Raw genomic sequence first — 224626 nt, 5'->3', positions numbered from 1 at the left:
GAAAGAACTGCGCGACATCGCGCTGCCGCTGCTCGACGCGCTGGCCTACGCCCACCGTCGCGGCGTGCTGCACGGTGACATGAAACCGAGCAACGTCATGCTCTGCGAAGACGGCGTGCGCCTGTTCGACTTCGGTCTCGGGCAAGCCGAGGAGGGCATCCTGCCCGGCCTGCCGCACCTGAGCCGCGAGCGCTTCAACGCCTGGACCCCGGGTTACGCCGCCCCCGAACTGCTTGAGGGCCAACCGTTGTCTGCCAGCGCGGACGTGTACGGCGTGGCCTGCGTGATCTATGAACTCGCGGGCGGCAAACACCCGTTCCGCCGCTTGCCCTCGACCCAGGCCCGTGACGAACACCTGGATCGTGAACTGCAAGCCCCGGCACATCTGCCGACACACTGCTGGCCCGCGCTGCGCACCGCGCTGGCCTTTGACGCGGCAGAGCGCAACATTTCTGCCGACCAATTGCGTGACGCCTTGGGCGCCACTTCGTCCTGGCTGCAGCGTTTGCGACTGCGGGCGTAACGGATGACATTCGAACAGGGAGCACACTATGTTCAACCCAGCTAACGAAACGCACTTCAGCCTTACCGTTGAAGACTACGTGGGCGACCTGCAAGTCCTGTCGTTCACCGGCACCGAAGGCATCAGCCAGCCGTTCCGTTTCGACCTGGAACTGGTCAGCGAAAACCCGGATCTGGACCTGGAAAAGCTCCTGCACAAACAGGCGTTCCTGGCACTCGATCCACAGGGCTCCGGCATCCATGGCCAGATCTACCGCGTCGCCCAGGGCGATGCCGGCAAGCGCCTGACCCGCTACAAGGTCTCGCTGGTGCCGCAGCTGCAATACCTGCATCACCGCACCAACCAGCGCATTTACCAGCAGATGTCGGCGCCGAAAATCATCGCGCTGATCCTCGACGAGCACGGCATCAAGGGCAACGCCTACAGTTTCCAGCTGAGCCAGCCATGCCCGGATCGCGACTACTGCGTGCAGTACGACGAAACCGATCTGCACTTCGTCCAGCGCCTGTGCGAAGAAGAAGGCATTCACTACCACTTCCAGCACAACCCGAAAGGTCACCTGCTGGTGTTTGGCGATGACCAGACCGTGTTCCCGAATCTCGGCCAGCCCACTGCGTACGTACAGGGCAGCGGCATGGTCGCCGAAGAGCCGGTGATCAAAGGCTTCCGGCTGCGCCTGGAAACCCGCACCAGCCGCACCACCCGCCGCGACTACGATTTCGAAAAACCGCGCCTGCAAATGGAAGCTGCCTACAAACCTGATGGCGAGAGCACCGAACCGGATCTGGAAGACTACGACTACCCCGGCCGCTTCATCGACCGCGCGCGCGGCAAGTTCCTCAGCCAGCGCGCCCTCGAACGCCACCGCGCCGACTATCGTCAGGCCGAAGGTCGCGGCGATCAGACCAGACTCGTCAGCGGCCACTTCATGGAAATGTCCGACCACCCGCGCAGCGAGTGGAACGACCTGTGGCTGCTCACCGAAATCTTCCACGAAGGCAAACAGCCGCAAGTCCTCGAAGAGTCGGTCACCAGCGACACCACCGACAACAAGGACGACTTCCACCAGGGCTACCGCAACACCTTCCTCGCCACTCCATGGGACGTGTTCTACCGCCCGGCCCTCGAACACCCGAAACCCCGCGTGCTCGGCAGCCAGACCGCCATGGTCACCGGCCCCAAAGGCGAAGAAATCCACTGCGACCAATACGGCCGCATCAAAGTGCAATTCCACTGGGACCGCGAAGGCCTGGCCGACGACAAAACCAGCTGCTGGCTGCGCGTTTCCAGCTCCTGGGCCGGCGACCGCTACGGCGCCATCTCCATCCCGCGCATCGGCATGGAAGTCCTCGTCACCTTCCTCGAAGGCGACCCCGACCAGCCCCTCGTCACCGGTTGCCTGTACCACAAGGAAAACCCGGTGCCCTACGCCCTCCCGGCGAACAAAACCCGCAGCGTCTTCAAAACCCTCAGCTCCCCGGGCGGCGGTGGCTACAACGAACTGCGCATCGAAGACAAAAAAGGCGCCGAACAAATCTTCATCCACGCCCAGCGCGACTGGGATGAAAACGTCGAACACGACCAAAAGATTCGCGTCGGCAATGAACGCCACGACACCGTGGTGAAGAACACCTACACCGAACTCAAGGCCGAAGAACACCGCACCACCATCAGCGACCGCAAGATCGAAGCGCGGATGGACGACCACCTGACTATTGGCGAGAGCCAGCATGTGAAGCTCGGGACTGCGCAACTGACCAGTGCAGGGAAAGAGATTCACATCAAGGCTGGGGACAAGATTGTCATTGAGGCGGGGACTGAGCTGACGATTCTCGGCGGCGGCAGTTTCATCAAGCTCGATGGCGGTGGTGTGACCGTGGTTGGGCCGGTGGTGAAGATTAATGCTGGCGGTTCGGCTGGCTCGGGGACCGGGATCGGGATTAAACCGCCGGTGCTGCCGGGGGCGGCGGATAAGGATAAGGCGGGGAGTTTGATGGATCAGGCGTTGTTGAATGCGCCGCCTGAGAAGGTTAAGCCGAAGGCTTTTTTTGTGTTTTCTGAGTGATCGACATGAATGGTTTTTTGAAGAAGAGGAATGGCTTCGCGGTAGCTGCTTTCACCGCCTCGCTGCTGAGCCTGTTTCATGGCAGCGCTTACGCGGACGAGTGTCCGTCTGAGGACTTTTCCCAGTTCCTGCCGGCGTACTCTGCGAATGCTGAAACTCAGCAACGGTTGACTGCGATGACGGTGAAGTCGCTGGTATTGAAACCGGTTGGTGAGCACGGGGTTTTTGAACCGCAAACGACGGGAGTCAACAGCTCGACATTGGCCTTTCCACTGATGGCACCCGTAGCCACAGGCAAGACAGAAGGTGTCGAAGTCGAAGCGGTTGACGACAGTCATTTCAACGTTGTTGATAAGCGTGCAGGTAACAGCAACATCAAGATCTTTAACTTTTCTCGCCAGGCGTGCTGGGTTCTGGAGGGCGTTGAGGATTGGTCGATTAGCGAGAAAGACCTTGTTATATCGGGTTCTCCGACCATGAGTACGGCAGAGAGCATCTGCTATCAACGCGCGCGGAATTTCGAGGGTCTAGGTGGACTGGAAAAGTATTATCTGACAGGAGAGTTTTTCGAGGCAGCGTTGGAAAACTATGTTTGCGCCGCTGCTTCGGGGGATCCTCAGGCGAGTTTGGATGCTGCGAGTTTGAGTCTCTCTGGCATGGCACCGCAGTTGGAAACAGGCAAGGTTGAGTCGCTTTTCAAGGCTGCGGCAACAACCCTGGCGGATGGCGCCGCTTCTCTATCGACATTTTATTGTTACGGAAACAACCCATCTGCTGAAGGTGCGTGCCAACACCCCGATGAGGCCGAAAAAGAACTTATTCGTTCTGCCTCAATGGGATCGAGGGATGCAATGAACTATTTAGGTTACTCCTTCGAAACGGGAGGGCTAGTAACTCGGGATTTATCAAGAGCACTAGCGTGCTATCGCTTGGCAGCGGATAAAGGTAATGAAACTGCCCTGAAAAATTTTAATCGATTGAAAGCGCAATCAGCTGAAGCCAGCAGCTATTGCTACTAATTTGCAGGAAGCAGAAATGACTGAACCACTTGATTTAAAAAGTAACTACACCGGTGGCGACTACGTTTACAAAATGGGCGGTGATGGTTTTCAAACGAACGCCGCCGGTAAGAAAAAAATTGACTGTTCTCATATGGTAAATCTGCTGCTGACAGGCGCTGGATATAATATTCCATATGAAGACACCCGTAACATGGATACCTCCAGTTACTACACAATGATTGAGCCACAGAACGTAAAGCGAGGTGATATCGCCTTATGGATCAATGCCACTCCTAACAAACCAGGTGATCCGATTTTTCATACAGGGATTATAGAGGACTACAACCCTGCTACAGAAGTTGGGCATATATTCGGTGCTCAAAATAGTACAGGGCCAGCGATAACAATATTTGGCCCCAAACCACCCAGCCACTATTGGCCGAAAGCTACAAAATTCTTAAGAGCAAAGGAAAGTTTTCGAACAGGTACAAACCCTGCACCTGCACCTGCACCTGCTCCATCTACAACAGTGCCGCTAATAAACTTTCAATATCCATTTCGAAAAGCAGACGGTAAACAGTTTTCTGATGCGGAAGAAGTATACAAGTTGCTTGAGAATGAAACATCCGGGCATTATTTGTTGGGAAGTAACAAGTTCTGGCACGGTGGAATTCACATCAGCGATGCGGGCGCACCCCAATGTATTTTGAACGAACCGATTCGTTGTATGGCTGATGGTGAAGTCGTGGCCTATCGCCTTAACGAGGACTATCAAAAATCGACATTCGGCACAGGAGAAACGGCTAAAAAACTGGATTATTCCAGCTCCTTCTGTCTCGTGCGACATGAATACAAATCTGCGCCAAATCCTGAAGATGGGCCAAACAAAGGAAAGCAAAACGAGCTGGTTTTCTATAGCTTATATATGCATCTTTTGCCTTATAAGCACTATCCTCTAGCGGACAATGAAAAGCCAAATCCGATAGTGACGATGACTGTAAATGATTTTAAGGCGTATGATGACTTTCCCGATACGAATAATTTTCCATATCCAGGAAAGTTAGCGAAGCACACAAAGCTTGAGGTTTTGGAAAAGCGCTCAGTTGAAAATATTACCTACGCTAAGGGGAAAATACTCTCCGGTAGTGTAAAGCATGGATCAACAAAAGTTCGCGAAGCAGGGCAAGAGGTATGGTTTGCGTACTTAAAAAATAATGAACCATATCAAAACTCTAGTCACAATGCTATTTGGGTAGCAGATGTGCTACCCGAGCGCGCCAAACCGAAATATTGGCAAGGCAAGGTAAAAGCTAAAACCACTCAGCGTTTAGCTATGTTCGATGCGCCGACGAACCCTGCGAACGGGCAACCTGCAGGTGCACGCATTGCAAGCAATCGAGAAATCACAGTAGGCAGTATCATTGAGTTCGATAGCAAAGATGTAGTGAATTTAGTGGTCGGAAATAAACTAAGGCGTATGGCGCCCTGCACCCCAGTGGATGCCAGTATTTGGAATGATAATGGGGCTGTACCAAGTAATTTTTGGGCGATTATCGAAAGCGAGAAGGATAGTCAGTACACGCAATGGGAGTCGCTCACTCCTACAAATTTTGAAGTTGTCACGACTAGTATCGGCATCAAGGCCGGTGATCCGATTGGTTATTTAGGTAAGGCTGAAAATTTATTAAATGAAAGTGGTCTTACGGATAGTAAATTTCAAGTTCATGTTGAACTGTTTACAGCTCAGGCTGAAATAAAAGACTTTCTAGATAATATCGCTGCATTAAAAGTCGGTCGTCAGTATTTACATTTGCCGAAAGGTGCACGGCTTAAGAAAAAATCTCCTGCTACTGGAACGAGTGATCCTTTAAAAGAAGAGCACGCTATTGATCTAGGCAAGGTGCCGGTTATAAAGGAAGGCAATGAGGATTGGTATGAGATTTCCGTGAGTGATGAAGATCAACCGATTTCTGGGTTGGTGAAAAAATCTGACGCAAAATTTATCACTCCACACGATTGGACTAAAATGGGGTTTCAGCTGGTTGAGGAGAGCAATTCCGCTGCTGACGGCTTTCTTGATCCCAATGATATGCCTGACTTTTTTAAAAATCTTTTGAAAAAAATAGACAAAAACCACGACGGAGAGGTAGATCCATCTGAGCTTGCTGAAGCATTGAAAAGTACGGAGACACGGCAGCATTGGACAAAGTTAGTAGCACACCATCCTACGGAGTGGAAGGATGATACAAAATCAGAGAAGTGGAAGAGATTGGACACTCTCCTAGAAGATTCTGAAAAGTTACTGAAGCATGAAAAGGAAAGAATAGATTCATTCATCTTCTGGGATAAGTTGGCTGATAAAACCCCAGCGGGTACGGGATTGATTTACCATTTCCACCCTATAGGTTTCGTTTCAAATTTTCTCGCGATGGAGGATGATAATGATCTGAAGTGGCTAAAAGTTGAGAGGGGACAACTGACTTTTGATGTGGAAGGTAATGATATAGAGGATTCGTCGAATTCTTTGCATATGTATTTCAGTCGAAAAGCACATTGGCCTGGCGGAGCATCCGGTATTACGATCGGAAGAGGATATGATCTTGGTAAAAAATCAGATCCAATGAGTGATCTAACTGCAGTAGGTATCCCAGAGCCATTGTTGAGTTGGTTGGTTGGAGCAAAAGGTCTAAGCGGTACTGCTGCACGGGAATATCTTAATAACGCCAGTCCTGAAATTCGGAAGACATTCATCACGCGTAAACAGCAATATAAATTGTTTGTTTCTGTATATGAAATCATGAAAAATTATGTCATAACGATTTCTGAGCAGTCTTTCAACGTCGGTCACTATGGTCCGCTGAACTGGGATGCTGTTGATACAAAGATCCAAGATATGATCGTGGACTTGACTTATCGTGGCGATTATAAGCCTTCATCAAGGATAATTGTTCAGCGACCGTTTGTTGAAAATAATAAAGCTGAGTTGAAGACGGTTATGTCCCTTGAAAATAATTGGCCTGGTGTTCCTGCTGCCAGATTCTCTGCACGAAAAAACTATCTATGAGGTTGAAATTGAAAAATATTGCGCTATTGATTGGCTTAGCTTTCTCCTGTTGTGTATTTGCTACAGAGGAAAAAAAGGTCACAACGGACGTATATAAAGCGGATACGGCCATGGTCGCTGGTAAGTTGGTACGCTATTATCAGACTTTTGCTAGCCCCTGCATTATGGTTCAGATTTTGATACCTGGTGGAGGGGGGGGAGCCAGTAATTCAAAAAAATTCTGCAGTATCTCAGGGAAAAGTTTTAATGATGACTTTTCTGAAGTTATTTTGGAGCGTGGGGAGTTTTCAAAGGAAGGTCTTTCGCTCATCATGAAACTTATGCCTCTGACTGAAGGTGCAGATGTTGTTGAAGTATGCAGTTTTAAAGTTGAAGGTGAGGTGCTTAGTGAGGCGGAATGTAATGTTAAATAGCAAATAATCAAAGAAGGCAAATTTATCTGTTGTATTAATGGGAAGATTTGTTTTTTTACTCGGCGGTCTTGGACTTGGCTTGGGGGGGAATAAATCTGTCCCGATCGTTGCTATAGCTTCGTCCCATTTTTGTTCAGCTTTACTAGGTCGAATGATTTGGTTCGGTTTATTGCTCTGTCCTTATTTATGTATTGCGGTATGGTTTAGTGAGAAAAGGTGACAGATTTATTTGTGGTGTTGCGCTCAGTGGCTTTGACTTAGGTACGGCGTTTAAATAGATTTGTTCAATGTATTTAGATTCAAGCAAGTTCTAGTTTTCTGTTGTGTTTTTTTCGGATATCAAAGGATTATGAATTTTAGATTTATTCTTGTTGTGGCTTTTTCTTTGCTGTCTTCGGTTGTGAAAGCAGAAGGAACTATGATTGCGACCGTGCTTCAGGCGGATTTTTCCAAAGATCCAGAAATACGACTGCTCGTCAGGGTTCTCGACGTAGGAGGGGGGCCGGGTGATACCTCGATGGCCCTTCGTAAAGAGTGTCTGGAGAGGGTTAAGTCAGCCGATCGCCCCGGCCCGGACCCATGCTTTTCGATTGAAATCACCGAGAGCAAAAAACAACGGGCCATCGTTCGCCAAACGCTGCTGAATGATCCTCAGCGCTCAACCGACCCGATCTATCTGGAGATTGTTTACCAGTCTGAAGTCAGTGCGACCGATCCGACCAATCATCATAGGCGCTCTGCCTGGCTGAAGATTGAAGAGAACGGTTTCTACAATTGGAACAACGAAACCAAGCAGGCGTTGGCGGACGTTGTGTGGCCAACTGCGTCGAGTGGAGCGCTTGATCTGGTTGTGACGGATACGGATGCACTGCTCAACCTCGTTTACCGGGAGCGCATGGAACGGTTGGACGAAAATGCACAGAAAGGTCTGAGAGAAACCCAAAGGGCCTGGATGAAATTTCGCGATGCGGAGTGTCTGCCTGAGCCGAAATCGTCTAAATCGGTTTTCGGGGAGTGGTCGAACTCCTGCTTGATTCGCGCGACGATAGAGCGAGCCCGTCAATTGGCTATGGCTCCGGACAAGAGCAAACAGTGAACTAAAGCATTTGATCAACAGGTTTATGGAGTGGGTGAGTCTTGAAAGGATTGTCGCTGTTTTCAGTTTTGTGTTTTTCATGTTGTGCATTTGCAGGCAACGCACGAGGGCCGGTCGTCGATATATACAAAGCCGATGTCGCTTACGTTTCCGGAAAACTGGTCCGTTATTACCAAACGTTCGATAGCCCCTGCGTCAATATTCAGATTCTCAAGCCTGGGGGACAAGGAGCAGCGAGCGACTCGATGGAGTTCTGCGACATTGAAGGGAAGAACTTTAACAACGGCTTCACCGACGTCTCATTGGATAAGGCCACGTTTTCCGACACCGAATTGCAGTTGACCTTCAAGCTGATGTCGCTGGTTGGAGTGAATGAAACTACCGAATTATGCAGATTCCGCGTTGATGGTGAACATCTCGCAGAACCTGAATGTACGGCGCAGTAAGGGTCGTGCATTGCATATCGGTCAGCCATGCCATCGGAGATTCAGAGTGAAAGTCGTTCCCCTGTTGTTCCTGGCGTTGACGTGGGCGTTGTCCGCAAACGCAGCGCCAGCCGGTGTCAGTACAAGCCATACAATGCCCACCGCGATGGTCGCTGCACTCACAAAGGAAGACCAAATGCCTGCCGAGAGTTTTCGCGCCATTGCAGATGGCGTGGTGAACTGGAGCGGTGGAACGATAGCTGCCGTGGTGATTGAAGATCCGAATGGTATTTGCGCGATTTACAGGTATCAAGACGGCCGGTTGGATCTGCCTTTTGACGGCGTGCCTTGTAAGTTTCTGGGGCCACCCACGCTGATGTCGGACAGAAAAACTGCTTTACCCGATGTCGTGTTCGCCGTCGAGTTGTTTGTCCCCAACCTGGGTGCGATGGTCAACCACAAGGTCGCGTTTTACTACGATGCCGAAAAAAACGCTTATTGCGAAAGTCAGTCGCTTGCGCGTTGGTACCAGTTTGGAAATCGTGCACTGGCTCCTAATCTTCGGGACGGTCAGTGTGTAGCGGGATCGGAATAGGCCCGTGCCCCCGATCTCTCATAAGGAAATGAACGTGAAAAAAGTACTTTTTCTTCTATCCAGCCTCTTCCCGCTGGTAGCCCACAGCGCAGTCACCAGCGAATCCTTTTGCTTCGAACTCTCTGAATCCAGCCCGGTAAAGTTTGAGTTCCGTACCTTTTACGATGCCTCCAGCAAATGGTCTGGCGGCTTCGTCAAGTACGCCAAGTCCAGCGAGCCAATTTCCATTGTGTTGACGGACACCCAGAACGAAATGCTCGGCGCCGACGCCCCTTGGCAGAGCGCCACAACGTGGTCTGAAGTCATCAACGGCAAGGTCGCGGGAACCTACGAGTTCGTGACTCAAGGGACACAGATCGTCTCGATGACGTACACGAAGAAGTCCAACGGCAAGGTTTACTATTTCGGAAATAACACTAGCGTCGACTCCTCTTTGGAGTCCGGATGCAAGTGGGAGTAGGGCGAACACATGAGATCAAAAACTCTAGCAGTATCACTGCTCGGCCTGCTGTGGGCGATGCCGGTGTTAGCCGAAACCACTACGTTCAGCCCAACCAAAGGCGTCGAAGCAACACTGGTTCTCGAAGGCTCCACGCTGAACGTCGCGGTTAAAGGCGAAACGAATAACGAGTCGCGGACAATCGATTTTCAAGCTGAAAACGAACTCCATGTGCAGGTCGATGATTTCAATTTTGACGGAGTAAAGGATTTCGCGATCTGGCAGCTTGATGACGGAATGGGCACTTACGACTACTACCGGGTGTTCATTTACCAAGCCAAAACCGGCACGTTCGAAGAATTGCAGCCGGACTGTGGCGATGGTTTCGTTAATTTGCGCGTCGACAAAAAGCGTAAAGCGTTGCTCAGCACCTATTGGGAAATGAACATAGCCAAGCAATGCGTCACCCGGTTCGCCAAACGCAAAGCCTGAATGACTCAAGGAAGAACACAGTGAAACGTTTTGTTTTTACCCTGCTGGCCCTGTTGCTGCCTGTTTCAGCGGTGTACGCGCAGGATGACTGCAGCCAAGTCACCTCAAGCCTGGAAATGGTGCCCTGCTCGGAGGCAGCGAAGAAGGCTGCCGATACGCAGTTGAACGTCAGCTACAAGCAATTGATGGCGCGGCTTGAGTCTGACTATCGAGCAGATCCGGCATTGGGCGCGGATTACGCGGCGAAGGTTAAAGAGTCGCAACGTGCGTGGTTGAAATTGCGCGATGCGAACTGCCCTTTGGAGGCATTCGAGATCGAGACGGGGATGCCGGCGCATGTGTTCGCGGTCAACTCATGCATCGCCAGAATGAGCCGCGAGCGCTCGGCGTATCTGGACGAGATCGCGCCTGGACAACCTGAGCAGTCATCCAATAAAAGCGTTGCGTGCCCATCTGACGACTTCATGCCGTTCCTTGCAGCATTTTCTGCCGATAGCCAATCACAACGCAGGTTTACGGCGATGACGGTCAAATCGCTCGCGTTGAAACCGACAGCCGAAGCCGGTCATTTCGAACCGATCGTTACGGGTGTGAAAGGTGCCGAGTTGGGCTATCCGTTAATGGCACCCATCCCCTCCCGCAAGATTCTGGGAGTCAAGATACAAGAGCTCGACGATAGCCATTCCATCGTTGTGGATAAGCGCGCAGGTTGGAGCCACGTCAAAGTATTCAACTTTTCGCGGCAGGCCTGTTGGGTGCTTGAAGGCGTTGAAGACTGGTCGATCAGTGATAAAGATCTGGTCGTTGCGAGCAAGCCCAAGCTGAGCAAGGAAGAGAATTTCTGTTACCAACGTGCCGAGGCGTTCGAAGCATTGGGGGCTCCGGAAGATCAACCGCTCACGGTCGAGTTGTTTGAAGCCACGTTGGAAAACCTGTTGTGCGCAGCACGCTCTGGAGACCCACTCGCCAGTTACAAAGCTGCCATTCTGAGTCTCTCGGGTATGGCGCCGCAGGTGCCGACGGACACGCTGGAGTCGTTATTCAAAGCAGCAGCCACTACGTTGCCCAACGGTGCGATGGGGCTTTCCGAGTTTTACTGTGACGGCAACGAGCTTACCTTCGACGGGCCCTGCAAAAATCCCGCGCTCGCAGAGCAAGCGCTGATCGGCGCTGTGAAAATGGGTAATGCCGTCGCGATCAGCAAGTTGGGATCGACCTTTGCGAGCGGCGAGTGGGGTACCAAAGACCCCTCCCGAGCCATGGCCTGCTTTCAATTGGCTCTCGCCCAGGGTTACGAAGGGGCGAACTTCGGTCTGGAACATCTGAAGAAAAATTCCACCACTGAAATCAAACCCAGTTATTGCCTCTGACTGCCCCCGAAGCCGGACGGTTTTCCTTTAAACTCCCCGCCCTCAAGGAATACGCTCAGGACACGGAATGCCAGCCCCCTCTTTCTCTCTTCGCTCCGCGATGGTGCTTTGGCTGTATGCCGCGGCAATCGTACATGTGCTAGCCGGTCTCACGCTGACCTGGGCCGGTCATTCCGGATTACTCGACGGCTATTTGCACACCCTCGAACTCGCCTTCTGGGGCGCCGATGCGGTTCCCGCCGCCGGCCACGAGCAGCAGGTGTGGTGGCTCGCACTGTTCGGCGCGACGCTGCAAAGTTATTCGTTGTACATGCTCGCGTTGGTGCATCTCGGCAACCGTCTTAGAGCTCCCGCAATTTGGGGATGGTTGATGGCGGGCGTGCTGTTATGGGCGCCGCAGGACATGTGGCTTTCGGCGCAACAGCAAGTCTGGTCGCATCTGTGGCTCGACGGTTTTGCGCTGCTGGTGCTGTTGCCGCCGCTGATCTGGTTGTTGCGTCATGATCGTCGGAAGTCTCCGCCAGAAAGGGCCGTGAGCAAATCCAACCCGTTTGCCGGCGGCGCCTACAAGCGGGTACTGATCACCGGTGGCACCGGGTTTATCGGTGAAGCCGTGGTCAATCAGTTACTCGACGCCGGCCACACGGTCAGCGTGTTGGCTCGGGATCCGTTGAAAGCGGCGACCCTGTTCGATGGTCGCGTTCGCTGTGTGCGGTCGTTGAGCGAACTCGGCTGCGACGAACCCTTCGACGTGGTGATCAACCTCGCCGGCGCACCGGTCGCGGGACCGCGCTGGAGTCCCGAGCGCCAGGCGCAACTGATCGCCAGTCGGGTCAACACCACTGAAGCGTTGATGACCTGGCTGAAAAACGCCAGGCACAAACCGGCGCTGTGGATTCAGGCCTCGGCCATCGGTTTCTACGGCGTGCGTGATGCCAGTGAAAGCCTCGATGAACAGGCCAGTAGGGGCGACGGTTTCATGGCCGAGCTCTGTGCGCGTTGGGAAGCCTCGGCGCAACCCGCCACGCAGTTTGGCGTGCGTCAGGTCGTGTTGCGCCTCGGCGTGGTGTTTGGTCCGGGCGGTGCGCTGCTGCCATTGCTGATTCCGTTTCGCCTGGGTTTCGGCGGGCGCATGGGCGATGGTCAGCAGATCATGAGTTGGGTGCACCGCGACGATGTGATTCAGGTAATCGCTCGATCCTTCCACGATGAAAATTTGCGCGGCACCTACAACATGGTCGCGCCTGAAACGGTCAGTCAGGCAGCGTTCGCCGAGAACGTTGGCAAGGTCCTCAAGCGCCCGGTGTGGTTCCACATTCCAGCAGCGCCAGTGCGTGCGTTGGCCGGGGAAATGGCTCAGCTGTTCTTCGACGGTCAGCGTGTGGTGCCGCAGCGTTTGAGCGAGGCGGGCTACACGTTCCGCTATCCGACCCTCGACGCCGCGCTGCGCGATCTGGCCTGAGGATCGCCCATGAGCAAGCCTCTGATGTACCTGCTGGCCGGCAACGGCAGCGCCGCCGATTGGTGGGATGACGCGCTGCCGCATTTTCAGCGTTACGACGTGGTGCCGCTGGAGCTGCCGGGCTTCGGCGCCAACCCGCAGCCGCCCTGCGAGGATCTGGCGGCTTACGCCCAGACCTTGCTGACGATGACGCAAAAGGGCAGCGCGATCATGGCCGTCGGGGTCAACGCGTTGCTGGTGCTGCATGCACTGCAACGTCGGCCCGGGCACTTTTCTCGCAGTGTGTTGCTGGCGCCGGTGGGCGCCTTTTTGTGGCAGCGTCGATTGCCGGCGCTGATGTCACCGCTGCCGATCCGCAAGTCCATTCACTGGCTGCTGTCGAACAAACCCACGCTGTTCGCCCGCAAGTTTTCCAACCAGACCTGGACGCCCGCGCAGTACCAGCGCATGGGCGCCGGTTATGCGCGCTGCCGTGCGTTTGTGCCGCACTGGGATCTGATCCGTGCCGCCACCGCGCTGCCCTTGCTGGAGTGGATCACCGACCCGGTCGAACTGGTCTGGGGCGATCAGGACAAGGTGCTTGGCATCGAACAAGCGGCGGCATGGTCGGCGATTCTTGCGCGCGCGGATCTGACCATCAGCCTGAAACCCGGTTGGGGTCATTACCCGTGGATCGACGCGCCCGCGCAGTTTGCGCAGTGGCTGGAGTCGGGCGAGCGCGGCTTCGTCGCGCACACCAAGGGCGGGCGTTTGCGTCTGGCGGAACTGGCCCGGCAACCGGTGCCGACGGCGCTGACTCTCAACGATTGCAACGATCCGCGACTACCGACCTTCCTCGCCAGCCAACCACAGGCGACCTGGGCGGTGCGTTCCTCCAGTTACGGCGAAGATCAGGCCGACTCGGCGAATGCGGGTTTGAGCACGACCTATCTGCGCGAGCCGGCCGCCAACGTGCCAGCGCGCATCGCCAAGCTGACTGTCGAAGGTGTCGAGGAAGTGGTGGTGCAGCGCTTCATCACGCCGCAGGTGTCGGGCATCGCGTTTGTGCGTCATCTGTCGGTGGAACTCGAATGGGTTGAAGGTCATCTTGAGTCCCTTGCCGACGGCCAGATCAGCCCGGAACGAGCGACGCTTTCGCGGCTCGGCGATGCCTGGCGCAGCGGCACGTTCACGGCCACCCATGGGTTGGCCGAAGACGTGCTGTGGCGCTTTCTCCAGGATGTCTTGCGGGTGTTTCACTATGTGCCGGGCGATGTCGAATGGGCCTGGGACGGTACGCAACTGTGGCTGCTGCAATACCGGCCGATCAGCGACTACGGCTGGCGCCGGCACCTGACTGCCGCCAACATCGCCGAGATCCTGCCGCCGCAACCCAGCGTGCTGGTGGAGTACGCCCAGCGCCGGGCCGCCGCGAGCATTCCGGCGATCATGGCCCGTTGGGATGCGCGGGTGTTGCAGGACAACGAACCGTTCACGGCGGTATTTGGCGGCGCGTCCTACATCAACAACGACCTGTTTCTCGCACGATTGGCCGACTGGGGCATCAGCGCCAGCAACTATGCCGGTGAAGTCGGCGGCGCGACTCCACATCTGCCGTGGCGACCGCTGCGGATGATGCGTTCGCTGCCGTTGTTTTTGCGCATGCAGCGTATCGCTCGCGGGCATTTGCTGAGCCTTGAACACGGCTTGCAGCGCTTCGACAAAGAGCTGACCGACCTCGTCGCCCAGGGTGCTGACGGTCAGCAACTGGCCGACTGGTTCACCCGGTTTTATGTGTTCGTGGTACAGGGCAATCTGTGCATCGCCACGGCGCTGGCCAGCAGCGGCGGGGACTGGCTGGGCCGACCACCCACCGCTTACGACAACCTGGAAAACAGCCCCCATCGACTGCCATGGGAGACCGATCCCGCCACACCTCGACCCGCGTCGAACGCGCTGCCCTTACAGGCCTTCCCGCAATGGTCAGGGCTGATTCACCTCGCTCACTCGACCGGCCTGCCGGGCCTGCGTGGTTACTACCTGCAAGTGCGCGAGTGGTATCGCGACAACCTGATGCGCATCTTCTTCCGCCTGCATCACGCCATGCCGCTGGCGGATCGCGATCACTGGTTTGCGCCGCACCCGGACATCCGCACGCGCGACGGCAGCTTCTGGCAGGACGGCCGCGAAGGTGCCGAACAGGCCACCGGGTTCATGATTTACCCGGGGCAGGTGAGGGGCATTCTTGGCGCCGACATCTTGCTGGAAGACACCCTCGATCCGGGGCGTCATGCGCACTATCAGGCCGCGCGGGCGGTGATTGCGCGAATGGGCGGGCGGTTGTCGCATGGTTCGACGTTGTTGCGGGAACTGCGCAAGCCTTCGGCGGTGATGCCGCAGGTGGATCTGGCGTGGATCGGGTGCGAAGTGTTGTATCGGGATGGTGAGCTGGAATTGATGAATTCGAAGGATGTGAAGTGAAGCGACTGTCGTTGATGTGTATGGCCTGGTTGCCGATGGCGAGCATGGCGATGGATGTGTGCAATTCCGAGTCTGATACCAAGCACTTTCTCTCTCAGTGGTCAGAGAGTCGAGATAACAAGCCTGACGACATACTTTCCGGCCTCCACAAGGACCAATTTTCTGTGGAGTACGGCAAGGTTGTGTACCGCGGTGATCTCAATGACGACGGTCAGGAAGACTTCATTTTCACCTCCTACTCAAGTCGCGGATCAGCGGGTGACTCAACCTTCGCCTTCCTGATCCAGTGCCATGGTTACTTGAAGCATGTCGGTGGAGATTATTTCGCCAGAGTGAAGGTCTTGGATGGTCCGCCCAAGAACGGCGGAGACTTCAAAGACATCGCAATCTATTCCTACGTCAGGGATAAGCGCGACCAGATCAGTTACATGGGAAAAGACGCGTTAACTCGGCGTCATCTATGGCAATTCAACCCGCAGACACAGCGTTATGAAGGTCAGTCCGAGTAAGCCAACGGTTTCCCACTGCAGTTATGGAGTTAGTACTTGAAAGGATTTTCGATTGTTCTCGGCAGCTTGCTATCAGCTGCCTCTTCCATGGCATTCGCCGCCGATCCCGACTTCAAGGATTACGCCGTCACCCCCGTTTTCAGCGGCCCCAACCATGAACCGGTGCAGCAGGAACAAAGCAACCCGGTCATGGACGGCACCCGGGCGAAGGCCCTGCAAGGCAAGGTCAACTTCGCCGGCCATTACATCCTGTACAGGTTCGGCTGTGGCGGCGGCGCCATTTGTGGCGAAGTGCTGGACGCCCAGACCGGTGATGTCGTTGGCGGTCTTCCGAATGCCTATGACGGCAGCACTTTCGACACGACGTATTTGCCCGATAGTCGCTTGATCATCATTTCCGGCGTCACGCTCGATGGTGAAGAAGACACCCAGGGAAAACGCCTGGAAAACCGTAACCGGGATCGGTACTACGAATTCGTAAACAATGAGTTCCGGCTGCTTGGCATGACCAACGTGGAATCGCCGTCAATTGATGAGGAATGAGTGGATGAACCGACTACTCGCGGGCAGCCTTTCGCTGTTGCTCTCGTTTCCAGCTTTCGCTGCTCCCAAGGACGCCTACACCCAGCGCGATGTCATGCAATGTGGCGGCGTTGAAGTGGTGATGGTGTCGTCCTGCCGATCCGTGACGGTGGATGACGCGGAAACCCACCTCATCCCGGTTTGCTCCGACCAGACGATCAACATCGGCGGCAAAGTCTTGCACCGCAACATCGACAAGGTTTCACAGCTCACGTCTGACGGTAAGAAAGCGAAGATGCTGAGTAACGTTGTCGTGGCGATGGATTGTGTGAAAGGAACCAAGGGCAGTCTTGTTTCGATAGGTGGCTACGGCGGTTGCGGTGCCTGTCCTGAATGGCACGGGTATTACTCGACAGTGGGGCGATTGGAGCAATACAGCTTCGATAATAATCAGCGCTCATTTGGTTCGAAGGGGTCCTGGGAAGAACTGATCAAGGCTTATGGCGTGACCAAGAGGCAGCTGCAGTCGGAAAGTCCCTCGGTTAAAAGGATCGACTATGGGCAGCCTTAAGCGGGTATTGATGATCGGCAGTCTGTGCAGCGCTATGAGCGCCTTTGCCGAGGACCCGCCGATAGTCGGTGTCGACGGGCACACGGTGTCGTTTCGGGCTACAGAATGGACGATGCCCGGTGTGGATTCGGCGACCGCATGGTTCACCGCCAATGGCAAAACCTTCCCGCTCTTTGGCGCCGATATTGGCGCCGATGGGCACTCCAATATGCTCAGTCCTGACAAGAAAACCTTGCTGCTCGACCCAGTGATATTCGGCATGTTGTCGGACGAAAATGGTGAAGAAAAGTTGGTGTCGCAACAGCATTGCACGGTTATCTCAATGGAGACTGGTTGCGTGTTGGCTGATCGTTCGGCCACTTTTTGTGTCGGGCAGTGGAAGGGCAATCAATGGGTTACCGAAGACGGCGATGTGCTCACTCCCGCCCTGGAGACGAGGTCTCCAAAGGACTTGCTGAAACATGTCACAAGTAACGAACTGGCGCAGTCTCGCGCAGAGTCCATCGAATGGGGCCTGGTCTATTTAAGTCCGGAGTCCTACATGGCGTGTCATGCCCCGGCGCAAAATGTTCAGGCCTATAACGACTTGGGCTTTTACCTGGCCGAGGGCGGTAACGATGAGCTTGCACTGAAGTTTTATCGCGGCGTTGAGGCCGTCGGTAAACGCACAGTGCTGATGTTGAACATCGCCGACTCACTCTGGCGCCTTGATCGCAAAGACGAAGCGCAGCGCTATTACAGCCAGTACCGCGACGCGATGAGCGCCGACGGCAAGGCGCAGAAAATACCTCAACGCGCAGTTGAGCGAGCCGTCATTCAGGGAACGAAACATTGAACATGTTTGTGCGCTTTATCGCGTTGTCCTTAGGCCTGCTGTCCGCTTCAATCGCGCTCGCTGAGGACAACTGCAAAGTCATTACGGTGAGCTGGCAATACGACCAATGCGTGGAAGCCGACCGCAAGAGCGCCGATGCAAAACTCAATGCCAGCTACAAACTATTGATGACTCGATTTGAGTCTCAATGGAAGCGTGAGCCTGAACAAGCGAAGGCATACATGGCCATGGCCAGAGACTCGCAACGCGCGTGGATCAAGTTGCGCGACACCACATGCCCTCTCGAAGCCATAGAGACTGAAACCGGATCCAAGGCATATACCACGCTGACCAATAACTGCATCGCCAGAATGAGTCTGGAGCGAGCCGCTTATCTGGACGCTGTCGCGCCGGATGATCCGAGTGAAGTGGTCGATATCGCCAAGGTTTCCAACTCTGCCTCTCAACGCTTTGGTGATGTCGTTGCTCGTTATGTCACCGCGTTTGGTAGTCCGTGCCTCGATGTGCAAATTCTTGCGCCGGACGGCAATTGGAGGGTGTTGTCGTCCAGGCGCTTTTGCAGTTTTGACGGCAAGTCGTTCAGGTCGGGTTATAGCTATGCCGGGTTTGAGGATCACGTCTTTGCGGACGACGGTTTGCACGTGACGCTTAGCCTGACAGAGCTTCGTCCTACCGGCGAAAAACGCCTCGCCTGTGTAATTCCGATTCAGAACGAGCAAATCAAAGAGCTGAAATGCGGCGCACCTAAGTCCGGTTCCTAGTCGGCCAGGTTCTCCCGCGGCGTATCTGGACATCATCTGAATGAATCAAGGATCGAAGAAAGTGAAACGCGTTTTGCAGAGTGTTCTCTGCGTACTTACTTGTTATGTCATCGTCCCGGGTTCTCCCGCACTCGCTGCGCCCCAAGTCCTCAAGGAAAGCCCGGCGAGCCTGCTGGGTGATGGGACACGGCAAAATGTGTTCATTCTGGCGGGAGATGCGGACGAGGCGTCCAACCGGTTATTGATTGCGCCGGTGCAAGCACGTAATGAGGACATATTGCTCGATACGTCCAAGGCGTTGCCTCTGACGAAGAGTCAGTACTCGTCTGTTCTTCTGGATAGTTTCAGCGTTCGGGTTTTCAAAGGTCGGCCCGGTGCCATGACGGTTGTGAGTCCACTAGAGGAAGAGGCTCTGGTCAAGCAGCGGTTCGTAGACGCGGGGGACTACATTGCGCTGGTAACCAACGAAGAAGACAATCCGGTTTATAACTTCAATCTTTTGTTCACCTTCAATAACGGCTCAAAGCAGTTTGAGCTGAAAAAAGTGCTGCAAGTGGCCAATAACGACTCCTGCGATCGCTCGGTTGTGAGCGTAGCGGAGTTTCCGATTGAGACGCTGGGCCCAACCACTCTGGCTTCGTTCAACGGCCTCGAAGCACTTAAAAAGTTGCGGGCTGCATACACTGGCGGCTCTCAGGGCGGTTATAAAAAACTGATGACGGTCGATTCTGCTGATCTGTTGGATATGGCGCTGGCAGCCTACCGAAAGGGTGATGACTTTTCCTTCAAGGATACGATGAGTTACGCGTTGATGGACGGTGGCTCGCATGACACGTGCCCGCCCGACAGCTACATCGTCGAAAAGTACTACTATCCGCAGCGTCCCGGTTGGTCCAACGACTTCGGTTTTCTACTCGGCGAAGCGGGGTATTACGCCGAGTCGATTAAGTTGCTGAATGCAGTGATTGCCAACAACCCGGGCCGGACAGTTGCCTATCTGAATCTCGCTGATAGCTATTGGGGTGCGAACGATAAAGAGCGGGCATCGGCGGCGTACAAGCAATACGCGTCGCGTATGTCGGACGCGGGAAAGGCTTCGAAAATTCCTGCTCGGGTAGCTGAGCGCAGCGCCGGAGTGTCCGGATCATGATCAAACTCAAGGCGTTCTTTGGGCTGGTTGCGAGTGCTTCTTTGGCTGCTTTGCTGGTTCCTGCGCATGCTCAGGAAGCCTGCAATCCCGACAGCTTTTCCAATCCCGATATGATTATTTGCGGTCAGCAGACTTTCGAAAAAGTCGATGCAGTGCTGAATGAGCAATACAAGAAAGCGCTGGTCAGTTTGGCGCCCACCGACAAGAAGCAACTGACCGATGTGCAAAAAAAGTGGGTGCGCTTCAAAGAGGCCTATTGCGAGGATATCTATCAGTCGGCCTTGCCCGGTGCAGAGGCGCCCATCGAAAAGCTTGGGTGCCTTGTGCAAACGACCAATGCCCGGTTGGGGGAATTGGTTGCTCTACAGACTGGCATGATGATTGATGGCTTCTACAAAGCGGCATCCGCAATGGCCGGGGCCGGTGAGAACCGGGAGAAGGAAATGGTGGCCTCAATGGAGCGATTGGGAGGGGCTGAGCTCGATGATCCGCTATTTAAGCAATACGCTAGTGGGCACTGCGAAATGAGCGAACGTGTGCTCCGGGAAGATTTGGTCTATTGCACGGCGCGAATGCGCTTTCAGTTACCTCTGAACCGTTAAGGATTGATCGGTTTGAAATCATTGTCTGTGTTTCTTCCTGCGTTTTTACTTCTCTGTCCACTGATGGCCCACAGTGAGATCAAAGCGGAGGTTTATTGCTTTCGCTCGAAAGAGGGCAAAAGCATCAATTTCGAATTCAGAACCTACTACGACTCCGTTTTGAAATGGAGCGGAGCGGGGGTCAGGTACAGCACCTCGAAGAAAGCTATTGATCTGGTTCACCGCAGTACTGAACAAGAAGAGTTGTTGTATGGGCGTCCGTATCAGTACACGACGACTTGGGTTGAAGTGGCTGACGGTGCGCTGACAGGTGAGTATCAAATGGTCACTCAGGGCGGCCGGGTGGATGGGATGACTTACACAAACTACAAATCTGGAAAAAAGTATTCGTTTGACCACGCTTTCAACATGGAGCCGTCACCAACAGCGGGCTGTCAGTGGTGAGTCGTAATCACTGAAGAAGGGGACTCAACGCCCCCTTTTTTCCGCCCGTCATTCAGCTACGGCTTTGCTTGGTAATCTCGAAACTCAATGTGATCGAGCGTGCCTTCCACCATCAAGCGCACGCCGTCCGCCATTCTGCTCAGGCCCAGTGCCATCGAGCGGCGGGGGCCGTCGAGGTCGTCGGCCAGGTTGGCGGCGAAGGCGCTGATGGACAGGAGGTCTTCGGAGGCGTTGGCCATGAGGGCTTCGGCGTCAGCGTTGGGGCAGAGGGCGAACAGGCCGCCGAGGCGTTTGGGGCGTGGGGTGGTGGGTTTGAAATGGTGGTCGAGGGCGCGTTCGGCGGCTTCGTGGAGTTTCTTTGAATCGGGGGATTCGTAGGGGGAGGTTTCCGGGTTTTCTGGAATTTCGGGGGGATTCGGTGTTGGTTTGATCATTAGGTCTTGCTCCATGTTTTAGGAGCCGACACCGTTTTCGCTCGCACTTCGAAAGTGGTGGCAGCTGTGCATAGGTGTGCAAGACCGGTGGAGCTATCCGGCAGGCTTGGAAGCCTCCCACACACAGCCGCCATAACGATCCGCGAGCATAGGAAAATGCCTGATGAATTGCCATAAGCGATTGTGTGCCCCATCGGACTTGCACGTCCGAGTCACCGATTTTGCGGTGACACACAGAGGCTATCGATGATGCTCAAGTTCGCCTAGTTCATGGACAGCACCGCAGTTTGAAGGACATTTCCCAAGGATTTGCGGGGTAGAGGAACAAGAAACCATTGCTATCGGCAGCTCCTACAGGAATGTGTTTCTTCAGGTGTAGGACGGGGGATGGTGTGACGCGGAGCGTCACGGGATGCATTCCCACGCAGAGCGTGGGAACGATCAGGCTCAAGGCGTGACTTGGCAGTCATCATGCGAGAAAAGACCTGCATCGTCTTCTATCAGTCTTGGATAGTGGCGAATCCGTCCGAATCCCTTACACTTCCCCAGCCGTTCATTTTCCTTTTGAGGCTGTGCGCATGAAATTTCGTTTTCTTCTGTGGATGCTGGGTCTGTTGATGGGTAAGGCCAGTCGGACAAATCCTGCGTTCCAGCAGCAGTTGGGTGACAAGGATCTGGTGTTTCAGCTACAGACTCTGGACGGGAAAGTGGCGCGGTATTTCGTGGTGAAGGATCAGCGCATTACCAGCAAGTCCGGGGTGGTGACGGAGCCGGCGTTTGCGATTGCGTTCAAGGATGCGGCGTTCGGGTTTGCCACGATGCAGGCAAAGAACAAGCAGCTGGCGTTCATGCAGGGGATTCAGGACAAGTCGATCCAGCTCAAGGGCAACCCGGCACTGGTGATGTGGTTTCAGGGGTTGATGAAGTATTTGAAGCCGCGGAAGGCCAAGCCGAAGGCTGCTTGAGTCTGAGGTGAGGCGGTGACGCGGAGCGTCACGGGCTGCATTCCCACGCAGACGGTTCGACGCCTCGACGTGGGAACGATCAAGGCAATAAAAAAAGGCCCCACACTCGTTTGAGTGTGGGGCCTTTCTTATGGGCGCAAATCAGGCCTGGCTGAACTGCGAAGCCAGTTCACGCAACAACACTTCAGCCTCAAGCACTTTGCTGACGACGTCATTGGCCTTGTCGCGAGTCAAACCAACACGCTCCAGCAGCGCATCCGGAATGTCTTCATCCGGCCCGGAGCCGATCCCGCGACCGCGCAGCAGGCGCACGGCCAAGCAGACGAGGTTCGGGTATTCGGCGTAGGCGCCGTCGTAGTTCGGGTCGTGCTGGAAGCGCAGGGCGGTGGCCAGTTCGTCCGGCATGTCCCAGTAGCGCATCAGCCAGGAGCCGATCTGTTCGCGGCTGATGCCCAGCAGGTGTTGCTCGACATAGCTGTGGCACAGGTGCGGGTTGACCTCCAGGTGGCGGCAGATCAGCGAGAAGTGCGGCGGGAACACGTGGGCCAGCAGCAGGTAGCCGAAGTTGTGCAGCAGGCCGGCGAGGTAGGTCAGGCCGGCTTCCGGGCGCTGGGCGCGCGGCATGGCGCGGGTCAGGCCTTCGATGACGGCGGCGGTGTAGATCGACTGCTGCCAGTACGGCGTGGTGTGTTGCGGGTGATCCTTGGGCAGGCTCAGGGTCTTGCCGAGGGCCAGGCCCAGCGCCAGGTTGATCACCAGATCGAAGCCCAGCACGCGGACGATCGCGTCTTCCACCGAACGGATCTTGCCCGGCGAAGCGTAGTACGGCGACGCCGCCCAGCTCACCACTTGCGCCGCCAGCGCCGGGTCGGTTTCGACCACGCCGGTGATGTCGTCGATGGTGGCGTTCGGGTCGACGCGCAGCTTGATGATTTTTTGTGCGGTTTCGGCCAGCGGCGGAATCTCGATGGTCGCTTCCAGACGCTGCTGGATGCGCCGCGCGGTGAACGCCTGCACGGCCTGGGTGATTTCCTCGCGGTCATCGTCCGGGCGGTCGAGGTTCGGGCGGATGCTGCTCAGGGCTTCGCCGAAGTTGGCGGCGCTGGCCTTGGTCAGCATGGTCTTGAAGTCTTCGCTGGCGATTTCCAGCAGCAGGCCCGGCTCGCCGGAGTTGATCAGCAACTTCGGCTCGCGCAGCAGGCTTTCTTCGTAGAGGCACGGCGAGCTGGTCAGCGCCGGCAGGCCCGGCAGCAGGCTCAGGCTGTGTTTGCCGAGCATCTTTTCCAGGCGCTCGGTGGACACGGCGGTCAGGCGACGGCCCGTCAGCTCGGCGAGGCGGTTGAGATCCAGCAACTGGCTCTGTGGAAACAGCACCATCAGCGCACCGACTGCGTCGTCCAGCAACACGGCCTGCACTTTGCGCGAGGCGTTGAGGCCGTGGTGGTCGAGCACTTCTTCGTAGGCGACGCCCAGCTTGTTGAGCAGCAGCCGAATAACAGACGGAGCGTGCGGGGATTCGGGGGCGAGAGCAGCTTCGGTCATGGTCTGTATCCGTTTTTGAAACAATTGCTGGAGTATAACCAGCTTGGTTGGAACGAGCTTTGAGAAACTGCGACGGTGCTCACACTTGGCCGTATTGCTGCCCGTGTCGCAGCCATCGGTCGAGCAGCGGGCTGACGTGGGTGGGCCAGCGTTCGAGCAATGCCTGGGCGGCATCGCGCACGGCGGGCAGCAGATCGGCGTCGCGCATCAGGTCGGCGACCTTGAATTGCAGCAGACCGGTCTGGCGGGTGCCGAGCATTTCGCCGGGGCCGCGCAGTTCGAGGTCTTTTTCGGCGATGACGAAACCGTCGTTGGTCTCGCGCATGATGCCCAGGCGCTGGCGGCCGATCTGTGACAGCGGCGGATGGTAGAGCAGCACGCAATGGCTGACTGCGCTGCCCCGGCCGACGCGGCCGCGCAACTGGTGCAGTTGCGCGAGGCCCAGACGCTCGGGGTTTTCGATGATCATCAGGCTGGCGTTGGGTACGTCGACGCCGACTTCGATCACGGTGGTGGCGACCAGCAGTTGCAGGTTGCCGGCCTTGAATTCGGCCATGACGGCGGCTTTCTCGGCGGGTTTCATGCGGCCGTGGATCAGCCCGACCTTCAGCTCGCCAAGGGCGGCGGTGAGGTCTTCGAAGGTGGTTTCGGCGGCCTGGCAGGTCAGCTCTTCGGACTCTTCGATCAGCGTGCACACCCAATAGGCCTGACGGCCCTCGGCGCAGGCGCTGCGCACCCGTTCGATGACTTCGACGCGGCGGGTATCGGTGACCAGCACGGTGTTGACCGGGGTTCGGCCGGGCGGCAGTTCGTCGAGGATCGAGGTGTCGAGGTCGGCGTAGGCGCTCATCGCCAGCGTCCGGGGAATCGGCGTGGCGGTCATGATCAATTGATGCGGGCACATGCGCCCGCCGACGCCTTTCTGCCGCAGCGCCAGACGTTGTTGCACGCCGAAGCGGTGTTGTTCGTCGATGATCACCAGCGCGAGGTTCTTGAACTGCACTTCGTCCTGAAACAGCGCGTGAGTGCCGACCACCATCGGTGTGCCACTGGCGATCTGCTCCAGCGCGGCGACGCGGTTCTTGCCCTTGAGCTTGCCGGCCAGCCACGCCACGTCGATGCCCAGCGGTTCGAGCCAGCGCTTGAAGGTGATGAAGTGCTGCTCGGCGAGAATCTCGGTCGGCGCCATCAGTGCGACCTGATAACCCGCCTCCAGTGCTTGCAGCGCGGCGAGGGCGGCGACCACGGTTTTACCCGCGCCAACGTCGCCCTGAATCAGCCGCAGCATCGGTTCGTGCTGGCTGAGGTCGTAGGCGATTTCGTTGCCGACCCGCTGCTGAGCGCCGGTCGGGTTGAAGCCGAGGTTGGCCAGGTATTTCGCCGGCAGCTTCGTGGCTTTCGGCATCGCCGGTGCGCGCAGGGAGCGCATGCTTTCGCGCAGGCGCTGCTGTGACAGTTGATGGGTCAGCAGTTCTTCGAAGGCCAGGCGATGCTGGGCCCAGTGATGGCCGAGGGCGAGTTCATCGACGTCGGCATCGGCGGGCGGGTTGTGCAGGTAGCGGATCGCGTCGGCCAGTGGCGCAAGTTGATAGTCGCGGGCCAGTTCGGTCGGCAGCCAGTCGGGCAGGGTGGCCGGCTTGAGCAGGGTCAGCGTCTGCATGCACAACTGGCGCAGACGGGCCTGGGTCAGGCCTTCGGTCAGCGGGTAGACCGGGGTCAGGGTTTCATCCACCGGCGGCGGTTCTTCGCCGTTGATGGCGCGGTATTCCGGGTGGTAGATCTCCAGCCCCGAGGCGCCGGGCCGGGCTTCGCCGTAGCAGCGAATCCGCGTGCCGCGCTTGAGGCCTTCTTTCTGCGCGTTGCTGAAGTGGTAGAAGCGCAGGCTCAAGCCGCCGGTGCCGTCCTGCAAGCGCACGACGAGGCTGCGGCGCCGGCCCATGACCACGTCGGCGCCGCTGACGGTACCTTCGACCACGGCGTCCTGCCCCGGCCGCAATGCGCCGATCGGTACCACGCGGGTGCGATCCTGATAACGCAGCGGCAGGTGGAACAGTACGTCCTGAAGGTTTTCCAGGCCGACCTTGGCCAGTTTCTCGGCCATGGCCTCACCGACACCCTTGAGTGCGGTGACCGACACCTGCGACAGCTCAGACATGACGCTGGCTTAACCGGCCGTGACCGGCGCGGCGGGTTTGGCGACCGAGCACAGGCGAATGGAGTCGGCGAGGATCTCGATGGCTTTCGGCCTTGGGAAGCTTGCGCGCCAGGCGATGGCCACGGTGCGGAACGGCACTGGTGCCGACAGTGGACGCACTTCGATCACGCCCGGGGCGTAGTGATGGCTGTCCACCGCCGACAGCGGCAGGATCGAGATGCCCAGGCCGGACGCGACCATATGGCGAATGGTTTCCAGCGAGCTGGATTCGACCGTGGTGTGCTTGGCGCCGTCGTTGCCCTTGGTCAGGGTCGGGCAGGCTTCCAGAACCTGATCGCGGAAGCAGTGGCCTTCACCGAGCAGCAGCAGGCTCTTGTCGTTGAGCAGGGCGGCGTCGATGGATTCTTTCTGGGTCCACGGGTGCTGGGCCGGCATCAGGACGTAGAACGGCTCGTCGTAGAGTTGCAGGGTCAGCACGTCGGCTTCGTTGAACGGCAGGGCGATGATGATCGCGTCCAGTTCGCCGTTGCGCAGTTTGTCGCGCAGCACGTGGGTGAAGTTTTCTTCGATGTACAACGGCATCTGCGGGGCGACCCGGTGCAGTTGTGGAATCAGATGCGGGAACAGGTACGGGCCGACGGTGTAGATCGCGCCGACTTTCAGCGGGGCGGTCAGCTGGTTCTTGCCGGCCTGGGCCAGTTCGCGGATGCCTTGGGCCTGCTCCAGCACTTTTTGCGCCTGGGCGACGATGCCTTCGCCGACCGGGGTCAGGCGCACGGCGCTTTTGCTGCGCTCGAAAATCAGCACACCGAGTTCGTCTTCAAGCTTTTTCACGCCCACCGACAGGGTCGGCTGGCTGACGTGGCAACGCTCGGCCGCGTGGCCGAAATGCTGCTCTTGGGCGAGGGTAACGATGTAGCGTAATTCTGTGAGGGTCATAGCAAGCGTCCATGAAGATGCGGGCCAAGCATACCGGCTGCAATCGATAGACGCACGTTATCAGACTGAGTGATGAATGCGACACCGGGCAATGTCGGTTTGCCGTTTGCAGATATGAGAAAGGCACCTTTCGGTGCCTTTCTGGCGGGATCGAGCCGTGTTCTGCCAGTGCAGATCAGCGGCGGCGTTCCAGCGAGTAAACAAACGGCGCAACAATTTCGATCGAGCCATTGGTCAACATGTCGGCCGGTGGCTTGGGCAGCGGTTGGGCGCGGCGGATCATGTCCAGGGTGGCCCGGTCCAGATCGGCGTTGCCGGAGCGGCCCACCAGTTCGAACGACAGCACGTTGCCTTCGGCATCGACCACGAAACGCAGCCGGTTCAAGCCTTCCTTGCCCCGCGCTTGTGCGCTTTGCGGGTACTTCTTGTACTTCTGCAAATGCGCGAGCAGGGTGCCCTGCCAACTGGCCTTGGCCGCCAGTTGTGCTGGCGACGGGCCCGGTGCCGGCTGGGCGGATTTCTCCGTCGGCGCCTGGGTCTGCTGAGTTTCTGCCGGTTTTTCCTCGGAAGGTTTTTCCTTCACAGGCTCCGGTTTCTTCTCAACCGGTTTTGGCGGTTGCGGTTTCGGCTTGGGCTTCACCGGCTTGGGCACAGCAATTTCTGCCTTGGGGGCTTCGGCCAGCTTGGGGATCGGCAGTTCTTCGACCGGAGCCGGTGGCTGCGGTGGCGTGACGACTTTCGGCGGTGCAGGCGGTGGCGGGGCCGGAACCGGTGCCAGCTCGACCATCATTGCCTGGGGCGGCAATTCGATGGGCGGGCGGGCGGTCCAGTTCAGCGCCAGCGCGATGGCCAGCGCATGAACGCCCAGCACCACGGCCAGGCTACCGCTGTAACGCGTCAGCTTATGGCGCGTCGTGATCATTTCTTGACTGCGCTCTCGAGTCCGACCAGACCGACCTTCAGGTAACCGGCGGCGCGCAGGTTGTCCATCACGCTCATCAGGTCGCCGTAGTCCACGCCTTTGTCGGCCTGGAAGAAGATCGTCGTGTCTTTCTTGCCTTTGGTCCGGGCGTCGAGGGTGGCGCCAAGCGCTTCGGCTTTCACCTCGTCTTCGCCGAGGAACAGGCGCTGGTCAGCTTTCACGCTGAGGAACACCGGTTTCTCCGGCCGCGGCGCCGGTTTGGCGGTCGAGGCAGGCAGGTCGACCTTGATGTCCACGGTGGCCAACGGAGCGGCCACCATGAAGATGATCAACAGCACCAGCATCACGTCGATGAACGGCGTGACGTTGATTTCGTGGTTCTCGGCCAGATCGTCGTCTGCGCCTTCTTTCAAATGCAGGCCCATGGCCGATTACCCCACTTTCACCATGTGCGGTTGCGAGCTGCTGCGCTCAGGCTGGTGGTCGAGGTCGCGGCTGACCAGCAGCAGGACTTCTGCCGACGCATCGGACACCTGAGCCTTGTAACCGGCGATGGAGCGGGCGAACACGTTGTAGATCACAACCGCCGGAATTGCAGCGACCAGACCCAGTGCGGTGGCCAGCAGCGCTTCAGCGATGCCCGGGGCCACGACGGCGAGGTTGGTGGTCTGGGTTTTGGCGATGCCGATGAAGCTGTTCATGATGCCCCACACGGTGCCGAACAGACCGACGAACGGTGCGGTGGAGCCGATGGTGGCGAGTACGCCGGTGCCGCTGCTCATGTTGCGGCCACAGGCAGCCACCAGACGCTCGAGGCGGAAGCTGACGCGTTCCTTGATGCCTTCTTTCTCGCGTGCGTTGGTCGACAGGCGCATCTCTTCAAGGGCGTCGTGAACCAGCAGGTTGGCGAGGGTGCCTTCCTTCGCCGCAGTGGCGCTGGCTTCTTTAAGGGTGGTGGCTTTTTTCAGGGCGGCGATTTCGCCACGCAGGCGACGCTTGGCGCCCATCAGCTCAAGGCCCTTGGCGATCCAGATGGTCCAGGTGATGATCGAAGCGATGGCCAGGCCGATCATCACGATTTTCACGATGATATCGGCGTTCTGGTACATGCCCCAAGGCGACAGGTCGTGGGCCATGCCCAGGGTGTTGTCGGCTTCGAGGACTTCAGGTGCGTCTTCGGCGCTGGCGTCCACGGCCTGAACCGGGTCGGTCGCGGCCGGCGCTGCGGCAGGGGCGGCCGGTGCAGTCTGCTCGTGAGCGGCTGGAGTGGCCGGCGTCTGGGCGTCAGCGAAAGCGGCGGTTGGCGCCAGCATCAGGCTGAGGAGCAGGGCAGCCACCGCGCTCCAGGCGCGAGGTCGTTTGGTTGGCGAAGCGGGGATTTGATTGCGTGTCATGCTGGCCGGACCTGAGATAGAAAAACGGTGATGCTCTTCCAGGCCTCGTGAGGCCGAGAACAAAAGTGGCGTGCATTATTGCAAGTAATTCTTGTTAACAAAAGTAATAGAGTTGCTTTTTTTCCTTCATTGCTAGCCGCTCGTCCCCTGCCAAGGCTAGTCTGTCGCTTTCCGATGGGAGATTTTTGATGTCCGCGCCCTCTGTTTTGATTGCCGGTTGCGGTGATGTCGGCAGCCGTCTGGCAAAGCAATTACTGGCTGCCGGTTTTCAGGTGTATGGCCTGCGCCGGGATGTTTCACGTTTGCCGGAAGGCGTTATCGGTGTGGCCGGTGACTTGTTCAATGAAGATTGCCCCGAGACCTGGCCGGTCGGCGCCGTGGATTACCTGGTGTATTGCGCGGCTGCGACCGAGCACGATGAAGCCGGTTATCGCGCGGCTTATGTGCAGGGTTTGCAGCATGTGCTGGAGTGGTTGAACGACTACGGCCAGGTGCCAGACCGGCTGCTGTTTGTCTCCAGCAGCAGTGTTTATGGACAGCAGGACGGTGAGTGGGTCGATGAAAAATCCGAAACCATTGCCGCTGGCTACTCCGGTCGGTTGATGCTGGAAGCCGAGCAGGTTGCGCTCAGCAGCGGCATTCCGGCGAGTATCGTGCGTCTGACCGGCATTTACGGCCCGGGCCGTGAATGGCTGCTGACCCAGGTGCGTCGTGGCTATCGCGTGGCGGTCGATCCGCCACTGTATGGCAATCGCATTCATGCCGATGACGCGGCGGGGTTGCTGGCGTTTCTGCTGGAGGCGGATCGCAAGGGTGTGGCGCTGGATGACATCTACATCGGCGTGGACGATACGCCGGCACCGCTGGCCGAGGTAGTGGCGTGGCTGCGCGAGTATCTGGGTGTCACCGAATGGTCGGAAGACGAGAGCGTGCGTCGAACCGGCAGCAAGCGTTGCAGCAATGCCCGGGCGAAGGCGTTGGGCTGGGTGCCGGCGTATCCAAGTTATCGCGAGGGGTATGCCGCGATTCTTGAAGGTCGCTGCTGACTTCCTTCCGGACGTAAAAAGGCGGGAGCAATGGCTTGCTTCCGCCTTTTTTGTTTCAAGCGCAGATCACTGCTTTTCGAGCAACCACTTGCGTTCGCCGGGGCTGAACTGCGGTTGTTCGTCCGCCAGTGCCGTGTTCACGGCCTGCAGGATTTCCAGTTCCTTGCCCTTGCGCACAAAGATCCAGTTATTGCCCTGACCGTTCTGCTGCAGCCACATGCTGTCGTTGCCGCTGCTCATCGATGCGCAGTCGCCCGCCAGACACAAGGCATAACGGTCGGCACCGGGCAGGCCGGAGACTTGTCCGTCGGCCTGGAATTGCACGGTGGCGCCTTCGCCCTGGCCGCTGGCGATCTTCCAGTTGCCACCCAGATAAGCTGCGTAGAGTGCGCGCTCGAAGCTGGCACCGATCGGTGCGCCTTCCGGCACGGGGATCTGGGCACGGTCGAAGAGCTGCTGTGGTTCGTTTTCGCTGGCGGCCTGGTGCAACTGGCCACCGTCGCGCTTCAGCTCGCTGCCGGAGCTGCCGTAGAAATCGACTTTCCAGGCGCCGGACTGTTCGCCCAGCAGCCGTCCTTCGACGTTCTCAAAACCGTTGGTGAAGCGGGCCTGACTGGCCTTGGTGTTGATGTCCCATTCCAGGTTCGGGCCGTAGGCCTGAAGCGCTTCGCGCAGGGGGCCGCCCTTGGCGGCGGCATCGATGGCGACCTGGTTGATCCAGGTGCCGCTGATGTCACGGTCGGCAGGGTTGCTGGCGCAACCGCCGAGGAAAATGGCGAGCAGCGAGAGAGCAAGCGCTTTGCGCATGGTGGAATCCTTTCAAAACCTTTTCTTTACCGCAGAGCAGTCGGCGCGACCTTGAAGGGCCGCGCCGTGCGCATTACTCGATGACCAGAATGGCATCCATTTCAACCTGCGAACCCTTTGGCAGGGCAGCAACGCCGATGGCGGCGCGCGCTGGGTACGGCTGGTCGAAGTACTTGCCCATGATCTCGTTGACCTTGGCGAAGTGGCTCAGGTCGGTGAGGAAGATGTTCAGCTTGACGATGTCCTTGAACGAACCGCCGGCAGCTTCGGCCACGGCTTTCAGGTTCTCGAAGACCTGGACGGTCTGGGCTTCGAAGCCTTCGACCAGTTCCATGGTTTTCGGGTCCAGCGGGATCTGGCCCGACATGTAGACAGTGTTGCCAGCCTTGATCGCCTGGGAGTAAGTGCCGATGGCGGCCGGGGCCTTGTCGCTGGTGATAACGGTCTTGGTCATGTATGACTCCTTGTAATGTTTGAGTTATGCACGCATGCGGGTGATGCGGATCACCCCGGTCAGGGCGCGCAGTTTCTTGATCACGCGGGCCAGGTGCACACGGTCGTGGACGCTGACCACCAGTTGGACGACGCTGATGCGGCCATCGCGTTCGTCCATGCTGATTTTCTCGATATTGCCGTCGGCCGCGTTGACGCTGCTGGCCAGCAGGGCGATCAGGCCGCGCTGGTGCTCCAGCTCGACGCGCAGTTCGACGTTGAATTCGCCGGTGACATCCTTGGCCCACGAGAGCTGGATGCATTTTTCCGGGTTGTGGCGGATCTCGCTGATGTTGCGGCAGTTGTCCAGGTGCACGACCATGCCTTTGCCCGCCGACAGGTGACCGACAATCGGGTCGCCCGGGATCGGCGTGCAGCATTTGGCGTAACTGAGCACCAAGCCTTCGGTGCCGCGAATCGCCAGCGGACCTTCCGGGCTTGGCAATTGTTCGCCTTCGCCGAGCAGGCGGCGCGCCACGACGTAGGCCATGCGGTTGCCCAGGCCGATGTCTTCGAGCAAATCTTCGATCAGTTCGAGGCGGTACTCGGTGAGCATCGCCTTCACACGTTCGGCCGGAATCTGTTCCAGCGCGCTGTCGAAGCCGTTGAGCACCTTGTTCAGCAGGCGTTCGCCGAGGCTGATGGATTCGGAGCGGCGTTGCAGTTTCAGCGCATGGCGAATGTGGGTCCGCGCCTTGCCGGTGACCACGAAATTGAGCCACGCCGGGTTCGGCCGCGCGCCAGGGGCGCTGACGATCTCGACCGTGGAGCCGCTTTGCAGCGGTTCGGACAGCGGTGCGAGACGACGGTTGATCCGGCAGGCGATGCAGCTGTTGCCGACGTCGGTGTGCACCGCATAGGCAAAGTCGACCGCCGTGGAGCCTTTGGGCAGCTCCATGATCCGGCCTTTGGGCGTGAACACGTAGACCTCGTCCGGGAACAGGTCGATCTTCACGCTCTCGATGAATTCCAGCGAGTTGCCAGCACGTTGCTGCATTTCCAGCACGCCCTTGACCCACTGACGGGCGCGGGCATGAGTGCCTTTCGGCTGTTCGTCGCCGCTGGATTTGTACAGCCAATGGGCGGCGATGCCGTTGTTGGCCATCTCTTCCATTTCGCGGGTGCGGATCTGGATCTCGATCGGCACACCGTGCATGCCGAACAGCGTGGTGTGCAGCGACTGATAGCCGTTGGCCTTGGGGATCGCGATGTAATCCTTGAAGCGCCCCGGCAACGGTTTGTACAAATTATGTACAGCGCCCAGCACGCGGTAGCAGGTATCGACCTTGTCGACGATGATCCGGAACGCGTAGACGTCCATGATTTCGTTGAAGGCCCGACGCTTGCCGCGCATTTTCTTGTAGATGCCGTAGAGGTGTTTCTGGCGACCGCTGACTTCACCCTGGATGCCGTCGATGGCGAGGCAGTGGCCAAGGGACTCTTCGATCTTGTTGACGATTTCCTTGCGGTTGCCCCGGGCGCGTTTGACCGCCTGGTAGATCCGCGCGGAACGCATCGGGTGCATGGCCTTGAAGCCGAGGTCTTCGAACTCGATGCGGATCGCGTGCATGCCCAATCGGTTGGCGATGGGTGCGTAGATCTCGAGGGTTTCCTTGGCGATGCGCCGGCGTTTTTCGCCGGACAGCACTTCCAGCGTGCGCATGTTGTGCAGGCGGTCGGCGAGCTTGACCAGGATCACGCGAATGTCGCGGGCCATGGCCATGGCCATTTTCTGGAAGTTTTCAGCCTGGGCTTCGGCCTTGGTCTCGAAGTTCATCTGGGTCAGTTTGCTGACCCCGTCGACCAGTTCGGCCACGGTTTCACCGAATTGCGCTTGCAGCGCTTCTTTGGCGATACCGGTGTCTTCGATCACGTCATGCAGCATCGCGGCCATCAGGCTCTGATGGTCCATGTGCATGTCGGCAAGAATATTGGCCACGGCAAGAGGATGCGTGACGTACGCCTCGCCACTGCGGCGGCGTTGGCCGTCGTGGGCTTGTTCGGCGTAGAAATACGCTCGGCGGACCAGGTTGACCTGGTCGTTGCCGAGGTAGGTCGATAAGCGATCGGCGAGGGCGTCTATGCTCGGCATGATAACTCCTGCCGTAGGCTGTGATCCCGCGCCGTGCTACGTCGACCAGGCATAGGCTTAGACGGCCTCGTTGGACTCGTCCTCGAACGCAGCGAAGACCGGGTCTTCGTGGACGATTTCCTGCTCGGCGATGAACTCGTAGCTCATCAGGCCTTCAGCGATTTCACGCAGCGCAACTACGGTCGGTTTGTCGTTTTCCCACTGTACCAGGGGCTCTTTGCCGCCGGTGGCCAGTTGACGGGCACGCTTGGTAGAGAGCATGACCAGCTCAAAGCGGTTTTCCACGTGTTCTAGGCAGTCTTCAACGGTTACGCGGGCCATGGTATTCCTCGGAGCGAATGCAATATGCGCGCTGCCCGGTTGGGCGAGCGGACTCAACAGTTTAAAAAATCACCAGCGATTAGGGAAGCGCTGATTTTTTGACCAGACTCTTCAACGCGCTGCAAGCACCAATGTAAAGCCCTTGCAGCGGTTTTGGGAAGTGCTGTTTCAGCCCAGCAATTCAGCCAGCAATTTGCCGAAACGCACTTGTTGGCGTTTCTGTTGCAGCTGATTGGCGCGGAAAATCGCTTTCAGATCGTCCAGCGCGTGGGCGAAATCGTCGTTGATGATCAAGTAGTCGTACTCGACGTAGTGGCTCATCTCGCTGACCGCTTCACGCATCCGGCCGTCGATGATCTCGTCGCTGTCCTGGCCGCGGTTGGTCAGGCGCTGGTGCAGGGCCTGCAGCGATGGCGGCAGGATGAAGATCGAACGGGCCTGCGGCATCAGCTTGCGCACTTGCTCGGCGCCTTGCCAGTCGATTTCCAGAATCAGGTCGTGGCCTTCGTCCAGGGTCTGCTGCAGTCGGCTTTGCGAGGTGCCGTAGAAGTTGCCGAAGACTTCGGCGCGTTCCAGGAAATCGCCGTGCTCGCCCATCTTCACGAACTCTTCGCGGGTTACGAAGTGATAGTTCACGCCGTCCACTTCGCCCGGGCGCATGGCGCGGGTGGTGTGGGAAATCGAGACGCGGATTTCCGGGTTGGCGTCGGTCAGGGCCTTGACCAGACTGCTCTTGCCCGCGCCCGAAGGGGCGGAAATGATGTACAGGGTGCCGGTGCTGTGGGTCATGTCGGGGTAGCCTTACTCAATATTCTGCACTTGTTCGCGCATCTGCTCGATCAACACCTTGAGGTTGACCGCCGCCTGGGTGCTGCGCGGGTCGAAGGCCTTGGAGCCCAGTGTGTTGGCTTCGCGGTTGAGTTCCTGCATCAGGAAGTCCAGGCGCCGACCGGCGGCACCGCCGGATTTCAGCACCCGGCGAACTTCGATGATGTGGGTGCTCAGGCGATCCAGTTCTTCAGCCACGTCGCTCTTTTGCGCGAGCATGACCATTTCCTGTTCCAGGCGCTGCGGGTCCATCTCGGCCTTCATGTCGGCGAAGCGGTCGAGGATTTTCTGGCGCTGGGTGGCGAGCATCTGCGGAACCAGTTCGCGCAGGGTCACCACATCTTCCTCGATGGAAGTCAGGCGATCGTTGATCAGGCGTGCCAGCTCCCCGCCTTCGCGCTCGCGCCCGGCCTTGAGATCTTTCAGGCCTTGATTGAACAGGGCCAGCGCCTCGGCGTTCAACGCCTGCGGGTCGGTGGCGTCGGCGACCAGTACGCCGGGCCAGGCCAGCACTTCCAGCGGGTTCAGCGCGGCCGGGTTCTTGATCAGGCCGGCGACGGTTTCAGCGGCAGCGACCAGTTGCGCAGCGCGCTCGCGGTCCACTTGCAGCGGCTTGCCGGTGCTTTCTTCGGTAAAACGCAGGGTGCATTCCAGTTTGCCGCGCGACAGGCCCTGGCGCAGGGCTTCGCGGACGGCGCCTTCGAGGTCGCGGAACGACTCCGGCAGGCGCAGATGGGGTTCCAGGTAGCGGCTGTTGACCGAGCGCAGTTCCCAGCTCAGGGTGCCCTGAACGCCGGCTTTCTCGACGCGGGCGAAGGCGGTCATGCTGTGCACCATGGCGGTGACCTCGCGATACAGATCGGCGCGGATTGAAGCTCCGCAGCTCGATATCAATGAATTTAAGCCGACTGGCAGCAAAGGCGCAGGATTGTAGCGCAGTGCGGCAGATGCGCCCAAACACACGGTGTGACAAAGGGCTGCAGGCCGTCGGCGAAGTGCGTTTCAGGGCCCTTGATCGACGGCCGGAATTTTTAAGCAGTGCCCAGGCGCGGTGCGCAGCTCTATAATGCTCCGCAGTTTTCCGTCCCCAGTACAGGTATCTCCTATGAAACGTCCAAGTGGTCGCGCTGCCGATCAGCTCCGCTCGATCCGCATTACCCGCAACTACACCAAGCACGCCGAAGGATCGGTACTGGTCGAATTCGGTGATACCAAAGTCATCTGCACCGTCAGCGTCGAAAACGGCGTACCGCGTTTCCTGAAAGGCCAGGGCCAGGGCTGGCTGACCGCCGAGTACGGCATGCTGCCGCGCGCCACCGGCGAGCGTAACCAGCGTGAAGCGAGCCGTGGCAAGCAGGGCGGCCGCACCCTGGAAATCCAGCGTCTGATCGGCCGTTCCCTGCGCGCCGCGCTGGACATGTCCAAGCTGGGCGACGTCACCCTGTACGTCGATTGCGACGTGATCCAGGCTGACGGCGGCACCCGTACCGCGTCGATCACCGGCGCGATGGTTGCACTGGTCGATGCCTTGAAAGTGATCAAGAAGCGCGGCGGCCTGAAGGGCGGCGACCCGCTCAAGCAAATGATCGGCGCTGTCTCCGTGGGCATGTACCAGGGCGAGCCGGTACTGGACCTGGACTATCTTGAAGATTCCGCCGCCGAGACCGACCTCAACGTGGTCATGACCAGCACCGGTGGTTTCATCGAAGTGCAGGGCACCGCCGAAGGCGCGCCGTTCCAGCCTGAAGAGCTGAACGCGATGCTGGAGCTGGCCAAGAAAGGCATGAACGAGATCTTCGAACTGCAAACGGCCGCACTGGCCGACTGAGACGGTTCGTACCCACAAGGAAGACGCGATGAGTGATGAGCAAGAGTTACTGCCCAAGCCGAGCCAGGAGGTTCGCCAATGGGCGATGTTCTGTCACTTGTCCGGCTTGCTGGGGATCTGGTTTCCATTTGGCAGTTTGATCGGGCCGCTGATCCTCTGGCAGATGAAGCGTGAGAAGGACTCGTTTATTGATGCGCAGGGTAAGGAAGCGCTGAATTTTCAGATCACGATGACCATTGCTACGCTCATTGGCGTGGGGCTGACGGTAGTGCTTATTGGGTATCTGCTGATTATCCCGGTGGTCATTTGCTCGTTTGTGCTGCCGATTATTGCTGGGGTGAAGGCTAACAACGGATTCCCTTACCGCTATCCGTTCACCTGGCGATTGCTCAAATAACGATCAACTCGAGTCTCCTGCATAAAAGCAAAAATCAGCGCCCACAAAAAAGCCGACAGCGATGTCGGCTTTTTTGCATCCACGAATCGACGCTTAGATGGTCAGCGTCCAGTCGTAGTCGACGATCAGCGGCGCGTGCTGCGAGAACCGTGGCTGACGCGGAAGGCGTGCACTGCGCACGAAGCGCCGCAGGCCCGGAGTCAGGATCTGGTAGTCGAAGCGCCAGCCCAGATTCAGCATCTCGGCCTGTTCGTTGTCCGGCCACCAGCTGTACTGGTCGCCTTCGCGGCTGACTTCGCGCAGGGCATCTACGTAGCCCATGTTGCCGACAATCTCGTCCATCCAGGCGCGTTCTGGCGCCAGGAAGCCCGGGGATTGCTGGCTGTCGCGCCAGTTCTTGATGTCGAGCTTCTGCTGCGCGACGTACAGCGAGCCACAATAAATGTACTCGCGACGTTTGCGCCGCTGTTTGTCCAGGTACTTGCCGAAGTCGTCCATGAGCTTGAACTTCTGGTTCAAGTCCTCATCGCCGTTCATCCCCGAAGGAAGCAGCAAGGTGGCAATACTGACTTTGTCGAAATCTGCTTGCAGGTAGCGCCCGTAGCGGTCGGCCGTCTCGAAACCGAGACCGCTGATGACAGCCTTCGGTTGCAACCGCGAGTACAAAGCCACGCCACCTTGGGCGGGAACTTCTGCGTCGCAGGCATAAAGGAAGTAGCCATCCAGTTGGAAGGCTGGGTCGTCCAGTTCAAAGGCGGAGGCACGGGTGTCCTGCAGGCAGATGACGTCGGCATTCTGTGCCTGCAGCCAACTGAGCAAACCTCGCTCGACTGCAGCCTGAATACCATTGACGTTCACACTGATGATCCGCATAAATGGCCCCAAAAATCGCGTGCGTGTATGATACACGGCGTCAAGCTAATTAGCTAAATCCGTGGTATTTGGGGTTTTTTTCATGCAAGCGTATCAGCGCGATTTCATTCGTTTTGCCATCGATCGCGGCGTTTTGCGCTTCGGTGAGTTCACCCTGAAGTCCGGGCGCACCAGTCCTTACTTCTTCAATGCCGGCCTGTTCAACTCGGGCTCCGCGCTGGCGCAGCTGGGTCGTTTCTACGCCGCAGCCATCGCCGAGAGCGGAATTCCGTTCGACGTGCTGTTTGGCCCGGCCTACAAAGGCATCCCGCTGGCGGCAACCACTGCCGTGGCGCTGGCCGAGCACCATAACCGCGATTTGCCATGGTGCTTCAACCGCAAGGAAGCCAAGGCCCACGGCGAAGGCGGCAGCCTGGTCGGCGCACCGCTGACCGGTGAAGTGCTGATCATCGACGACGTGATCACCGCCGGCACCGCGATCCGTGAAGTGATGCAGATCATCGCTTCCCAGGACGGCGCCAAGGCTGCCGGCGTGCTGATCGCCCTGAACCGTCAGGAGCGCGGCAACGGTGAGCTGTCGGCCATTCAGGAAGTCGAACGTGATTTCGGCATCCCGGTCATCAGCATCGTGTCGCTGAACCAGGTGCTGGAATTCCTGGCTGACGACCCGCAGCTCAAGCAACACCTGCCAGCCGTTGAAGCCTATCGCGCCCAGTTCGGCGTCTGATCGCTTCTTCCGGGCAAAAAAAGACCCCGCTCAGCCTGGCTGAGCGGGGTCTTTTTGTTTGCGCTACCGCTTACGGACGCTTGCGATTGCTGATCAGCGTGCCCACACCGGTGTCGGTGAAGATTTCCAGCAGGATCGCGTTCGGCACGCGGCCGTCGATGATCAGCGAGCTGCCCACGCCGCCCTGAACCGCTTCCAGTGCACAGCGGATCTTCGGCAGCATACCGCCGTAGATGGTGCCGTCGGCGATCAGGTCGTCGACCTGTTGGGTGCTCAGGCCGGTCAGCACGGTGCCCGACTTGTCCATCAGGCCGGCGATGTTGGTCAGCAGCATCAGCTTCTCGGCTTTCAGCGCTTCGGCGACTTTACCGGCCACCAGGTCAGCGTTGATGTTGTACGACTCGCCGTTCTCACCCACGCCGATCGGCGCGATCACCGGGATGAAGTTGCCTTTGACCAGCAGGTTCAGCAGTTCGGTGTTGATCCCGACGACTTCGCCCACCTGGCCGATGTCGATGATTTCCGGCTGAGTCATCTCCGGGGTCTGGCGGGTGACGGTGAGCTTTTTCGCACGAATCAGCCCCGCATCTTTACCGGTCAGGCCGATGGCGCTGCCGCCGTGACGGTTGATCAGGTTGACGATGCTTTTGTTGACCTGCCCCCCGAGGACCATTTCCACCACGTCCATGGTCGCCGCGTCGGTCACGCGCATGCCGTCGACAAAGTGGCTTTCGATCGACAGGCGCTTGAGCAGATCACCGATCTGCGGGCCGCCGCCGTGAACCACGACCGGGTTGATCCCCACGGCTTTCATCAAGACGATGTCGCGGGCGAAGCCGGTTTTCAGCTCCTCGCTTTCCATCGCGTTGCCGCCGTATTTGATCACCAGGGTCTTGCCGACATAACGTCGGATGTAAGGCAGCGCTTCGGACAGGACCTGGGCGGTGTGGGCGGCGGCTTCGCGTTCGAGGGTCATTCAGGGCTCCGGGTGAATCAGAAATCAGAACGGTAGTTGGAGATCAGGTGCAACGCGTTTCAGTTGGGCATGGAACACAGCCTGGATGCGCTGCAATTCAGCCTCGTCATCGGCCTCGAAGCGCAGCACCAGCACCGGTGTGGTGTTGGAGGCGCGCACCAGGCCCCAGCCTTTGGCGTAATCGACCCGCACGCCGTCAATGGTGGTCAGGTCGGCGCCTGGACCCCACTGCGCATCGTGCAGTGCATCAATGATGCTGAATTTGCTCTCTTCGGTCACATGGATATTGATTTCCGGCGTGGAAATATCGTTCGGGAAGGTCGCGAACAGCGTTTCCGCGTCGGATTTTTCCTTGCTGAGGATTTCCAGCAGCCGTGCGGCGCTGTAAATGCCGTCGTCGAAACCGAACCAGCGTTCCTTGAAGAAGATGTGCCCGCTCATTTCACCGGCCAACAACGCGCCGGACTGTTTCATTTTCTTTTTGATCAACGAGTGACCGGTCTTCCACATTAGCGACTGGCCGCCATATTCCTTGATCAGCGGGATCAGGCGACGGGTGCATTTGACGTCGAAGATGATTTCCGCGCCCGGGTTGCGGGCCAGCACGTCGCGGGCAAACAGCATCAGCAGACGGTCCGGGAAGACGATGGTGCCGGTGTTGGTCACCACGCCGACGCGGTCGCCGTCACCGTCGAAGGCCAGGCCGATGTCAGCCTTGGTTTCCTTGACCTTGGCGATCAGGTCGACAAGGTTTTCAGGCTTGCCCGGGTCCGGGTGGTGGTTCGGGAAGTTGCCGTCGACTTCGCAGAACAGCGGGATGACTTCGCAGTTCAGCGCTTCGATCAGTTGCGGGGCGATCACGCCGGCCGCGCCGTTGCCGCAGTCGACCACGACTTTCAGGCGCCGGGCCAGTTTGATGTCCTGGACGATTTCGGTGGTGTAGCGGTCGAGGATCTCGACCTGGGTCACGCTGCCCTGGCCGCTGCTCAGGTTGCCGGTCTTGATACGCTCGTGCAGAACCTGGATCTGTTCGTTGGCGAGGGTGTCGCCGGCGATCACGATCTTGAAGCCGTTGTAGTTCGACGGATTGTGGCTGCCGGTAAGCATCACGCCGGATTTGCCGGCCAGCACGTTGGCGGCGTAATACAGCGCCGGGGTCGGCACCAGGCCGACGTCGCTGACGTGACAGCCGCTTTCGGCGATGCCGCGAATCAGCGCGGCAACCAGTTCGGGACCGGACAGGCGGCCGTCACGGCCAACGGACACGTTGGGTTCACCCTGGGCCAGGCTCTGGGAGCCAATGGCGCGGCCGATCCAGTAGGCGGTTTCGGCATTGAGGAATTCCGGCACGGTGCCGCGAATGTCATAGGCGCGGAAGATGCTGTCGGGAAGCTTCGGGGCGACTTGGGCGGGGGTGCTCATCTGCGGAAATGCTCCATCTCGAAAGTGGCGGGACACGCCGACGAATCATCTCGGCGGCTGGCTCAAACTGAAGGGTATGACGGCGGTTTTCACAGAGAGTTCGTGGTGTGAAAGGGCCATGACGCCTTGTCCGGCGTGGCTTTGGCCTGCCAATGCCTTGATTTTCGGTGCTAAACCTTGCAGATGACATTTTGAAATTCGTGGCGAAAAACACGCCCTCGCCACGACAGATTTCTAGCCGATCACTTGGTGCCGGAGTGGCCGAAACCGCCAGCGCCGCGCTCGGTTTCGACGAACTCTTCAACCATTTCGAAGTGCGCCTGCACCACCGGCACCAACACCAGTTGCGCCAGACGCTCGCCGACCGGCATGGTGAATTCGGTCTGGCCACGGTTCCAGCAGGAGACCATCAGCGGGCCCTGGTAATCGGAGTCGATCAGACCGACCAGATTGCCCAGCACGATGCCGTGCTTATGGCCCATGCCCGAGCGCGGCAGGATCAGCGCGGCAAGGTTCGGGTCGCCGATGTACACCGACAGACCGGTAGGGATCAGCACGGTTTCACCCGGCTTGATCACGATTTCCTCTTGCAGCATGGCGCGCAGGTCGAGGCCGGCGGAGCCTGGTGTGGCGTATTGCGGCAGCGGGAATTCGGTACCGATGCGTGGGTCGAGGATCTTGGCTTGCAAAGCGTGCATGTAAATTAAACCTGGTTCAGACGTTCGGCGATAAAAGTGACCAGTTGGCGAGCGATCTTGCTCTTGCTGGTCTGGGCGAAAACCGTGGCGTGCAGCGCACGGTCGATGACGCTGCAGGCGTTTTCTTCGCTGTTGAAGCCGATACTCGGGTTGGCGACGTCGTTGGCGACGATCAGATCGAGATTCTTGTCCTTCAGCTTGCGTGCAGCGTAGTCGAGCAGGTGTTCGGTCTCGGCGGCGAAGCCGACACTGAACGGACGGTCGGGACGGGTCGCGATGGTGGCCAGGATGTCCGGGTTGCGCACCATTTGCAGGACGAAGCCGTCACCGCTCGTAGGATCTTTCTTTAATTTTTGCGGGGCGACGACTTCCGGACGGTAGTCCGCGACCGCCGCCGAGGCGATGAAGATGTCACAAGGGATCGCGGCTTCACACGCGGCGAGCATGTCGCGGGCGCTGACCACGTCGATCCGGGTGACACGATCCGGCGTCGGCAAATGCACCGGGCCGCTGATCAGGGTCACACGGGCGCCGGCTTCCACCGCCGCTTCCGCCAGGGCGAAGCCCATTTTGCCGGAGCTGTGGTTGGTGATGTAGCGCACCGGGTCGATGTTTTCCTGGGTCGGGCCGGCGGTGATCACCACGTGTTTGCCGGTCAGTGCCTGACGCTGGAAGCAGTCTGCCGCGAGCTGGGCCAGGTCGGTGGCTTCCATCATGCGGCCCATGCCGACGTCGCCGCAGGCCTGGCTACCGGAGGCCGGGCCGAAGGTCTTCAGGCCACGGCTTTCAAGGAGTTGCAGGTTGGCCTGGGTCGCCGGATCGCGCCACATGGCCTGGTTCATGGCCGGAGCGACAGCGACGATGGCGTCGGTGGCCAGCACCAGCGTGGTCAGCAGATCGTTGGCAATGCCTTGGGCCAGACGGGCCAGCAGGTCGGCGGTGGCCGGGGCGATCAGCACCATATCGGCCCATTTGGCCAGTTCGATGTGGCCCATCGCCGCTTCGGCGGCCGGGTCGAGCAAATCCAGGTGAACCGGGTGGCCGGACAGCGCCTGCATGGTCAGCGGGGTGATGAATTCGCTGCCGCCACGGGTCATGACCACGCGCACTTCGGCGCCCTGATCGATCAGGCGGCGAACTAGGTCAGCGCTCTTGTAGGCAGCGATACCGCCGCCGACGCCCAGAACGATGCGTTTCCGATACAGCCGCTGCATAGGTCTGCCTTTCATTTCGTTGGTGACATACGTGGCGAAACCCCCTCCCCAGGGTGAATTCGCCCGCAAAAAAGATGGGCTACGATATCACAGCGACCGCTACGGAACAGCGGCGCCCACAGACAAGGAATGTGTATGAGTATTCGCGATTGGCCGGCGGCGGAAAGGCCGCGGGAGAAGCTGCTTGAACAGGGTTCGGGAAGTCTTTCCGATGCCGAATTGCTGGCGATTTTTTTACGCACCGGCGTATCCGGGAAAAGCGCGGTGGATCTGGCGCGACACTTGTTGAATCAGTTCGGCAGCCTTCGTGCGTTGCTGGAGGCAGATCTCGGGGCGTTCAGCGAGCAATTGGGGCTGGGGCCGGCGAAATTTGCTCAATTGCAGGCGGTGCTGGAGATGGCCCGGCGGCATCTGGCCGAGCGCATGCGCCAGAAACCGACGCTGGAAAATCCACAGGTCGTACGCGACTACCTCAAAGCCATGCTGCGCCACGAGCCACACGAGGTGTTCGGTTGCCTGTTTCTGGACTCAAAACACCAAGTGCTGACCTTCGAACCGCTGTTTCGGGGCTCCATCGACAACACCGCCGTACATCCCAGGGAAGTGGTGAAGCGTGCGCTGGCGAACAATGCGGCAGCCGTGATCCTGTGCCACAACCACCCGTCGGGAAACACGGATCCCAGTCAGGCTGATCGATTATTGACCAAGCGATTGCAGAAAGCGCTTGAGCTGATTGATGTGCGAGTGCTCGATCACTTCATCGTCGGAGATGGAGAGCCGTTGTCGATGGCGGAGTGTGGCTGGATGTAGCTCGCAGCGACTGCAGTCGCTGCAAGCCGGGGCGGATTACTTGAGGGTGACCTTGGAGTAATCCTGCCGCCCGAACGGGCTCACCGAGTAACCCTGCACGTCTTTACGCGTCAGCGCATAGGCCGTCGGATGTGCCAGCGGCAGCCACAATGCCTGCTGCTGAATCTGCGCCTGCGCCTGTTCGTAGAGCTTGGTGCGAACACCTTGTTCGCTGGTGGTCTTGCCGGCGCTGATCAGCTTGTCCAGATCGGCGTTGCAGTAGCGGGCGAAGTTGGTGCCGGACTTCACTGCCGCGCAGGAAAACTGCGGCGTGAGGAAGTTGTCCGGGTCGCCGTTGTCGCCGGCCCAGCCCATGAACAGCAGGTCATGTTCGCCAGCCTTGGCGCGACGGATCAGCTCACCCCATTCGATCACGCGGATTTCCGCCTGAATGCCGATTTCCGCCAGGTCCGATTGCAGCAGTTGTGCACCCAGGCTCGGGTTCGGGTTGAGCAGGCTGCCGGAGGGGCGCGTCCAGATGGTGGTCTGGAAGCCTTCCTTCAATCCGGCCTTGGCCAGCAACGCCTTGGCCTTTTCCACGTCGTGCGGGTAGCCCGGCAGGTTCTTGGCGTAGCTCCAAGTGTTTGGCGGGTACGGGCCGTTGGCGGCTTCGGCGGTGTCTTCGAACACAGCCTTGAGGTAGTTGGCCTTGTCGAAGGCGAGGTTGATCGCCTGACGCACTTCCGGCTTGTCCAGTGGCGGATGCTGGCTGTTGATGCCGACGAATGCGGTCATGAACGCGTCAGTCTTTTCGACTTTCAGCGTCGGTTCTTCCTTCGCGGCCTGTACGTCCAGAGGCTTTGGCGACAGGGCAATCTGGCACTCGTTACGCCGCAGCTTTTGCAGGCGCACGTTGGCGTCCGGGGTAATGGCGAAGATCAACGGATCCACCGCAGGCTTGCCGCCGAAGTAGTCCGGGTTGGCCTTGTAGCGGATCGACGCGTCTTTCTGGAATCGGGTAAAGACGAACGGGCCGGTGCCGACCGGTTGGCTGTTGAGCTTGTCGGTCGCGCCGGCCTTCAGCAGTTTGTCGGCGTATTCGGCGGAATAGATCGAGGCGAAACCCATGCTCAGGGTCGCGAGGAATGTCGAGTCCGGGTGGTCGAGGGTGAAGCGCACGGTCAGCGGATCCAGTGCGTCGATCTTCTTGATCAGGCTCGGCAACTGCATCGACTGGGCGTGCGGGAAGCCGCTCTGGGCGACCTTGTGCCACGGGTTGGCCGGGTCGAGCATGCGGTCGAAGCTGAATTTGACGTCTTCGGCAGTCAGCTCGCGGGTCGGCTTGAAGTAGTCGGTGGTGTGAAACTTCACCTGCGGGTGCAGTTTGAACACATAGCTCAGGCCATCGGTGCTGACTTCCCAGCTATCGGCCAGGCTCGGGACCACCTTGCCGCTGGCGGTATCGAAGTCCACCAGGCGATTCATCAGCACGTCGGCCGAAGCGTTGGTGGTGGTCAGCGAGTTGTATTGCACCACGTCGAACCCTTCGGGGCTGGCCTCGGTGCACACGCTCAGGGCGGCGGCATGGGCCAGGGGGCTCAGCAATAGCGGGGCGAGCAGCAGGGGGAGGGCAGCGAGGCGCATGGTCGGCTTCCTTTACAGATCGAAGGCCCATCTGCAAGTGCAGTCTGGAAAAGGCCTACCCTAGTGGTCGCGATTGCAAATGACTATCCCCTTTTTGCATTTTCGGGGCTGTGCGGCTGAGGATTTATCGGAAGTGGCGGCAGGAAAAGTCTCGATTGCGGGTATGATCGGTTTTCTTCGACGAATGGTAAAAATTGCCGCCAGCCTTTGCCCAAGCCGCTTGCGGGCGGAAAAAGCGGCTTTTTAGCCATTCTTTGCACACGGAAAGTTGTTGCTCCGTGGTCTTTCTGGTATAAAGCAGCGCTCTTTTCTAGGGGCCCGGTTCCTTCGCTTGTAGGTGTAGCCGGTAAGACCTCTAAAGAATCGCGGCGCCTGGCGCCACAATGACTAGAGATTAAGCGGCCAACCCATGCCGGGTTGGGCATGTGGTTTTAGAGGGCTGAGGCATGTCTAGAGTATGTCAAGTTACCGGTAAGGGTCCGGTGACTGGGAACAACATTTCCCACGCAAACAACAAAACCCGTCGTCGTTTCCTGCCGAACCTGCAGCATCACCGCTTCTGGGTTGAAGAAGAGAAACGTTTCGTACGCCTGCGCGTTTCCGCCAAAGGCATGCGTATCATCGACAAGCGTGGCATCAGCGTTGTGCTGGCCGAGCTGCGTCGCGACGGCAAGGTTTAAGGGAGCTAATCATGCGTGAATTGATTCGTTTGATCTCGAGCGCCGGTACTGGTCACTTCTACACTACCGACAAGAACAAGCGTACTACCCCGGACAAAATCGAGATCAAGAAATATGATCCGGTTGTTCGCAAGCACGTGATCTACAAGGAAGGCAAAATCAAGTAATTGATTTTTCCCGACTTACGAAAAAGGCCCGTATCTCACGATACGGGCCTTTTTTGTTGCCTGATGAAAGGCCTCAGGCCTTCTGTTCGAAGATCACATAGACCTTGCGGCACGCCTCCAGCACTTCCCAGGTGCCACGGAAGCCGGCCGGAATCACGAAGCGGTCACCGACACGCAGGGTTTTGGCATTGCCTTCGCCGTCACGTAGCACCGAAACGCCTTGCAGGATTTCGCAGTATTCATGCTCGGTGTAATTCACTGTCCATTGCCCGACTGCACCTTCCCACACGCCGACGCCCATTTGCCCGCAAGGGCTGTCGTATTGATTGAACACCGCTTGTTCGGGATCGCCCTTGAGGACTTTTGCCGGGTCCGGGCGGTAGCGTTCGGCCTGGTCCATGGTCAGGCTGATGTCGACGACGTTCTGGATGTTCATTGTTGTTTTCTCCCGTGATGACGGCGCGGTGGCTTGAAGGGGCCAAAGTCTATGTTGATTAAATTGAACGCCGCAAGGCTGTATAACCGCCTTATGTCAAATATATTGAAACAACCCCGGCCGCTGGTTTAGGGTGGCGGGTGCCTTGGGCCGAAAACAGGCTGGCCGGGCAGAATTCCTGAGGACGTCGGCGAAGATCGCGCGGCGCTCGTATTCAACAAGAGGAGGACACTCGAATGACCACCCTGACTCGTGCCGACTGGGAACAACGCGCCCGCGACCTGAAGATCGAAGGCCGCGCCTACCTTAATGGCGAGTACACCGATGCCGTCTCCGGCGAGACCTTCGAGTGCATCAGCCCGGTCGATGGCCGTCTGCTGGGCAAGATTGCCAGCTGTGACGCCGCCGATGCCCAGCGCGCCGTGGAAAACGCTCGCGCCACCTTCAATTCCGGCGTCTGGTCGCGCCTGGCACCGACCAAACGCAAAGCCACCATGATCCGTTTCGCCGGCCTGCTGAAACAGCACGCCGAAGAGCTGGCCCTGCTCGAAACCCTCGACATGGGCAAGCCGATCAGCGATTCGCTGTACATCGACGTTCCGGGCGCGGCGCAAGCGCTGAGCTGGAGCGGTGAAGCGATCGACAAGATCTACGACGAAGTCGCCGCGACTCCGCACGACCAACTGGGTCTGGTAACCCGCGAGCCAGTGGGCGTGGTTGGCGCCATCGTGCCGTGGAACTTCCCGCTGATGATGGCCTGCTGGAAACTCGGCCCGGCGCTGTCGACCGGTAACTCGGTGATCCTCAAACCGTCGGAAAAATCCCCGCTGACCGCCATCCGCATCGCCGAACTGGCGGTCGAGGCCGGCATTCCGAAAGGCGTGCTGAACGTGCTGCCAGGCTACGGCCACACCGTCGGCAAAGCCTTGGCGCTGCACAATGACGTCGACACGCTGGTGTTCACCGGTTCGACCAAGATCGCCAAGCAACTGATGATCTATTCCGGCGAATCGAACATGAAACGCGTCTGGCTGGAAGCTGGCGGCAAGAGCCCGAACATCGTGTTTGCCGATGCGCCGGACCTGCAGGCTGCGGCCGAGTCCGCTGCCAGCGCCATCGCCTTCAACCAGGGCGAAGTCTGCACCGCCGGTTCGCGTCTGCTGGTCGAGCGTTCGATCAAGGACAAATTCCTGCCGATGGTGATCGAGGCGCTGAAAGCCTGGAAGCCAGGTAACCCGCTGGATCCGGCCACCAACGTCGGTGCGCTGGTCGACACCCAGCAGATGAACACCGTGCTGTCCTACATCGAGTCGGGCCACACCGACGGCGCCAAACTGGTGGCCGGCGGCAAGCGCATCCTTCAGGAAACCGGTGGCACTTACGTCGAGCCAACGATTTTCGACGGCGTGAGCAACGCGATGAAGATCGCTCAGGAAGAGATCTTCGGCCCGGTGCTGTCGGTCATCGCCTTCGACACGGCCGAGGAAGCGATCAACATCGCCAACGACACGCCTTACGGCCTGGCGGCAGCGGTGTGGACTCAGGACATCTCCAAGGCTCACCTGACCGCCAAGGCACTGCGTGCCGGCAGCGTGTGGGTCAATCAGTACGATGGCGGCGACATGACCGCACCGTTTGGCGGCTTCAAGCAGTCGGGCAACGGCCGTGACAAGTCGCTGCACGCGTTCGACAAATACACCGAGCTGAAGGCGACCTGGATCAAGCTGTAAACCGTTGAGGGAGTCTGCTCCGGCAGGCTCCCGAACGATACAAAGATCCCTGTGGGAGCGAGCTTGCTCGCGAAAGCGGTGTATCAGTCAGCACATCTGCTGAATGTGAAACCGTTATCGCGAGCGAGCTCGCTCCCACAGTGTTTTGTGGTGCACATAAAAATTATCCACAGGAGCGTGGACCATGCGTTGGGCGACGTATTTCGCCGTGTTGGCGTCTGTCTTGAGTGTTGGCCTGGCCTTGGGTGTCAGCATGCCGCTGGTGTCGTTGCGTCTGGAGGGCTGGGGTTATGGTTCGTTCGCCATCGGCGTGATGGCGGCGATGCCGGCCATCGGTGTGTTGCTGGGGGCTAAGGTTTCAAGTCATCTGGCGGCGCGCTTCGGTACGGCGAACCTGATGCGCCTGTGCCTGTGGGGCGGGGCATTGTCCATCGGCCTGCTGGCATTGTTGCCGAGTTATCCGATCTGGCTGGTACTGCGGCTGATGATCGGGGTAATCCTGACGATCGTGTTCATCCTCGGCGAGAGCTGGATCAATCAACTGGTGGTCGAGCAGTGGCGCGGGCGATTGGTGGCGCTGTATGGCAGCAGTTATGCATTGAGCCAACTGTCTGGCCCGTTACTGCTGGGTGCGCTCGGCACCGAGCATGATTACGGCTTCTGGGCGGGTGTCGGCCTTTTGATCGCTGCGCCGCTTCTGCTGCTGGGGCGCAGCGGTGCACCGAGCAGCGAGGCCAGCAGCGTGACCTTCGGCGATCTGTGGGGCTTCAGTCGTGAGCTGCCGGCGATTGCCTGGGCGGTGTCGCTGTTCGCCGCATTCGAGGCGATGATTCTGACCCTGTTGCCGGTGTACTGCCTACAACAGGGCTTCACGGCGGAAATCGCGCTGGCGATGGTCAGCACCGTGGTGGTCGGCGATGCGCTGCTGCAATTGCCGATCGGTGCGCTGGCCGACTATCTGTCGCGGCGGACCTTGTTCACCGGTTGCGCCGTGGTGCTGATGCTGTCGAGTCTGGCGATCCCGATGCTGATCGACACCTTGCTGATCTGGCCGCTGTGGGTGCTGTTCGGCGCCAGTGCCGGTGGCTTGTTCACCCTGTCGCTGATCCTGATCGGCGAGCGCTACCGCGACGACGCGCTGGTGCGGGCCAATGCGCATGTCGCGCAACTGTGGGGTGTCGGTTGCCTGATCGGGCCGTTGGCGGCGGGGGCGGGCAGTCAATGGATCAGCGGGCACGCGTTGCCGTGGTTCATGGCGGCCGGGGCGTTCGGTCTGGTGATTCTGCTGTCGCGGCAAGGGGCGTTCGGCAAGGTGCCGGAGCCGGCCTGATGATCCGGCTGGAGCGGGCTACTACAGCATCCGCTCCAGCCCCACCGTGGTGCTGAACCACGCATTGAACCGCCGCCACCAGCTGCCGGGTTCCTTGGTCAACGTGTGCATCTGGCCGTTGTCCTCGGTGACCCAGACGACTTTCCCGTCCTGAAGTTTTGCCTCGTAACTCAGCGCCGGCGCCATGCCCTGCAAGGCCAGTTCCCGAACGCGGGCAGCCAGTTCGGGACTGTCCACCAGTACCCCGACTTCGGTGTTCCACAGTACCGAGCGCGGGTCGAAATTGAACGAGCCGATGAACGCTTTTTTCCCGTCGAAGATCATCGCCTTGCTGTGCAGGCTGGAATCCGAGCCGCGAAACGACTTGCTGTAAAACAGGTGCGGGCCGCTGCCGAACTTATCCCCAGGCTGGCGCCGCAGCTCGTACAGCTTCACGCCATGTTCCAGCAACGCTTTGCGATAGGGTGCGTAACCGCCGTGCACCGCCGGCACGTCGGTGGCTTCCAGCGAGTTGGTCAGCAGGCTCACCGCCACCCCCGCATCGGCGCGGCCGGTCAGGTAAACCAGCCCCGGCTGTCCCGGTACGAAGTAGGCGGAAATCATCATCAGTTCTTTGCTGACGCCCCGCAGTTCCGGTGCCAGTTGCGTGGTCAGCAGCAGTTGTGGATCAGGCTTGCCGTCCGCCAGCACCTTGCTCGGTGCATCCCACAACGCCTGGTTCCAGGCCCAGATCAGTTCCCGGCGCCAGATGTCCATGCGCGGGTGGGTGGTGAAGGTCATCAACTGTTGGTACAGCGCGTGGTTCTGCTTGCGGGTTTCCTCGAGGGATTCTTCCAGGCGCGTGCGGGTGTTCTGCAGGTCTTTGGCCGAGGGTTTGCTGGAGAGGAACTCGTCGATCGGTTTGCTCAGGGCGCTGTTCCAGTACTGGTCGAAACTGTGCCCGAGCTGCTCGGCGACCGGCCCGACGCTGAGCATATCGATGTCGGTGAAGTTTAGGTTCGGCTCGGCATCGAAGTACTCGTCACCCAGATTGCGGCCGCCGACGATGGCGGCGCTGTTGTCCGCCAGCCACAGCTTGTTGTGCATCCGCCGATGTTGCAGTGACAAGTTGAACAGCCGCCCGGCCGCACGGGTCACGCCGGTGCTGCGCCCCAGGTTCAGGGGGTTGAACAGACGGATCTGGATGTTCGGATGCGCCGCCAGCGTGGCGATGATCAGGTCGAGGCCGTCGCTGGTGGTGTCGTCCAGCAGAATGCGCACCCGCACACCACGGTCGGCAGCCTTGAGCACTTCTTCCACCAGCATTCGCGTACTGATGCCGTCGTGGACGATGTAGTACTGCAGGTCGAGGCTGCTCTGGGCGTTGCGGATCAACTCGGCGCGAGCGGTGAAGGCTTCGGTGCTGTTGGACAGCAGGCGGAATCCGGACTGGCCTTTGTACGGCGCCGCCTGGGCCTGGATCGAGCGGCCGAAACTCGATGCCGAGGCCGGCAATGCCTGACTCGGCTCGCGCGGTACGTCGAGGGTCGCGCAACCGCCAAGGAACGAGGCGAGTAACAGCAGAGCGAGTAGGGGCTGTCTGAAGCTCACGTAGGATCGTTCCGATTGGCGGCTAGGGTCGGCATATGGACGCGGGTCTCTCGAAAAAGGTCAGTCGGCTTCAGCCAGTAGTTTGATCGCCGCCGCACCCACCTTGCGCACTGCTTCCTCGACCAGCGCGGTCGGTTTGGCAGCGTAGTTCATGCGCAGGCAATTGCGGTACTTGCCCGAGGCAGAAAAGATGCTGCCGACGGCAATCTGTACGCCCTGATCGTGCAGCGCACGATTCAGTTTCAAGGTATCGAAACCTTCCGGCAGTTCCACCCAGAGCATGAAGCTGCCTTGCGGGCGGCTGGCGCGGGTGCCGGCCGGGAAATAACGGGTCACCCAATCGATCATCACGTCGCGATTGCGCTGGTATTGCGTGCGCATCCGCCGCAAATGCGGTTCGAAGTGCCCGGCCTTGATAAATTCGGCGATGGCGATCTGCGGTTGTGTCGCGGTGGAGCCGGTGCTGATGTATTTCATGTGCAGTACGCGTTCGAGATAGCGACCGGGCGCGACCCAGCCGATACGCAGCCCCGGCGCGAGGGTCTTGGAAAACGAACTGCACAGCAATACGCGACCGTCTTCGTCGAAGGATTTGATCGTGCGCGGGCGCGGGTAGGTGTAGGCCAGTTCGCCATACACATCGTCCTCGATAATCGCCACGTCGAAGCGCTGGGCCAGGTTGAGCAGGGCACGTTTGCGCGACTCCGGCATGATGTAGCCGAGCGGGTTGTTGCAGTTGGGGGTGAGCTGGATGACCTTGATCGGCCATTGTTCCAGCGCCAGTTCCAGGGCTTCGAGGCTGATGCCGGTGAGCGGGTCGGTGGGGATTTCCAGGGCTTTCATGCCCAGCCCCTTGAGGGTCTGCATGGCGCCGTGAAAACTCGGCGAATCCACGGCGACGATGTCGCCGGGCTCGCAGATCGCGTGGATGCTGGTGGACAGTGCTTCGTGGCAACCGGTGGTGATCACCAGGTCACTGGCGCTCAACTGGCAGCCGGAATCGAGCATCAGCCGGGCGATCTGTTCGCGCAGTTCGAGGGTGCCGTGGATGTTGTCGTAATACAGACCCGGCATGTCCTGGCGGCGACTGATGCGTGCCAGTCCGCGCAGCAGCGGTTTCATCGTCGGTGACGAGATGTCCGGCATGCCGCGACCGAGTTGCACCACGTCCTTGCGCGGCACGGCGCGAATCAGCTCAAGCACCTGATCCCACTGGGAAATCTCTACCGGCCGTTGGGCCGGGCGCCCGACCGCCGGCAATTCCGGCAGCTCCCTCCCAGCGGGCACAAAGTACCCGGACTTGGGCTTTGGCGTGGCCAGGCCGCTGTCTTCCAGCATCCGATAGGCCTGCTGCACCGTGCTCAGGCTGACCCCATGTTCTACGCTCAAGGCGCGCACCGACGGCAGGCGATCACCAGGACGGTAGAAGCCTTGTTCGATGCGGGTGCCGAGCAACTCGGCAAGGTTCACATACAGGGTCATGGCACTGCCTCGATGCAGGTGATTCGAAAAACCAGTACAGATGCGGCGTAAATCGACAATTCAGTCTCGGGAACAGCAAATCTGTATGGAGTTAATACAGATGTGTTGAATCTGTAATGCTTTTGTCGACCCGCGCATCATGGAATCTCTGGCTACCCAAGTAAACAGGAGCAATGAAAATGAACGGTTTGAGCGATGTGCGGCTGACGTTACACAGTCAGGAACTGGAGGCAGGGCAACAGGACAACGCGCGCGACGAGATCATGCGCAACGCACCGTCCGGGCTGAGTCGCTGGGGTCTGTTCTGGCATCGTCTGCACACGCGCAAGGCGTTGCTGGGCCTGACGCCGGAGCAGCTCAAGGATGTCGGGCTGACACGGGAACAGGCGCTGGAGGAGGGGTTGAAGCCGTTCTGGCGGATCTAGAGGGATCGTTCCCACGCAGAGCGTGGGAACGAGCTCAGACCAGCTCTTTGAGTCGATGCCACAACATCCCCAATGCCAGCAACGGCGAACGCAGATGCTTGCCGCCGGGGAAGGTGATATGTGGCACTTTGGCGAACAGGTCGAAGCCACCGCTGTGCTGGCCGCTGATGGCCTCGGCCAGCAACTTGCCCGCCAGGTGCGTGGCGTTCACACCATGGCCGGAATAGGCCTGGGCGAAATACACGTTCGGCTGGTCGGCGAGCCGGCCAATCTGCGGCAGACGGTTGGCACCGATGCCGATCATCCCGCCCCACTGATAATCGATCTTCACTGATGCGAGCTGCGGGAACACTTCCAGCATCTTCGGCTGCATATACGCGGCGATGTCCTTCGGATCACGCCCCGAGTAATGGCAAGCGCCGCCGAACAACAGGCGGCGGTCCGCCGAGAGCCGGTAGTAATCCAGTGCCACGCGCTGGTCGCAGACCGCCATGTTCTGCGGCAGCAGGGCGTGGGCCTGTTCTTCGCTCAGCGGTTCGGTGGCGATGATATAGCTGCCGGCGGGAAGCACCTTGCCGCTGAGTTGCGGATTCAGATTGTTGAGATAGGCGTTGCAGCCGAGCACCAGCGTCTTCGCCCGCACCGAGCCTTGCGCCGTGTGCACCCGGACTTCGGGGCCGTAATCAATGTGGGTGACCGCCGATTGTTCGAACAGTTTGACGCCCAGTTGCTGCGCCGCCGCGGCTTCGCCCAATGCCAGGTTCAGCGGGTGCAGGTGACCGGAACCCATGTCGATCAAGCCGCCGACATAGCGCTTGGAACCGACCACGGTGTGCATTTCATTCGCTTGCAGCAGGCGGGTTTCGTAGCGGTAACCAAGGCCTCGCAGTTCTTCGGCGTCTTCGGCAAAGCCTTCCAGGTCGGAAGGTTTGTTGGCGAGGTCGCAATAACCCCAGGTCAGGTCGCAGGGGATCTGAAATTTTTCGACGCGCTGTCGGACGATTTCCACCGCTTCCAGGCCCATGAGCTTCATCTGACGCACGCCGTCGGTGCCGATCACGTTGGCGAACTGGTCGAGCCCGTGGCCTACCCCGCGAATCAGTTGCCCGCCGTTGCGCCCGCTGGCGCCCCAGCCGATCCGGTGCGCTTCCAGCAGCACCACGCTCAATCCCCGTTCAGCCAGTTCCAGCGCGGTGTTCAGCCCGGAGAAACCGCCACCGACCACGCACACGTCGGCAATCAGTTCGCCTTGCAGTACCGGATGGTCGGGCTGCGGCAGGCTGCTGGCGGCGTAATAAGAGGCAACGTGGGGTTGGCTCGCGGAGGCGTGGGCGCGGGCATTCATGGGCGTCATCCTGAGCGGGTGTCGAGAAAATTTGACGGAGCATAAGCCGCAGGCCCGAGGCCGGGCAACATTGGTCGGCTTATGGTGTCTGGATCACGGCTTTTGCGGCACAATTGCCGCCTATTTCGCTCCGGTTACCGCTGCAATGAGCTGCAACAGTCAGAAAGTCCGCACCCTGCGTCAGCAGATTCCCACGTTCGAGTGCGTGCCAGGCTGTCATGACTGCTGTGGGCCGGTGACCACCTCGCCCGAGGAAATGTCCCGCTTGCCGCGCAAGACGCGCGCCGAGCAGGACGCGGCCATGGAAGAACTCAACTGTGTGCACCTGGGGCCGAACGGCTGCACGGTGTATGACGAGCGGCCACTGATATGCCGGTTGTTCGGCACCACCCAGACCCTGCCGTGCCCCAACGGCAGGCGGCCGGTGGAGCTGATTCACCCACGGGTCGAGAAGCAGGTGTTCGAGTACATGGCCGAAAACCGGCAGGTGTTGGTCTGAGCGATCAGTCCGGAATCGGCAGGCTCAGGCTCTCTTTCACTTCTTCCATCACGATGTAGCTCTTGGATTCACGCACGTGCGGCAGCTTGAGCAGGATGTCGCCCAGCAGCTTGCGGTACGAGGCCATCTCGGAAATCCGCGCCTTCACCAGATAGTCGAAATCCCCTGACACCAGGTGGCATTCGAGCACGTGAGGCAATTTCAGCACCGCGCGTCGGAACTCTTCGAAAGTATCGCCGGATTTGTAGTCGAGGCTGATCTCGACGAACACCAAGAGACTACCCTTCAAGTGCTGCGGATTCAGGCGGGCGTTGTAGCCCATGATGATCCCCTCGCGCTCAAGGCGCCGCACCCGCTCCGTGCAAGGCGTGGTGGAGAGCCCGACCTTCTCGCCCAGTTCGGTGAATGAAATCCGCCCGTCCGCCTGCAGGATCCGCAAGATGTTGCGGTCGATCTTGTCCAGCTCACGTTTGGTCTGAGTGTTGGTACGCATAGGGGATGCGCCTCCGTGAAAAGGGTTTTTGCCGAGAATTGTCGCCAAATATAGGCGCTTATACAGTGAAAAGCACTGGCGAATCTTTTTTACACTGCGCGCATCATTGCTCTAACAACAGACGTACGCGGCACGCCGCGATGAGGGATACAAAAATGCGCGTTATGGTCTTGGGTAGCGGCGTCATCGGTACCGCCAGTGCTTACTATCTGGCCCGTGCCGGGTTTGAAGTGGTGGTGGTCGACCGGCAGCCAGCCGCGGCCATGGAGACCAGTTTCGCCAACGCAGGCCAGGTCTCGCCGGGCTATGCCTCGCCGTGGGCCGCGCCGGGCGTGCCGCTCAAGGCCATCAAGTGGCTGCTGCAACGCCACGCGCCTTTGGCGATCAAGGCCACCGCCGACATCGACCAATACCTGTGGATGGCGCAGATGCTGCGTAACTGCACCGCCAACCGTTACGCGGTGAACAAGGAACGCATGGTGCGTCTGTCCGAGTACAGCCGCGACTGCCTCGACGAATTGCGCGCCGAAACCGGCATTGCCTACGAAGGCCGCAGCCTGGGCACCACCCAGCTGTTTCGCACTCAGGCGCAGCTTGATGGCGCCGCCAAGGACATCGCCGTTCTGAAAGAGTCCGGCGTACCGTTCGAAGTCCTCGACCGCGCCGGCATTGCCCGCGTCGAGCCGGCCCTGGCCAGCGTCACCGACATCCTCGCCGGTGCCCTGCGCCTGCCGAACGACCAGACCGGCGACTGCCAGATCTTCACCACCCGCCTTGCCGAAATGGCGGTGAACCTGGGTGTGGAATTCCGCTTCGGCCAGGACATCCAGCGCCTCGACTTCGCTGGTGACCGCATCAACGGCGTGTGGATCGACGGCAAGCTGGAAACCGCCGACCGTTACGTGCTGGCTCTCGGCAGCTACTCGCCGCAACTGCTCAAGCCGCTGGGCATCAAGGCCCCGGTCTATCCGTTGAAGGGCTACTCGCTGACCGTGCCGATCACCAACCCGGCGATGGCCCCGACCTCAACCATTCTCGACGAGACCTACAAGGTTGCGATTACCCGTTTCGACAACCGCATCCGCGTCGGCGGCATGGCGGAGATCGCCGGTTTTGACCTGTCGCTGAACCCGCGTCGGCGTGAAACCCTGGAGATGATCGTCAACGACCTTTATCCTCAGGGCGGCAATCTGGCCGAAGCGAGTTTCTGGACCGGCCTGCGTCCAACCACGCCGGATGGCACCCCGATCGTCGGCGCCACCCCGTTCAAGAATCTGTTCCTGAACACCGGTCACGGCACCCTCGGCTGGACCATGGCGTGCGGTTCCGGTCGCTTGCTGGCTGACCTGATGGCGAAGAAAAAGCCGCAGATCAGTGCCGAAGGCCTCGATATTTCCCGTTATGGCAACAAGACCCAGGAGTCCGCAAAGCATGGCAATCCAGCGCCAGCTCACCAATGAGCGCATGAGTCAGATCGTCAGCCACAACGGTACGGTGTATCTGTCCGGGCAGGTCGGCGATGACTTCAACGCCGGGGTGGAACAGCAGACCCGCGACGTGCTCGCCAACATCGAGCGTTTGCTGGATCTGGCCGGGACTGACAAGCAGCATCTGCTGTCGGCGACGATCTACCTGAACGACATCGAGGCGCACTTCGCCGGGATGAATTCGGTGTGGGACCAGTGGCTGCCCAAAGGCGCCGCGCCAGCCCGTGCCACCGTCGAAGCGAAGATGGCCAAGCCGAGCATCCTGGTCGAGATCTCCATCGTCGCCGTGTTGCCGTAACCTGTTTTAAAGATACCTCTCCCGGTGCTGTTGGCGGTTCACGCCGTCAGCCAGCGCCGGTTTTTATTCCCATGACCGCCAAGAAGTCTGCTGCCATGCGTCCTGCCCGTGCCCTGATCGACCTTCAAGCCCTGCGTCACAACTACCGTATCGCCCGTGAAGTCACCGGTGCCAAGGCACTGGCGGTGATCAAGGCTGATGCCTACGGCCATGGCGCAGTGCGTTGCGCCCAGGCGCTGGAGGCTGAAGCGGACGGCTTCGCGGTGGCGTGTATCGAAGAAGCCCTGGAGCTGCGTGCCGCGGGCATTCGTGCGCCGGTGCTGTTGCTTGAAGGCTTTTTCGAGGCCGATGAGTTGGCGCTGATCGTCGAGCACGACTTCTGGTGCGTGGTGCATTCGCTGTGGCAGCTCGAAGCCATCGAGCAGGCAGCGTTGAGCAAGCCGATCACCGTGTGGCTGAAGCTCGATTCGGGCATGCACCGCGTTGGCTTGCATCCGAAGGATTACCCGGCGGCTTACCAGCGCCTGCTGGCCAGCGGCAAAGTGTCGAAGGTCGTGCTGATGAGCCACTTCGCCCGTGCCGATGAATTGCATGAGCAGAGCAGCGCCGATCAGGTTGCGGTATTTGAAGCTGCGCGTCAGGGGCTGGCAGCCGAAGTCAGCCTGCGCAACTCGCCGGCGGTGCTGGGCTGGCCACAGATTCACAGCGACTGGGTGCGCCCGGGCATCATGCTCTACGGCGCCACCCCGTTTGAAGAAGCCAACGCCGTGGCCGATCGCCTGCAACCGGTGATGACACTTGAATCAAAAGTCATCAACGTACGCGAGCTACCGGCCGGCGAACCGGTGGGCTATGGCGCGAAATTCGTCACCGACAAACCGATGCGCATCGGTGTGGTTGCCATGGGTTACGCCGACGGTTATCCGCGTCAGGCGCCGACCGGCACACCGGTACTGGTGGCCGGCCAACGCAGCCGCATTCTTGGCCGGGTGTCGATGGACATGCTCTGCATCGACCTGACCGACGTGCCGCAAGCCGGTCTCGGTTCGACCGTCGAGCTGTGGGGCAAGAACATCCTCGCCAGCGACGTCGCGAAGTGGGCGGACACCATTCCGTACCAGATCTTCTGCAACCTGCGTCGGGTGCCAAGGCTCTATTCCGAGGGTTGAAGCCCAGGCTGGGCCCAAGTGTTGTAAATACTGAACGCTGTCGCCATGATAACGCTCAATATTTCTACAACACTCAGGAGGCCCAAGCCTTGGACGTCGGTGAACGACTGCAATCGATCCGCAAGCTCAAAGGGCTTTCCCAGCGTGAACTCGCCAAGCGCGCGGGCGTCACCAACAGCACCATTTCGATGATCGAAAAGAACAGCGTCAGCCCTTCGATCAGTTCGCTGAGGAAGGTGCTGGGCGGGATTCCCATGTCCATGGTCGAGTTCTTTTCCGAAGAAATCCTCCAGGAAAAACCGACCCAGATCGTCTACAAGGCCAACGAGCTGATCGACATTTCCGACGGCGCCGTGACCATGAAACTGGTCGGCCGCGCACACCCGAGCCGGGCCATCGCGTTCCTCAATGAAATCTACCCGCCGGGCGCCGACACCGGCGAAGAAATGCTCACCCACGAAGGCGAGGAAACCGGGATTCTGGTGGAAGGGCGTCTGGAACTGGTGGTGGGACTTGAAACTTTTATCCTCGAAGCCGGCGACAGCTACTACTTTGAAAGTACCAAGCCGCATCGTTTCCGTAATCCGTTCGACTCGCCTGCGCGACTAATCAGCGCAGCCACGCCGGCGAATTTTTAAACCGAGAGACGCCAGGCCAGTGCGGCAAAGGTGTCCGGACTGTTTGACCGATGCGCAACAAGACCCCTTTAACTTTGGGGTTGTTTCAGTGTGGCGGGCTAACCGCTATACTTGCGCCCGCCTGCGAACCGTGGCCGCAGGCGTGAATAGCCACCATTGAGGGTGAACGCGTGAATCTAATTATGAAAATGCTGGCTGCACCAGCAACCGTACTGGCCCTCTGGGCTGTCAGCGCTCAAGCTGCGACGAATGACGACATTGCCAAACGCCTCGAGCCCGTCGGCCAGGTCTGTGTTCAAGGGCAAGAGTGCAAGGGGATGGAAGTCGCTGCTTCGGCAGGCGGCGGTGGCGGCGCCAAGACGCCGGACGAAGTGATTGCCAAACATTGCAACGCTTGCCACGGCACCGGCCTGCTGGGCGCACCAAAAATCGGTGACGCAGCAGCCTGGAAAGACCGTGCCGATCACCAAGGCGGCCTCGACGGCCTGCTGGCCAAAGCCATCACCGGCCTGAACTCGATGCCTCCGAAAGGCACCTGCGCCGATTGCTCGGATGACGAGCTGAAGGGCGCCATCCAGAAGATGTCCGGCCTGAAATAAGCCGCGCTTCTGACGAAAAAAACCGTCTTCGGACGGTTTTTTTGTGCCTGCGATTCAGGCCTGAGGCTGTTCATTGCAGCAAACAACCGGCAATCTCGGTCGTACCTCTATTCACGGAACGGGCGGGAGGCTTCAGATGGTGCAGTTGTGTTCGATCGAACAGGCAGTGGACGACGTACTGGCACGGTTGCCGGCGCACATCCACATGGGCCTGCCGCTGGGGCTGGGCAAACCCAATCTCTTCGTCAACGCGCTGTACCGGCGCATCGCCGGTTTGCCGGAGCGGCAACTGACGATCTACACCGCGCTGTGCCTCGGCCGACCTTCGTTAGGCGACGGTTTGCAGAAGCGCTTCATCGAACCCTTCGTCGAGCGGGTGTTCGGTGATTACCCGGAGCTGGATTTCCTCGCCGACCTGCACCGCGACAGCCTGCCGGCCAACATCCGCATCGAGCAATTTTTCATGCAGCCCGGCAGCCTGCTCAACAGCGCGCCGGCCCAGCAGGACTACGTCAGCAGCAACTACAGCCATGCAGCCCGCGACATCTACGCCGCCGGGCTGAACCTGGTGGCGCAGTTGCTCGCCAGCAGCAGCGAACATCCTGATCGCTTGAGCCTGAGCTGCAATCCGGACATCACCCTCGACCTGTTCCCGATGATCGCCAAACGCCGGGCGGCGGGGGAGACCGTTCTGCTGGTCGGCCAGGTGCACACCGAGTTGCCGTACATGCCGGGCGACGCCGAAGTCGATATCGACACCTTCGACCTGCTGATCGACGAGAAGGACAACAGCACGCTGTTTTCCACGCCGAACATGCCCGTCGGGTTTCAGGACCACTTCATCGGCCTGCACGCCAGTACGTTGGTGCGCGATGGCGGCACCTTGCAGATCGGCATTGGCTCGATGGGTGACGCGCTGACCGCTGCGTTGCTGGCGCGTCAGGCCGACAATGTCGGCTACCGGGAGTTGCTGGCCGATGTGAATCTCAGCCAGTGGGCGCAATTGATCGAGCGCGAGGGCGGCATCGAACCGTTCGCCAAGGGTCTTTACGGTTGCAGCGAAATGTTCGTCAACGGCCTGCTGGTACTGGCGGACGCCGGGATCATCCGGCGCAAGGTCTACCCGGACGTGCAGACCCAGCAACAGGCCAACGCCGGCAACCTCGACGAGGCGGCGCAAACCGACGGCATTTCAGTGCACGGCGGTTTCTTCCTCGGGCCGCGCAGTTTCTATGAGCGCTTGCGTGAGCTGCCCCACAGCAAACGCCTCGAATTCAACATGACCCGCATCAGCTACATCAACGAGCTGTACGGTCAGGAAGAACTCAAACGCCTGCAGCGCCTTGATGCACGATTCATCAACACCGCATTCACCATGACCCTGCTCGGAGCCGGGGTGTCCGATCAGCTACAGGATGGCCGGGTGCTCAGCGGCGTCGGCGGGCAGTACAACTTCGTTGCCCAGGGCCATGCGCTGCACGATGCGCGTTCGATACTGCTGCTGCGCAGCTGGCGCGAGTCCGGCGGTGACGTCAGTTCGAACATTGTCTGGGAATATGGCCACTGCACGATTCCACGGCACCTGCGGGATATCGTGGTCACCGAGTACGGCATCGCCGATCTGCGTGGTAAGTCCGATGCGGTGGTGATTGAAGCGCTGCTCAATATCAGTGACTCGCGCTTTCAGCAGGGTCTGATCGAGCAGGCACAGAAGGTCGGCAAACTGCCGAAGGATTTCCGCCTCGATCCACGCTTTACCGACAACACCCCGCAACGCTTGCAGGCGATTGCCGCACGGCATCCGAATCTGTTTCCGGAATATCCGCTGGGCTGCGATTTCAATGAGGTCGAGAAGGATTTGCTGCGGGCGCTGAACTGGCTGAAGAGCAAATTCAAGCTGACCGAGATTCTGGAGCTGGGCAAGGCAGCGCTGGACGCGCCGGAGGCTTCGCTGTACCCGGAGCACTTGGCGCGCATGCAGCTCACCCACCCGGAAGGTCTGAAAGAAGACCTGTTTCAGCGGTTGTTGCTCACTGGCCTGAAGGCCACCGCGCAATAACTGTCCACCCCCAAAACAACGGTGGGAGCCAGCAAACTGGCTCCCACAGAAGTCCTGCGGTGTTGCGGGTTACTCGATGAAAGTAACCACGCCATCTTTCAGCGATTTCACGCGAGCCAGCGACTCGACGCGGTAACCCTGCGAATCCAGCTCCGCACGGCCGCCCTGGAACGACTTCTCGATCACGATGCCCAGGCCCGCGACGGTGGCGCCGGCTTGCTTGATGATCGAGATCAGCGCCTGGGACGCCTTACCGTTGGCCAGGAAGTCGTCGATGATCAGCACGCGGTCGCTGCTGGTCAGGTGACGCGGGGAGATGGCCACGGTGCTTTCGGTTTTCTTGGTGAACGAGTAAACGGTCGCCGACAGCAGGTTTTCAGTCAGGGTCAGGGACTGTTGCTTGCGGGCGAAGATCACCGGCACGCCGAGGTTCAGACCGGTCATGATCGCCGGGGCGATGCCCGAGGCTTCGATGGTGACGATCTTGGTGATGCCGGAATCCTTGAACAGCGAGGCGAATTCGTCGCCGATCAGCTTCATCAGGGCCGGGTCGATCTGGTGGTTCAGGAAGGCGTCGACCTTCAGGACCTGGTCGGAAAGCACGATGCCTTGTTCGCGGATTTTCTGGTGCAATGCTTCCATGAAGCTGTCCTCATTTGGCGCTTTGTGCGCCGAAGGTCTAGTAAAAAGTGGTCAATTCTAGCGCTTTAACATCGCGCGTATATCAGCCAATGCGCTATTGCCCCGCACGGCTTTGACTTCGGTCGGTGTGTCGTCGTTGCCTTCCCAGGCCAGGTCGTCCGGCGGCAGCTCATCGAGGAAGCGGCTTGGCGCGCAGTCGATGATCTCGCCGTACTGTTTACGCTTGGCGGCGAAGGTGAACGCGAGGGTCTGGCGCGCGCGGGTGATGCCCACGTAGGCCAGGCGGCGTTCTTCTTCGATGGTGTCGGCTTCGATGCTGGAGCGGTGCGGGAGGATTTCCTCTTCCATGCCCATGATGAACACGTAAGGGAATTCCAGGCCCTTGGACGCATGCAGGGTCATCATCTGCACGCCTTCGGCGCCGTCTTCCTCTTCCTGCTGACGTTCCAGCATGTCACGCAGGACGAGTTTGCCGATGGCGTCCTCGACGGTCATTTCGCCGTCTTCGTCTTTTTCCAGGGTGTTCTTCAAGGCTTCGATCAGGAACCAGACGTTGCTCATCCGGTAGTCGGCAGCCTTGTCGCTGGAGCTGTTGGTGCGCAGCCAGTTCTCGTAGTCGATGTCCATGACCATGCTGCGCAGGGCGGAGATCGGGTCTTCGCCGGCGCACTGCTCGCGCACCTTGTCCATGAAGCGCTTGAAGCGCGACAGGCGATCGGTGAAGCGGCTGTCCAGATGCTCGCCGAGGCCGAGTTCGTCGGTGGCGGCGTACATCGAGATCTTGCGTTCGGTGGCGTAGTTGCCAAGTTTTTCCAGGGTCGTCGAGCCGATTTCCCGGCGCGGTACGTTGATCACGCGCAGGAAGGCGTTGTCGTCGTCCGGGTTCACGATCAGGCGGAAGTAGGCCATCAGGTCTTTCACTTCCTGGCGGCCGAAGAAGCTGTTGCCGCCGCTCAAGCGGTACGGCACCTGATGGTGCTGCAGTTTCAGTTCGATCAGCTTGGCCTGGTAGTTACCGCGATAGAGGATCGCGAAATCACTGTACGGGCGATCGGTGCGCAAGTGCAGGCTGAGGATCTCCATCGCCACGCGCTCGGCCTCGGCGTCCTCGTTGCGGCAGCGGATCACGCGGATCTCGTCGCCGTGGCCCATCTCACTCCACAGCTGCTTTTCGAATTCGTGCGGGTTGTTCGAGATCAGTACGTTGGCGCAGCGCAGGATGCGGCTGGTGGAGCGATAGTTCTGCTCCAGCATCACCACTTTCAGGGACGGATAGTCGTCCTTGAGCAGCATCAGGTTTTCCGGCCGCGCGCCGCGCCAGGCGTAGATCGACTGGTCGTCGTCGCCTACCACGGTGAACTGGTTGCGCTTGCCGATGAGCATTTTCACCAGCAGGTACTGGCTGGCGTTGGTGTCCTGGTATTCGTCGACCAGCAGGTAACGCACCTTGTTCTGCCACTTTTCGAGGATGTCGGCGTGCTCTTCGAAGAGCTTCACCGGCAGCAGGATCAGGTCGTCGAAGTCCACCGCGTTGAACGCCTTGAGCGTGCGCTGGTAGTGGGTGTAGACGATGGCGGCGGTCTGTTCCTTGGGATTGCGGGCGTTTTCCAGGGCTTCGGCCGGCAGGATCAGGTCGTTTTTCCAGGCGCCGATTATGTTCTTGATCTCGTCGACGCCGTCGTCGCCCGCGTATTCCTTCTGCATGATGTCGGTCATCAGCGACTTGACGTCGGTTTCGTCGAAGATCGAGAAACCGGGTTTGTAGCCCAGCCGTTCATGTTCCTTGCGGATGATGTTCAGGCCCAGGTTGTGGAAGGTGCAGACCGTCAGGCCACGACCTTCGCCGGCACGCAGCAGGGTGCCGACCCGTTCCTTCATCTCGCGCGCGGCCTTGTTGGTGAAGGTCATGGCGACGATGTACTGGGCACGGATGCCGCAGTTCTGGATCAGGTGCGCAATCTTGCGCGTGATCACGCTGGTCTTGCCGGAGCCAGCACCGGCGAGCACCAATAGAGGGCCGCCGACGTAGTTCACGGCTTCTTGCTGCCGGGGATTGAGTCGGGACATACGAAAATTCGGGAGTCGTTGACGAAATGGGCCGGCATTTTAACAGGCTCAGCGATTTGTGCTGCTCTCTCCGACTTGTGACGCAGCACGCGATTCAAATTTGCCGGTTTTGTTACTTTCACGCAGGATGCGCGGTGATTTTGCGGCTAATGTTCTCATTCGTGACACAAAATAACGTTTTGATAACCGTTGTCATTTGGTCATTGGTTGGCAGAACGGCATAATGCCCGCCGCCCACATCATTGCAGAGTCTAGGGAGTCAGCTTGACTACGCCTGTCGAACCCTTGCGTTTGCTGCTACTGGCCGAAGAGCCAGCGTGGACAGCGTTATTGCGCGAGTGTCTGGCTCCGTTGGGGAGTGCGGCGGTGCTGATCAGCGCGCCGAACTGGGAGTCGGTCAGCAGTCTGTTCGAAGACAACCGCCATGCGGTGTTGTTGACCGTTCCTGCTTTGCAGCCGGCGCCCGGCCGGTGCAACCTGCCGACGGTGTTGCTGCTGGAGCACGAGCCGGCGACCGCACCCGACGGCGTCAGTGACTGGCTGGTGTTCGATGCCCTCGATGCCGGCATGCTTCGCCGTTGCCTGCGCCATGTGCGCGAACGCGGCGTGCTGGAAAACACCCTGCAACGCCTGGCCGAACAGGATCCCTTGACCGGCATCGCCAACCGTCAGGGTTTCCAGACCCTGCTCACGGCTCGGCTGGCCGAAAACGACGGTCGAGGCCTGGCCCTCGGGCACCTCGATCTCGACAACTTTCGTCACGCCAACGACGCCCTCGGCCATCAGGCCGGCGACCGCCTGATCCTGCAAGTCGTCGCACGGCTGAAAAGCCAGCTGGAGGCCGGCGATCAACTGGCGCGCCTGGGCAGCGACGAATTCGCCTTGCTGATCGACACCCGCCGCGCCCCGCAACGGGCTGAATGGATGGCCGAACGCATCACCGAAGCCTTGGCCGAACCTTACTGGGTCGATGGCGAAAGCCTGCTGATCGGTTCCAGCCTCGGTATCGCCCATGCCCGCGCCCAGGGCGGCGCCGATCCGTTGATGTGGCACGCACACATCGCCATGCAACAGGCCAAGAGCACGCAAGGCTGCACTTTTCACATCTTCAACGAGCGGATCAACCGCAATGCGCGAAGCATGGCCGACCTCGAAAGCGAGCTGCGCCGGGCCTTGCGTCGCGATGAGCTGGAGCTGCATTACCAGCCGCGTCTGAACATGCAGGACGGCCAGATTGTCGGCCTCGAAGCGCTGGTGCGCTGGCGTCACAGTGAGCGCGGCTTGCTGCCACCGAGCGAATTCGTGCCGCTGGCCGAGCAGAGCGGTCTGATCGTACCGCTGGGTTACTGGGTGATTTCCCGGGCCCTGCGTGACATGCAGGCCTTGCGCGAACGCGGATTACCGGCGCTGCACATGGCGATCAACCTGTCGTTCCGCCAGTTCCAGGACAGCCAGTTGCTGCCGACGCTCAGTCGTCTGATCGCCGAGCGCGGTGTCGAGGCGCAGTGGCTGGAATTCGAACTCACCGAAACCGCCGTGATGCGCCGCAGCGACTTGGTCAAACAGACCATGGACGCCCTTGGCCGCCTTGGCGTGCGCTTCTCGCTGGATGACTTTGGCACCGGATTCTCGTCGTTCGTGCACCTCAACAGCCTGCCGATCACCTTGCTGAAGATCGACAAGAGCTTCGTCGGCGGCATGGAGCAGCGCGAAGAGAACCGCAAACTGGTGCACGCGATGATCAACCTCGCGCACAACCTGCACCTGGAAGTGGTGGCCGAAGGGGTGGAAACCCCGGAGCAGATGGAATTGCTGCGCGGGTTCGGCTGCGATCAGGTGCAGGGGTATCTGATCAGCAAGCCGTTGCCGCTGGCGGAGCTGGTTGAATACCTGACCTTCGATGCGAGTCAGCAGCCACCGCTGGAAATCGTGGTTTAACCACAGAACCCTGTGGGAGCAAGCCTGCCCCCACAGGGAAACACCTATTCAGGCTGGGCGACGGCGAACGGCTTCGAGGGTGCAGGCTCCAGGCGAATCATCCGCTTCATTTTCCATTCGAACGCCAGCGTCAGGCTGATCGCCGCGCAGGCCAGCCCCAGCGCCAGTCCCCACCAGACGCCAGTTGGCCCCCAATGCAGATGGAACGCCATCAGCCACGCCGCCGGCGCGCCGATCAGCCAGTAGCAACCGAGTCCGACCAGAAACGTGGTTTTGGCATCCTTCAGCCCACGAATACAGCCCATGGCAATGGTCTGCGTGCCGTCGAACAGCTCGAACCACGCCGCCACGGCGAGCAGGCTCACGGCCAGACGAATCACTTCGGCAAACGCCGGGTCGTTATGGTCGAGGAACAAACCGACCAGCTGATTCGGCAGCAACCAGAACACCATCGCAAACCCCAGCATCACCACTGCACCGAAGACGATGCCGACCCGCCCGGACATCCGCGCATCGTTCAATTGCCCGGCGCCGTAATGCTGGCCGACGCGCATGGTGATCGCATACGACATCCCCGCTGGCACCATGAACGCCACCGAGACGATTTGCAGGGCAATCTGGTGCGCCGCCAGTTGGGTACTGCCCATGGTGCCCATGCACAGCGCCGCGAAAGCGAACAACCCGACTTCCACCGCGTAGGTGCCGCCAATCGGCAGACCCAGGCGCCAGAGTTCTTTCAGGTACTGCCGGTTTGGCCGCGACAGGCCCTCGCGCAGCGGGTAAGCGTCATAGGCCGGATGCCGACGGATATGCCACGCCAGCGCCAGTGCCATGCAGTTGGCGACAATCGCCGTGACCAGTCCGATACCGGTCAGCCCCAGTTTCGGCAGGCCGAACATGCCGGTGATCAGCGCGTAATTGAGCAGGAAGTTGGCCACGGTGCCGGCGAGGCTGATGACCATCACCGGTGTCGCCCGGCCGATGGCGCTGGTGAAGCCGCGCAGGGCCATGAAGCTCAGGTAGCCGGGCAGGGCAAACGGCAGCGCGATCAGAAACTGCCCGGCCGCGTTGACGTTGGTCTCGGTCTGGCCGAACAGCAACAGCACCGGTTTCAGATTCCACAGCAGCAGCCCGGCACCGAGCGCCATCAGCCACGCCAGCCACAACCCGGCCTGGGTCAGTTTGGCGGCGCCGATAATATCGCCGGCGCCCTGACGGATTGCCACCAGGGTGCCGACCGCCGCGATCACGCCGATGCAGAAGATCGACACGAACGAATAGCTCGCGGCGCCCAGACCGCCACCGGCCAGCGCTTCGGGGCTGAGGCGGGCCATCATCAGGGTGTCGGTCAGCACCATCAGCATGTGTGCCAACTGCGAGGCAATCAACGGCCCCGCCAGCCGCAGGATGGCCCAGAGTTCGGTACGCACAGGACGCTGCATGGTGTTCACATCCGTATAGAGAGGGAGCAAGAGACCGTCGATTCTCAGGGTTTGGCGCGGCTTGCACAAAGGGATAAAAAGGATGGGTGGCATGATTAAAACTCATCCAGGAGCAATTCTGCTAAGTTGGCGCAATCCCGCCATTGGAGCGCTGTACATGTCCCGTCGCCTTCCACCCTTGTATGCCCTGCGCGCATTCGAAGCGGCGGCACGCCACAGTTCGTTCACCCGGGCAGCCGAGGAGTTGTCGATCACTCAGAGTGCGGTGAGCCGGCACATCCGCACACTCGAAGAGCACTTCGCCTGCCGCCTGTTCCATCGCAGCGGACGCAATTTGCAACTGACGGAATCGGCGCGCCTGCTGCTGCCGGGCATCCGCGAGGGGTTCGCCGCGCTGGAGCGAGCCTGCAATACCTTGCGCGCCGAAGATGACATCCTGCGCATGAAGGCCCCGTCGACCCTGACCATGCGCTGGTTGCTGGCGCGGCTCAGTCGCTTTCGCCATTTGCAGCCGGGCAATGAAGTGCAACTGACCAGTGCCTGGATGGACGTGGATTCGGTGGACTTCAACAACGAACCTTTCGATTGCGCGGTGCTGCTGAGCGACGGGCATTTTCCGCCGGACTGGGAGGCCAGCCTGCTGTTTCCGGAAGAGCTGATTCCGGTGGGCGCCCCGAGTCTTTTGCACGACCAGCCCTGGGATGTGGCGCGACTGGCCAGCGCCGAATTGCTGCACCCGACGCCGGATCGCCGCGACTGGCGCAGTTGGCTGGAGCACATGGGACTGTCGGATCAGGTATCGCTCAAGGGCGGGCAGGTGTTCGATACCCTGGAACTGGGGATGATCGCGGCGGCCCGGGGTTATGGCGTGTCGATGGGTGATTTGCTGATGGTGGCCGAGGATGTCGCGCAAGGGCGTTTGAGTCTGCCGTGGCCGACGGCAGTTGCCAGTGGCCTGAATTATTACCTGGTGTGGCCAAAGACCCGTCCGGGAGGTGAACGTTTGCGCCGGCTCAGCGACTTCCTGCAAGGCGAAGTCCACGCCATGGTGTTGCCGCCGGTCACGCGCTTGAGCTGAAACGTTCGAGCCGCCACAATGCCGGCCTTCGGCCATAACCCCGCTGTGCACTCAAGTATTCGGCTTTACCGCCGAATACGTGCAAGTGGGACCGTCGTGCCGGTTCCAGGCTTCACCCCCATTATTAGAATTTTCCGAGCCGCGATCAGGGAGGATCCGCAGACTCGGCCAGGAGCTGTCCATGTCTCAACCTCGCGCCCGGATCGCCTCGCAGCTGGGCCTCGCGCTCGCCGTGATACTGGCGGTTGTCATCAGTGGCAGTACGGTGTTCGCCCTGCGTTCGCTGGACACCGCCAACCTCGCCACCCGTGAAGAACACCTGGCCAGCGAGGCACGTCTGCTCGCCGACCAGTTGAGCACCTTCCACGGCACGCTGCGTGAAAGCACCCAGCGCCTGAGCGGGTTGTTCGAGAAGCGCTTCAGCGCGGGCCTGAGCATTCACCCGAGCGAGCCGGTCAGTGTGGCGGGCACCCAGACCCCGGGCCTGCACCTGGGCAGCGAAGTGTTGAACAACAACTTCAAGGAAGTCGACGAGTTCAAGCAGATGACAGCGGGCGTTGCCACGCTGTTCGTGCGCAGCGGCGAAGACTTCGTGCGGGTCAGCACCTCGCTGACCAAACAGGATGGCACCCGCGCCATCGGCACCTTGCTCGATCACGCTCACCCGGCTTATGCGAAGTTGATGGCGGGGCAGGGCTACGTCGGCCGTGCGCTGCTGTTTGATCGCTCCTACATGACTCAGTACACCCCGGTGCGTGACAGCAGCGGCAAGGTGATCGCGGTGTTGTTCGTCGGCTTCGATTACACCGACGCGCAAAACGCCCAGTTCGATAACCTCAAGCGTTTCCGCATCGGCCAGAGCGGCTCCCTGGCGCTGCTGGACGAACAAAACAAGTGGCTGGTTGCGCCAGCGGGCGTGCAGGCGCCGGATCAAGCGGTCCCGGTGGTCAACGGTCTGGCGAAGACGCCGGGCAAGGGCCGGTTCTGGAGCGACAAGTCCGAAGACTTCTACAGCATCGCCGTACCGTTCGAGGGTGGACCGTGGTCGGTGGTGGCGAGCATGCCGAAATCCGAGATCCGCGAAGTGACCTGGAGCGTTGGCATCCAGTTGGCCATCGGCAGCCTGCTGGCGATGCTGATTGCGGTCGGTTCGGCGGTGTGGCTGCTGCGCAGCAAACTGCAACCACTGGGTGATCTGGTGCGTCAGGCGGAAGCCCTGGGTGCCGGCGATCTGAGCGTGCGGCTGAACGTGTCGAGCAACGATGAAATCGGTCAGTTGGCCCGTGCCTTCAACCAGATGAGCCAGGCGCTGTCGACGATGGTCGAGCACATCCGCCGCGCTTCGGAAGAGGTCAACAGCCGTGCGCAGGCGCTGTCCGGTCTGTCCGGCGGCGCGTATGAAGGCATGGAGCAGCAGTCCGGCGAGATCACCAGCATGGCGGGTGCGGTTGAAGAGTTCTCCGCCACCTCGCTGAACATTGCCGACAACATGGGCAACACTCAGCGTCTGGCCCAGGAAAATGCCCAGCAAACCCAGATCGGTCGCAGCTCGATGGAAGAAGCGTCGTCCTCGCTGGAACAGATTGCCGGCGCGCTGAACACCACGGCGACTGTAATCAACACGCTCGGTCAGCGCTCCCAGGAAATCGGCGGCATCGTCAGCGTGATCACCTCGATTGCCGAACAGACCAACCTGCTGGCACTCAACGCTGCGATTGAAGCGGCCCGTGCCGGTGAACAGGGTCGCGGCTTTGCTGTGGTGGCTGACGAAGTGCGCAATCTGGCGTCGCGCACGCGTCAGGCGACTGACGAAATCTCCGGGATGATCCACAGCATCCAGCAGGAAACCGGCAACGCCATCAGCACCATGGAGCAGGGCAACGTGCTGATGCAGGAGGGCCTGTCGCGTAATGCCAACGTCGCGTCGGCGCTGGCGCGGATCGATGAGCAGAGTCGTTCGGCGGGTCAGCAGTTCGCGGCGATCACCACCGCGACTCAGGAGCAGAGCAGCACCGCGACGTTGTTGAGCAGCAATCTGCAGAGCATCGCGATGGCCAACAGCGAGCAGCGCGAGGTGGTGTCGAACCTGGCCATTACGGCGAAGGAGCTGGAAAGCCTGGCGGCCGACCTGCGCCAAGAGGTCGACCGCTTCCGCTGAAATGGCGTATCCGCTTATTGGTACGCGCAGAGGTCTTCGCTGGAGTCGACCTCTCCCCATTCTCCTGTGTAGGCAACGGCTTCGACGGGAACCTGGCCAGCATCGATGACGCGTTGCAGGGTGTTGGTCATGTGCATCTTGTCGCGTTGTTCCGGGGTCAGTTCGGCTCGTAGCCGAACGACCTCTGCCCAGCCCTCGGGGGTGAAGCGCAGCAGTCCCATGTATTGGCCCTGAACTTCGTCCACCGATTGCGGCTTGTTGCCGATTTCCGCCAGCGTGCCGGCGTCGGTCAGGCGGAACGTTTCGGCATCCAGTAACGGGTCGCCGAAACGTTGCGTCCACAGTTCCAGCCAGTTGGGGTCATAGGTCACCGCCAGTGATGCCGTGTTGGCCATCAACGACTGAACGGCCGCCGGGCTGTAGAAAATATCGGAATAACTCACGAGGCACGGCTGCCCCTGCAGCCACGATTCGGCGCAGGCCAGTGACGACACCATGTTGGTGTCCGCCCAGCGCGGGTTGTGAAACTCGATCAGGCCACGGTTGGCCAGCAACTCACGCTTATAGCCGGTGACCACGGCGATTTCACTGATACCGGCCGCGCGCAGGGACTCCAACTGCCATTCGAGCAGGGGTTTGCCCCGCAACTCGACCAGGCACTTGGGCCGCTCATCCGTGAGGCTTTTCATGCGACTGCCACGTCCGGCAGCCAGAATAATGGCTTTCACAACACGTCTATCCCGTGGGTTATTGAGAGGAGTGGGGTTCGCCGAACAACTGCCGGATTCGCTGAAGATCGTGGAAGGCAAAATCCGCTTCACGTTCCGGGTGCCACATCCAGCCTTCCCACGGCAGCTGGAGGTGGCGGATGGCTTCGATTTCCCCGTCTTCGCTGCGCGCCATGACTTCAAACCCCTGCGGGCAACTGGCAAGAGCGAGGCCGTGATAGCTGTTCACTTCGGCGACGATCCGGCCGGACAACTGATGCCGGGTTCGCACATGACCGGTGACCGGTTTCAGCTCGCCGCCGGACCAGTGCGCCAGCATCTGCATGCCGCGACAAATGCCCAGCACTGGCAACTGACGCACGCGCGCGTGATCCAGCAGCTCGCTTTCGGTACGGTCGCGGGCCGGGCACTGACCGATGTCATTGCCCCCCGACAGCACAATGGCGTGTGGCGCGACAGCCGCCAGCCAGTGATCGAGCGGCAAACCGTTGGGCACCGGCACCGGGACAAAACCGGCTGCCAGAAGGAAACCGATCAGTCGCTGATCCAGCGCATCACGGGTTTCTCCGCGTTCCGGATGACTGTCCACTCGCTGACTGACGGCGACAACCTTCATGTCATCATCTCCACCCGGCGGCCCGGGCAATCCAGGTGCAGGAAATCTGCGGTCGACCAGCGCCGGTAAAGCACTTCCCCCGCACCAATGACGGCCGGCAAGCCCAGTTCGCCGGCACGGATCGCCATGTGCGAATTGGCACCGCCCCACGCTGTGATCAATCCGGCAATCGGGTAGGCGAACAGCCAGTCGAACCCCGGATCCGCGTTGGGAATGCAGACGATCGCCCCGGCGAGTTTGTCCCGGTCGTCGCACAGCACCACCGGCGCGGTCACGCGTTTCTGGGTGATGAAATTGGGCGCCGTTTCCGGCCACTCGAAACTCCAGACATCTTCCGGTCGGGTGATCACCGGCGGCAGGGAGACCTTGAGCGTCTCGGCATAGCGCGCCTTGCCCTGTTCGATGCTGCGCAGCAGCACCTCTTTCGGATCCGCTGCCGCCACGTGCAGTTCGGTGAAGGCGCGGATATCGCAATAGGCCAGGTCTTCGCGACCGATGCCGTGCTCGGCACCGACTTGCGCAATCAACGCCAGCGCGTCGGAGAGATTGCGGGTGAAGTGAAACTTGGCCAGTTCCCGCAGTTCGATACCGTTCTGCAGGAAGTCCAGCAAACCGACCGGATCAGGCTGCAAACCATGGGCTTCGAGCAGTTTCACGATCTCGCGCATCTGTGGCAGCGTCAGCGAAAACGGTTGAAGCGGTTCCGGAGCGGCCGGACGTTGAGTCCAGTCGAAATAGAGCTCCGGCGCTTCATCGTAGCGGGGTGAAAGGATGTCGTAGGTGCCCGGTCGCAGATGCCCGTAACGCGCCAGGAAAGTCGTCTTGTCGAGCGTCGCCCGGTCGCGTGCCAATTGCCCGCTGACGGTGGAAACACCGGCCATGAACGCATCGTAGTCTGCCTGCGAAAACACGCCCACGGACACCAGCGACCTGAGCATCTGCACGGCGACGAAGCCGGCGCGCGCCAGACCGGCGAAGGGCAGGGTGCCGTAGCGTTTCGCATCTTCCAGCAGCCAGTAAATGCGCTCCAGCGGATCGGCATCGGAAGCCAGCAACTCATCGCGGCGGGCATTGAGCACATCGAGTTTGTTGGCATCGCTGCGCCACAGACCGTCCTTGGGGTGGACGATACGGTTGGTCAGCTTGCGCAGGCTGGTGCTGATCGCGTCCAGCTCGTGGGGCTGGAAGCCTGCATCGGCGAGGCGCTCCAGTTGTTGCGACAGATCCAGGGTGTAGCACGAGAACACGATCTCGAACTCGACCTTGTCGTGGAGTGTCGGTTCAGCCAGCAACCGATCGATGTAGTAGTCGACCAGCCGCCCGGCCAGATCTTCATCAAGGTCTGCCGGAATGAAGGAGTTGAACGACAAGCGCACATCGATATAGGGCAGGCCGAAAAAATGCGGCATCAGCGGAAAGCTGCGCAAGTTGCGGTAGCCGTAGTTGTGACGCTGGTAGGCCCAGATGGAGTCGGTCACCAGGTCCCGGTACAGCGAGAGTGCCAACGGCTTGGGCCGGATACCGATGATCTCGGCCGGGTTCCAGTCAGGCATCACGCCATAGACCGTGCGCTGGCCGATCAGGAATGGATGTGGACGCATGCCGCGCGCCACTTTGCGCTGAATGCTTTCCAGACGGGCCGACTGCTCTGCATCGGATTCCGGACGGGAAGGCAGAATCAGCGGCCGGGCCTGTAACAGCCAGAGCACTTCGCCTTCGGTTTCACGGGTGACTGCAAACTCGCAGTCGACAGGCCCGCCACCGAACAGTTCCAGCAACTCTTCGAGCAAGCCGACCACAGGCGCGAGCGCCGCTGGCGCTGAAACCTTGCTGTGGGCCGCCTGCTGCCAGAGCCGACCGCCCATGCCACCGGTCACCGAGGCCGTGTCGCTGCCTTCCGACCAGTTCACCACCCGATATGGCGCGCAGGTGTTGGGGTCGTGGGAAAACGCCACGCCGGAGCGCAGCACATTTCCCAGCATGGGCTGGACCAGTATCTCGTCCGACGGATACACCTCGCCATAACTGGCGATGACCTGTTCAACCGCCGAGGCCAGCCCTGTGTCATCGACATCCGGGATCGACAGGAAGGCGCCCGCGAAGGACGCCTGGGCGCTGTCCTCGCGTCCGCAACTGGAACGCACGATCCAGGGAGCGGCAGGCAGCCGCCCCCGGATAGCCTGGACACAGGCTTGCCGATCCCGTTGCCAGTCCGCCACGGTGAATGCCAGCAGCGGCGCAATGCGGGCCGACGCGAGTCGTCCTTGCAGGCTGGACAGCGTGCCGGCCTTGGTAGAGAAATGCAGGGCCATCAGGCGTTATCTCAGCTGAGCGACCCAAATGTTCGTCGAGTACGGAATCTGGATCGAAGGCGTCTTCAGGCCTTTCAGGTAGTCGTCGATGGCGCTGATCACTTCGTGGAAGTTCGCACCGGCCTGACGCTCCAGCGTGGCGTGGGAGCGCCAGGCTTCCAGGCATTCTTCGATGCTCTGCTCGTGAATGACACGGGCGTCCAGGTGTACGACCGGGCCGAACAGTTCGCTGGCGTCGATCACGGCCGTCTGGTCTTCGCGACGGGTGCCGTAGCCATAACCCGGTACGCGCTCCTTGATGATGGCTTCGATCCGGGCCTGGATCGGGTCTTCGAGATTGCGGTGGTTCCACATGCAGGCAAACCAGCCACGAGGCTTGAGAATGCGCGCGGTTTCTTTCAGGGCCTGCTGGCGGTCGCAGACGTTGAACGAGCTGCCGAAGGTGACCATGTCGAACGCCTGGGTCGCTTGACCGGTCACTTCGCCGGTGCCTTCGTGCCATTTGACATTGGCCAGCTCGGCGGTGCGCTTGATGCCGTTGGCGCGCATCGCATCGTTGGGCTCCACGGCGGTGACGTCCAGGCCACGAGCGGCCAGCATCAGCGTCAGGTGGGCAACGCCAGCACCCACGTCGCAGAACTTGTCACCCTGTTCGGCACCTGCGATCGAGAGCATCGCGTCGATGGCGGCATCGGCGTAGTCAGGACGCTTCAGATAGGCGTCGGCCAGGGTGGTGTAATCCCATTCGGTTTTCATACCAGATTCCTTGTATAAATTTTATTGAGTAAATCGTCTGCCAGGCTTTGCCCGGAGCGCAGGGGGTCGAATTCAACCAGCCAGTCCGCCGCTTGCGGTTCATCAATGGGCAGGTCAAGTCCGGCAACGTTGTTCAGTTCACCGGCATGAAACCGACGGTAGATGCCCTTGGGATCCCGGCGGCTGAGTTCCTCTACCGGTACTTTCAGGTAAACCTCGAAATAACCGGGCAGATGGGCGCGGTTCCACGCATGAACTTCACGGAACAGCGAGATCGTCGCGATCACCACGGTGTGGCCTTGCGCCGCGATCATTCTGCAGAGATGGGCGTATTGCATGGCCAGCGCGAGTCGACCTTCACGGCCATGGTTCTGCGAGTTGGCGGCGGTGGCGCCGAACACCTCGCGCAATTCATCGCCATCGAGCATCACAACCGATTGGCCATCGCTGCGCAGACGGGCAACGAGCTCACCGGCCAGCGTTGATTTGCCGGCGCCGGAAAGGCCCGTAATCCATATCACCTGCGCGCGAGGGTCACATTTCATAGCATTCTGACCAGTGTTCCGTGTGGGTAAATGGCGTTGAACCTTGCGGCAGGTTCAACGCGCTTTATCTGTGTTCAGTCACGTTCTTTGATATTGCCAAAGGAGTCGATGGTTAACTGGCAGAACATCGAATCATGCTTGTTTTCGATCAAGTCATGAAACACATCCTGCGGCAACGGCAAGTTGCGGTACTGCGTTTCGTAGAACTTCTTGTATATAAAGTAATTGTCGTCGGGGGACATCAGGCTGAAACCCAGTGCCAGCTCTTTTAGTTCGTCGCCGTTTTTCGCAATGGGCAGCAGGTTATTCATCTGTTGCAGCCAGGCGTCGACAATCGGATTGCATTCATCGGAGGTCGGAACGTAATAGATTGGCAACTTGCACGAGTTGAGCATGAACGACACACCACCGGTCGAGGCATCGGTAATGATGGTGTCGCACTGCTGGTAGAAAACCGTGCTGCTGGTGCCTGGCTCGTCTATGGTGATCCAGTCATACACAGAGAGCTGTTTGCACAGGTCCTTCAGGGTTGGATGCTCGAGGTCGGCCATGTACGGACGCAGGATGAACCGGGCATGTGCAATCTGTGACCTGACGGCATTGATCACGGTTTGCAGGTTTTCGTACAGCGATGCGCCACTTGGGCAAATGCCCAATTGGGTCGGCAACAGCCCGACAACGTAGTCCCCCGACGCCTTGTTCGACACCGGAGCGGACTCGAAGAATCGGGGGACCTTGATTGGCAACGTCGCGACCGGACTTGTCTTGCGCATGTCGGTGCGCAATGCAATGCCATCGGCAATCAGGGATTTCAGGGCTTTTCTGTCGGGTCTGTAGCGTTGCAGGCCGGTTTTGATCAGGTCAAAACCTGATCGGGATGAAGCAATGACCACGTCCCAATAGGACGTCAGTTCGGCGTAGTAATACTTGTCCTTGGTCGGCATTCCGATATTGCCGTGGGTCATGAAGATGCCAAAGTTCGAATCGTCGAGCAGGCGGCCAACCCAGGCGTCGTTTGAAATGACGATTTGTGATTCCAGGTTCGAAATCTCTTCTACACCTACCTGCTGAACCGGGTAGTCGAGGATCTCTTCTGCCTCTTGCCGGCTCAGCCCCGTCTTGTCTGTTTGCAGGACGATGCAGTTGTAGGTGTTGCGCAGGGCATTGAGCGCAGGGATCAGGTATTCGAGGTATGTTTTGCCGCCACGGGTGACATTGCTGATCAGATAGACGTTTTTCATTATTGACTGGTACTTATAAAATTTGCCGTGGCAAAACAAAGTTGGATCAGCTAGGTGCGCGTGGACAATTAATTGATTGATATTGTCTTGGCGCGTTCGCCATTGAAATCTGTCATCGGCAGTTGTTTTAAGTCTGCCGTCTCATGACGATTTTAATTGATCAAGTATATTGCGCCCGGTGGGCTGAAGAGATCTTTTCCATGATGTGCCGCCTCCATTTTATATTGCTTTAAAGTTTGAGCTTTTAACTAAAGGCTCTGGTGCCTGATGAAGAGCGCCGTCGTTATATCACATCTTGGCTAATGGCTATCAGCGTGCGCGGACTTTATTTTCAGCCGGCACAGACCACTTGCAAACAGCCTGTCCATACCGTCATTGCGTCGCTGGGCGATACTGAAGCGCTTCGGCCAGATGTTCGCGGGAGATGGCATCAACCTTCTCTATATCGGCCAGTGTCCGTGCAACCTTGAGCAACCGATGCGCCGAACGCAGTGAAAGTGTCAGCCGTTCGCATGCAGACTCCAACCAGTGTTCATCGGTTGTGGATAACTTGCAGTGTCTGCGCAACCCCGGCAGATCCAGAAATGCATTGGCGCAGCCTTGACGCTTTTGCTGTCGCTCCCGGGCTTCGGCGACCTGAATCGCTGCACTGGCGCTGTCCTCGCCGGGTTTGATTGCCGGGTTCAATGCAGTGGCTTCCCGTGCAACGGTCAGGTGCAGGTCGATCCGGTCGAGCAACGGCCCCGACAGTTTGTTGCGATAACGCTGCACCATGTCCGGGGTGCACGAGCAACGCCCCGTTGGCTCGCCAAGATATCCACAGGGGCACGGGTTCATCGCCGCGACCAGTTGAAAACGTGCGGGGAAGCGCACGCGATCCTTTGCGCGCGCGATGACGATATGCCCGGACTCCAGGGGTTCGCGCAGAACCTCCAGCACCTTGCGATCAAACTCCGGCAGTTCGTCGAGAAACAGCACGCCGTGGTGGGCGAGGGTGATTTCGCCGGGCTGAGGTTTTGAGCTGCCACCGACCAGTGCCGGCCCGGAGGCCGAATGGTGAGGTTGGCGAAAGGGCCGTTGCGGCCAATGGGTGAGCGGGGCGCCACTGGCGACCGACTGAATCGCTGCCACTTCCAGCGCCTCACTCTCGGCCAGAGGCGGAAGCAACCCCGGCAATCGACTGGCCAGCAACGTCTTGCCCGTTCCCGGTGGCCCGCTGAGCAGCAGGTTATGCGCACCCGCCGCCGCTATCAGCAGCGCCCGCTTGGCGGCCAGTTGACCCTGAACTTCATTCAGGTCGGGATAGGGTCTGGTGGCATGGATCAACCCGTCCGAAACATAAGGTTCGATCGGCGTATGCCCATTGAAATGCGCCACCGCCTCCAGCAGATGATCCACCGCGATCACCTTCAGTCCTGATGCCAGGCATGCTTCCTCGGCATTCGCCCGCGGAACCATCAGCGTCCGCCCGGCCTTGCGCGCCGCCAGTGCCGCCGGCAATACCCCGCGCACCGCCCGCACCGCGCCGGACAACGCCAGTTCACCCAGGCATTCCACGTCATTCAGCGTCAGCGTCGGCACTTGCACACTCGCCGACAGAATCCCCAGCGCAATCGCCAGATCGAACCGCCCGCCATCCTTGGGCAGATCCGCCGGGGCCAGATTCAGCGTGATCCGCCGCGCCGGAAACTGCAGCCCGGAATTGATGATCGCACTGCGCACCCGATCCTTGCTCTCCTTCACTGCTGCTTCGGGCAGGCCAACCATGGTCAACGAGGGCAGACCATTGGCCAGGTGGACTTCGACGGTGACGGCGGGAGCATCCACGCCAATCTGGGCGCGGCTATGGACGATGGCGAGGGACATGGTCATTCCTTGAGTTGAATCGGGGGCCGCTTCCTGCGGGTTTTTGAAGGGTAGTCGGGGAGGACGGTGTTGGAGGGATGGTTGCTTGGGCAAACTTTCACTGGATGTTGCGGGGCAGAACTGAGGAAGCCCTCTCCAGCATTGCAAGCAGATGTGCCGGGTTTTCCTGTAGGAAATGCTGAAGTTTTTTGTGGGGCTTAGATGGGCTGAGTAGTCCGTTTCCTAAAATATTGAGAGACCATTGTGAAACCTCAATGGGCCATTTGCTTTCAAGGATTCCACGAATAAACTCAAGATTAATGCATAACGTTAAGCTTTAAATTGTGATCGTTAGCTTTAAGTGTTCTGAAACCGAATACCTGTTCTGCAGCGGTAAAACCCGTTTCTGGTCAGCCATATTGAGTGTCGCGGAACGTAAGCTGACGATGCTTGATGCGGCAGCTGTACTCGCTGATTTACGATCTCCTCCGGGTAATCGACTCGAGGCTCTGGAGGGGGATCGAAAAGGGCAGTACAGCATTCGAATCAACGCCCAATGGCGAATCTGCTTCGTTTGGGGCCTCAATGGACCCGAGGATGTCGAAATCGTCGATTATCACTGAGGTGAGTATGACTAAGAATGGTATGCGCCCGGTTCATCCAGGCGAGATCCTCAAGGAGGAATACCTGGAGCCTCTGAACCTGACAGCTGCTGCATTGGCCAGAGCTTTGAGTGTCTCCACGCCAACGGTGAATGACATCGTCCTGCAGCGCCGAGGTGTCAGCGCGGATATGGCGCTCCGGCTTTCCATATGCCTGGATACCACCCCTGAGTTTTGGCTCAACCTGCAATCGACTTACGATCTGCGCAAGGCCGAGATTGAACGGGGGGCATCAATTAGAGATCAAGTTGAGCGACTTGCTCGCTGTGCCTGATCGCTACAAAAGAAAGAACCCCACGTTGAATGACGTGGGGTTCTTTTTATTCGGTTTCTGAAGGTGGCGTCAGCTTCGCTTCCAGCTCAGCCACCTTCGCCTCAAGGCTCTCAAGCCGAGCGCGAGTCCGCGCCAGCACCACCATCTGACTATCAAACTCTTCCCGGCTCACCAGGTCCAGTTTGCTGAAGGCACTTTGCAGCAGCATCTTGAACTGGCTTTCGATTTCGGCTTTTGGCAATGGCGTGTCGCCGCTGAACAGGCGGGAGGCGGTGCCGCTCAGGGCGTCGAGGAAGTCTTTGGGCGCGAGCATGGGATATGTCCTGGAAACAATGGCCGGCAGTGTATCACGCAGTGTCTATAGTCATTTGCGTTGGCCGGGATGCACGCTTTTCGCGCAAAAGGACGAACGGCTGCGCACCGTTGTTGTGCGTATCCCGTGTGCCATTTCGGTGATGGCATCTTCGGCAGCGGCCAAGGGATTGAAATCAGGGGATTTTGGCGAGATGGCAAGCTTTCTGCTTAGTCGGTAGTGACCCATGCACTGATGCAGTCGCTGTGACGAATGCAGTGCGGCAGGCGGAGCGGGGAGTTTCGTCAGCAGCGGTTAGCTGGCGTCAGTCGGGCAGGTAGGGCCGACGATGCGTTACAAAGCCAGGCACTGCGCTTAGACTTGAGTCGGGTTTGTTTTCCTGGGGCAAGTCCACCAATTCGGGAGAGAGTTTCATGAAGCTAGTCACTGCCATCATCAAGCCGTTCAAGTTGGACGACGTGCGCGAGTCGCTGTCCGAAATCGGCGTGCAGGGCATTACCGTTACTGAAGTCAAAGGCTTCGGGCGGCAGAAGGGTCACACCGAGCTGTATCGCGGCGCGGAGTACGTGGTCGATTTTCTGCCCAAGGTGAAAATCGACGTTGCCATCGACGACAAGGATCTGGATCGGGTTATCGAGGCGATAACCAAGGCTGCCAACACCGGCAAGATCGGTGACGGCAAGATCTTCGTGGTCAATCTGGAACAGGCGATTCGCATCCGTACCGGCGAAACCGATACCGACGCGATCTAAACGCCGCCACAAACCCAACGCCCCAGGAGAAAACAATATGACTCTGCGTAAATTCGCAGGGCTAGGCGCCCTGTTGTCCATCGTAATGCCCGGCCTGGCTTTGGCGGCAGATCCGGTGGCGCCTCCAGTCCTCAATTCCGGCGATACCGCCTGGATGCTGACCTCGACGGCCCTCGTGCTGTTCATGACCATTCCCGGCCTCGCGCTGTTCTACGGCGGCATGGTTCGGTCGAAAAACATTCTTTCCGTGATGATGCAGTGCTTCGCCATTACCGGCCTGGTCACCATCCTGTGGTTCCTTTATGGCTACAGCATGGCGTTCGACACCACCGGGATGGAAGCCAACGTCGTCAACTTCAACTCCTTCGTCGGCAGCTTCGGCAAGGCCTTCCTCGCGGGCATCACGCCTGCCAGCATTACTGGCCCGGCGGCGCTGTTCCCTGAAGCCGTGTTCGTCACTTACCAGATGACGTTCGCCATCATCACCCCGGCGCTGATCGTCGGTGCCTTCGCCGAGCGTATGAAGTTCTCCGCGATGCTGGTGTTCATGGGCGTCTGGTTCACCCTGGTGTATGCGCCGATCGCGCACATGGTCTGGAGCGGTCCGGGCTCGCTGCTGGGTGACTGGGGCGTGCTCGACTTCGCCGGCGGCACCGTGGTGCACATCAACGCCGGTATCGCCGGTCTGGTGGCGTGCCTGGTGCTGGGCAAGCGCAAAGGCTTCCCGACCACCCCGATGGCGCCGCACAACCTCGGTTACACCCTGATGGGCGCCGCCATGCTGTGGGTTGGCTGGTTCGGCTTCAACGCCGGTTCCGCCGCCGCCGCCAACGGCACTGCCGGCATGGCGATGCTGGTCACCCAGATCGCCACCGCCGCCGCTGCACTGGGCTGGATGTTCGCCGAGTGGATCACCCACGGCAAACCTAGCGCACTGGGTATCGCTTCGGGTGTGGTTGCTGGTCTGGTAGCAATCACTCCGGCAGCCGGCACCGTGGGCCCGATGGGCTCGCTGATCATCGGTCTGGCCGCCGGCGTGGTGTGCTTCTTCTGCGCTACCACCCTGAAACGCAAACTCGGCTATGACGATTCCCTGGACGCCTTCGGCGTGCACGGTATCGGCGGTATCCTCGGCGCGATCCTGACCGGTGTGTTCGCCGCTCCAGCGCTGGGTGGCTTCGGCACCGTCACCGACATCGCCGCACAAGTCTGGATTCAGTGCAAAGGCGTCGGCTTCACGGTGATCTACACCGCGATCGTCACCTTCATCATCCTCAAGGTGCTGGATGCCGTGATGGGTCTGCGCGCTACCGAGGAAGAAGAATCGGTGGGCCTGGACCTGGCACAGCACAACGAGCGCGGCTACAACCTGTAAGTACGCGCCTCAAAAAAACTTGCCCGGTTCGCCGGGCATTTTTTTGTCCGGAATTTGTCATCCTTGAGATGGCTGTAAGGATTTTTCGTACTGCTTTGGTCGTGTTTACGACGGGTGTTTTTCTACGGCCAATGGCTTACATCATTGAAGGAATATTAGGGCCTTTGTTTTTTTTCAGAGCGCGCTAGAATGCGCCCCGAACGTGCGGAGAACTGTATGTGGCAACAGACTCTGATAACCCTGCGGGCACGGCCCCGGGGCTTTCATCTGGTAACGGAAGAGTTGCTCGCCGGACTGCCTGAACTCAAGGCATGCCGGGTCGGTCTGTTGCATTTGTGGCTGCAGCATACCTCGGCGTCGTTGACCATCAACGAGAACGCCGATCCGGCGGTACGTCGCGACTTCGAACGATTTTTCAATCGTCTGATCCCACAAGGAACAGACGGCTATGAGCATAACGACGAAGGCCTGGACGACCTCCCGGCGCACTTCAAGGCCAGCGTGCTGGGCTGCCAGATCAGCCTGCCGGTTTCGGCGGGTCGGCTGGCACTGGGCACCTGGCAAGGCGTTTACCTGGGCGAGCACCGCGATCATGGCGGTGCCCGTAAAGTCCTCGCCACCTTGCACGGTGAAGAGGCATAAACCGTTGGTCACCAATGGTTACCGATTTTTTTACGGCGACTTTCGACAGTCGCCAAAGCTGGTCTATAACTAATCTGCTTTTCGCAAGTCATGAGGTAGAACATGAGCGACGATGATCTGGAAAACGACGACCTCGAAGTAGGCGACGAAGACGAGGCCGAGGACGGTCTGGAAGCAGCAGCGGAAGACGTTGCTGAAGACGATGGCGGTGACGATACGCCGGCCCCGGCTGCCAAAGGCAAGGCCAAGGCTGCGGTGTCGGTCGATGAGTTGCCGAGCATCGAAGCCAAGAACAAGGAGCGCGATGCCCTGGCCAAGGCCATGGAAGAGTTCCTTGCGCGCGGCGGCAAGGTGCAGGAAGTGGAGGCTAATGTGGTCGCCGATCCGCCCAAGAAGCCGGACAACAAGTACGGCAGCCGCCCTATCTGAGGCGTGCCGCTTGCTTGCTGAAAAAGCCCGCCGTCGCTGCGGGCTTTTTCATGGGCGAAAGAAATCTAGCCGCGGCTGTTCCAGCGGGCGAGAACAGCCGGTAGATCGGTCAGGCTGCGAATTTCGGCATCCGGCAAACGCTCCGCTTCCCAGACCTTGCCTGCCGGGTTGAACCAGATGGCACGCAAGCCGGCCTGCTGCGCCCCGGCGATGTCATCTCCCGGGTGATCGCCGATATGCACCGCCGCTTCAGCGCTCACGCCGCCGCGTTGCAGAGCTTCATGGAACAGTCGCGCATCCGGCTTGGCGATGCCGATGTCTTCGGCGCACAGCGCAAACTTGAAGTAATCCGCCAGCCCGAGGCGACGCACATCGGCGTTGCCGTTGGTGACCACGCCAAGGGCGTAATGCTTGGCGAGTGTTTCCAGGATCGGCTCGACTTCCGGGAACACCTCTATCTGATGCCGGGCATGCAGAAACACTTCGAAACTCTTGTCCGCCAGCGCCGAGGCTTCACCGTGGGCATAACCGGCTTCTTCAAGGGCGTGGAACAGCACCCGCCGACGCAACGCACTGATGCGGTGCTTGAGTCCCGGCTCGCTGGCCAGCACCCGTTCGCGGATCGACCACAGGTGTTCCACCGGCACCGCGCCCAGATTCGGCGCATGTTCGCTCAGCCATTCGCGCAAAACCGCTTCGGCGCTGACGATCACCGGGGCGGTGTCCCACAGGGTGTCGTCGAGGTCGAAGGTGATCAACTGGATGCTCATGAATCGTCGCCTTTCATGCGTTTGGCCCGTGGATGGGCGCTGTCGTAGACCGCCGCCAGGTGCTGGAAGTCCAGGTGGGTGTAGATCTGGGTGGTCTTGATGTCCGAGTGGCCGAGCAGTTCCTGCACGGCGCGCAGGTCTTGGGAGGACTCCAGCAAATGGCTGGCAAAGGAGTGCCGCAGCATGTGCGGGTGCAGGTTCTGCCCCAGTTCGCGCTCGCCGGCCAGTTTGACCCGCACCTGAATTGCGCGCGGGCCGAGGCGTCGGCCTTGCTGGCTGACAAACACCGCATCATCCGCCGGGTTGGTCAGCGCCCGCAGCGGCAACCATTGCTCCAGCGCTTCCCGGGCCTTTTTGCCCACGGGTAACAGGCGCGTCTTGCTGCCTTTGCCGAGCACTTGAACCATGCCGTCGGCGAGGTCGAGTTGATCGAGATTGAGCCCGGTCAGCTCCGACAGGCGCAGGCCGGACGAATAGAACAATTCCAGAATCGCCTGATCGCGCCGGGCCAGAAAGTCGTCCTCGACCGCACCTTCAAGCAGTTGCAGGGCGCGATCGGTATCGAGGGTTTTCGGCAGGCGACGTTCGCCTTTGGGCGGCGCCAGGCCGGTGGCCGGATCGTGATCGCAGAGACCTTCGCGATTCAGATAGTGATAGAGACCGCGCACCGCCGACAGCAGGCGCGCCAGGCTGCGCGAGGACTGGCCCTGGGCATGCAGGCGGGCGATCAGGCTGCGCAGGCGCTGGATGTCCAGGGCCTGCCAGCTGCCGATGTTCTGTTTGTTGCACCAGCCGAGGACTTTATCGAGATCGCGCCGGTAGGCCGACAGCGTGTGCGGCGACACCTGCCGCTCACTGCGCAGGTGTTCGCAGTAAGCGTCCAGTTGTCGTTCCATGGTCAGCGTACCGAGCGCAGGGAGCTGTTGACCCGTGGCAGCACGCGGCCCATGACTTCGGCGATGTAGCTGAGGAACAGCGTGCCGACCGAGCTCTTGTAGTGCTGCGGATCACGGCTGGCGATGGCCAGAATCCCGTGGATGCCCTGGTGGCTGACCGCGACCACGGCGGTGGAGCCGATCTGCTTGCGCTGCTCTTCGCCGAACAGGAAGTCCAGCTCGTGTTCGCGCAGGCTGCCGCTGATGCTCTTGCCTTCGGTGAGCAGGCCGCCGATGGCGGTTTGCGCGTCGGCGTGGGTCACCCAGCGGCCGACCGGAGCCGGGTTGTCGCCGAGCAGGATCAGGCTGACGAAGGGCACCTGGAAGTCCTGGCGCAGACTGTCTTCGACGCTGATCACCACGTCTTCCAGGGTGGCGGCGTCCATCAGGGCGAGGATCAGGCGACGGGTCTTGTCGAACAGGCGATCGTTGTCCCGGGCGACGTCCATCAAGTGCGAGAGGCGGTGACGCATCTCGATGTTGCGGTCGCGCAGGATGGACATCTGGCGCTCGACCAGCGACACGGTGTCACCGCGACGATGGGGGATGCGCAGGGACGGCAGCAGTTCTTCATGTTCGACGAAAAAATCCGGATGAGCCTCCAGGTACGCGGCAACCGCTGCCGCCTCCAGGCTCTCGGACGCTGTTTCACCGGACTGTCGGGCGGGTACCTGAGGCTTATCGGTCATGGCTTCTGCTCACTCAAAGACGGACTTGTCCTTCGTATACACGCACTGCCGGACCGGTCATCAGCACCGGTTGGCCAGGGCCTGCCCATTCGATGGACAAGCGCCCGCCCGGCAGGTCGATCAGCAGTGGCGAATCCATCCACCCCTGGCTGATCGCAGCTACAGCAGCAGCGCAGGCGCCGGTGCCGCAGGCCTGGGTTTCCCCGGCGCCACGTTCCCAGACGCGCAGTTGTGCGCGATTACGGTCGATGACCTGGATAAAGCCGACGTTGACCCGAGCTGGAAAGCGCGGGTGGTGTTCGATTTTCGGACCCAGCTCATGCACCGGTGCGGTATTGATGTCCTGCACGCGCAGCACGGCGTGGGGGTTGCCCATCGACACTGCCGCCAGTTCGACCGATGTACCGTCGACGTCGACCTGATAGCTCAGGGCCTGCTCGGTCGCCTGGAACGGAATATCCGCCGGCACCTGACGCGGGGCGCCCATGTTCACGCCGATCTGGCCGTCGTTACGCACGTCCAGTTCGATGATGCCGCCCTTGGTCTCGACGCGAATCAGACGCTTGGCGGTCAGACGCTTGTCGAGCACGAAGCGTGCAAAGCAGCGCGCACCGTTGCCGCACTGTTCCACTTCGGAGCCGTCGGAGTTGAAGATCCGGTAACGGAAATCCACATCCGGATTGCTCGGCGCCTCGACGATCAGCAACTGGTCGAAACCGATGCCGGTGTGCCGGTCGCCCCACATTTTTGCGTGCTTGGGCTGAATGTGCGCGTGCTGGCTGACCAGGTCGAGGACCATGAAGTCGTTGCCCAGGCCGTGCATCTTGGTAAAACGCAGCAGCATGGGGTTACTCCGGCAGCAGGCTTTCGCCGGCAAACAGCTCGGCCACGGTCTCGCGGCGACGCACTTCAAACACCTGATCGCCATCTACCAGCACTTCGGCGGCACGGCCGCGAGTGTTGTAGTTGGAGCTCATCACAAAACCGTAGGCACCGGCCGAATGCACGGCCAGCAGGTCGCCTTCTTCCAGCGCCAGTTCGCGATCCTTGGCGAGGAAGTCGCCGGTTTCGCAGATCGGGCCGACCACGTCGTACTGGCGTGCGGCGGTGTCGCGCGGTTTGACCGCAGTCACGTCCATCCAGGCCTGGTACAGGGCCGGGCGGATCAGGTCGTTCATGGCGGCATCGACGATGGCGAAGTCTTTGTGCTCGGTGTGCTTGAGGTACTCGACCTGAGTCAGCAGCACGCCGGCGTTGGCGACGATGAAACGGCCCGGCTCGAACACCAGCGCCAGATCACGACCGTCGAGACGCTCGCGCACAGCCTTGATGTAGTCGGCGGCCAGCGGCGGCTCTTCATCGCGATAACGCACACCCAGGCCACCACCGAGATCGATGTGGCGCAGGTGGATGCCGCAATCGCCCAGACGATCCACCAGATCCAGCAAGCGATCGAGGGCATCGAGGAACGGCGGCAGGGTGGTCAGTTGCGAGCCGATGTGGCAATCGACGCCAACCACTTCCAGGTTCGGCAGATGCGCGGCACGTACGTACACGTCTTCGGCGTCGGCGATGGCGATGCCGAACTTGTTCTCTTTGAGACCGGTGGAAATGTACGGGTGGGTGCCAGCATCGACGTCCGGGTTCACGCGCAGCGAGATCGGCGCGACAACGCCCAGCTCGGCGGCGACCACTTGCAGGCGCTCCAGCTCGTCGGTGGATTCGACGTTGAAGCAATGCACGCCGACTTCCAGCGCGCGACGCATGTCGTCACGGGTCTTGCCGACGCCGGAGAACACGATCTTGTCAGGGCTGCCGCCGGCGGCCAGGACGCGTTCCAGCTCGCCACGGGAAACGATGTCGAAACCGGCGCCGATGCGGGCCAGGACATTCAGTACGCCGAGGTTGGAGTTGGCCTTGACCGCGTAGCACACCAGGTGCGGCATGCCGGCCAGTGCATCGGCGTAGGCCAGGTACTGGGCCTCGATGTGGGCGCGGGAGTAGACGTAGGTCGGTGTGCCGAAGCGATCGGCGATGGCGGACAGCGCCACACCTTCCGCGAACAGCTCCCCGCCACGGTAGTTAAAAGCGTCCATGGCGATCCCTTAGTAAACGTCGTGCTTGTGTGCCTTGGAGGCAGGCTGCTTTTGCGAAGACTGGGCTTGTGCTGCCGGGTCCTGATCTTCATCGGGCAGGTACAGCGGGCCTTTCTGACCGCAGGCCGATACGAGACAGGCAACCGCGACGAGCGCAGCAAGGGAAGAGATCAGGCGCTTCATGGCGAAATCCTTGAATATGCGTTAATTGCGCCGGAGTATACCGGCCACCCGGCAGCTTGCCTATGCGACGGAACTCCCGTCCGGCGGGGCTCGGGCTGCGGCGAAGAAACTTTTCCCGCGTGACGGGTGCATATTTCGTCGCCGGGCAGGGCGCTTGGTCGTTATCCTTTGCAATCGGCTGGCAGCGACCGTATCTTGCGGCGCTTGAGCCTGATCAGACATTTTTTGAGGTTGCCGCAATGAGTTTGTCCGAAGCCCGTTTCCACGATCTGGTCGATGAAACCCAGGAAAAACTGGAAGACATCTTCGACGACAGCGACCTGGACATCGACATGGAGAACTCGGCCGGTGTGCTGACCGTCAAGTTCGAGAACGGCACCCAGCTGATCTTCAGTCGTCAGGAACCGCTGCGTCAGCTGTGGCTGGCCGCTGTCTCCGGTGGTTTCCACTTCGATTACGACGAAGAAAGCGAACGCTGGATGTGCGACAAGAGCGAAGAGCAGTTGGGCGAGATGCTCGAGCGCATCGTCAAGCAGCAGGCCGGTACCGAATTCGATTTCGAAGGCCTGTGATTTCGTGACTGACACCGCGCCCGCCCGTCCGCCGAAGCCGCTCTACAGCAACGTCAGCCCGGCCGTGCCTTCGCCGTGCACCGGCGTGTGTCGGCTGGATGAGCAGAAGGTCTGTCTCGGCTGCATGCGCCATGTCGAAGACATCCGCGAGTGGCGCTCGGCCGATGACGAGCGCCGCCGGGTAATCTGCGCGCAGGCGATGCAACGCCGACAGCTCGCCGGAGCGTAGCTTGTATATTTTTTGAGCTGTGATAGTGTCCGGAAACGCCTCAACCCATCGAGGCCTGGTGAAAACCCCGTCTTTTTTGGCGGGGTTTTGCTTTTTTTGTGTGCAGAAGAAAGGAGTCTGCCCGGATCATGACCGCACCTTCCATCACCCTTACCCGTCTGGACGTGCAACGTCTGGAGCGCCTGATCGACAGCCTGGATGACACGCTGCCGGGCGTGATCGCGCTGCAAACCGAACTGGACCGCGCCGATACGCTGGTCGGCCACGATGAAGTGCCCGCCGATGTCGTGACGATGAATTCCCGTGTGCATTGTCGCGAAGAGGGCAGTGGCAAGGACTATCACCTGACTCTGGTTTATCCGAAGCACGCCAACGCCGATGAAGGCAAAATCTCGATCCTGGCCCCGGTCGGCAGTGCGCTGCTGGGCCTGAAAGTCGGCCAGCACATCGACTGGCCGGCACCTGGCGGCAAGACCCTGAAGCTGACCCTGCTGGAAGTCGAATCGCAGCCGGCCAACGGCGGCGACTTCCCGGAGTAACCCTGCCTCAGACCTGCTCGAGCGCCTCGTTCAGAGAGCGCTCCAGGTCAGCCTTGTAACGCAGATACAGATTGCTCGAACTCTGCCCGTCACCGATCACACCCGAGAGATCGAGGTCGGTGATGTAGCAGCGGTAGCGCTCGGTTTCCCGGCGCTGCCCGACAATCTCCCGGGCGACCACGCTGAACAACTGGTCGCCATGTTCCAGCTCGCTGAATTCCCGCTGATTGCAATACAACGTGACCTGCACTTCGCCCGGTGCGGCTTTGCCGATGATCGCCTGCACGTCGTAGAACGGCTTGTTGACCGGGGTCTGCGGTGCCGGGCGCATTTCGACGCGTCGCGCGCGTCCCGGTCCTGAAGGCAATAACTGGTAATACAAGATTTCAAGGCTGGAGGCGTGGTTCGAGTCCATCGGCAGCAGTGCTTCGCGACGGAACTGGATCGATTGCAGGAACCGTTGCAACGGCACCAACAGGCTTTGCTCGTCGTGATAGGGCAAGTGTTGTTGCCACAGCGCATTGAATTCGTCGAGCACGTACAGCTCGGCCGTTTGTTCGGTGATCCGGTAGAACACCTGAATGCATTCGGGCTGGCCCATCGGCAGGATCAGCGCGAGGTCGTGGTCTTCCAGCGCCATCGGGTCCAGGTGCAGCGGGCTGTAGCGCGGTTGCTCCTCGCCCAGGTAATCGAGCAGCGCCGGCAGGGTGGCGAGAGCAACATGGCTGACCTGGCCCGGCACCAGTTCCAGTACGTGATAGTGCTGTTGCACCTGAATCAGGTAGCGGTGATTCAGGTCGCTGAGCAGCAGGTTCTGAGCGGTGTCGACGATCTCTTCCACCCGGCGGGCGATGAATTGCGCACGGTTGTGGCAGAAGCAGCGCACCCGCAGCGATGGCTGCTGCGGCCCGCGCGGCAGGTTGTTGAGGTAGTCGCGCAGGCAGTCGAGCAGCGCATGCGGGCCGTCGAAGCGATTGACCAGCACTTCGTTCCAGCTGTTGAGCGTGACCTGATCGAGGGTCAGCACCAGGTTTTCGCGCACGCCGGCATAGCTCAGGGAGTCCGTGCGCTCGGTGGTCATCAGGATGTTCAGGTCGCGGTGATGCTTGAGCGGGTCGACCCCGACATTCACCAGTATCAGCACTTCGCTCGGCACGCTGGCGTGCAGCAGCGGTTCTTCGGCAACGGTGGGCAAGGGCAGGGCGATGCTCTGTTGCAGGCTGCCGAGCAGGTTGAACAGCTCGAACTCGCTCAGGTCGCTGGTGCCGGGATGCAGGGCCAGTCGTGTGCTGCTGTCGATTACGCCGTTGCGATGGCACCAGGTCAGCAGTTCCAGCAACTCGCGGCTGCGCTTGATCGGTGCGAAGTGTTCCCACTCCAGCGCCGTCAGGCTGCCGTTGTACAGGCCCCACTGGGTTTGGCCCGGTTCCTTTTTGTTCGGCGACTGCACCAGGGTCAGGGTGTCTTCGGCCAGGTCCGGGGCGATGCCGGGGTTGATGAACTCGACCTTGTCGGCCTTGCGTTCGAACGCGGCGTACAGGCGTCGGCCGAGAACGTTGAGATCACGTTTGTTGATCAGGCTGACAGTCTGCTCGGTGCGGGCGAACTGGGTGAGAAAGCGGTAGCTGTAGTTCAGCTCGTTGACCAGGGCCCGGCGCTCGGCGCTGACCTGACGGACTTTCCACTGGCTGCGGCTGTCGAGCAGCGCCAGTTGCCGCTGGTCCCAGTGCCATTCGCTGGCCAGCCTTTCCAGCAACGAACGCTGCCAGCTTTGGGTGCGGCTGTTACCGGTGAGCTTGCGGTTGACCTTGAGGTACAGCGCCCGACGCACCAGTTCAAGTCGTTCCGGTTCGTTGCGTGCGGTGAGGTATTCCTCGATCCGGCGGTAAACCACCATGTACGGATCCAGCTCGTCGAGGTCCAGCCGGTTGGCGAACACCGCCTGCTTGAAGCGCAGGCTCAGGCACTGCACCTGCGGGTGCTCGCTGGCGTAGACCTCGATCAGCAGCAGCTTGAGCACCGACTTGTAAGGCGATTCGATGCCCTTGAACAGCTGCCACAGCCCGGCGCCCACGAATTCGCCCGGTGGAATGTGCGCCAGCGGCCCCAGGTCGAGGGTTTCATCGTTGCGGATAAAGCGTTTGGACAGCAGCGTGTGGGTGTACTGATCGTAGGCCCGTTCTTCGTAGACCGGCACCAGCCACCAGATCGGCGTACGCCCGGCCAGCCAGATCGCGGTGCGGTAGAACTCGTCCAGCAGCAGATAATGCTGGGTGGTGCCGCAATCCTCGGAACTGAGCTGGGTATCGCGCTCGCCTTTGACGAAGCGTGTCGGGTCGATCAGGAAGAAATGCGCCTCCGCGCCCTGGCTCGCGGCCCAGACTTCGAGCAACTGGCACTTTTTACGCAGCTCGGCGAGTTCGCTGTCGCTCAGGTCGGGGGCGTGGCACACCCACACGTCCATGTCGCTCTGGTCGGCCTGGGCCAGGGTGCCGAGGCTGCCCATCAGGAACAGGCCATGAATCGGCCGTGGCGGATTGCTGCCGTGGCGCGGCTTATAGGAAAACGAACGCGTCAGGCGCTGGGCTTCGGTGAGGGCGTCGGCGTCCGGCTCGTAATTCGACAGCCCGGCCGGTGTGCTACCCGAAACATAGCCGGGCAACAGCGGATGATTGACGTGGAAAAACAGCGGCAGCAAGGTCAGCACGCTTTGCTGGCGCGTCGACAGGCCTTCCAGCGCCCGGCTCAGGCGACCTTCGTTGAGTTTCAGAAAGCGTGCGCGCAGCTGGCTGAGTACCTTGCGGTCGATTCCCTCGTCCAGGTCGGGGCGGATTTCATGGGTGCGGGTCATGTCGACTCAAACCGGCTCGCAGGGCTCGGAGGCAGAGGGTCACGGAATGCGGGGGAGTTTAGCGCCTGTGCAGCGCGAGCATTAAGCTGAATTTGTTTTTGACGTCAGATTTCCACCGCGCGGCGATGGCTTGCAGCCGGGCTGGCCCGCGGAAATCCCGTGGCAGAGGTTTCCGTGGGCAAAGTCGGGAGGATCAGGCGGTTTGTTGCTCTTTCAGAATCGTCAGTACGGTTTGCACGTTTTGTGCGGCATCGCGACCGAGGCTGGTCAGGTAACCGCCATCAGGCTGGTCTGTCAGTTCTTTTTCAAAGAGGCGTTGGGCAGCAGCAATGTGCTTCGGGGCAGCGGTCTGATGAATTTTCAGGCCTTCCTGGGAACTGTCCAGGTTGAAGAGTGCGAGGACTTCCAGTTCGGCAACCAACTCAGGGGTAAGCGACATAAGGACTCCAGACTTTCTAGGAATTGGACGACAGCGCCCCTAAGGTGAACCTGCCGGCGCGACCTGTCCAGTGTGCGTCGGGGTTTTTGTCTCGGGGGTGGATTCCAGTGTAGTCAGGGGCCGGGAGAAGGCCGCAGAGATGGGTGACAAATTGTGTGGGAGCAGAGCTGCTCCCACATCGGGTTGCCCGGTTAAGCCTTTTCCGGTGGCAACTCGGGCAGTGCACGAAGGGCCGCTTCGTACCATTCGGTATTGAACGCGCGGTCGTCATCGAGCATGGCGTCGATCTCGTAAGCCAGCACGTGGGCCATCAGATTCAGGATGTCTTCGCGCTCATAACCGACCAGCGTCAGCTTGTTGAACGTCGCCTTGGCCGCTGGCGGGTTGTCGCTTTCGATCTGGTTTTCGATGGCTTCGATCAAAGTGCTCTCGGTGAACTCTTCTTCGTCGTTATCGATGTCTGTCGGCTCGCTCATGGCAGGCTCCTCAAGGAAAGGCGCCAGTTTACCCGCATTCAGCGGCGTGATGCTGCTGGCAGGATTCCCCGGAGCGATCTATAAACAGGCACTGCCCACCCCGCACGGCCTGGAGGCTATGTGATGTTCAAGCTCTACGGATTCTCAGTCAGCAACTACTACAACATGGTCAAACTGGCGCTGCTGGAAAAAGGCCTGCCGTTCGAGGAAGTCACGTTCTACCCGACGCCTACGCCTGAGTCTCTGGCCATCAGCCCGCGCGGCAAGGTGCCGGTGCTGGGCGCCGAAGGTGGCTACATCAACGAAACGATGGTGATGCTCGAATACCTCGAAAGCACCCAGAAGGGTGTCTCGCTGCTGCCGAGCGATCCGTTTGCGCGCGCTCAAGTGCTGGCGGTGGCCAAGGAAATCGAGCTGTACATCGAGTTGCCGGCCCGTGCCTGTTACGGCGAAGCGTTTTTCGGCGCGGCGCTGCCGGAGGCGATCAAGGAGAAAACCAAGGCTGAATTGCTGCTGGGGTTTGCGGCGCTGGGCCGTCACGGCAAGTTTGCCCCGTATGTGGCGGGCGACAGCCTGAGTATTGCGGATTTGTACTTCCTCTACAGCGTGCCGCTGGCGGCTGCGGTGGGGCACAAGCTGTTCGGTCTGGATTTGCTGGCGGACATGCCGAAGGCCAAGGCGCTGCTGGAGCGACTTGAACAGAATCCGCATGTGCAGAAGATCGCAGCGGACAAGGAAGCGGCGATGCCGACGTTTTTGGCGATGATCGCGGCCAAAAAGTAGAAGTTTTGTTCTGAAACAAGTTCGCGGGCAAGTCGATAGTTCGACTTGCCCGCAATGCTTTTAGCGGCTGGCGATCAGCGCCTGACCGCGAGCTACGGCAGCCTTGACCTGCGCCGGCGCAGTGCCGCCGATGTGGTCACGGGCATTCACCGAGCCTTCCAGGGTCAGCACGGCAAACACGTCCTGCTCGATCTGATCGCTGAACTGACGCAGTTCTTCCAGGCTCATTTCCGCCAGATCCTTGCCGGTGTCGACGCCGTATTTCACGGCATGGCCGACGATCTCGTGGCAGTCACGGAACGGTAGGCCACGGCGAACCAGATAGTCGGCCAGATCGGTGGCGGTGGAGAAGCCGCGCAGCGCCGCTTCACGCATGATCGCGTGCTTCGGTTTGATCGCCGGGATCATGTCGGCAAAGGCACGCAGCGAGTCGCGCAGGGTGTCGGCGGCGTCGAACAGCGGCTCCTTGTCTTCCTGGTTGTCCTTGTTGTAGGCCAGCGGCTGGCCTTTCATCAGGGTCAGCAGGCCCATCAGGGCGCCGAACACACGGCCGGTCTTGCCACGTACCAGCTCTGGCACGTCGGGGTTTTTCTTTTGCGGCATGATCGAGCTGCCGGTGCAGAAGCGGTCCGGCAGATCGATGAACTGGAACTGCGCGCTGGTCCACAGCACCAGCTCTTCGGAGAAGCGCGACAAGTGCATCATCGCGATGCTCGCGGCCGAGCAGAATTCGATGGCGAAGTCACGGTCGGACACGTTGTCCAGCGAGTTGCCGCCGACAGCGTCGAAGCCCAGCAGTTGCGCGGTGTATTCGCGGTCGATCGGGTAGGTGGTGCCGGCCAGCGCGGCGCTGCCCAGCGGCATGCGGTTGGTGCGCTTGCGGCAGTCGACCAGGCGCTCGTAGTCGCGGCTGAGCATTTCGAACCAAGCCAGCATGTGGTGCCCGAAGGTCACGGGCTGGGCGGTCTGCAGGTGAGTGAAGCCCGGCATGATGCTGCCGGCTTCGCGCTCGGCTTGCTCCAGCAGGCCTTTTTGCAGGCGGGTGATCTCGGCCAGGATCAGGTCGATTTCGTCGCGCAGCCACAGGCGGATGTCGGTGGCGACCTGGTCGTTGCGGCTGCGGCCGGTGTGCAGCTTTTTACCGGTCACGCCGATGCGGTCGGTCAGGCGCGCCTCGATGTTCATATGCACGTCTTCGAGGTCGATGCGCCAGTCGAACTGGCCGGCCTCGATTTCACCCTGGATGGTCTTCAGGCCATCGATGATGCTGTCGCGCTCGGCATCCGTCAGCACGCCGACCTTGGCCAGCATGGTGGCGTGGGCGATCGAGCCCATGATGTCGTGGCGATACAGGCGCTGGTCGAAAGTGACGGAGGCGGTGAAGCGGGCGACGAAGGCGTCGACGGGTTCACTGAAGCGGCCGCCCCAGGACTGATTGGTCTTGTCAGTGCTCATGAATTCGCTCGTATCGGCTTGAAGAAAGAAGGCGTGAAACGCTGGCGCGGATAATAACAGGGTTGCCAATCCTGTCGCTGACACTGGTCGATACGTTTTTTTCTCATGTCGAGGTTCATAGTCGCCGCCGGTTCCGGGGGATTTGCTCAAGGATATTTTCCGATTGAGCAATATCGGCCCGGCGAGCGTCTACAGTAGGACTAAGGGTCGGCGCAACTGTGGATCGCGCAAAGGTCTGGCCGCCGACTATAAGAAGAGAGGGGTGGGTGTATTGACCATCGGCATACCCTGCGTAAAACGCAGACAGCAGCGAGCTTTGAGTGGTGCGTCCCGGGTGTCGGCAAATATTGCCGGCCGACGTACGGCACTTTTTGGCGCTCGCGCTAGTCTTAGCGTGGATCGCGGTGACGGACGTCACTCCACTTGTCTACGCTATCCTTGTGCGAGACTCACGCAGGAATCCAGCGCAATATGAATGTCCTGATCGTTGATGACGAACCACTGGCCCGCGAGCGCCTCGCCCGAATGGTGAGCGAGCTCGAGGGCTACACAGTCCTGGAGCCCAGCGCCACCAATGGCGAAGAGGCGTTGGCACTGATCGACAGCCACAAGCCGGATATCGTGCTGCTCGATATCCGCATGCCAGGCCTCGATGGCCTGCAAGTGGCTGCCCGCCTGTGCGAACGCGAAACCCCGCCCGCCGTGGTGTTTTGCTCCGGTATCGATGAATTTGCCTTGGAGGCCCTGCAGGCCAGTGCCGTGGGCCATGTGGTGAAACCCGTGCGAACCGAACATCTGCAGGAAGCCCTGAAAAGGGCTGAACGTCCGAATCGGGCTCAGCTTTCGGCCCTGACTCGTCCCGCCGCCGAAAGCGGCACCGGCCCGCGCAGCCACATCAGCGCGAGAACCCGCAAAGGCATCGAGCTGATCCCGCTGGATCAGGTGGTGTACTTCATTGCCGACCACAAATACGTGACCTTGCGCCATGAAACCGGTGAAGTCCTGCTGGACGAGCCCCTCAAGGCCCTGGAAGACGAATTTGGCGAGCGCTTCGTGCGCATCCATCGCAACGCGCTGGTGGCTCGAGACCGCATCGAGCGACTGCAACGCACTCCGCTGGGCCACTTCCAGTTGTTCCTCAAGGGGCTGAACGGTGACGCGCTGATCGTCAGTCGCCGGCATGTGGCGGGCGTGCGCAAAATGATGCAAGGGCTTTAGTCCGCAGGCGTCGGGCGGCTCTCAACTCTTTTCACCAGGCATTGCCGGCCAGGGAGGCCACGCCGTTTCTGATTCAGGTCAAAGTGGATTTGGCTGAGCTGTTATTATCCGCCGTATCTATTCAGTACGGATTGATCCATGTCCTCTCGCGAAATCCGCATCGCCACCCGCAAAAGTGCACTGGCCCTCTGGCAGGCCGAATACGTCAAAGCCCGTCTGGAAGCAGCCCACCCGGGACTGCTGGTGACACTGGTGCCCATGGTCAGTCGCGGCGACAAGCTGCTCGATTCCCCCCTGTCGAAAATCGGCGGCAAGGGTCTGTTCGTCAAGGAACTGGAAACCGCGCTGCTGGAAAACGAAGCCGACATCGCCGTCCATTCGATGAAAGACGTGCCGATGGACTTCCCCGAAGGCCTCGGACTGTTCTGCATCTGCGAGCGCGAAGACCCGCGTGACGCCTTTGTCTCCAATAACTATTCCAGCCTCGATGCATTGCCTGCCGGCAGCATCGTGGGCACCTCCAGCCTGCGTCGCCAGGCGCAGTTGCTGACCCGCCGTCCCGACCTGGAAATCCGTTTCCTGCGTGGCAACGTCAATACCCGTCTGGCCAAACTCGATGCCGGCGAGTACGACGCGATCATTCTCGCGGCGGCCGGCCTGATCCGTCTCGGTTTCGAAGATCGCATCACCTCGGCGATCAGCGTCGACGACAGTCTGCCGGCCGGTGGCCAGGGCGCCGTCGGTATCGAATGCCGCAGTGCCGATACCGAAATCCATGCCTTGCTCGCGCCTTTGCATCACGCCGATACGGCTGACCGTGTCAGCGCCGAACGTGCCCTCAACAAACACTTGAATGGCGGCTGCCAGGTGCCGATCGCCTGCTACGCCGTGCTTGAAGGCGAGCAGTTGTGGCTGCGTGGTCTGGTCGGCGAGCCGAGCGGCGGCAAGCTGCTGAGCGCCGAAGCCCGTGCGCCACGCGCTGCCGCTGAAACGCTGGGCGTGCAAGTCGCTGAAGATTTGCTCCGCCAGGGTGCCGCCGACATTCTCAAGGCTGTCTACGGCGAGGCAGGTCACGAGTGACGGCCTGGCGCCTGCTGCTGACGCGCCCCGCTGACGATTGCGAGGCGCTGGCCGAGGTGCTGGCCGGACAGGGGATTTTCAGCAGCTGCCTGCCGCTTTTGGAAATCGCGCCGCTGCCGGTCTCTGACACAATTCGCCAGACGTTTGCCCGGTTGTCGCGCTACAGCGCGGTGATCGTGGTCAGCAAACCGGCGGCGCGTATCGCCGTGCAATGGATTGATACCGATGAGGCGTCGCTGCCGGCCATGCCCTGGTTCAGCGTTGGCGCGGCGACGGCGCAGATTCTTCGGGATCGGGGCCTGGATGCGCACTGCCCGGACGAGGGTGATGACAGCGAAGCCTTGCTGCAATTGCCGCGTCTGCTCGACGCCGTCGCACAGCCCGGCGCGCCGGTGTTGATCCTGCGCGGAGAGGGCGGTCGCGAGCTGCTGGCCGAGCGCCTGCGCGCGCTTGGTGCTAGTGTCGAGTATCTGGAACTGTACCGCCGTGACCTGCCGGACTATCCGCCGCGGGAACTGCCCCGACGGATTGAGGCGGAACGCCTGAACGGGCTGGTGGTCAGCAGTGGACAGGGTTTTGAGCACCTGCGCCAATTGGCCGGCGACACTTGGCCAGTGCTTGCGCAGATGCCGTTGTTTGTTCCAAGCCCAAGGGTCGCCGAGCAGGCACGTGCCGCCGGGGCCCGAACAGTTGTGGATTGTCGCGGCGCCAGTGCCGCGGCCTTGCTGACGGCGTTACGGGAGCATCCCGTGCCCGTTCTCTAATGCAAAGGATGGATACGTGAGCGAAACAGCCTTGCCTAAAGATGACGTTCAACCTGTGATCGATGCACCGGTTGAAGTACCGCCACCGGCCGCTGAACCGCGCCGAGGCAACGGATTGGCCATTGTCGCGCTGCTGCTCGGCGCTGCCGGTATCGCAGTGGGTGGCTGGGGTGTCTGGCAGGTGCGACACCTGCAAGCCAACACTCAGGAGCAATTGAGTCAGGTACAGGCGTTGAGTGACCAGGCCCAGACCCTGAAACTCAACGACCAGCGTCTGACCGAGCGCCTCGGGCAGTTGCCGGGCGCTGACGAACTCGCCGACCGCCAGCGTCTGGTGACGCAGCTTCAAGGTGATCAGCAGCGCCTCAATCAACGTCTGGAAACGGTTCTCGGTGCCAGCCGCAAGGACTGGCGCCTGGCCGAGGCCGAGCACTTGTTGCGTCTGGCCAGTCTGCGTCTTTCTGCCTTGCAGGACATCAGCAGCGCTCAGGCGCTGGTGCAGGGCGCCGATGAAATCCTGCGCGAGCAGAACGACCCGGGTTCGTTTGCCGCGCGCGAGCAAGTGGCGAAAACCCTGGTGGCGCTGCGCAGCACCGCGCAGCCTGATCGTACCGGTCTGTTTCTGAGACTGGGTGCGTTGCGCGATCAGGTCATCGAGCTCACCGAGCTGGCACCTGAGTACAAGGATCGCGGTGATTCCCTGCTGGGTCTGACTGCCGATGGCGACGGTGCCAGTCGCTGGTCGCAGTGGTGGGATCAGATCTCGCGATACATCCGTATCGATTTCAACGCGGACAAAAAAGTCCGGCCGCTGCTCGCCGGTCAGAGCCTGAGCCAGGTGCGTCTGGCCTTGAGCCTTTCGCTCGAGCAGGCTCAATGGGCCGCCCTCAACGGCCAGGCGCCGGTGTACACCCAGGCATTGGCTGAGGCGCGGGATGTGCTCAAGGGCAATTTCAACCCGGACAATCCGCAGAGCAAAATCATGCTCGAGCAAGTGGCGGAGCTGAGCAAGCAACCGGTCACAGTCGTCACCCCGGATCTGGCGGGCACCCTCAGCGCTGTGCAGGCCTATCTTGAGCGACGTAACGTCAACGCTGAAGACTCGGTGAAACCCTTCGCCAAACCTGCTGCCAGCACCGCGCAGGAGGCCACGCCATGAAGCGTCTGTATGTCATCGTGTTTCTGGTGATTGCTGCGACGGCGGCGCTAGGTCTGGCGATCGCCGAGCATTCCGGTTACGTGCTGGTTGCCTACAAAAGCTTCCGCTATGAGTCGAGTCTGTGGGCAACGCTGGCGCTGGTGGCGGTGTTATGGCTGCTCATCTGGGGCATCAAGGCGCTGGTCGAGCTGGTGCTGACTTCGGGTGGCGTAGTCAATCCGTGGTCGCGCCGCAACCGCAGTCGACGCGTACAAGTGGCGATCGAGCACGGTCAACTGGATCTGGCCGAAGGTCGCTGGGCCAGTGCCCAGCGCCATCTTTACCGGGCTGCCGAGGCCGAGCGTCAACCGTTGCTGTATTACCTTGGCGCCGCCCGTGCCGCCAACGAGCAAGGCAATTACGAGGAAAGTGATCGTCTGCTGGAGCGCGCCCTCGAACGTCAGCCTCAGGCTGAGCTGGCGATCGCCTTGAGTCATGCGCAACTGCAAACCGACCGTGGCGATACCGAAGGTGCGCTGGTGACCTTGCAGGCGATGCGCGAGCGTCATCCGCATAACGTTCAGACCCTGCGTCAGTTGCAGCGCCTGCATCAACAGCGTGGTGACTGGTCGGCGGTGATCCGCATGCTGCCCGAACTGCGCAAGGACAAGGTCCTGCCTCCTGCCGAACTGGCCGAGCTGGAGCGTCGTGCCTGGGGTGAGAACCTGTCGCTGGCGGCGCACCGCGAGGAAGATGGCGCGGTGGGTCTGCAGTCGCTCAATCGTGCCTGGCAGCAACTGACCTCGTCGCAGCGTCAGGAGCCTCCGCTGGTCCTGGCGTACGCTGAGCAACTGCGCCAGCTCGGCGCTCAGGTCGAAGCGGAAGAGGTGCTGCGCAACGCCCTCAAGCGCAAGTACGACAGTCACCTGGCGCGCCTCTATGGCCTGGTGCGCGGCAGTGATCCGACGCGTCAATTGCAAGCGGCCGAGGGCTGGCTCAAGGATCATCCCGCCGACCCGAGCCTGCTGCTGACACTTGGTCGACTGTGCCTGCAAGCCAGTCTGTGGGGCAAGGCGAGGGACTATCTGGAAAGCAGCCTGCGTACGCAGCGCAACCCGGAAGCCTGTGCGGAACTGGCTCGATTGCTGGCCCGACTCGGCGATACCGAACGCAGCAACCAGCTGTTCCAGGAAGGTCTGGGGTTGTTGGATGAGCGTCTGCTGGCCGCGCCTTTACCGGTACAGGCTCACGCCTGAATGGACGAGGGAGTGCGCTCCCTCGCTCATGTTCTCGACTGAATAGTTACCGCTAATTCGCTTCTGAGGCAAAGTCCTACAGAGGCCTACATTCTTTCCTCTCAAGCCTGTCGGGATTTCCCTACACTTCTGGTGAAGTGTCGTCAGCGGCCCGCCTTGAAAGGCCGCGTCCCTTTCCTCTACCGTAACTGCCTGTCTTTATTGTTACGGATAACCCATGTCGTTGACCTGCTCACGCTCCCTGTTTTTTATGGCTTTCACGGCGGGAACACTGGCGCTGGGAGCTTCCTATTACCTCGAGTACGAGGTCGGCCTGGTGCCTTGCAGCCTGTGCCTGGTGCAACGGCTTTTCCTGAGTATTCTCACCGTTTGCTGTGGCGTGGCGGCTGTGCATGGGCCCGGTCGTTTCGGTCTGTCGCTCTACTGGTCTGGCGCGTTGTCAGCCGCTCTGGGTGGAACGATGGCGGCCTGGCGGCAGGTGCTGCTGCAGAGTGATTCGATGCATCACCTGGCGCAATGCGCACCCAACCCGGAAGAGCTTTTCAGTTCTCTGCCCTGGCTCTGCGCCCTGGCGCGGATGTTCAATGACAGCGAGGATTGCGCGCAATTGTCCTGGACATTGTTTGACCTGAGCATTCCGGAGTGGAGCCTGCTGTTCTTCGTCGCGCTGTCGATCCTGGCGGTTTACCAGTTGCTGCGGCTGGCCTGGAGCGCTCTGCAACGACCGCTCAGCGGCGAAGCGTCGCACCGGGCGCTGCTCGGGGATTAAACACTTGTATGAACTTTCTCTCCTGCGTACCTTGAAGCCATAGGCGTGCGGGCATAATCTGGCCCGCACGTGTCATTGGATTTGTGTTGCTCGATGACGCTCTGCCTGGCCGCCTCTCAAAGCAATACCCACAAGAAGGGGCGCGGGAGTAGGGCAGCATGACCCACAAGGGAAGAGAGATCGCCATGCTCGAAAGTTGTCAGAATGCTCAGGAACGTTGGGGTGGAGTTCATCTGCTGATCGACCGCTGGCTCCAGGAGCGTGAGGAGCTGATCGCTGCTTACGACAAGCTGGGCGCAGAGCCTCAGTCGCTTTCCGTGGATCGAAAGCCCTTGCAGGAATTCTGCGGCGTGCTGGTCGATTACGTGTCGGCCGGGCATTTCGAAATCTACGAACAGCTGACGGGCGAGGCCAAGGCCTTCAACGACAAGCGCGGCCTGGAACTGGCCGAGACGATTTATCCGCGCATCGATGTCATCACGGAAAAACTGCTGGCCTTCAATGACCTTTGCGATGAAGGCAAATGCGTTGCCGAAAAATTCAAGGAGCTGGGTGGGCTGCTCCACGAGCGCTTCGAACTGGAAGACTGCCTGATCGAAGTGCTGCATACCGCCCACAAGGAAGAGGATTCGGTTCAGGCTTGAACCGACCCTGCAAGACACAAAAACGGTGCGCCAACAGCGCACCGTTTTTTATTGGGCGATCAACTGGTCGCGCCGCGCAATTCGACTTCGAACACCAGCGGTGTGAACGGCGCGATCAAGTCGCCGGCACCGTCGGCGCCGTAAGCCTGATCCGATGGAATCACCAATCGCCACTTCGCACCCACCGGCATGTTTTGCAGCGCGGTGCGCCATCCGGCGATCACGCTGTCGAGATTGAACCACTGAGGCTGAGTGTTCTGATCGAACACGGTACCGTCCGGCAGTCGACCGACATACAGCACCTGTACTTTTCCATCCGGGCCGGCCTTGGTGCCATTCCCCGGCGCCAGCTCGGTCAGCAGGATGCCGTCGGCCAACTCTTTCACTCCCGGTTTGGCTTTTTCGGCGGTGAGAAAACGTCGCTCGTTTTCCATCGCAGCTTCAGTCGACGGCATGGCGGCATGCTCGGCCGTCTGCGATTCGTGATCGGCCAGGATCTGCTCGATACGTGCCTCGCTCAGGGCCAGCGGCTTGCCTTGATAGGCCTGTTGCAGACCTTCGATCAATGCCTGGATCTGTAGCTGCGGCACTTCTTGACGCAGCCGTTCACCGAGGCTCGCGCCGAGACTGTAGGCCAGATCATGAGCATCGTTCGCGGTGTTTTTTTCGTCGGCCTGAACCGCCGAAAAGATCATGCAGAGGGATAAAAAAAAGTAGCGCGACATGGGCACTCTCCGTCCTGAATTGCGGTGGATTATGCCAGCGCGAACGTCTGCACCGGTGAACTGCTTTGAGCAATGTGCAGAAGTTTTTCGCAAGCCTGCAACCGAGTGCATTCGATACTGTCAACATGCCCTAGCGGCGGTAGCAGCAGAGGTCTAGTATGAGCCGCACTCACGTCAGCCAGGAGGTAAACCATGTCGGCCACCAAGAAGCCTGTAAATACTCCGTTGCACTTACTCCAACAGCTCTCGGGCAGCCTGCTCGAACATTTGGAAAACGCTTGCTCCCAAGCCTTGGCTGATGCTGAAAAACTGCTCGCCAAACTGGAAAAGCAACGCGGCAAGGCGCAAGAAAAACTGCACAAATCCCGCACCAAATTGCAGGACGCAGCCGCAGCCGGTAAAGCCAAGGCGCAGACCAAGGCCAAGGGTGCCGTGAAGGAACTCGAAGACCTGCTGGATGCGCTGAAGGATCGTCAGTCCGACACCCGCAGCTACATTCTGCAACTCAAGCGCGATGCCCAGGAAAGCCTGAAACTGGCCCAGGGTGTCGGTCGTGTTCAAGAAGCCGTCGGCAAGGCGTTGTCCCTGCGTTCAGCCAAGCCGGCAGCGGCGCCTGCGAAAAAAGCGGCCGCCAAACCTGCTGCAAAAGCCCCGGCCAAGGCGCCCGCCAAAGCCCCTGCAAAAGCCCCGGCAAAAGCGCCAGTGAAAGCCGCCGCAAAACCTGCAGCGAAGAAACCCGCAGCCGCCAGCGCTGCAAAACCTGCGGCTAAAACCGTCGCGGCAAAACCAGCTGCCGCCAAGCCGGCTGCTGCCAAACCAGCTGCCACGCCTGCCGCGAGAACCGCTGCTGCAAAAGCTGCTCCGGCGAAAACCGCAGTTGCCAAACCGGCTGCAAAACCAGCCGCCAAAACCGCTGCTAAACCGGCAGCAAAACCTGCGGCCAGAACGGCTGCTGCCAAGCCAGCAACCAAAACCGCGGCCAAACCGGTTGCCGCTAAACCTGCAGCGAAACCAGCCGCCAAGCCTGCGGTAAAAGCCGTGGCTAAACCTGCTGCAAAACCGGCCACCGCCGCCAAGCCTGCAACTACTGCGGCCAAGCCAGCAGCTACCGCTAAACCAGCAGCGGCTGCCGCCAAGCCAGCAGCGAAACCCGCCGCAAAACCTGCCGTGAAAAAACCTGCCGCTGCCAAGCCAGCTGCAGCGAAACCGGCTACTGCACCTGCTGCCAAGCCAGCCGCGCCGGCAACCCCGGCATCGACCGCAGCACCTGCATCCGCCGCCACTACCTCGACCACCACCGCGCCATCGTCGGCACCGGTGTCGAGCGTCGCCAGCAACCCGACCAGCGCTTCCTAAGCACCGGTCGCCGCGACGCGCAGCACTTGCAGCGCGTCGCGGTTCAGGTTGGCCGCACTGCCGGCCAGAACCTCCAGCCAGTCACTCGATTCCTTCGAGTTGCGCCTCCAGCCCTGCGCCGCGCCTTCAAGTCGCGACAGCAAAGCGCGCTCCGCCTCCAGTTCCAGCCCCTTGATCTGCTCGCGCATACCCTTGAGCACCGGATCCGTGTCAGTCAGCGTTTTCCACTGCATGCGCATCGCTCGCAGCGGTTGAATCACCTCTTTGTCCCAAGGGATGGTCAGCTCTCGAAGCTGTTTCGCACGCATCTCGTCGCAGGTCGCATCGCGCTGTTCCAGCCACAAACCGCACAGCATCAGGCACACATTGGCCCCCGCCGATTGCAGGCGCAGGCAGGCATCCTCTACGCCGGGACGGGCATAGACGGCAAGGGCAAAGCTCCACAGGTCAGAGGACATCGTGCTACTCGCGCCAGTTGTGAGCGAAGCTGGTAGACTCCGCCGCCATTATGATCCGACTTCAGAACCTGACTTTACAGCGTGGCCCGCAACGTCTGCTAGAAGACGCCGAGCTGACCCTGCACGCCGGCCACAAAGCCGGCCTCATCGGTGCCAACGGCGCCGGCAAATCCAGCCTGTTCGCCTTGCTGCGCGGTGAGTTGCACCCGGACTCGGGCGATTGCCTGCTGCCGGCCGACTGGCGTATCGCCCACATGCGCCAGGAGGTCGACACCCTCGAGCGGCTGGCGGTCGACTATGTGCTCGACGGCGACCTGCGTCTGCGCAAAGTGCAGCGTGAGCTCGCGGCAGCCGAAGAGGCTCACGACGGCACCGCACTGGCCCGCCTGCACATCGAACTCGACAGCGCCGACGGCTACACCGCCGATGCGCGTGCGCGCAAGTTGCTGGCCGGTCTCGGTTTCACCAATGAGCAGATGGATCGTCAGGTAGGAGATTTCTCCGGTGGCTGGCGGATGCGTCTGAACCTTGCGCAGGCTTTGATGTGCCCATCGGACCTGCTGCTGCTCGACGAACCGACCAACCACTTGGACCTCGATGCCATCATCTGGCTCGAAGAGTGGCTGAAAAGTTACCCCGGCACGTTATTGCTGATCTCCCACGACCGGGATTTCCTCGATGAAGTCGTCGATCATGTGGCCCACGTCGATCAGCGCAAGCTGACCCTCTACCGTGGCGGCTACACCGCGTTCGAACGCGCCCGTGCCGAACGTCTGGCCCAGCAGCAACAGGCCTACGAGAAGCAGCAGGCGCAACGTGCGCACATGGAAAGCTACATCGCCCGCTTCAAGGCCCAGGCCACCAAGGCCCGTCAGGCCCAGAGCCGGATCAAGGCGCTGGAGCGGATGGAAGAGCTGTCGGCGGCCCACGTCGATTCGCCGTTCGACTTCGTGTTCCGTGAATCGACCAAGATTTCCAGCACGCTGATCGACCTGTCCGATGCGAACCTGGGCTACGGCGACAGAACCGTGCTGGAGAAGGTCAAGCTGCAACTGACCCCTGGCGCGCGGATCGGCTTGCTCGGCCCCAACGGCGCGGGCAAGTCGACCCTGATCAAGAACCTCGCCGGCGAGCTCGAACCGCTGGCCGGGCGCCTGACCCGTGGCGAAAACACCGTGGTCGGCTACTTCGCACAGCATCAGCTCGACTCGCTGGACGCCAAGGCCAGCCCGTTGCTGCACTTGCAGCGCCTGGCACCGACCGAGCGCGAGCAGACGTTGCGTGATTTCCTCGGTGGTTTCGACTTCCGTGGTGCGCGTCTCGACGAGCCGGTGCTGAATTTCTCCGGTGGTGAAAAGGCCCGTCTGGCCCTGGCGTTGATCGCCTGGGAGCGGCCGAACCTGTTGCTGCTCGACGAACCGACCAACCACCTCGATCTGGAAATGCGTCTGGCGCTGACCATGGCGTTGCAGGAGTTCAGCGGCGCGGTACTGGTGGTTTCCCACGATCGGCATCTGCTCAAGAGCACCACCGACAACTTCTACCTGGTCGCGGACGGCAAGGTCGAGGAGTTCGATGGCGACCTCGAAGATTACGCCCGTTGGCTGGTGGAATACCGTCAGCGCAACGCCCCGGTCAGCAACACGCCGGTCAACCCGGACAAGACCGACAAGAAGGCCCAGCGTCAGGCTGCTGCCGCGTTGCGTCAGCAACTGGCGCCGCACAAGCGCGAGGCCGACAAGCTCGAAGCCGAGTTGGGCAAGCTGCACGAGAAACTCGCCAAGGTCGATGCCAGCCTTGGCGACAGCGACATCTACGAGCCGGCGCGCAAGAACGAATTGCGCGACCTGCTGGCCGAACAGGCCAAACTGAAAGTGCGCGAAGGCGAACTTGAAGAGGCGTGGATGCAAGCGCTGGAAACCCTGGAAAGCATGCAGTCGGAGCTGGAGGCGCTGTCCTGATGGACGCGTTCAAGCTGCCGCTGCCAGCGGTGTGGATCGAGCCGATCTGGCTGGGCGTGCAGATTCTGCTGATCCTGCTGGCCGGTTACTTCGCCCAGCGCGTCGTCGCCCGATTCCTGACACGCCTGGGCGAGAAGTATCCGTTCCCGCCGCAGCTGCTGATGCCGCTGCGCGGGGGGCTGCGCTGGCTGATCATGGGCAGCGCGCTGATCTTCGTGCTGGAACGCCTCGGAGTCTCCGCCACGGTGCTGTGGACGGCGTTGTCCGGCTTCGTCGCCGTCGCGGCGGTGGCGTTCTTCGCCATGTGGAGTGTGCTGTCGAACCTGCTCTGTGCGATTCTGATTTTCACCGTCGGCCCGTTCCGTCTCGGCGATGTGGTCGAACTGGTGGACACCACCGACAAGCCCGGCGTCAAAGGCCGGGTGGTGGCGATCAATCTGCTCTACACCACGCTGATCGAAGCCGAAGAGCTCGGCACCGGCAGCGCCATGGTGCAGGTGCCCAACAGCCTGTTCTTCCAACGCTCCGTGCGACGCTGGCGCGGGTCGGATGTGTTTCCTTCCAGCGGTTTCGAAAAGTGATCGGGCGCCGGCCACGTTGGTCGGCAGCCGCAACATCCTGAAAAAAATCGGTAGTCATCCAGCCTGAATCGCATTAGCTTGGACGTTTGTCACGAGTCCGAGTCGAGGTGTGCGATGGAGCTTCAAACATGGCTGGCGTTTTTTGCCGCCTGCTGGGTGATCAGCCTTTCTCCTGGTGCCGGCGCGATTGCGTCGATGTCCAGCGGTCTGCAATACGGTTTCTGGCGCGGTTACTGGAACGCCCTGGGCCTGCAACTGGGTCTGGCCCTGCAGATTGCCATCGTCGGCGCCGGTGTCGGCGCGATCCTCACCGCTTCGGCCACTGCGTTCCATGCGATCAAATGGTTCGGTGTCGCGTACTTGGTTTATCTGGCGATCAAGCAATGGCGCGCACTGCCGATGGACATGAGCGATGACGCGGCGGTACGCCCGATCGGTCGGCCGATGGCGCTGGTGTTCCGTGGGTTCCTGGTGAACATCAGCAACCCCAAGGCTCTGGTGTTCATGCTGGCGGTGCTGCCGCAGTTCATCAACCCTCACGCGCCGCTGCTGATCCAGTACGTGGTGATCGGCGTGACCATGATCTGCGTCGACCTGATCGTCATGGCCGGCTACACCGGGCTGGCGTCGAAGGTGCTGCGTCTGCTGCGCACACCGACCCAGCAGAAGCGCATGAACCGCACGTTTGCCGGGCTGTTCATCGGTGCGGCGGCGTTCATGGCGACGTTGCGCAAAGCCGCCGCGTAAAGCGGGCAGGCATAAAAAAGGCGACCTTTTCAGGTCGCATTTTTCGTTTTCGGCAGTCGGTCAGTGAAGAATCACCGGCGCCGTATCACGCGGCAGATTGTTGCGCTGCTGCGGTTCGCGCGGTTGCTCGTAACCGTTGCCGCCGAGCTGCATGCTCAGCTGTCCGGCGACGTCTTCGCCCAGCGCTTTCGAGACATCACGCACCACCCGTGGGCGGTTGAGTGAGATCTTGATGTCGCGGTGGTTCACCAGTTTGGTGTCCTGCGCTTCACCCATCGCCGTGAAGGCCGAGGTGATTTCGTAGGTCTTGGTGTTGATCAGGCTGAAATCCGCCACCAGCGTCAGGCCCAGTACGGCTGAATAGCTGTCGGTGTTCGCCAGCTCGTTCATGTCCTGGGTGAAGTCGATGTCAGACACCGTGCCGAACAGCACGTAGTCGGCACCCTTGAAGTTGCCGGCCTTGATCCGCTTGATCACATCGTAGATGTCACCCTTGGACGAGGCAGTGTACGGCGTGCCCTGAATCAACTGGAACATGCCGGTGCGCAGGATTTCACCTTTGATGTCGCCGGTGAATTTACGCAGCTCGGCCTGCTCGATGTAACTGGTGTTGGCTTCGAACTCGTCGTAGCTCGAAGAACCGCTGGAGCTGTAGTAGCCCTCGCGGTAATTGTTCTTCGACGAAACGATGTGGATGTATTGCTCCACACGTTCCTGGTACGCCAGATCCGTTACCGCGACTTTCGGGGCCGCTTGCGCGCTGAACGCGCAAGCCAGGGCCATCATGCCAATCCATGCGCGCATCAATTAACGCTCCGTGGTTTTGCGGATCTCTTTCTCGTCCATCCACTCGGCCAGACCGCTTTCAACGTCGATCAGTTGCAGGCTGAATTTGTAGAAGACGTCCTTGTAGTCGCTGCTGCGCTTGACGATCGAGCTGATCGAACCTTCAAGACGGTATTTGGCCGCAATCATGTTGCCGGTCTTGGCCACGGTGTTCTTCTTGTACAGGCCGCTCTGGTTTTGCAGCTTGAGCTGGTCGACCTGACTTTGCATCGCGGTGTTGTCGCTGGCGAAACGGGCGGCGCCGGACTTCATCAGCTGAGTCTTGATGCTGGTGGTGATTTCACGGGTGTCGATGTATTCGCTGGTCTTGTTCTTCACGTCGTAGACCTGCACCACAGGGCGGCCCTGCAGAATGCCGGACTGGGCGAGGGAACGGGTCATCGACTCGGCGATCATCTGCAGGTCGGTCGAACCGAACTCGTTGGTTACGGTTTCAACGGCCTTGGTGTCGCCGTAGCTGATGTTCTTGCTGCCCAGGGTCGGCGAAGTGTTGGCGCAACCGCTGGCCAGCAGGGCGATGACAGCGATGAAGGAAAAGCGTGCAAACATGGGAATGCTCTCTGAATCAGGAATAGGGTGTCGGGCTTAAGGCGTCTTGAGTTCCAGACGGAAATCCACGGCTTTCGGTGTCGGGGCGATGCCCTGAATGAAGCTGGTCTGGGCGCCGTACATCATCTGGCTCTTCCAGACTTCTTCTTCGGCAATCGGGAAACCTTCCGCGCCGAGCCAGGCGAAGCGGTAGTAGAACGTCTTGTTGCTGTTGAGGGTGTTGGTCAACTGCACATTGACGGTCATGAAGCCGTTCTCACGGGCGACGCGCATGGCACCGACCGCGATGTGTTTCTGCGGGCCCATGGCCACGACCTTGCTCGCGGCGCTGCCCGGCTCCGGTGGTGGCGGGGTGGCGCAGCCGCTGGCCAGCAAGGCGAGGGCGGCGACGGCGAAGAGTTTGAAACGCATGCAAAGACTCCGTTCTTAAGGTTGTTTGAGGCTGGCCACAGCAGTGGCGTTGGCGCTCGGGATCACGTGGGCGGCGAGCCCGGCGGCAAACACCTGGTTGCCCACGGCGCGCAGGGTGATCACCTGATAACGCTGATCGACGGTGATCTTGACCACCGAACCACCCACGGCGCTCGGCAGGGTAACCTGATGCTCACCCTTTTTCAGGCGCAGACGCACCACCTGGGTGGTGTCCGGCAAGGTACGCCACGTACGGGTATCGGCACCTTCGAGCACAGCTGAAGAGATACCGACCGCCAGGCCCGCCAGCGGGTTGGTTTCGTTGATCTTCTTCTGCGCCACGCCTTTGGTGATCGCGCGCACCATGGTGCGTACGATGATCCCCGGCATGTCATCGCGCAGGGCGCGGCGGGACATGGCAGTGGTGCTGTTGAGGGCGGTCAGGTTCAGTTGCTGGCCGTCGACACCGATCTGCGCGAACGGCGCGGTCGAGGTGTCAGGCTTGATGATCGGGAACGACAGCGGGGTGATCACCACGCTGTTGGAGATCGGCAGCGGCAGCGGGACGCGGATCGAGTCGCGGGCCGGTGCCAGACCGCTTTGCACCACGATCAGGATGTCGCTGTCATCGCTCTTGACCGGTTTGTCCAGGTTGACCAGCGCCTGCTCCAGCAGCGGCGTGTTCGGGCGCAGCTCGGCGGCCTTGCGATAACCCGGTGCCGCCAGGTCTTTTTCGTCCAGGGCTTCGTAGACGAAGCCGGCCAGGTAGTGGCTGAACGCGCTCTGGTAGCTGTTCTTCAGACCGACCACTTCCGGGGCGTCGAGGCTGGCGACCGGGTAGCCTTGCAGGTCCTTGTACTGGGTCTTGATGCCTTCCTTCTCGGCTTCCTCTTCGCTCTTGAGGTATTCCTTGTCGCGCAGGTCGGCGATCACGGCTTCACGTTCGTGGGTCTTCTTGATCACGGTGCGGGCGCCGTCGAAATCGTTGACCGCCAGCAGGTTCAGGGCCATCTGCGTGGTCAGCATGACTTTTTCGTAGTCGTAGCCTTCGTAGCGACGAACCTTGTCGTTGACCAGGAAACTGCCGAACTGGGCCAGGTATTTGTCGGTGTCGAGCTTGACCGAGTCTTCCCACTTGCCCACTACCTGGTCGGCGCTGGTCCAGGCGTTCTGGCTGCCGGACAGATCACCCTTGGCGCGTAGCAGTTCGCCTTTTTCGAAGTAGTAGAGCAGGTCCTTGTCTGGACCGGTGTTGTTCTTTTCCAGCAGGGTCAGGGCGGCGTCGACGTTGCCGGTGGCCAGTTGCTGGTTGGTCTGGGCCAGTTCGGAATCGTAGTTGCGAAACGCCGAACAGCCGGACAGCAGGGTGACTGCGCCAAGCGCGATCAGAGTGGGAGCGCGGAATGCCATGGGGTACTTCTTCCATGAGTAGCGACAGCCTCGGGTGCGGGTCGGGCTGCTGGGACCGATCGGCAGTGGCGTTGGCCTCCTGCCAATTCCTCATAATCAGAGGAGCTTTAATGCCGTATCGCGATAACGAGGGCACGGCATTATAGGCGGCCGATGCTGGCTATGTAATAGCTTTTTAATCGCACCGGTTAGTTCTGTGCCACTACTTATCAGGCAGCCCGGCATTGCCGATCGCATTGCCGATATCGCTCAAAAGTCTCAAGTTGACCAATTGATGATCGCGGTCGATCCGCAGGGTGACCGGTGCCGCCCCCGGCACATTGGGGGCGCCGAACTGATGATTGCCCTTTTTCAGCCGCAGCCGTGCCACCAGTGTCTTGTCTGGCAGGGTGCGCCAGGTTCGCGTATCCGCTTCTTCAAAGGGGTCGTGCTCAGTGACGACCAGCGAGGCCTTGGCCGGGTTGCGTTCATTTTCATAGGCCTGGGAAATGGCCGCCATGTTGGCGCGGAACATCGCCCGGGAAATGATCGCCGGCATATCGTCGCGCAACGTGCGAAATGCCATGTCGGTGACGCTGTTGATCGCGGTCAGCGGCCGTTTGCGGCCATCCACCATGATGTGGTCGAACGCCGGTGTGACAGTGTCCGGCACCAGGATGGGAAAGGAGATCGGCGCGGTAATGACCAGGTTTTCATTGAGCCGCACCGGGATCGGCACGCTGACGGAACTGCGAGCCGGGGCCAGACCGCTCTGGACGACGATCAGCACGTCGCTTTCATCATTGTTGGCCGGTGGCTTGTCGAGGTTGCGCAGCGCCTGTTCGAGGAACGGTGTATTCGGGCGCAACTCGATTGCCTGGCGATAGCCCGGAGCCGCCAGACCCCGCTCGCCCAGCGCTTCATAGGTGAATCCGGCCAGGTAATGGCTGAAGGCACTCTGGTAGCCGTTTTTCAGTTCAATCACCGCCGGCGCATTCAGGGTCTGGACCGGATAGCCCTGCAGATCCTTGTATTGCACGGAGATGCCTTGAGTCTTGGCCTGCTCCTCGAGTTCCTCGTACTGACGTTCCCGTTGACGGGCAATCAGTGTTTCGCGCTCGTGGGTTTTCTTGATGTCGGCCCGGGCGCCGTCGAAATCGCCGACGGCCAGTTGGTTGAGGGCCATCTGCGTGGTCAGCATGACCTTTTCGTAGTCGTAGCCGTCGTAGCGGCTCAACTTGTCGTTGACCAGCATGGTGCCCATTTCATAGGAGAACTGATTGAGCAGCTTCATGGGCGCAGAAGGCACGACCTCTTCACGTTGAAACACCATGCGGTCGGCGCTGCGCCAGGCCGTCTGACTCTGCGGCAAGGCGTTGGCGAAGCTGAGTATCGAGCCCTTTTCGAAGTAATAGAGCAGATCCTTGTCTTCCCAGGGGTTGTGCCATTCCAGCAGATCCAGCGCGCCCTGAAAGTCGCCGCGCATCAACTGGGCATTGGTCTGTTGCATCTCCAGATCGTAATTGCGGTAGGCGGCGCATCCGCTCAGTTGCAGGATCGTGCCGATTAACACCGGGAACAGCAGGCATTGGCGCATGGAGTGCAGCTCGTCCTTGAACAGTGAGGCGGGAGGTGTCGGATTATAGGGGCGGGCGATGGCTATGTGCCGGAGATTGGAGAGAAAGCTTGAGTCAGGCTTCCGCGACGTGAACAATGTGTTACTTCGCATTTCCAATTGAGACCCCTTCATGACTGCCTCGTCCCGATTCCTGGCCTGGCTGGTGTTCCCGTTGTTTGCCCTGAGCAGCTTCAATCTGCTGGCCGAAACCGTGGAAGGCGCGCCGCAAGCGCTGCACCTGCTCGATTACATCAGCGCCGATTACCCGCCAACGGTAGAGGCGGGCAAGGTCATCGACGATGCCGAATACCGTGAACAACTGGAGTTCACCCGCGCGCTGCAAGGCTTGATTGCCGGCATGCCGGCCAAACCGGAGAAGGCTGGTCTGGAGCAAGGCATCGACGCTCTGCTCGCCGCCATCACCGCCAAGCAGGACGGCGCGGACGTCGCCCGTCAGGCCCGGCAACTGGGGGCGAAACTGGCGGTGGCCTATGAAGTCAGCCAGGCCCCGATCATCACCCCGGATCCGACCCGTGGCGCGCCGCTCTATACCCAGCACTGCTCGGTGTGTCATGGCACCAACGGTGCCGGCGATGGCCCTGCGGGTGTCGGCATGGAGCCCGCGCCGGCCAACCTGCGTGATGCGGCGCGCCTGGATCACCTGAGCCTGTACGCGATCTACAACACCCTCGGCCAGGGCGTCGAAGGCACCGACATGCCGGCCTTCGCCGATCAACTGGACGATCGTCAGCGCTGGGATCTGGCGACCTATATCGCTCAGTTCAGCGCCGATCCGGCCACGGCCAAAACCGACAAGACCTACAACATCGCCGACCTCGCCCGTCAGACACCGGCCGAAGTGCAGGCCGCCGAAGGCCCGGCCGCCGCCGCGACCTTCCGCGCACAGCGGGCGCAACCGCCACAGGTCAAGCGAGGGCCGGCGCAGTTGCTCGACTACACCGCCGCGACGCTGGACAAGAGCCTTGCCGCTTACCGCGCCGGCGAGCGTGATCAGGCTTATGACTTGTCCGTTGCCGCGTATCTGGAAGGCTTCGAACTGGTCGAAAGCTCGCTGGATAACGTCGACGCCAACGTGCGCAAGGACACCGAAAAATCCCTGATGGCCTACCGGCAATCGCTGCAGGATGGCTTGTCGGTCGAGCAGGCCGAGCAGCGCCTCGACGCGGCCAAGGCCAAACTCAAGGAATCCGCCGGCCTGCTGGGCAGCGACGGACTGAGCTGGTCGCTGAGTTACATCTCCGGGCTGCTGATTCTGTTGCGTGAAGGGCTGGAAGCGATTCTGGTGCTGGCGGCGATCCTCGCGTTCCTGCGCAATACCGGCCAGCAATCGGCGGTGCGCAGCGTCAACGTCGGCTGGGGCCTGGCGCTGCTGGCCGGTCTCGGCACCTGGGCGCTGGCGGCGTATGTGATCGATGTCAGCGGCTCCCAGCGCGAACTGCTGGAAGGCGCCACCGCGCTGTTCGCCAGTGTCATGGTGCTGTGGCTCGGGGTGTGGATGCACGACCGTCGCCACGCAGCGGCCTGGCAGGACTACATCAAGCAGAGCCTGGTCGGTGGCGGTGGTCGATTCGGCTTCGCCATCCTCGCGTTCTTCTCGGTGTACCGCGAGCTGTTCGAGGTGATCCTGTTCTACGAAACCCTGTGGTTGCAGGCGGGGCCTGCCGGGCACAACGCGGTGTTGGCGGGTGGGGCGACGGCGCTGGTGCTGCTGTTCGGTCTGGCGTGGGTGATCCTGCGCGGCTCCGCGAAATTGCCGCTGGCACTGTTCTTCAGCATCAACGCGGCGTTGCTCTGCGCGCTGTCGGTGGTGTTTGCCGGTCATGGTGTGAAGGCGCTGCAGGAGGCCGGGATTTTCGGCACTCGCCCGGTGGCGTTCTTCGATTTCGAATGGCTGGGGATTCATGCCGACGCCTACTCGCTGACGGCTCAGGCTGTGGCGATTGCGGCGATCATCGTGCTGTATGGCCGCAGTTGGGTGGCTGAAAAGCGCCGAGTGGCGGCTTGAGATGATGCGCGTATGGATCGATGCCGACGCCTGCCCGAAGATGGCCAAGGAGTTGGTGGTGAAGTTCGCCCTCAAGCGCCGCTTCGAGGTGGTGCTGGTGGCGGGGCAGCCGCAAAGCAAACCGGCGCTGGCCATCGTCAAGCTGATCGTGGTGCCGAGCGGCCCGGATGCGGCGGATGATTATCTGGTGGAACACGCGGTGCCGGGCGAACTGGTGATCTGCAGCGATATCCCGCTGGCCGACCGGCTGGTGAAGAAAGGCGTTGCAGCGCTGGACCCGCGAGGCAAAGAGTTCGACGCGCAGAACATGGGTGAACGGCTGGCGACACGCAACCTGTTCACCGATCTGCGTGAGCAGGGCCAGGTCAGCGGCGGCCCGGCGCCGTTCGGCGACCGGGAGAAGCAGGCGTTCGCCAATGCGCTGGACCGGATCCTGACGCGGTTGGCGCGCCAGTCCTGAGGCAATCATTCCCACGCAGCGCGTGGGAATGATCACTGTCGCGCGTCAGGCGTCGTTTTCGTGGGTCAGTTCAAGCACGCGATCCACCAACTTGTTGATCCCCGAAGCCGCTTCACTGATCGACTGCGCCAGCATGTAGGCCGGGGTGGTCACCAGTTTGCGCGCCTTGTCTTCGATGATGTCGGTCACGGCGCAGTCTTCGTGGGTGGCGCCCATCTTGCCGATCGCCGTGGCGGTGTCGGCATCGTTGCCGATGGTGCAGGTCACGCCCGGGCCGTAGATCTTGGCGGCCAGCGCCGGCGAAATGCACATCAGGCCCACCGGTTTACCCGCTTCGGCAAAGGCCTCGGTCAGCGCCAGTACGTCCGGCTGAACGCAGCAGCCCGCGCCGTCGACGGCGAAGTTCGACAGGTTCTTCGCTGCGCCAAAACCGCCGGGCACGATCAGCGCATCAAAGTCATCGACATCGGCTTCACGGACATCCTTGACGTTGCCCCGGGCGATGCGTGCCGATTCCACCAGCACGTTGCGCGACTCGGGCATCTCCTTGCCGGTGAGGTGGTTGATCACATGCAATTGCGCGATGTCCGGGGCGAAGCACTGCACCTGGGCGCCGCGCTGGTCGAGGCGCAGCAGGGTGATGACGCTTTCGTGGATCTCGGCGCCGTCGTACACGCCGCAACCGGACAGGATCACTGCAACTTTTTTGCTCATGGGTTTCTCTCCAGATTCATGGCGCTAAATGTCCACTAATTTGTCGTTCGTTGCCATAGGGTCGAGCCGCGGCTACACCTAGGATCTGTGCACACGGATCTCGATCAGGGCGCGTCATGAACTTCATTCTGTATGCGGTGCCGTTTTTCTTCGTATTGATCGTGGCAGAGCTCATCGCCGACCGTTGGCGCGGGGTGAGCAACTATCGCCTGGCCGATGCGGTGAACAGCATCAGCACCGGGGTGTTGTCGACCACCACCGGCCTGCTGACCAAAGGCGTGGGGCTGGTGACCTACGGCTTTGCCCTGGAGCATCTGGCGCTGGTCAGGTTGCCGGCGGACAGTGTCTGGGTGTGGGTCTTCGCTTTTGTCCTCTACGACTTCTGTTACTACTGGCTGCACCGCATGGGCCACGAGCGGAACATTCTCTGGGCGGCTCACTCGGTGCATCACCAGAGTGAGGACTACAACCTTTCCACCGCGTTGCGCCAGACCAGCACCGGGTTTCTGCTGGGCTGGATCTTCTACCTGCCGATGGCGGTGCTCGGCGTGCCGTTGCTGGTGTTCGTCAGTGTTGCGGCGCTCAATTTGCTGTACCAGTTCTGGGTTCACACCAAGCACATTCCCAAGCTTGGCTGGTTCGAAGGGTACTTCGTCACACCGTCGAATCATCGGGCCCACCATGCACAGAACGCTCTCTACATGGATCGCAACTACGGCGGGGTGTTCATTATTTGGGATCGTCTGTTCGGTTCGTTCCAGGAAGAGGACGACAACGAGCCCGTGATTTTCGGTGTGACCACTCCGCTGGCGAGCTGGAATCCGCTGTGGGCCAACGTGCAGTTTTACGCGCAGCTGTGGGACGACGCGCGCCGCGCCGGGAGCAAATGGGACAAGCTGCGGATCTGGTTCATGCGCACCGGCTGGCGTCCGGCAGACGTGGCGGCGAAATACCCGATGCACAAGCCGGACTTGAGCCGGTTCCGCAAATTCGAAGTACCGTTGGGCACCCGGCAGCAGTGGTACGTGGTGCTGCAATTCGGTGTTTACGTGGCGCTGGGCAGTTATCTGATGAATCTGGAACACAGCCTGTCGACCGGCGCCCTGATTCTGGGTTGGGGCGCGGTGGCATTCGGTTTGTTTGTATTGGGCGTGGCCCTGGAGAATCGCCCGTGGGCGCTGAGGCTGGAACTGCTGCGGTTGGCCGCGAACCTGCCGCTGGTATGGCTGGCGCCGCAGGTCGGGTTATGGCCGGCCGGCCCGCAGATGTGGGTCGGCCTGTTCGGTTACAGCCTGCTCAGCGGCGTCGGGCTGTATTGCTGCCGCCAGCGGTTTATTCGGCTGGCGTCTTAGGGTCGGTAGCCTTGGCCAGTTCAGCCTTGTGCCGTTCGGCTTTGGCCAGTTGTTCGGCCTGCTCGTCCTCGTAGACCTTCTTGGCCAGCCGGGCATTCTTGAACCGGCGGCGCAGCCACAGGCCGACACCCAGCACCAGCAGCGCACCGAGTACCCACAACTCATATTTCTTGATGCTGCCCAGCATGCCTTCGAGCACCGCACCGAAGTGGTATGCGGCCGCAGCGAGGGCGGCGGCCCAGATCGCAGCGCCAATCCCGTTCAGCAGCAGATAGCGTCCCGGCGGGTAGCCCGACAGGCCGATCGCCACCGGCATTACCGTGCGCAGGCCGTAAACGAAGCGGAAGCTCAGGACCCAGATGTCCGGGTGCTTGCGGATATGCTCCAGCGCGCGGTCGCCCATCATTTGCCAGCGCGGTTTGCGCGCCAGCAACTTGCGTCCGTGTTTGCGGCCCAGGAAGTACCACAGCTGATCGCCGGCATAGCTGCCGAAGAACGCCACGACCACCACCAGGTTGATGTCCATGTATCCACGGAACGCGAGGAAGCCCGCGAGCACCAGGATGGTTTCGCCTTCGAAGAACGTGCCGAGAAACAGGGCAAAGTAGCCGAAGTCATGCAGAAATTGTTGGAGCATTGTCTGGGTGCTGGCGAAATGAACGCGCAGCCTAACCCTTCGGACACATTCAGGAAAGTGTCGAAATGTGTCTCGACGTGAACATTTCCTACAACGACAATGGAATGCGACTACCTGCCACAGGGGTGCACATAACTGTAATACGTTGGTCATAATGGCCATCTATAACTGTCACGCTCGCCCGTTTGCGCGGGCTCAGGAGTCTGCCGTGAGCTTTACCCCAGCCAACCGTCTGTTCCCTGCCACCCGCCTGCGTCGCAATCGCCGTGATGATTTTTCCCGGCGACTGGTGCGTGAGAACGTGTTGACGGTCGATGACCTGATCCTGCCGGTGTTCGTGCTCGACGGTGAAAACCGCCGCGAAGCCGTGGCCTCGATGCCAGGTGTCGAGCGCCTGACCATCGACCTGCTGCTTGAAGAAGCCGCCAAATGGGTCGAACTGGGGATTCCGGCGCTGGCGCTGTTCCCGGTCACGCCACCTGAGCTCAAATCCCTCGATGCCGCCGAAGCCTGGAATCCCGAAGGTATCGCCCAGCGCGCCACCCGCGCCCTGCGTGACCGATTCCCGGAGCTGGGCGTGATCACCGACGTCGCCCTGGATCCGTTCACCACTCACGGTCAGGACGGCATTCTCGACGAAGAAGGCTATGTGCAGAACGACATCACCGTCGATGCACTGGTCAAACAGGCGCTGTCCCACGCCGCCGCCGGCGCCCAGGTGGTTGCCCCGTCGGACATGATGGACGGCCGCATCCAGGCGATCCGTGAGGCGCTGGAGCTGGCCGGTCACGTCAACGTGCGGATCATGGCCTACTCGGCCAAGTACGCCAGCGCCTATTACGGCCCGTTCCGCGATGCCGTAGGTTCGGCCGCGAACCTGGGCAAGGCGAACAAGGCTTCCTATCAGATGGACCCGGCCAACAGCGACGAAGCGCTGCACGAAGTGGGCGCGGACTTGTCTGAAGGCGCGGACATGGTCATGGTCAAACCCGGCATGCCGTACCTGGATATTTTGTTCCGGGTAAAAGATGCCTTCAAAGTGCCGACCTTCGTCTATCAGGTTAGCGGCGAATACGCCATGCACATGGCGGCGATCCAGAATGGCTGGTTGAGCGAAGGCGTGATCCTCGAATCCCTGACCGCCTTTAAACGTGCCGGCGCTGATGGCATCCTGACTTACTTTGCTGTCCGTGCCGCTCAATTGTTACGAGAGCAGAAATAGCCCTCCCAGGAACATTCGATGAATACCGAAGGACTCACTGAAGTTGCCGTAAAAGAAGCTCAACCCGTGGTCGAGCAGATTACCGAAACCCCGCCGGAACTGGAGCCCGCGCCACCCGCGCCGGCAACTGAACCCGCTCCGGCGGCCCCGGCGATCGCGATTCCCGGCCTGGATGACAGCAGCCTGTATATCCACCGGGAATTGTCGCAACTGCAGTTCAACATCCGCGTGCTGGAACAGGCGCTGGACGAGTCCTATCCGTTGCTGGAGCGGCTGAAGTTCCTGCTGATCTTCTCCAGCAACCTCGACGAGTTCTTCGAGATCCGCGTCGCCGGCCTCAAGAAGCAGATCACCTTCGCCCGTGAACAGGCCGGCGCCGACGGTCTGCAACCGCATCAGGCATTGGCGCGGATCAGCGAGCTGGTGCACGGTCATGTAGACCGTCAGTACGCGATCCTCAACGACATCCTGCTGCCGGAGCTGGAAAAACATCAGGTGCGCTTCATACGTCGCCGCTACTGGACGACCAAGCTCAAGACCTGGGTGCGCCGTTACTTCCGCGACGAGATCGCGCCGATTATCACCCCGATCGGCCTCGACCCGACGCACCCGTTCCCGTTGCTGGTGAACAAGAGCCTGAACTTCATCGTCGAGCTCGAAGGCATCGACGCCTTCGGTCGCGATTCCGGTCTGGCAATCATCCCGGCGCCACGCTTGCTGCCGCGGATCATCAAGGTGCCGGAAGAAGTCGGCGGCCCTGGCGACAACTATGTGTTCCTGTCGTCGATGATCCACGCCCACGCCGATGACCTGTTCCAGGGCATGAAGGTAAAAGGCTGCTACCAGTTCCGTCTGACCCGAAACGCTGACCTGGCGCTCGATTCCGAAGACGTCGAAGACCTGGCCCGCGCCCTGCGTGGCGAGTTGTTCTCACGTCGTTACGGTGACGCCGTGCGCCTGGAAGTCGCCGACACCTGCCCGAAACACCTGTCGGACTACCTGCTCAAGCAGTTCAACCTGAGCGAGACCGAGCTGTATCAGGTCAACGGTCCGGTCAACCTGACGCGTCTGTTCAGCATCACCGGTCTGGACAGCCATCCGGAGCTGCAATACACGCCGTTCACGCCGCAGATCCCGAAACTGCTGCAAAACAGCGAGAACATTTTCAGCGTTGTCAGTAAACAGGACATCCTGCTGCTGCACCCGTTCGAGTCGTTCACCCCGGTGGTCGACCTGCTGCGCCAGGCTGCGAAAGACCCGCACGTTCTGGCCGTACGCCAGACCCTGTACCGCTCCGGCGCCAACTCGGAAATCGTCGATGCGCTGGTGGACGCCGCGCGTAACGGCAAGGAAGTGACGGCGGTCATCGAGCTGCGTGCGCGCTTCGACGAAGAATCCAACCTGCAACTGGCCAGCCGTCTGCAAGCGGCCGGTGCGGTGGTGATCTATGGCGTGGTCGGCTTCAAGACCCACGCCAAGATGATGCTGATCCTGCGTCGCGAAGCCGGCGAGATCGTGCGTTACGCGCACCTCGGCACCGGTAACTACCACGCCGGCAACGCCCGTCTGTACACCGACTACAGCCTGCTGACCTCCGACGACGCCTTGTGCGAAGACGTCGGCAAACTGTTCAGCCAGTTGATCGGCATGGGTAAGACGCTGCGCATGAAGAAGCTGCTGCACGCGCCGTTCACCCTGAAGAAGGGCATGCTCGACATGATCCTGCGCGAGACGCAATTCGCGCTCGACGGCAAACCTGCGCACATCATCGCCAAGTTCAACTCGCTGACCGATCCGAAGATCATCCGCGCGCTGTACAAGGCCAGCCAGTCCGGCGTGCGCATCGACCTGGTGGTGCGCGGCATGTGCTGCCTGCGTCCGGGCATCGCCGGGGTTTCGCACAACATTCACGTGCGCTCGATCATCGGTCGCTTCCTTGAACACACCCGCGTGTTCTACTTCCTCAACGGTGGCGAGGAGCAGATGTTCCTGTCCAGCGCCGACTGGATGGAACGCAACCTCGACAAGCGCGTCGAGACTTGCTTCCCGGTGGAAGGCAAGAAGCTGCTGACCCGGGTCAAGAAAGAGCTGGAGTTGTACCTGACCGACAACACCCACAGCTGGAGCCTGCAGTCGGACGGCCGCTACATCCGCAACACGCCGACCGGCAACCAGAACCCGCGCAGTGCGCAGGCGACGTTGCTGGAGCGGTTGGGCAGCCCGATTCTGCCGGTCAGCAGCTGACCGCAGGTCTCAAAGCAATAAAAAAGGCGATCCATCCGGATCGCCTTTTTTGTGCCTGCCGGTTACTCAGTGCACGGTCAGAACAATCCCCACCCGCGTCAGCCACTCGGCCTCAAGTGCGAAATCCGCCTGAGTCAGCTGGTTTTCATCCAGCCAGTTCTCCGGGAATTCCACATCGAGGTTGTCGCCATTGGCGTGCAGCGCGACCTGCGGCATGGTCTGGGTGCCGCGAATGTGGTGGAACAGGATCGCAAAGCGCAGCAGCACGCACAGGCGGATCAGCTTGTCGCCGTCGTCGCCGAATTCGGCAAACTTGTCCTTGGGGATGTTGCGGCGGTGGCCGCGCACCAGCAGGGCGAGCATTTGCTGGTCTTCGCGGGAGAAACCGGCCAGGTCCGAGTGCTCGATCAGGTAGGCGCCGTGCTTGTGGTATTGGTAGTGAGCGATGTCGAGCCCGACTTCGTGCACTTTCGCCGCCCAGCCCAGCAGTTCGCGCCAGATGCCATCGTCCAGCTGCCAATCGACAGCCACTTGATCGAAGGCGTGCAGGGCTTTGCGCTCGACGCGTACGGCCTGTTCCAGGTCGACGTGGTAGCGCTCCATCAGCGAGGTCAGGGTGCGTTCGCGCACGTCTTCGTGATGATGGCGGCCGAGCAGGTCGTAGAGTACGCCTTCGCGCAGCGCGCCTTCGCAGTGATCCATACGTTGCAGTTCGAGGGCGTCGAAGATCGCTTCAAGAATCGCCAGGCCGGCCGGGAAGATCGCGCGGCGATCCGGCTTGATGCCTTCGAAATCGATCTTGTCGACATCGCCGAGCTTGAACAGGCGACGCTTGAGCCACGCCAGGCCTTCGGCGTTCACTTCGCCGGTGCCATGTCCGCCGGCCTTCAGCGCCAGGCCGATGGCGCGGATGGTGCCCGAGGAGCCGATGGCTTCATCCCAGGTCAGGCGGTGCAGGGCGTGTTCGATGCTCATGATTTCCAGCCGCGCCGCCGTGTAGGCCTGGGCGTAGCGTGCCGGGGTGATCTTGCCGTCCTTGAAGTAGCGCTGGGTGAAACTCACGCAGCCCATTTGCAGGCTTTCGCGCAACAACGGCTCGAAGCGCTGGCCGATGATGAATTCGGTACTGCCGCCGCCGATGTCGGCGACCAGGCGTTTGCCCGGAGTGTCGGCGAGGGTGTGAGAGACGCCGAGGTAGATCAGGCGCGCCTCTTCGCGGCCGGAGATGACTTCCACCGGGTGGCCGAGGATTTCTTCGGCACGACGGATGAATTCGCCACGGTTGCGCGCCTCGCGCAGAGCGTTGGTGCCGACGATCCGCACGGCGCCCAGCGGCATACCGTTGATCAGTTGGGCAAAACGCTTGAGGCAATCAAGCCCGCGCTGCATGGATTCTTCGTTGAGATGGCGCTCATCGTCGATGCCGGCGGCCAGCTGAACCTTCTCCCCGAGACGTTCGAGAATACGGATTTCGCCGTTCTGGGCCTTGGCCACGACCATGTGGAAGCTGTTGGAGCCCAGGTCGATCGCGGCGATCAGGGACAGATTCTTGGCTTGGGATTGCGGCATGGTCTGGGGGTCTCGGTCGATAACCTCGACATCGTGCCACGATCAAACGCTGCCGCCAACGCGCATGGTACAAACCCTTGATTTAGCGCACTGACGGCCTGCTTTCAGCCTGCGACTTCCACGGTTCCGATGAAATTCGCCAGTTCCGGCGTCTGCGGATCGGCAAACAACACCTTCGGGTCGCCCACCTCATGCACCTTGCCCTGGTGCATGAACACCAGTTTGTCCCCGACCTCCCGGGCGAAGCGCATTTCGTGGGTGACCATGATCAGCGTCATGCCTTCCTTCGCGAGCTGGCGGACCACGCTGAGCACTTCGTTGACCAGTTCCGGGTCCAGCGCCGAGGTGATCTCGTCGCACAGCAGCACCTTGGGCGACATCGCCAGCGCCCGGGCAATCGCCACGCGTTGTTGCTGGCCGCCCGAGAGGCGATCCGGGAAGGCATCGAATTTCTCGCCGAGGCCGACGCGCTCCAGCATCTGCCGCGCCAGCTCCGCAGCCTTGGCCTTGGGCACTTTCTGCACCACTTGCGGCGCGAGCATCACGTTTTCGCCCACCGTCAGGTGCGGGAACAGGTTGAACTGCTGGAACACCATCCCGACTTTCTGCCGCAGGCTGCGCAGGTCGGCGCGGGCGGCGTCAAGGTATTCGCCGTCGACTTCGATCACGCCGTCGTTGATCGATTCCAGGCCGTTGAGGGTGCGCAGCAGGGTGGATTTGCCCGAGCCGCTGCGGCCGATGATCGCCACGACCTGACCTTCCTCGACGCTCAGGTCGATGCCTTTGAGTACGTGGTGATCGCCGTAGTATTTATGCAGGGCGGAAATTCTAAGCAGAGGCATGCAGTCTCCTTTCCAGGTAGCGCGCACTGAGGGACAAGGGGTAGCAGAGCAGGAAGTAGCCGGCGGCGACGAGGCCGTAGACCATGAACGGTTCGAAGGTGGCGTTGGCGAGCATGCCGCCGGTCTTGGTCAGTTCGGTGAAGCCGATGATCGAGGTCACGGCGGTGCCTTTGACCACTTGCACCGAGAAGCCCACGGTCGGCGCCACGGCGATGCGCAGCGCTTGCGGCAGAATCACGTAGCGCAATTGCTCCAGCGGATTCAGCGCCAGGCTCGACGAAGCTTCCCATTGGCCGTTGGGAATCGCCTCGACGCAACCGCGCCAGATCTCCGCCAGATAGGCGCTGGTGAACAGCGTCAGGGCAATCGCCGCCGCCATCCACGGTGAAATCTCCACGCCGGCCAGCGCCACGCCGAAGAACACCAGAAACAGCTGCATCAACAGCGGCGTGCCCTGGAACAGTTCGATCCAGGTGCGGGCGATGCTGCTGGGCAGGGTGTTTTTCGAGATGCGCATGACCAGGATCAGCAACCCGACGATCCCGCCGCCAATGAATGCCACCAGCGACAACGCCAGTGTCCATTGCAGGCCGGTGAGCAGGTTGCGCAGGATGTCCCAGAACGTGAAGTCGCTCATTGGCTGCTCCTTGCGCTGCTTTTCGACAGGTAGCGCCGACCGAGCCAGTTCAGTAACTGACGGATCAGCAGCGCCATGCACAGATAAATGAGGGTGGTCAGGGCATAGGTTTCAAAGGCGCGGAAGTTGCGCGACTGAATGAAGTTGGCGGCGAAGCTCAACTCTTCGGTGGCAATCTGCGAACACACCGCCGAGCCGAGCATGACGATGATGATCTGGCTGCTCAGGGCCGGCCAGACCTTGCCCAGTGCCGGCAGCAGCACCACGTGGCGGAACGCTTCGAAACGGCTCATCGCCAGCGCAGCAGCGGCCTCCAGTTGCCCGCGCGGGATCGCCTGGATGCCGGCACGGATGATCTCGGTCGAGTACGCACCGAGGTTGATCACCATCGCCAGCACCGCGGCCTGCCACTCGGATATCTGCACGCCAAGGGACGGCAGACCGAAGAAGATGAAGAACAGCTGCACCAGGAACGGCGTGTTGCGGATCAACTCGACGTACACGCCGAAGATTGTCGAGAACGGACGGATGTTCCACGCCCGCACCAGCGCTCCGACAATACCCACACCAACCCCGAACAGCGCGCCGATGGCTGTCAGCTCAAGGGTGAACAGCGCCCCGCGCAGCAGCAGGTCGGTGTTTTCCACCACCGGCAAGAAATCGAACTGATAGGCCATGAAAGTCTCCCGCGCCGCCGGTCAGAGGTCGGCCGGCAGCGGCTCTTTGAGCCAGGTCTGCGCGTTCTTTTCCAGCGCGCCGTCAGCCTTGGCGGTGGCCAGGATCTCGTTGACCTTGCCCAGCAGCGCCGGCTCGTTCTTGTTTACGCCGACGTAGACCGGCGAATCCTTGAGCTTCACTTTCAGCGCGGGCACGCGTTTCGGGCTCTTTTCGCTGATCGCCACCATCACCACGTTGCCGCTGGCGATCAAGTCGACCTGGCCGGCGAGGTAGGCGGCGATGGTCGAGTTGTTGTCTTCGAAGCGCTTGATGGTCACGCCTTCGGGGGCGACCTTGGTCAGCTCGATGTCTTCGATGGCGCCGCGAGTGACACTGATGGTTTTGCCCTTGAGGTCGTCCAGGGTGCTGACGGCTGCCTCCGGCGGGCCGAACACGGCGAGGTAGAACGGCGCATAGGCGCGGGAGAAATCGATGACCTTCTCGCGCTCGGGGTTCTTGCCGAGGCTGGAAATCACCAGGTCGACCTTGCCGGTGGTCAGGAACGGGATGCGGTTGGTGCTGTTGACCGGGGTCAGTTCGAGTTTGACCTTGAGCTGGTCGGCCAGCAGTTTCGCAGTATCGATGTCCAGGCCGCGCGGCTTCATGTCCGGGCCGACCGAGCCGAAGGGCGGGAAGTCCTGAGGCACGGCGACTTTCAAGGTGCCGCGTTTGACTACGTCGTCCAGACCGTCGGCATGGGAGGGGGCCTGGCTCAGCATCAGACCGGCAAACAGGGCGGCGAGGAGGGCGCTGTAACGCTTCGTCATGGACAATCTCCGGATCGGCGGGAAGTGAATTCTGCGATCGGACAGAGCATGGGCCGTGCCAAGACAGCGGTTTGGCTGCGCAAAGCCACGGGTTTAGCGGGTTTGTTCGGTCTTACTGGTCTGAACAGTCAGGTTGGATTTCGCACTGCGATAGCGCATCGGCGTGCGCCGTCGAACCCCGCTGGGGCATGACTTGCCTGACGCCTCGAATAGCTTTACAACTGGCCGCACCTTGGCCTGGTCCGACTGGAAAACCATGAACTCGATCTCCCGCGCCGTACCCGAAGTGGCGCTGCAAGCGATCCGCAAACTGATTACCGAGCAGGGTTTCGGCCCCGGTGATGCGCTGCCCTCGCAGCGGGATCTGGCGGTACAGTTGGGGGTCAGCCGGGCGTCGTTGCGCGAGGCGTTGTCATCCTTGAGTGCGCTGGGGGTGGTCAGCATCCAGCCGGGCAAGGGCGTATTCGTGCAGTCGCCGGTGGAGCTGCCGCGCGGGGAGGGTGCGCCGGCCTGGCCGTTTGCAGCCCAGGCCTCGCCGCTGGAGATCTTCCAGTTGCGCTATGCGCTGGAAGGGTTCGCGGCCGGGCTGGCGGCGGTGACGCTGAGCACGTTTGATCTGGATGAACTGGAAGACAACGTCGCCGCCATGCGTGAGCAACTGCGCGCCGGCGACTTCGAGGCCGCGGCGAAACTGGATTTCGAATTCCACCGGCGGATCCTGCGGGCCAGCGGCAATCAGGCGATGCTGAGCATCCTCACCGCCAGCGCCGACATCTTTCTGGAGAGCCAGAAGCTACCGTTCATCCGCGCCGAACGGGCCATGGAAACCTGGCAGGAACACCGCAAGATCCTCCGCGCCCTGGCGCGCCGGGCGTCCGCTGCCGCCCAGAAAGCCATGCAGGAGCACGTGCGCAACGCGGCGTTGCGCACTGGAATTGCCTTCATCGCCCCCGCCAGCGCGTGACTTGAGCTATACCCAAACTCATCGAGTGCCATAGCAAGACTCAATCATCTGCAGCTTCCTGAACAAGGGAAGGGCGGCTATGATGGGCCACGTTTTTTTGCTTACAACCTGGAGAATTCCATGAGCAGCGATCTGATCAAACACGTTAGCGACGCTAGCTTCGAAGCCGACGTACTCAAGGCCGAAGGCGCTGTCCTGGTCGACTACTGGGCTGAATGGTGCGGCCCTTGCAAAATGATCGCTCCGGTTCTGGACGAGATTGCAGAGACTTACAAAGGCAAGCTGACCGTTGCCAAGCTGAACATCGACGAAAACCAGGAAACCCCGGCCAAGCACGGCGTACGTGGTATTCCGACCCTGATGCTGTTCAAGAACGGCAACGTGGAAGCGACCAAGGTCGGCGCTCTGTCGAAGTCGCAACTGGCTGCTTTCCTCGACGCCAACATCTAAGCGTCGCGGTAAAGATTGTCCTCAAAAAGCCCCGCAAATCGCGGGGCTTTTTGCGTATTCAGGGCTAGACGCTCCGAAACTCAGGTGATACATTCGGCCCCGCACTGGTTTCTCCACTGCCCCCTGCTAGCCGTCGCCGACGCACTCCTTTTCGAACAAGTACGCGATCCTGTCGCCTTCTCCGCGGCGCGGCCTCATTAAGCCAAAAGCTTAATTTCCCCCCCTCCATAAATGATTACGTCATTCCTATATGAATCTGACTGAACTCAAGCAAAAGCCGATTACCGAACTGCTCGAATTGGCCGAACAGATGGGCATAGAAAATATGGCCCGTTCGCGCAAGCAGGACGTGATTTTCTCCCTGCTGAAAAAGCACGCGAAAAGCGGTGAGGAAATCTCCGGTGATGGCGTGCTGGAGATTCTCCAGGACGGCTTCGGCTTCCTGCGCTCCGCTGACGCTTCCTACCTCGCCGGCCCTGACGACATCTACGTCTCGCCGAGCCAGATCCGCCGTTTCAACCTGCGCACCGGTGACACCATCGTTGGCAAGATCCGGCCGCCAAAGGAAGGCGAGCGTTACTTCGCCCTGCTCAAGGTCGACACGATCAACTTCGATCGTCCAGAGAACGCGAAAAACAAGATTCTCTTCGAGAACCTGACCCCGCTGTTCCCGACCGTGCGCATGAAGATGGAAGCCGGCAACGGTTCCACCGAAGACCTGACCGGTCGTGTGATCGACCTGTGCGCCCCGATCGGCAAAGGCCAGCGCGGTCTGATCGTTGCACCGCCGAAAGCCGGTAAGACGATCATGCTGCAGAACATCGCGGCCAACATCGCCCGTAACAACCCTGAAGTTCACCTGATCGTGCTGTTGATCGACGAACGTCCGGAAGAAGTGACCGAAATGCAGCGCACCGTGCGCGGCGAAGTGGTTGCCTCGACCTTCGACGAACCGCCGACCCGTCACGTACAAGTGGCTGAAATGGTGATCGAGAAGGCCAAGCGCCTGGTCGAACACAAGAAGGACGTGGTGATCCTGCTCGACTCCATCACCCGTCTGGCCCGTGCCTACAACACCGTGATCCCGAGCTCCGGCAAGGTGCTGACCGGTGGTGTCGATGCCCACGCCCTGGAGAAGCCGAAGCGTTTCTTCGGTGCCGCGCGTAACATCGAAGAAGGCGGCTCGCTGACCATTATCGCCACCGCGCTGGTTGAAACCGGCTCGAAGATGGACGAAGTGATCTACGAAGAGTTCAAGGGTACCGGCAACATGGAACTGCCTCTGGATCGCAAGATCGCCGAGAAGCGTGTGTTCCCGGCCATCAACATCAACCGTTCCGGCACCCGCCGTGAAGAGTTGCTGACCGCCGACGACGAACTGCAGCGCATGTGGATCCTGCGCAAGCTGCTGCACCCGATGGACGAAGTAGCTGCCATCGAGTTCCTGGTCGACAAGCTGAAAACGACCAAGACCAACGACGAGTTCTTCCTGTCGATGAAGCGCAAGTAACATCGTCGGTTGAGTCCGAAAGATGGCGCCCTTCAGGGGCGCCATTTTTTTGCCTGATTTTTGTCCGGGCGATCGCAGGTGTGCGATCTGTTAAGGTCCGTGTGCCGGAAAAACAAGAAGCAGCGCCTTGGGCTGTACAAAAAATAACCACCTGATTGGCATTAAAGATTTATGAGCACACTCGCTTATCGAAGGGATATCGACGGCTTGCGCGCAGTCGCTGTGATTGCCGTGGTGCTGTTCCACTTTGGCGTCCCGGGGTTCACCGGTGGATTTGTCGGCGTGGACGTGTTTTTCGTGATTTCCGGCTACCTGATCACCTCGATCATCTGGAACCAGCGCCAGGCCGGGCGTTTCAGCTTCGTCGAGTTCTGGGCCCGACGCGCCCGGCGGATCCTGCCGGCGCTGTTTGCGATGATCATCGCGGTGCTGGCGGTGGGCTGGTTCCTGTTGGCACCCAAAGATTACGAAGAACTGGGGCGCTCGGTGCGCTACCAGGTGACCTTCGTCTCGAACATTCTGTTCATGCGTCAGGATGGCTATTTCGACGTCGCTTCGGATCTCAAGCCGCTGCTGCACACTTGGTCGCTGGCGGTGGAGGAACAGTTCTACATTCTCTTCCCACTGTTGCTGACCCTGCTGTCGAGCCGTCTGAAACACTGGCGGCTGGCGCTGTTCGGCGTATTGCTGCTGTCCTTCGGGCTGAGCGTGTGGGCGGTCCATCATTATCCGGAGAAGGCGTTTTTCCTGTTGCCGATGCGGGCGTGGGAGCTGCTGGCCGGTGCGATGCTCGCCGTGGCGCCCCGGCATTCGTGGCGCCTCAAACCGATGGCAGCGCAGGGGCTGAGCCTGCTCGGCATGGCGCTGATCCTGCTGGCCGTCTTCGGGTACGACAAAAGCACGCCATTCCCCGGCGCCGCGGCACTGCTGCCGGTGCTGGGCGTGGTGGCGCTGATCCTGGCCAACGGTCATCGTGAAACGTTGATGGGTCAATTGCTGAGCAGTCGGGTGATGGTCGGTCTCGGCCTGATTTCCTATTCCTGGTACTTGTGGCACTGGCCGGTGTTCGTGTTTTCCAGCTATGCCAGCGTCGAGGAACCGGGTGCGCTGGACATCGCAGGATTGATCCTGCTGACGCTGGTGCTGGGTTACCTGTCATGGAAGTTCGTCGAAACACCGTTCCGCGAGCGTCGCCTGCTTGCCGGGCGCCGGCAGGTTCTGCTGGCCGGTTTTTGCGGCATCCTGGTGCTCGGCCTGGCCGGACAAGCCCTGCGCTGGACCGATGGCTTGCCGTCGCGTCTGTCCGAACAGGCGCTGCAATATGCCAGGGGCCACGAGTGGCGGCCGGAGCTGATGGCGTGCCTGACGGACGACAAGGCCCCGGATGACAAGCTGTTCTGCCATTACGGTGTGGAAAGCCTGCCGGCCCAGGCGATGGTCTGGGGTGACAGCCACGCTACAGCACTGATTCCGGTGCTGGAGGACGCTGCGCAAGCCCATGGCGTCAACGTGATCCTCGCCAGCTCTGCCGGTTGTATTCCGGTTGAAGGGTTGGAGCATGACGCGGCCTGTACGCGTTTCAATCGGCGTGTCGAGCAGGGGTTGAGCGCGCAACGTATCAGCGATGTGGTGCTGGTCGCGCGTTGGAGCCTCTATCTGTATGGCGACGCCAAAGGGGATCTCGACCATGCGCTCAGAAAGCCGGATGGTAAGTACGACAGTGCCGTCGCTGAACAACGCCTGGCCGATGGGCTGCGCGCACGGCTTGCTCAATTGCGTGAGGGCGGGCATCGGGTCTGGCTGGTGAAAGAGGCGCCGTTGCAGGCGTTCAACCCGCCGTATCGCCTGACACGCCTTGCGATGCTGGGTCATTCGGTGGATGAGGTCGGCCTGGCCATCGGCGAGCATGACAAGCGCCAGGCATTCATCAGCCGGTTGTTCGCCCAACTGGCGCAGGATCCGATGGTGCGGGTGATCGATCCGGCGCCACGGCTGTGTGATGAAAACGGTCTGTGTCGCGCCGAACTCGACGGCTATTCGCTGTACAAGGATGACAATCACCTGTCGGAAGTCGGTGCGCGATTCGTGGCGCCGATCCTCGAACCGCTGTTTGTCAGTCTGCAGGCCGGTAAAAATCCGGGTAGCGGCCAGGTGAATGCAGCCAAGTAAGCAGTGACGGGCTGCCAGCGACCGGCATAGCAGGTAGGATGTACGCCTATTTTGAGGGTGCCATCGTCAATGAAATTCAAGGATCTTCGGGATTTCGTGCAGCAGCTTGAGCAGCGCGGAGAGTTGAAACGCATCCAGATTCCCGTCTCGCCGGTGCTGGAGATGACCGAAGTGTGCGACCGCACACTGCGGGCCAAGGGCCCGGCGCTGCTGTTCGAGAAACCGACCGGCTATGACATTCCGGTGCTCGGCAACCTGTTCGGCACGCCCGAGCGGGTCGCCATGGGCATGGGCGCCGAGTCGGTCAGCGAGCTGCGCGAAATCGGCAAGCTACTGGCGTTCCTCAAGGAGCCGGAGCCGCCGAAGGGCTTGAAAGATGCGTGGTCGAAGTTGCCGATCTTCCGCAAGATCATCGCGATGGCGCCGAAAGTCGTCAAAGATGCCCCGTGCCAGGAAGTGGTCATCGAAGGTGATGACGTCGACTTGGCGATGCTGCCGGTGCAGACCTGCTGGCCGGGCGACGTGGCGCCGCTGATCACCTGGGGCCTGACCGTCACCAAAGGTCCTAACAAGGATCGGCAGAACCTCGGCATCTACCGTCAGCAAGTGATCGGCCGCAACAAGGTCATCATGCGCTGGCTCAGCCACCGGGGTGGCGCGCTGGATTTTCGTGAGTGGTGCGAGAAACATCCGGGCCAGCCGTTCCCGGTGTCCGTGGCCCTCGGCGCGGATCCTGCAACCATTCTCGGCGCCGTCACCCCGGTGCCGGACAGCCTCTCCGAATACGCCTTCGCCGGCCTGTTGCGCGACAGCCGCACAGAATTGGTGAAGTGCCGTGGCAACGACCTGCAAGTGCCGGCCACGGCCGAAATCATCCTTGAAGGCGTAATCCATCCGGGCGAGATGGCCGACGAAGGCCCGTACGGCGACCACACCGGTTACTACAACGAAGTCGACAGCTTCCCGGTGTTCACCGTCGAGCGTATCACCCACCGGATCAAACCGATCTACCACAGCACCTACACCGGCCGTCCGCCGGATGAGCCGGCGATCCTCGGCGTGGCGCTGAACGAAGTGTTCGTGCCGATCCTGCAGAAACAGTTCCCGGAAATCACCGACTTCTACCTGCCGCCGGAAGGCTGCTCGTACCGCATGGCCGTGGTGACGATGAAGAAGTCGTATCCGGGCCACGCCAAGCGCGTGATGCTGGGTGTCTGGTCGTTTTTGCGACAGTTCATGTACACCAAGTTCGTTATCGTCACCGACGACGATATCAACGCGCGGGACTGGAACGACGTGATCTGGGCCATCACCACGCGCATGGACCCCAAGCGCGACACGGTGATGATCGACAACACGCCGATCGACTACCTCGACTTCGCCTCGCCGGTGTCGGGTCTTGGCTCGAAGATGGGCCTGGATGCCACCCACAAGTGGCCGGGCGAAACCACTCGCGAGTGGGGCCGCGTCATCGTCAAAGATGATGCCGTCACCCAACGGATCGATGCCATCTGGAATCAGTTAGGAATAGATTGATGCGTGTAACCCTGCAGCCCTCCGGAGCGGTGCTCGAGATACGGCCCGGAGAGCGGATTCTCGATGGTGCGCGGCGCCTGGGCTACGAATGCCCGCAAAGCTGCCGCAACGGCAATTGTCACGTGTGCGCAGCGCTGCTGGTGGAAGGCCGGGTCGAACAGGCCGGCAAGGTGCATGACCACGGCGAGTTCTACACTTGCATAGCGGAGCCGCTGGAAGACTGCATCCTGCTGTGGGATGGCGTGCTCGCGCTGGGAGAACTGCCGGTGCGCAGCCTGTCGTGTCAGGTCATCGAATGCCGGGACGTCGGTGGCGATACCTGGCGCGTGCGCCTGCGGGCGCCGGCCGGCAAGCCGCCGCGTTATCACGCGGGCCAGTACCTGATGATCGAGCGCGAGAGCGGCGAGAAGTCAGCCTTTTCCATGGCCTCGGCGCCCCACGGCGGGCGAGACCTGGAAATCCACGTGCTGGCGCGCGAAGCCAGTGCCCTGAGCCTGATCGAGCAACTGCAGCGCAATTCGATGGTGCGGGTCGAACTGCCGTTCGGCGACACCCACCTCGCGGAATTGCCCGACGGGCCGCTGGTGCTGATCGCCGCCGGCACCGGCATGGGCCAGATTCACAGCCTGATCGAACATTGCCGGGCCAACGGCTTCAAACATCCGGTGCATTTGTACTGGGGCGTGCGTCGTCCGGAAGATTTCTATGAAATCGAACATTGGGACGAATGGCTGAAGCTGCCCAACCTGTTCCTGCACAAGGTCGTCAGCGACCAATGCGGCTGGGAAGGGCGCTGCGGGATGTTGCATGAGGCGGTGTGCGAGGACTTTCCGGATCTGAAACCCTTGCACGTCTATGCCAGTGGTTCGCCGGCGATGGTCTACGGCACGCTGGATGCGCTGGTGGAAGCCGGGATGGACGCCCACCAGATGCGCGCCGATGTGTTTGCATATGCGCCGCGCTCTTGAGCCGCGCGACTGAGCCCTCGGCTGAGCCTTCCTAGAACCGCACGCCCGTCGTCACCATGGCCGCGTTGGCGCCGAGAAAGACCAGCTCGGCGGCCAGCGGGCCGTAATGGGTGCCGACGGACGGGATGATCACCGGTGCAACGCCGAAGTGATTGAGCGGGATCTTGTCCTTGTAGTCACCCCGATAACCCTGCAGCAACCCACCGGTGAGTTTCACGTACACCGGATAATCGGCACTGTCGAAGCGTTTGCCGGCATAGGCGTAATTGGAGCGCTGGCGGAACGAGTTGCGGAAAGTTGCCCCGCCAAATACCCAGCTGGAAGCCTGATTGCGTTCAATGCCGATCAAGTCCTGATGATTATTGTGTTCGGGGTCGGGTGAGTAATGTTTGGTATAGACACTGGTCTGTGCATACCAGAAACCCTTGTCCTCTTGCGAATCATCGGCGGCCAGTGCCTGGCCGGTCTGAATCAATAAAAGTGCGGCCAAAAGCCTTGGTGTGTTCATCGTGCAGCCTCGGTTGAACGGGTTGGCTTGCGCCAGAGGAAAGCCGTTGTACGTAGGCGTTCAGCGACGGTAAATATGGAAAGTCCGAAATTTTAGTAGGAAAAATCCCGGGGCTTCATGAACGAAACCTGAACGAAGCGAAGGCTTATCGATATTTCATTCGGGTATTTAAGATATCTGCGCAATGGTATTAGGCTATATCAAACAAGATAGCCCTCGCGGATAACCCCGAATTAGCGCTATCAAAGGTGTCATACATCCTTTAGCACTTTTCGTTTTACAGTTACTGCTATATGTTCTATCAAGCGAATTGTGCTTACATCTTGTAATACTTGCGGGGCCGAATACTTCCGTCATGACAGCCATTGAATCTGCTTTTCTGAATCTGGCTTACCCTCCGCGGCTCGACTTGGGGCCGCAGCTGACTCACGAACAACTTCTCGCTTCCATGCAATCGACCATGGCACGCCACAAGGGTGGGCCGGTGTGGTTGTTCGCGTATGGTTCGTTGATCTGGCGGCCGGAATGTTCGGCGGTGGAGCGGGTGCGCGGGCGGGTGCATGGCTACCATCGCGGTTTGTACCTGTGGTCCCACGAACATCGCGGCACACCGGAAATGCCGGGGCTGGTGTTCGGTCTGGATCGCGGCGGTTCGTGCAGCGGCTTTGCCTATCGGTTGCCGGAAGACAACCTCGACAGTGCGCTGTATGCGCTGTGGAAACGCGAGATGCCGTTCCCGTCCTATCGGCCACACTGGCTCAACTGCCGTCTTGAAGATGGCAGCCAGGTACAGGCGTTGGGATTTGTCTTGGAACGACACCTGCCCAGCTATGCCGGCAATCTGCCGGATCATGTGCTGAGCCAGGTGTTCGAAAGCGCTTGCGGGCGTTACGGCACGACTCGCGATTATGTCGAGCAGACCGCTCACGCCCTGCGCAGCCACGCCATGCCAGACCGGAATCTGGAGGCGCGGCTCAAACGCTGTAAGTCAAAAACCGATCAGGCGACTGCTTCGCGGCTCTGACTGGCGACTTGCTTGTGCCACAGGGTCGGCGCCAGGAAGGCCATCGACAGCAGGCAAGCGCCCACCAGCAGCACGAAACCGCCATCCCAACCGAAGTGGTCCACGGTGTAGCCCATCGCTGCACTGGCCGCGACCGAACCACCCAGATAACCGAACAGGCCGGTGAAGCCCGCCGCAGTACCGGCGGCTTTCTTCGGCGCCAGCTCCAGCGCCTGCAGACCGATCAGCATCACCGGGCCGTAGATCAGGAAGCCGATCGAGAACAGCGCGATCATGTCGACGGTCGGGTTACCGGCCGGGTTCAGCCAGTAAACCAGGGTCGCCACGGTCACCAGGGCCATGAACACCATGCCGGTCAGGCCACGGTTGCCACGGAAGATCTTGTCCGACATCCAGCCGCACAGCAGCGTGCCCGGAATACCCGCCCACTCATAGAAGAAGTACGCCCACGAAGTCTTGTCGACGTCGAAGTGCTTGGCTTCCTTGAGGTAGGTCGGCGCCCAGTCCAGTACGCCGTAGCGCAACAGGTAGACGAAGACGTTGGCCAGGGCGATGTACCAGAGCATTTTGTTGCGCAGCACGTATTTGACGAAGATTTCCTTGGCGCTGAATTCGTCTTCGTGGCTGGCGTCGTAGCCTTCCGGGTAATCGTTCTTGTACTTCTCGATCGGCGGCAGGCCGACCGATTGCGGGGTGTCGCGCATGGTGATGAAGGCAAACGCCGCCACCGCCAGGGCTACCGCCGCCGGCACATAGAACGCCGAATGCCAGTCGTTGAACAGGCCCATGCCGATCAGGAACAGCGGGCCGATCAGACCGCCACCGACGTTGTGCGCCACGTTCCACACGGACACCACGCCACCGCGTTCCTTCTGCGACCACCAGTGCACCATGGTCCGTCCGCTCGGCGGCCAGCCCATGCCCTGGGCCCAGCCGTTGATGAACAGCAGGATGAACATCATGGTCACGCTGGACGTTGCCCAAGGCGCGAAACCGAAAATGAACATCACCCCCGCCGAAACCAGCAGGCCGAATGGCAGGAAGTAGCGCGGGTTGGAGCGGTCGGAGACCAGGCCCATCAGGAACTTGGAAAGACCGTAGGCGATTGCGATGGCCGACATCGCCAGACCCAGCTCGCCACGGGTATAACCCTCGTCGATCAGGTACGGCATGGCCAGGGAGAAGTTTTTGCGCAGCAGGTAGTAACCCGCGTAGCCAAAGAAGATACCGGCGAAGATCTGCCAACGCAGGCGTCGGTAAGTACTGTCTATTTTTTCTTCAGGCAATGGAGCCTGATGTGCGGCAGGTCGAAAGAAAGCAAACATTCAAGAGCTCCAAATTTCTTGTTTTGACTGCGGATGCGAATGTTACAGTTTCGTTACCGAAAATAGCACCGGTTCGCATCGGCAAAACAGCGGAAAATGTTGGAAGTCGCACGTTCTTTTACGAACCTGTCGCTCTGCTGTAAGAACAGGGCGTTTTCACCACTTGTGAACATGGGGTGGCTTAGACTCGCGATCCGTCGCCCGACTGATCAACAGAGATGAATGATGGCTTTGAAGGTTCGCATGCTGATGCGCCGATTATTGGCAGCGACGGTCATTGTCGTTGCGGTGCTGACATTGATTTACGCCGATCACCCTGCCCAGTCCGGTTTGCGCAATGCCACGGTGCTGATCATTCGCCATGCGGAAAAGCCGACTGAAGGGACGGTACTCAATGCCCGGGGCGAAGAAAGGGCCCGCGCCTACGTCGACTATTTCAATCCGTTGAAACTGGATGGCCAGACGCTCACTCCGGAACGGCTGATTGCCGCTGGTGACAGCCCGGTGAGTTCCCGCTCACGCCTGACGTTGACCCCGCTGGCCGAACGCCTGGGCCTGTCTGTCGAACAGCCTTACATCAATGGCGATGCCCACGAGCTGGTCAAGCTGCTGCGCAAGAGCAATCAGGCGCCGACGATCCTGATCGCCTGGCATCACGGCCATATCAACCACCTGATTCAAGCGTTCGGCGGCGACAGCACGGCCCTGATGGGCCAGAAAAAATGGCCGGACGAAGTCTACGACTGGTTGATCGTTCTGCGCTTCGATGAAGAGGGCCACCTCATCAAGGCCCGCAGCCGGAAGGTTCAGGAACATCTGTTGCCGGGCGATGCCGGGGACGACAGTCAGAGAGAGTAGTCCGTCAGAAAAGTTACCTGCGACTGTTTACGCAGCGCTTTCGCCCGATTTCCCGTCGCAGCTTAGGCAATGTCCTGCATCCAAAGCAGAAGTTGCGCCATTCAGTTGAACGCCATTGCTCCGTAGTCTTTGTGCTGTTGCCGATTCGGCATTTCAGCTTGAAGGGGTGGGTCATGCGGTGGTTTTTTGCTCTGTTTCTATTGGCGTTTCTTGGTGCTGTAGAAGCAGCAGAGGTGGTGTTGATCCCCGACAATAATCCGGGCCCGGTTTATCCTCGCGAACTTGCCAAGGCGGGGGTTATGGGTGAGGTTCGTGTCCGCTTCACCGCCAATGCAGATGGCTCGGTGAGTGACATCGGCATTCTGGAAAGTGAACATCCTGACTTTTCCGAAGCGGTCACTGATGCCCTGCGGCAATGGCGATTCAGGCCATGGACCGTAGAGGCGGGCAAACCCGCAGAACGGGAAGTCATCGCCCCCATGGTTTTTCGACTGGATATTGATTCACCGATTCACGCAAACCAATGGCTGCGCAGAGTGCGATGTGTCGATCTCCACCAATACGCTATTCGCCGTCCGGTTTCTTCTTGGGTTCACTTGCCAGTCTTCCATTACACGCGGGCGTATTTATCCAGCGTGGTTTATACAGCTCAGCTTTCGGACGAGCGTCGACTGGGCTTGATTGCCAAACTCAATGAGCGTGCCCGCTACATTATTGATCGCTGCGGAAAAAGCCCGAATAGTCGGTATGTGAATTTGTTGCCGGAGGATATTCGCGAATTGCTTTAGTAAAAAGCCAGGCAGTGTCGCTGTAGGTGTGACACTGTCTGGCTGATGAATTATTCAGCTTTGAACCCAGGCTTGCCGTTTGCTTGGCGCCATTCTTTGATTTCGTCCAATGCACCTTTTGGACTATCTTCTCGGCCATTTATTGGGCGAGTTAGAACCATGCGCTGACGAGGGTGTTCAGTTATCTTCTCAAAGTGGCGCATGCGCTCAGATGAGTAAGCGCTATACGCATCACCTGACAGCCCAGTTGTATTTTTATAAAAGCCTTCTAAGAAAGCTAGAAATTCAGCTTCCGTATAATCTTCCAGCTTGTCTTTAAGGATCATTGTTGTATACCACTTTTGTGCAGTTCTATATGTGCTTTTGGGGTCAAGACAGTCAAGTTGTCCACATCATACACCGCGCCTTCATCAGCAATTCTTTGCTTATGGTGTATTTCATATTTTTCTCTGCCACCGACATTGTCATTTAGGTCGGTATAAGGTGCTGCGCCATTTCGCATCTCTTCAAGATCAACATTGCCAAACTGCCCGCTCAGCGAGCTATCAGATGCAATCGCCCTCCAAAATTTTTCCCTGAATCTGTCAAAATTCCTGAAGTCCTGACCACGTAGCTGATCCGCAATCTGTGCAGGGACAGGGGAGCCACTTGATTGTGTTGCGCCACCCAGCCAATTTTCGCCGACCTCTTGCCCCTTGCCTGTAGCCGTCCCTGGCTCATACCGAGGGCCACCGCGAGTGGCCATCATGTAGATGGATTCGATTCCCGACTCGATGGGAAACGTCAGGATATAGTCATCAGGGTCGTCTATTTCACAGGCAGGGTGCTCGTCTAGCCGGCCTTCAATCTGGGTAACGCGGGCTCCGGGATAAATTCTGGTTCCAGAATCGGTTGCGGGCAATTCAGTGGTTGAGGGGATGTCGTCTCCAGGAGGCGTCTTGGGCGTCCAGGTCAACGTGATCGGGAACAAACCCTCGGTCGTGAAGGTGTAGAGATTGTCCGAGCGATTAAACTTTGCTTGCCTGACTCTGACCGTTTGACCTGGATCAGCTGAACGTAAATAGAGCTGCGTGTGCTCTCCCTTAACCGACGATACCGCGCGGGTAGGGAGCCAGTTGGCCTCGGCCAGTCCAGGAAGTGCTACACGCTCATCGTTGTGGGCGGTTTGTGATAAAGGGATCGTAAGAATCAACGGGCTGCGCTGCAGTTCGCCGTTGCCGAGTGTCGGCGTATAAAAAACTGAAGCTAGAAACGTACTGACTGGCCCAGCGGAAATTGCCCCGCGTAGGGCGCTGAGAGTGTCGAGCGCCTTGCCTAACGTAAGAGGCGAGCCTTCGAACCCCGCGATTAGTCCGTCAGAGCTGACTACCAGGGGGTAGGCAGATGTAACAGTGCCGTCAACAGCGGGCGGTTTTATCTTTGTACTATTCTTTATCTGGTGTGTTAGCTCGCTAATTTATTTTTGTGTGTCCTTAATTGTTTTCCAGCGTCTTTTCCGTCTTTGAAAATTGTAGAAGTCTTTGAATACGCGCTCGGCTTTTGATGCTTCGACATGTGCGGCATACAGCTTTTGATGTGTTTCCTTTAATCGTTGAAGTTTTTCACTTGAGGTCTCTGGCTTATTTACCGTCAGCTGTTTAAGCACAGCATCGAACCGGTCTGCAACTTCAGAAGCGGCCCTGTGTGCTCTCTGTTCTTCAATCTGCTTCTCCGCTTCGCGTCGCCTGGCTTGTTCCTGTGCCGCTTGTTCGGCAGCAGCACGCGCCGCCTCCGCTCGCGCTGCTTGTTCGACAGCAGCACGCACTGCCTCTGCTCGCGCTGCTTGTTCGGCAGCAGCACGCACCGCCTCTGCTCGCGCTGCTTGTTCGGCAGCAGCACGCACCGCCTCTGCTCGTGCTGCTTGTTCAGCAGCCGCTCGTGCCGCCGTGGCCTGTTGAACTGCCGCTTGGTGTGCCGCATGTTGACGAGCCTGCGCAGCTGCGAACGCGCTATCTAGCTGGTGAGCTCTGTGTGTGAGGATACGAATCGACTCTGCATACACTCTGACGGAATAGCCCGCGATATACGATTTCTTCCACTGTCTGTGCACCTCTCCGGGCGCCCTCTCGTTTCCTATTAGGTTGCTGTTGAACGTGTTTATATATTCTTGCAGGGATTTATTGTGGGGGTCGCTCCCATAGAAGCTGTTAGCTTCGACGACACTACGTTGCAGGTTTTCGTTTTTTTGCTGAATCATCCGAATTACGATGTTTTTCTCATGTTGAATAGTAGCAATATCAGAGGGTGGGTTAGTGTCAGCGCTCGTTGCTCCGTTATTTATCAATTCTGAATTGATAGTTGCTGGTGTTATGGAAAGTTTTTGATGGTGTTCGCTGTCTAGGTTGGTACGGACTTTCAGTGCCTGCTGCGCGGTTGCGGCATTTACTCGATAACCGGGTCTCGCTCCGCCGTATCCACCGCCGTCGGCAACTGAAGTTGGGGTTTTGTATGGGTTAACTTCAGTGGTATCTAAAAGTACTTGCTGGCCGGGTCGCCAGTTTTCATCGCTCATACAGTTACTCCTTGTGTCTGTATGAGATAAAACTACTGTGATCTGCTGAAATTCCTGCGGTATATAGTTACCACTTCTTAATTGATTTTATTGGTTGTTGGAATTTAAAAAGTAGTTGAGGAGGCCGGGTTTATTGTGCTAATGCCCCCGGCTTTGTTCATGAAAGTCTTTCAGCGCACCTGCACCACAACCTTGCCCACAGCCTTGCGCTGCCCGAGATCATTGATCGCCTGCGCCGCCTCGCTCAGCAGATACACCTGCGACACCAGCGGTTTCAACTTGCCCTCGGCAAACCAGCCGAACAGTTGCTGGAAGTTCGCTGCGTTATCCTGTGGCTGGCGCTGGGCGAAGGAGCCCCAGAACACGCCGAGCACGGCCGCGCCCTTGAGTAACGCAAGGTTGACCGGCAGTTCGGGAATGCGTCCGCTGGCGAAGCCGACCACCAGCAGGCGGCCATTCCAGGCGATGGCGCGGATGGCCTGGTCGAACAGGTCGCCGCCGACCGGGTCGTAGATCACGTCGGCGCCCTGGCCGTCGGTCAGGCGCTTGATTTCGTCCTTGAGGCTGGTTTCGCTGTAGTTGATCAATTCGTCGGCACCGGCGGCCTTGGCCACGGCAAGCTTCTCGGCGCTGCTGGCGGCCGCGATCACCCGGGCACCCATGGCTTTGCCGATCTCCACGGCAGCCAGGCCAACGCCGCCGGAAGCGCCGAGTACCAGCAGTGTTTCACCCGGTTGCAGGTTGCCGCGTTGCTTGAGCGCGTGCATCGAAGTGCCGTAGGTCATGCTGAACGCGGCGGCGGTGTTGAAGTCCATCGACGGCGGAATCGGCAACACGTTATAGCCCGGCACGGCGACCTGCTCGGCGAAGCTGCCCCAACCGGTCAGGGCCATGACCCGGTCACCGACCTTCAAATGACTGACTTTCTCACCTACCGAGCTGACCACGCCGGAGGCTTCACCACCCGGGGAAAACGGGAAGGGCGGCTTGAACTGGTACTTGCCCTCGATGATCAGCGTGTCCGGGAAGTTGACCCCGGCGGCGTGCACGTCCAGCAGGATTTCATTCTTCTTGGCGACAGGACTGGCGACGTCTTCCAGCACCAGCGATTCGGCAGGGCCGAAGGCTTTGCACAGCACGGCTTTCATCAGGGCTATTCCTTTGGGAGTGATGGCCGATAAGTGTAGGTGTGGCAGTCAACGGGTCAACGAGCATGCCCGGCCCTGATAGTCCGCCATAAGCTTGTGCTTGCGCGGCGGGTCGTTATGCTAGGCCGCAAACCGGATAAGGAGCGAATTGTGAAAGCGTGGATCATGTTGTTGCTGGCCCTGTCTCTGCCTGTGGCAGCGCTGGCCGAAGAAGCCAAAGAAGGCGAGGCGCCGAAGGTCAACTACATCACCCTGAGCCCGCCGTTCGTGGGCAACTACGGGCTGGACGGCACGCCGAAGCTCAAGGTCTACAAGGCCGACGTGGCGTTGCGGGTGACCGGTGACGAGGCGACCAAACTGGTCAAGGCCAACGAGCCGCTGATCCGCAATCAGTTGGTGGCGCTGTTCACCCAGCAGACCACCGATGCGATGGGCAGCATCGAAGGCAAGGAAAAACTGCGTCAGGAAGCCTTGAAGCAGACCCAGCAAGTGATGAATGACGAGACCGGCAAGCCGGTGGTCGAGGATCTGTTGTTCAACAACCTGATCATTCAGTAAGACTGGAATGTGCATGAGCCGGTTTGCCGGCTCCTGCACAGGCGCATTAGCGCAACGCAATAACCGCCGCCCACTGCTCGGCCGTCACCGGCATCACCGACAGCCGCGAACCCTTCTGCACCAGTGGCATTTCGGCCAGGGCGGTCTGCTGTTTCAGGTAATCCAGCTTCAATACCCGGGCAAACGTCTCGACATGGGCGACATCGATCGCACTCCAGGCGTTTTTCTCTGGCGTGGCTTTCGGATCGTAGTAGTGGCTCTCGGGCTCGAGTGCCGTCGGGTCGGGGTAGGCCGCCTCGATAATCTTTCCGATTCCGGCAATGCCCGGCTCCGGGCAGCTGGAGTGATAGAAAAAGAACTCATCCCCCACCGCCATGGCCCGCAGGAAATTGCGCGCCTGATAGTTGCGCACCCCGTCCCAGCGCGCTTTGCCGAGTTTTTCCAGACCCTTGATCGAAAGTTCGTCGGGCTCGGATTTCATCAGCCAATAGGCCATGGTGTGTGCTCCTGAAACGGTCATTGGGCAGGTTGTCGGGCAATTTTATGACAAACCGACAGTCGGTTGACGCCAGCATTTGCGCAGAGGTTCACGTTGTCGCAAAATGCCGGCCTTTAAAGCTTGACGCTGCTGCACGGCCTACGAATGGAAACCGCTGCTGTCATCGTGATGATGTGCCTTGAGGGGGGCAATCGATGAAACGCAAACCGGATTTGCTGTGGACTTTGGTGATTTTGTTTGGTCTTGGCGTCGTGACCACCGGTTATGCGCAAAGTCTGTGGGCCAACAAGGCCGATGCTCCGATTGAAGTGGCGCAACAAGTACAGCAGTCGACAGCGTTCAAACGCTGACACCGTCTTCCCGGCGCCGCTGAATCCCTCGCGGCGCCTACCCTGCGAAATACCACGCCTTGTCGGTCACCGTTCCCTGCAACGGTACATCCCAGCTGGCCTGCGCCAGTCGTTCGACTTTCTGACATTCATGGGCCAGGCCCAACAGCGTCGGCTTGCGCCAGTTCTGGCGTCGGGCCAGATACGCCAGGCTGCGGTCGTAGAATCCGCCGCCCATTCCCAGGCGTCCGCCGACATCGTCAAACCCCACCAGTGGCAACAACACCAGATCCAGTGCCCAGATCTTGCGCTGACGGGCGACATTGACCCGGGGCTCAAGAATACGGAAACGGTTGGGCCGCAGCTTTTCGCCGGGCCGAATCTGCTGAAAGACCATTTTGGTTCGTGGCCAGGCGCTCAGCACCGGCAAGTAGGTTTTCTTGCCTCGTCGCTGGGCGGCGCGCAGCAGCAGGCGCGGGTCGATTTCACCGTCGGTGGGCAGGTACAGGGAAATGTGTCTGGCCCGGCGAAATTGCGGGTCCTGCGCGAGCTGCTTGTACAGGCCTTCGGCGGCCTGGCGTTGCTGACTTGGCGTCAGGGAGCGGCGGGCCTTGCGCAGCAGGCGGCGCAGTTGGGGGCGGGGCAGCAACGCGGGTTCGGTCATGGTTCGGCTTCGGCAGGATGAGGACGAAAACGTACGCATAAAAAATCCGATGCCGGCATGCACCGGCATCGGATTCGAATCAGGCTCCCCGGATGAGCCGCTGTCGACTTAGCCCTTGAACCCGAGAGTTCAAGGTGGAGGATGCAGTAGGCTTTAAGGCTTTCCGTCTGGCGGACATGCACACCAGCCCAACGTGCAACCCCCAGGGTAGTGCAAATCGGCTCAGGGACATCGTCAACTGGCAAGCACCCCAGGGAGTGCGGCGAGTATACCTCAAGCCGCCTGGCGAATCAGCCCTTGCTGATGTCCGGATCGTCGGCCAGCGCCAGATCGACACGATCGAGCAAGTCTCGCACCTGTTCACGGGTCGAGCCGCTGGCCTGGATGTCCGGACGCTCTTCTTTGTGCAAGAGATCGTGGGTGATGTTCAGCGCGGCCATCACGGCGATGCGGTCGGCGCCGATGACTTTGCCGCTGCTGCGGATCTCGCGCATCTTGCCGTCCAGGTAACGCGCGGCACTGACCAGATTGCTGCGTTCTTCCTGCGGGCAGATGATCGAATATTCTTTGTCGAGGATCTGCACGGTAACGCTATTGCTTGAACTCATGAGTCTTGCTCCAGGGCCTTGAGGCGCGAAATCATCGATTCGACCTTACGCCGGGCGATTTCGTTTTTTTCAATGAGGTGAGCGCGTTCCTCGCGCCAGGTCTTTTCCTGAGCTTGTAAGAGTGCGTTTTGACTCTTTAGTTGCTCGACCCGAGTAATCAGCAGTTCGAGTCTGGCCATCAGCGCTTGCAGGTCGGTGTCTTCCATTGTGTCCACTGATTCGGTCTGATGGGTTTGGCTGGCGGACAGCCTTTAATGGTCTTGGCGAGTCTGTCGATGTAGGATACAAGGCCTTCATTCTAGACATAGCGCCGTCTGGCGCCTAGCTGCCCATGCCCATTCAGAATTCCCCGTACCAAGGCTTTGCCACCCTGCTGAATTCCAGCGGTCACTCCGTTTCGCCTGCCGAACTGCACGGCCTGTTGCTGGGCCGCAGTTGTGCCGGCGCCGGCTTCAATGCAGACGAATGGCTGATCGATGCCGCCGAACTGCTCGAAAGCGAGCCGCAGGACAACGTCCGCAACGCGCTGATCGGCCTGCAGGAAATGGTCAAGAGCGAACTCACCGGCGACGACGTCACCGTGGTTCTGCTGCTGCCGAACGATGACGCACCACTGGCCGAGCGCGCTGCCGCGCTGGGTGAATGGTGCCAGGGCTTCCTCACCGGTTTCGGCCTGAACTGCCGCGACAGCAGCATGCTGAGCACCGAGGCCACCGAAGTGTTGCAGGATCTGGCGGCGATCTCCCAGGTGCAAGACGCCCTGGAAGAGTCCGAAGACGGCGAAAGCGACTACATGGAAGTCATGGAGTACCTGCGTGTAGCGCCGCTGCTGCTGTTCTCCGAAACCAAGAAAGCCGACGTGCCGCCAGCCGCCAAGCCGTCGCTGCACTGATCGCGTGCCAGGGAAAGCCATCTGCCCATGATCCATATCCCGAAAGCGGAATACAGCCGTCGCCGCAAGGCGCTGATGGCGCAGATGGAACCCAACAGCATCGCCATCCTGCCCGCCGCTGCGGTTGCCATTCGCAACCGTGACGTCGAGCACGTCTACCGTCAGGACAGCGACTTCCAGTACCTGAGCGGTTTCCCCGAGCCACAGGCGGTCATCGTCTTGATGCCTGGTCGCGAACATGGCGAATACGTGCTGTTCTGCCGTGAACGCAATGCCGAACGGGAACTCTGGGATGGCCTGCGCGCCGGCCAGGAAGGCGCGATTCGCGATTTTGGCGCCGACGACGCCTTCCCCATCACTGACATCGACGACATCCTGCCGGGCCTGATCGAGGGCCGCGACCGGGTGTATTCGGCCATGGGCAGCAACCCGGAATTCGACCGCCACCTGATGGACTGGATCAACGTGATCCGCTCCAAGGCGCACCTCGGTGCCCAGCCGCCGAACGAATTCGTTGCCCTGGATCACCTGCTGCACGACATGCGCCTGTATAAATCGGCGGCAGAAGTGAAGGTGATGCGCGAAGCGGCGCGGATTTCCGCCCAGGCCCACATCCGGGCGATGCAGGCCAGCCGCGCCGGGCTGTACGAGTACAGCCTCGAAGCCGAACTCGATTACGAGTTCCGCAAGGGCGGGGCGAAGATGCCGGCCTATGGTTCGATCGTCGCTGCCGGGCGCAACAGCTGCATCCTGCATTACCAGCAGAATGACGCGTTGCTCAAGGACGGTGATCTGGTGCTGATCGACGCCGGTTGCGAGATCGACTGTTACGCCAGCGACATCACCCGCACCTGGCCGGTCAACGGCAAGTTTTCGGCTGAGCAGAAAGCGATCTACGAATTGGTATTGGCCTCGCAGGAAGCGGCGTTCGCCGAAATCGCCCCGAACAAGCACTGGAACCAGGCACACGAAGCGACGGTTCGGGTGATCACCGCCGGGCTGGTGAAGCTCGGGTTGTTGCAGGGCGAAGTGGACGAGTTGATCGCGTCCGAAGCCTACAAGGCGTTTTACATGCACCGCGCCGGCCACTGGCTCGGGATGGATGTGCATGACGTCGGCGAATACAAGGTCGGCGGCGAATGGCGGGTGCTGGAAGTCGGCATGGCGCTGACCGTGGAGCCGGGCATCTACATCGCCCCGGACAATCAGAACGTAGCGAAGAAATGGCGCGGCATTGGCGTGCGCATCGAGGACGACGTGGTAGTGACCAAGAGCGGTTGTGAAATTTTGACCCACGGCGTGCCGAAAACCGTCGCCGAGATCGAAGCCCTGATGGCGCAAGCACGGACCTGCGCGGCATGAGTCGGGTCAATCTGGCAATCATCGGTGGCGGTCTGGTCGGCGCCAGTCTAGCGCTGGCCTTGCAGGCCGGGGCCAAGGCCCGTGGCTGGAAGATCGTGCTGATCGAACCGTTCGCCCCCGGCGACACATGGCAGCCAAGTTACGACGCCCGTTCATCGGCGCTGTCTTTCGGCTCGCGGCAGATCTATCAACGGCTGGGCGTGTGGCAGGAAATCTCCCGCCGCGCCGAGCCGATCAAGCAGATTCACGTGTCCGACCGTGGTCGTTTCTCCACCGCCCGACTGTCGGCGATGGAAGAGGGCGTCCCGGCGCTCGGTTACGTGGTGGAAAACGCCTGGCTCGGCCAGTGCCTGTGGCAGCACCTCGATAAAGAGGTGATCAGCTGGCGTTGTCCGGCAGAAGTCACCCGCATGGAACCGTTGCCCGACGGCTATCGCCTGACCCTCAACGATGAAACCACGGTCGAGTGCGATCTGGCGGTGCTCGCCGATGGCGGTCGTTCCGGTCTGCGCGAGCAACTGGGCATCAACGTGCGCAAACGCCCGTACAACCAGAGCGCGTTGATCGCCAACATCACCCCGAGTGAAGCGCACAACGGCATGGCCTTCGAGCGCTTCACCGATGAAGGCCCGATGGCGCTGCTGCCGCTGCCGGAGAACCGCTGCGCGCTGGTCTGGACCCGTCTGGGCATGGACGCGCAACGTCTGGCGGACCTGAGCGAGCGGGATTTCCTCAGCGAGCTGCAAGGCGTGTTCGGCTACCGCCTCGGTACCCTGAAACAGGTCGGCGCGCGGCATCTGTATCCGCTGTCGCTGGTGGAAGCCGAAGAGCAGGTGCGTTCGCATCTGGCCGTGCTCGGCAACGCCGCCCACAGCCTGCACCCGATTGCCGGGCAGGGTTTCAACCTGTCCCTGCGCGATGCCGATGCGTTGGCCGCCGCACTGCTGGCCAGCGACAAACCGCTGGGGGATTTCGCCACGTTGCAGGCCTATCGCGAGCGCCAGCGCCTCGATCAGGACCTCACCGTCGGTTTCTCCGATCAGGTCACGCGCCTGTTCGGCAGCACTCAGCCACTGGTATCGCTGGGGCGCAACATCGGCCTGCTCGGCCTCGATCTGCTGCCGCCGGCCAAGCGCTGGTTTGCCCGTCAGGCCATGGGGCTGGGGACGCGGCCGGATGCGTGAGTGGCTGATCAAACAGTTTGGCAAGGCGCAGCTGATGCGCTGGATCATGACGTTCTACCCGCCGTACTTCGGCGCCGGTGTCCGGGTGAAGCACATCAGCGATGACTTTCGCGACATCCAGGTCTCGATGGGCCTGGGCTGGTACAACCGCAATTACGTCGGCACCCAGTTTGGCGGCAGTCTGTATTCGATGGTCGACCCGTTCTTCATGTTGATGCTCATGGAAAACCTCGGCTCGCGGTACATCGTCTGGGACAAGGCTGCCGACATTGACTTCATTGCGCCGGGCAAAGGCCCGGTGTTCGCCCGGTTCAACATCGACGACACCCTGCTCGACGAGATCCGTCGGCAAACCGCCAGTGGCGAGAAATACCTGCCGCAGCTGCAGGTCGACATTCATGACGGCGCCGGCAACCTGGTGGCGCGGGTCGGTAAAACCCTTTACGTGCGGCTCAAGCCGCAAGCGAGACAGGCTTAAAGCATGGAAATGCGCGCAGATCTGCTGATTGTCGGAGCCGGAATGGTCGGCAGCGCCCTGGCGCTGGCGTTGCAGAACAGCGGGCTGGAAGTCCTGCTGCTCGACGGCAGCCCGCTGAGCGTCAAACCCTTCAATGGCGATGCGCCGTTCGAGCCGCGAGTCAGCGCGTTGTCGGCCGCCAGCCAGCGGATCCTCGATCGCCTCGGCGTGTGGGACGGCATCGTCAACCGACGCAGCAGCCCGTACACCGACATGCATGTCTGGGACGGCAGCGGCACCGGGCAGATTCATTTCTCGGCCAGCAGCGTGCACGCCGATGTGCTCGGCCACATTGTCGAAAACCGCGTGGTGCAGGATGCCTTGCTCGACCGTCTGCATGATTGCGATCTGGGCTTGCTGCCCAACGCGCGACTGGAGCAGATGCGCCGCTCCGGCGACGACTGGCTGCTGACCCTGGCCGACGGCCGCACCTTGCGCGCACCGCTGGTGATCGCGGCGGATGGTGCCAACTCTGCCGTGCGCCGTCTGACCGGCGTCGCCACCCGCGAGTGGGATTATCTGCACCACGCCATCGTCACCAGCGTGCGCAGCAGCAAACCGCACCGCATGACGGCGTGGCAGCGCTTCACCGATCACGGGCCGCTGGCGTTTCTGCCGTTGGAGCGTGATGGTCAGCAGGACTGGTGCTCGATCGTCTGGTCGACCACGCCGAGCGAAGCCGAACGGCTGATGGCGCTGGATGAAGCGGATTTCTGCCGTGAGCTGGAGCGCGCGTTCGAAGGTTGCCTCGGCGACGTCATCAGCGCCGACCCGCGTCTGTGCGTGCCGCTGCGTCAACGTCATGCCAAGCGCTACGTGGCCGAAGGCCTGGCGTTGATTGGCGATGCGGCGCACACCATTCACCCACTGGCGGGGCAGGGTGTGAACCTCGGTTTCCTCGACGCCGCGGTGCTGGCCGAAGTGCTGCTGCAAGCGAACGAACGCGGCGAACGCCTGGCGGACGTGAAAGTGCTGAGCCGCTACGAGCGCCGGCGCATGCCGCATAACCTGGCGCTGATGGCGGCGATGGAAGGTTTCGAGCGGCTGTTCCAGGCCGATCCGCTGCCGCTGCGCTGGTTACGCAACACCGGGCTGAAAATCGTCGAGCAGATGCCAGAGGCCAAAGCGCTGTTTGTGCGTGAAGCGTTGGGGCTGACCGGGGACTTGCCGGCCCTCGCCAAGGCCTGACGAATGTCGTGCAACATCTGGTAACTCCTTGGGAAAGTGTTCGATTGAGCTGGTAAATGTGAGTCCTTATCATTTGGGCCACTTTTCCCGACCGAGAGATCACTCCCATGTTGGCACCCCAGCGTCTTCTGACCGCACTGGCCCTGACCCTGATTGGCAGCACCGCCGCCCAGGCCGCCGATGAGGTGGTGGTCTACTCGTCGCGTATCGATGAACTGATCAAGCCGGTGTTCGATGCCTACACCGCCAAGACCGGGGTGAAGATCAAGTTCATCACCGACAAGGAAGCGCCGCTGATGCAGCGGATCAAGGCCGAAGGCGAGAACGCCACCGCCGACCTGCTGCTGACCGTCGATGCCGGCAACCTCTGGCAGGCCGAGCAGATGGGCATTCTCCAGCCGTTCACCTCGAAAACCATCGACGCCAACATTCCCCTGCAATATCGCTCGTCCACCCACGCCTGGACAGGTCTGAGCCTGCGTGCGCGGACCATCGCCTATTCCACCGCACGGGTGAAACCGGGCGAGCTGACCACCTACGAAGCGCTGGCCGACAAGAACTGGGAAGGCCGCCTGTGCCTGCGCACGGCGAAGAAGGTCTACAACCAGTCGCTGACCGCCACCATGATCGAAGTCCATGGCGCCGAGAAAACCGAGAAGATCCTCAAGGGCTGGGTCAACAACCTGTCCACCGACGTGTTCTCCGACGACGTCGCGGTGCTGGAAGCGATCAACGCCGGCCAGTGCGACGTCGGCATCGTCAACACCTACTACTACGGTCGCCTGCACAAGCAGAAGCCGGATCTGCCGGTGAAACTGTTCTGGCCGAACCAGGCGGATCGCGGTGTGCACGTCAACCTGTCGGGCATCGGCCTGACCAAACATGCACCACACCCGGAAGCGGCCAAGGCTCTGGTCGAGTGGATGACCACGCCTGAGGCGCAGAAGATCTTCGCTGACGTGAACCAGGAGTTCCCGGCGAATCCGGCGGTGAAACCTTCGGAAGAAGTGGCGGCGTGGGGGCAGTTTGTGGCCGATACGTTGCCGGTTGAGGTGGCGGGCAAGCGTCAGGCTGAAGCGATCCGGATGATGGATCGGGCGGGTTGGAACTGACGTTGCGAGTCGAATCGCCGCAAGCGTGACGCGCAGCGTCACAGGATGTGTGCCCACGCAGAGCGTGGGCACATTCATTTAACGAGAGTCTTTCCTTGGCCCACCCCGCCCAACGCCGCTGGTACCCCATCGTCTTCGCCATCGCCGCGTTGGTGCTGCTCCCCCTCAGCGTGCTCCTGCTGTCGTGGCAAACTATCGACCAACAGATCTGGTCGCACCTGTGGGAAACCCAGATGCCACGCCTGTTGGGCAACACCCTGACGCTGGTGCTCGGTGTCGGCATCGGCGTGACCCTGCTGGGCGTAAGCCTTGCGTGGCTCACCAGCCTCTGTGAATTCCCCGGTCGGCGCTGGCTCGACTGGGCGTTGATGCTCCCGTTCGCAATCCCGGCTTACGTGCTGGCGTTCGTGTTCGTCGGCCTGCTGGACTTCGCAGGCCCCGTGCAAACCCTGCTGCGAGAATGGTTCGGCACCGGCCTGCGCCTGCCGCGAGTGCGCTCCACCGGCGGGGTGATCCTGGTGTTGGTGCTGGTGTTCTACCCCTACGTTTACCTGCTGGCACGCACCGCGTTTCTCGCCCAGGGCAAAGGCCTGATGGAAGCGGCGCGGGTGCTCGGGCAGTCGCCGTGGCAGGCATTCTGGCGCGTAGCGTTGCCGATGGCGCGACCGGCCATCGGCGCTGGCGTGGCGCTGGCACTGATGGAAACGCTGGCGGATTTCGGCGCGGTCTCGGTGTTCAACTTCGACACCTTCACCACCGCGATCTACAAGACCTGGTATGGCTTCTTCAGCCTGTCGAGCGCCGCGCAACTGGCCAGCCTGTTGTTGCTGGTGGTGATGCTGGTGTTGTACGGCGAACGTCGCGCGAGGGGCGCCAATCGGGCGAGCAACGAGCGGCCACGGGTCAAGGCGTTGTATCACCTGCGCGGGCCCAAGGCCTGGGCGGCGACCGGATGGTGCGGTCTGGTGTTCGCCTGTGCGTTTGTCATCCCGGTGCTGCAACTGCTGGTGTGGTTCTGGCAGCGCGGGCGTTTCGATCTGGATGAGCGTTACGCCGGGCTGATTCTGCACACCCTGTATCTGGGTGGCATGGCGGCGTTGATCACGGTCAGCGTGGCGATGTTGCTGGCGTTCGCCCGACGTCTGGCACCGACCCGGGCGATCCGTTCCGGCGTCAGTCTGGCCAATCTCGGCTACGCGTTGCCGGGCTCGGTGCTGGCGGTGTCGATCATGCTGGCGTTCAGTTATCTGGATCGTGAGCTGGTGATTCCACTCTCCGGCTGGCTCGGCGGTACAGGCAAACCGTTGCTGCTGGGCAGTCTGGCGGCGTTGTTGATGGCTTATCTGGTGCGGTTCGTGGCGGTGGCCTACGGGCCGCTGGAAAACAGCTTGGCGCGTATACGGCCCTCTTTGCCTGAAGCGGCACGTAGCCTGGGTGTCAGTGGGCCGCGACTGTTTTTCAAAGTGTATCTGCCGCTGTTGCTACCCGGCACACTCAGCGCTGCACTGCTGGTGTTCGTCGATGTACTCAAGGAAATGCCCGCGACCCTGCTGATGCGCCCGTTTGGCTGGGACACGCTGGCCGTGCGGATCTTCGAAATGACCAGCGAAGGCGAATGGGCGAGGGCGTCGTTGCCGGCGCTGACCCTGGTTCTGGTCGGCCTGTTGCCGGTCGTCGGCCTGATCCGGCGCTCGGCCCACAGAAACACTTAGTCGTCAGTCCTGAATCATGCGGCTACAATGCGCGGCATTCGGTGCGGTCCGTCTGACAGACCCTGTCGCTGAAATCGGCTGAAAGCCTTCTTCTACAGGGCTTTCAAACCGTGCAGCAGCGCTCCGCACCTTCGCCACGCCCGGAAGGAGAAACCCATGGGACAGCGTACGCCTCTCTATGACCTGCATCTCGCCCTCGGCGCGAAGATGGTCGATTTTGGCGGTTGGGACATGCCACTGCATTACGGCTCGCAGGTCGAGGAGCACCACGAGGTGCGTCGCGATTGCGGGGTGTTCGATGTATCCCACATGACCGTGATCGATGTCGCCGGCCACCAGGCCAAGGCCTGGCTCCAGCATTTGCTGGCCAATGACGTCGAACGCCTGCACAGCCCCGGCCGTGCGTTGTACAGCACCATGCTTAACGAGCGCGGCGGTATCGTCGACGACATGATCGTCTACCGCCTCGAGGACGGTTACCGACTGGTGGTCAACGCCTCGACCCGCGATCAGGACCTGGCGTGGATGCAGGCTCATCTCACCGGCTACGACGTGCAACTGCACGAGCGTACGGATCTGGCGATGCTCGCCATTCAAGGCCCCCATGCCCGGCACAAGATTGCCGAGCTGGTGACCCAGTCCCGCGCCAATCTGATCCAGATGCTCAAGCCTTTCGAAGGTCACGTCGACGGTGACTGGTTCATTGCACGGACCGGCTACACCGGTGAGGACGGTCTGGAAATCGCCCTGCCGGCCGATCAGGCCCCCGGATTTTTCAACGATCTGGTGGGCGCCGGCATTTCCCCCATCGGCCTCGGTGCCCGCGACACCTTGCGGGTGGAAGCCGGGATGAACCTCTACGGCCAAGACATCCATCAAGACGTTTCGCCACTGGCTTCGAACATGGCCTGGAGCATCGCCTGGGAACCGGCCACGCGTCGGTTCATCGGTCGCGATGCGCTGGAAGCGGAAAAAACCGCCGGCGTGCAGCACAAACTGGTGGGTCTGGTGCTCGAGGAACGCGGGGTTTTGCGTGCGCATCAGGTGGTTCGTATCGCTGATGTTGGCGAAGGAGAGATCACCAGTGGTAGTTTCTCTCCTACGCTTAGCAAGTCGATTGCCCTGGCGCGTGTACCGATGGCGACTGCCGACCGCGCCGAAGTGGAAATCCGTGGCAAGTGGTATCCGGTACGAGTGGTCAAACCGACCTTCGTCCGTCACGGCAAAACCTTGATCTAACCTTTTCCGGCGGGCACGACCGCTGACAATTTCTTGAGGACACCGAGCATGAGCAACATCCCAGCCGAACTGCGTTTTGCCGAAAGTCATGAATGGGCGCGCCTGGAAGCCGATGGCACCGTCACCGTGGGCATCAGCGATCACGCCCAGGAAGCGTTGGGTGATGTGGTGTTCGTTGAACTGGCCGAAGTCGGCAAGGTGTTTGCTGCCGGTGATGCTGCCGGTGTTGTCGAATCGGTGAAGGCCGCTTCCGACATCTACTCCCCGGTCGGCGGTGAAGTGATCGCCGTCAACGAAGACCTGGCCAGCGCGCCGGAAGAACTGAACAACGATCCGTACGCCGCGTGGATCTTCAAGCTCAAGCCAAGCGACAAGGCCGAGCTGGACAAGCTGCTCGACGCTGCCGGCTACAAGGCTGCCATCGGCGAATAAGCTTCACGCAACACCGCAAAGCCCCGATCCGTCGGGGCTTTTTTGTGGCCGCAGCTTTCAATCGCGCGGCTCAGGCGTTGCCCAGTACCGCTTTGACCGCCGCCACCGAGCGCTCGACATCTGCCTTGTTCATGGTGGTGAACATCGGCAACGACACAATCAGCCGCCCGACGCGCTCGGCCACCGGCAACATCCCTTCCTTGAAACCGCGCTCGCGGTACAGGCTCAGCAGGTGGATCGGCGGGTAGTGATAGCCGATGCCGACGCCCAGCGCCTGCATCTGCTCCATGAACGTGGCCCGCGCCGGCAAGCCGTCCTTGCGCTCCGGCAACACCAGCTGGAACAGGTGCCAGTTGCTGTTGGTGAAGTCGGCTGGCGGCAGTTGCGCGCCGTACGTGGCTTCGAAGTCGTCGCCAAAGCATTTGAAGTAGTGGCGAGCCAGTTCCTGACGATGGGCGGTCAGCGTTTCGATGTGGGCGAACTGCCCGAGGCCGATGACGGCCGCCACATCGGTCATGTTGAACTTGCCACCCAGCACATCGACATCCAGACCGTCGAACCCGGTGCGGGTGACGCCTTGCAGGCGATATTTCTCCGCCAGACGCACTTCTTCCGGCGTATTCAGCACCAGGCATCCGCCTTCGGAGCAGGTCACGTTCTTGTTGGCCTGGAAGCTGAACGACACGAAATCACCGGTGGCACCGATGCGCTGGCCGTTCCAGCTCGAACCGAGTGCCTGCGCGGCGTCTTCGACGATGCGCAGGTTGTGTTTTTTGGCGATAGCGTACAGGCGCTCCATATCCACCGGCAACCCGGCGAGATAGACCGGGATGATCGCCTTGGTGCGCGGGGTGATGGCCGCTTCCAGTCGATCCAGGTCGATGTTGCGGGTGACCGGGTCGATGTCGGCGAACACCGGTGTGGCCCCGACCTCAAGAATCACGTTGGCCGTGGCCACCCAGGAAATCGGCGTGGTGATCACTTCGTCCCCCGGCCCGATGCCGGCGATGCGCAGGGCGATTTCCATGGTGCAGGTGCCGGAGTTGAACGTGCGTACCGGGCGCCCGCCGAAGTATTCCGACAGTTGCGCCTCGAAGGCCTGGACCTTCGGCCCGCTGGTGATCCAGCCGGAACGCAGGACATCGCCGACGGCGGCAATGGTGGCTTCATCGATGACAGGTTTGGAAAACGGCAGAAACGGCAGTTGGCTCATGAGGATTCGATCATCCGAGGGTTGGGCGCGTGTTACAGGTGCCACAGCATGCCCCGTTCGGCCACCCGCCGCCAAGCCGTCCGCGACGGTATCGACTGCTATGCTGGTTTGACCGTGTTGCATTGACGCCGAGCCGCCAGCCAAGAGAGAGCCCGTCATGTCCCAGTTGCCATCCCTGAGCCAGTTACGCGACCCCCATGCCTTCCTGCGCCGTCACCTCGGCCCCGATGCCGCCGAGCAGCAGGCGATGCTCGACAGCCTGGGCCTCGGCAGCCGGATCGAACTGATCGAGCAGACTGTCCCGCCCGTCATCCGCCTCAACCGCGAACTGGACCTGCCGCCCGCGCTGGACGAGCAGGCCGCGCTGGCGAAACTGCGCGGGTACGCCGAACAGAACCAGGTCTGGACCAGCCTGATCGGCATGGGTTACCACGGCACCCTCACGCCGGCGGTCATTTTGCGTAACGTGCTGGAAAATCCCGGTTGGTACACCGCCTATACGCCCTATCAACCGGAGATTGCCCAGGGCCGGCTCGAAGCGTTGCTCAACTTCCAGCAACTGACAATCGATCTCACCGGTCTGGAACTGGCCAACGCCTCGTTGCTCGATGAGGCGACTGCGGCCGCCGAGGCCATGGCGCTGGCCAAGCGCGTGGCGAAGTCGAAGAGCAATCTGTTTTTCGTCGACGAAAACTGTCATCCGCAAACCATTTCCGTGGTGCAGACCCGCGCCGAAGGCTTCGGCTTCGAGCTGATCGTCGACACGGTGGATAACTTGAAGCAGCACCAGGTGTTCGGCGCGCTGCTGCAATACCCCGACACCCACGGCGAGGTCCGCGACCTGCGCCCGTTGATCGATCACCTGCATGCGCAACAGGCGCTGGCATGCGTGGCGGCCGATTTGCTCAGTCTGTTGTTGCTGACGCCACCGGGTGAACTGGGCGCCGATGTGGTGTTCGGCTCTTCACAGCGCTTCGGTGTGCCGATGGGTTACGGCGGGCCGCACGCGGCGTTTTTCGCCAGTCGCGAGGAGTACAAACGGGCGATCCCCGGGCGGATCATCGGCGTGTCGAAGGACGCTCGTGGCAACGTGGCGCTGCGCATGGCCCTGCAAACTCGGGAGCAGCATATTCGCCGGGAGAAGGCCAATTCGAACATCTGCACCGCCCAGGTGTTGCTGGCCAACATCGCCAGTTTTTACGCGGTCTATCACGGGCCGCAAGGGCTCAAGCGGATCGCCCAGCGCGTGCACCGGCTGACCTGCATCCTCGCTGCCGGCCTTGAGCGGCATGGCATCAAGCGTATCAACGAGCACTTTTTCGACACACTCACCCTGGACGTCGGCGGCGCGCAGACCGCGATCATCGAAAGCGCTCAGGCCGCGCAGATCAACCTGCGGATTCTCGGTCGCGGCCATTTGGGCCTGAGCCTCGATGAAACCTGTGACGAGAGCACGGTCGGCAAACTGTTCGATGTGCTGTTGGGTGTCGATCATGGATTGAACGTCGAAGAACTCGACGCTGAAACGCTGGTGTCCGGGATTCCGGATAATCTGCTGCGCAGTTCACCCTATCTGCGCCACCCGGTTTTCAACGCCCATCACAGCGAAACCGAGATGCTGCGCTACCTCAAGCAGCTGGAGAACAAGGATCTGGCGCTCAACCAGTCGATGATCCCGCTCGGCTCCTGCACCATGAAACTCAACGCCACCAGTGAAATGATCCCGATCACCTGGCCGCAGTTCGCCAACCTGCACCCGTTCGTGCCCCGAGAGCAGGCCGTCGGATACACGTTGATGATCGAAGAGCTGGAGCGCTGGTTGTGCGCGATCACCGGGTTCGACGCGATCTGCATGCAGCCCAACTCCGGCGCCCAGGGCGAATACGCCGGGTTGCTGGCGATCCGCAAATACCACGAAAGTCGCCACCAGGGCGGGCGCGATATCTGCCTGATCCCGTCCTCGGCCCACGGCACCAACCCGGCCTCGGCGCAGATGGCCGGGATGCGCGTGGTGATCGTCGAGTGCGACGAGGCGGGCAACGTTGATCTGGATGACCTGAAATCCAAGGCATCCGAGGCGGGAGACAAGTTGTCGTGCCTGATGGCGACGTATCCGTCGACCCACGGCGTGTACGAGGAGGGCATCAGCGAAATCTGCGAAGTTATCCACAAGCACGGCGGCCAGGTGTACATGGACGGCGCCAACCTCAATGCCCAGGTCGGACTGGCGCGGCCGGCGGACATCGGCGCCGACGTTTCACACATGAACCTGCACAAGACCTTCTGCATTCCCCACGGCGGAGGCGGGCCGGGCATGGGGCCAATCGGTGTGCGGGCGCATCTGGCGCCGTTCGTCGCCAATCACCCGGTGGTGCCGATCGACGGGCCGCAACCGCAGAACGGTGCGGTGAGCGCAGCGCCCTGGGGCAGTGCGAGCATTTTGCCGATCAGCTGGATGTACATCGCCATGATGGGGCCGCAACTGGCGGACGCCAGCGAAGTGGCGATCCTCGCGGCGAATTACCTGGCGCAGCATCTGTCCGGCGCCTTTCCCGTGCTCTACACCGGGCGCAATGATCGGGTGGCCCATGAATGCATTCTGGATCTGCGGCCGCTGAAAGCGCAGACCGGCATCAGTGAGGAAGACATCGCCAAACGCCTGATGGATTACGGCTTCCATGCGCCGACCATGTCGTTCCCGGTGCCGGGTACCTTGATGGTCGAGCCGACCGAGAGTGAGTCCAAGACCGAACTGGACCGCTTCATCGGCGCCATGTTGAGCATCCGCGCGGAAATCACCGAAGTGCAAAACGGCAACTGGCCGGCCGAGGACAATCCGCTCAAGCGTGCGCCGCATACGCTGGCCGATGTCACCGGCGTCTGGGAGCGGCCTTACACTATTGAGCAGGGCATCACGCCGGATGCGCATACCAAGGCGCACAAATACTGGCCGGCGGTGAACCGGGTGGACAACGTCTATGGCGACCGCAACCTGTTCTGCGCGTGTGTGCCGGTGGATGATTACCGCTGATTGGCGGGCAAAAAAATGCCGCTCATGTGAGCGGCATTTTTTTGGGCGAAAGGTTTATTCCGATGCTACGGCGTTCTTCGCCAGGATCGCGTTCGCCAGTTCCATGTCCGTCGCTTGCAGGCCCGGGTTGTCGGCGCGGACTTTCTGCATGGCGGCTTCCAGGTACGGGCCACGGATGCCGCCATCGCTGGCGACGAAACTGCCGGCGTCATCCTGGGCGGCGACGATCAGCTTGTGATCCTTGAAGGTCAGGTACGTCGAGCCAGTGGTGGCGCCGGACGAAATGACGTTACGCCAAAAGCTGTCGGCCATCGCTGAACCAACGGGAAGGGACAGCAGGGCGAGGGTGGCGACAGCAAGTTTGAGACGCATGATGGGTGACTCCACAGGGGGTTGAACTGAGACCTTGGATCGCCATTTACCCTGTCGAGTTCCATGGCGGCTCAAGTAGCGCTGGAGACGCGATGGGTAGTTTGACACCATGCCCCCTGATTTTTTCGCAGGGATGCAATCGTGGGTGTTATCGCGCTGATTTACGGGGTGATGTGGACGGTGCTGATGGGCGCGTTCATCGGCCTTCCTGGCCTTTTGATCATGCTCTGTGTTCCGCCATGGCGCAGGGCGCTGCTGCGCCATCCGCGCAAATTTGCTGTTCTGATGCTGGTCTGTGTCAGCGTGGTTGGCTTTACCTTGTTTCAGGTGGTGGTCAGTTATCGGGAAAACAAGCTCCTTAATCCGAAACTGGAGGATGCGGTTCAAGTTCAGGGTCTGAATTTTCCTGCCGGCACCCGGTTGCACCTGAGATCAGCCGAACCGCTGGACGGGAGCGGCCAGCCTCAGGTCTATGGACTGGCCAACCTGCGGGGTGCCGAGTTTGCTGTACCGCATACCATCAAGGGAATGCGAGTTTCTACCCTGCAGATGATTCTCCCGTTGGCAGTAGATTTGAAGCTCGTCGGGGATCAAGAGGTGGAGGGCTGGCCCTGTCGCGGAGGGAGTTGGGTCCATCTGGGCTTCGGCGAGCATACCCGGTTTCAGCCGGAGCATTGGCAGTTCAGCGATTGTCAGTTGGTGGCTGGTACGAAAATCGCCGGGCTGAACTGGCCGGACTCCAGCCAGCTCTACAAGCTGGACACCGGCTACGCTGTTACCCATTTTCGTTCGACATCCACGGTTTTCATCGACGGCATTGAACTGGCGAACGTGAGCGTCCGTCTGGACCCGCAGCGCACGCTCGTGCGTTGGGAGGGGAACCTGAAGAGCCCGCTGACCCTTGGCGAGTGGACGTACCCTCAAGGAATGAGAGTGCAACAGAACGCGCCATCCACATTGATATTCAGTGCGGACGAATACTACACCGGACGAAACCTGCACTCCGGCAAGAGGCTGGGTCCCGGCCAGTCGATTGAGCAGCATAGGCTGGATGGCTCCGAGCTATGGATCAAACCCAGCACCGAGGTTGAGGGGTTTGACCGGTAACCGGGCTATTTCTGTTCGCTTTGCGGAGTGACCCGCAACACCTCCTCGATAGTCGTCAGCCCCGCCGCGACTTTCTGCGCGCCGGACAATCGCAGACTGCGCATGCCTTCCTTGAAAGCCTGGCGCCGGAGCGCCGTCAGATCGGTATCCGGGCTGATCAACGCCTTGAGGCTGTCGGTCAGTTGCATGATTTCGTAGACCCCGGCGCGACCGTGATAACCGGTGTCGCGGCATTCCAGGCAACCGATGGCCCGTTGTGCGTTGCCCGGCAGCGGCGCCTGCCACGGTCGGGTCAGGGTTTGCCAGTCTTCCTCGCCGATGGGCAATGGCACCTTGCAGTGCGGGCACAGCGTACGCACCAGCCGTTGGGCCATGACCCCGAGCACCGTGGCCTTGATCAGGTAATGCGGCACCCCGAGTTCCAGCAGGCGGCTGATGGCGCTCGGTGCATCGTTGGTGTGCAGGGTCGACAGCACCAGGTGCCCGGTCAATGCAGCCTGGATCGCCATTTCGGCGGTCTCCAGGTCGCGGATCTCGCCGATCATGATGATGTCCGGGTCCTGCCGCATCAGCGCCCGTACCCCGGCGGCGAAGGTCAGGTCGATGTTGTGCTGCACCTGCATCTGGTTGAAGGCCGGCTCGACCATCTCGATCGGGTCTTCGATGGTGCAAAGGTTGATTTCCGGGGTCGCCAGTTTTTTCAGGGTGGTATAGAGCGTGGTGGTCTTGCCCGAACCGGTCGGCCCGGTCACCAGAATGATGCCGTTGGGCTGGCGGGTCATGTCCTGCCAGCGGCGCAGGTCGTCGGCGGAAAACCCGAGCTGATCGAAATCCTTGAGCAGTACTTCCGGGTCGAAGATCCGCATCACCATTTTTTCGCCGAACGCGGTGGGCAGCGTCGACAGGCGCAACTCGACCTCGCCGCCGTCCGGGGTCTTGGTCTTGACCCGGCCGTCCTGGGGTTTGCGCTTCTCGGCGACGTTCATTCGGCCAAGGCTTTTCAGGCGACTGACAATCGCCATCGTCACCTGCGGCGGAAATTGATAGACGTTGTGCAGTACGCCGTCGATACGAAAGCGCACCGTGCCTTGCTCGCGGCGTGGTTCGATGTGGATATCGCTGGCCCGTTGCTGGAAGGCGTACTGGAACAGCCAGTCGACGATGTTGACGATGTGTGCGTCGTTGGCGTCCGGCTCCTGATCGCTGGCGCCGAGGTTGAGCAGTTGTTCGAAATTGCCGAGGTTGCTGCCCGGCTGGTCGGCGTTGCTGGCGCCGCTGACCGATTTGGCGAGACGAAAGAACTCGACGCTGAAGCGCTGGATGTCCACCGGGTTGGCGACCACCCGTCTGATCGGCAGTTTCAGCACGTGGGTCAGGTCGGCTTCCCAGCCATTGACGTAGGGCTGGGCGCTGGCGACGGTCACTGCATCGCGGTCGACCGACACCGCAAGGATCCTGTGGCGCTGGGCGAAGGCGTAGGACATCAGCGGGGTGATGGCGGCGACGTTGATCTTCAGCGGATCGATCCGCAAATACGGCTGGCCGGCCTGCTGCGCCAGCCACAGGGTCAGGCTTTCCAGGTCCAGGTGTTTGCCCGGCCGGCTGAGGTCGTCCAGTTGCTGGCCGGCGATGAATTCCAGCGGGTGCACCTGCCCATGGGTGGCATGGCGGCGGCGCGCATTCAGCGCATGCTCGGCCGAGTCCTGGCTGATGAAGCCCTGGGCGACCAGTTCACGCAATACATCATTGAGATCCAGCCAGCGGTCCTGAGTGGCGAGTTGAACGGACATGCGGGCTCCTTTTGAACAACAGTTCGCAAAGGATAGCCGTGGCCCCGCAGACCGTTGGGCCACTACCCGACAAAGGCGTTTCCGCTTTTGTCAGCCTGCCGCCTGAGTGGGCGCATCCCACGCCGTCTCGGGGTTTTGCAGGTTCACCGAGCAGACGCTGATCAGGTTACGAAGTTTTTCCGCGATCACCTGGGCGCGATGCCAGCTCAGGCCACTCATGACGATGTCGATGGACAGCAGGTCGTCCAGGCGCTGGACATTGACCTGCTCCGGGGTGAGGAACTGCAAGGCGAACAGGTTCAACACACGCACCAGCAAATCCGGCTCGGCCTCGGCCAGTATCTGGTACTGCGCGTGGCAATGGGCGTTGCTGGCGTTCCACACATCGGCACGGGGCGCTGGGGTGTTGACGGCTTCGAGGTGTGGCATGGCTGGTCTCCGGAATCATTGGGGGAATTTTTACATTCGATGCCGGGCATTTCTTATCTAAGATGAGCTGATTACGTGATTGATCGGTCTGATCAATTCGCCATTGGCTTGTTTTGAGGATTTTTTATGCACAGTGAGCTGGACAGCTACGACCGGCGCATTCTCGCCCTGCTGCAAGAGGACGCTTCCTTGTCCAGCGCACAGATCGCCGAACAGGTGGGCCTGTCGCAGTCGCCTTGCTGGCGGCGGATTCAGCGGATGAAGGAGGAGGGGATCATTCGCGGCCAGGTGACTTTGCTCGATCGCAAGAAAATCGGCCTGAACACGCAGATCTTCGCCGAAATCAAACTCAACGCCCACGGCCGTTCGAACTTCACCGAATTCACCGAGGCGATTCGCGGCTTTCCCGAGGTGCTGGAGTGTTACGTGCTGATGGGGGCGGTGGACTTTCTGTTGCGGATTGTCGCGGCGGACATCGAGGCGTATGAGCGATTCTTCTTCGAGAAGCTGTCGCTGGTGCCGGGGATTCAGGAGGTGAACTCGATCGTGGCGCTGTCGGAGATCAAGTCGACGACGAGCCTGCCGGTATTGCGCTGATGATCGTTCCCACGCGTGGGAACGATCATCATCCGGGGATTACATGCGCAGCAGCATTTTCCAGGCGCGGTTCTGGTAAACCGCAATTGCCTGATGCTTGCGCGCATCGAGCAGTTCATCCGTGATGGTCGGCTCGTTGGCCAGTTGCGCCAGTTTGTTCAGCTCGCCGTACAGACGATCCATTTCCGGGATCTCCAGCACGTTGCGCGCATGGTGCAGCCAGACCTGGATGCGCTCGATGCGCGGCAGTTGCTCGGCCAGATCTTCCGGCTGCTGCTGATAACGCTGCAATTGCAGCGAGGTGGCTTCTTCGCCCAGCAGGCGCGGCAACCAGCTGCCCAATTGCGCCGCACCCTGGCGATTGCCACGGGTGTTGCGGTCGGCCGCCCAGGTGCGGGCCAGCAACCAGCGCGACGTGTTCAGCGAGAACAGGCCCCAGCGCGGGTCTTCCAGTTCTTCGAGGAACTGCTCCGGCGCGGCTTTGCGCACGTCTTCGTCTTCAATACCGACCTGTACCAGTGGACGCCAGTCTTCCAGCAAGGCGTCCAGTGCAACGCGCAGGTCGTGGGTCGATTGACGCGGTGCGGCCTGGCCGAGGCTGCTGAGCAGGGCGCGCATTTCCGCGAGGTTCTCGACCCAGTCCTGCAGCAGGCGCCAATGGCCGTTGAAACGATACTGTTCGGCCAGACGCTGGCTGCTGCCGAGCAAGTGCCAGCTCAGGGCGGCGAAGGCATCGTCCAGCGGGGTTTCAGCGGTGATGGCCGGTGCCGGCAGGCTCAGCGAATAGCTGTTGGCGTCGTACAGGCGATAGCCGCGCTCGGCCTTGCTGATGTCGCACGGCATCAGGGCCAGGGTTTCGGCCAGTTCGGCGGCCAGTTCCAGCAACGCGGCAGGCTCGCCTTCACGCAGTTCCAGTTCCAGCTCGCAGATTTCTTCTTTCTGTTTGCCGACTACCACGTGGCCCAGGTCCAGCGCGGCTTCGATGACCACTTTGGTCTTGCCACGGCCCCAGGCGATTTCGGCGCGTTCACGGACGAAATCGGTGGTGAAGATCGGCTTCAGGGTTTTCTTGTCCAGCTCGGCGAGGGACTCGGGCCAGCATTCGCCGTCGAGTTTCTTCACGTCGAGCTTGGCTTTGGGCAGGTTCCAGTCGTATTCGTTACGCTCGGACAGACCGGCAACGCTCTGGCCACGGGTCTTGAGGGTCTGAATCACTTCTTCGCCGTCCTTGCGCAGGCGCAGGGCAACCTTGGCCCGGGCCAGGTCACGCTCGGGCGTGTCGAAGTACTGATTCATCAACTCACGGCGTTCCCAGCCACTTTTGTTGCGTTTTTTCAGGAGAGGGTGCTCGCGCAGGGCGGCGAGAGTTTCGCGGCTGACGCGGAGTTTGATTTCGGTTTCTTTCTGCATGGCCGGAAAATCCAGGATCGGGAGCGCAGCCGGGGGAATGTGTGGCTGCCAAGGCCGTGCAGTGTACAGGACTCAAACTTCCTACGCCTTGCGGCGGTTTATTCTCGGCGCCGGATGGTTCTATGATGGACTTCAATCCGGGAGTTGGAGTCAGCGATGCCTTTGCCGTCCATGCAAGACCAGTTCGCTGCACTGATCGCCGTGCCGTCGGTCAGTTGCACCCAGCCGAGCCTCGATCAGTCCAACCGGGCAGTGATTGACTTGCTCGCGGGTTGGCTCGGTGATCTGGGCTTCAGCTGCGATATCCAGCAGGTCAGCCCCGGCAAATTCAACCTGCTCGCCAGTTTCGGCAGCGGCCCCGGCGGGCTGGTGCTGGCCGGGCACAGCGACACGGTGCCCTACGACGATGCGTTGTGGAAAACCGATCCACTGAAACTCACTGAAGTCGATGGCCGCTGGGTCGGCCTCGGCAGTTGCGACATGAAGGGCTTCTTCGCCCTGATCATCGAAGCCGTGCAACCACTGCTCGACCAGCCGTTCAGGCAACCGCTGCTGATCCTCGCCACCTGCGATGAAGAAAGCTCGATGTCCGGCGCCCGGGCGCTGGCCGAAGCGGGGCGGCCGCTGGGCCGGGCGGCGGTGATCGGCGAGCCGACCGGGCTCAAGCCGATCCGCATGCACAAGGGCATCATGATGGAGCGCATCGACATCCTCGGGCAGAGTGGCCATTCGTCGGATCCACGCCTGGGGCACAGCGCCCTCGAAGCGATGCACGACGCCATCGGCGAACTGCGTGGCCTGCGCCTGCTGTGGCAGCGCGAATTCAACAACCCGCAGTTCAGCGTCCCGCAGCCGACCATGAACTTCGGTTGCATCCATGGTGGCGACAACCCCAACCGTATCTGCGGTCAGTGTTCGCTGGAGTTTGATCTGCGGCCGTTGCCGGGAATGGACCCGAAGGTCCTGCGGGCCGAGATCCTGCGCAAGCTCAACCCGGTCGCCGAACGGCATCAGGTGAAGATCGACTACGCACCCTTGTTCCCCGAAGTGCCGCCGTTCGAGCAGGCCGAGGACGCCGAACTGGTGCGAATTGCCGAAAAACTCACCGGCCACACGGCCGAAGCGGTAGCGTTCGGCACCGAAGCGCCTTATCTTCAGCGCCTTGGCTGCGAAACCATCGTGCTCGGCCCCGGCGACATCGCCTGCGCCCACCAGCCGGACGAGTACCTTGAAATGTCACGTTTGCAGCCTACCGTGCATCTATTGCGGCAGTTGATCGAACATTACTGTCTCAAAGCTGTATAAATTGCCGTCCGGCCAACCCGTATTCATGAGGAGAGCGCGCGTGTCGCCAAGCCTGTTCCGACGATAACCATCAGCCCGCTGTGCGTTTTCCGTTTCGCCCTTTTTCCGGCTGCTATTTATTACAGGCCCAGGTTCATGCCCGAATACGTCAATTGGCTTCGTCACGCGTCCCCTTATATCAATGCCCACCGCGACTGCACCTTCGTCGTCATGCTGCCCGGCGACGGCGTGGAGCATCCGAATTTCGGCAACATCGTCCATGACCTCGTGCTGCTGCACAGTCTTGGCGTGCGACTGGTGCTGGTGCATGGCTCCCGTCCGCAGATCGAAACCCGTCTTGCCGCGCGCGGCCTGACCCCGCATTACCACCACGGCATGCGCATCACCGATGCCGCGACGCTGGAGTGTGTGATCGACGCGGTTGGCCAGTTGCGCATCGCCATCGAAGCGCGGTTGTCCATGGACATGGCCTCGTCGCCGATGCAGGGCTCGCGCCTGCGAGTGGCCAGCGGCAATCTGGTGACCGCACGGCCGATCGGCGTGCTGGAAGGTGTCGATTATCACCACACCGGTGAAGTGCGCCGGGTCGACCGCAAGGGCATCAACCGTCTGCTCGATGAGCGCTCCATCGTGCTGCTGTCGCCGCTGGGTTATTCGCCGACCGGTGAAATCTTCAACCTGGCCTGCGAAGACGTCGCCACCCGCGCCGCTATCGATCTGGGCGCCGACAAACTGCTGCTGTTCGGCGCTGACCTCGGTCTGATCGACGAAAACGGCAAACTGGTGCGCGAACTGCGCCCGCAACAGGTGCCGGCGCATTTGCAGCGTCTGGGCAGCAACTATCAGGCAGAACTGCTGGATGCCGCCGCCGAAGCTTGCCGTGGCGGCGTGGCGCGCAGTCACATCGTCAGTTATGCCGAGGACGGCGCGCTGCTGACCGAACTGTTCACCCGTGACGGTGGCGGTACGCTGGTGGCCCAGGAGCAATTCGAGCGGGTGCGCGAGGCGGCGATTGAAGACGTCGGCGGCTTGCTCGACCTGATCAGTCCGCTGGAAGAGCAGGGGATTCTGGTGCGCCGTTCGCGCGAAGTGCTGGAGCGTGAGATCGAGCAGTTCAGCGTGGTCGAGCGTGAAGGGATGATCATCGCCTGTGCGGCGCTGTATCAGATTGCCGATTCGGATGCCGGTGAGCTGGCGTGCCTGGCGGTGAACCCGGAATACCGCCATGGCGGTCGTGGCGACGAATTGCTCGAACGCATCGAGACCCGTGCCCGGGCGCAGGGCCTGAAGACACTGTTCGTCCTCACCACCCGCACCGCCCACTGGTTCCGCGAGCGCGGCTTCGAGCCGAGCAGCGTCGAGCGCCTGCCGGCGGCCCGGGCTTCTCTCTACAACTATCAGCGCAACTCGAAGATCTTCGAAAAAGCCCTGTGATCGGCAATTGCCCCCACGCGACTCGTGGGGGCATATCCTTTACTCCGCGACAAACTTCGCACTGACATACGGCGAATAGTCGGGCAGTACGCTTTCGACCTTGCCTTGTTCCTTCAGGAATTTAGCCGTCTCACCAATCGCCTTCGCCGTGCCGCCATCCAGCAGCGCAGTGGTCTGTTGCGCCTTGGCATCGGGGAAAGCCGAACCGGCGAGCAATTCCGGGACGTCGGCAGCGTTGGCACCGGTCAGTTTGGCGATTTTCTGCACCGGCACCGAGTCGGCCGTCCAGCTTTCTTTATGGGCGGCATAGTCGGCGAACGAGTCCAGAGTCACCTTGGCAAATTTGGCCACGACCTCAGGATGCTTCTCCGCAAAGTCCTTGCGCGCTACCCAGACTTCGAAGGTCGGCGCGCCCCACTGGCCGACCTGCGCGGCATCGGTCAGGGTCTTGCCGGTCTTGCGGATCTCGCCCAGCGCTGGTGACCAGACAAAGGCACCGTCGATGTCACCGCGTTTCCAGGCCGCCGCGATTTCTGCGGGTTGCAGGTTCACCACTTTGACTTTCGAGGTTTTCAGCCCCCAGTGCTTGAGCGCACCGAGCAGGCTGTAGTGGGAGGTGGAGACGAACGGGGTGGCGATGGTCTTGCCGATCAGATCCTCGGGCTTGTTGATACCGCTGCCGTTGCGAACGACCAGGGCTTCGGCGGCATTGATCTGTGCCGAGACGATGAACGCGACAATCGGCAGGTTGCGCGAAGCGGCGGCAGCCAACGGGCTGGAACCGAGGTTGCCGATCTGTACGTCACCGGAGGCGATGGCTGTCACAACTTCCGGGCCACTGTTGAAACGGCGCCAGTCGATTTTTTCGCCTATGGTCTTCTCGTAAACGCCATCGGCCTGAGGGACTTTGCTTGGATCGATGCCGGTCTGGTAGCCGACAGTGAGGTTGGCGGCGTGGGCTGAGAAAGAAATCAATGCCGATACAAAAACTGTAACAAATTGACTAGATAGTGCGCGTTTGGCCATGATGGCGTCGCCTTTTCGATAGGGTTTGACGAATCGGGGTTTCGCCAAAGCTAAACGATCTAAAAAAAGGCTAATAAATACCATTTAGGAATGAGCTTAGTCGCCGATACGCTGTATCCCGGTGCAGATGGCCACTACAGAGCCATATACCCGAATGGTATGAAAAAGAATGAATAAATTCTTTTTGGGTTTATCAGGAAATCTTTACCCTGCAAGGACCAAATAACTGCGATTAGACCTTGGTCGTAGACACACAAGGTTACGATTGACTTGTCAGTCACGGTCTGGCGCTAATCGCGCATCTTAGGATCCAGGGGCATCAGACTCCGGACCAGGAACACAAGAATTAGAAACGAGAGGAGCGATACATGAACAAGTCCACCTTGGCCCTGGCCGTGGCTGTAGGGGTTATGGCGCAGCAGGCAGGCGCCGCCGGTTTCATCGAAGACAGCAAGGCCACATTGGGGCTGCGTAACTACTACATCAACACCGACAACCGCGATGGCCAGCCGTCTGCAACGTCGAACACTCGCAACAAGAACGCCGAGTGGGGCCAAGGCTTCGATCTGCGCTTCATCTCCGGTTACACCCAGGGCACCGTTCAGTTCGGTGTTGACGCAATCGGCCTGTACGGCGTGCGCCTGGACTCCAGCCGTGCAGAACACGGCAACTACACCGGCACTGCTTCGGGCGGCACCGTTTTCCCAAGCGATGGCAACAAAGCCGTACACGATTTCGCCAGCCTGGGTGTGACCGGCAAGGTCAAGATCTCCCAGACCGAGCTGAAGGTCGGTACCTTGCTGCCGAACAACCCGGTCATCAAGTACAACGATGGTCGTCTGCTGCCACAAACCTTCCAGGGCGAAGCGATCACGTCGAACGAGATCAAGGACCTGACCCTGACTGCCGGTCAGGTTGAAGCCGTGAAAGGTCGTAACTCGAGCAACAACGAGAACATGTCGATCGCTGGCGCGAACGCCGGTTCGAACTACGACACCGGCGTGTTCAGCAACAAGTTCTACTACGCGGGTGCTGACTACAAAATCACCAAAGACCTGACCGCCTCGTACTACTACGGCGAGCTGAAGGAGTTCTACTCGCAGAACTTCCTGGGTCTGGTACACAACTGGGCAATCGGTCCAGGCGTACTGAAAAGCGACCTGCGTTACTACCGCAGCCGTGACAACGGCAACAACGGCGACACCCCTGCCTACTACACCAGCGGCTTCTATGGCGGCAAAACCGTCAAGGGCAAGGTCGACAACGATCTGTACAGCTACCTGGCGCTGTACTCGGTTGAAGGTCACACCTTCGGTGGCGGCTATCAGTACACCAAGGGTGACAGTGACTTCCCTTGGCTGAACCAGGGTGACGGTTCGTCCAACAGCACCATCACCGACATGCAGATCCAGAAGTTTGCCCGTGCCGGCGAACGTACCTGGCAAGCTCGCTACGCCTATGACTTCGCCAAGGTCGGCGTACCTGGCCTGACGGCTGGCGTGATCTACCTGCGTGGCAACAACATCAATACCCCTCTGGGCGACAGCACCGAGTGGGAACGTGACCTGACCGTTGGTTACGTGATTCCGGAAGGCCCGCTGAAGAACCTCGGCGTTGCCTGGAAGAACGCCATGTGGCGTACCGACCTGGCGAACACTCGTTCCCAGGACGAAAACCGCCTGATCGTCAGCTACTCGATCCCGCTGCTGTAATAGCGCTCCTGCACTGATGTAAAAAACCGACGTAAAAAAGCCCCGTCCGGCATCGCGCCGGACGGGGCTTTTGCGTTTTCGGGTCAGGCCCACCCCCGTAGACCTTTCCCGACATTTCCCTCTTTGCAGCAACTCAAGGCCTTCTCGAACCTTGGGGCCGATGTTCGGCGCGTTGCCGGCAGGCGTCCAGTGAACAGATGTTTAATATTCTTAAACGATATAAATATCTCGTTATTTATTCTTTTTCAGATAGGCAAATCCCGAGCTACAGTTGAGGTCTCCAACAACTCATCAGGAGCAGCACCATGAGCCTCAGACTCGGCGATATCGCCCCCGATTTCGAACAGGATTCCAGCGCTGGCAAGATTCGTTTCCACGAGTGGCTGGGCGATAGCTGGGGCGTGCTGTTCTCCCACCCGGCGGACTTCACCCCGGTCTGCACCACCGAGCTGGGCTTCACCGCCAAGCTCAAGGATGAGTTCACCAAACGCGGCGTGAAGGCCATCGCCCTGTCGGTCGATCCGGTGGACTCGCACCACAAGTGGATCGAAGACATCAACGAAACCCAGCACACAATCGTCAACTTCCCGATCCTGGCCGATGCCGATCGCAAGGTGTCCGATCTCTATGACCTGATCCACCCGAACGCCAGCGATACTCTGACTGTGCGTTCGCTGTTCGTGATCGATCCGAACAAGAAGATCCGCCTGACCATCACCTACCCGGCGAGCACCGGGCGCAACTTCCACGAGATCCTGCGGGTGATCGACTCGCTGCAACTCACCGACAACTACAAGGTGGCCACCCCGGCCAACTGGCAGGACGGTGATGAAGTGGTGATCGTGCCGTCGCTCAAGGATGAAGATGAAATCAAGAAACGCTTTCCGAAGGGCTACCGCGCGGTGAAGCCGTACCTGCGCCTGACGCCACAGCCGAACAAATAACCGTCCTCGGATCGCTCCCACACTCTGCATGGGGAGCGATCAGTTCGAACCACGATGCAGGGTTTCAGGCCGTTTTCACGGCCTGTTTTTTTGCCCGGAAGAACGTGAAACGCATATCTCCACAAAGAATAACCAAATGAATAAATATGATTTATGGATATATGAATCAGCTGGTAAGGTCAGTGTCATTGAAGCGAGATCGCAACCCGCGAATCGCCGGTAACGCTCAAGGAATTGTCTGAATGCTGGTCGTCTCACTCGGTGGCAGTCCCAGTCAACGCTCCCGTTCCGGGGTGTTGCTGGAGCGCTCGCAACGCTGGTTGCAGCAGCAAGGGGTGGAAGTGGTGAGTTATCAGGTGCGGGACTTCCCGGCCGAAGACCTGCTCCACGCCCGCTTCGACAGCCCGAAGGTGCTCGACCTGCTGCAACAGATTGAAAACGCCGATGGCCTGCTGATCGCGACTCCTGTCTACAAGGCGTCGTTCTCCGGCGCACTGAAGACCGTACTGGATCTGCTGCCCGAGCGCGCCCTGAACCACAAGATTGTCTTGCCGATGGCCACGGGCGGCAGTATCGCCCACATGCTGGTGGTCGATTACGCCCTCAAACCAGTGCTGTCGGCGTTGAAGGCCCAGGAAATGCTGCAAGGGATTTTTGCCGAGGACAGCCAGATCGCCTACGGCGAAGGCAGTGCCGCGGCGCAGTTGGCGCCAGCTCTGGAGCAGCGGCTACATGAAGCGCTGGACCAGTTTGTCAGCGCCATGGCCCGCCGGCCGAAGCCACTGGAGCCGGGGCTGTTGAACGAACGTTTGTTGAGTGCTCGCTGGAGCATTTGAGCCACATCGAAACTTGAAGTACTGGCCTTACTCGCCCGCCAACGGGCAAGCAGGTGCAGCCAAAACCCAACAGCAAAAAGGAGAGCGCTATGCGCACTGTATTTTTGCGTCGTGGTCTGGTCGCTCTGTTTGCTGCGGCTGTGTCCTTCGGCGCCATCACTCAAGCTCAAGCCGAGACGCTTCGTATCGGTTATCAGAAATACGGCACGCTGGTGCTGCTCAAAGCCAAAGGCACGCTGGAAAAGCGTCTCGCCGCCCAAGGCGTCGACGTGCAATGGACTGAATTCCCCGGCGGCCCGCAACTGCTGGAAGGCCTGAACGTCGGCTCGATCGACTTCGGCGTCACCGGCGAAACCCCGCCAGTCTTCGCCCAGGCGGCCGGTGCCGACCTGCTCTACGTGGCTTACGAGCCGCCAGCGCCAAACAGCGAAGCGATCCTCGTGCCGAAAGATTCGCCGATCAAATCGGTGGCGGATCTGAAGGGCAAGAAAGTCGCCCTGAACAAAGGCTCCAACGTCCACTACCTGTTGGTGCGTGCGCTGGAAGACGCCGGCCTCAAGTACACCGACATTCAAACCGTATTCCTGCCGCCGGCCGATGCCCGCGCTGCGTTCGAACGTGGCAGCGTCGACGCCTGGGTCATCTGGGATCCGTACCAGGCCGCCGCCGAGAAGCAACTGCAAGCGCACACCCTGCGTGACGGCAAAGGCATCGTCGACAACCACCAGTTCTATCTGGCGACCAAACCCTACGCACAGAAAAATCCCGAGGTGATCAAGACCCTGGTGGAAGAAGTGCGCGCCGTCGGCGAATGGTCCAAGGCCAATCCTGAAGACGTGACCCAACAGGTGTCGCCGCTGCTCGGCCTGCCGGCAGACATCACCCTGACCTCGGTGAAGCGCCAGGGCTACGGCGCGCTGTTCCTGACCCCGGAAGTGGTCGCCGCGCAACAGAAAATCGCCGACACCTTCTACCAGCTCAAGCTGATTCCCAAGCCGTTGAGCATCAAGGATGTGATCTGGACACCACCGGCCGCTGTGGCCCAAAGCTCGGCGACCCAAGCCCAGTAAATCGAATTCCCAAGGAGACCACTCCATGAGCCTCAACATCTTCTGGTTCCTGCCTACCCACGGTGACGGCCATTACCTTGGCACCGCCGAAGGCGCCCGCGCCGTCGACCACGGCTATCTGCAACAGGTCGCGCAAGCGGCGGATCGACTGGGTTTTGGCGGCGTGCTGATTCCCACCGGCCGTTCCTGCGAGGATTCGTGGCTGGTAGCGGCATCGCTGATCCCGGTGACCCAGCGCCTGAAGTTTCTGGTCGCCCTGCGCCCCGGGATCATTTCCCCGACGGTGGCAGCGCGCCAGGCCGCGACCCTGGATCGGTTGTCTGGTGGTCGTGCGCTGTTCAATCTGGTGACCGGTGGCGATCCGGAAGAGTTGGCCGGCGACGGGCTGTTCCTCGATCACGAAGCGCGCTATCAGGCCTCGGTGGAATTCACCCGGATCTGGCGTCGTGTACTGGAAGGCGAAACCGTGGATTACGACGGCGAGCACATCAGCGTGAAGGGCGCCAAATTGCTCTATCCACCGATCCAGCAACCGCGTCCGCCGCTGTACTTTGGTGGTTCGTCGGAAGCGGCGCAGGATTTGGCCGCCGAACAAGTGGAAATGGTTTTGACCTGGGGCGAGCCGCCAGCAGCCGTTGCCGAGAAGATCGAACAGGTTCGGGCCAAGGCCGCCAAACTCGGCCGCACTGTGCGCTTCGGCATCCGTCTGCATGTGATCGTGCGGGAAACCAACGCCGAAGCCTGGCAAGCGGCGGATCGCCTGATTTCGCATCTGGACGACGACACCATCAAACGTGCCCAGGCGTCACTGGCGCGGTTCGATTCGGTCGGCCAGCAACGCATGGCCGCGCTGCACGGTGGCAGTCGTGACAACCTCGAAGTCAGCCCGAACCTGTGGGCCGGCGTCGGCCTGGTGCGCGGCGGTGCCGGTACAGCGCTGGTCGGCGACGGTCCGACTGTAGCTGCACGCGTGAAGGAATACGCGGATCTGGGCATCGATACCTTCATCTTCTCCGGTTACCCGCACCTCGAGGAGTCGTATCGGGTCGCCGAGCTGCTGTTCCCGCACCTCGACGTCGAACGTCCTGAACTGCCGAAAAGCGCCGGTTACGTCAGCCCGTTCGGCGAAATGGTGGCTAACGACATCCTTCCCAAAGCCGCGTCCCAGAGCTGAGGCGCCGCCATGAAGAAATTTATCCACAGCCTCGCGCCCTGGGCGTTGCCGGTGTTGTTGCTGGCGGTGTGGCAGTTGTCGGTGTCGGCGGGTTGGCTGTCGACGCGGATTCTGCCGGCGCCGGTGGCGGTGATCGAAGCCGGTGTGAGCCTGGTGCGCAGTGGTGAAATCTGGACGCACCTGGCGATCAGTGGCTGGCGTGCGGCGCTGGGCTTCACCATCGGTGGCAGCATCGGCCTGGTGCTGGGCTTTATCACCGGCCTGTCGAAGTGGGGCGAACGCCTGCTCGACAGCTCGGTGCAGATGATCCGCAACGTGCCGCATCTGGCGCTGATTCCGCTGGTGATCCTGTGGTTCGGCATCGACGAGTCGGCGAAGATTTTCCTGGTGGCGTTGGGCACGTTGTTCCCGATCTACCTCAACACCTATCACGGCATCCGCAACGTCGATCCGGCGCTGGTGGAAATGGCCCGCAGTTATGGCTTGTCCGGTTTCAGCCTGTTCTGGCAGGTGATTCTGCCGGGGGCGTTGCCTTCGATTCTGGTCGGCGTGCGTTTTGCGCTGGGCTTCATGTGGCTGACGCTGATCGTGGCGGAAACCATCTCTGCCAGCTCGGGCATCGGTTACCTGGCGATGAATGCCCGTGAGTTTTTGCAGACCGACGTGGTGGTGCTGGCGATTCTGCTTTACGCGGTGCTCGGCAAACTGGCCGACCTCGCGGCCCGTGGACTTGAGCGTGTGTGGCTGCGCTGGCATCCGGCGTATCAAGTGGCGAAAGGAGGTGCGGCATGACCGCTCAACAACCTCCACGCCTGCTGCGCGGCATTCCGCTGGCGGTGCGCAATCTGCAAAAGACCTTCGGTTCGCGGCAGGTGTTGCGGGGCATCGACCTGCACATTCCGGCGGGACAGTTCGTCGCCGTGGTCGGACGCAGCGGATGCGGCAAAAGCACGTTGTTGCGCTTGCTCGCTGGCCTCGATCAACCCACCGGCGGCGACCTGCTGGCCGGCGCTGCACCGCTGAGCGACGCGCAGGAAGACACCCGATTGATGTTCCAGGAAGCACGGTTGCTGCCATGGAAAAAGATCATCGACAACGTCGGTCTCGGCCTTAAAGGCAACTGGCGTCCGCAAGCCCTGGAAGCGCTGGATGCAGTCGGCCTCGCCGATCGCGCCAACGAATGGCCGGCGGCCTTGTCCGGCGGGCAGAAGCAGCGTGTGGCACTGGCGCGCGCTTTGATCCATCAACCGCGCCTGCTGTTGCTCGACGAACCGTTGGGCGCACTGGACGCGCTGACCCGGATCGAGATGCAGCAACTGATCGAACGTCTCTGGCAACAGCATGGTTTCACCGTGTTGCTGGTGACCCACGATGTCAGCGAAGCGGTGGCGATTGCCGACCGGGTGATTCTGATCGAGGACGGCGAAGTCGGTCTCGATCTGCAGGTGGAGCTGCCGCGCCCTCGGGTGCGTGGCTCCCATCGACTGGCAGCGCTGGAAACCGAAGTACTCAACCGTGTGTTGTCCCTGCCCGGCGAGCCGCCGGCGCCGGAGCCCGTTTCACCCTTGCCTACGCAACTGCGTTGGGCTCAATAACTCAAGCAAACGACAGGAATCAATGCCATGACTATCAAAGCCATCAACGTACGCAACCAGTTCAAAGGCGCGATCAAGGAGATCGTTCTCGGCGACGTGCTGTCGGAAATCGACGTGCAGACCGCTTCCGGCATCGTCACGTCGGTGATCACCACCCGTTCGGTCAAGGAGCTGGAACTGGAGGTCGGCAGCGAAGTGATCGCCTTCGTGAAATCCACCGAGGTGTCCATCGCCAAGTTGTAAGCCTGTGAGTAAAAAACAACCCCGAAGGGTGTGAGCCCTTCGGGGTTTTTTGTGTCTGTCGTGCGGCGCTAGAGAATACGCTTGGGCAGATAGGGCGGCAGATACAGCCCGATGTAGGCATCGAACACGCGCATCCCTTCCTCGGCCATGCGTGGCGTGATTTGCCCGTGCTGCTGCACCGAGCGGGCGTAGACGCGGTCGCCCAGTTCCATCGCCAGTGCGAACACGTCGACGTCGTCCGGCAGCTTCGGCAGTTCGAAGTGATGATCGAACAGCTTGTGCATCAGGTCGCCCAGTTCCAGATCGTGCTGGCGGTCGGCCTGGGTGACTTCGGTGAGGCCGTGTTGCGCGAGGATCAGTTGCCGGGCGGCGGCGTCTTCGTCGTAGATCTCCAGCATCCGTTGCTCGACCAGTCGTGACAGGTCGCGCCAGTCGCGCAGGGCGTCGTGATCGATCGGCGCTTGCAGGCAGGCGCGGAAAGCCGCGTGGACATCCGCCGTCAGGCCCTCGAGCAAGGCCGGGACGCTGGCGAAGAAATGGTAGACCGAGGAGGGTGGGATCTGCGCGCGCTCGGCGACGCTGTAGACCGACAGGCTCGCCACGCCCTCGGCGGCCAGCAGCGTGCGCGCGGCGTCGAGTATCGAATCGATCCGCGCCTGGCTGCGGGCACGGGGTTTGCGGACGGGGGCGGGACGCGTCATGAAAGTCTCCTGCGGGGCATCGGGCATTGTACGCAGAGCTTGGCCATGTGCCACAGGGGCCAATAAAAAACGCCGCGGGCTGAGAAGCCAACGGCGTTTTCTTTTGCTGCAATCCGCTTAAACGGTATGCAGGTACCAGTTGTACTCAAGGTCGGAGATGGAGTGTTCGAACTCCTCCAGCTCGCTTTCCTTACAGGCGACGAAGATATCGATGTACTTAGGATCGATGTACTTGGCCATCACCTCGCTGTCGTCCAGCTCGCGCAGGGCATCGCGCAAGTTGTTCGGCAGGCTCTGCTCGTTCTGCTCGTAGCTGTTGCCTTCGACCGGAGCGCCCGGTTCGATTTTGTTGACCAGACCGTGGTGCACGCCCGCCAGGACCGAAGCCATCAGCAGGTACGGGTTGGCGTCGGCGCCGGCAACGCGGTGTTCCAGACGGACCGCGTCGGCGGAGCCGGTCGGTACGCGCAGGGCCACGGTGCGGTTGTCCAGGCCCCAGCTCGGCGAGTTCGGCACGTAGAACTGTGCGCCGAAACGACGGTAGGAGTTGACGTTCGGGCAGAGGAAAGCCATCTGCGCGGGCAGGGTCTCGAGCACACCGCCGATCGCGTGACGCAGTGCGGCGTTCTGCTCGGGATCCTCGCTGGCAAAAATGTTTTTGCCTTGTTTATCCAGAATCGAAATGTGGACGTGCAGACCGTTGCCGGCCTGACCCGGGTACGGCTTGGCCATGAAGGTGGTGTCCATTTCATGGTCGTAGGCGATGTTCTTGATCAGACGCTTGAGCAGGACCGCGTAATCGCACGCCTTGATCGGGTCGGCGACGTGGTGCAGGTTCACTTCGAACTGCGCCGGGGCACTTTCCTTGACGATGGCGTCGGCCGGGATGCCTTGCTCTTTCGCACCTTCCAGAATGTCCTGGAGGCAGTCGACGTATTCGTCGAGGTCGTCGATCAGGTAAACCTGGGTCGAATGCGGGCGTTTGCCGGAGATCGGCGAGCGTGGCGGCTGAGGGCGGCCGTTCACGTTTTCCTGGTCGATCAGGTAGAACTCGAGTTCGAATGCGGCGCAGATGGTCAAGCCCAGCTCGTCAAACTTTGCAACAACTTGACGGAGTACTTCGCGCGGATCGGCGAAGAAAGGGTCACCTTCGAGTTCGTGCATGGTCATCAACAGTTGCGCGGTAGGGCGCTTCTGCCATGGCTCGTTGCACAGGGTGTCGGGGATTGGATAGCAGATACGGTCGGCGTCGCCGATGTCCAGGCCCAGGCCGGTGCTTTCCACCGTCGAACCATTGATATCCAGAGCAAATAGAGAGGCCGGCAGGTTGATGCCTTTCTCGTAAACCTTGTGGAGGCTGGTGCGTTCGATGCGCTTGCCGCGCACCACACCATTCATATCCGCAATCAGAAGGTCAACGTACAGAACCTCAGGATGTTCCTTAAGGAACGCGTTCGCTTCGTTAAGCTGAACGGCACGCGGGGGTACCGACATGATGCAACACCTTTGTTGTTAAAAATATCAATCATTGATCTTTTCTGGTTTCAGTCAACCCGAACGGCCTGCCGAAGTCAAGCGAGGCCTTTTTTGCCCTGAAAAAGCGCCATGAGGGCATTTATGGGGCACTTTGGGGCATTTTTTTATCCATGGAGGACACGCCACCCGCAGGCTTGAGCAGGCCGTGTTGTATTTTTTACGGGGGTGTTGTGTAAAAAAATGAACAAGGCTAAGCTCGGGTCAAACCCATAACAGCAATAATACCGGGGTGCTTCATGTCTCGCCTGCCGTTAATCGGCGTCACCGACTGCTCCTTGCAGTCCGGTCTGCATGCTTATCACATCAGTGGCGACACGTCCGTCCGCAGCGCAGCCAGCAAGGCTCGCAGCCTGCCAGCGGTGTCTCTGTCCACGGCAGATCAGGCGACAGCGTCCGATATTCTGGACGCATGCGGGGGCATCCTCTTTAGCGGTTCTCCTTTCAATATAGATCTCTTTCCTTCTTCCGGCCTGCACCGCGCCCGTCGCCGTGCCCGTGATTCTGCACGCCCGGAATGTGCACAGGAAATGCAACGCCAGCGTAAAGGGCAGGTAAGCTCCTCCTTCATTGTCTATGCGCGGTGCCAGGCGTAAGCCGGTACTGCGCGCAAGCAAGCCCCCTTAACGCGACGCCCCGTGCGTCAAACTTGCCTGACACGCGTCAGGAGACTCAGCCCAGAGGCATTTATGAGTAACAACCTCGACCAGCTCACCGATTGGTTGAAAGACCACAAGATCACAGAAGTCGAATGCATGATCGGCGACTTGACCGGTATCACCCGGGGCAAGATCTCGCCGACCAACAAGTTCATCGCCGAAAAAGGCATGCGCCTGCCAGAGAGCGTTCTGTTGCAGACCGTGACCGGCGACTACGTCGAAGACGACATCTATTACGAACTGCTCGACCCGGCCGACATCGACATGATCTGCCGCCCCGACCAGAACGCCGTGTACCTGGTGCCATGGGCCATCGAGCCGACCGCCCAGGTGATCCACGACACCTACGACAAGCAAGGCAACCCGATCGAGCTGTCGCCGCGCAACGTCCTCAAGAAAGTCCTGAAACTCTATGCCGACAAGGGCTGGCAGCCGATCGTGGCGCCGGAAATGGAGTTCTACCTGACCAAGCGCAGCGACGACCCCGACTATCCGTTGCAGCCGCCAGTCGGCCGTTCCGGGCGTCCGGAAATCGGTCGTCAGTCGTTCTCCATCGAAGCGGCGAACGAATTCGATCCGCTGTTCGAAGACGTCTACGACTGGTGCGAACTGCAGGAGCTGGACCTCGACACGCTGATCCACGAGGACGGCACCGCGCAGATGGAAATCAACTTCCGTCACGGCGATGCCTTGTCCCTCGCCGACCAGATCCTGGTGTTCAAACGCACCATGCGTGAGGCCGCCCTCAAGCACAACGTGGCCGCCACCTTCATGGCCAAGCCGATGACCGGTGAGCCGGGCAGTGCGATGCACCTGCACCAGAGCATCATCGACATCGAGACCGGCAAGAACGTGTTCTCCAACGAAGACGGGACCATGAGCCAGTTGTTCCTGCACCACATCGGTGGCCTGCAGAAACTGATCCCGGAATTGCTGCCGCTGTTCGCACCGAACGTCAACTCGTTCCGCCGCTTCCTGCCGGATACCTCCGCGCCAGTAAACGTGGAGTGGGGCGAAGAAAACCGCACCGTGGGCCTGCGCGTACCGGATGCCGGCCCGCAGAACCGTCGGGTGGAAAACCGCCTGCCGGGCGCCGACGCCAACCCGTACCTGGCGATTGCCGCGAGCCTGCTCTGCGGCTACATCGGCATGGTCGAGGGCCTCAACCCGAGCGCGCCGGTCGTGGGCCGTGGTTACGAGCGCCGCAACCTGCGCCTGCCACTGACCATCGAAGACGCGCTGGAGCGTATGGAAAACAGCGCAACCATCGAGAAATACCTGGGCAAGACCTTCATCACCGGCTACGTCGCGGTCAAGCGGGCCGAGCATGAAAACTTCAAGCGCGTGATCAGTTCCTGGGAGCGTGAGTACCTGCTCTTCGCCGTCTGATACGCCGGGCGCGGTGGCCAGCCGCCGCGCCTTCACCGATAACAAGGAGAATTGGCATGACCAGCAACAACCCGCAAACCCGTGAGTGGCAAGCCCTCAGCAGCGATCACCACCTGGCCCCGTTCAGCGACTTCAAACAGCTGAAAGAAAAGGGTCCACGGATCATCACCAACGCCAAGGGCGTGTACCTGTGGGACAGCGAGGGCAACAAGATCCTCGATGGCATGGCGGGTCTGTGGTGTGTGGCGATCGGTTATGGGCGCGATGAGCTGGCCGATGCGGCCGCCAAGCAAATGCGCGAGCTGCCTTACTACAACCTGTTCTTCCAGACCGCCCACCCACCGGCACTGGAACTGGCCAAGGCCATCGCCGACGTGGCGCCGGAAGGCATGAACCATGTGTTCTTCACCGGTTCCGGCTCCGAAGGCAACGACACCATGCTGCGCATGGTTCGCCACTACTGGGCGATCAAGGGCCAGCCGAACAAGAAAGTCATCATCAGCCGCAAGAACGGCTACCACGGCTCCACCGTGGCCGGCGCGAGCCTGGGCGGCATGACGTATATGCACGAGCAGGGCGACTTGCCGATTCCGGGCATCGTCCATATCGCTCAGCCGTACTGGTTCGCCGAAGGCGGCGACATGACCCCGGAAGAATTCGGGATCTGGGCAGCCAATCAGCTGGAAGAGAAGATTCTGGAAGTCGGCGTCGACAACGTCGGTGCCTTCATTGCCGAGCCGATCCAGGGTGCCGGCGGCGTGATCATTCCGCCTGACACCTACTGGCCGCGCATCAAGGAAATCCTCGCCAAGTACGACATCCTGTTCGTGGCGGACGAAGTGATCTGCGGTTTCGGTCGTACCGGCCAATGGTTCGGCAGCGATTTCTACGACCTCAAGCCCCACATGATGACCATCGCCAAAGGCCTGACGTCCGGCTACATCCCGATGGGTGGCCTGATCGTGCGCGACGAAGTGGTGGCGGTGCTCAACGAGGGTGGCGATTTCAACCACGGCTTCACCTACTCCGGTCACCCGGTGGCGGCGGCGGTGGGTCTGGAAAACATCCGGATTCTGCGCGAAGAGAAAATCATCGAACGCGCCCATGAAGAAACGGCACCGTATTTGCAGAAACGTCTGCGCGAGCTGAACGATCACCCGTTGGTGGGAGAAGTGCGCGGAGTCGGTCTGCTGGGGGCCATCGAGCTGGTGCAGGACAAAGCCACTCGCAAGCGTTACGAAGGCAAGGGTGTGGGCATGATCTGCCGCCAGTTCTGCTTCGACAACGGGCTGATCATGCGCGCCGTGGGCGACACCATGATCATCGCGCCGCCGCTGGTGATCAGCAAGGCGGAGATCGATGAGCTGGTGACCAAGGCGCGCAAGTGCCTGGACCTGACCCTCAGTGCATTGCAGGGCTAAGTGCTAGGCTCTGAGCGATGGAGCTGTTGCGCTGTCGCTCGGAGCTGTCAGAAAGGCTGGTCTTTTCTTGAAAGACCGCCTCGTATCTTGCCAGACTAGCCGCGGTTCCAGTTGTCCGGGTTCGGCCGCTGAACAAAGTGGTTCAAAAAAGAAAAATTTGGAGCATGACGCATGAAGGCATTAGGTAAAAAGCTTGCTGGCAAGACTCTTCTGGCCCTGTCCGTCGCGGGCATGATGGCGGGCGCGGTTCACGCGGACGACAAAGTGCTGCACGTCTACAACTGGTCCGACTACATTGCTCCGGACACCATCGCGAACTTCGAGAAAGAGTCGGGGATCAAGGTCGTCTACGACGTGTTCGACTCCAACGAAACCCTGGAAGCCAAGCTGCTGGCGGGCAAGTCCGGCTACGACGTGGTCGTGCCGTCGAACAACTTCCTGGCCAAGCAGATCAAGGCCGGTGTCTACCAGGAGCTGGATCAGTCCAAACTGCCTAACTGGAAGAACCTGAACCAGGACCTGCTCAAGGCCGTGTCGGTCAGCGACCCGGGCAACAAGCACGCCTTCCCGTACATGTGGGGTTCGATCGGCATCGGCTACAACCCGGAGAAGGTCAAGGCTGCGCTGGGCGTCGACAAGATCGATTCCTGGGACGTACTGCTGAAGCCGGAAAACATCGCCAAGCTCAAGGGCTGCGGCGTGAGCTTCCTCGATTCGCCGACCGAAATGCTCCCGGTCGCGTTGCACTACCTGGGCCTGCCAACCGACTCCCAGAAGAAAGAAGACATCAAGAAAGCCGAGGACCTGTTCCTCAAGATTCGTCCTTCGATCACCTACTTCCACTCGTCCAAGTACATCTCGGACCTGGCCAACGGCAACATCTGCGTAGCGGTCGGCTACTCGGGTGACGTGCAGCAGGCCAAGTCCCGTGCCGCCGAGGCCGGTGACAAGGTGAAAGTCAGCTATGCGATTCCGAAAGAAGGCGCTGGCAGCTTCTTCGACATGGTCGCCATTCCGAAGGATGCCGAAAACGTTGAAGGCGCCTACAAGTTCATGACCTTCCTGCAGAAGCCTGAAGTCATGGCCGGCATCACCAACGCCGTACGTTTCCCGAACGGTAACGCCGCTGCAACGGCACTGGTGGAAAAAGACATCACCAGCGATCCAGGCATCTACCCGCCAGCCGACGTGCAGGCCAAGCTGTATGCCATCGCCGATCTGCCGGCGGCGACCCAGCGTGAAATGACTCGCAGCTGGACCAAGATCAAATCCGGTAAATAAGCCGGTTTGACGCAGCAACCGCTGGCCGTCGCGTTCGCAAGGACGGCCAGCGGTGCAATTAAATGACAGAAAGTTTTGCTGGAACGGTTTTTCGAGGGTAAGTTGCGCGCCGGTTTTGTTGCCGGGCAACCGTGACTGTCATGCAGCGCGGGGCAACTTGGGCCCAACTAAATTAGAGGACCTCCACTTGCCTATTTTTTCTTCTTTGCGCAATGCCCTGCTGGCCGCTGCCGGCCTGACGTTCGCTGTCGGTGCCCAAGCCGCCGGTACTGTGCATATTTATAACTGGTCGGATTACATCGGCGAGACCACCCTGGCCGATTTCCAGAAAGAAACCGGGATCAAGCCGGTCTACGACGTGTTCGACTCCAACGAGACCCTGGAAGGCAAACTGCTTGCCGGGCGTACCGGTTACGACGTGGTCGTGCCGTCGAACCACTTCCTTGGCAAGCAGATCAAGGCGGGCGCGTTCCAGAAGCTCGACAAGGCGCAGCTGCCGAACTATTCCAACCTCGACCCGGTGCTGCTCAAGCGTCTGGAACAGAACGATCCGGGCAACCTGTACGCCGTGCCGTACCTGTGGGGCACCAACGGCATCGGCTACAACGTCGATAAAGTGAAAGCCGTGCTCGGCGTCGACAAGATCGACTCCTGGAGCGTGCTGTTCGAGCCTGAGAACATCAAGAAACTGCACAGCTGCGGCGTGGCGTTCCTCGATTCGGCCGATGAAATGATGCCGACCGTGCTCAACTACATGGGCCTGAACGCCAACAGCACCGATCCCAAGGACTACGAGAAAGCCACGGCCAAGTTGCTGGCGGTGCGTCCCTACGTGACCTACTTCCACTCCTCGAAATACATCGGCGATCTGGCCAACGGCGACATCTGCGTGGCCATCGGTTTCTCCGGCGACATCTTCCAGGCCAAGCACCGCGCCGAAGAAGCCAAGAAAGGCGTGAACATCGCCTACGCCATCCCGAAAGAGGGCGGCGCGCTCTGGTTCGACATGCTGGCGATTCCGAAGGACTCGTCCAACGTCAAGGAAGCCCACGCCTTCATCAACTATTTGCTGAAACCTGAGGTGATCGCCCAGGTCAGTGATTACGTCGGTTACGCCAACCCCAATCCGGGTTCGGACAAGCTGATGGAGCAGTCCATTCGCACCGACGAAGCGGTTTATCCACCGCAGGCCGTTCTCGACAAGACTTACGTGTCGATCGAGTTGCCGCCGAATATTCAGCGTTTGATGACCCGCAGCTGGACCAAGGTCAAGTCGGGTAAATAGCTTCAACGTACAAACTATCCTGGGTTCGTCTTGCGTGGGCGAACTGCACTCTTTTTTTCTGGGAGTTTCGTAAATGGCAGTTGCCTCCGGCGCCTATAAGAAAGCCCTCGAGGGCGACCAGACACCTAAGCAGGTGCTGGTTAAAATCGACCGGGTCACGAAGAAGTTCGACGAGACGGTTGCCGTGGACGATGTGTCCCTGGAAATCAAAAAGGGCGAGATCTTCGCTCTGCTCGGCGGTTCGGGATCGGGCAAATCCACTCTGCTGCGGATGCTGGCAGGGTTCGAACGGCCCACGGAGGGGCGCATTTTCCTCGACGGCGTCGACATCACCGACATGCCGCCGTACGAGCGACCGATCAACATGATGTTCCAGTCGTACGCTCTGTTCCCGCACATGACCGTGGCGCAGAACATCGCGTTCGGCCTGCAGCAGGACAAGATTCCCAAGGCCGAGATCGACGCCCGCGTGGCCGAGATGCTCAAGCTGGTGCAGATGAGCCAGTACGCCAAGCGCAAGCCGCACCAGTTGTCCGGCGGCCAGCGTCAGCGTGTGGCGCTGGCGCGTTCGCTGGCCAAGCGGCCGAAGCTGTTGCTGCTCGACGAACCGATGGGCGCACTGGACAAGAAACTGCGTTCGCAGATGCAGCTGGAACTGGTGGAAATCATCGAGCGCGTGGGTGTGACCTGCGTGATGGTGACCCACGACCAGGAAGAGGCCATGACCATGGCCGAGCGCATCGCGATCATGCACCTGGGCTGGATCGCCCAGATCGGCAGCCCGATCGACATCTACGAAACCCCGACCAGCCGCCTGGTCTGCGAATTCATCGGCAACGTGAACATCTTCGAAGGTGAAGTGATCGACGACGCCGAAGGCCACGCGACCATCACCTGCAAGGACCTCGACCGGCAGATCTACGTCGGCCACGGCATCAGCACCTCGGTGCAGGACAAGTCCGTGACCTACGCGATCCGTCCGGAAAAACTGCTGGTCACCGCCGAAATGCCGACCTGCGAATACAACTGGTCCAGCGGCAAGGTGCACGACATCGCCTACCTCGGCGGCCACTCGGTGTTCTACGTCGAATTGCCGAGCGGCAAACTGGTGCAGTCGTTCGTGGCCAACGCCGAGCGTCGTGGCGCACGTCCGACCTGGGGTGATCAGGTGTACGTGTACTGGGAAGATGACAGCGGCGTGGTACTTCGCTCATGAACATGCGCAAATTCAAACGCCGGCTCAATCGAATAATTCCCGGTGGCCGCCAACTGGTCATCGGGGTGCCGTTCATCTGGCTGTTCCTGTTCTTCATGCTGCCGTTCTTCATCGTTCTGAAGATCAGCTTTGCCGAAGCAGACGTGGCCATCCCGCCGTACACCGAGATCTACAGCTTCGTTGACCAGAAGCTGCAAGTGCTGCTGAACCTGGGCAACTACGCGATGCTCGGTGACGACGAACTCTACATCTCGGCGTACCTCGGTTCGCTGAAGATGGCGTTCTTCAGCACGCTGTTGTGCCTGCTGATCGGCTACCCGATGGCCTATGCCATCGCCAGTGCCCGTAAGGAAGTGCAGACGGTGCTGGTGCTGCTGATCATGATGCCGACCTGGACCGCGATCCTGATCCGCGTCTATGCGTGGATGGGCATCCTCAGCAACAACGGCCTGCTCAACGGTTTCCTGATGAGCATGGGCTTCATCGATGAGCCGCTGCAGATCCTCAACACCAACCTCGCGGTGTACATCGGCGTCGTCTACTCGTACCTGCCGTTCATGATCCTGCCGCTGTACGCCAACCTGGTGAAGCACGACAACAGCTTGCTGGAAGCGGCGTCCGATCTGGGTTCGAGCACGTTCAACAGCTTCTGGAAAATCACTATTCCGCTGTCCAAGAACGGGATCATCGCCGGCTGCATGCTGGTGTTCATCCCGGTGGTGGGCGAGTTCGTGATCCCGGAACTGCTCGGCGGTCCGGAAACCCTGATGATCGGTAAAGTGCTCTGGCAAGAGTTCTTCAACAACCGTGACTGGCCGGTGGCGTCCGCCCTGGCGGTGGTGATGCTGGCGATCCTGATCGTGCCGATCATCCTGTTCAACCGCAGTCAGGCCAAGGAAATGGAGGGTAAAGAATGAAGCGCTTCCGTTTCTCCAGCCTGATGCTGGTGCTCGGCCTGTTGTTCATCTATCTGCCGATGCTGATCCTGGTGATCTACTCGTTCAACGCCTCGAAACTGGTGACGGTGTGGGGCGGCTGGTCGATCAAGTGGTACGTCGGCCTGCTCGACAACACCCAACTGATGGGCTCGGTGGTGCGCTCGCTGGAAATCGCCTGCTACACCGCCGTCGCGGCAGTGGCGCTGGGCACGCTGGCGGCGTTCGTCCTGACCCGCATCACGCGCTTCAAGGGCCGTACGCTGTTCGGCGGCCTGGTCACTGCGCCGCTGGTAATGCCTGAGGTGATTACCGGTCTGTCGCTGTTGCTGCTGTTCGTGGCCATGGCGCAGATGATCGGCTGGCCACAGGAGCGTGGCATCGTCACCATCTGGATCGCTCACACCACGTTCTGTGCGGCGTATGTGGCGGTGGTGGTGTCGGCGCGTCTGCGTGAGCTGGATCTGTCCATCGAAGAAGCAGCGATGGACCTGGGTGCGCGGCCGTGGAAGGTGTTCTTCCTGATCACCATCCCGATGATCGCACCGTCGCTGGCGGCGGGCGGCATGATGTCGTTCGCCCTGTCGCTGGACGACCTGGTGCTGGCGAGCTTCGTCTCCGGCCCGGGTTCGACGACCCTGCCGATGGAAGTGTTCTCGGCGGTGCGTCTGGGCGTGAAGCCTGAGATCAACGCCGTGGCCAGCCTGATTCTGTTGGCGGTGTCGCTGGTGACCTTCATGGTCTGGTTCTTCAGCCGCCGTGCCGAAGAGTCGCGCCGCAAGGCGATCCAGCAAGCCATCGAAGAAGGCGCTGCCGATTCGTGGAAACAACCGGACGTGCGCCGGGCGCAGACGCCGGAAGCGGCTTAAGTCTTCCGACACAAAAAAACCTCGCGACCGTTACCGGCCGCGAGGTTTTTTTATGCCCGGTCAGGACACCCAGGGCGATTGGCGGATGACTTCGACAAAGTTCATCGGCTTGAACCCCGGCGCCTGATCCTTCAGCACATCAGTCTTTACATTGCCGAACGTCGTCTGCGGGCGATGACGCAAGCCATCGGCGAACGCGCAGATGATGCACTCCTTGAAACCCTCGCCCCGTGGATGCGCATGCACCACCGCCTCGCGCTGCACGGTGGTGAACGCGGCGTAATCCATGCCCAGCACATCCATCTCGACGCCTGCCGTCACCAGCGCCACGGTCGGACGCAGATGCTTCGGTACGCCCGGTGTGGTGTGCAGGGCGATCGACAGCCAGACCTGTTCGATGTCGTCATCACTCAACCCGTAAGGCTTGAGAAACGCCGCCGCGGCGTTGGCGCCATCGACTTCGAAACGTTCGTCGTCGCTGCGGTGACCATCGACCAGCCCCAGGTCGTGGAACATCGCACCGACGTACAGCAGCTCCGGATCGTAGGCCAGTTGCTGGCGTTCGCCGCTCAAGGCACCGAACAGAAACACCCGGCGCGAATGGTGGTAGAGCAGGTCGGATTCGATGTCGCGGATGTATTCGGTGGTGGCCCGGGCGAGGGCGCTGTCGGGGATCTGGATACCGGCGATGGTCGTGGTCATGTTGAGCTTCCTCGTCGAAAACGCCGTCACGGCGCTGATGGAGAAAGTCTGTTCCCGGGGGCAAAACCGGACAATCGATCCATGGCTGCGATCCTTGCCATTCCACCTGCAAATCGTGCCAGCTCGCTTCTGCGGCGTGGATTGGCTAGGGTTGGCGCTGATCCGCCATTCCCCGGGAGCCGATATCGCCATGAACAGAACCGTTGCCATCGTGGTGTTCCCCGGCGTGCAGGCGCTGGACGTCAGCGGGCCCATGGATGTGTTCGCCGAGGCCAACCGCTTCCTGGCGCCGGAGGATCATTACCGGCTCGAAGTGATCGGCGTCGAGCGCGGACCGATGGCGTGTTCCAACGGGCTGACCCTGAGTGCTCACCGGCATTTCAGCGACGTGCAGGAAGCCTGCGATTTGCTGCTGGTGGCCGGTGGGCCGCAGTTGCCGTTCCTGGATTTCGGCAGCACGTTCGATGCCTGGTTGCGTGAGGCCTGCGGGCGGGCGCGGCGGTTCGGTTCGATCTGCAACGGTGCGTTCATGCTTGCCCGTGCCGGGTTGCTGGAAGGGCGTACGGTCACCACTCATTGGAACGACGCCGAGGCGCTGGCGCAGTTGTGCCCGTCGAGCCGGGTCGAGGCCGATCGGCTGTACGTCGAGGATGGTCAGCTCTACACCTCGGCGGGGGTGACGGCGGGGATCGATCTGTCGCTGTACCTGCTGGCGCGTGACTACGGTGCCGAGGTGGCGCTGAGCGTGGCCAAGCGGCTGGTGGTGTTTACCCAGCGCTCGGGCGGGCAGTCGCAGTTCAGCCCGTTTCTCACGCCCCACGCCGAACCGACGTCGGCGGTGGCGATGGTGCAACTGTACGTGCTGGCCAATCTCACCGGCGACCTGACCATCGCCGACCTGGCGAATGCCGCCAACATGAGCGCACGGAATTTCTCCCGGGTGTTTGCTCGCGAAGCGAAAGTCACCCCGGCGGAGTTCGTCGAACGGGCGCGGGTGGATGCGGCGCGGGTGATGCTCGAAAGCACCACGGCGCCGCTGAAAACGGTGGCGTATCAATGCGGGTTTCGCGATGCGCAACACATGCGCAGCGTGTTCAACCGCCGGCTGGGGGTGACGCCGCAGCAGTTTCGGCTGAACTTTGCGGCGATGGTTTGAACGGCGCTTATTGCGCCGCCCGCGCCGGCAACAGCTTCAAGGTACTGCGCGTATTCGCCGTCACCTCTTCATCACTGAAATGCGCCTGCACATACAGCCCGTCCACATACGCTTCCGCCTGATCGTCATAGTGACTGTCGAACGGCACGCCGCTCTGGCCGACCGGGTTGATCGTCAGGCTGTGAGCAGGGTCGGCGAAGTCCACCAGCCGCCGAGTCGACGGGCCGTAGGTCACCGGCCATGGCGCGGGGCCGATCTTCGCCGAGAGGTTGTTCGGCACTTCATGGGTGCCCGGTGCGGCAAACGGGCCGACATTGAAGATGCGATCCAGCGGTTTCTGCTGACCCAACGGATGACCATGGGTCAGCGTGTGCGCCTTGCCCCATTGCCAGCCGGAAGCATCGTCGCCGAGGATCTGTTTCAGGTGCGCCATGCTCGCCTGCCACGCGGTGTGCACGGTGTCGGCGCGGGTCTCCTTGCCTGGCGTGTTGCGGTTGTCCCACCACGGTGAATCGGCGTTGGCTGCCAGTCGCGGCAACGCTGCATCGAGCACGCGGGTCGACAGCAAGGTCTCGAACATGTCATTGCCCAGCTCATCGCGCATCGCCGCGTCGGCCAGGTCATAGAGGAACTGGTTGAACACCGTCGCGCTGACCGAATCCAGCGGATAGTCGCCCTGCCACTGGGCCAGTTGCTCGACCAGTTTCAGTTGCGCCGGGTCAGTCACCACTTCACGCAATACCGGCAGCAATGGCGCGAGCACGCGCGGGCCGTAACCGGTGGTGGTGCCCAGTTGCAGCTTCTGGTTGGCTTCGTTGTCCCACTTCACGTTCTTGTCGGCGAGCTGGCGGTTGAGCTGCTGGCCACGGTCAGCGAGGTTGTAGTAACCGGGAATCTCCATGCCGGTCGGCGACACGGGCTGGAAGTTGGCCGAGACGATATAGCCCCGCGCCGGGTTCTCCTCCTGCGGGTTGGCGCTGAACGGGAAGTAGCCGTCCTTGTCCGCCTGATTGCCGCTGCCATCGAGGATGAACTCGGGTTTGACCCCGGCCGGACGCTTGGGCAACAGCGCCGAGGCCCACCAGGCGATATCGCCCTTGGCGTTGGCATAGACAATGTTCAGCCCCGGCGCCTGCACCTTGGCAGCAGCGGCGCGAGCCTTGGCCAGGGTGTCGGCGCGGTTGAGCTGGTAGAAACCTTCGAGGATCGGGTTCGGCGTTTCGAGGAATGCCCACCACATCGCAATCGGGGTTTTCCCGGCGGCGGTGCCGAGGGCGTCGTTGACGATCGGCCCGTGGGGCGACTGGCGCAGGGTGATGGTCACCGGCGCCTGGCCTTTCACCGCAATCTGCTGCTCGGTGCTGACCATGTCGGTCCACTGACCGTGATACCAGACCTGATTCGGGTTGTCCGGATTGACCTTCTCGGCGATCAGGTCCAGGTCATCGTTCTGGAACATGGTCAGGCTCCAGCCGAAATCCAGGTTGTGTCCCAGAAACGCAAATGGCACCAGCGCCTGATGATGGCCGTAGAGTTCAAAACCCGGCGCCGACAGTTGCGCTTCGTACCACACCGACGGCACCGAGAAACGGATGTGCGGATCGCCGGCCAGTAATGCCTTGCCGCCCTTGCTGCGGCTGCCGGCAATCACCCAGGCGTTGCTGCCTTCGAACTGCGGCAGGCCGTTTTCGATCAGCGCCTGTTCGCTGAGGCGGGCGAGGGCGTTCAGGTCTTTCCAGTCTTCGGCGGCGAGTGCCGGTGCTTTGCCAGCGTGGCCCTTGGCGAGCACGCCCTTGGGCTGCCACTCGAGGTCGAAGACGTTGAGGTAGTCGGCGCCGAGCTGATCGCGCACGTAGGTCAGCAACGGTTCGGTGCGAAACGCGGCGGCGAAGCTGTAGGCCATGTAGCCGGCGACGCTGATGGTGTCTTCGGCGGTGAACGGCCGCTTGGGGATGCCCAGCACGTCGAACTCGACGGGGGCGGCGTGCGAGTCCTGATACTGATTGATGCCGTCCAGATAGGCTTGCAGGGCCTTCCAGGCCGGCGACTGCTTGTCGAGGCTGGCCACGTAAGTGGCAGCGCGTTCGCGAATGCGCAGGCTGCGGAACAGTTTGTCGGTGTCGAGCAGTTTCGGCCCGAGCACTTCGGCCAGTTCGCCCCGAGCCAGGCGGCGCATGGCTTCCATCTGGAACAGCCGGTCCTGGGCGTGCACGTAACCGAGGGCACGATAGAGGTCAGTTTCGTTTTCAGCACGGATGTGCGGCACGCCGCGTTCGTCGTAACGCACGGTCACCGAGCCTTGCAGGTTGCGCAACTCCACCTGGCCCTGACGCGTCGGTTGCTTGCTGTACACGTACCAGCCGCCGGCGGCGAGCAGTGCAACGATGAGCAAGGCAAGAACGGTAAAGACGCGTTTCATGGTGACTCCTTGTGCATTCGGGGTTGCCGCCCGTGCGGGCTGCAAACAATTAGCACACGCCTCGTGTGCCGCGCATCGCTGTCCTTGAAATGTCCGGAATGCCTTACTTCGTTTCTACCGGCCACGGGCAGTAGCAACCGACCGCCAGCGTGTGGGTGGCATTCACCGGACGATCATCACTCAATGCCTGCAGGATCGGCTCGATAAAACTGTTGCTGGAGTTGCACGTCAGGCCTTCGCTGTACGGGCCGAAGTACGCCAGTCTGCCGCTGCGGTCCCAGATCGCCACGGCCGGGCTGGCGGGGATCTGTTCGGAGCCGGGCAGCACCGCGATGGTCTTGAGATTGCTGAGCGTGGCGGGCAACTGGCCGTGGCTGCCGGACTTCTGCACGGCATAGAACTCCACACCTTTGGGGCCGAACTGTTCGACCATCTCGGTCAGGTGCTGCTGATTGCCGACGTTGCACGGGCAGGCCGGGTCCCAGAAATGCACCAGGCGGATGTTGCCGGGGCCGGCGAGGTCGTCGGGCAGTCGCAGCGGATCGCCGGAAAACACCGCCGTGTGTTCGCTGAAGGCCCGCAGGTAGCGGCCCTGAAACCAGTCGTACGCGGCCCACAGCACGCCGGCACACACGATGGCGAGCAGGCTGGCAAACAGTGCGGTGCGGTAGGGCGATCGCATGGATTTGGTTCCTCGAGAGCGCGCTAGCTTGCCATGCTTGCCGCGACAGATGAATATCGCAGGCCGATAAAGTCCGTTTACCGTTTTGGAATTGCCCATGTCTGCTGCCTTCAATCCCGATCATCTGCGTGCGAGCCTCAAGCCGTTGGCCGAGTGGCAGCCGTTGTCCGAGGAGGCGAAGGCGTATCAGCGGTTCTACAAGACCGACTTCCCGGAACGCGATGTCTGGCGCGGCATGGGCCGGTTCGACGTCGATGGTTATGAGTTGGTCAGTCATTGCTGGTGGCCGGCGGAAACGGCCAAGGCCACGCTGTTTCTGGTTCATGGTTTTTATGACCACACCGGTCTCTATCGGCATGTGATCGAGTGGGCACTGGATCAGGGGTTCGCGGTGATTGCCTGCGATCTGCCGGGGCATGGTCTGTCGAGCGGCGAGCGCGCGAGCATCCGCGATTTCTCCGAGTATCAGGATGCGCTGCAAGGTCTGTTCGCCGAGGCGCACTCGATCGCGCTGCCGCAGCCGTGGCACTTGTGCGGGCAAAGTACCGGCGGTGCGATCATTGTCGATCACGTGCTCAACCATGGCGAAAACAGCCCGGCGCAAGGCCAACTGATTCTGCTGGCGCCGCTGGTGCGTCCGCGGGCCTGGGGCTGGTCGCAGTTCAGTTATTACCTGCTCAGGCCCTTCGTCCGGGGCATCGCCCGGCGTTTCAGCGAGAACTCCAATGATCCGGATTTCCTGCCATTCCTGCAGGCCGATCCATTGCAGCCGAAACGCTTGCCGACGGCGTGGGTCGGTGCGTTGTCACGCTGGATCAACCGCGTGGAATACGCGAAGAAAAGTCCGCGTCGGCCGCTGATCATTCAGGGCCAGGCGGACATGACGGTGGATTGGCCGCACAACCTGCAAGTGCTGAAGTGGAAGTTCGACCGGCCGCAGATTCTGTTGCTGGCGGAGGCGCGGCATCACCTGGCCAATGAGACGGCGGAAATGCGCGAGGAGTATTTCGAGTTCCTGAACAAGCGGATCAAGGGCCGCAATCCCTAGATCACTGATTGAGGTTCGAGGTGCTTTGCCCCACGGCCAGCCCGGCGCGGATCGCCGCCAGCGCGGCCTGATAGTAAGCCTTGCCTTCGGTGGACTCGGCAAAGGTCGCGAACTCTTCCAGTTCTTCATCCGACAAATCGCGATAGACGTACAGCAGCGTGTTGTTCAGGTCGGCGCCGATCTGATCCATCAGTCGCTGGCGTTGACCGTTCAACATGCCCTGGGCCTGACCGCCGCCGAGCAGGCCAGGGATCATCGAACTCAGGCTGTCCGCCGCCACGCCGGCAATCGCCAGGCTGACTTCGGCGCCGGCTTCGCGGGCCGGCAGGGCCTGGGCGAGGTGGCCGATGATCAGCAGGCGGCTGTCGCTGGCCGGCATCTTCGGCAGGCCCTTGGCGTTTTTGGCCAATTGATCGCGGCGGGTTGCCAGCAGTTCGGCGGCGACGATCTTCTTGCCCAGCGGTGACTGAAAGAACGACAGGGCCGGTTTCGGGTCGGCGAGGTTCTTGCGCAATTGCGCTTCGGCCCGTTGATCCACGGCCTGGGGGGCGAAGCGCTGATTGCTGTTGTTCACCAGCGCCTGAAACACCGCCGGCGGCAGGCTGTTCTGGTAGCGCTGTTGCGCGGCACTCAGGGCGTCATTGAAATGCGCGCGTTGTTCCGGCCAGCCGGCGACCTTGTACAACTGGTCGTGGCCGTCTGCCCAGGCGGGCAAAACGCAGAACATCAACAGTGAAAAAAGCAAACGGCGCATAGGGACTCCTGTCAGCAGCGGACTATTCTCCGTGCGGTGCCAGTACTTGTCGAGAATTCGTATCAAGCCGCCGCGTGGCTCTGTCGGAATTCCCGGCGCAGGCATACTATGCGCGCCATGCAAATATCCTCTGAACACCCGCTGCTGTTACGTATCGTCGACGACCTGGCCGAGCGTGGCTGGTCGCAGCAGAACATTTTCCTGCCTGCGGATCTGACCCGCGCGCTGGCCGCCGAGTGCCGCAAACGTGACGCCGAAGGTGAACTGGCGCCGGCGGGGGTCGGACGTGGCCCGTTGTCGGAGGTCCGCGAGGGTATTCGTGGTGACCATATCCAGTGGATCGATCCCGGCCAGGCCGAGGCCAGTGACCGTTATCTGAACCTGATGGACAGCCTGCGTGAGGCACTCAACCGTGGGTTGTTCCTGGGCCTGGAAGATTTCGAGTGCCATTTCGCCCTGTACCCGCCGGGTGCGTTCTATCGCAGGCATGTCGACCGTTTTCGCGACGATGACCGGCGTATGGTCTCGGCGGTGATCTACCTCAATGACGGCTGGCTGCCGGAGGATGGCGGGCAGTTGCGCATGTACCTGGAAAATGATCGCGTCCATGACGTGCAACCTACCGGCGGTTGTCTGGTGGTGTTTCTCTCCGGTGAAGTGCCCCACGAAGTGTTGCCGGCCCATCGCGAGCGCCTGTCGCTGACAGGCTGGTTCCGCCGCCGTGGCAACGAGCCGTTCTGAGATGCACAGGATTCTTGTGAGTCGCTGCCTGCTGGGGCACCGCGTGCGTTATGACGGCGGGGCCAGCGGGCCGTTCGATCTGCTGGAACAGTGGATTGCCGAAGGGCGTGTCGTGCCGCTGTGCCCGGAAGTGGCCGGCGGATTGCCGACACCCCGGGCGGCGGCGGAGATTCCAGGCGGGCAGGGCAGTGAAGTGCTGGATGGTCTCGCGGCAGTGATCACCACCGAGGGCGAGGACGTCAGTGCGCAATTTCTCGACGGTGCGCGACAGGCATTGGTGCTGGTGCAGAAACACGGAATTCGTGTGGCGGTGCTCAAGGCCAACAGTCCTTCCTGCGGGAATCTGCTGACCTATGACGGGACGTTCAGCGGCGTTAAGGTGAGTGGCGAAGGTGTCACGGCAGCCTTGCTCAAGCGCCATGGCGTGCAGGTCTTCAGCGAACTGGAACTGCCGCAGGCCGCACAGGCGCTCAAGGCACTCGACTAGACACCGTCACTTCAGGTTTTCAGTAGCCTGCGCGTTCAACCACTTCTGCGACAACGCCTCCAGCCGCCCATCCGTCCTGATCCGCTGCAACGCATTCTCAAGACTCGCGTGAAACGCCGGGTTGCCCTTCTGAAACGGAATCGCCAGATCTACCGGCGGACCGACCTTCGGTTTTTCCTCAGTCAGCGTCTGTACCAGCACCAATGGGCGGGGCTGCTCATCCTTTTTTGCCAATAACTGCGCATTGACCTGCGTGTAAGGTTCGCTGAAGTCGAAACGATCCTTGAGTTCCGGGGTCAGTGCTATGTGGTTGAGCGCGACGTCGTACTTGCCGCTTTCGACGCCCTGGAGCAGATCGGCTTCGTCGGTGACGATGAAGTCGGCGCGCACATCCAGCTCGTTGGCCAGCAGTTGCCCAAGCTCGACCTCGAACCCCGTGAGTGTGTCGCCGTCCTTGAAATTGAAGGGCGGTGTATTAGCCTCAAGGACAATGCGCAACTCGCCACGGTCGTTGATGTCATCAATCAGTTCGGCATGAGCCAGCGGGCTCAGAAGGGGAAGCAGGCAGATCAGGCCAGGCAGAAAGCGCATGGTCACTCCTTTGAAATCATTGTCGCGGCCTGCTGTTCAGGCTCGCTTTGCTATGGTTGTCGAGTGCCTTCGACAACGAATGGTCATGAAGTTGTCATGACCGCGCGGATTTTACGGAAAAACTGGAGAAGAGAATGAAAACATTCATGTCACGCGCCGCTTTGGCAGGGCTTCTGTTAAGTGCTTCGATGATGGCCAGCGCCGCTACACCGGCACCGGCCGGTGCTTCAGTGAGTATTGTCGAGCCGAGCAGCGGTGCCGTTGTGGACAAGACATTCAAGGTCAAGTTTGAAGTCAAAGGCATTGCCCTGGCGCCGGCCGGCGACCCGACCGCGAACACCGGGCACCATCACCTGCTGGTCGATGCCAAGGAAATCGTCCCGGCGGGCAGCGTGATCCCGACCGATGCCAACCACCTCCACTTCGGCAAGGCCCAGACCGAAACCGAACTGACCCTGGCGCCGGGCAAGCACACCTTGCAGCTGGAGCTGGGCGACAAGGGCCACATGGCCTTCGATCCGCCAATCGTTTCGGAAAAGATCACCGTGACGGTGAAATGACTTTTCCGCCGGCATGAAAAAGGGAGCCCCGAGGGGCTCCCTTTTTTGTGGCTCAGCGCTGAATCAGAACAGCACGCGGCTACGGATGGTGCCGTTGACGTGTTGCAGCTTCTCTTGCGCCAGCTCCGAGTACTCGGCGTCGACGTCGATCACCACGTAGCCGACCTTCTCGTTGGTCTGCAGGAACTGACCGGAGATGTTGATGCCGTTTTCGGCGAAGACCTTGTTGATCTCGCTCATCACACCCGGGATGTTCTCGTGGATGTGCAGCAGGCGGTGCTTGCCAGGGTGAGCCGGCAGGGCCACTTCCGGGAAGTTCACGGACGATACCGAAGTACCGTTGTCGCTGTACTTGACCAGTTTCTCTGCCACTTCCAGACCGATGTTGGCCTGCGCTTCAGCGGTGGAACCACCGATGTGCGGGGTCAGGATCACGTTGTCCAGGCCACGCAGCGGGCTTTCGAACTCTTCATCGTTGGAGCGCGGCTCGACCGGGAACACGTCGATGGCGGCGCCGATCAGGTGCTTGTCCTTGATCGCAGCGGCCAGGTGGTCCAGCTCGACCACGGTGCCGCGAGCAGCGTTGATCAGGATGCCGCCCTTCTTGATGGCGCGGATTTCCTTCTCGCCGATCATCCACTGGGTCGCAGCGGTTTCCGGAACGTGCAGGGTGACGATGTCGGACATGCCCAGCAGCTCGTGCAGGTTGCCGACCTGGGTCGCGTTGCCCAGCGGCAGCTTGGTCACGGTGTCGTAGAAGAACACCTGCATGCCCAGACCTTCAGCCAGGACCGACAGCTGAGTACCGATCGAGCCGTAGCCGACGATGCCCAGTTTCTTGCCGCGGATCTCGAAGGAGTTGGCCGCCGACTTGATCCAGCCGCCACGGTGGCAGGAAGCGTTTTTCTCAGGGATGCCGCGCAGCAGCAGGATCGCTTCGGCCAGCACCAGCTCGGCAACGGAGCGGGTGTTGGAGTACGGCGCGTTGAACACGGCGATGCCGCGCTCGCGGGCCGCTTCCAGGTCAACCTGGTTGGTGCCGATGCAGAAACAGCCGACTGCCACCAGCTTCTTCGCGTGATCGAAGATCTCTTCGGTCAGTTGGGTGCGCGAACGAATGCCGATGAAGTGAGCGTCAGCGATCTTTTCCTTGAGCTGGGCTTCCGGCAGGGAGCCTGTCAGGTATTCGATGCTGGTGTAGCCCGCCGCCTTGAGGACGTCGACAGCCGATTGGTGGACGCCTTCGAGAAGAAGGAACTTGATCTTGCTCTTATCGAGAGAAGTCTTGCTCATCTGCGTAAACCTGTATCCCGGAGAAAAATGGCAGGAAATGGTCAACAGACATTGACCTTGACGACAAGAATGCCGTCACCGCAGAACCGCCGTTGGGCACTGGCCTGCGGGGTCGGTATGCTAGCATAGCCGCCCCGCTAATCACTCATTCCTGCGACGTGAAGCGTTCTCAGGATGACCATGAATTGTTCGAGAGTTCCGTCGATGACCAATCCTGCCCTGATTGATGAACTGAAGACCCTGGTCGAGCCTGGCAAGGTCCTGACCGATGCCGACTCCCTGAACGCTTACGGCAAGGATTGGACCAAGCACTTCGCCCCGGCGCCCAGCGCCATCGTGTTCCCCAAGACCATCGAGCAGGTGCAGGCCATCGTCCGCTGGGCCAACGAACACAAAGTGGCGCTGGTGCCCTCGGGCGGCCGCACCGGTCTTTCTGCCGCTGCCGTGGCCGCCAATGGCGAAGTGGTGGTGTCGTTCGACTACATGAACCAGATTCTCGACATCAACCTCACCGACCGCACCGCCGTCTGTCAGCCGGGCGTGGTCACCGAGCAATTGCAGAACGCGGCCGAAGAACATGATCTGTACTACCCGGTGGACTTCGCGTCGGCCGGTTCCAGCCAGATTGGCGGCAATATCGGCACCAATGCCGGCGGGATCAAGGTCATTCGCTACGGCATGACCCGCAACTGGGTGGCGGGCATGAAAGTGGTCACCGGCAAGGGCGATGTGCTGGAACTGAACCGGGACCTGATCAAGAACGCCACCGGTTACGACCTGCGCCAGCTGTTCATCGGCGCCGAAGGCACCCTCGGGTTCGTGGTCGAGGCCACCATGCGCCTGGATCGCGCACCGAAAAACCTGACCGCAATGGTGCTCGGCACCGCGGATTTCGACTCGATCATGCCGGTGCTGCACGCCTTCCAGGGCAAGCTCGACCTGACCGCGTTCGAATTCTTCTCCGACAAGGCTCTGGCCAAGGTCATGGGCCGTGGCGATGTCCCGGCACCGTTCGAAACCGACTGCCCGTTCTATGCGTTGCTGGAATTTGAAGCGACCACCGAGGAAGTGGCCAACAGCGCCCTGGAAACCTTCGAGCATTGCGTGGAGCAGGGCTGGGTGCTGGACGGCGTGATGAGCCAGAGCGAAACCCAGTTGCAGAACCTGTGGAAGTTGCGCGAGTACATCTCCGAAACCATCTCCCACTGGACGCCGTACAAGAACGACATTTCGGTCACCGTCTCGAAAGTCCCGGCGTTCCTGCGGGAAATCGACGCGATCGTCGGCAAACATTATCCAGACTTCGAAATCGTCTGGTTCGGCCACATCGGCGACGGCAACTTGCACTTGAACATCCTCAAGCCGGACAACCTGAGCAAGGACGAGTTTTTCGCCAAGTGCGCCACCGTCAACAAGTGGGTGTTCGAAACCGTCGAGAAGTACAACGGTTCGATTTCCGCCGAACACGGCGTGGGCATGACCAAGCGAGACTACTTGACCTACAGCCGCTCGCCGGTCGAAATCGAATACATGAAAGCGGTCAAGGCGGTGTTCGACCCGAACGGCATCATGAACCCGGGCAAGATCTTCGCGGTTTGATCTGCAATCCCTGATGAATCAATGAAGGCAGGAGTCGGTAATGAGCTATCAGCACCAGTATGTCGACGGTACGCGGATTCATTTTCCGCTGGGGAAAGTGGTGTGCATCGGCCGCAACTACGCCGAACACGCCAAGGAACTGGACAACCCGGTCCCTACCGAGCCGTTGCTGTTCATCAAACCGGGCAGTTGCGTGGTGCCGCTGGAAGGTGGTTTCAGCATTCCGACCGAGCGTGGCTCCGTGCATTACGAAGCGGAAATCGCCGTGTTGATCGGCAAGCCGCTGTCGACCAAACCCAGCCGTGAAGAAGTGCTGGACGCGATCTCCGGATTCGCCCCGGCGCTGGACCTGACCCTGCGCGACAAGCAGGCCGAGCTCAAGTCCAAGGGCCTGCCGTGGGAAATCGCCAAGTCGTTCGACGGCGCGGCGGTGATTGCACCGTTCGTGGTCGGCAGCACCTTTGCTGATCTGACCGACATCGGCATCCGCCTGACCATCAATGGCGAAGTGCGCCAGGACGGCAACAGCAGCGCGATGCTCAACCCGATCGTGCCGATGATCCAGCACATGGCCGGCTGCTTCTCGCTGCAGGCCGGTGACGTGATCCTGACCGGCACGCCGGTGGGCGTGGGGCCGCTGAACGTTGGCGATGACATCGTGCTGGAACTGCCGGGCGCCAGTCGCTTCACCAGCAGCGTTCGCTGATCCGGGCAACGCGTTCCCGAGTGGGAGATTGCGGGTTTGAGGTGTGCCCTCAGGCTGGCAATCTCCCATTTCTGTTTTGTGATCCCGCCTGCAAAGGCGCAGGGCAATCCGGCCATTTGCCGTTTTTTTCACATCCTGTCCGGATAATTCCGGTCATTCTGGCGTCTGAGCCGGCCTCTTTGTGCTATTACCCATAGCCTGAATTTTTCGGAACGCGTCCACTGATGTCATCTCAAACTCAGCTCAACACTGCTCGCCGTTCACGTTTCGCCCTGCGCTGGTATTACTGGCTGTTGCTGGTGGTCGCGGCCGGTTACGGTCTGGCGTATGCGATGCATTGGGATGACCGTGGCCTGTTGTGGGTGCGCGAGCGCTTCGAAAGCCCGGCTGAACGCACGGCGAGTGTCTGGTTGCCGGACTATCGGGTGGTGATCGACGCCAAGCTGTTGCCGGGGATGGAAAAGGACGAGGCCTCGGACCTGTCCTACGACCCGCAGAGCAAGACCCTGTTTTCGGTGATGGGCAAGAACCCGTTCCTGGTCGAGCTGACCTTGCAGGGCGATGTGCTGCGCAAGATGCCGCTGGTGGGCTGGATCAACCCGGAAGGCGTGACCGTCATGGGCAATGGCTTGCTGGCCATCGTCGATGAGCGTGAGCACATGCTGTCGATCGTCAAGGTCGATGCCAATACCCGCGAGCTGAAGCGCGACGATTTCCCGAAATACGACCTCGGCCCGTCGAAAAACCAGAACAAGGCCTTCGAAGCCATCACCTGGGATGCCCGCAACCAGCGACTGTTGCTGGGCGAAGAACGTCCGCCAGCGCTGTTCACCTGGAAAAGCGACGGCAGCCAGATCCTCACCGGCGACAAGCAGAAACTGCCGAATGACGAACTGGACATTCGCAACCTTTCGGCCTTGGCCATTGATCCGCGCACCGGACATACCCTGGTGCTGTCTGCCGATTCGCACCTGCTGCTGGAGCTGGACGAGAAGGGCGAACAGGTCAGTTTCATGACCTTGCTGGGCGGTTTCAACGGTCTGAAGCAGACCATCCCCCGCGCCGAAGGCGTGACCATGGACGAGGCGGGCACGCTGTACATGGTCAGCGAGCCGAACCTGTTCTACCGCTTCGAAAAACAGAAATAACCCGCCTGCCGCCGCAAGGTTGTCGTCCGGGGCAAGTGGCCTTTAAGCTTCGATTCAGACAGGCGTGATATTTCATCCGCCTGTTTTGATCCCGAGCCCAGCCCGCATGCGTCGATTTGCCCGTCCCAAGCCACTTCTGATCATCCTCTCGGTGATTGCCCTGATCGCATTGATTGCGATCGGCCAATACCTGCGTCTGTTCGAGCGCGCCTGGTTCAACCTGCAAAGTCACTGGCAGCCCCACAGCATTGAGGCGATCAATCTGGATCAGTACCGCGTGGGCATCGAGGCTCGGGTCATCGAGGGGCTGAACGATGACGTCTCCGCGCTGACTTACGATCCGGTGCGCAAAAGCCTGTTCACCGTCACCAACAAGAATGCCGAGCTGATCGAATTGTCGCTGGAGGGCCGGATCCTGCGCCGTGTCGCGCTGATCGGTTTCGGCGATCCAGAGGCGGTCGAGTTCATCAGTGCCGACACTTACGTGATCACCGACGAGCGTCAGCAGCGCCTGATCAAGATCCATCTGGAGCACGACACTACGTTCCTCGATGCGGCGGACGCCGAGCAGATGACGCTCGGCGTGCACATGAGCGGCAACAAGGGTTTCGAAGGTCTGGCTTACGATTCAGTGGGCAAGCGTCTGTTCGTGGCCAAGGAGCGCGATCCGATGCTGATCTACGAAGTGCACGGATTTCCGCACTTCAACCCGGAAAAGTCCTACGCGGTGCATGTCATCAACAACCCCAAGCGCGACGCCGGGATGTTCGTGCGTGACCTGTCGAGCCTGCAATACGACGAGCGCAGCGGCCATCTGCTGGCGCTGTCGGACGAGTCGCGGCTGATTCTGGAGCTGGATGTGGACGGGCGCCCGTTGAGCACGATGTCGTTGAGCGGTGGCCGGCAGGGGCTGAAGAAGACCGTGCCGCAGGCGGAAGGCATCGCGATGGATGACGACGGGACGTTGTATCTGGTGAGCGAGCCGAATCTGTTTTATGTCTTCAGAAAACCAGACCCGAACTGACTTTCTTTTTGAACCCCTGTGGGAGCGGACAGGCTCCCACAGGTTCTTCCGGCTTATTCGGCCTTCAGGGTCTTCACGCCTTCGCTGGTGCCCAGCAACAGCAGATCCGCCGGACGTGCCGCGAACAGGCCGTTGGTGACCACGCCGACGATTGCATTGATCTGCGCTTCCAGCTCCACCGGGTTGGTGATCTGCAGATTGTGCACGTCGAGGATGATGTTGCCGTTGTCGGTCAGCACGCCTTCGCGGTAGACCGGGTCGCCGCCCAGTTTCACCAGTTGGCGGGCCACGTGGCTGCGAGCCATCGGGATCACTTCCACCGGCAGCGGGAACGCGCCGAGCACCGGCACCAGTTTGCTGCCGTCGGCGATGCAGATGAAGGTCTTGGCCACGGCCGCGACGATCTTCTCGCGGGTCAGGGCTGCGCCGCCGCCCTTGATCAGGTTCAGGTGCTCGTCGCTTTCGTCGGCGCCGTCGATGTAGAACTCCAGGTCGCTGACCGTGTTCAGTTCGTACACCGGAATCCCGTGGCCCTTGAGGCGCGCGGCGGTGGCTTCGGAACTGGCGACCGCGCCATCGAACGCGCCCTTGTGCTGGGCCAGGGCGTCGATGAAGCAGTTGGCGGTGGAGCCGGTGCCGACCCCGACGATGCTTTTGTCGTCAAGTTTCGGAAGGATGAAGTCGACGGCGGCCTGGGCCACGGCCTGTTTGAGTTGATCCTGGGTCATGCGGGCTCCGGAAGCGGGCAAGGTAAGAACGGAAAGGCCGGCATTATAGCCTCAAGCCGGGCTAAAACCTCTGGATTCGTGTGGTCGTGCGCCCGAAAGCCGGGTTAGACTCGTTGGCCCTGCCCAACCCGCTCAGTGATGCTTTCCGATGCTCGAACAGTACGTCAAGAAGATCCTCACCTCGCGCGTTTATGACGTTGCCGTAGAAACCCCGCTGCAGAACGCCCGCCAGCTCTCCGAGCGGCTGGGCAACGACATCTGGCTCAAGCGCGAAGACTTGCAGCCGGTGTTCTCGTTCAAGATTCGCGGCGCCTACAACAAGCTGACCCAGTTGAGCGACGAAGAACGCGCTCGCGGCGTGGTCACCGCGTCGGCGGGCAACCACGCGCAGGGCCTGGCCCTGGCGGCGAAAGTGCTGGGCGTGAAAGCGACCATCGTGATGCCCAAGACCACCCCGGAGATCAAGGTCGAAGGCGTGCGCTCTCGTGGCGGCAAAGTGGTGCTGCACGGTGATTCGTTCCCGGAAGCCCTGGCCTACTCGCTGAAACTGGTCGATGAAAAAGGCTACGTCTACATCCACCCGTACGACGATCCGCACACCATTGCCGGGCAGGGCACCGTGGCGATGGAAATTCTGCGCCAGCACCCGCAGCCGCTGGACGCGATCTTCGTACCGGTGGGCGGTGGCGGTCTGATCGCCGGCATCGCGGCGTACGTGAAATACCTGCGGCCGGACATCAAGGTCATCGGCGTCGAGCCCGACGACTCCAACTGCCTGCAAGCGGCGATGGCGGCGGGCGAGCGCGTCGTGCTGCCGACCGTAGGCATCTTCGCCGACGGCGTGGCGGTGGCGCAGATCGGTCAGCACACGTTCGATATCTGCAAGGATTACGTCGATGAAGTGATCACTGTCAGCACCGACGAGATCTGTGCGGCGATCAAGGACATCTACGACGACACCCGTTCGATCACCGAACCGGCCGGCGCCCTGGGCGTGGCCGGGATCAAGAAGTATGTCGAGCAGCGCGGCGTCAGCGGCCAGACCTTCGTCGCCATCGACTCCGGGGCCAACGTCAACTTCGACCGCCTGCGCCACGTCGCCGAGCGCGCCGAGCTGGGCGAGGGGCGTGAAGCGATCATCGCCGTGACCATCCCGGAGAAGGCCGGCAGCTTCAAGGCGTTCTGCGAGGCCATCGGAAAACGCCAGATCACCGAATTCAACTATCGCTACAACACCGGCAGCGAAGCGCACATCTTCGTCGGCGTGCAGACTCACCCGGAAAACGACCCGCGCAGCGCCTTGCTGTCGAGCCTGACCGAACAGGGTTTCCCGGTACTCGACCTCACCGACAACGAACTGGCCAAACTGCATATCCGCCACATGGTCGGTGGGCGCGCGGCGCAGGTGGTCGATGAAGTGGTGTTGCGCTTCGAGTTCCCGGAGCGTCCGGGCGCGCTGTTCAACTTCCTCAACAAGCTCGGCGGGCGCTGGAACATTTCGATGTTCCACTACCGCAACCACGGCGCGGCCGATGGTCGTGTGGTCGCCGGTCTGCAAGTGCCTCACGAAGAACGTCACCTGGTTCCCGCAGCGCTGGCGGAAATCGGCTACCCGTATTGGGACGAAAGCGACAACCCGGCCTATCAGCTGTTTCTTGGCTGAGCGGCTACGCTGATGGGCAGGCCTTAAGGAAATCGGACAATGGAAACGTTAACTGCCCTGAAAACGGCGCACATGGTCGCCACCGTGGTTCTGCTGGCGAGTGCGCTGGGACTGGGCGTCTGGGTTTTACTGGCCCGGCGCAAAGGTGATGCGACGGCGGGCAGCCGCACCTTGCAGCGGCCACGGGTGTTTGTCTGGCTGCTGATGGGCCTGGCGCTGCTGAGCATGCCGTTTACGGGTTGGTGGATGGTGCATCTGGTGGGCTGGCCGTTGGGGCAGACGTGGATTCTGGCCTCCAGCGTGCTGTACACCGTGGCGGCGCTGGCGTGGTTCTGGCTGCTGGTGCGCTTGAACCGGTTGCGCAAGGCGCCGGGCGGCGTCGGCCGGTTCAGCTTTGCCCTGGCGCTGTTCAGTTTTGTCTGCTTTGTCGCGATTGCCGGGTTGATGGGCGCCAAGCCGGTTTAAGGCCCGGCACCCGGTCTCGAGATCAATCGCGCAGCGAGATGACCGACCAGCCGCGTTTCTCGGCTTCGGCCCGCAGATTCGGGTCCGGATCAACAGCGACCGGGTTCACCACCTGCTCCAGCAGCGGCAAGTCGTTCATCGAGTCGCTGTAGAAATAGCTGTCTTGCAGCGAATGCCCGGTCTCTTCCAGCCAGCGGTTCAGGCGCGTCACCTTGCCTTCACGGAAGCACGGCACGTCGGTGCTGCGACCGGTGTAGCGACCGTCCTGCATCTCGCACTCGGTGGCGATCAGGGTTTCAACGCCCAGGCGCTCGGCAATCGGTGCGGTGACGAAGCGGTTGGTGGCGGTGATGATCACCAGTTTGTCGCCGGCGTCGCGGTGCTTTTTCAGCAGCTCGACCGCTTTTGGCAACATCAGCGGCTCGATGCAGTCACGCATGAAGTCGCTGTGCCATTGCTCGAGCACGGCCATGTCGGTGCGGCCGAGAATTTCCAGGCAGAAGTTCAGGTACGCGGCGTTATCCAGTTTGCCCGCCAGGTAGTCCTGATAGAACTCGTCGTTGCGTGCCTTGTAAGCGATCGGGTCGAGGAAGCCGCGTTCACACAGATAATCGCCCCAGGCGTGATCGCTGTCGCCGCCCAGAAGGGTGTTGTCCAAATCGAATAAAGCCAGGCGCATTGCAGTTACCCGCTGAAAAGTCAGTAAAAAGGCCACAAGAATACGGTCTTTTCACAAGAGTGCACATAAGGTAGGAAGCTTCATTGCTGCCTTCACAATCTTTGTGGAACAATGCGGCGACATGCGTTTGCGAGGTTGTTGCCGTGATCGACCCCGATGGTTTCCGTCCTAATGTCGGGATCATTCTGACGAATGACGCCGGACAGGTGCTATGGGCTCGCCGTATCAATCAAGATGCCTGGCAGTTTCCGCAAGGAGGGATCAATCCCGAGGAGACGCCGGAAGACGCCTTGTACCGCGAGTTGAACGAAGAAGTGGGCCTGGAACGCGAGGATGTTGAAATTCTCGCCTGTACCCGGGGCTGGTTGCGCTATCGTTTGCCGCAACGTCTGGTGCGAACCCACAGCCAACCGCTGTGCATCGGCCAGAAACAGAAGTGGTTTCTCCTGCGCCTGATCTCCAACGAGCAGCGGGTGCGGATGGATTTGACCGGTAAACCGGAGTTCGATGGCTGGCGCTGGGTCAGCTATTGGTATCCGTTGGGCCAGGTGGTGACATTCAAGCGCGAGGTGTATCGCCGCGCTCTCAAAGAGCTTGCCCCGCGCCTTTTAGCGCGCGACTGACGACGGAGTTCGACCCCGAGCCATGCTCAATACGCTGCGCAAGATCGTCCAGGAAGTTAACTCCGCCAAGGATCTCAAGGCGGCGTTGGGGATTATTGTATTGCGCGTCAAAGAGGCCATGGGCAGCCAGGTCTGCTCGGTCTATCTGCTTGATCCCGAGACCAACCGCTTCGTCCTGATGGCCACCGAGGGCTTGAACAAGCGCTCGATCGGCAAGGTCAGCATGGCACCCAACGAAGGTCTGGTCGGCCTGGTCGGCACGCGTGAAGAACCCCTGAACCTCGAAAACGCCGCGGATCACCCGCGCTACCGCTACTTCGCCGAAACCGGCGAGGAGCGTTACGCCTCGTTCCTCGGGGCGCCGATCATTCACCACCGCCGCGTCGTCGGCGTGTTGGTCATCCAGCAGAAAGAACGCCGCCAGTTCGATGAAGGTGAAGAAGCCTTCCTCGTGACCATGAGCGCGCAGCTCGCTGGCGTAATCGCTCACGCCGAGGCCACCGGGTCGATCCGTGGTCTGGGCCGTCAGGGCAAGGGCATCCAGGAAGCCAAGTTCGTCGGCGTGCCGGGTTCGCCGGGCGCAGCGGTCGGTACGGCGGTGGTCATGTTGCCGCCGGCGGATCTGGACGTGGTGCCGGACAAGCACATCGACGACATCGATGCCGAGCTGGAGCTGTTCAAGACCGCCATCGAAGGCGTGCGCGCCGACATGCGTGCCTTGTCGGCCAAACTGGCGACCCAGTTGCGTCCGGAAGAGCGCGCGCTGTTCGACGTCTACCTGATGATGCTCGACGATGCCTCGCTGGGCAGCGAAATCACCACCGTGATCAAGACCGGCCAGTGGGCCCAGGGCGCGTTGCGTCAGGTGGTCACCGATCACGTCAACCGTTTCGAATTGATGGACGATGAATACCTGCGTGAGCGGGCGTCGGACGTCAAGGACCTGGGCCGTCGTCTGCTCGCCTACTTGCAGGAGGAGCGTCAGCAGAACCTGGTCTACCCGGAAAAAACCATTCTGGTCAGCGAAGAACTGACGCCGGCAATGCTCGGCGAGGTGCCGGAAGGCACGCTGGTCGGTCTGGTCTCGGTACTCGGTTCGGGCAACTCCCACGTCGCGATCCTGGCCCGGGCCATGGGCATCCCGACGGTCATGGGTCTGGTCGACCTGCCGTATGCCAAGGTCGACGGCATCGACATGATCGTCGATGGCACCAAGGGCGATGTCTACACCAACCCCAGCGAAGTGTTGCGCAAGCAATTCGCCGACGTGGTGGAAGAAGAGAAACAACTGGCGCTGGGCCTCGATACCCTGCGCGACCTGCCATGCGTGACCCTCGATGGCCACCGCATGCCGCTGTGGGTCAACACCGGCCTGCTGGCGGACGTGGCGCGGGCGCAGAAGCGTGGCGCCGAAGGCGTCGGTCTGTACCGCACCGAAGTGCCGTTCATGATCAACCAGCGCTTCCCGAGCGAGAAGGAACAACTGGCGATCTACCGCGAGCAGCTCGCCGCGTTCCACCCGCAACCGGTGACCATGCGCAGCCTGGACATCGGCGGCGACAAGTCGCTGTCGTACTTCCCGATCAAGGAAGACAACCCGTTCCTCGGCTGGCGCGGGATCCGCGTCACCCTCGACCACCCGGAAATCTTCCTGGTGCAGACCCGCGCGATGCTCAAGGCCAGCGAAGGCCTGAACAACCTGCGGATCCTGCTGCCGATGATCTCCGGCATCCACGAGCTCGAAGAGGCGCTGCACCTGATTCACCGTGCCTGGGGCGAAGTGCGCGACGAGGGCACCGACGTGCCGATGCCGCCGGTGGGCGTGATGATTGAAATTCCTGCGGCGGTCTACCAGACCAAGGAACTGGCGCGGATGGTGGACTTCCTGTCGGTCGGCTCCAACGACCTGACCCAGTACCTGCTGGCCGTGGACCGCAACAACCCACGGGTGGCCGATCTCTACGACTACCTGCACCCGGCGGTGCTGCAAGCCCTGCAAACCGTGGTGCGCGACGCCCATGCCGAAGGCAAGCCGGTGAGTATCTGCGGCGAGATGGCCGGTGACCCGGCGGCGGCGGTGCTGTTGATGGCGATGGGTTTCGACAGCCTGTCGATGAACGCCACCAACCTGCCGAAGGTGAAGTGGATGCTGCGTCAGATCAACCTGAGCAAGGCCAGGGATCTGCTGGCGGAACTGATGACTATCGATAACCCGCAAGTTATCCACAGCTCGCTGCAGTTGGCGCTGAAGAACCTCGGATTGGCGAAGATGGTCAGTCCAGCGGCGGCCAAACCTCTCTGAGCACAGGATCGCAGCCTTCGGGCTGCGATCTTCAGAGGTTGATTTCCACTTCCCCCAAGTGCCCGCCATACGGCCCGAAACTGCGCTCCACCATCCGCCGCGTCCCGTCGGCCTGCACAATCAGCGCCGTACTCGCCCGTGTCCCATAGCTCTGGCTGGCAATAAACACACTCGACAGCAACGACTCGGTCGCCAGGCCCACGCCAGTGTCCGGCAGTTCGGCAAACGGCGCGGTCTGCGCATCGCCCAGCAGCGCGAGCAACTGCTCGGGTTGTGGATCATCCAGCACCGCATTCAATGCCGCCTTGGCCTTGAGCAGTTTCGGCCACGGCGTATCCAGTCCGGCGTTTGAAAGCCCATAAATGCCCGGCTGCAACATCACCGGTTCCGAAGACCGGGCGTTGAAATGCCACAGCTCATGAGCATTGCCCAGCAGCAGATTGAACCCGGCATACTCCGGCGAGCGGGCGACAACGTCGGACAAATAGTCATCGATCGACAGGTTTCCGGTCAGAAACCCCGCCACCAACTCGCCCCGGGAGCGCCGGGCTGGTGGTTGATGCGGATCACGGATGTTGGTCAGTGCGGCAAAACGTCCATTGGCGCCGAGGCCGAGCCAGGTGCCTCCGGCCTCCAGATCCCGTCCGGCATGGACGTGCGGCGCTTCCGGCCACTGGGCCAGCGGCAGGCTGGGCCGGGCGTAGAACTCGTCACGGTTGGCCGCGACGATCAGCGGCTGGGCATGCCCCGGCCGCCAGGCGAAAACGATCAGGCACATAAGGTGGTCCTTGTGTGTTTTCTGCCCACTCTACGCAGACATCGTCCGTGCATCCATCGCCAGTGGAGCCGAAGGCCATGCATCCGTTACCATGCCGCTCCGGTTTTGGGGATGCGCCTTGGAGGCAGCATGGAATTTCTGCTCTATCTGGCGCTGGGTGCCTGTGCAGGCGTGCTGGCCGGGCTGTTCGGGGTCGGCGGCGGGATCATCATCGTTCCGGTGCTGGTGTTCAGTTTCACCTTGCAGGGCTTCGATCCGTCGATCCTGACCCACCTGGCCGTCGGCACGTCGCTGGCGACGATCATCTTCACCTCGGTCAACGCCGTGCGTGAACATCATCGACGTGGGGCGGTGCGTTGGCCGATCTTCAAGTGGATGACCGTCGGGATTCTGCTCGGCGCCGGTTTCGGCGCGCTGACGGCCGAAGCGATCTCCGGGCCCAATCTGCAGAAAATCATCGGTGTATTCGCTCTGGTGATCGCGGCGCAGTTGGCGCTGGACGTCAAACCCAAGGCCAGCCGAACGGTGCCCGGCAAGCTTGGTCTGACCATGGCCGGCAGTGTGATCGGCTGGGCGTCGGCGATTTTCGGGATTGGCGGCGGCTCGCTGACCGTGCCGTTCCTGACCTGGCGCAGCGTGCCGATGCAGCAGGCGGTGGCGACATCGTCGGCCTGTGGCCTGCCGATTGCCGTGGCAAGTGCAATAAGTTTCATGATTCTGGGCTGGCATGATCCGTTGCTGCCGGCCCATAGTCTCGGGTTTGTGTATCTGCCGGCGCTGCTGGGCATTGCGCTGACCAGCATGGTGTTCGCCCGTCTCGGCGCGCGGCTGGCGCACAAGTTGTCGCCGAAGTTGCTGAAACGGCTGTTCGCCGCTTTGCTGTTCTGCGTGGGGCTGAGCTTTTTGTTCTGAGCAGGCCACAATCCTGGCTTAATCCTGAGGTGGCAGCGTCGCCCGGGAATTTTGAAGATTTGAACTCTAACGAGGAGTCGCAATGCTGCCTTACCCGCAGATCGACCCGGTGGCCCTGGCCATCGGTCCGCTGAAAATCCACTGGTACGGCCTGATGTATCTGGTCGGCATTGGCGGTGCGTGGCTGCTGGCGTCGCGCCGGCTCAACCGTTTCGATCCGACCTGGACCAAGGAGAAACTCTCCGATCTGGTGTTCTGGCTGTCGATGGGCGTGATTGTCGGCGGGCGACTGGGCTATGTACTGTTCTACGATCTGAGCGCCTACATCGCCAACCCGACGCTGATTTTCGAAGTGTGGAAGGGCGGCATGTCGTTCCACGGTGGCTTCATCGGCGTGATGCTGGCGGCGTTGTGGTTCGGCAAGCGTAACGGCAAGTCGTTCTTCCAGCTGATGGACTTCGTCGCGCCGATGGTGCCGATCGGCCTGGGTGCCGGACGCATCGGCAACTTCATCAACGCCGAGCTGTGGGGCAAGGCCACCGACGTGCCGTGGGCCATGGTGTTCCCGCCGTTCAGCGACCCGGCGCAACTGCCGCGTCACCCGTCGCAGCTGTACCAGTTCGCGCTCGAAGGCGTCGCGCTGTTCCTGATCCTCTGGCTGTTCTCGCGCAAGCCGCGTCCAACCATGGCGGTCTCGGGCATGTTCGCCCTGTTCTATGGCATCTTCCGTTTCATCGTCGAATTCGTCCGCGTGCCGGACGCGCAACTGGGCTACCTCGCCTGGAACTGGCTGACCATGGGTCAGGTACTGTGTGTACCGATGATCATCGGCGGGCTGTTCCTGATCTGGCTGGCCTACCGTCGTGCCCCGGCGGCACCGGTTGCACCGACGGCTTAAATATTCGAACCCCGGCGCGGTTGGCCGGGGCTCAAGGACACAGGTAACTCATGAAGCAATATCTCGATCTGGTGTCGCACGTCATCAACAACGGCACCAAACAGGCCAACCGTACCGGCGTGAACACCATCAGCTTTCCGGGCGCGATGCTGCGCTTCGATCTGCAGGAAGGTTTCCCGGCGATCACCACCCGCAAGATGGCCTTCAAATCGGCCATCGGCGAGATGTGCGGCTTTCTGCGTGGCGTGAACAATGCTGCGGAATTCCGTGCGCTGGGCTGCAAGGTCTGGGATCAGAACGCCAACGAAAACGCCCAGTGGCTGGCCAACCCGTTCCGCCAGGGCGAAGACGACCTCGGCGAAATCTACGGCGTGCAATGGCGCAAATGGCCGGCGTACAAGCAGATCCCGCTGAGCAACATCGCCGCCATCGAACAAACCTTGAGCAACGGCTACAAGCAGATTGCCCAGGGTGAAGAAGACGGCCAGGCCTACGTGGTGCTGTACAAAGCCATCGATCAGGTGCGCCAGTGCGTTGACACGATCATCAGGGACCCGGGCAGCCGCCGCATCCTGTTCCACGGCTGGAACTGCGCCCAGCTCGATGAAATGGCCTTGCCGCCGTGCCATCTGCTGTATCAGTTCCACCCGAATGTCGAGACCAAAGAGATCTCTCTGACCCTCTACATCCGCTCCAACGACCTGGGTCTGGGCACGCCGTTCAACCTCACCGAAGGCGCTGCACTGCTGAGCCTGATCGGTCGCCTGACCGGTTACACGCCGCGCTGGTTCACCTATTTCATCGGTGACGCCCACGTCTACGAAAACCATCTGGACATGCTCAACGAACAGCTCAAGCGCGAGCCGTTCGCCATGCCGAAGCTGAAGATTTCGGATCGCGTGCCGGAATTTGCCAAGACGGGCGTCTACCAGCCGGAATGGCTGGAGCTGGTGGAGCCGAGCGACTTCTCGCTGGAAGGCTACGAGCACCATGCGCCGATGACCGCGCCGATGGCGGTCTGAAGCAGGGTGATCAAAACACTGAGGGAGCCAAATGGCTCCCTCAGTCGTTTCTGGCGTTCTTAATGGCCGTGACTGCGGCCCACATGCGAATGCTCAACCTCCGCTGCCACAACTCCGCCACTCACTTCCAGCCGTTGCAGGATCCCGCACTGATCCGCTTCCGGCCCTTCGCCACAACGCTGGCGCAGGTCGAGCAGTTGCGTCTGCAACGCCAACAACCCATCGATTCGCGCCTTGACGTGCTGGATGTGCTCGTCGATCAGCGCATTCACGCTTTCGCACTGATCCTGCGGGCTGTCGCGCAAGGCGAGCAGGCTGCGGATCTCTTCGAGGGTCATGTCGAGGGTGCGGCAGTTGCGGATGAAGGTCAGGCGCTCGGCGTGGGCCTGGGTGTAGACGCGGTAGTTGCCGTCACTGCGGGCCGGTTCCGGCAGCAGGTTTTCGCGCTCGTAGTAGCGGATGGTTTCCACGGCGCAATCGGTCTGTTTCGCCAGTTCTCCGATCTTCATGACAGCGATCTCCAAAAGGGTGCTTGACCCTATAGTGGCTACAGGGTCTTTACTTGGCAACAGGCACCTTCATGGACGCGACCAATGAGCGATTCCCAGCACACCCACCCTCACACCCACAAACCGGGCGACGGGCACGATCACAGTCATAAATTGCAGCCTGTGCATAAGCATTCCCACGGCGGCGATTCCTGCTGTTCGTCGAAAGCCGCTGCGCCGGCGCTGGTACAACTGAGCGAGGCGAAAAGCGCCGACGCCCGGCTGAGCAGCTTCCGCATCGAGGCGATGGACTGCCCGACGGAGCAGACGCTGATTCAGAACAAGCTCGGCAAACTGGCCGGGATCCAGCAGCTGGAATTCAACCTGATCAACCGTGTGCTCGGCGTGACCCACAATCTGCCGGACACCGCGCCGATCATCGACGCGATCAAATCCCTCGGCATGCAGGCCGAGCCGCTCGAGGCGGGTGTTGATGCCCCGGCCGCCGCCCCGGTGAAAAAACACTGGTGGCCGCTGGCGCTGTCCGGCGTCGGTGCGCTCGCTGCCGAAGTGATCCACTTCACCAGCGCCGCGCCGACCTGGGTGGTGGCGATCATCGCGCTGATCTCGATCCTCAGCGGCGGCCTCACCACCTACAAGAAGGGCTGGATCGCCCTGAAGAACCGCAACCTCAACATCAATGCCCTGATGAGCATCGCCGTGACCGGCGCCGTGTTGATCGGCCAATGGCCGGAAGCGGCGATGGTGATGTTCTTGTTCACCGTGGCCGAGCTGATCGAAGCGCGCTCGCTGGACCGCGCGCGCAACGCCATCAGCGGTTTGATGCAGATGACGCCAGAGCAGGCGACTGTGTTGCAGGCTGACGGCAACTGGGTCGAACTGGATGTGAAAAGCATCGAACTTGGTGCTCGTGTGCGAGTGAAACCGGGCGAGCGCATCGCACTGGACGGTGAAGTCGTGAGCGGCAGTTCGACTATCGATCAGGCGCCGATCACCGGCGAAAGCCTGCCCGTGGAAAAAACCGTCGGCGACAAAGTGTTCGCCGGCACCATCAACCAGGCCGGTTCGCTGGAGTATGCGGTGACGGCAGCGGCGAACAATTCCACCCTGGCGCGAATCATCCACGCCGTGGAACAGGCGCAAGGCGCGCGGGCGCCGACCCAGCGCTTCGTCGATCAGTTCTCGAAAATCTACACCCCGGTGGTCTTCGTCCTGGCCCTGGCCGTTGCGATCATCCCGCCGCTGTTCATGGGCGCCGTGTGGTTCGACTGGATCTACCGCGCGCTGGTGCTGCTGGTCGTCGCGTGCCCGTGCGCACTGGTGATTTCCACCCCGGTGACCATCGTCAGCGGCCTCGCCGCAGCGGCGCGCAAAGGCATTCTGGTCAAGGGCGGCGTGTACCTGGAGGGTGGTTTCAAACTCGACTATCTGGCCCTCGACAAGACCGGCACCATCACCCACGGCAAACCGGTGCAGACCGACTACCTGTCCCTCGACCCGACCGCCGACGCCACAGCCCCGGCGATTGCCGCCGCGCTGGCCGGGCGTTCCGATCACCCGGTGTCGCTGGCTATCGCCAATGCCGCTGTGGATAAAGGTTTTGCCACGTTGGTTGTGGATAACTTCGAAGCGCTGGCCGGGCGTGGTGTGAAGGGTGAGGTCAACGGCCAGGCCTACCACCTGGGCAACCATCGTTTGGTGGAAGAACTGGGCCTTTGCTCGCCGCAACTGGAAGAAAAGCTGTTTGCGCTGGAGAAACAGGGCAAGTCCGTGGTGTTGCTGCTCGACCGCTCCGGCCCGCTGGCGCTGTTCGCCGTGGCCGACACGGTCAAGGAAACCAGCCGCGAAGCGATTCGCCAGCTGCACGATCTGGGCGTGAAAACCCTGATGCTCACCGGCGACAACGTCCACACCGCGCAGGCCATTGCGGCGCAGGTCGGGATCGATCAGGCCAAGGGCGACTTGCTGCCCACCGACAAACTGCAAGCCATCGAAGACCTGTATGCGCAGGGCCGTCGGGTCGGCATGGTCGGCGACGGTATCAACGATGCGCCGGCACTGGCTCGTGCGGAGATCGGTTTTGCGATGGCGGCGGCTGGCACCGATACGGCGATTGAAACCGCCGATGTCGCCCTGATGGACGACGATCTGCGCAAGATTCCGGCGTTCATCCGTTTGTCCCGCAACACGGCCAGCATCCTGAAACAGAACATTGCGTTGGCATTGGTGATCAAGGCTATCTTTCTTGGGGTAACCTTCGCCGGGCTCGCCACCATGTGGATGGCGGTGTTCGCTGACATGGGCGTGAGCCTGCTGGTGGTGTTCAACGGTTTGCGCCTGTTGCGCAAATAGAGGAAGAGGGGCGGTTGTGCTGAGTGCCGAGCTGAAAGCGTTTTACATGGTGGCCCGCCTGGGCAGCATTACGCTGGCGGCGAAAAAGCTCGGCCTCAGTCAACCGACCGTGACCACCCAGATCCGCAATCTGGAAAGCCAGTACTCGGTGGAGCTGTTCTACCGTGGCGGCCGGCGCCTGAGTGTCAGCGATGAAGGTGCGCGGCTGTTGCCGATGGTCAAGGCGCTGTTGCAGCAGGAGGCCGATATCGAGTTCTTCCTGCGCAACAGTGGTCAGGTTCAGGGCGCCCTGCGCATCGCCGCCACCGCGCCGTATTACATCCTCGATCTGGTGAAGACCTTCCGCGAACGTCTGCCGCAGGTGGAAGTGTCGGTGGAAATCGGCAACTCGCAGCAAGTGCTCGAAGCGCTGGAGGATTACCGGGTGGATGTCGCGGCATCGTCGCAATTGCTCGACGATGCGCGGCTGATCCGCCGGGTGCTTGGAAGCGATCCGCTGGTGCTGGCGGTGCATCGTAATCATCCGCTGGCGGCGCATGACCATGTGACGCTGAGTGCACTGGCCGGGCATACCCTGTTGATGCGTGAACCGGGTTCGACCACCCGTCGCTTGACCGAAGAATTGCTGGCCGGTGCCGGGGTCAGTTTCGGCCCGTTGCTGGAGATCGGCAGCCGTGAATCGATCCGCGAAGCGGTGCTGCGCAACATCGGCATCAGCATCATCGCCCGACAGGAAGTGCCGCATGATCCGCAGTTGCGGGTGCTGACCCTGGAGAATGCGCCGCAGATTCCCGAATACCTCTACTGCCTCAAGGAACGCAAGAACGCCCGGTTGCCGGCGGCGTTTCTCGGGCTGGCACAGGAAATGTCCCCGGCCTGATCAACCCAAATCCCTGAATACCACTATCGGTCGTTTTTGCCTTACTGCCATATGACCGACGCATTACAACTCTAGGATTTGCCTCATCTGCTTGATGAGGTCTGTCCATGAACCCTGCAATCGCAACTGCCCTGACCAACCCCGGCGCCCCGATGAAAGTGCGCGGCGTGCAGAAGCGCTTCGGCGCCTTCACCGCGCTGGATAACGTATCCCTCGATGTCGCGGCCGGTGAGCTGGTGTGCCTGCTCGGCCCGTCGGGCTGTGGCAAGACCACGCTGTTGCGCTGCATCGCCGGTCTGGAGAAGCAGGACAGCGGCGAGTTGTACCTCGGTGATCGCGATGTTTCCCACCTCGCGCCGCAGGCTCGGGACTACGGCATCCTGTTCCAGTCCTACGCGCTGTTCCCCAATCTGACCGTCGAAGCGAACATTGCCTACGGCCTCGCCGGCAGTGGTCGTGATGAAGTGCGCCGTCGCGTTGGTCAGATGCTGGAGCTGGTCGGCCTCACCGGCAGTGAGAAAAAGTACCCGGGCCAGTTGTCCGGCGGCCAGCAGCAACGTGTGGCACTGGCCCGGGCTCTGGCACCGGCGCCGTCGCTGCTGTTGCTCGACGAACCGATGTCGGCCCTCGACGCCCGGGTTCGCGAGCATCTGTGCACCGAGTTGCGCCAGCTGCAACGCAACCTCGGCATCACCACCCTGATGGTCACCCACAATCAGGACGAAGCCATGCTGATGGCCGACCGCATCGCCGTGATGAACAACGGCAAGGTCGAGCAGTACGCCACCCCGCAGGAAATCTACAACCGCCCGGCCACGCCATTTGTGGCCGAGTTCGTCGGCCAGGGCAACTGGCTGCCGTTCCAGCGCAGCAGCGACAGCCACGCCAAGGTCGGCGGGATGAACCTGCGCCTGGCCGATGGCAGCGTCCATAGTCCGTCGGGCCGACTGTTCTGCCGTCCGGAAGCGATCAACGTCAATCCGCTGGTGCACGAAGAAAACCTGTTCCCGGCCAAGGTCCGCGAGATCACTTTCCTCGGCAACCGCTGCCGCATGAGCTTCGAGCTCGATCAATTGCCCGGCCACGCCTTGCTCGCCGAACTGGCACCGGAAGCCATGCCGCGCCTCGGCGCCCAGCAAATCATGGTCGCCTTGCCGCCACGCAGCCTGCAGGTGTTTGCCTGATGAACAGCAACCTCGCACTGCCGCTACCGCAAAAGCAGGCGCGGCAGGTGTCCGGGGCCGAGGTCGGCGACCGGATCTTCGTCCTCGGCGGCAAACTCCTGCTGCTGGTGCTGCTCGGTGTGGCGGTGCTGTTGCCGTTGCTGGCGATCTTCTGGCGCGGTTTCAGCAGCGAAGCCGGGCAGGGCGGTGGCTGGCTGGCGGCGAAGGAACTGGTGACCAGCGACAATTTCCACTGGCTGCTCGGCAACAGCCTGAAGGTTTCCCTCAGCGTCGCGGCGATCGTCGTACCGCTGGCCTACCTGTTTGCCTACGCCTTGCAGCGCACGTTGATTCCAGCAAAAGGCATCTGGCGCGGGATTTCCCTGCTGCCGCTGATGGCGCCCTCGATGTTGCCGGGGATTGCCTTGGTCTATCTGTTCGGCAATCAGGGCATGTTGCGCGGGCTGCTGTCGGACAACATCTACGGTTTCTGGGGCATTGTTCTGGGTGAGGTGATCTACACCTTCCCACACGCCTTGATGATTTTGCTGTCAGCCCTGTCGCTGGCGGATGCACGACTGTTCGACGCCGCGTCGAGCATGGGCGCGAGCCCTGCGAAAGCCTTCCGCAGCATCACTTGGCCGGCAACCCGCCAGGCTGTGTTCGCCGCGTTCTGTCTGGTGTTCACCCTGACCATCACTGATTTCGGTGTGCCGGTGGTGGTCGGTGGCGACTATCAGGTGCTGGCGCTGGAAGCCTACAAAGCGGTGGTCGGCCAGCAGCAATTCGGTCGCGGCGCGTTGATCGGCATGGTTCTGCTGCTGCCGGCGCTGTTCAGCTTCGGCGTCGATGCCTGGCTGCGTCGGCGTCACGGCGACTCCATGAGCGGCCGTGCCCAGGTGTTCAAACCGGCGCCGTCGAAGAGGCGCGACGCCTGTTATCTGGCCATCGTCCTGTTGATCAGTGCGGCGTTGCTGCTGGTGTTCGGCATGGCGGTGTTCTCGTCGCTGGTGAAGTTCTGGCCGTACAACCTGTCGCTGTCACTCAACCACTATCAGTTCAACGAGACCGCCGGCGGTGGCTGGCTGGCCTATGGCAACAGTTTGAAAATGGCGCTGGGCACGGCGTTGATCGGCAGCGTACTGATCTTCACCGGCGCCTACCTGATGGAAAAGACCCGCAGCCAGCGCGGGCTGAATCTGACCTTGCGCATGCTCAGTTTCGTACCGATGGCGGTACCGGGACTGGTGCTGGGGCTGGGTTACGTCTTCTTCTTCAACCTGACCGGCAACCCGCTGCACGTGCTGTACGGGACCATGACCCTGCTGATCGTCTGCACCATTGCTCACTATTTGACCACTGCGCAGATGACCGCCACCACTGCGCTGCGCCAGCTCGACGCCGAGTTCGAAGCCGCCGCGCTGTCGCTCAAGGCGCCGCTGTACCGGCATTACCTGAAGGTCACCGTGCCGATCTGCCTGCCGGCGCTGCTGGACATCGTGCGCTACCTGTTCGTCTCGGCCATGACCACCGTGTCGGCGGCGATCTTCCTCTACAGCCCCGACACCATCCTCGCGGCGGTGGCGGTGCTGAACATGGATGACGCCGGCAACGTCGGCGGCGCGGCGGCGATGTCGACCCTGATTCTGTTCACCTCGGCGGGCGTGTCCTTGCTGCTGGCGTGGGCTTCGCGCGGCTTGCTGCGCCGTTCCCAGGCCTGGCGGCAAACGGCGCCCGGCCACTGATCCACGACTTATCCCTATCGCCTCAACTCACCTACAGGAAAACGATCATGTTCAAGCCTATGGCCCTGGCCGCTGCTGTGCTCGCTACTTTCAGCCTGAATGCCTTCGCGGCAAAAACCGAGTTGACGGTGTACACCGCCCTCGAAGCCGAACAGCTTAAGAGCTATAAGGAAGCGTTCGAAAAGGCCAACCCGGACGTCGAGATCAAGTGGGTGCGCGACTCCACCGGGATCATCACCGCCAAACTGCTGGCCGAAAAAGAGCGTCCACAGGCTGACGCGGTGTGGGGCCTGGCAGCATCGAGCCTGGCGATCCTCGATCAGCAAGGCATGCTGCAAAGCTATGCGCCGAAGGATCTGGGCAAGATCGGTGCGAACTACCGCGACGCCGCCAACCCGCCAGCCTGGGTCGGCATGGACGTCTGGGCCGCAACCATTTGCTTCAACACTGTCGAGGCCGAGAAACAAGGCCTGACCAAACCGGTGAGCTGGCAGGACCTGACCAAGCCTGAGTACAAAGGCAAGATCGTGATGCCGAACCCGGCCTCGTCCGGCACCGGTTTCCTCGACGTCAGCGCCTGGCTGCAAACCTTCGGCGAGAAGCAGGGCTGGGCTTACATGGACGGTCTGCACCAGAACATCGGCCAATACGTTCACTCCGGTTCCAAGCCTTGCAAACTGGCGGCCGCTGGCGAATTCCCGATCGGGATTTCCTTCGAATACCCGGCCGTACAGTTGAAACGCCAGGGTGCACCGCTGGACATCATCCTGCCGAAGGAAGGCCTGGGCTGGGAGATCGAAGCGACTGCCGTGATCAAAGGCACGCCGCACGAAGAGGCTGCGAAGAAACTGGCTGACTTCTCCGCCAGCGCCCCGGCGATGGATCTGTACAAGGAAAACTTCGCCGTCCTCGCCCAGCCGGGCATCGCCAAGCCACAGACCGAGCTGCCGGCCGACTACGAGCAGCGCCTGATCAAGAACGACTTTGCCTGGGCCTCGAAGAACCGCGACGAGATCCTGACCGAATGGCGCAAGCGCTATGACGGCAAGTCCGAGAAAGTGGTCGCCAAGTAAAATCTTCATCGACTGACAGGGCCCCATCGCTGGCTTGTCAGCGATGGCGGTCTCTCATTCAGAGCACCTCTCAATGACACAACACAAAGACTTGCTGATCGTCGGCGCCGGCATCCTGGGCCTGTCCCACGCCTATGCCGCCGCCCGGCGTGGTCTCAAAGTCACGGTTTTCGAGCGCACCGCTACGCCACTCGGCGCGTCGGTTCGCAACTTCGGCCAGGCACTGGTCACCGGTCAGCCACCGGGCCCGATGCTCGAACTGGCCAAGGCCAGCCGCGAGATCTGGGGTCAGTGGGCGCAGCTCGCCGGCCTGCAACTCAAGCGCAACGGCTCGTACCTGTTCGCCCGTACCGAGGCCGAAGAGCACTTGCTCGATGCCTTCTGCGTCGGGCGCGCCGTGGAGCACGACTATCGCGTCAACCTGTTGCGCGGTGCCGCATTACGAGATCTGTATGGCGGCCAGTTCAGTCATCACCGCGCCGCGCTGCACGGGATGGACGATCAACAACTGTATTCCCGGGAAGCGATTCCGGCGCTGATCGATTACCTGCGTCGCGAACTCAACGTCGAGTTCCACTTCTCGACGCTGGTGCGCGATGTCGAGCCGGGGAGGCTGCAAAGCACTGCCGGCACTTTTACCGCCGAGCAGATCATTGTCTGTTCCGGCCACGATTATCAGACCTTGCTGGCCGAGCCGATTGCCGCCCTCGACCCACAGATCTGCCGCCTGCAAATGCTCCGCGCCCGGCCGCAAATTGACCTGAACTTGCAACACGCCTTGCTCACCGGCCTCAGCTGCGTGCACTACGGCGCCTTCGCTGACTTGCCGGAAGCAGCGGCGGTGCAGGCGCAGATCCTGCGCGAGCAACCGCACCTGCAGGAAAACGGCATTCACCTGCTGATCAGCCCGACGCCGTATGGCGAACTGATCATCGGCGACTCGCACCACTACGGCAGCGATCCGTCGCCGTTCAACGCCGAGCAGGTCGACAACTGGATGCTCGAACTGGCCGAACAGACCCTCGGCTGCAAGGTGCAAGTGGTCGAGCGCTGGCAGGGTGTCTATGGTTCCCGGGGACCGGGGCCGTTTTCGTTCCTGCGTCCGGCGCCGGGGCTGAGTGTGGCGCTGATGCACAGCGGCGTCGGCATGAGCGTCGGCCCGGCCATGGCCGAGCGCAATGTCGCACAGCTTTTTGGAGAGAACCGATGTTGAGTCACGAGCAAGTCATCGACCGGGTGTTCGGGCTCTATGAGCGGTTTGGTGCCAGCGACTATATCGGCGAACCGGTGTCGCAGATCGAGCACATGTCCCAGGCTGCGCAACTGGCCATCGCCGAAGGTTTTGACGATGAAGTGGTGCTTGCCGCGTTCTTCCATGACATCGGTCATTTGTGTGCCGAAGGTGCGGAGAACATGGGCGGTTACGGCGTCGTCAGCCACGAGCGCCTCGGTGCCGATTATTTGCGTGAGGCCGGATTTAGCGAACGCATGGCGCGTCTGGTGGAGTATCACGTCCAGGCCAAGCGCTATCTGACACTCAGGGATTCGGGCTATTACGAGCGCTTGAGCGAAGCCAGCCGACGCACTCTGGAATATCAGGGCGGGGTGATGACGGAGGCTGAAGCCGATGCGTTCGAGCGGGATCCGTTGTGCGCTGTGAGTTTGCGGATGCGCCAGTGGGATGAGCTGGCGAAGGAAATGGCGGTGCCGGTGATGGATCTTGCGGTGTTGAAGCACAAGGCTTTCACGTTGCTGTCCCGCGAGGCGCGCTGAACCTTCTTACGCCAAACCGGGAAACGGTGCATGGCGCGTGTTGCCCCTTCGGCACAGACTGTTTTTTTTGCCGAAGGAGCGCACGGATGCGTTTTTTGAAAGTGATTGCCCGGGATCGATCGGGCAGCGGCGCAGGGGACAGTGTCCAGCTGCGTTTTCATGACAGCGAACAGGACTGGCGCGAAGCCTCGGCCCGTGAAGTCGCGCAACTGCGCAGCTTCTCCAGCACCTATCTGAAATGCGCCTGGTTCAACGCAGCCGATGAAGACGCGCGGCATCTACGGATCTTTGCCCTGAACCCCGGCAGCGATGGAACGCCGGAGTCAGTGAGGCTGCACTTTCACCAGGGCGAAACCATCGCTTACAAAGCCGCCGTCCACGACCTGGATAACGATGGCGGCTTCGAGGTTGTCCTGTGTTCGGACGTCGACAACGACGGGCGCGCCAATCGCACGGATCGCCGCCGCGTGACGGCGCTGGTCAAGCAGTTCCTCAAGGTTGGCTGGCTCTAGAGTTCGAGCACCTTGCCCACCAACCCTTCGATCTGTTCCTGGCGCTGGGCCTGATTCAGCTTCGGATGCGGATTGAGTGACGACCATTGCGGGTGGGCCCGGGCGATGTTCAGCGCCTCCGGCAACTTGCCTTCGCGCCAGGTCTTGTCCTGTGGCGTCGCCACTTGAACGGCATCAATCGCCGCATGACCACGGGCATTCAGCGCTTGCAACAGTTGCCGCTGACGCAGCGCCAGCAGGCGCAACACGTTGTCGTCGACCGTCAGTTCCCTTTGTCCCTTGATCTTGCCCAGCAGGCGATTGCCGTAGCTGCGGGCGGTTTGCAGGGCGCCGCCGGCAATTGCGCCGGCCAGGGCGGCGGCGCCGAGGGTGATGCCGCCCACCAGCAGATCCACACCTGCACCGGCCGCTGCGCCGGCCGCAATCCCGCCGCCGACTCGCACCCCCAGTTGCTTGAGGGTTTCCGGATTGAACAGGTCATCGCCCCAACGCCCGTCGAGCAGCGGCAAATCACTGGCCGCGGCGTCTTGCGGTCGGAAGGCGTAGAGCTTGAGCAGCGCTTCGACGCATTTCTGCTCGCGTTGGCGCACGGCCTTGCGCAGTTCGCTGATGGCCTGTTGTTCCTGTTCCGCGTTGCTCGCCACGCTGCGCCGGCACGCGGCGCAGTCGATCAACAATTCGGCGATCAGGCGTGCGGCACTTTGTTCGCGGGCGAGGCGTTGGGCCTGTTGATCGGCGATCAGGCGTTCAAGTTGTGGGCGGGCATTTTCCAGCAACAACGCGAGGCTTTCGTACAGTCGTCGCTCACCATCCTCGGGCGGGGCGACGCTGTCGAAGCGCACCAGCGCGTGCAGTCCCAGGCGCGCCAGTGCTTCACGCCAGTCCGGCTCGCGGTGGTTGGCGCTGCTGACGAAATTCAACACCGGTAGCAACGGCTTGCCGCAACTGGCCAGCACCTCCAGTTCATCGCGGTACTTGGCCAGCACCGGTTCTCGGGCGTCGATCACATACAGGCCGGCGTCGGAGTCGAGCAGTTGCCGCAACACTTTGGCTTCCTGTTCGAAACGCTGGCGCGCTTCGCTGCCGTCGAGAAACCGCGCCAACCGCGCCGGGCCGTCGAGGCGTTCGCCGGGGCGTTCCAGGCGCTCGAGAAAATCCAGCAGGGCGATGGCGTCTTCCAGACCCGGTGTGTCATAGAGGTCGAGCAACGGTTCGCCATCCACCGACAACCGCGCGCCTTCGACATGCCGCGTGGTGCTCGGGCGATGGGAGACTTCGCCGAAGCCGACATCGCGGGTCAGGGTGCGTAGCAGCGAAGTCTTGCCGACGTTGGTGTGGCCGACCACGGCCAGTTTCAGCGGCGCTTTCCAGGCATCAGTCATGTCCGTGCTCCAGCCAGTTCAACGGGGCGCAATCGGCGAACGGCAGTTCGAGTTGTTGCAGCGCCACGTGCCAGTCGCCGAGGCGTTCGGCGTCCAGTCCTTGTCCCGGCGGCGCCTGCAACAGCCAGATTCGGGTCGCGGCGGCATTGCGCGCCAGCTCGGCGATCAGCGCAAGGCTGCCGCGATCCGGGGAGCGTCTCGGATCGCAGGCAATCGCGAGGCGTACCGGCGGAAAACGGCTGAGCTGTTCGAGCAGTTTGTTGCGTGATTCACGACTGTCGAGGATGCCGGCGTTGCTGACGTTCTTCGGCAGCGTCGGCGGCCATGGGTGTTGATCGTCGAGTTCGATTGCCACCAGCAACGCGCCATCGCTGGCGAGTTCGCCGACTGAGCTTTCAACGCGGTGCAGTTGCGCAGGTTCTGGGTCGGTGATGCCGAGGCGTTCGCTGGTCGGCATCAGGCGTTCGCGCAGTTGGACGTAGCCGGGGAGGTTCAGGTCCAGACGCAACGCAGCCTTGCCGCTGTTCCAGCGCCAGAAGCAAAACAGCGCCAACAGCAGACGCGGCAGCACGCCGTACACCACCAGCACGCCGACCAGCCAGGTTGCCCAGGCTTGACGGGCGCTTTCGATGTTCAGCGCGGTGTCGCCGCTGGCGCGGATCATTTCGACGGTCGGTACGTTGAAGCCCAGCAGCGCCGGCAACGCGCCTAGGGTCTGGGTCATGTTGATGAAGGTGTCGGCACTGAGAATCGTGGTTTCCCAGACGAAACCGTAGCGCCGGGTCGCCATCAGCGTCAGCAACAAAACCAGCGCGCTGAACATCGCCAGCAACCACAGGCCATTGACCAGCGAGCCGAGCGCCCAGCGATTGAGTTTCTGGCGTTGCAACATCAACAGCAGGGCTGGCGCCAGTTGCGCAGCCTTGGCGTCGCGAGCGAGTTTTTCACTGAGCCACAGCCACAAGCGGCCGAGGGTGGCGCCGTGTTCGCCAGCGAAGATCAGCCCCAGCGCCCAGCTCAACAGCAGAATCAGGTTCAGCCCGAGCAGACTGCCCAGCGCCCAGAACACATTGACCGGCGTCTGGCCCAGTGCGGCGAAAGCCAGGCCGGCGCCGCTCAGTACCGCGAAGATCGCCAGCAGCACCAGCGCCAGACGGGCGCCTTGCAGCCAGTGCTTGAGCGCAGAGGTCAGGCCGTCGCGCTCGGCCAGCCACAAGGCCCGGCGTTGAATGCGGCTCGGCAGATCGCCGCCGGCCGCGCGGGCCAGGCGATTGGCTTCCAGATCGTCCAGCGGGCCTGCGTGTTCTTCGCGCAGGCGCACGGTT

General features: G+C 60.7%; 221 protein-coding genes, 1 other RNA gene and 1 pseudogene (2 of these 223 running past the window's edge). 133 read left to right on the top strand and 90 right to left on the bottom strand.

Annotated features, from left to right (window positions below):
* The 21 genes from AC1RME_RS02410 to AC1RME_RS02310 form a co-directional block, all read left to right on the top strand.
* On the top strand, positions 1-523 hold the 3' portion of the coding sequence (locus tag AC1RME_RS02410; RefSeq protein ID WP_493090388.1) for a serine/threonine-protein kinase. The gene continues 479 nt to the left of window position 1, outside the view; the window shows 523 of its 1002 coding nt (coding positions 480-1002); its start codon lies beyond the left edge, outside the window; its stop codon occupies positions 521-523.
* A gap of 28 nt (positions 524-551) precedes the next feature.
* A complete protein-coding gene (locus tag AC1RME_RS02405; RefSeq protein ID WP_493090386.1) occupies positions 552-2588 on the top strand; it encodes a type VI secretion system Vgr family protein in 2037 nt (678 codons plus the stop codon).
* A 5-nt stretch (positions 2589-2593) separates the two neighbouring features.
* On the top strand, positions 2594-3607 hold the full coding sequence (locus tag AC1RME_RS02400) for a tetratricopeptide repeat protein (protein WP_493090384.1): 1014 nt from the start codon (positions 2594-2596) through the stop codon (positions 3605-3607).
* Positions 3608-3623: 16 nt separating this feature from the next.
* Complete coding sequence (locus tag AC1RME_RS02395) at positions 3624-6653, top strand: DUF8812 domain-containing protein (protein ID WP_493090382.1); 3030 nt, start codon at positions 3624-3626, stop codon at positions 6651-6653.
* Positions 6654-6661: 8 nt separating this feature from the next.
* Positions 6662-7066 carry a hypothetical protein gene (locus AC1RME_RS02390; protein WP_493090380.1) on the top strand — a complete coding sequence of 135 codons (405 nt, stop codon included), beginning with the start codon at positions 6662-6664 and terminating at the stop codon, positions 7064-7066.
* Between the two features lie 349 nt (positions 7067-7415).
* On the top strand, positions 7416-8162 hold the full coding sequence (locus AC1RME_RS02385; RefSeq protein WP_493090378.1) for a lysozyme inhibitor LprI family protein: 747 nt from the start codon (positions 7416-7418) through the stop codon (positions 8160-8162).
* A gap of 41 nt (positions 8163-8203) precedes the next feature.
* The gene (locus AC1RME_RS02380; RefSeq protein ID WP_493090376.1) at positions 8204-8608 is read left to right on the top strand and encodes a hypothetical protein; all 405 of its coding nucleotides are present in this window, start codon (positions 8204-8206) and stop codon (positions 8606-8608) included.
* A gap of 175 nt (positions 8609-8783) precedes the next feature.
* A complete protein-coding gene (locus AC1RME_RS02375) occupies positions 8784-9182 on the top strand; it encodes a hypothetical protein (protein ID WP_493090374.1) in 399 nt (132 codons plus the stop codon).
* 28 nt (positions 9183-9210) lie between these two features.
* The gene (locus tag AC1RME_RS02370) at positions 9211-9642 is read left to right on the top strand and encodes a hypothetical protein (RefSeq protein WP_255261896.1); all 432 of its coding nucleotides are present in this window, start codon (positions 9211-9213) and stop codon (positions 9640-9642) included.
* 9 nt (positions 9643-9651) lie between these two features.
* On the top strand, positions 9652-10113 hold the full coding sequence (locus tag AC1RME_RS02365) for an XAC2610-related protein (protein ID WP_096817244.1): 462 nt from the start codon (positions 9652-9654) through the stop codon (positions 10111-10113).
* Positions 10114-10133: 20 nt separating this feature from the next.
* Positions 10134-11483 (top strand): lysozyme inhibitor LprI family protein, encoded by a 1350-nt coding sequence (locus tag AC1RME_RS02360; protein ID WP_493090372.1) that lies wholly within the window; start codon positions 10134-10136, stop codon positions 11481-11483.
* 67 nt (positions 11484-11550) lie between these two features.
* Positions 11551-12945 carry a TIGR01777 family oxidoreductase gene (locus AC1RME_RS02355; RefSeq protein ID WP_096817247.1) on the top strand — a complete coding sequence of 465 codons (1395 nt, stop codon included), beginning with the start codon at positions 11551-11553 and terminating at the stop codon, positions 12943-12945.
* Between the two features lie 9 nt (positions 12946-12954).
* Positions 12955-15405: an alpha/beta hydrolase gene (locus AC1RME_RS02350; protein ID WP_493090370.1), complete on the top strand. Its 2451-nt coding sequence runs from the start codon at positions 12955-12957 to the stop codon at positions 15403-15405.
* Positions 15402-15914, top strand: coding sequence for a hypothetical protein (locus AC1RME_RS02345; RefSeq protein ID WP_256580563.1), 513 nt, complete (start codon positions 15402-15404; stop codon positions 15912-15914). The genes AC1RME_RS02350 and AC1RME_RS02345 overlap by 4 nt, the downstream gene beginning before the upstream one ends.
* Positions 15915-16001: 87 nt before the next feature.
* Positions 16002-16457: a hypothetical protein gene (locus tag AC1RME_RS02340; RefSeq protein ID WP_493070485.1), complete on the top strand. Its 456-nt coding sequence runs from the start codon at positions 16002-16004 to the stop codon at positions 16455-16457.
* A gap of 4 nt (positions 16458-16461) precedes the next feature.
* A complete protein-coding gene (locus AC1RME_RS02335; RefSeq protein ID WP_493090368.1) occupies positions 16462-17007 on the top strand; it encodes a hypothetical protein in 546 nt (181 codons plus the stop codon).
* Positions 16994-17842, top strand: coding sequence for a tetratricopeptide repeat protein (locus AC1RME_RS02330; RefSeq protein WP_493090366.1), 849 nt, complete (start codon positions 16994-16996; stop codon positions 17840-17842). Before AC1RME_RS02335 ends, AC1RME_RS02330 begins: the two co-directional genes overlap by 14 nt.
* A 2-nt stretch (positions 17843-17844) precedes the next feature.
* Positions 17845-18603, top strand: coding sequence for a lysozyme inhibitor LprI family protein (locus AC1RME_RS02325; protein WP_493090364.1), 759 nt, complete (start codon positions 17845-17847; stop codon positions 18601-18603).
* Between the two features lie 40 nt (positions 18604-18643).
* Positions 18644-19753, top strand: coding sequence for a hypothetical protein (locus AC1RME_RS02320; protein ID WP_255261895.1), 1110 nt, complete (start codon positions 18644-18646; stop codon positions 19751-19753).
* Complete coding sequence (locus AC1RME_RS02315; RefSeq protein WP_096817259.1) at positions 19750-20355, top strand: lysozyme inhibitor LprI family protein; 606 nt, start codon at positions 19750-19752, stop codon at positions 20353-20355. The genes AC1RME_RS02320 and AC1RME_RS02315 overlap by 4 nt, the downstream gene beginning before the upstream one ends.
* 12 nt (positions 20356-20367) lie before the next feature.
* Entirely contained in the window at positions 20368-20799 is a 432-nt protein-coding gene (locus AC1RME_RS02310) for a hypothetical protein (protein ID WP_493090361.1), read from the top strand.
* A 56-nt stretch (positions 20800-20855) separates the two neighbouring features.
* Here the strand turns inward: AC1RME_RS02310 and AC1RME_RS02305 are convergent, their stop codons facing one another.
* Entirely contained in the window at positions 20856-21233 is a 378-nt protein-coding gene (locus tag AC1RME_RS02305) for a DUF6124 family protein (RefSeq protein ID WP_493090359.1), read from the bottom strand.
* 578 nt (positions 21234-21811) lie between these two features.
* Between AC1RME_RS02305 and AC1RME_RS02300 the strand changes: the two genes are divergently transcribed.
* On the top strand, positions 21812-22198 hold the full coding sequence (locus tag AC1RME_RS02300) for an SCP2 sterol-binding domain-containing protein (protein ID WP_493090357.1): 387 nt from the start codon (positions 21812-21814) through the stop codon (positions 22196-22198).
* Between the two features lie 141 nt (positions 22199-22339).
* On the opposite strand, the gene AC1RME_RS02295 is transcribed toward AC1RME_RS02300, so the two are convergent.
* From AC1RME_RS02295 to exbB, 6 genes are all read right to left on the bottom strand, one after another.
* Positions 22340-23740: an aminoacyl-tRNA deacylase and HDOD domain-containing protein gene (locus tag AC1RME_RS02295; RefSeq protein ID WP_085708861.1), complete on the bottom strand. Its 1401-nt coding sequence runs from the start codon at positions 23738-23740 to the stop codon at positions 22340-22342.
* 79 nt (positions 23741-23819) lie between these two features.
* Positions 23820-25895 carry an ATP-dependent DNA helicase RecG gene (gene recG / locus AC1RME_RS02290; protein ID WP_493090355.1) on the bottom strand — a complete coding sequence of 692 codons (2076 nt, stop codon included), beginning with the start codon at positions 25893-25895 and terminating at the stop codon, positions 23820-23822.
* A 9-nt stretch (positions 25896-25904) separates the two neighbouring features.
* Entirely contained in the window at positions 25905-26834 is a 930-nt protein-coding gene (locus AC1RME_RS02285) for a hydrogen peroxide-inducible genes activator (protein WP_007954418.1), read from the bottom strand.
* Between the two features lie 175 nt (positions 26835-27009).
* Positions 27010-27756, bottom strand: coding sequence for an energy transducer TonB family protein (locus AC1RME_RS02280; RefSeq protein ID WP_096817268.1), 747 nt, complete (start codon positions 27754-27756; stop codon positions 27010-27012).
* Positions 27753-28181: a TonB system transport protein ExbD gene (gene exbD / locus AC1RME_RS02275; protein ID WP_096817269.1), complete on the bottom strand. Its 429-nt coding sequence runs from the start codon at positions 28179-28181 to the stop codon at positions 27753-27755. Before exbD ends, AC1RME_RS02280 begins: the two co-directional genes overlap by 4 nt.
* 6 nt (positions 28182-28187) lie before the next feature.
* Positions 28188-29150: a tonB-system energizer ExbB gene (exbB, locus tag AC1RME_RS02270; RefSeq protein ID WP_102620705.1), complete on the bottom strand. Its 963-nt coding sequence runs from the start codon at positions 29148-29150 to the stop codon at positions 28188-28190.
* 188 nt (positions 29151-29338) lie between these two features.
* Here exbB and AC1RME_RS02265 point away from each other — a divergent pair, with 188 nt between their 5' ends.
* Positions 29339-30196 carry an SDR family oxidoreductase gene (locus tag AC1RME_RS02265; RefSeq protein WP_493090352.1) on the top strand — a complete coding sequence of 286 codons (858 nt, stop codon included), beginning with the start codon at positions 29339-29341 and terminating at the stop codon, positions 30194-30196.
* Between the two features lie 66 nt (positions 30197-30262).
* On the opposite strand, the gene AC1RME_RS02260 is transcribed toward AC1RME_RS02265, so the two are convergent.
* From AC1RME_RS02260 to AC1RME_RS02235, 6 genes are all read right to left on the bottom strand, one after another.
* Complete coding sequence (locus tag AC1RME_RS02260; protein WP_096817275.1) at positions 30263-31003, bottom strand: putative periplasmic lipoprotein; 741 nt, start codon at positions 31001-31003, stop codon at positions 30263-30265.
* 73 nt (positions 31004-31076) lie between these two features.
* Positions 31077-31457 (bottom strand): RidA family protein, encoded by a 381-nt coding sequence (locus AC1RME_RS02255; RefSeq protein WP_003229509.1) that lies wholly within the window; start codon positions 31455-31457, stop codon positions 31077-31079.
* Positions 31458-31481: 24 nt separating this feature from the next.
* Positions 31482-33587, bottom strand: a complete 2106-nt coding sequence (gene spoT / locus AC1RME_RS02250; protein ID WP_007954439.1) for a bifunctional GTP diphosphokinase/guanosine-3',5'-bis pyrophosphate 3'-pyrophosphohydrolase — start codon at positions 33585-33587, stop codon at positions 31482-31484.
* 57 nt (positions 33588-33644) lie between these two features.
* Positions 33645-33908, bottom strand: a complete 264-nt coding sequence (gene rpoZ, locus AC1RME_RS02245) for a DNA-directed RNA polymerase subunit omega (RefSeq protein ID WP_003229503.1) — start codon at positions 33906-33908, stop codon at positions 33645-33647.
* A 168-nt stretch (positions 33909-34076) separates the two neighbouring features.
* Positions 34077-34697, bottom strand: coding sequence for a guanylate kinase (gmk, locus tag AC1RME_RS02240; RefSeq protein ID WP_003229498.1), 621 nt, complete (start codon positions 34695-34697; stop codon positions 34077-34079).
* 12 nt (positions 34698-34709) lie between these two features.
* Positions 34710-35573 (bottom strand): YicC/YloC family endoribonuclease, encoded by an 864-nt coding sequence (locus AC1RME_RS02235; protein ID WP_096817277.1) that lies wholly within the window; start codon positions 35571-35573, stop codon positions 34710-34712.
* Between the two features lie 268 nt (positions 35574-35841).
* On the opposite strand from AC1RME_RS02235, the gene rph reads away from it, so the two are divergent.
* Complete coding sequence (gene rph / locus AC1RME_RS02230; RefSeq protein ID WP_085731379.1) at positions 35842-36564, top strand: ribonuclease PH; 723 nt, start codon at positions 35842-35844, stop codon at positions 36562-36564.
* A gap of 28 nt (positions 36565-36592) precedes the next feature.
* Positions 36593-36961, top strand: a complete 369-nt coding sequence (locus AC1RME_RS02225; RefSeq protein ID WP_096817279.1) for a DUF4870 domain-containing protein — start codon at positions 36593-36595, stop codon at positions 36959-36961.
* 93 nt (positions 36962-37054) lie between these two features.
* Here AC1RME_RS02225 and crc read toward each other — a convergent pair whose 3' ends face one another.
* A complete protein-coding gene (gene crc, locus AC1RME_RS02220) occupies positions 37055-37834 on the bottom strand; it encodes a catabolite repression control protein Crc (RefSeq protein WP_007920349.1) in 780 nt (259 codons plus the stop codon).
* Between the two features lie 82 nt (positions 37835-37916).
* Here crc and pyrE point away from each other — a divergent pair, with 82 nt between their 5' ends.
* Positions 37917-38561 carry an orotate phosphoribosyltransferase gene (gene pyrE, locus AC1RME_RS02215; RefSeq protein WP_007954442.1) on the top strand — a complete coding sequence of 215 codons (645 nt, stop codon included), beginning with the start codon at positions 37917-37919 and terminating at the stop codon, positions 38559-38561.
* A 70-nt stretch (positions 38562-38631) separates the two neighbouring features.
* Here pyrE and argB read toward each other — a convergent pair whose 3' ends face one another.
* From argB to coaBC, 4 genes and pseudogenes are all read right to left on the bottom strand, one after another.
* Positions 38632-39537, bottom strand: coding sequence for an acetylglutamate kinase (gene argB, locus AC1RME_RS02210; protein ID WP_003229488.1), 906 nt, complete (start codon positions 39535-39537; stop codon positions 38632-38634).
* Between the two features lie 24 nt (positions 39538-39561).
* Positions 39562-40965, bottom strand: a pseudogene (locus AC1RME_RS02205) (phosphomannomutase/phosphoglucomutase); the annotation flags it as partial.
* Positions 40966-41201: 236 nt separating this feature from the next.
* Positions 41202-41657: a dUTP diphosphatase gene (gene dut / locus AC1RME_RS02200; RefSeq protein WP_096817283.1), complete on the bottom strand. Its 456-nt coding sequence runs from the start codon at positions 41655-41657 to the stop codon at positions 41202-41204.
* Positions 41658-41662: 5 nt separating this feature from the next.
* Positions 41663-42871 carry a bifunctional phosphopantothenoylcysteine decarboxylase/phosphopantothenate--cysteine ligase CoaBC gene (gene coaBC, locus AC1RME_RS02195; RefSeq protein WP_096817285.1) on the bottom strand — a complete coding sequence of 403 codons (1209 nt, stop codon included), beginning with the start codon at positions 42869-42871 and terminating at the stop codon, positions 41663-41665.
* Between the two features lie 135 nt (positions 42872-43006).
* Here coaBC and radC point away from each other — a divergent pair, with 135 nt between their 5' ends.
* Positions 43007-43681, top strand: coding sequence for a RadC family protein (gene radC, locus AC1RME_RS02190; protein WP_096817287.1), 675 nt, complete (start codon positions 43007-43009; stop codon positions 43679-43681).
* Between the two features lie 36 nt (positions 43682-43717).
* Here radC and AC1RME_RS02185 read toward each other — a convergent pair whose 3' ends face one another.
* Complete coding sequence (locus tag AC1RME_RS02185) at positions 43718-45304, bottom strand: ABC transporter substrate-binding protein (protein WP_493090349.1); 1587 nt, start codon at positions 45302-45304, stop codon at positions 43718-43720.
* A 446-nt stretch (positions 45305-45750) separates the two neighbouring features.
* On the opposite strand from AC1RME_RS02185, the gene rpmB reads away from it, so the two are divergent.
* Together rpmB and rpmG are read left to right on the top strand one after the other, a co-directional pair.
* Complete coding sequence (gene rpmB / locus AC1RME_RS02180) at positions 45751-45984, top strand: 50S ribosomal protein L28 (protein WP_003177273.1); 234 nt, start codon at positions 45751-45753, stop codon at positions 45982-45984.
* An 11-nt stretch (positions 45985-45995) separates the two neighbouring features.
* A complete protein-coding gene (gene rpmG, locus AC1RME_RS02175; protein WP_003177274.1) occupies positions 45996-46151 on the top strand; it encodes a 50S ribosomal protein L33 in 156 nt (51 codons plus the stop codon).
* 73 nt (positions 46152-46224) lie between these two features.
* Here rpmG and AC1RME_RS02170 read toward each other — a convergent pair whose 3' ends face one another.
* Positions 46225-46587 carry a cupin domain-containing protein gene (locus AC1RME_RS02170; protein WP_085708876.1) on the bottom strand — a complete coding sequence of 121 codons (363 nt, stop codon included), beginning with the start codon at positions 46585-46587 and terminating at the stop codon, positions 46225-46227.
* Positions 46588-46823: 236 nt separating this feature from the next.
* Here AC1RME_RS02170 and AC1RME_RS02165 point away from each other — a divergent pair, with 236 nt between their 5' ends.
* Positions 46824-48317 (top strand): aldehyde dehydrogenase, encoded by a 1494-nt coding sequence (locus tag AC1RME_RS02165; RefSeq protein WP_085708877.1) that lies wholly within the window; start codon positions 46824-46826, stop codon positions 48315-48317.
* A gap of 184 nt (positions 48318-48501) precedes the next feature.
* A complete protein-coding gene (locus AC1RME_RS02160) occupies positions 48502-49647 on the top strand; it encodes an MFS transporter (RefSeq protein WP_096817292.1) in 1146 nt (381 codons plus the stop codon).
* A gap of 21 nt (positions 49648-49668) precedes the next feature.
* On the opposite strand, the gene AC1RME_RS02155 is transcribed toward AC1RME_RS02160, so the two are convergent.
* Entirely contained in the window at positions 49669-51237 is a 1569-nt protein-coding gene (locus tag AC1RME_RS02155) for a phospholipase D family protein (RefSeq protein ID WP_493090347.1), read from the bottom strand.
* 60 nt (positions 51238-51297) lie between these two features.
* Complete coding sequence (locus AC1RME_RS02150) at positions 51298-52719, bottom strand: aminotransferase-like domain-containing protein (RefSeq protein WP_493090345.1); 1422 nt, start codon at positions 52717-52719, stop codon at positions 51298-51300.
* 179 nt (positions 52720-52898) lie between these two features.
* On the opposite strand from AC1RME_RS02150, the gene AC1RME_RS02145 reads away from it, so the two are divergent.
* Positions 52899-53144 (top strand): DUF1127 domain-containing protein, encoded by a 246-nt coding sequence (locus tag AC1RME_RS02145; RefSeq protein ID WP_096817297.1) that lies wholly within the window; start codon positions 52899-52901, stop codon positions 53142-53144.
* 34 nt (positions 53145-53178) lie between these two features.
* Here AC1RME_RS02145 and AC1RME_RS02140 read toward each other — a convergent pair whose 3' ends face one another.
* The gene (locus AC1RME_RS02140) at positions 53179-54489 is read right to left on the bottom strand and encodes an NAD(P)/FAD-dependent oxidoreductase (RefSeq protein WP_493090343.1); all 1311 of its coding nucleotides are present in this window, start codon (positions 54487-54489) and stop codon (positions 53179-53181) included.
* Positions 54490-54634: 145 nt separating this feature from the next.
* Here AC1RME_RS02140 and AC1RME_RS02135 point away from each other — a divergent pair, with 145 nt between their 5' ends.
* Positions 54635-54988 carry a YkgJ family cysteine cluster protein gene (locus AC1RME_RS02135; RefSeq protein WP_096817301.1) on the top strand — a complete coding sequence of 118 codons (354 nt, stop codon included), beginning with the start codon at positions 54635-54637 and terminating at the stop codon, positions 54986-54988.
* Positions 54989-54992: 4 nt separating this feature from the next.
* Here the strand turns inward: AC1RME_RS02135 and AC1RME_RS02130 are convergent, their stop codons facing one another.
* Complete coding sequence (locus AC1RME_RS02130) at positions 54993-55481, bottom strand: Lrp/AsnC ligand binding domain-containing protein (protein ID WP_003177284.1); 489 nt, start codon at positions 55479-55481, stop codon at positions 54993-54995.
* Positions 55482-55636: 155 nt separating this feature from the next.
* Here AC1RME_RS02130 and dadA point away from each other — a divergent pair, with 155 nt between their 5' ends.
* From dadA to AC1RME_RS02100, 6 genes are all read left to right on the top strand, one after another.
* Positions 55637-56941, top strand: a complete 1305-nt coding sequence (dadA, locus tag AC1RME_RS02125; RefSeq protein ID WP_085731396.1) for a D-amino acid dehydrogenase — start codon at positions 55637-55639, stop codon at positions 56939-56941.
* The gene (locus AC1RME_RS02120; protein ID WP_493090341.1) at positions 56913-57266 is read left to right on the top strand and encodes a RidA family protein; all 354 of its coding nucleotides are present in this window, start codon (positions 56913-56915) and stop codon (positions 57264-57266) included. Before dadA ends, AC1RME_RS02120 begins: the two co-directional genes overlap by 29 nt.
* A 95-nt stretch (positions 57267-57361) precedes the next feature.
* Positions 57362-58435 carry an alanine racemase gene (gene alr / locus AC1RME_RS02115; RefSeq protein WP_096817303.1) on the top strand — a complete coding sequence of 358 codons (1074 nt, stop codon included), beginning with the start codon at positions 57362-57364 and terminating at the stop codon, positions 58433-58435.
* An 89-nt stretch (positions 58436-58524) separates the two neighbouring features.
* On the top strand, positions 58525-59073 hold the full coding sequence (locus AC1RME_RS02110; RefSeq protein ID WP_096817305.1) for a cupin domain-containing protein: 549 nt from the start codon (positions 58525-58527) through the stop codon (positions 59071-59073).
* Between the two features lie 182 nt (positions 59074-59255).
* Entirely contained in the window at positions 59256-59672 is a 417-nt protein-coding gene (locus AC1RME_RS02105; protein WP_025112727.1) for a c-type cytochrome, read from the top strand.
* 136 nt (positions 59673-59808) lie between these two features.
* Complete coding sequence (locus AC1RME_RS02100) at positions 59809-61731, top strand: acetyl-CoA hydrolase/transferase C-terminal domain-containing protein (RefSeq protein ID WP_096817307.1); 1923 nt, start codon at positions 59809-59811, stop codon at positions 61729-61731.
* A 69-nt stretch (positions 61732-61800) separates the two neighbouring features.
* Here the strand turns inward: AC1RME_RS02100 and AC1RME_RS02095 are convergent, their stop codons facing one another.
* Together AC1RME_RS02095 and rep are read right to left on the bottom strand one after the other, a co-directional pair.
* The gene (locus AC1RME_RS02095; protein WP_007920398.1) at positions 61801-62373 is read right to left on the bottom strand and encodes a xanthine phosphoribosyltransferase; all 573 of its coding nucleotides are present in this window, start codon (positions 62371-62373) and stop codon (positions 61801-61803) included.
* Between the two features lie 57 nt (positions 62374-62430).
* Positions 62431-64440, bottom strand: a complete 2010-nt coding sequence (gene rep, locus AC1RME_RS02090; RefSeq protein ID WP_493090339.1) for a DNA helicase Rep — start codon at positions 64438-64440, stop codon at positions 62431-62433.
* Positions 64441-64704: 264 nt separating this feature from the next.
* Between rep and AC1RME_RS02085 the strand changes: the two genes are divergently transcribed.
* On the top strand, positions 64705-66378 hold the full coding sequence (locus AC1RME_RS02085; protein WP_096817309.1) for a putative bifunctional diguanylate cyclase/phosphodiesterase: 1674 nt from the start codon (positions 64705-64707) through the stop codon (positions 66376-66378).
* A 44-nt stretch (positions 66379-66422) separates the two neighbouring features.
* On the opposite strand, the gene AC1RME_RS02080 is transcribed toward AC1RME_RS02085, so the two are convergent.
* The gene (locus AC1RME_RS02080; RefSeq protein WP_096817311.1) at positions 66423-67820 is read right to left on the bottom strand and encodes a NorM family multidrug efflux MATE transporter; all 1398 of its coding nucleotides are present in this window, start codon (positions 67818-67820) and stop codon (positions 66423-66425) included.
* A gap of 157 nt (positions 67821-67977) precedes the next feature.
* Here AC1RME_RS02080 and AC1RME_RS02075 point away from each other — a divergent pair, with 157 nt between their 5' ends.
* Together AC1RME_RS02075 and AC1RME_RS02070 are read left to right on the top strand one after the other, a co-directional pair.
* Entirely contained in the window at positions 67978-68898 is a 921-nt protein-coding gene (locus AC1RME_RS02075; protein ID WP_273538012.1) for a LysR substrate-binding domain-containing protein, read from the top strand.
* A gap of 181 nt (positions 68899-69079) precedes the next feature.
* A complete protein-coding gene (locus AC1RME_RS02070) occupies positions 69080-71056 on the top strand; it encodes a methyl-accepting chemotaxis protein (protein WP_102620718.1) in 1977 nt (658 codons plus the stop codon).
* Between the two features lie 14 nt (positions 71057-71070).
* Here the strand turns inward: AC1RME_RS02070 and AC1RME_RS02065 are convergent, their stop codons facing one another.
* The 7 genes from AC1RME_RS02065 to AC1RME_RS02035 all read right to left on the bottom strand — a co-directional run bounded on the left by AC1RME_RS02065 (position 71071) and on the right by AC1RME_RS02035 (position 79120).
* Positions 71071-71784 (bottom strand): phosphocholine cytidylyltransferase family protein, encoded by a 714-nt coding sequence (locus AC1RME_RS02065; RefSeq protein ID WP_493090338.1) that lies wholly within the window; start codon positions 71782-71784, stop codon positions 71071-71073.
* Between the two features lie 19 nt (positions 71785-71803).
* Entirely contained in the window at positions 71804-72400 is a 597-nt protein-coding gene (locus AC1RME_RS02060) for a gamma-glutamyl-gamma-aminobutyrate hydrolase family protein (protein WP_493090337.1), read from the bottom strand.
* Positions 72397-74712 carry a PEP-utilizing enzyme gene (locus AC1RME_RS02055; protein WP_102620721.1) on the bottom strand — a complete coding sequence of 772 codons (2316 nt, stop codon included), beginning with the start codon at positions 74710-74712 and terminating at the stop codon, positions 72397-72399. Before AC1RME_RS02055 ends, AC1RME_RS02060 begins: the two co-directional genes overlap by 4 nt.
* A 6-nt stretch (positions 74713-74718) precedes the next feature.
* A complete protein-coding gene (locus tag AC1RME_RS02050) occupies positions 74719-75468 on the bottom strand; it encodes a class I SAM-dependent methyltransferase (protein WP_096817321.1) in 750 nt (249 codons plus the stop codon).
* On the bottom strand, positions 75465-76013 hold the full coding sequence (locus AC1RME_RS02045; protein WP_096817323.1) for an adenylyl-sulfate kinase: 549 nt from the start codon (positions 76011-76013) through the stop codon (positions 75465-75467). The genes AC1RME_RS02050 and AC1RME_RS02045 overlap by 4 nt, the downstream gene beginning before the upstream one ends.
* A 74-nt stretch (positions 76014-76087) precedes the next feature.
* Positions 76088-77254, bottom strand: a complete 1167-nt coding sequence (locus AC1RME_RS02040) for a hypothetical protein (protein ID WP_096817325.1) — start codon at positions 77252-77254, stop codon at positions 76088-76090.
* 372 nt (positions 77255-77626) lie between these two features.
* The gene (locus AC1RME_RS02035; RefSeq protein ID WP_493070230.1) at positions 77627-79120 is read right to left on the bottom strand and encodes a YifB family Mg chelatase-like AAA ATPase; all 1494 of its coding nucleotides are present in this window, start codon (positions 79118-79120) and stop codon (positions 77627-77629) included.
* 323 nt (positions 79121-79443) lie between these two features.
* Here AC1RME_RS02035 and AC1RME_RS02030 point away from each other — a divergent pair, with 323 nt between their 5' ends.
* Both AC1RME_RS02030 and AC1RME_RS02025 read left to right on the top strand, forming a co-directional pair.
* Positions 79444-79722: a type II toxin-antitoxin system RelE/ParE family toxin gene (locus AC1RME_RS02030; RefSeq protein ID WP_096817328.1), complete on the top strand. Its 279-nt coding sequence runs from the start codon at positions 79444-79446 to the stop codon at positions 79720-79722.
* A gap of 7 nt (positions 79723-79729) precedes the next feature.
* The gene (locus AC1RME_RS02025; protein WP_096817330.1) at positions 79730-80035 is read left to right on the top strand and encodes a HigA family addiction module antitoxin; all 306 of its coding nucleotides are present in this window, start codon (positions 79730-79732) and stop codon (positions 80033-80035) included.
* Between the two features lie 46 nt (positions 80036-80081).
* Here the strand turns inward: AC1RME_RS02025 and AC1RME_RS02020 are convergent, their stop codons facing one another.
* The gene (locus AC1RME_RS02020) at positions 80082-80348 is read right to left on the bottom strand and encodes an accessory factor UbiK family protein (protein ID WP_096817331.1); all 267 of its coding nucleotides are present in this window, start codon (positions 80346-80348) and stop codon (positions 80082-80084) included.
* A 413-nt stretch (positions 80349-80761) separates the two neighbouring features.
* Between AC1RME_RS02020 and glnK the strand changes: the two genes are divergently transcribed.
* From glnK to sutA, 4 genes are all read left to right on the top strand, one after another.
* Positions 80762-81100: a P-II family nitrogen regulator gene (gene glnK / locus AC1RME_RS02015; protein ID WP_002555808.1), complete on the top strand. Its 339-nt coding sequence runs from the start codon at positions 80762-80764 to the stop codon at positions 81098-81100.
* A gap of 37 nt (positions 81101-81137) precedes the next feature.
* Positions 81138-82475 (top strand): ammonium transporter, encoded by a 1338-nt coding sequence (locus AC1RME_RS02010; protein WP_096817333.1) that lies wholly within the window; start codon positions 81138-81140, stop codon positions 82473-82475.
* A 216-nt stretch (positions 82476-82691) separates the two neighbouring features.
* On the top strand, positions 82692-83117 hold the full coding sequence (locus AC1RME_RS02005; RefSeq protein ID WP_085731425.1) for a secondary thiamine-phosphate synthase enzyme YjbQ: 426 nt from the start codon (positions 82692-82694) through the stop codon (positions 83115-83117).
* Positions 83118-83219: 102 nt separating this feature from the next.
* Entirely contained in the window at positions 83220-83546 is a 327-nt protein-coding gene (gene sutA / locus AC1RME_RS02000) for a dormancy-specific transcriptional regulator SutA (RefSeq protein WP_007951900.1), read from the top strand.
* Positions 83547-83611: 65 nt separating this feature from the next.
* Here sutA and AC1RME_RS01995 read toward each other — a convergent pair whose 3' ends face one another.
* The 6 genes from AC1RME_RS01995 to lptM are packed head-to-tail and all read right to left on the bottom strand — an operon-like array spanning position 83612 to position 88219.
* Positions 83612-84316 carry an HAD family hydrolase gene (locus AC1RME_RS01995; protein ID WP_096817335.1) on the bottom strand — a complete coding sequence of 235 codons (705 nt, stop codon included), beginning with the start codon at positions 84314-84316 and terminating at the stop codon, positions 83612-83614.
* Complete coding sequence (gene xerC / locus AC1RME_RS01990; protein WP_007951897.1) at positions 84313-85212, bottom strand: tyrosine recombinase XerC; 900 nt, start codon at positions 85210-85212, stop codon at positions 84313-84315. Before xerC ends, AC1RME_RS01995 begins: the two co-directional genes overlap by 4 nt.
* 2 nt (positions 85213-85214) lie before the next feature.
* Positions 85215-85940: a DUF484 family protein gene (locus AC1RME_RS01985; RefSeq protein ID WP_096817337.1), complete on the bottom strand. Its 726-nt coding sequence runs from the start codon at positions 85938-85940 to the stop codon at positions 85215-85217.
* A gap of 13 nt (positions 85941-85953) precedes the next feature.
* Positions 85954-86784, bottom strand: a complete 831-nt coding sequence (dapF, locus tag AC1RME_RS01980; RefSeq protein ID WP_096817338.1) for a diaminopimelate epimerase — start codon at positions 86782-86784, stop codon at positions 85954-85956.
* Between the two features lie 4 nt (positions 86785-86788).
* Positions 86789-88036, bottom strand: a complete 1248-nt coding sequence (lysA, locus tag AC1RME_RS01975; protein WP_096817340.1) for a diaminopimelate decarboxylase — start codon at positions 88034-88036, stop codon at positions 86789-86791.
* Positions 88037-88045: 9 nt separating this feature from the next.
* Positions 88046-88219: an LPS translocon maturation chaperone LptM gene (gene lptM / locus AC1RME_RS01970; protein ID WP_085731736.1), complete on the bottom strand. Its 174-nt coding sequence runs from the start codon at positions 88217-88219 to the stop codon at positions 88046-88048.
* Positions 88220-88458: 239 nt separating this feature from the next.
* Here lptM and cyaY point away from each other — a divergent pair, with 239 nt between their 5' ends.
* From cyaY to rnk, 3 genes are all read left to right on the top strand, one after another.
* Positions 88459-88791: an iron donor protein CyaY gene (gene cyaY / locus AC1RME_RS01965; RefSeq protein WP_007951887.1), complete on the top strand. Its 333-nt coding sequence runs from the start codon at positions 88459-88461 to the stop codon at positions 88789-88791.
* A gap of 4 nt (positions 88792-88795) precedes the next feature.
* Positions 88796-89020: a DUF1289 domain-containing protein gene (locus AC1RME_RS01960; protein WP_096817341.1), complete on the top strand. Its 225-nt coding sequence runs from the start codon at positions 88796-88798 to the stop codon at positions 89018-89020.
* Between the two features lie 128 nt (positions 89021-89148).
* Positions 89149-89559: a nucleoside diphosphate kinase regulator gene (rnk, locus tag AC1RME_RS01955; protein ID WP_065258140.1), complete on the top strand. Its 411-nt coding sequence runs from the start codon at positions 89149-89151 to the stop codon at positions 89557-89559.
* Between the two features lie 7 nt (positions 89560-89566).
* Here rnk and AC1RME_RS01950 read toward each other — a convergent pair whose 3' ends face one another.
* From AC1RME_RS01950 to AC1RME_RS01940, 3 genes are all read right to left on the bottom strand, one after another.
* The gene (locus tag AC1RME_RS01950; protein WP_493090334.1) at positions 89567-92410 is read right to left on the bottom strand and encodes a class I adenylate cyclase; all 2844 of its coding nucleotides are present in this window, start codon (positions 92408-92410) and stop codon (positions 89567-89569) included.
* 193 nt (positions 92411-92603) lie between these two features.
* Positions 92604-92849, bottom strand: a complete 246-nt coding sequence (locus AC1RME_RS01945) for a TIGR02647 family protein (RefSeq protein ID WP_007951883.1) — start codon at positions 92847-92849, stop codon at positions 92604-92606.
* Positions 92850-93040: 191 nt separating this feature from the next.
* A complete protein-coding gene (locus AC1RME_RS01940; protein ID WP_102620727.1) occupies positions 93041-93325 on the bottom strand; it encodes a hypothetical protein in 285 nt (94 codons plus the stop codon).
* Positions 93326-93448: 123 nt separating this feature from the next.
* Here AC1RME_RS01940 and AC1RME_RS01935 point away from each other — a divergent pair, with 123 nt between their 5' ends.
* Positions 93449-94108 carry a glutathione S-transferase family protein gene (locus tag AC1RME_RS01935; protein ID WP_096817345.1) on the top strand — a complete coding sequence of 220 codons (660 nt, stop codon included), beginning with the start codon at positions 93449-93451 and terminating at the stop codon, positions 94106-94108.
* Between the two features lie 60 nt (positions 94109-94168).
* Here AC1RME_RS01935 and argH read toward each other — a convergent pair whose 3' ends face one another.
* A complete protein-coding gene (gene argH / locus AC1RME_RS01930) occupies positions 94169-95563 on the bottom strand; it encodes an argininosuccinate lyase (protein WP_493070226.1) in 1395 nt (464 codons plus the stop codon).
* Positions 95564-96034: 471 nt separating this feature from the next.
* On the opposite strand from argH, the gene AC1RME_RS01925 reads away from it, so the two are divergent.
* From AC1RME_RS01925 to rsd, 7 genes are all read left to right on the top strand, one after another.
* Positions 96035-96781: a LytR/AlgR family response regulator transcription factor gene (locus tag AC1RME_RS01925; RefSeq protein ID WP_096817349.1), complete on the top strand. Its 747-nt coding sequence runs from the start codon at positions 96035-96037 to the stop codon at positions 96779-96781.
* Between the two features lie 138 nt (positions 96782-96919).
* Positions 96920-97861, top strand: coding sequence for a hydroxymethylbilane synthase (hemC, locus tag AC1RME_RS01920; protein ID WP_096817351.1), 942 nt, complete (start codon positions 96920-96922; stop codon positions 97859-97861).
* The gene (locus AC1RME_RS01915) at positions 97858-98625 is read left to right on the top strand and encodes a uroporphyrinogen-III synthase (protein WP_096817353.1); all 768 of its coding nucleotides are present in this window, start codon (positions 97858-97860) and stop codon (positions 98623-98625) included. Before hemC ends, AC1RME_RS01915 begins: the two co-directional genes overlap by 4 nt.
* A gap of 16 nt (positions 98626-98641) precedes the next feature.
* On the top strand, positions 98642-99784 hold the full coding sequence (locus tag AC1RME_RS01910) for a uroporphyrinogen-III C-methyltransferase (RefSeq protein WP_096817355.1): 1143 nt from the start codon (positions 98642-98644) through the stop codon (positions 99782-99784).
* Complete coding sequence (locus AC1RME_RS01905) at positions 99781-101019, top strand: heme biosynthesis protein HemY (protein WP_192559274.1); 1239 nt, start codon at positions 99781-99783, stop codon at positions 101017-101019. Before AC1RME_RS01910 ends, AC1RME_RS01905 begins: the two co-directional genes overlap by 4 nt.
* 217 nt (positions 101020-101236) lie before the next feature.
* A complete protein-coding gene (locus tag AC1RME_RS01900; protein WP_493090333.1) occupies positions 101237-101788 on the top strand; it encodes a disulfide bond formation protein B in 552 nt (183 codons plus the stop codon).
* Between the two features lie 185 nt (positions 101789-101973).
* On the top strand, positions 101974-102432 hold the full coding sequence (gene rsd, locus AC1RME_RS01895) for a sigma D regulator (RefSeq protein WP_085731442.1): 459 nt from the start codon (positions 101974-101976) through the stop codon (positions 102430-102432).
* 59 nt (positions 102433-102491) lie between these two features.
* Here rsd and AC1RME_RS01890 read toward each other — a convergent pair whose 3' ends face one another.
* Positions 102492-103157 (bottom strand): FKBP-type peptidyl-prolyl cis-trans isomerase, encoded by a 666-nt coding sequence (locus AC1RME_RS01890; RefSeq protein WP_096817361.1) that lies wholly within the window; start codon positions 103155-103157, stop codon positions 102492-102494.
* A gap of 192 nt (positions 103158-103349) precedes the next feature.
* Here AC1RME_RS01890 and AC1RME_RS01885 point away from each other — a divergent pair, with 192 nt between their 5' ends.
* Positions 103350-104513 (top strand): AlgP family protein, encoded by a 1164-nt coding sequence (locus tag AC1RME_RS01885; protein ID WP_493090332.1) that lies wholly within the window; start codon positions 103350-103352, stop codon positions 104511-104513.
* On the opposite strand, the gene AC1RME_RS01880 is transcribed toward AC1RME_RS01885, so the two are convergent.
* Entirely contained in the window at positions 104510-104971 is a 462-nt protein-coding gene (locus AC1RME_RS01880; RefSeq protein WP_493070216.1) for a TIGR02444 family protein, read from the bottom strand. The genes AC1RME_RS01885 and AC1RME_RS01880 overlap by 4 nt on opposite strands.
* A 50-nt stretch (positions 104972-105021) precedes the next feature.
* Here AC1RME_RS01880 and AC1RME_RS01875 point away from each other — a divergent pair, with 50 nt between their 5' ends.
* From AC1RME_RS01875 to AC1RME_RS01865, 3 genes are all read left to right on the top strand, one after another.
* Complete coding sequence (locus AC1RME_RS01875) at positions 105022-106932, top strand: ATP-binding cassette domain-containing protein (RefSeq protein WP_096817366.1); 1911 nt, start codon at positions 105022-105024, stop codon at positions 106930-106932.
* Positions 106932-107513 carry a mechanosensitive ion channel family protein gene (locus AC1RME_RS01870; RefSeq protein WP_096817368.1) on the top strand — a complete coding sequence of 194 codons (582 nt, stop codon included), beginning with the start codon at positions 106932-106934 and terminating at the stop codon, positions 107511-107513. The genes AC1RME_RS01875 and AC1RME_RS01870 overlap by 1 nt, the downstream gene beginning before the upstream one ends.
* A gap of 114 nt (positions 107514-107627) precedes the next feature.
* Positions 107628-108260 carry a LysE family transporter gene (locus AC1RME_RS01865; RefSeq protein ID WP_085708946.1) on the top strand — a complete coding sequence of 211 codons (633 nt, stop codon included), beginning with the start codon at positions 107628-107630 and terminating at the stop codon, positions 108258-108260.
* Positions 108261-108320: 60 nt separating this feature from the next.
* On the opposite strand, the gene AC1RME_RS01860 is transcribed toward AC1RME_RS01865, so the two are convergent.
* The 5 genes from AC1RME_RS01860 to AC1RME_RS01840 form a co-directional block, all read right to left on the bottom strand.
* Positions 108321-109064, bottom strand: a complete 744-nt coding sequence (locus AC1RME_RS01860; protein ID WP_096817370.1) for a penicillin-binding protein activator LpoB — start codon at positions 109062-109064, stop codon at positions 108321-108323.
* Between the two features lie 3 nt (positions 109065-109067).
* Complete coding sequence (gene lpoB / locus AC1RME_RS01855; protein WP_096817372.1) at positions 109068-109655, bottom strand: penicillin-binding protein activator LpoB; 588 nt, start codon at positions 109653-109655, stop codon at positions 109068-109070.
* 36 nt (positions 109656-109691) lie between these two features.
* On the bottom strand, positions 109692-110066 hold the full coding sequence (locus tag AC1RME_RS01850) for a YcfL family putative periplasmic lipoprotein (RefSeq protein ID WP_096817374.1): 375 nt from the start codon (positions 110064-110066) through the stop codon (positions 109692-109694).
* A gap of 15 nt (positions 110067-110081) precedes the next feature.
* Positions 110082-111476 carry a COG3014 family protein gene (locus tag AC1RME_RS01845; protein ID WP_096817376.1) on the bottom strand — a complete coding sequence of 465 codons (1395 nt, stop codon included), beginning with the start codon at positions 111474-111476 and terminating at the stop codon, positions 110082-110084.
* A 202-nt stretch (positions 111477-111678) separates the two neighbouring features.
* Entirely contained in the window at positions 111679-113052 is a 1374-nt protein-coding gene (locus AC1RME_RS01840; RefSeq protein WP_493090330.1) for a COG3014 family protein, read from the bottom strand.
* Positions 113053-113203: 151 nt separating this feature from the next.
* Here AC1RME_RS01840 and AC1RME_RS01835 point away from each other — a divergent pair, with 151 nt between their 5' ends.
* Positions 113204-115099, top strand: coding sequence for an FTR1 family protein (locus AC1RME_RS01835; protein WP_192559267.1), 1896 nt, complete (start codon positions 113204-113206; stop codon positions 115097-115099).
* 4 nt (positions 115100-115103) lie between these two features.
* Positions 115104-115559, top strand: coding sequence for a YaiI/YqxD family protein (locus AC1RME_RS01830; RefSeq protein WP_085746828.1), 456 nt, complete (start codon positions 115104-115106; stop codon positions 115557-115559).
* 45 nt (positions 115560-115604) lie between these two features.
* Here AC1RME_RS01830 and elbB read toward each other — a convergent pair whose 3' ends face one another.
* A complete protein-coding gene (gene elbB / locus AC1RME_RS01825; protein ID WP_096817382.1) occupies positions 115605-116273 on the bottom strand; it encodes an isoprenoid biosynthesis glyoxalase ElbB in 669 nt (222 codons plus the stop codon).
* A gap of 116 nt (positions 116274-116389) precedes the next feature.
* Here elbB and AC1RME_RS01820 point away from each other — a divergent pair, with 116 nt between their 5' ends.
* On the top strand, positions 116390-117625 hold the full coding sequence (locus tag AC1RME_RS01820) for a sterol desaturase family protein (protein WP_493090328.1): 1236 nt from the start codon (positions 116390-116392) through the stop codon (positions 117623-117625).
* On the opposite strand, the gene AC1RME_RS01815 is transcribed toward AC1RME_RS01820, so the two are convergent.
* Positions 117606-118262: a DedA family protein gene (locus AC1RME_RS01815; RefSeq protein ID WP_096817385.1), complete on the bottom strand. Its 657-nt coding sequence runs from the start codon at positions 118260-118262 to the stop codon at positions 117606-117608. The genes AC1RME_RS01820 and AC1RME_RS01815 overlap by 20 nt on opposite strands.
* Positions 118263-118470: 208 nt before the next feature.
* Between AC1RME_RS01815 and hemB the strand changes: the two genes are divergently transcribed.
* Complete coding sequence (gene hemB / locus AC1RME_RS01810; protein ID WP_007951836.1) at positions 118471-119484, top strand: porphobilinogen synthase; 1014 nt, start codon at positions 118471-118473, stop codon at positions 119482-119484.
* Positions 119485-119502: 18 nt separating this feature from the next.
* Entirely contained in the window at positions 119503-121728 is a 2226-nt protein-coding gene (gene ppk1, locus AC1RME_RS01805; protein ID WP_096817387.1) for a polyphosphate kinase 1, read from the top strand.
* A gap of 66 nt (positions 121729-121794) precedes the next feature.
* Here the strand turns inward: ppk1 and ppx are convergent, their stop codons facing one another.
* From ppx to AC1RME_RS01780, 5 genes are all read right to left on the bottom strand, one after another.
* Positions 121795-123297, bottom strand: a complete 1503-nt coding sequence (gene ppx / locus AC1RME_RS01800; protein WP_096817389.1) for an exopolyphosphatase — start codon at positions 123295-123297, stop codon at positions 121795-121797.
* A gap of 104 nt (positions 123298-123401) precedes the next feature.
* Entirely contained in the window at positions 123402-124139 is a 738-nt protein-coding gene (locus tag AC1RME_RS01795; RefSeq protein WP_096817391.1) for an amino acid ABC transporter ATP-binding protein, read from the bottom strand.
* On the bottom strand, positions 124126-124776 hold the full coding sequence (locus AC1RME_RS01790) for an amino acid ABC transporter permease (protein WP_134828470.1): 651 nt from the start codon (positions 124774-124776) through the stop codon (positions 124126-124128). The genes AC1RME_RS01795 and AC1RME_RS01790 overlap by 14 nt, the downstream gene beginning before the upstream one ends.
* Complete coding sequence (locus AC1RME_RS01785; protein WP_011336489.1) at positions 124773-125453, bottom strand: amino acid ABC transporter permease; 681 nt, start codon at positions 125451-125453, stop codon at positions 124773-124775. Before AC1RME_RS01785 ends, AC1RME_RS01790 begins: the two co-directional genes overlap by 4 nt.
* 21 nt (positions 125454-125474) lie before the next feature.
* Positions 125475-126260 (bottom strand): transporter substrate-binding domain-containing protein, encoded by a 786-nt coding sequence (locus AC1RME_RS01780; RefSeq protein WP_493090325.1) that lies wholly within the window; start codon positions 126258-126260, stop codon positions 125475-125477.
* 256 nt (positions 126261-126516) lie between these two features.
* Between AC1RME_RS01780 and AC1RME_RS01775 the strand changes: the two genes are divergently transcribed.
* From AC1RME_RS01775 to AC1RME_RS01750, 6 genes are all read left to right on the top strand, one after another.
* Entirely contained in the window at positions 126517-127224 is a 708-nt protein-coding gene (locus tag AC1RME_RS01775; protein ID WP_096817395.1) for a FadR/GntR family transcriptional regulator, read from the top strand.
* Positions 127225-127344: 120 nt separating this feature from the next.
* Entirely contained in the window at positions 127345-127674 is a 330-nt protein-coding gene (gene trxA / locus AC1RME_RS01770; RefSeq protein ID WP_003206727.1) for a thioredoxin TrxA, read from the top strand.
* Between the two features lie 250 nt (positions 127675-127924).
* Positions 127925-129184 carry a transcription termination factor Rho gene (gene rho, locus AC1RME_RS01765; RefSeq protein WP_003229334.1) on the top strand — a complete coding sequence of 420 codons (1260 nt, stop codon included), beginning with the start codon at positions 127925-127927 and terminating at the stop codon, positions 129182-129184.
* 171 nt (positions 129185-129355) lie between these two features.
* Positions 129356-131353, top strand: a complete 1998-nt coding sequence (locus AC1RME_RS01760) for an acyltransferase family protein (protein ID WP_493090322.1) — start codon at positions 129356-129358, stop codon at positions 131351-131353.
* Between the two features lie 69 nt (positions 131354-131422).
* Positions 131423-132889, top strand: coding sequence for a 4-hydroxy-3-polyprenylbenzoate decarboxylase (gene ubiD, locus AC1RME_RS01755; RefSeq protein ID WP_007951823.1), 1467 nt, complete (start codon positions 131423-131425; stop codon positions 132887-132889).
* On the top strand, positions 132889-133857 hold the full coding sequence (locus AC1RME_RS01750) for a CDP-6-deoxy-delta-3,4-glucoseen reductase (protein WP_192559260.1): 969 nt from the start codon (positions 132889-132891) through the stop codon (positions 133855-133857). The genes ubiD and AC1RME_RS01750 overlap by 1 nt, the downstream gene beginning before the upstream one ends.
* Positions 133858-133888: 31 nt before the next feature.
* On the opposite strand, the gene AC1RME_RS01745 is transcribed toward AC1RME_RS01750, so the two are convergent.
* On the bottom strand, positions 133889-134365 hold the full coding sequence (locus AC1RME_RS01745; protein ID WP_493090320.1) for a sn-glycerol-3-phosphate transporter: 477 nt from the start codon (positions 134363-134365) through the stop codon (positions 133889-133891).
* Between the two features lie 355 nt (positions 134366-134720).
* Between AC1RME_RS01745 and AC1RME_RS01740 the strand changes: the two genes are divergently transcribed.
* The gene (locus tag AC1RME_RS01740) at positions 134721-135389 is read left to right on the top strand and encodes a gamma-glutamylcyclotransferase (RefSeq protein WP_096817401.1); all 669 of its coding nucleotides are present in this window, start codon (positions 134721-134723) and stop codon (positions 135387-135389) included.
* Here the strand turns inward: AC1RME_RS01740 and glpT are convergent.
* Positions 135365-136714, bottom strand: a complete 1350-nt coding sequence (gene glpT, locus AC1RME_RS01735) for a glycerol-3-phosphate transporter (RefSeq protein WP_096817403.1) — start codon at positions 136712-136714, stop codon at positions 135365-135367. The genes AC1RME_RS01740 and glpT overlap by 25 nt on opposite strands.
* A 225-nt stretch (positions 136715-136939) precedes the next feature.
* On the opposite strand from glpT, the gene AC1RME_RS01730 reads away from it, so the two are divergent.
* Together AC1RME_RS01730 and AC1RME_RS01725 are read left to right on the top strand one after the other, a co-directional pair.
* A complete protein-coding gene (locus AC1RME_RS01730; RefSeq protein ID WP_493090318.1) occupies positions 136940-137572 on the top strand; it encodes a flagellar basal body-associated protein FliL in 633 nt (210 codons plus the stop codon).
* 173 nt (positions 137573-137745) lie between these two features.
* Positions 137746-138360 carry an energy transducer TonB gene (locus tag AC1RME_RS01725; RefSeq protein ID WP_176504796.1) on the top strand — a complete coding sequence of 205 codons (615 nt, stop codon included), beginning with the start codon at positions 137746-137748 and terminating at the stop codon, positions 138358-138360.
* Between the two features lie 50 nt (positions 138361-138410).
* Here AC1RME_RS01725 and AC1RME_RS01720 read toward each other — a convergent pair whose 3' ends face one another.
* The 4 genes from AC1RME_RS01720 to AC1RME_RS01705 form a co-directional block, all read right to left on the bottom strand.
* Positions 138411-138686: a bacteriocin immunity protein gene (locus AC1RME_RS01720; RefSeq protein ID WP_096817408.1), complete on the bottom strand. Its 276-nt coding sequence runs from the start codon at positions 138684-138686 to the stop codon at positions 138411-138413.
* Positions 138683-139552, bottom strand: a complete 870-nt coding sequence (locus AC1RME_RS01715) for an S-type pyocin domain-containing protein (protein ID WP_493090316.1) — start codon at positions 139550-139552, stop codon at positions 138683-138685. Before AC1RME_RS01715 ends, AC1RME_RS01720 begins: the two co-directional genes overlap by 4 nt.
* Positions 139553-139816: 264 nt before the next feature.
* On the bottom strand, positions 139817-140911 hold the full coding sequence (locus AC1RME_RS01710; RefSeq protein WP_493090314.1) for a hypothetical protein: 1095 nt from the start codon (positions 140909-140911) through the stop codon (positions 139817-139819).
* A 170-nt stretch (positions 140912-141081) separates the two neighbouring features.
* Positions 141082-142059 carry an NADPH:quinone oxidoreductase family protein gene (locus tag AC1RME_RS01705; RefSeq protein WP_493090312.1) on the bottom strand — a complete coding sequence of 326 codons (978 nt, stop codon included), beginning with the start codon at positions 142057-142059 and terminating at the stop codon, positions 141082-141084.
* Between the two features lie 150 nt (positions 142060-142209).
* On the opposite strand from AC1RME_RS01705, the gene AC1RME_RS01700 reads away from it, so the two are divergent.
* On the top strand, positions 142210-142617 hold the full coding sequence (locus AC1RME_RS01700) for a flagellar basal body-associated protein FliL (RefSeq protein WP_065259922.1): 408 nt from the start codon (positions 142210-142212) through the stop codon (positions 142615-142617).
* Between the two features lie 46 nt (positions 142618-142663).
* On the opposite strand, the gene AC1RME_RS01695 is transcribed toward AC1RME_RS01700, so the two are convergent.
* Complete coding sequence (locus tag AC1RME_RS01695) at positions 142664-143113, bottom strand: EVE domain-containing protein (RefSeq protein ID WP_096817412.1); 450 nt, start codon at positions 143111-143113, stop codon at positions 142664-142666.
* Between the two features lie 197 nt (positions 143114-143310).
* On the opposite strand from AC1RME_RS01695, the gene AC1RME_RS01690 reads away from it, so the two are divergent.
* Positions 143311-143466, top strand: coding sequence for a hypothetical protein (locus tag AC1RME_RS01690; RefSeq protein WP_007911192.1), 156 nt, complete (start codon positions 143311-143313; stop codon positions 143464-143466).
* A 37-nt stretch (positions 143467-143503) separates the two neighbouring features.
* Here the strand turns inward: AC1RME_RS01690 and AC1RME_RS01685 are convergent, their stop codons facing one another.
* From AC1RME_RS01685 to AC1RME_RS01670, 4 genes are all read right to left on the bottom strand, one after another.
* On the bottom strand, positions 143504-144109 hold the full coding sequence (locus AC1RME_RS01685; RefSeq protein WP_096817414.1) for a 5-formyltetrahydrofolate cyclo-ligase: 606 nt from the start codon (positions 144107-144109) through the stop codon (positions 143504-143506).
* Positions 144110-144190: 81 nt separating this feature from the next.
* A non-coding RNA gene (gene ssrS, locus AC1RME_RS01680) (6S RNA) lies at positions 144191-144369 on the bottom strand.
* Between the two features lie 30 nt (positions 144370-144399).
* Complete coding sequence (locus AC1RME_RS01675) at positions 144400-144717, bottom strand: cell division protein ZapA (protein ID WP_096817416.1); 318 nt, start codon at positions 144715-144717, stop codon at positions 144400-144402.
* A complete protein-coding gene (locus AC1RME_RS01670; RefSeq protein WP_096817418.1) occupies positions 144714-144923 on the bottom strand; it encodes a TIGR02449 family protein in 210 nt (69 codons plus the stop codon). The genes AC1RME_RS01675 and AC1RME_RS01670 overlap by 4 nt, the downstream gene beginning before the upstream one ends.
* Before the next feature lie 125 nt (positions 144924-145048).
* On the opposite strand from AC1RME_RS01670, the gene AC1RME_RS01665 reads away from it, so the two are divergent.
* From AC1RME_RS01665 to gcvH, 9 genes are all read left to right on the top strand, one after another.
* A complete protein-coding gene (locus AC1RME_RS01665) occupies positions 145049-145609 on the top strand; it encodes a YecA/YgfB family protein (protein ID WP_249483003.1) in 561 nt (186 codons plus the stop codon).
* Between the two features lie 27 nt (positions 145610-145636).
* Positions 145637-146971, top strand: a complete 1335-nt coding sequence (gene pepP, locus AC1RME_RS01660; protein WP_096817422.1) for a Xaa-Pro aminopeptidase — start codon at positions 145637-145639, stop codon at positions 146969-146971.
* Positions 146968-148155, top strand: coding sequence for a 2-octaprenyl-6-methoxyphenyl hydroxylase (gene ubiH / locus AC1RME_RS01655; protein WP_007951808.1), 1188 nt, complete (start codon positions 146968-146970; stop codon positions 148153-148155). The genes pepP and ubiH overlap by 4 nt, the downstream gene beginning before the upstream one ends.
* Positions 148148-148633: a DUF4442 domain-containing protein gene (locus tag AC1RME_RS01650; protein ID WP_102619639.1), complete on the top strand. Its 486-nt coding sequence runs from the start codon at positions 148148-148150 to the stop codon at positions 148631-148633. Before ubiH ends, AC1RME_RS01650 begins: the two co-directional genes overlap by 8 nt.
* A 9-nt stretch (positions 148634-148642) precedes the next feature.
* Positions 148643-149860: a 2-octaprenyl-3-methyl-6-methoxy-1,4-benzoquinol hydroxylase gene (locus tag AC1RME_RS01645; RefSeq protein WP_176504800.1), complete on the top strand. Its 1218-nt coding sequence runs from the start codon at positions 148643-148645 to the stop codon at positions 149858-149860.
* A 107-nt stretch (positions 149861-149967) separates the two neighbouring features.
* The gene (locus tag AC1RME_RS01640) at positions 149968-150972 is read left to right on the top strand and encodes an extracellular solute-binding protein (RefSeq protein ID WP_096817428.1); all 1005 of its coding nucleotides are present in this window, start codon (positions 149968-149970) and stop codon (positions 150970-150972) included.
* A 95-nt stretch (positions 150973-151067) separates the two neighbouring features.
* Positions 151068-152684 carry an ABC transporter permease gene (locus AC1RME_RS01635; RefSeq protein ID WP_096817430.1) on the top strand — a complete coding sequence of 539 codons (1617 nt, stop codon included), beginning with the start codon at positions 151068-151070 and terminating at the stop codon, positions 152682-152684.
* Between the two features lie 156 nt (positions 152685-152840).
* Positions 152841-153923, top strand: a complete 1083-nt coding sequence (gene gcvT / locus AC1RME_RS01630) for a glycine cleavage system aminomethyltransferase GcvT (RefSeq protein WP_096817431.1) — start codon at positions 152841-152843, stop codon at positions 153921-153923.
* 48 nt (positions 153924-153971) lie between these two features.
* Entirely contained in the window at positions 153972-154355 is a 384-nt protein-coding gene (gene gcvH, locus AC1RME_RS01625; protein ID WP_007951795.1) for a glycine cleavage system protein GcvH, read from the top strand.
* A 70-nt stretch (positions 154356-154425) separates the two neighbouring features.
* Here gcvH and AC1RME_RS01620 read toward each other — a convergent pair whose 3' ends face one another.
* Complete coding sequence (locus AC1RME_RS01620; RefSeq protein ID WP_096817433.1) at positions 154426-155568, bottom strand: DegT/DnrJ/EryC1/StrS family aminotransferase; 1143 nt, start codon at positions 155566-155568, stop codon at positions 154426-154428.
* 157 nt (positions 155569-155725) lie between these two features.
* Between AC1RME_RS01620 and gcvP the strand changes: the two genes are divergently transcribed.
* Positions 155726-158599, top strand: coding sequence for an aminomethyl-transferring glycine dehydrogenase (gene gcvP / locus AC1RME_RS01615; RefSeq protein WP_493090308.1), 2874 nt, complete (start codon positions 155726-155728; stop codon positions 158597-158599).
* 54 nt (positions 158600-158653) lie between these two features.
* Here gcvP and AC1RME_RS01610 read toward each other — a convergent pair whose 3' ends face one another.
* Positions 158654-158974: a DUF2388 domain-containing protein gene (locus AC1RME_RS01610; protein WP_169843014.1), complete on the bottom strand. Its 321-nt coding sequence runs from the start codon at positions 158972-158974 to the stop codon at positions 158654-158656.
* Positions 158975-159112: 138 nt separating this feature from the next.
* On the opposite strand from AC1RME_RS01610, the gene AC1RME_RS01605 reads away from it, so the two are divergent.
* Positions 159113-160078 carry a hypothetical protein gene (locus AC1RME_RS01605; RefSeq protein ID WP_493090306.1) on the top strand — a complete coding sequence of 322 codons (966 nt, stop codon included), beginning with the start codon at positions 159113-159115 and terminating at the stop codon, positions 160076-160078.
* A gap of 5 nt (positions 160079-160083) precedes the next feature.
* On the opposite strand, the gene tfpB is transcribed toward AC1RME_RS01605, so the two are convergent.
* The gene (gene tfpB / locus AC1RME_RS01600; RefSeq protein ID WP_096817439.1) at positions 160084-161868 is read right to left on the bottom strand and encodes a type IV pilus assembly ATPase TfpB; all 1785 of its coding nucleotides are present in this window, start codon (positions 161866-161868) and stop codon (positions 160084-160086) included.
* 90 nt (positions 161869-161958) lie between these two features.
* Positions 161959-162297: an ACT-like domain-containing protein gene (locus AC1RME_RS01595; RefSeq protein ID WP_096817440.1), complete on the bottom strand. Its 339-nt coding sequence runs from the start codon at positions 162295-162297 to the stop codon at positions 161959-161961.
* A gap of 126 nt (positions 162298-162423) precedes the next feature.
* Here AC1RME_RS01595 and AC1RME_RS01590 point away from each other — a divergent pair, with 126 nt between their 5' ends.
* Positions 162424-162894 (top strand): Lrp/AsnC family transcriptional regulator, encoded by a 471-nt coding sequence (locus AC1RME_RS01590; protein ID WP_007951785.1) that lies wholly within the window; start codon positions 162424-162426, stop codon positions 162892-162894.
* A 39-nt stretch (positions 162895-162933) separates the two neighbouring features.
* On the opposite strand, the gene AC1RME_RS01585 is transcribed toward AC1RME_RS01590, so the two are convergent.
* Positions 162934-164304 carry a CYTH domain-containing protein gene (locus AC1RME_RS01585; protein WP_096817442.1) on the bottom strand — a complete coding sequence of 457 codons (1371 nt, stop codon included), beginning with the start codon at positions 164302-164304 and terminating at the stop codon, positions 162934-162936.
* Positions 164305-164460: 156 nt separating this feature from the next.
* On the opposite strand from AC1RME_RS01585, the gene argE reads away from it, so the two are divergent.
* Positions 164461-165609, top strand: coding sequence for an acetylornithine deacetylase (argE, locus tag AC1RME_RS01580; RefSeq protein ID WP_096817444.1), 1149 nt, complete (start codon positions 164461-164463; stop codon positions 165607-165609).
* Positions 165610-165744: 135 nt separating this feature from the next.
* Positions 165745-167043, top strand: a complete 1299-nt coding sequence (gene argA, locus AC1RME_RS01575) for an amino-acid N-acetyltransferase (protein WP_096817446.1) — start codon at positions 165745-165747, stop codon at positions 167041-167043.
* Positions 167044-167082: 39 nt separating this feature from the next.
* Here the strand turns inward: argA and tauA are convergent, their stop codons facing one another.
* Positions 167083-168072, bottom strand: a complete 990-nt coding sequence (gene tauA, locus AC1RME_RS01570; protein WP_096817963.1) for a taurine ABC transporter substrate-binding protein — start codon at positions 168070-168072, stop codon at positions 167083-167085.
* Between the two features lie 365 nt (positions 168073-168437).
* On the opposite strand from tauA, the gene AC1RME_RS01565 reads away from it, so the two are divergent.
* From AC1RME_RS01565 to AC1RME_RS01530, 8 genes are all read left to right on the top strand, one after another.
* Complete coding sequence (locus AC1RME_RS01565) at positions 168438-169781, top strand: OprD family porin (protein ID WP_096817448.1); 1344 nt, start codon at positions 168438-168440, stop codon at positions 169779-169781.
* Between the two features lie 305 nt (positions 169782-170086).
* Positions 170087-170725, top strand: a complete 639-nt coding sequence (locus AC1RME_RS01560) for a peroxiredoxin (protein WP_457380131.1) — start codon at positions 170087-170089, stop codon at positions 170723-170725.
* A gap of 242 nt (positions 170726-170967) precedes the next feature.
* Positions 170968-171561, top strand: a complete 594-nt coding sequence (gene ssuE, locus AC1RME_RS01555) for an NADPH-dependent FMN reductase (protein WP_085731495.1) — start codon at positions 170968-170970, stop codon at positions 171559-171561.
* Positions 171562-171650: 89 nt separating this feature from the next.
* Positions 171651-172631, top strand: a complete 981-nt coding sequence (locus AC1RME_RS01550) for a sulfonate ABC transporter substrate-binding protein (RefSeq protein ID WP_096817451.1) — start codon at positions 171651-171653, stop codon at positions 172629-172631.
* A gap of 25 nt (positions 172632-172656) precedes the next feature.
* Positions 172657-173805: an FMNH2-dependent alkanesulfonate monooxygenase gene (gene ssuD / locus AC1RME_RS01545; protein WP_011336452.1), complete on the top strand. Its 1149-nt coding sequence runs from the start codon at positions 172657-172659 to the stop codon at positions 173803-173805.
* 9 nt (positions 173806-173814) lie between these two features.
* Positions 173815-174597, top strand: a complete 783-nt coding sequence (gene ssuC / locus AC1RME_RS01540; RefSeq protein ID WP_011336451.1) for an aliphatic sulfonate ABC transporter permease SsuC — start codon at positions 173815-173817, stop codon at positions 174595-174597.
* Positions 174594-175400, top strand: coding sequence for an aliphatic sulfonates ABC transporter ATP-binding protein (gene ssuB, locus AC1RME_RS01535; protein ID WP_096817453.1), 807 nt, complete (start codon positions 174594-174596; stop codon positions 175398-175400). Before ssuC ends, ssuB begins: the two co-directional genes overlap by 4 nt.
* Before the next feature lie 27 nt (positions 175401-175427).
* On the top strand, positions 175428-175643 hold the full coding sequence (locus AC1RME_RS01530) for a TOBE domain-containing protein (RefSeq protein ID WP_007953520.1): 216 nt from the start codon (positions 175428-175430) through the stop codon (positions 175641-175643).
* A gap of 68 nt (positions 175644-175711) precedes the next feature.
* On the opposite strand, the gene AC1RME_RS01525 is transcribed toward AC1RME_RS01530, so the two are convergent.
* Both AC1RME_RS01525 and AC1RME_RS01520 read right to left on the bottom strand, forming a co-directional pair.
* A complete protein-coding gene (locus AC1RME_RS01525) occupies positions 175712-176344 on the bottom strand; it encodes a TetR/AcrR family transcriptional regulator (protein ID WP_085708993.1) in 633 nt (210 codons plus the stop codon).
* Positions 176345-176461: 117 nt separating this feature from the next.
* Positions 176462-177838, bottom strand: coding sequence for a glutamine synthetase family protein (locus AC1RME_RS01520; RefSeq protein WP_096817455.1), 1377 nt, complete (start codon positions 177836-177838; stop codon positions 176462-176464).
* Positions 177839-178116: 278 nt separating this feature from the next.
* On the opposite strand from AC1RME_RS01520, the gene AC1RME_RS01515 reads away from it, so the two are divergent.
* The 8 genes from AC1RME_RS01515 (at position 178117) to AC1RME_RS01480 (ending at position 186932) form a co-directional block, all read left to right on the top strand.
* Positions 178117-178473 carry a gamma-glutamyl-gamma-aminobutyrate hydrolase family protein gene (locus tag AC1RME_RS01515; RefSeq protein WP_141401752.1) on the top strand — a complete coding sequence of 119 codons (357 nt, stop codon included), beginning with the start codon at positions 178117-178119 and terminating at the stop codon, positions 178471-178473.
* Between the two features lie 93 nt (positions 178474-178566).
* Positions 178567-179925, top strand: a complete 1359-nt coding sequence (locus tag AC1RME_RS01510) for a glutamine synthetase family protein (protein WP_096817456.1) — start codon at positions 178567-178569, stop codon at positions 179923-179925.
* Between the two features lie 56 nt (positions 179926-179981).
* Positions 179982-181346, top strand: coding sequence for an aspartate aminotransferase family protein (locus tag AC1RME_RS01505; protein WP_011336447.1), 1365 nt, complete (start codon positions 179982-179984; stop codon positions 181344-181346).
* 171 nt (positions 181347-181517) lie between these two features.
* Complete coding sequence (locus tag AC1RME_RS01500; RefSeq protein ID WP_096817458.1) at positions 181518-182627, top strand: polyamine ABC transporter substrate-binding protein; 1110 nt, start codon at positions 181518-181520, stop codon at positions 182625-182627.
* 187 nt (positions 182628-182814) lie between these two features.
* Entirely contained in the window at positions 182815-183912 is a 1098-nt protein-coding gene (locus AC1RME_RS01495; protein WP_096817460.1) for a polyamine ABC transporter substrate-binding protein, read from the top strand.
* 73 nt (positions 183913-183985) lie between these two features.
* Positions 183986-185128, top strand: coding sequence for an ABC transporter ATP-binding protein (locus AC1RME_RS01490; RefSeq protein ID WP_096817462.1), 1143 nt, complete (start codon positions 183986-183988; stop codon positions 185126-185128).
* Positions 185129-185163: 35 nt separating this feature from the next.
* On the top strand, positions 185164-186045 hold the full coding sequence (locus tag AC1RME_RS01485; protein ID WP_244142489.1) for an ABC transporter permease subunit: 882 nt from the start codon (positions 185164-185166) through the stop codon (positions 186043-186045).
* On the top strand, positions 186042-186932 hold the full coding sequence (locus AC1RME_RS01480) for an ABC transporter permease subunit (protein WP_085709000.1): 891 nt from the start codon (positions 186042-186044) through the stop codon (positions 186930-186932). The genes AC1RME_RS01485 and AC1RME_RS01480 overlap by 4 nt, the downstream gene beginning before the upstream one ends.
* Positions 186933-186992: 60 nt before the next feature.
* Here the strand turns inward: AC1RME_RS01480 and AC1RME_RS01475 are convergent, their stop codons facing one another.
* Complete coding sequence (locus tag AC1RME_RS01475) at positions 186993-187634, bottom strand: HD domain-containing protein (protein ID WP_096817466.1); 642 nt, start codon at positions 187632-187634, stop codon at positions 186993-186995.
* 190 nt (positions 187635-187824) lie between these two features.
* On the opposite strand from AC1RME_RS01475, the gene AC1RME_RS01470 reads away from it, so the two are divergent.
* Positions 187825-188790 carry a GlxA family transcriptional regulator gene (locus AC1RME_RS01470; protein WP_096817965.1) on the top strand — a complete coding sequence of 322 codons (966 nt, stop codon included), beginning with the start codon at positions 187825-187827 and terminating at the stop codon, positions 188788-188790.
* A 7-nt stretch (positions 188791-188797) separates the two neighbouring features.
* Here AC1RME_RS01470 and AC1RME_RS01465 read toward each other — a convergent pair whose 3' ends face one another.
* Together AC1RME_RS01465 and AC1RME_RS01460 are read right to left on the bottom strand one after the other, a co-directional pair.
* Positions 188798-191209, bottom strand: a complete 2412-nt coding sequence (locus AC1RME_RS01465; RefSeq protein WP_096817469.1) for a penicillin acylase family protein — start codon at positions 191207-191209, stop codon at positions 188798-188800.
* A 103-nt stretch (positions 191210-191312) separates the two neighbouring features.
* A complete protein-coding gene (locus tag AC1RME_RS01460; RefSeq protein WP_096817470.1) occupies positions 191313-191891 on the bottom strand; it encodes a DUF6436 domain-containing protein in 579 nt (192 codons plus the stop codon).
* Positions 191892-191988: 97 nt separating this feature from the next.
* Between AC1RME_RS01460 and bipL the strand changes: the two genes are divergently transcribed.
* The gene (gene bipL, locus AC1RME_RS01455) at positions 191989-192939 is read left to right on the top strand and encodes a phospholipase BipL (RefSeq protein ID WP_096817472.1); all 951 of its coding nucleotides are present in this window, start codon (positions 191989-191991) and stop codon (positions 192937-192939) included.
* A gap of 1 nt (position 192940) precedes the next feature.
* Here bipL and AC1RME_RS01450 read toward each other — a convergent pair whose 3' ends face one another.
* Positions 192941-193693, bottom strand: coding sequence for a DUF2059 domain-containing protein (locus AC1RME_RS01450; protein WP_007953496.1), 753 nt, complete (start codon positions 193691-193693; stop codon positions 192941-192943).
* Positions 193694-193801: 108 nt separating this feature from the next.
* Here AC1RME_RS01450 and AC1RME_RS01445 point away from each other — a divergent pair, with 108 nt between their 5' ends.
* Together AC1RME_RS01445 and AC1RME_RS01440 are read left to right on the top strand one after the other, a co-directional pair.
* A complete protein-coding gene (locus AC1RME_RS01445) occupies positions 193802-194434 on the top strand; it encodes a 2OG-Fe(II) oxygenase (RefSeq protein ID WP_096817474.1) in 633 nt (210 codons plus the stop codon).
* A 1-nt stretch (position 194435) separates the two neighbouring features.
* On the top strand, positions 194436-194921 hold the full coding sequence (locus AC1RME_RS01440) for a 2-thiouracil desulfurase family protein (protein WP_096817476.1): 486 nt from the start codon (positions 194436-194438) through the stop codon (positions 194919-194921).
* Between the two features lie 6 nt (positions 194922-194927).
* Here AC1RME_RS01440 and AC1RME_RS01435 read toward each other — a convergent pair whose 3' ends face one another.
* Positions 194928-195512 carry a transporter substrate-binding domain-containing protein gene (locus tag AC1RME_RS01435; protein WP_493090300.1) on the bottom strand — a complete coding sequence of 195 codons (585 nt, stop codon included), beginning with the start codon at positions 195510-195512 and terminating at the stop codon, positions 194928-194930.
* A 134-nt stretch (positions 195513-195646) separates the two neighbouring features.
* On the opposite strand from AC1RME_RS01435, the gene AC1RME_RS01430 reads away from it, so the two are divergent.
* Positions 195647-196072, top strand: coding sequence for a DUF4399 domain-containing protein (locus AC1RME_RS01430; RefSeq protein WP_102619659.1), 426 nt, complete (start codon positions 195647-195649; stop codon positions 196070-196072).
* A gap of 63 nt (positions 196073-196135) precedes the next feature.
* Here AC1RME_RS01430 and serA read toward each other — a convergent pair whose 3' ends face one another.
* Positions 196136-197365, bottom strand: coding sequence for a phosphoglycerate dehydrogenase (gene serA / locus AC1RME_RS01425; RefSeq protein ID WP_007953487.1), 1230 nt, complete (start codon positions 197363-197365; stop codon positions 196136-196138).
* Positions 197366-197569: 204 nt separating this feature from the next.
* Between serA and AC1RME_RS01420 the strand changes: the two genes are divergently transcribed.
* The 4 genes from AC1RME_RS01420 (at position 197570) to AC1RME_RS01405 (ending at position 201842) form a co-directional block, all read left to right on the top strand.
* The gene (locus AC1RME_RS01420; protein ID WP_096817482.1) at positions 197570-198964 is read left to right on the top strand and encodes an FAD-binding oxidoreductase; all 1395 of its coding nucleotides are present in this window, start codon (positions 197570-197572) and stop codon (positions 198962-198964) included.
* A gap of 40 nt (positions 198965-199004) precedes the next feature.
* Positions 199005-199670 (top strand): fumarylacetoacetate hydrolase family protein, encoded by a 666-nt coding sequence (locus AC1RME_RS01415; RefSeq protein ID WP_096817485.1) that lies wholly within the window; start codon positions 199005-199007, stop codon positions 199668-199670.
* A gap of 224 nt (positions 199671-199894) precedes the next feature.
* Positions 199895-200818: an SdiA-regulated domain-containing protein gene (locus tag AC1RME_RS01410; protein WP_096817487.1), complete on the top strand. Its 924-nt coding sequence runs from the start codon at positions 199895-199897 to the stop codon at positions 200816-200818.
* Positions 200819-200924: 106 nt separating this feature from the next.
* Positions 200925-201842: an SdiA-regulated domain-containing protein gene (locus AC1RME_RS01405; RefSeq protein WP_096817489.1), complete on the top strand. Its 918-nt coding sequence runs from the start codon at positions 200925-200927 to the stop codon at positions 201840-201842.
* Positions 201843-201895: 53 nt separating this feature from the next.
* On the opposite strand, the gene rpiA is transcribed toward AC1RME_RS01405, so the two are convergent.
* Positions 201896-202570 carry a ribose-5-phosphate isomerase RpiA gene (gene rpiA, locus AC1RME_RS01400; protein WP_096817491.1) on the bottom strand — a complete coding sequence of 225 codons (675 nt, stop codon included), beginning with the start codon at positions 202568-202570 and terminating at the stop codon, positions 201896-201898.
* Positions 202571-202718: 148 nt separating this feature from the next.
* On the opposite strand from rpiA, the gene ilvA reads away from it, so the two are divergent.
* Both ilvA and AC1RME_RS01390 read left to right on the top strand, forming a co-directional pair.
* Positions 202719-204233: a threonine ammonia-lyase, biosynthetic gene (gene ilvA, locus AC1RME_RS01395; RefSeq protein WP_096817493.1), complete on the top strand. Its 1515-nt coding sequence runs from the start codon at positions 202719-202721 to the stop codon at positions 204231-204233.
* Positions 204234-204272: 39 nt separating this feature from the next.
* A complete protein-coding gene (locus AC1RME_RS01390; RefSeq protein WP_085709022.1) occupies positions 204273-204698 on the top strand; it encodes a DUF2269 domain-containing protein in 426 nt (141 codons plus the stop codon).
* A gap of 22 nt (positions 204699-204720) precedes the next feature.
* On the opposite strand, the gene AC1RME_RS01385 is transcribed toward AC1RME_RS01390, so the two are convergent.
* Positions 204721-205377: a histidinol-phosphatase gene (locus AC1RME_RS01385; RefSeq protein ID WP_096817495.1), complete on the bottom strand. Its 657-nt coding sequence runs from the start codon at positions 205375-205377 to the stop codon at positions 204721-204723.
* 143 nt (positions 205378-205520) lie between these two features.
* Here AC1RME_RS01385 and AC1RME_RS01380 point away from each other — a divergent pair, with 143 nt between their 5' ends.
* Positions 205521-206000, top strand: coding sequence for an RNA pyrophosphohydrolase (locus tag AC1RME_RS01380; protein ID WP_003229203.1), 480 nt, complete (start codon positions 205521-205523; stop codon positions 205998-206000).
* Between the two features lie 22 nt (positions 206001-206022).
* Positions 206023-208302: a phosphoenolpyruvate--protein phosphotransferase gene (gene ptsP, locus AC1RME_RS01375; RefSeq protein WP_096817498.1), complete on the top strand. Its 2280-nt coding sequence runs from the start codon at positions 206023-206025 to the stop codon at positions 208300-208302.
* A 31-nt stretch (positions 208303-208333) separates the two neighbouring features.
* On the opposite strand, the gene AC1RME_RS01370 is transcribed toward ptsP, so the two are convergent.
* Entirely contained in the window at positions 208334-209080 is a 747-nt protein-coding gene (locus AC1RME_RS01370) for an NRDE family protein (protein WP_096817500.1), read from the bottom strand.
* Positions 209081-209209: 129 nt separating this feature from the next.
* Between AC1RME_RS01370 and AC1RME_RS01365 the strand changes: the two genes are divergently transcribed.
* The 3 genes from AC1RME_RS01365 (at position 209210) to AC1RME_RS01355 (ending at position 211912) form a co-directional block, all read left to right on the top strand.
* Positions 209210-209992: a sulfite exporter TauE/SafE family protein gene (locus AC1RME_RS01365; protein ID WP_096817504.1), complete on the top strand. Its 783-nt coding sequence runs from the start codon at positions 209210-209212 to the stop codon at positions 209990-209992.
* An 82-nt stretch (positions 209993-210074) separates the two neighbouring features.
* Positions 210075-210890 (top strand): prolipoprotein diacylglyceryl transferase, encoded by an 816-nt coding sequence (gene lgt / locus AC1RME_RS01360; RefSeq protein WP_096817506.1) that lies wholly within the window; start codon positions 210075-210077, stop codon positions 210888-210890.
* A 50-nt stretch (positions 210891-210940) separates the two neighbouring features.
* Positions 210941-211912 carry a thymidylate synthase gene (locus AC1RME_RS01355; RefSeq protein ID WP_493090296.1) on the top strand — a complete coding sequence of 324 codons (972 nt, stop codon included), beginning with the start codon at positions 210941-210943 and terminating at the stop codon, positions 211910-211912.
* Between the two features lie 59 nt (positions 211913-211971).
* On the opposite strand, the gene cadR is transcribed toward AC1RME_RS01355, so the two are convergent.
* The gene (gene cadR / locus AC1RME_RS01350) at positions 211972-212421 is read right to left on the bottom strand and encodes a Cd(II)/Pb(II)-responsive transcriptional regulator (protein ID WP_007953454.1); all 450 of its coding nucleotides are present in this window, start codon (positions 212419-212421) and stop codon (positions 211972-211974) included.
* An 84-nt stretch (positions 212422-212505) separates the two neighbouring features.
* Here cadR and AC1RME_RS01345 point away from each other — a divergent pair, with 84 nt between their 5' ends.
* From AC1RME_RS01345 to AC1RME_RS01310, 8 genes are all read left to right on the top strand, one after another.
* Positions 212506-214773 carry a heavy metal translocating P-type ATPase gene (locus AC1RME_RS01345; RefSeq protein WP_493090294.1) on the top strand — a complete coding sequence of 756 codons (2268 nt, stop codon included), beginning with the start codon at positions 212506-212508 and terminating at the stop codon, positions 214771-214773.
* Between the two features lie 16 nt (positions 214774-214789).
* Positions 214790-215653: a LysR family transcriptional regulator gene (locus tag AC1RME_RS01340; protein ID WP_096817512.1), complete on the top strand. Its 864-nt coding sequence runs from the start codon at positions 214790-214792 to the stop codon at positions 215651-215653.
* Positions 215654-215760: 107 nt separating this feature from the next.
* On the top strand, positions 215761-216837 hold the full coding sequence (locus AC1RME_RS01335) for a putative 2-aminoethylphosphonate ABC transporter ATP-binding protein (RefSeq protein WP_096817513.1): 1077 nt from the start codon (positions 215761-215763) through the stop codon (positions 216835-216837).
* The gene (locus AC1RME_RS01330) at positions 216837-218561 is read left to right on the top strand and encodes a putative 2-aminoethylphosphonate ABC transporter permease subunit (RefSeq protein WP_096817515.1); all 1725 of its coding nucleotides are present in this window, start codon (positions 216837-216839) and stop codon (positions 218559-218561) included. Before AC1RME_RS01335 ends, AC1RME_RS01330 begins: the two co-directional genes overlap by 1 nt.
* 47 nt (positions 218562-218608) lie before the next feature.
* Entirely contained in the window at positions 218609-219634 is a 1026-nt protein-coding gene (locus tag AC1RME_RS01325; RefSeq protein ID WP_096817517.1) for a putative 2-aminoethylphosphonate ABC transporter substrate-binding protein, read from the top strand.
* A 73-nt stretch (positions 219635-219707) separates the two neighbouring features.
* Positions 219708-220847, top strand: a complete 1140-nt coding sequence (locus AC1RME_RS01320; RefSeq protein WP_096817519.1) for a TIGR03364 family FAD-dependent oxidoreductase — start codon at positions 219708-219710, stop codon at positions 220845-220847.
* Complete coding sequence (locus AC1RME_RS01315) at positions 220841-221407, top strand: phosphonate degradation HD-domain oxygenase (protein WP_096817521.1); 567 nt, start codon at positions 220841-220843, stop codon at positions 221405-221407. The genes AC1RME_RS01320 and AC1RME_RS01315 overlap by 7 nt, the downstream gene beginning before the upstream one ends.
* 86 nt (positions 221408-221493) lie before the next feature.
* A complete protein-coding gene (locus AC1RME_RS01310) occupies positions 221494-221919 on the top strand; it encodes a hypothetical protein (RefSeq protein WP_096817523.1) in 426 nt (141 codons plus the stop codon).
* On the opposite strand, the gene AC1RME_RS01305 is transcribed toward AC1RME_RS01310, so the two are convergent.
* Positions 221916-223301, bottom strand: coding sequence for a GTPase/DUF3482 domain-containing protein (locus tag AC1RME_RS01305; RefSeq protein ID WP_096817525.1), 1386 nt, complete (start codon positions 223299-223301; stop codon positions 221916-221918). The two genes, AC1RME_RS01310 and AC1RME_RS01305, sit on opposite strands and share 4 nt — an antisense overlap.
* Positions 223294-224626, bottom strand: partial view of a DUF2868 domain-containing protein gene (locus tag AC1RME_RS01300; RefSeq protein ID WP_096817527.1) — the 3' portion only. The gene runs 41 nt beyond the window's last position; only the last 1333 of its 1374 coding nucleotides appear in the window; the start codon falls outside the window, past its right edge — the gene reads right to left on this strand; the stop codon is at positions 223294-223296. The genes AC1RME_RS01305 and AC1RME_RS01300 overlap by 8 nt, the downstream gene beginning before the upstream one ends.

It is taken from the genome of Pseudomonas sp. GW822-FHT03F08 (genome assembly GCF_058801265.1).
The sequence above is the reverse complement of the archived record's forward strand: the minus strand, read 5'-3'. Positions and strand labels throughout refer to the sequence as shown.

Bases quoted from the DNA above. Each gene is read 5' to 3' on its own strand.
- AC1RME_RS02405 (WP_493090386.1), top strand. From the start codon at position 552: ATGTTCAACCCAGCTAACGAAACGCACTTCAGCCTTACCGTTGAAGAC.
- AC1RME_RS02400 (WP_493090384.1), top strand. From the start codon at position 2,594: ATGAATGGTTTTTTGAAGAAGAGGAATGGCTTCGCGGTAGCTGCTTTC.
- AC1RME_RS02395 (WP_493090382.1), top strand. From the start codon at position 3,624: ATGACTGAACCACTTGATTTAAAAAGTAACTACACCGGTGGCGACTAC.
- AC1RME_RS02385 (WP_493090378.1), top strand. From the start codon at position 7,416: ATGAATTTTAGATTTATTCTTGTTGTGGCTTTTTCTTTGCTGTCTTCG.
- AC1RME_RS02375 (WP_493090374.1), top strand. From the start codon at position 8,784: ATGCCTGCCGAGAGTTTTCGCGCCATTGCAGATGGCGTGGTGAACTGG.
- AC1RME_RS02370 (WP_255261896.1), top strand. From the start codon at position 9,211: ATGAACGTGAAAAAAGTACTTTTTCTTCTATCCAGCCTCTTCCCGCTG.
- AC1RME_RS02365 (WP_096817244.1), top strand. From the start codon at position 9,652: ATGAGATCAAAAACTCTAGCAGTATCACTGCTCGGCCTGCTGTGGGCG.
- AC1RME_RS02355 (WP_096817247.1), top strand. From the start codon at position 11,551: ATGCCAGCCCCCTCTTTCTCTCTTCGCTCCGCGATGGTGCTTTGGCTG.
- AC1RME_RS02350 (WP_493090370.1), top strand. From the start codon at position 12,955: ATGAGCAAGCCTCTGATGTACCTGCTGGCCGGCAACGGCAGCGCCGCC.
- AC1RME_RS02340 (WP_493070485.1), top strand. From the start codon at position 16,002: ATGGCATTCGCCGCCGATCCCGACTTCAAGGATTACGCCGTCACCCCC.
- AC1RME_RS02335 (WP_493090368.1), top strand. From the start codon at position 16,462: ATGAACCGACTACTCGCGGGCAGCCTTTCGCTGTTGCTCTCGTTTCCA.
- AC1RME_RS02330 (WP_493090366.1), top strand. From the start codon at position 16,994: ATGGGCAGCCTTAAGCGGGTATTGATGATCGGCAGTCTGTGCAGCGCT.
- AC1RME_RS02325 (WP_493090364.1), top strand. From the start codon at position 17,845: ATGTTTGTGCGCTTTATCGCGTTGTCCTTAGGCCTGCTGTCCGCTTCA.
- AC1RME_RS02320 (WP_255261895.1), top strand. From the start codon at position 18,644: ATGAATCAAGGATCGAAGAAAGTGAAACGCGTTTTGCAGAGTGTTCTC.
- AC1RME_RS02315 (WP_096817259.1), top strand. From the start codon at position 19,750: ATGATCAAACTCAAGGCGTTCTTTGGGCTGGTTGCGAGTGCTTCTTTG.
- AC1RME_RS02305 (WP_493090359.1), bottom strand. From the start codon at position 21,233: ATGATCAAACCAACACCGAATCCCCCCGAAATTCCAGAAAACCCGGAA.
- AC1RME_RS02300 (WP_493090357.1), top strand. From the start codon at position 21,812: ATGAAATTTCGTTTTCTTCTGTGGATGCTGGGTCTGTTGATGGGTAAG.
- AC1RME_RS02295 (WP_085708861.1), bottom strand. From the start codon at position 23,740: ATGACCGAAGCTGCTCTCGCCCCCGAATCCCCGCACGCTCCGTCTGTT.
- recG (WP_493090355.1), bottom strand. From the start codon at position 25,895: ATGTCTGAGCTGTCGCAGGTGTCGGTCACCGCACTCAAGGGTGTCGGT.
- AC1RME_RS02285 (WP_007954418.1), bottom strand. From the start codon at position 26,834: ATGACCCTCACAGAATTACGCTACATCGTTACCCTCGCCCAAGAGCAG.
- AC1RME_RS02280 (WP_096817268.1), bottom strand. From the start codon at position 27,756: ATGATCACGACGCGCCATAAGCTGACGCGTTACAGCGGTAGCCTGGCC.
- exbD (WP_096817269.1), bottom strand. From the start codon at position 28,181: ATGGGCCTGCATTTGAAAGAAGGCGCAGACGACGATCTGGCCGAGAAC.
- exbB (WP_102620705.1), bottom strand. From the start codon at position 29,150: ATGACACGCAATCAAATCCCCGCTTCGCCAACCAAACGACCTCGCGCC.
- AC1RME_RS02265 (WP_493090352.1), top strand. From the start codon at position 29,339: ATGTCCGCGCCCTCTGTTTTGATTGCCGGTTGCGGTGATGTCGGCAGC.
- AC1RME_RS02260 (WP_096817275.1), bottom strand. From the start codon at position 31,003: ATGCGCAAAGCGCTTGCTCTCTCGCTGCTCGCCATTTTCCTCGGCGGT.
- AC1RME_RS02255 (WP_003229509.1), bottom strand. From the start codon at position 31,457: ATGACCAAGACCGTTATCACCAGCGACAAGGCCCCGGCCGCCATCGGC.
- spoT (WP_007954439.1), bottom strand. From the start codon at position 33,587: ATGCCGAGCATAGACGCCCTCGCCGATCGCTTATCGACCTACCTCGGC.
- rpoZ (WP_003229503.1), bottom strand. From the start codon at position 33,908: ATGGCCCGCGTAACCGTTGAAGACTGCCTAGAACACGTGGAAAACCGC.
- gmk (WP_003229498.1), bottom strand. From the start codon at position 34,697: ATGACCCACAGCACCGGCACCCTGTACATCATTTCCGCCCCTTCGGGC.
- AC1RME_RS02235 (WP_096817277.1), bottom strand. From the start codon at position 35,573: ATGGTGCACAGCATGACCGCCTTCGCCCGCGTCGAGAAAGCCGGCGTT.
- rph (WP_085731379.1), top strand. From the start codon at position 35,842: ATGAAACGTCCAAGTGGTCGCGCTGCCGATCAGCTCCGCTCGATCCGC.
- AC1RME_RS02225 (WP_096817279.1), top strand. From the start codon at position 36,593: ATGAGTGATGAGCAAGAGTTACTGCCCAAGCCGAGCCAGGAGGTTCGC.
- crc (WP_007920349.1), bottom strand. From the start codon at position 37,834: ATGCGGATCATCAGTGTGAACGTCAATGGTATTCAGGCTGCAGTCGAG.
- pyrE (WP_007954442.1), top strand. From the start codon at position 37,917: ATGCAAGCGTATCAGCGCGATTTCATTCGTTTTGCCATCGATCGCGGC.
- argB (WP_003229488.1), bottom strand. From the start codon at position 39,537: ATGACCCTCGAACGCGAAGCCGCCGCCCACACCGCCCAGGTCCTGTCC.
- dut (WP_096817283.1), bottom strand. From the start codon at position 41,657: ATGCACGCTTTGCAAGCCAAGATCCTCGACCCACGCATCGGTACCGAA.
- coaBC (WP_096817285.1), bottom strand. From the start codon at position 42,871: ATGCAGCGGCTGTATCGGAAACGCATCGTTCTGGGCGTCGGCGGCGGT.
- radC (WP_096817287.1), top strand. From the start codon at position 43,007: ATGAGTATTCGCGATTGGCCGGCGGCGGAAAGGCCGCGGGAGAAGCTG.
- AC1RME_RS02185 (WP_493090349.1), bottom strand. From the start codon at position 45,304: ATGCGCCTCGCTGCCCTCCCCCTGCTGCTCGCCCCGCTATTGCTGAGC.
- rpmB (WP_003177273.1), top strand. From the start codon at position 45,751: ATGTCTAGAGTATGTCAAGTTACCGGTAAGGGTCCGGTGACTGGGAAC.
- rpmG (WP_003177274.1), top strand. From the start codon at position 45,996: ATGCGTGAATTGATTCGTTTGATCTCGAGCGCCGGTACTGGTCACTTC.
- AC1RME_RS02170 (WP_085708876.1), bottom strand. From the start codon at position 46,587: ATGAACATCCAGAACGTCGTCGACATCAGCCTGACCATGGACCAGGCC.
- AC1RME_RS02165 (WP_085708877.1), top strand. From the start codon at position 46,824: ATGACCACCCTGACTCGTGCCGACTGGGAACAACGCGCCCGCGACCTG.
- AC1RME_RS02160 (WP_096817292.1), top strand. From the start codon at position 48,502: ATGCGTTGGGCGACGTATTTCGCCGTGTTGGCGTCTGTCTTGAGTGTT.
- AC1RME_RS02150 (WP_493090345.1), bottom strand. From the start codon at position 52,719: ATGACCCTGTATGTGAACCTTGCCGAGTTGCTCGGCACCCGCATCGAA.
- AC1RME_RS02145 (WP_096817297.1), top strand. From the start codon at position 52,899: ATGAACGGTTTGAGCGATGTGCGGCTGACGTTACACAGTCAGGAACTG.
- AC1RME_RS02140 (WP_493090343.1), bottom strand. From the start codon at position 54,489: ATGAATGCCCGCGCCCACGCCTCCGCGAGCCAACCCCACGTTGCCTCT.
- AC1RME_RS02135 (WP_096817301.1), top strand. From the start codon at position 54,635: ATGAGCTGCAACAGTCAGAAAGTCCGCACCCTGCGTCAGCAGATTCCC.
- AC1RME_RS02130 (WP_003177284.1), bottom strand. From the start codon at position 55,481: ATGCGTACCAACACTCAGACCAAACGTGAGCTGGACAAGATCGACCGC.
- dadA (WP_085731396.1), top strand. From the start codon at position 55,637: ATGCGCGTTATGGTCTTGGGTAGCGGCGTCATCGGTACCGCCAGTGCT.
- AC1RME_RS02120 (WP_493090341.1), top strand. From the start codon at position 56,913: ATGGCAATCCAGCGCCAGCTCACCAATGAGCGCATGAGTCAGATCGTC.
- alr (WP_096817303.1), top strand. From the start codon at position 57,362: ATGCGTCCTGCCCGTGCCCTGATCGACCTTCAAGCCCTGCGTCACAAC.
- AC1RME_RS02105 (WP_025112727.1), top strand. From the start codon at position 59,256: ATGAAAATGCTGGCTGCACCAGCAACCGTACTGGCCCTCTGGGCTGTC.
- AC1RME_RS02100 (WP_096817307.1), top strand. From the start codon at position 59,809: ATGGTGCAGTTGTGTTCGATCGAACAGGCAGTGGACGACGTACTGGCA.
- AC1RME_RS02095 (WP_007920398.1), bottom strand. From the start codon at position 62,373: ATGGAAGCATTGCACCAGAAAATCCGCGAACAAGGCATCGTGCTTTCC.
- rep (WP_493090339.1), bottom strand. From the start codon at position 64,440: ATGTCCCGACTCAATCCCCGGCAGCAAGAAGCCGTGAACTACGTCGGC.
- AC1RME_RS02080 (WP_096817311.1), bottom strand. From the start codon at position 67,820: ATGCAGCGTCCTGTGCGTACCGAACTCTGGGCCATCCTGCGGCTGGCG.
- AC1RME_RS02075 (WP_273538012.1), top strand. From the start codon at position 67,978: ATGTCCCGTCGCCTTCCACCCTTGTATGCCCTGCGCGCATTCGAAGCG.
- AC1RME_RS02070 (WP_102620718.1), top strand. From the start codon at position 69,080: ATGTCTCAACCTCGCGCCCGGATCGCCTCGCAGCTGGGCCTCGCGCTC.
- AC1RME_RS02060 (WP_493090337.1), bottom strand. From the start codon at position 72,400: ATGAAGGTTGTCGCCGTCAGTCAGCGAGTGGACAGTCATCCGGAACGC.
- AC1RME_RS02055 (WP_102620721.1), bottom strand. From the start codon at position 74,712: ATGGCCCTGCATTTCTCTACCAAGGCCGGCACGCTGTCCAGCCTGCAA.
- AC1RME_RS02050 (WP_096817321.1), bottom strand. From the start codon at position 75,468: ATGAAAACCGAATGGGATTACACCACCCTGGCCGACGCCTATCTGAAG.
- AC1RME_RS02045 (WP_096817323.1), bottom strand. From the start codon at position 76,013: ATGAAATGTGACCCTCGCGCGCAGGTGATATGGATTACGGGCCTTTCC.
- AC1RME_RS02040 (WP_096817325.1), bottom strand. From the start codon at position 77,254: ATGAAAAACGTCTATCTGATCAGCAATGTCACCCGTGGCGGCAAAACA.
- AC1RME_RS02035 (WP_493070230.1), bottom strand. From the start codon at position 79,120: ATGTCCCTCGCCATCGTCCATAGCCGCGCCCAGATTGGCGTGGATGCT.
- AC1RME_RS02025 (WP_096817330.1), top strand. From the start codon at position 79,730: ATGACTAAGAATGGTATGCGCCCGGTTCATCCAGGCGAGATCCTCAAG.
- AC1RME_RS02020 (WP_096817331.1), bottom strand. From the start codon at position 80,348: ATGCTCGCGCCCAAAGACTTCCTCGACGCCCTGAGCGGCACCGCCTCC.
- glnK (WP_002555808.1), top strand. From the start codon at position 80,762: ATGAAGCTAGTCACTGCCATCATCAAGCCGTTCAAGTTGGACGACGTG.
- AC1RME_RS02010 (WP_096817333.1), top strand. From the start codon at position 81,138: ATGACTCTGCGTAAATTCGCAGGGCTAGGCGCCCTGTTGTCCATCGTA.
- AC1RME_RS02005 (WP_085731425.1), top strand. From the start codon at position 82,692: ATGTGGCAACAGACTCTGATAACCCTGCGGGCACGGCCCCGGGGCTTT.
- sutA (WP_007951900.1), top strand. From the start codon at position 83,220: ATGAGCGACGATGATCTGGAAAACGACGACCTCGAAGTAGGCGACGAA.
- AC1RME_RS01995 (WP_096817335.1), bottom strand. From the start codon at position 84,316: ATGAGCATCCAGTTGATCACCTTCGACCTCGACGACACCCTGTGGGAC.
- xerC (WP_007951897.1), bottom strand. From the start codon at position 85,212: ATGGAACGACAACTGGACGCTTACTGCGAACACCTGCGCAGTGAGCGG.
- AC1RME_RS01985 (WP_096817337.1), bottom strand. From the start codon at position 85,940: ATGACCGATAAGCCTCAGGTACCCGCCCGACAGTCCGGTGAAACAGCG.
- dapF (WP_096817338.1), bottom strand. From the start codon at position 86,784: ATGCTGCTGCGTTTTACCAAGATGCACGGCCTGGGCAACGACTTCATG.
- lysA (WP_096817340.1), bottom strand. From the start codon at position 88,036: ATGGACGCTTTTAACTACCGTGGCGGGGAGCTGTTCGCGGAAGGTGTG.
- lptM (WP_085731736.1), bottom strand. From the start codon at position 88,219: ATGAAGCGCCTGATCTCTTCCCTTGCTGCGCTCGTCGCGGTTGCCTGT.
- cyaY (WP_007951887.1), top strand. From the start codon at position 88,459: ATGAGTTTGTCCGAAGCCCGTTTCCACGATCTGGTCGATGAAACCCAG.
- rnk (WP_065258140.1), top strand. From the start codon at position 89,149: ATGACCGCACCTTCCATCACCCTTACCCGTCTGGACGTGCAACGTCTG.
- AC1RME_RS01950 (WP_493090334.1), bottom strand. From the start codon at position 92,410: ATGACCCGCACCCATGAAATCCGCCCCGACCTGGACGAGGGAATCGAC.
- AC1RME_RS01945 (WP_007951883.1), bottom strand. From the start codon at position 92,849: ATGTCGCTTACCCCTGAGTTGGTTGCCGAACTGGAAGTCCTCGCACTC.
- AC1RME_RS01940 (WP_102620727.1), bottom strand. From the start codon at position 93,325: ATGAGCGAGCCGACAGACATCGATAACGACGAAGAAGAGTTCACCGAG.
- AC1RME_RS01935 (WP_096817345.1), top strand. From the start codon at position 93,449: ATGTTCAAGCTCTACGGATTCTCAGTCAGCAACTACTACAACATGGTC.
- argH (WP_493070226.1), bottom strand. From the start codon at position 95,563: ATGAGCACTGACAAGACCAATCAGTCCTGGGGCGGCCGCTTCAGTGAA.
- AC1RME_RS01925 (WP_096817349.1), top strand. From the start codon at position 96,035: ATGAATGTCCTGATCGTTGATGACGAACCACTGGCCCGCGAGCGCCTC.
- hemC (WP_096817351.1), top strand. From the start codon at position 96,920: ATGTCCTCTCGCGAAATCCGCATCGCCACCCGCAAAAGTGCACTGGCC.
- AC1RME_RS01905 (WP_192559274.1), top strand. From the start codon at position 99,781: ATGAAGCGTCTGTATGTCATCGTGTTTCTGGTGATTGCTGCGACGGCG.
- AC1RME_RS01900 (WP_493090333.1), top strand. From the start codon at position 101,237: ATGTCGTTGACCTGCTCACGCTCCCTGTTTTTTATGGCTTTCACGGCG.
- rsd (WP_085731442.1), top strand. From the start codon at position 101,974: ATGCTCGAAAGTTGTCAGAATGCTCAGGAACGTTGGGGTGGAGTTCAT.
- AC1RME_RS01890 (WP_096817361.1), bottom strand. From the start codon at position 103,157: ATGTCGCGCTACTTTTTTTTATCCCTCTGCATGATCTTTTCGGCGGTT.
- AC1RME_RS01885 (WP_493090332.1), top strand. From the start codon at position 103,350: ATGTCGGCCACCAAGAAGCCTGTAAATACTCCGTTGCACTTACTCCAA.
- AC1RME_RS01880 (WP_493070216.1), bottom strand. From the start codon at position 104,971: ATGTCCTCTGACCTGTGGAGCTTTGCCCTTGCCGTCTATGCCCGTCCC.
- AC1RME_RS01875 (WP_096817366.1), top strand. From the start codon at position 105,022: ATGATCCGACTTCAGAACCTGACTTTACAGCGTGGCCCGCAACGTCTG.
- AC1RME_RS01870 (WP_096817368.1), top strand. From the start codon at position 106,932: ATGGACGCGTTCAAGCTGCCGCTGCCAGCGGTGTGGATCGAGCCGATC.
- AC1RME_RS01865 (WP_085708946.1), top strand. From the start codon at position 107,628: ATGGAGCTTCAAACATGGCTGGCGTTTTTTGCCGCCTGCTGGGTGATC.
- AC1RME_RS01860 (WP_096817370.1), bottom strand. From the start codon at position 109,064: ATGCGCGCATGGATTGGCATGATGGCCCTGGCTTGCGCGTTCAGCGCG.
- lpoB (WP_096817372.1), bottom strand. From the start codon at position 109,655: ATGTTTGCACGCTTTTCCTTCATCGCTGTCATCGCCCTGCTGGCCAGC.
- AC1RME_RS01850 (WP_096817374.1), bottom strand. From the start codon at position 110,066: ATGCGTTTCAAACTCTTCGCCGTCGCCGCCCTCGCCTTGCTGGCCAGC.
- AC1RME_RS01845 (WP_096817376.1), bottom strand. From the start codon at position 111,476: ATGGCATTCCGCGCTCCCACTCTGATCGCGCTTGGCGCAGTCACCCTG.
- AC1RME_RS01840 (WP_493090330.1), bottom strand. From the start codon at position 113,052: ATGCGCCAATGCCTGCTGTTCCCGGTGTTAATCGGCACGATCCTGCAA.
- AC1RME_RS01835 (WP_192559267.1), top strand. From the start codon at position 113,204: ATGACTGCCTCGTCCCGATTCCTGGCCTGGCTGGTGTTCCCGTTGTTT.
- AC1RME_RS01830 (WP_085746828.1), top strand. From the start codon at position 115,104: ATGCGCGTATGGATCGATGCCGACGCCTGCCCGAAGATGGCCAAGGAG.
- elbB (WP_096817382.1), bottom strand. From the start codon at position 116,273: ATGAGCAAAAAAGTTGCAGTGATCCTGTCCGGTTGCGGCGTGTACGAC.
- AC1RME_RS01820 (WP_493090328.1), top strand. From the start codon at position 116,390: ATGAACTTCATTCTGTATGCGGTGCCGTTTTTCTTCGTATTGATCGTG.
- AC1RME_RS01815 (WP_096817385.1), bottom strand. From the start codon at position 118,262: ATGCTCCAACAATTTCTGCATGACTTCGGCTACTTTGCCCTGTTTCTC.
- ppk1 (WP_096817387.1), top strand. From the start codon at position 119,503: ATGAATACCGAAGGACTCACTGAAGTTGCCGTAAAAGAAGCTCAACCC.
- ppx (WP_096817389.1), bottom strand. From the start codon at position 123,297: ATGCCGCAATCCCAAGCCAAGAATCTGTCCCTGATCGCCGCGATCGAC.
- AC1RME_RS01795 (WP_096817391.1), bottom strand. From the start codon at position 124,139: ATGCCTCTGCTTAGAATTTCCGCCCTGCATAAATACTACGGCGATCAC.
- AC1RME_RS01790 (WP_134828470.1), bottom strand. From the start codon at position 124,776: ATGAGCGACTTCACGTTCTGGGACATCCTGCGCAACCTGCTCACCGGC.
- AC1RME_RS01785 (WP_011336489.1), bottom strand. From the start codon at position 125,453: ATGGCCTATCAGTTCGATTTCTTGCCGGTGGTGGAAAACACCGACCTG.
- AC1RME_RS01780 (WP_493090325.1), bottom strand. From the start codon at position 126,260: ATGACGAAGCGTTACAGCGCCCTCCTCGCCGCCCTGTTTGCCGGTCTG.
- AC1RME_RS01775 (WP_096817395.1), top strand. From the start codon at position 126,517: ATGAACTCGATCTCCCGCGCCGTACCCGAAGTGGCGCTGCAAGCGATC.
- trxA (WP_003206727.1), top strand. From the start codon at position 127,345: ATGAGCAGCGATCTGATCAAACACGTTAGCGACGCTAGCTTCGAAGCC.
- rho (WP_003229334.1), top strand. From the start codon at position 127,925: ATGAATCTGACTGAACTCAAGCAAAAGCCGATTACCGAACTGCTCGAA.
- AC1RME_RS01760 (WP_493090322.1), top strand. From the start codon at position 129,356: ATGAGCACACTCGCTTATCGAAGGGATATCGACGGCTTGCGCGCAGTC.
- ubiD (WP_007951823.1), top strand. From the start codon at position 131,423: ATGAAATTCAAGGATCTTCGGGATTTCGTGCAGCAGCTTGAGCAGCGC.
- AC1RME_RS01750 (WP_192559260.1), top strand. From the start codon at position 132,889: ATGCGTGTAACCCTGCAGCCCTCCGGAGCGGTGCTCGAGATACGGCCC.
- AC1RME_RS01745 (WP_493090320.1), bottom strand. From the start codon at position 134,365: ATGAACACACCAAGGCTTTTGGCCGCACTTTTATTGATTCAGACCGGC.
- AC1RME_RS01740 (WP_096817401.1), top strand. From the start codon at position 134,721: ATGACAGCCATTGAATCTGCTTTTCTGAATCTGGCTTACCCTCCGCGG.
- glpT (WP_096817403.1), bottom strand. From the start codon at position 136,714: ATGTTTGCTTTCTTTCGACCTGCCGCACATCAGGCTCCATTGCCTGAA.
- AC1RME_RS01730 (WP_493090318.1), top strand. From the start codon at position 136,940: ATGGCTTTGAAGGTTCGCATGCTGATGCGCCGATTATTGGCAGCGACG.
- AC1RME_RS01725 (WP_176504796.1), top strand. From the start codon at position 137,746: ATGCGGTGGTTTTTTGCTCTGTTTCTATTGGCGTTTCTTGGTGCTGTA.
- AC1RME_RS01720 (WP_096817408.1), bottom strand. From the start codon at position 138,686: ATGATCCTTAAAGACAAGCTGGAAGATTATACGGAAGCTGAATTTCTA.
- AC1RME_RS01710 (WP_493090314.1), bottom strand. From the start codon at position 140,911: ATGAGCGATGAAAACTGGCGACCCGGCCAGCAAGTACTTTTAGATACC.
- AC1RME_RS01705 (WP_493090312.1), bottom strand. From the start codon at position 142,059: ATGAAAGCCGTGCTGTGCAAAGCCTTCGGCCCTGCCGAATCGCTGGTG.
- AC1RME_RS01695 (WP_096817412.1), bottom strand. From the start codon at position 143,113: ATGGCCTATTGGCTGATGAAATCCGAGCCCGACGAACTTTCGATCAAG.
- AC1RME_RS01690 (WP_007911192.1), top strand. From the start codon at position 143,311: ATGAAACGCAAACCGGATTTGCTGTGGACTTTGGTGATTTTGTTTGGT.
- AC1RME_RS01685 (WP_096817414.1), bottom strand. From the start codon at position 144,109: ATGACCGAACCCGCGTTGCTGCCCCGCCCCCAACTGCGCCGCCTGCTG.
- AC1RME_RS01675 (WP_096817416.1), bottom strand. From the start codon at position 144,717: ATGAGTTCAAGCAATAGCGTTACCGTGCAGATCCTCGACAAAGAATAT.
- AC1RME_RS01670 (WP_096817418.1), bottom strand. From the start codon at position 144,923: ATGGAAGACACCGACCTGCAAGCGCTGATGGCCAGACTCGAACTGCTG.
- AC1RME_RS01665 (WP_249483003.1), top strand. From the start codon at position 145,049: ATGCCCATTCAGAATTCCCCGTACCAAGGCTTTGCCACCCTGCTGAAT.
- pepP (WP_096817422.1), top strand. From the start codon at position 145,637: ATGATCCATATCCCGAAAGCGGAATACAGCCGTCGCCGCAAGGCGCTG.
- ubiH (WP_007951808.1), top strand. From the start codon at position 146,968: ATGAGTCGGGTCAATCTGGCAATCATCGGTGGCGGTCTGGTCGGCGCC.
- AC1RME_RS01650 (WP_102619639.1), top strand. From the start codon at position 148,148: ATGCGTGAGTGGCTGATCAAACAGTTTGGCAAGGCGCAGCTGATGCGC.
- AC1RME_RS01645 (WP_176504800.1), top strand. From the start codon at position 148,643: ATGCGCGCAGATCTGCTGATTGTCGGAGCCGGAATGGTCGGCAGCGCC.
- AC1RME_RS01640 (WP_096817428.1), top strand. From the start codon at position 149,968: ATGTTGGCACCCCAGCGTCTTCTGACCGCACTGGCCCTGACCCTGATT.
- gcvT (WP_096817431.1), top strand. From the start codon at position 152,841: ATGGGACAGCGTACGCCTCTCTATGACCTGCATCTCGCCCTCGGCGCG.
- gcvH (WP_007951795.1), top strand. From the start codon at position 153,972: ATGAGCAACATCCCAGCCGAACTGCGTTTTGCCGAAAGTCATGAATGG.
- AC1RME_RS01620 (WP_096817433.1), bottom strand. From the start codon at position 155,568: ATGAGCCAACTGCCGTTTCTGCCGTTTTCCAAACCTGTCATCGATGAA.
- gcvP (WP_493090308.1), top strand. From the start codon at position 155,726: ATGTCCCAGTTGCCATCCCTGAGCCAGTTACGCGACCCCCATGCCTTC.
- tfpB (WP_096817439.1), bottom strand. From the start codon at position 161,868: ATGTCCGTTCAACTCGCCACTCAGGACCGCTGGCTGGATCTCAATGAT.
- AC1RME_RS01595 (WP_096817440.1), bottom strand. From the start codon at position 162,297: ATGCCACACCTCGAAGCCGTCAACACCCCAGCGCCCCGTGCCGATGTG.
- AC1RME_RS01590 (WP_007951785.1), top strand. From the start codon at position 162,424: ATGCACAGTGAGCTGGACAGCTACGACCGGCGCATTCTCGCCCTGCTG.
- AC1RME_RS01585 (WP_096817442.1), bottom strand. From the start codon at position 164,304: ATGCAGAAAGAAACCGAAATCAAACTCCGCGTCAGCCGCGAAACTCTC.
- argE (WP_096817444.1), top strand. From the start codon at position 164,461: ATGCCTTTGCCGTCCATGCAAGACCAGTTCGCTGCACTGATCGCCGTG.
- argA (WP_096817446.1), top strand. From the start codon at position 165,745: ATGCCCGAATACGTCAATTGGCTTCGTCACGCGTCCCCTTATATCAAT.
- AC1RME_RS01565 (WP_096817448.1), top strand. From the start codon at position 168,438: ATGAACAAGTCCACCTTGGCCCTGGCCGTGGCTGTAGGGGTTATGGCG.
- AC1RME_RS01560 (WP_457380131.1), top strand. From the start codon at position 170,087: ATGAGCCTCAGACTCGGCGATATCGCCCCCGATTTCGAACAGGATTCC.
- ssuE (WP_085731495.1), top strand. From the start codon at position 170,968: ATGCTGGTCGTCTCACTCGGTGGCAGTCCCAGTCAACGCTCCCGTTCC.
- AC1RME_RS01550 (WP_096817451.1), top strand. From the start codon at position 171,651: ATGCGCACTGTATTTTTGCGTCGTGGTCTGGTCGCTCTGTTTGCTGCG.
- ssuD (WP_011336452.1), top strand. From the start codon at position 172,657: ATGAGCCTCAACATCTTCTGGTTCCTGCCTACCCACGGTGACGGCCAT.
- ssuC (WP_011336451.1), top strand. From the start codon at position 173,815: ATGAAGAAATTTATCCACAGCCTCGCGCCCTGGGCGTTGCCGGTGTTG.
- ssuB (WP_096817453.1), top strand. From the start codon at position 174,594: ATGACCGCTCAACAACCTCCACGCCTGCTGCGCGGCATTCCGCTGGCG.
- AC1RME_RS01530 (WP_007953520.1), top strand. From the start codon at position 175,428: ATGACTATCAAAGCCATCAACGTACGCAACCAGTTCAAAGGCGCGATC.
- AC1RME_RS01525 (WP_085708993.1), bottom strand. From the start codon at position 176,344: ATGACGCGTCCCGCCCCCGTCCGCAAACCCCGTGCCCGCAGCCAGGCG.
- AC1RME_RS01520 (WP_096817455.1), bottom strand. From the start codon at position 177,838: ATGTCGGTACCCCCGCGTGCCGTTCAGCTTAACGAAGCGAACGCGTTC.
- AC1RME_RS01515 (WP_141401752.1), top strand. From the start codon at position 178,117: ATGTCTCGCCTGCCGTTAATCGGCGTCACCGACTGCTCCTTGCAGTCC.
- AC1RME_RS01510 (WP_096817456.1), top strand. From the start codon at position 178,567: ATGAGTAACAACCTCGACCAGCTCACCGATTGGTTGAAAGACCACAAG.
- AC1RME_RS01505 (WP_011336447.1), top strand. From the start codon at position 179,982: ATGACCAGCAACAACCCGCAAACCCGTGAGTGGCAAGCCCTCAGCAGC.
- AC1RME_RS01500 (WP_096817458.1), top strand. From the start codon at position 181,518: ATGAAGGCATTAGGTAAAAAGCTTGCTGGCAAGACTCTTCTGGCCCTG.
- AC1RME_RS01490 (WP_096817462.1), top strand. From the start codon at position 183,986: ATGGCAGTTGCCTCCGGCGCCTATAAGAAAGCCCTCGAGGGCGACCAG.
- AC1RME_RS01480 (WP_085709000.1), top strand. From the start codon at position 186,042: ATGAAGCGCTTCCGTTTCTCCAGCCTGATGCTGGTGCTCGGCCTGTTG.
- AC1RME_RS01475 (WP_096817466.1), bottom strand. From the start codon at position 187,634: ATGACCACGACCATCGCCGGTATCCAGATCCCCGACAGCGCCCTCGCC.
- AC1RME_RS01470 (WP_096817965.1), top strand. From the start codon at position 187,825: ATGAACAGAACCGTTGCCATCGTGGTGTTCCCCGGCGTGCAGGCGCTG.
- AC1RME_RS01465 (WP_096817469.1), bottom strand. From the start codon at position 191,209: ATGAAACGCGTCTTTACCGTTCTTGCCTTGCTCATCGTTGCACTGCTC.
- AC1RME_RS01460 (WP_096817470.1), bottom strand. From the start codon at position 191,891: ATGCGATCGCCCTACCGCACCGCACTGTTTGCCAGCCTGCTCGCCATC.
- bipL (WP_096817472.1), top strand. From the start codon at position 191,989: ATGTCTGCTGCCTTCAATCCCGATCATCTGCGTGCGAGCCTCAAGCCG.
- AC1RME_RS01450 (WP_007953496.1), bottom strand. From the start codon at position 193,693: ATGCGCCGTTTGCTTTTTTCACTGTTGATGTTCTGCGTTTTGCCCGCC.
- AC1RME_RS01445 (WP_096817474.1), top strand. From the start codon at position 193,802: ATGCGCGCCATGCAAATATCCTCTGAACACCCGCTGCTGTTACGTATC.
- AC1RME_RS01440 (WP_096817476.1), top strand. From the start codon at position 194,436: ATGCACAGGATTCTTGTGAGTCGCTGCCTGCTGGGGCACCGCGTGCGT.
- AC1RME_RS01435 (WP_493090300.1), bottom strand. From the start codon at position 195,512: ATGCGCTTTCTGCCTGGCCTGATCTGCCTGCTTCCCCTTCTGAGCCCG.
- AC1RME_RS01430 (WP_102619659.1), top strand. From the start codon at position 195,647: ATGAAAACATTCATGTCACGCGCCGCTTTGGCAGGGCTTCTGTTAAGT.
- serA (WP_007953487.1), bottom strand. From the start codon at position 197,365: ATGAGCAAGACTTCTCTCGATAAGAGCAAGATCAAGTTCCTTCTTCTC.
- AC1RME_RS01420 (WP_096817482.1), top strand. From the start codon at position 197,570: ATGACCAATCCTGCCCTGATTGATGAACTGAAGACCCTGGTCGAGCCT.
- AC1RME_RS01415 (WP_096817485.1), top strand. From the start codon at position 199,005: ATGAGCTATCAGCACCAGTATGTCGACGGTACGCGGATTCATTTTCCG.
- AC1RME_RS01410 (WP_096817487.1), top strand. From the start codon at position 199,895: ATGTCATCTCAAACTCAGCTCAACACTGCTCGCCGTTCACGTTTCGCC.
- AC1RME_RS01405 (WP_096817489.1), top strand. From the start codon at position 200,925: ATGCGTCGATTTGCCCGTCCCAAGCCACTTCTGATCATCCTCTCGGTG.
- rpiA (WP_096817491.1), bottom strand. From the start codon at position 202,570: ATGACCCAGGATCAACTCAAACAGGCCGTGGCCCAGGCCGCCGTCGAC.
- ilvA (WP_096817493.1), top strand. From the start codon at position 202,719: ATGCTCGAACAGTACGTCAAGAAGATCCTCACCTCGCGCGTTTATGAC.
- AC1RME_RS01390 (WP_085709022.1), top strand. From the start codon at position 204,273: ATGGAAACGTTAACTGCCCTGAAAACGGCGCACATGGTCGCCACCGTG.
- AC1RME_RS01385 (WP_096817495.1), bottom strand. From the start codon at position 205,377: ATGCGCCTGGCTTTATTCGATTTGGACAACACCCTTCTGGGCGGCGAC.
- ptsP (WP_096817498.1), top strand. From the start codon at position 206,023: ATGCTCAATACGCTGCGCAAGATCGTCCAGGAAGTTAACTCCGCCAAG.
- AC1RME_RS01370 (WP_096817500.1), bottom strand. From the start codon at position 209,080: ATGTGCCTGATCGTTTTCGCCTGGCGGCCGGGGCATGCCCAGCCGCTG.
- AC1RME_RS01365 (WP_096817504.1), top strand. From the start codon at position 209,210: ATGGAATTTCTGCTCTATCTGGCGCTGGGTGCCTGTGCAGGCGTGCTG.
- lgt (WP_096817506.1), top strand. From the start codon at position 210,075: ATGCTGCCTTACCCGCAGATCGACCCGGTGGCCCTGGCCATCGGTCCG.
- AC1RME_RS01355 (WP_493090296.1), top strand. From the start codon at position 210,941: ATGAAGCAATATCTCGATCTGGTGTCGCACGTCATCAACAACGGCACC.
- cadR (WP_007953454.1), bottom strand. From the start codon at position 212,421: ATGAAGATCGGAGAACTGGCGAAACAGACCGATTGCGCCGTGGAAACC.
- AC1RME_RS01345 (WP_493090294.1), top strand. From the start codon at position 212,506: ATGAGCGATTCCCAGCACACCCACCCTCACACCCACAAACCGGGCGAC.
- AC1RME_RS01335 (WP_096817513.1), top strand. From the start codon at position 215,761: ATGAACCCTGCAATCGCAACTGCCCTGACCAACCCCGGCGCCCCGATG.
- AC1RME_RS01330 (WP_096817515.1), top strand. From the start codon at position 216,837: ATGAACAGCAACCTCGCACTGCCGCTACCGCAAAAGCAGGCGCGGCAG.
- AC1RME_RS01325 (WP_096817517.1), top strand. From the start codon at position 218,609: ATGTTCAAGCCTATGGCCCTGGCCGCTGCTGTGCTCGCTACTTTCAGC.
- AC1RME_RS01320 (WP_096817519.1), top strand. From the start codon at position 219,708: ATGACACAACACAAAGACTTGCTGATCGTCGGCGCCGGCATCCTGGGC.
- AC1RME_RS01315 (WP_096817521.1), top strand. From the start codon at position 220,841: ATGTTGAGTCACGAGCAAGTCATCGACCGGGTGTTCGGGCTCTATGAG.
- AC1RME_RS01310 (WP_096817523.1), top strand. From the start codon at position 221,494: ATGCGTTTTTTGAAAGTGATTGCCCGGGATCGATCGGGCAGCGGCGCA.
- AC1RME_RS01305 (WP_096817525.1), bottom strand. From the start codon at position 223,301: ATGACTGATGCCTGGAAAGCGCCGCTGAAACTGGCCGTGGTCGGCCAC.